Here is a 230686-nt window from a genome sequence, read left to right on the forward strand (position 1 = left end):
CGTGCTGCTCCGGGCTTACGTCGCCACGACTGTCGGGTTGGGTGTCGTGTACTATCTGACACCCGATTCGCCGCTCAAGACGGTCCTGTGGACGGTGATCGCGGCGTCGTCGGTCGGCGCCGTCCTGATCGGCGTCGCCCGCTTCCGGCCCGCCCGGCCACTGCCGTGGCTGCTCGCCGCGGCCGGGCTCGCGTCGTACACGGTGGGCGAGGCGCTCTTCTACTGGCCGCAGTTCGTGCACGGCGACCCGTCGACCGGCACGACGATCGCCGACGTCTTCTACCTCGCGCTGTACCCGGCGCTCGCCGTCGCGCTGGCGATCATCGTCCGGCGGCAGAACCCGGGCGGCAACCGGGCGGCACTGCTCGACGGCACGATCGTCGCCGTCGGCGTGGCGCTGCTGAGCTGGGTGTTCCTCATCGAGCCGTACCTTGCCGCGCCGACGATCCCGACGAGCGACCGGTTCTTCGCGATCTGCTACCCGCTCGGCGACATCCTCGTCCTGGCGGTGCTGGCTCGCCTCGGCGGCGGCCGGGCCGCTCGCGGCGCCCCGATCCGGCTGCTATTCGCCGCCATGGTCGCGCTGCTGGCGTCCGACGCCGTGTTCACGTGGCAGTCGCTGCACGGCCGGTTCCACGCCGGTAGCTGGGTCGACGTCGGCTGGATCGCTTTCTACATCGCCGTCGGCTGCGCGGCGCTGCACCCGGACATCCGGACCGTCGACCGGCGGATGCCGGCCGGGGCGGTACGTCTGAGCGGCCTGCGGTTCGCCGTGCTCCTCGCCGTCGCGTCCCTGCTCATCCCGGTCGTCATCACCATCAAGTCGTCGGCGGCGACCGAGCTCGCCGTGTTCCTCACCGCGTCGTGCGTCCTGTTCGTGCTCGTCATCGTGCGGATGGCCGATCTCGTCAGGGCGCTGCGCGAGGTGCAGCGGCAGCGCGCCGAGGACCGGTTCCAGCGCCTCACCGAGCAGGTGACCGACGTGCTGTCGATCTGCCGGCGGGACGGCGTGATCCAGTACGCGACGCCGTCGGCCGTCACGCTGCTGGGCCACCGGCCCGAGCAGCTTCTCGGCACGTCGCTGCTCGACCTGGTCCATCCGGACGACCGCGACCGGATCGTGGCGCTGATGGGCACCGGCGTGCCGGGCGCCCGGCTCGGCCCGATCGAGTGCCGGTTGCGCCGCGCCGACGGGGAGGACGTCGTCACCGAGACCGTCGGCCGGGTCGTCGACGACGCCGACACCAGCGGGTACCTCTTCACGACCCGCGACATCACCGAGCGCAAGGCGCTCGAGGAGCAGCTCACCCACAAGGCGTTCCACGACGAGCTGACGGGTCTCGCGAACCGCGCCCTGCTCGCCGACCGCATCCATCACTCGCTCGAGCGGCGCGGCACCCCGTACCGCAGCATCGCACTGCTCGTGGTGGACCTCGACGACTTCAAGACGATCAACGACTCGCTCGGCCGGGCCGCGGGCGACGCGCTGCTGCGCGCCACCGCCGACCGGCTCCGCACCTGCCTGCGCTCGGCGGACACCGCGGCACGGCTCGGCGGCGACGAGTTCGCGCTGCTGCTGGAGCACCTCGACGACGTCGCCGAGGCGGCGCGGGTCGCCGAACGGGTGCTCGCCACCCTGCGCCGGCCGCTGTCCGTCGGCGGGCGGAAGATCCAGCCCCGGGCCAGCGTCGGCATCGCGCTGCCCGACCCCGACCGCCGGCCCGACGCCGACGAGCTGCTGCGCGACGCCGACGTGGCGATGCACATGGCGAAGCGGCAGGGGCGCAACCGGTTCGCGTACTTCGCACCCGCCATGCACGCCGGCCTCGTGGAGAAGCTGGACCTCGCCGAGGACCTGCGCGGTGCCATCGAGCGGCACGAGCTCGAGGTGTACTACCAGCCGCTGGTCGACCTCGACGGCGGCGCGATCATCGGCGCCGAGGCCCTGGTCCGCTGGGCTCATCCGGAGAAGGGTGACATCACGCCGGACCGGTTCATCCCGCTCGCCGAGGAGACCGGCCTGATCCTGCCGCTCGGCTACGAGGTGCTCAACACCGCGTGCCGGGCCGCCGCCGGCTGGCGGCATGCCGGGCCGCTGCGGATCAGCGTCAACCTGTCGCCCCGTCAGGTGCAGGATCCGGCACTCGTACTGTACGTGCGCCAGACCCTTCTCCACAGTGGACTGCCGCCGGAGTCGCTGACCCTGGAGATCACCGAGTCGCTGCTGAGCGAGGACGCCGAGGTGGCCGCGAACCGCCTCGCCGAGCTCAAGGCGCTCGGCGTGCGGCTCGCCGTCGACGACTTCGGCACCGGCTACTCCTCGCTGTCCCGGCTGCACGCCTTCCCGATCGACATCCTGAAGATCCCCAAGCCGTTCGTCGACGGCGTGGCGCAAGGGCCCGAACAGGCGGCACTCGCGCGGGCGATCGTCGACCTGGCGGTCGCGCTCGGCCTCGACGTGGTGGCCGAGGGCATCGAGGACGCCGCCCAGTGCGCGGAGCTGCGGCGCCTCGGCTGCCCGGTCGGCCAGGGCTTCCTCTTCTCGCGGCCGGTGCCCCGGCCGCAGTTCGACGCGCTGCTGTCGCACGGCGCGCTCGTCCCGGCGGAGGCGTGACCCGGGGTTTCGTTGGCCGTCAGCAGCAGGCGTCAGCCCGTCATCGTCGTGTAGAGGAAACCGATGATGACGAAAATGCCGAGCAGGCCGATGATGATCAGTCCGGTGGCGCTCGAATTCGGCTGGGTGCTCGAGTCGTCTTCCTCTGGTTCCACAGGCCCTCCCGGCCGGTACGCTACCGGACAAATCTTTCCGAGTTCGAGCCGCCCCCGCCAGTGTCACCGGCGGGTCGCCCTTGAGTTCGCCCTCCGTGCGCGGAAGTGTGACCATACGGCTGACCAGCGGCGGGACCATCGATCGTTATGGAATCAGTCGTGCGGGGTACCACCGACTTGCGCACGGCGGATGCTCACGGAGGGATGGTGTCATGGCCGAACCAGGCCGGCGGGCGCACGCCGGCGTCTCCTCCAGGAACCAGACCGCGGCCGCGGCCGGCGTCGTGGCGTTGATCGTGCTGCTGTTGTCGCTGCTGGCCTACTGTGCGTGGCACGATTCGGGCGGCGGTGGCACCGCGGCGCCCGGCCCGTCGGCGTCCGGCTCGGTCCCGCCACGTCCGGCGCCGGACGGCGGCTCCAGCTCGGCGGCCCCTGAGGGTGACGCCTCGGGGGGTGCCCGGCACACCGGCAGCGCGTCCGGCGTGGCCACGACCAGCGCGAGCCCCGCACCCGGCGGCGGCGACAGTACGGGAGCCGGCAGCAGCAGCAGCGGAGCCGGCAGCGGCGGGACGGCCGAGCCGAGCGACGGCAGCGCGGCCCTCACGCCCAGCGGCGCGCCCGGGACCGGCGGCGGTGGTGGGCTCGGCATGCGCAGCCCGGTCCTGGCGGCGGCCGGCATCGTGCTCCTGCTGGCCGCGACCGCCCTCACCGTCTTCCGCATGCGACCCCGCACCGACCGGCTGTGACCGCATGGCAAGGACCACGGTCCTGAGGGACCGCCTGACCGCCGCCGCGAGGCACAGGCGTGCCCTCGACGCGCTCACGGTGTTCCTCGGGATCGGCGGGCTGACGCTCGTGGTCGTCGGCGCCGCGCCACCGCCGGCGCCGACCAGGGCCGAGCAAGTGGCGCGGGCACCGTCCCGGAGCACGGCACAGGATGAGGCCGCGGCACAGGAGCAGGCCACGGCGACGGCCGGCACCCCGCCGTCCGGAGCGCCCCGAGCGCCCCGAGCGCTCGGCGCCTCCGTGCCGGTCCGGCTGGAGATCCCCGCCATCCGCGTGGACACCGCGCTCATGGAGCTCGGGCTCAACGCCGACGGCACCGTCGCCGTCCCGCCGCTGCGGGCGAAGGCACCGGCCGGGTGGTACCGCAACCTCAGGACCCCCGGCGAAACCGGGCCGTCGGTGATCCTCGGCCACGTCGACACGGCCGCCGAGGGGCCCGCCGTCTTCTACCGGCTGCGCGAGCTGCGCCCCGGTGACACGGCCACCGTCCGCCGCGCCGACGGCAGCAGCGCGACGTTCACCGTCGAGAGCGTCGTGGCGGTACCGAAGCCGGACTTCCCCACCGACGACGTCTACGGGCCGGTGGCCTACCCGGCGCTGCGGCTCGTCACGTGCGGCGGGACGTTCGACCGGCTGCACCGCTCGTACCGCGGCAACATCGTGGTCTCCGCCCGGCTCACCGCGACCGGCTGAGCGCCGGCGGCCCTGCGCACTCTTGCTGCAATCCCCATCGGTAGCCGGTATCGGCGGCCCGGCCGCCGCACCATCGGTACAGGGGCACGACAAGGGGGGAAGCGAGAGATGCACGACGGCGAACATCGACTGCTGCGCGAACTGCTCGACCGGGCCCGGCCCGGATCGCTCACCGTCGCGGTCGTCGAGGGGCCGCCGGGCAGCGGCAAGACCCGGCTCCTGCGCCGGTTCGCCGACCGCGCCCGGCAGCGTCCCGCGACGGCCGTACTGGACGCGGACTGGCCCGGCGACCTGCCGTGCCCGGCGCCCGCCGCCACGCTGGTGCTGACCTGCGAGCATCCACAGTGGATCGACCCGCGGGTCTGGCCGGCGCTCGACACGCTGGCGCGGACCACCGCGGTGCTCGTGGTGCTGGCCCGCCGGACCGGCGCCGACTGGCCGCCGGGGGCCGCCGCCCGGCCCGGCGCGCACCGGGTCACGCTCGGCCCGCTGCCGGCCGACGCGGTGACCGAGCTGCTGACCGAACTGCTCGGCGGGCGGCCCGAGCCGGCGGTCGTCGCGCTCGCCGGGGTGGCCGCCGGGCTGCCCGGAGCGCTCGACGACCTCGCCACCGGCCTGCTGGAGGAGCGGCTCGTCACGGTCGAGGACGGCCGGGCCGTGCTGCTCGCGCCCCGGTTGCCGGCCCGGACCCGGGCCCGGCTCGCCCAGCGGCTGACCGCGCTGTCCGCGCCGACGCGGCGCGCCCTCCAGGTCGCCTCGACGATCGGACCGGCGTTCGGGCTGCTGGAGCTCGCGCGCGTGCTGGGCTGCGGCACCGCCGCGCTGCTGCCGGCGGTCGACGAGGCGATGGCGTCCGGCCTGGTCACCGGCGCCGGTGACGTCCTGATGTTCGGCCACGAACTGGTCCGCGAGGTCGTCGAGGCGTCGCTGCCGCGGCCCGTGGTGGTCGCGCTCCGCGGCGAGCGGGCGCACCCCGGTGTGCCGGGCTGGGGCGCGTTGACCGAGCAGGAGCGGGAGATCGCCCGCCTGGTCGGCCGGGCGCTGACCAACCAGCAGATCGCCCGGCGGATCGGCCGCTCGCCGCACACCGTCAACTATCACCTGCGGCAGATCTTCCGGAAGCTCGGCATCGCGTCCCGGGTCGAGCTGGCGTCGCTCTACAGGGCCTCGACGAGTTGAGCGGTGGTGAGCGTGACCGCGCACGCCCTGGCCGCGTAGCGCAGGGCGAGCCGGTGGTCCTCGGCGCTGAAGTCGGCGACGGCGTCGGCGACGAGGAACGGCTGGATGTCGTGCGCGTAGGCGTCGCACGCGGTGAGCAGGCAGCCGAGGTGGGCGAAGACCCCGCAGACGACGAGCTGGTCCCGGCCCATGGCCCGGAGATGCCCGGCGAGACCGGTGCGGTGGAAGGCGCTGTACCGGTACTTCGTCACCACCAGGTCGTCCGGCCCGGGCGCCAGCTCCGCGACGATACCGCGGCTGGCCGGGTCGTCGGTCATGCCCGGTCCCCAGAAGTCGTGGAGCAGCCCGCGGTCGGCCCGGTTCATCCGGCCCGGCTGGGCCGAGTAGATCGCCGGGAGGCCGGCGGCGCGCAGGGTCGCGACGTTGGCGAGCAGCTCGGTGGTCGGCGACTCGCCCGCCGGGAAGCGGCCGAGGAAGTAGTACTGCATGTCGTGGACGAGCAGGACGGCCCGGCGCGGGTCGGGCCGCCAGCGGGCCGGGCCCGGGGTGAGGTCACGCGCGGTCGGCATCGGGTAGGGCGCGATGGTCAGCATCCGTAGAGCCAATCGTGGTCGGAGAGCGTGTCGGGCACGGCGTGGTCGCCGGCCCGGACGCCGCTGTGGACGGCGGCGACGACCCGGTCGACCCGGGCCCGCCGGCTGTGCTCGAAGCGGTCGAAGCCGCCGCCGGTACGCAGGCTCACGGCGAGGGCGGCGGCGTCCTCGATCGCCTGCGCCGCGCCCTGGGCGAGGAACGGCAGCATCGGGTGCGCGGCGTCGCCGATCACGGCGAGGCGTCCCCGGTGCCACCTCGGCATCGGCGGCCGGTCGGACAGTCCATGGTGGACGGTGTCGCGGGCGGCGGCGAGCAGCTCACGCACCCGCGGATGCCAGCCCTCGCGGGCGGCGTCGAGTCCGGTGCCGGCCGGCACGACCACCACCACGTTGACGGCATCGCCGACGGGGTAGCAGACGCAGTGCCGGCCGGGGCCGAGCCAGACCAGCACGCGCGGCGGCCCGGCCGGCCAGGGGACGTCGGCGGCGGGGACGAGCGCGCGGTGGACGGTGTGGCCGGAGGGCCGCACGTCGTCGACGGTGATGCAGCCGCGGATCGCGGAGTGCAGCCCGTCGGCGCCGATCACGACGCCGGAGCGGTGCCGGGCGCCACCGGCGAAGCGCAGCTCGACCCCGCCCCGGTGTTCCTCGACGCCGATGCACCGGTGACCGAAGCGCACTGCGGCGGCGCACCGCTCGAAGAGCACGCGGAGCAGGTCCGCGCGGCGCAGCGTCCGGTACGGCGCACCGTACCGCCGCTCGGCCGCCGCGCCCAGCTCGACCCGGCCGACGAGCGTGTCGTCGTCCCAGCGGCGCAGTTCCCGGGCGAGGGGCCGCACCGCGACGGCGTCGAGGGCGGGCCCGAGCCCGAGGCGGTCCAGCACGCGCGAGGCGTTCGGCGGGAGCTGGATGCCGCCGCCCCCGCCGGGCAGCGCGGCGTCGCGCTCGAAGACGGCGCAGCCGAGCCCCGCGGCCTCCAGCGCCAGCGTGGCCGTGAGGCCCGCGATGCCCCCGCCCACGACCGCGATCCCGGTGTCCGGCACGACGATCCCTCCCTCAGTAGTAGCGCAGTGCCCGGTCCCAGTCCTCGCCCGCGCCGAAGAGGGCGCGAGGCTTCATGACCTCGGCGGTCGCGGTGAGGAGGTGGTACGGCACCAGCCCGCCCGGCGGCACGGCGGCGACGTCGGCGGTGATGCCGTACGCCCGGCCGGCCGCCTCGGTGAGCGCGCCGACCGCGGCGGTGCGGTACCGCTCGGCCACCTCGATCTCGATCCGCAGCCGGTCGGCGTCGGCGCGGGCCCGCCAGAACATGACGCCGAACTCGGCCGGCAGCCCGAAGACGAGTTCCTCGACGCCGAGCTGGGTGAGCCCGGCCCGGTCGGCCCAGGCGGTCCGCCCGCCGAACGCGGTGCGCCCGAGGATCCGCACCTCCGGCAGCCACCACCCGCACGGGCAGTCGGTGTAGGCCACCTCGACCTCGTCCTCGATGGCGTACCGCAGCAGCGGCATCGCCTCGCGGAACAGCGGAGTGACGACGAGCTGCCCGCGCCCGTCCGGCGTGAGCCGGCCGGTCGCCGGATCGCGGACCTCGAAGATCGCGCGGTCGGCCCACAGGTGCAGGCGCCCCTGCGGGCACTCCCCGGCGAGGCTGCCGGTCTCGGTCGCCCCGTACTCCTCGACGACCCTGGTGTTCCAGATCTCGCCGATGCGGGCCCGCCGCGCGGCGCTGAGCGGCTCGCCGCCGACGAAGATCGCCCGCAGGGCCGGGAAGTCCGCGCCGGGCCGGTAGCCGGCGACGGCCGCGGCGGCGGCCCACAGCAGCGTGTCGGTCGGCAGCGACCAGGTCAGCGTGACGCCGAGGTCGTGCAGGACGCGCACCACCCGCGAGTACGGCATGGCGAGGGACCGGTTGTCGGCCGGTACCACCGTCGCGCCGCGCAGCCGGGCCGCCGCGTGGGCGAGGTGGCCGGTGATCATCAGCGCGTACGGGGTGCGCACGAGGAACAGGTCGTCGGGCGTGATGCCGACCCACTTGCGGGCGTACCGCTCGGCGAGGTCGGTCCAGTCACCCTCGGTGTAGTAGGACGCGGTCGGCGCGCCGGTGCTGCCGCTCGACTCGTGGTAGGTCGCCAGTTCGGACCGGTCGACGGCGAGCAGCCCGAACGGGTAGGCGTCGCGCAGGTCCGCCTTCGTGGTGAGCGGGGCCTCGGCCAGGTCGGCGGGCACGCCCCGCTTGCGGTAGAACGGCGCTCGGGCGGCGGCCTCCAGCAGCAGCGGCAGCCGCTCCCGCTGGAGCCGGGCCAGGCCGGCGTAGCTCGACCAGTCGCCGGGCTCGGGGTTCGTCACAGCGTCTCCAATCGCAGCAGCCGCCGGGCGTTGCCGCCGGCCACCTGGTCCCGGTCCCCGTCGGACAGCCCGAGCGCGGCGAGCTTCGCCAGCTCGACCGACGGGTGTTGCAGCGGATGTTCGGTGCCGAACAGGACCCGGCCGGGGCCGAGGCGCTCCACCGCCAGCCGGGCGGTGACGGTGAGGCAGCCCGAGAGCTCGGCGTGGATGTTCGGGACCGGCGCGATCCGGGTGAGGCCGCTCGTGTCGAGGCCGGTGTGTCCGCAGTGGCCGGAGACGAACGCGACCTCCGGGTGCGCCCGGGCCAGGCGCACGAGGTCCTCGGCACGGGTGCCGGGCCGGCCGAGGCAGACCACGTACACCGGGTGCCCGGCGGCGGCCGCGACCCGCACCAGCGCCGTTACCCCGGGCTCGTCGAGCCGGAAGCCGTGGACCGCGGGCGAGAGCTCCAGTCCGCGGTAGCCGGCCGCCCCGGCGCGGTAGGCGGCGACGTCGCGGCGCGGGTCGGCGAGGAAGAACGGCAGCAGCCGGCCGGCCGAGCCGGCACAGGCCCGCCGGACCGCCTCGTTGTCGGCGGCGGCCTCGCTGCGGCCGCCGGCGATGATCTGCTCGGCGAGCCGGTCGAGGTCGAGGAGGCCGCCGGCGGCGACGGCGGCGCGGGTGATCCCGGCGCCGTCCATCGCCGCGAGCAGGGCCTCGGCGGCCCCGGGCCGGGGCGCCAGGCGGGCGTGGAAGTCGACGATCATCGCCGCGTCACTGTTCGAGGCACAGTTCGTCGATGGGGTAGCCGACGTGCCGCTCCCGCCGGGGCAGGTGGCCGAGGATCCGGTCGCCCGGCTTGAGGGCCGTCGAGTTCAGCACGGCGCCGCCCGGGCCGAGGATGCGGACGTGCCAGTCGTCCTGGACGATCACGTTGACCGGCTCGCCGGACTCGGCGACGGCGTCGATCGACAACAGCGGCCGAGTCTCGATCTTGACGCGGCCGACGGTGACCGTGCGGGTGCGCCCGTCCGCCCCGACCGCGAGCACGGTGGCGCCCGCGCGCAGCTCGCTGAGGTATCGCGTGTGTTCGGGATCGGCGAGCGTATACGACATGATCGCGCCGGCGTTAACGCGGAACGGCCGGGTCGGCATGTACGGCAGCGGGTGCGTCTCGCTGACGCACAGCACCATGCCCTTCGACCGCGACCCGACCAGGATGCCCTCGTCCTTGCCGAGGTGCGCGCAGGTGTCGACGCACGCCCGCTCCCCCGTGCCGGCGTGGCTGATGCCGGTGACGGTGAGCTCGACGAGCTCGAGGTCGGGCGAGCGGCGCCCGACGGCCTCCTTGAGCCGACCCGCCTCGCCGGGCGCCGCCGGCGCGAGCAGGACCGCGTCGGGGCCGTGCTCCAGGACGCTGAGGTTCACGGTCGCGTCCTCGACGCACGCGACGGTGTTGACGATCAGGCCGCGGGCGTCGGCCGCCGCGGCGAGCACGATCTCGAGGGGGATGTTCGTCGGGTCGCGGAACGACAGCACGGTGCACGGGTCGCGGCGGACGCTGTCGCACGCGACGGCGAGGCTGTCCGGGTCGGTGACCTCGACGAAGGCGCCGAACCGGCAGCCGGGGAACCTGCCCGCGAGCGTGGCCGGCTCGCCGTGGACGGCGGGGTCGACCACCACGAGGTCGGCCTCCCCGAACTCGCCGTCGAGCCCGCCGTCCGGCGGCACGAGGACCCGGGTCACGGTCGGCGGCAGCCCGGCCAGATCGGCCGGGTCGCCGGCGACGATCGCGTCGAGGCCGTGGTGGATGGCCTCCTGGCAGAGCGCGGCCTTGAGCTCGCCCGCGCCGCGGACGTCGATCCAGCACTGTTTGCTGTCGCTCATCGGGCCACCGCCGGGGTCCGGTCGTGCACGACCGCGGCGACCCGGCGGGTCATCGCGGCGGGGTCGGGTGCGGTGAACACCAGCCGCCCGGCGGCGACGCCGCCGGCACCGGCCCGCATCGCGTCGGCGAGGTGCGGCAGCACGTCGTCCCCGGTGCCGCCGCCGGCCGCGAGGACCGGGATCGGGCAGCCGGCGGTGACCGCGGCGATCGCCGCCGCCGAGCGGGGCAGCGCGGTCTTCACGAGGTCGGCGCCGAGGTCGGCGGCGAGCGCCGCGGCGTGCGCGACCACGTCCGGGGCGCGGCCGTCGCCGATGCCGGGCCCGCGCGGGTAGACCATCGCGAGCAGCGGCACACCCCAGCGGTCGCACTCGCCGGCCACGGCGGCCAGGTCGGCGATCTGCCGTCCCTCGGTCGCCGAGCCGGCGTTGACGTGGACGCTGACCCCGTGGGCGCCGAGCCGCAGCGCCTCCTCGACGGTGCACACGAGGTACCGGTGGTCGGGGTCGGGCGCCAGCGTCGTGCCGGCGCTGAGGTGCACGATGAGCGACATCGAGCGGAACCAGCGGGCGGCGACGCGCCGCACCGCACCCTTGTGCAGGACGACGGCATCGGCGCCGCCGTCGCTGATCTGGCCGATCAGCCGGTCGAGCTGTCCGTTGTGGACGATCGGGCCGCCGGCGACGGAGTGGTCGAGCGGCACGACGAGCAGGCCGGCCGCGTCCCGCCGGTGGAGGTGCTGGAGGCGGACGCGCCGGGCGAAGGTGTCATGCACTGGCATGCTCCGGACCGTAGGCCCGGCGCTGCCCCGTCCTCCACTACCTCTGTGGGCTGCCAGTTCGAGTAGTTGTCCGGCGTCGCGGCGCGGTGCCACGGTGCTGCGCATGAGACGCATGACCGCCTTCGCGTTGGTGTGCCGGGGCCGTGGCGACCGGCTGGAGATCCTCACCGGTGCGCCGGTGACGGCGGCCGGCATCGCCGACCTGCCGGTCGGCGACCGCCCGGTGTTCGCCGCGGTGCCGTACCGGCAGATCGCCGAACGCGGCCTGCCCTGCGTCGACGACGGCGCGCCGCTGCTCGCGTTCCGGGTCGACCGGCACCGCGAGCTGCCGCTCCGCCGGGCCCTCGCCCGGCTGCCCGACGCGCCGGTGCGGCTGGCGGGCGGCGGCTTCGACCTCGGCGACGACGAGTACGCCGGCGTGGTGCGCGCCGTCGTCGCCGGCGACATCGGCGGCGGCACCGGGTCGAACTTCGTGATCCGCCGCGAGTACCGGGCGGCGCTCGCGGACCGGCCCGGCCGCGCCGCGCTCGCGCTGTTCCGCCGGCTGCTCGTCGCGGAGCGCGGCGCGTACTGGACGTTCCTCGTGCACTGCGCCGGACGGACCCTGGTCGGGGCCAGCCCCGAGTGCCAGGCGCGGCTGGCCGGCGGTACCGCGACGATGAACCCGATCAGCGGCACGTACCGCTACCCGCCGGGCGGGCCGACCCGCGCGGGGCTGCTCGAGTTCCTGGCCGACCGGAAGGAGGCCGAGGAGCTGTTCATGGTCGTCGACGAGGAGCTCAAGACGATGGCCCGGGTCTGCACCGGCGGCGGCCGGCTGCGCGGCCCCTGGCTGCGGCCGATGTCGCGGCTGGCGCACACCGAGTACCTCATCGAGGGACCGTCCGCACTCGACCCGCGGGCCGTGCTGCTGGAGACGATGCCGGCGCCGACCGTGACCGGGAGCCCGATCGCGGCCGCGTGCCGGGTCGTCGCGGCGCACGAGCGCACCGGGCGCGGCTACTACGGCGGCGCGGTCGCGATCATCGGCCGGGACACGCTCGACTCGGCGCTGCTCATCCGCACCGCCGACATCGACGCCGCCGGCCGGGTGCGGATCGGCGTCGGCGCGACCCTGGTGCGCCACTCCGACCCGGCCGCGGAGGCCGCCGAGACCCGCGCGAAGGCGGCGGCCCTGCTCGGCGGGTGGCCACCGGCTCCCGCGCCCGTGCCGACCGCGGCCGCGTTCGGCGCGGATCCGGCGGGCCTGCTGCCGGAGCTGGCGGCCCGCAACACCGGCCTGTCGCACTTCTGGCGCGGCGGCCGCACCGACGGCGCCGGCACCTGGCTCGCCGGCCGGCGGATCCTCGTCGTCGACGCCGAGGACGACTTCACCGCGATGCTCGCCCGGCTGGTGCGGGCCCTCGGCCCGGCGGTGCGGATCGAGCGGTACGACACCGCGAGGCTCGACGGCCACGACGCCGTCGTCGTCGGGCCGGGCCCCGGCGACCCGACCGACCGCGACGACCCGCGGATCGCGCGGCTGCACGCGATCACCCGCGAACTGCTGACCGCCGGCACCCCGTTCCTCGCCGTCTGCCTGGGCCACCAGGTCCTCGCCGACGAGCTCGGCCTGCCGATCCGCCGCCTCGCCCGGCCGGAGCAGGGCGTCCAGCGGGTCGTCCCGCCGTACGGCAGGGTCGGCTTCTACAACACGTTCGTCGCGGTGAGCGGCGCCGACACGTTCCGCTCCCCGGTCACCGGCGCCCCGGTGACGGCCCTCCGCGATCCGGACACCGGCGCCGTGCACACCTTGGCCATGCCTCGGGTACGGTCGATGCAGTTCCATGTCGAATCGGTCCTCACCGAACACGGACCGGCTATCCTGCGTGACATGCTGGCGGACGTGTTGAACCCACCGTCACCGCGACGTCACCCGAACGGCTGTTCACCTCGATCATCGACATCCCAGACAATCTGCGGTTGAGGATCCCCCCACGACGTGCAGGATGACGGTGCTGAAGACCTTCGGGCGTGACCGCGAACTGGCGACGCTGCACACCGCGGTCGCCGGTGCCACGAACGGCGTGGGCGGCTGCACGGTGCTCACCGGCTCGCCCGGCATCGGCAAGTCGCACCTGCTGCGCGCGGCCGTCGACCACGCCGAAGGGCTCGGCGTGGTGGTCGCCGCGCGGGCCGCGTTCGAGCTCGACCGGGCGGCGCCGCTGGTCACCCTCGCGTCGGCGCTGCGGCAACTGCGCCCGGTCACCGACGCGTTCGCCTGGCTGCGGGAGGACCACGACAACCAGTACCGTGCCGTGGAGCGGCTCGGCGCGGCGCTCGACGACTTCACGGACGACCGGCCGCTCGTCATCGTGATCGACGACGCCCAGTGGATGGACGAGCTGTCGGCCCTCGCGATCCGCGAGCTGGTGCCCGCCCTGCGGACCGTCCCGGTGCGCTGGCTGTTCGCCCGCCGGCCCGCGCCCGGCGACACCCCGGGGCAGCAGGTCGTCGACTGGCTGATCCGCGAGGGCGCGGACGATCTACGGCTCGGCTCCCTCGACGACCTCGCCGTCGCCCGGCTCTGCGCCGAGGCCGTCGGCGCCGAGGTCGACAACACCGTGCTCGCGCTCGCCGGCGGCTGCCACGGGATCCCGTTGCAGGTCGAGCAGTTGCTGCGGGCGTTGCAGGCCACCGACCAGTTGGTCATCAGCGGCGGTGTCGCCACGGTCGTCGGCGACGAGCTGCCGTCGAGCTTCATCACGATCGTCGAACAGGTGCTGCGCGGGCTGTCCGGCGACGCGCGGCTGCTGCTGCGGGCCGGCTCGGTGTTCGGCCGGCCGTTCAGCATCGAGGCGGTGGCCCGGCTGATCGGCGCGCGCCCGGCCACGCTGCTGCCCCGGATCGAGGAGGCCGTGACCGCCAAGGTCCTCGTCGACGTGGACGACGGTTTGACGTTCGTGCACGACCTGGTCCGGCTCGCCATCTACGGCACGCTCGGCGACTCCGTCGGCGCACTGCTGCACCGCGAGGCCGCGGCCGTCACCCGCGACGAGGGCCGCTCGCCGGTCGAGGTCGCCGGGCACCTGCTCCGCAGCGGCCGGTCCGGCACCCGCGAGGCGGTCACCATGCTGCACGAGGCGGCGAAGGAGGTCGCCGGCCCCGCCCCGGCGACCGCGGCCGACCTCATCGTGCACGCCCTCGACGTGCTCGGGGAGCACGACCCGGCCCGGGTGGCGCTCGTCGCGGACGCGGTCGGCCTGCTGGCCTCGGCGAGCCGTCTGGAGCAGGCGCACGAGCTGGGCGAGACGGCGCTGCGGGCCGGGCTGCCCGCCGCCACCGAGGCGACCCTGCTGCTCGGCCTCGCCGAGGCGTTCAAGCACGCGGGGCAGAACCGCCGGGCGGTGGAGTACGCCGACCGCGGCCTGCGGCACGCGGAGATCCCGGAGCCGGTGCGCGCGAACCTGTTCGCCGTCCGGGCGCACGCGCTGTTCTACGTCGGCGATCTCGGCGGGGCCGACCGGGCGGGCGCCAGCGCGTACACCTCCGGGCAGACGGCCGCCGAGCACAGCGCGTCGGTGTTCGGCCTCACCGCCCGCAGCCTCGTCGCCCAGGCCCAGGGCCGCCCGGCCGACGCGCTCGCCCACGCCCAGGAGGCGACCGACCTCGCCGACCGGGTCGGCGGCCCGGCGGCGCACCGGCATCCGCGCATCTGGCTCGGCGACGCGCTGACCACCCTCGACCGCTTCGACGAGGCCGAGGAGGTCTTCCGCCGCGGCCGCCAGGAGAGCGAACAGCTCGGCACCGCCTGGTCGACCCCGCTGTGGCACTACTACCGCACCGCGCTGCTGACCGCCCGGGGCCGCCTCGACGAGGCCGTCGCCGAGGCCGAGAACGGTGTCGCGGTCGCCGACCAGGTCACCGCCGTGGCGGTCGCCCTGCCGCTGCTCGGCCAGCTCGTGCGGCTCGCGGTCATGCGCGGCGACGACCCGCAGGCGCGGGAGTACCTGGCGCGGATGCACCGGCGGACCGAGACCGGCGCGACCGCCGCACCCGAGGACGTCGTCTGGCCGGAGGGGTTCCTGCGCGGCTGCCTCGACGGCCCGGACGCGGCCATGCGCGTCCTCGCCGGAACGTACGACGCGCTGCCGGACCGGCCGGTGCTCATCGGCCAGCACCCGTGCGCCGCCGCGACCCTCGTCCGCTTCGCGCTCGACGCCGGCGACCGGTCCCGCGCGCAGCTCGTCGCCACGACCGCCCGCCGGCTCGCCGACCGCAATCCCTCGGCGCACTCCCTGGTCGCCGCGGCCTTCCATGCGGAGGGCCTGCTGCACCGCGACCAGCACCGGCTGGAGGAGGCGGTCGCCGCGTTCCGCAAGACCCGCCGGCCGCTCGCGCTCGCCGGTGCCCTGGAGGACGCCGGCGAGGTGCGGGAAGCCCTCGACATCGCGACCGGATGCGGTGCGCACCGGATGCGGCTGCGGCTCGCCGGGGAGCATCCGGCGGCCGATCCGTCGCCGTTCCGGGCCGGCTCCTGCCTGGCGCAGCTCACCCCGGCGGAGCTGAAGGTGGCGATGCTGGTCGCCGCGGGTCACAAGAACCGGCAGGTGGCCGAGGAGCTGTTCGTGTCCAGGCACACCGTCGACAGCCACCTGCGCAAGATCTTCACGAAGCTCGACATCAGCAGCCGGGTCGAACTGGCCAACCTGGTGGCTCGCGAGCGCTGAAAACCACGCATCGACGTGATGTGCGGGGTCCGCCCCGCCCTCCAGCATGGCCCTGTGTGAATCACCACCACACAGCGTCGCCGGACTGGGGGGAGCCGATGAGCTCGTCGACACCGCACACGCAGGTGCTCGTGGTCGGAGCCGGCGCCGTGGGCGCGGTGCTCGCGCTGGAGCTCGCGCACCACGGCGTGCGCAGCGTCGTGGTCGAACGCTCGCTCACCCCGCCCCGCCATCCCGATCTGGATCTGCTCACCGGCCGCAGCATGGAGCTGCTGCGGCGCCTGGGGCTGGCCGCGGTGATCCGCGAGCGCGGCGTCGACCCGGACTCCCCCAGCGACTTCGAGTGGCGGCAGGGGCTGGACCAGCCGCCGGTGCTGATCTCCCATTATCCGTCGGTCAACCAGCTACGCGGCCGGTACGCCCAGGTCAACGACGGCACCGCCCCCGTCGAGCTGCACCACCGCGTGCCCGGCGCGCTGCTGGCCACGCAGTTGCGCGACGCGTTACGCGGTCACCCGCTGGTCGACCTGCGCGAGGGCTGGACCTTCACCGGCCTGCGCGTCGAGGAGGACGGAGTCGGCGTGCAGCTCCTCGAGGTGCGCACCGGCCAGCGGCACACCGTCACGGCGCGGCACGTCGCCGGCTGCGACGGCGCGCAGAGCACGGTGCGACGCTGCCTCGACGTGCCGATGGAGCAGCTCGGGCCGGTGGCGCCGCACTGCTCCGTCTACTTCCGCACCGAGGACCCCCACCTGCACCCGCGCGGACGGGCGCTGTCGACGATCGTTGTCGGCGGCCTGACGCTCGTCTCGCGCAGCGAGCGCAACTGCTGGGTCGGGCACCTCCCGATCGCCTCCGACGATCCGATCACCACCGACCCGGTGGCGATGCTGCGCAGCCGGCTGGGCCGGGAGCTGGCCACGCCGGAGGTCCTCGGGGTGACGCAGTGGGACGACTCGCTCGCGGTCGCCGGCACGTATCGGCGCGGGCGCGTCTTCCTCGCCGGTGAGGCCGCGCACCGCTTCCACCCGGTCAGCGACAACCTGGACACGAGCATCGGCGACGCCGTCGACCTCGGCTGGAAGCTCGCCGCCGTGGTGAACGGCTGGGGCGGCCCCGGCCTGCTCGCCAGCTACGAGCTGGAGCGCCGGCCGCGGGCGCTGATGGACCGGGAACTGCTGGCGCGGTCGCTGGAGACGCGGCGCCGGTTCGGCCGGCTCACCGCGGCCGGCGCCTCGCGCGAGTTCCTCGCCGGGGTGCTGCACCAGGAGACGCACCAGGTGGACATCATGGGCATCCAGTTCGGCGGACGCTACGCCGCGTCGTCGGTGATCTGGTACGACCGCGGCACCCCGCCCGACCTCAACGGCCACCGGGTCAAGCCGACGACCTGGCCGGGCGGTCGCGCCCCGGCCGTGCGCCTGGCCGACGGTTCCCAGCTCTTCGACCACCTCGGCCGGGAGCTCACCCTGGTCGACCTGACCGACGGCGCGCTGGGCGGGCCGCTCGCGGCGGCGGCGAACCGGCGCGGGATCCCGGTGGCGCACCTGCCGGTCACCGATCCGGCGGTACGAGCGTGCTGGGAGCGCCCGCTGGTGCTGGTCCGGCCGGACCACCACGTCGCCTGGCGGTCCGGCGCCTCCGTCGGTGACTGGGACGCGGTCCTCGACCACGTCGTCGGCCGGGTGGTGCAGCCGGCAAAGACCACGTGAATACGTCATGCCGTGGCGGCAGCCGGCCGGACAGTCTCGACCGTACGTAAGCGCCATCGACAAGGGGCCCGACCGATGACTCTGACGATCATCAAACCTCCGCAACTCGACAACACCGTCGTCGGACAGTGGCACCGGCGGCTGTCCGGCAACTCGTCGGCGAAACGCAGCCACTGGCGGACGAAGACCATCTACTTCCAGGCCGTGGCCAAGCTCGTCGAGACCCACCCCGGCGCCAACCTGACCTGGAAGAGCATCGTCGACGCCGCCGCGCCGCGGGGCAGCCGCAGCACGTTCTACGAGGTCGCCGGCGCGCACGCCCGCCACCCCCTCATCGATGAGCTCATCCGCGACGGCCGGACCGACTCGATCCAGCTCGCGCTCGTGTACCAGCGCAACGACGCCGTGGCGCAGTTGGTCGACGAGACGAAGGTCTGGTCCTACTGGCCGTTCCGCGAGCGCCTGCTGGCCTCGCTGACCTCCGCGCCGCACTCGCCGCACACGATGGAGGAGGCGCTGGCCCACTCCCTCGCCGCCTGGGCGAAGCGCCACCCCCGCCTGGCCGCGGCCCAGGACCACACCCCGCCGATCTGCACGGTCGAGGACCTGATGGTCGTGATGAACGGCCGCGTTGCCGCCATACGCGCCGCGGTCCTGCTGGCCGAGCGCATCCGCCGGTCGGTCTGACGACCCACCGCTCGGCGCGATGCCCGTCACGGGGGCGGGCATCGCGCCGCCCATCCCACCTTCACGAACGCCTCCGCACACGCGCTCCGCCGGCCCGGCAGACGGCGGCGCACCGCGACGGTCACGTCGGTGGCAGCCCCTCGATCCGGCGGGCGTGCTCGATCATGCCGTGGATGGCCTCCAGGCTGGGGCCGGAGAGCCCGGCCGCCCGGAGCGCGACCGTCCGCACCGCGTTGTCCCGCAGCGCCGCGAGCAGTTCGAGCTGATCGTCGATCCGCCGCGCCGCGTCGTCGTCGAGGAAGTACGCCGGGTTGACCCCGAAGAACTCGGCGAGCGCCTCCAGGTGCCGCTTGGTCGGGTTGTCCCGGTTGCCCTTGCGGAGCTGCCAGATGTACGTGTGCGAGATCATGACGCCGCGCTCACGGATGGCGGACGCCACCTCCTCGTAGGTGTACTCGGCCCGGCCGGCCGGATGGACCGTGCGGAACAGCCGGTCCAGCTTCGCTGCCAGTGTCATCGTCGTCATGGCATCAACCCTTGACAATCCCACCCGCGCGGTGGAAATCTCCATCATAAGCTCAGATTTATGAGCGTGCAGATCTCGTCAGCAGACGTTGATCAGCGGGGGCGGTCGGACGGAACGTTGTGGCTTGGGACGTCATCGGGGGTGGCCACAACGCTTCGTGCGGCCGGCCGGCCGCCGGGCGCGGCCCGACGCAGCTTCAGCAGCTCGCGGACCTCACCGTCGAGGTCGTGGCGCCCCACCGGGGCCGCTTGCGCCGAGCCGCCCGCGAGGCGCCACTGCGCGTCGCGGATCTCGATGATCCGGCGATAGAGGCGCAGCTCGACGCTGCGCACCGCGACGAGCTCCGCCAGCCGGCCGGGCGGGTCGCCGAGCACGACACCGGGCACCGTCGCCGTCAGCTCCTGCCACATCGGCCGCAGCCGGTGCAGGGCCCGGTAGTGCGACGCCCACCGCAGCAGCCCGCCGAGCGCGGGCACGGCGGCACCGGCGACGAACAGCAGCAGCATCGTGGCCAGCAGGCTCCGTGAGACGTTCACCGCGACCGGACCGTCGAGCAGCGTGCTGCCGGCCGCGTTGGTCAACTGGAAGAGCACCCGGTTGGCCATGAACAGCAGGCCGGCCACCGCGCCCGCGGTGAGCAGCCGCAGGCCGACCCGCAGCGGCCCGGGCGCGGCGCGCCGGGCCGAGGGCCGGAAGATCACCAGTGCGCAGGCCAGCCCGACGGCGAGCCCGAGCTGGGCCAGCAGCCCGTAGGCGGTCACGAGTGGCGTGCCGGCCCGCTCGGCGACGAAGTCCCAGCGGGCGGGGCTGCGCGGGACGGCGAGGAACAGCGCGATCATCGCCACCGACGCCGCGGCCAGCAGGCCGTACGTCGCGCGGCGCACCCACCGGTACCTGTCCGGGTCGGGCGACAGCAGCCCGACGATGTGGACCATGCCGACGGACGCCGCCACGGTCGCGAGGTTCTTCAGCGGTACCGAGACGTCGGCGACGTGCAGGATCCGGTCGGTCGCGTACGAGATCTCGCGGCGGTTGACCGTGAAGGACACCGCGAGCAGCAGGACGACCAGCCGCACCGTCCGGCCCAGCGGGGACCGGGCCGTCGAGAACCGCCAGATCGTGAGGGCCCAGAGCAGGACCAGGACCGTGATCTCCAGGGCGTCAACGGCCGCCACGGCGCTCTGTCCTGGACGGTTCGGCGAACGCCTCGTGGAGACGGCCGAGCACGGGATCCTCGGGCCTGCGGGGATGTCCGTTGACGGCCCGCTCGTTGATCATCGTCGCGATCATCTCGGCGATCTGCTCCTGCGGCGCCGTGTACGAGGAGCGGTGCAGCACCCGCGCCACGGTCGCCGGATCGAGGTCGGGCAGCAGCGCGGCCGCGTCGTCCCGCTCCAGCCCGGGTGCGACGTGGTCGCAGAGGACGTGCCCGATCTCGTGGAGGATGATGTGCTGCTGGTGCACGCGGCCCGTGCCGGCGGCGTAGAAGACGTGGTCCGCCCGGTCGGTGGCGAGCCAGAGCCCGCAGGGTGCGCCCGCGGCGTACGACCCGGGAAGCTGATGCAGGTGGAGCGGGCGCCCCCGGCGCTCGGCGACGGACGCGCGGAAGACGTCGAGATCGAACGGGTGCGGCACGTCGACGCCGGCCAGCAGCCGGCGGCACTCCCGTTCCAGCTTCTTCAGCCCCATTTTCCCTCCTCTGCCCCGAGTGCACGAATAAGCGCGAAGTGGTCCCCAAGGCCCTAGTCTGCCGCCCTCGTCAACCGGTCGGCCCTTGCGGTCCGGTTGCGCGACGCGGAAGGCTGGACGACAGGGCGGGCGGCCTCGACCGGAGGAGGGGCCGGTCGAGGCCACGGGGCACGGCGATGTCGGCCGGCGCTGGGATGAAAGCGGATAAAACGGGGTATCCGCTCATACTCCGTCGACCTGGGAGGCTGCCGACATGGCCGGTTGTCCCGCCGCGCAGCCCACGCGCGCCACCGTCACCGTTCACCGGTCGATCCTCGGGCCCGCGCTCGTCGCGGCCCTGGGCGGCTTCCTGTTCGGCTACGACACCGGCGTCATCTCCGCCGCGCTGCTGTACCTCGCCCCCGCGTTCAACCTGTCCAGCGGCGAGCAGGAGGTGGTCGTCGCCGCGCTGCTGCTCGGCGCGATCGTCGGGGTCCTCAGCGGCGGACCACTCGTCGACCGGTTCGGCCGGCGACGGCTGCTCATCGTGTCCGCGGCGGTGTTCTGCGCCGGCGCGCTCGTCGCCGCGCTCGCCCCGAGCGCGGCGGTGCTGATCGCCGCCCGGTTCGTGCTCGGCCTCGCGATCGGCACGTCGTCGCTGGTCGTGCCGACGTACATCGCGGAGATGGCGCCGCGGGAGACACGCGGCCGGCTGGTGTCCCTGCAACAGCTCATGATCACGGTCGGCATCTTCGTGTCGTACCTCGTGGGCTTCGCCTTCTCGCCGAGCCACGGCTGGCGGTGGATGCTGGGCCTGGCCGCCGTCCCGGCCGCGGTGATGCTCCTCGGCCTGCTCGGCCTGGCGGAGAGCCCGCGCTGGCTGCTGTCCCGCGGCCGGGAGGACGAGGCCCGCACGGTCATGCTCCGCTCACGCAGCCCGGGCGAGGCCGACGAGGAACTGGCCGAGATGCGAGCCATCACCGCCACCGAGCGCGGCATGACGATCCGCGACGTCTTCGGCCGGCGGCTGCGCCCGGCGGTCCTGCTCGGCGTCGCAGTCGCCGCGACCAACCAGCTCGTCGGCGTCAACGCGGTCATCTACTACACCCCGACGCTGCTGACCCGCGCCGGGTTCGGCGACGCGGCGGCGCTCGTGTCGACGGTCGGCATCGGCCTGGTCAACATGGTCGTCACGATCGGCGCGCTGCTCGTGATCGACCGGATCGGCCGGCGGCCGCTGCTGCTGGGTGGCACCGCGATCGTCGTCGTCAGCCTGGTGGCGCTCGGCGCGCTGTACCTGCTGCCCAGCCAGACCGGCATCGCCGGGTTCCTGCTGGTGGCGGTCCTGTGCGTGTACATCGCCGCGTTCGCCGCCAGCCTCGGCCTCGGCATCTGGCTCATCAACAGCGAGATCTTCCCGACGGCGGTGCGCGGCAAGGCGGCGGGCGCCGGCACGGTCACCCACTGGACGCTCGACTTCCTCATCTCCCTGACCGTCCTCACGACGATCGCGCTGCTGAGCGCCACCGGCCTGTTCTGGCTCTACGCGGCATTCGGCGTGATCGGCCTGCTGTACCTCCACCGCCACCTGCCCGAGACGAAAGGCAGGACGCTGGAGGACATCGAGCACAGCCTGCGCGGCGACCGCTGACCGCTCAGCAGACCTCCCGGCGGACGATCTCCGCCGGGACCCGCTCCTCCTCAGGACCGACCAGCCACTGCGTGCCGCCACGTCCCCACTGTCCGCCCCGGGAAGCCGCCGCGGGTGGCCTGCGGCGGGTGGTCGTGCGCGCACCGCGTCGCGCGCCGGGTCGTAGGCTGATCGTTATGGCTGAGCGACCGCAGGGGACCCATGTCGGGCGGGTCGTGCGCACGGAGCGGCTCACACCGCACATGCAGCGCGTCGTCCTGAGCGGCGAGGGACTGGACCGGTTCGACGCCGGAATCTACACGGACCACTACGTCAAGCTGCTGTTCCCGGCGGAGGGGGTGACCTATCCGGAGCCGTTCGACCTGGCCACGGTCCGGGCCACGATGCCGCGGGGCCAGTGGCCGGTGGTCCGGACGTACTCGGTGCGGTCGTGGGACCCGCGGGCCCGGGAGCTGGTGCTCGACTTCGTCCTGCACGGCGACACCGGCCTGGCGGCCCGATGGTCGGTGCGCGCCCGGCCGGGCGACCTGCTGCGCTTCGGCGGCCCCGGTGGCGCCTACGCGCCCGACCCGAAGGCGGACTGGCACCTGCTGGCCGGTGACGAGAGCGCGCTGCCGGCGATCGCGGCGTCGGTCGAGCGGCTGCCCGCAGACGCCGTGCACGTGGCACTCGTCGAGGTGGCGGGCCCCGCCGACGAGCAGGACGTCCCGGGCGTCACCTGGGTGCACCGCGGCGACGGCCCGGTCGGGTCGGCGCTCGTGCCCGCCGTGCTCGGCCTGCCGCTGCCCGACGGCGACGTCCAGGCGTTCGTCCACGGCGAGGCCGGCTTCGTCAAGGAGCTGCGGCGCTATCTCCGCGTCGAGCGCGGCATCCCGCGTGAGCGGCTCTCTATCTCCGGCTACTGGCGGCTCGGCCACGACGAGGACGGCTGGCAGGCCAGCAAGCGGGAGTGGAACGCCCGGATCGAGGTGGAGCAGGAGCCGGCGTAGCCGCCTACGGCAGGTCCACGGGCACCTCGACCTGCGAGTCCAGGTCCGGCGGCCGGATGGCACTGACCACGGCGTAGCCCTGCGCGAGCCACGCCAGGTCGGTGCCGGGGACGTGGCGGGCGCCGTGTTCCCTGATGGCCGTACGGACGTATCCCTCACCCGCCTCCGCGAGCGCCATCTGCACCTGGCCGAACGGCGCCAGCGTGGCCCGGCGCAGCCCGGCGACCTCTTCCACCGGCCGGTCCGGCACGTTGAGGTTGAGGACGGTGCCGGCGGGCGCCTCCACCAGCCAGTGCAGCAGCCGGCCGGCGAGTTCGGCGGCCGTGTCCCAGTGGCGGGTCTCGTCGTCGACGGCGTCCAGCTCCGCGATCGCCGCGCCGCCGGTGACGCTGCTGCCGGCGGCCGGCGAGAGCACGTCGAGCGACGCCGCCAGGGCGCTGATGCCGTTGTTCGCGGCCGTCAGCGCGGCGCCGACGGTGCCGGAGTGCAGGATCGCACGGCCGGCGTTGGCGCCCCGGTTGATGCCAGAGAGCACCAGGTCGGGCGCCGGCCCGAAGGCGCCGATCCCGGCGAGGACCGCGATGTACCCCGGCGACGCCGCCACCCCGTAGGCCGGCACGTCGTCCAGCCCGCAGAGCGCGGCATCGGCGACGACGATCCCGCCCTCCTCGGTCACCGCCGACAACGCCGCGCTCATCCCGCTGGCCTCCCGCTGCGGCGCGGCGACGACCACGTCGAACCCGCTCTCGTGCGCCGCCTTCGCCAGCCACCGGATGCCCGGCGCGGAGATTCCGTCGTCGTTGGTGACGAGCACCCGCTTGGTGTCCATAACCCATCTTTTCCCCGGGCGAGGAGGTTTACAGCACGGTCGGGTCGCTGATCGTGAACCGCGCCTCGACCGCCGCGAAGACCCGCTGGCGCTCCGGGTCGAGCCGCAGGTCGGGCGCGCCGCCCGGGCCACCGTGCTTCGCCTGGGCGGCGAACGTCTCGAAGCCGGCGGCAACGGGCTGCGGGCCCCGACTGAGCCCGGGGTCGGCCAGCTCGACGAGGGTCTCGACCCGGGCGCCGAGCGCCTCCGCGTACTCCTTCGCGCGGGCGATCGCCTCGCCGATCGCGGCCCGGCGGGCCGCCCGGTGCACCGGGCTGTCGTCGCGCAGCCTCCACGCCGGCCCGTACACGTGGGTCTGGTCCTGGTCGGCGATGGAGAGCATGAGCTCACCGAGCACCGTGAGGTCATTGACGGTCACGGTCGTCGACACGCTGCCGGCGTAGGCGGTGACCTTCTCCCCGCGGCGGGCGTTTTCGGGGTGTACGTGCAGGCCGCCGGACTCGCGCCGCTCGATCGCCTCGGCGTAGCGGTCGAGGAACTGCCGCAGGGCGTCGGCGCGCTCCCGCAGCCGGGCCAGCGCGGCCTGCCGGTCCTTGTCCCGGGCGGCGACGATCACCGTGAACTCGGCGAGCTCCGGCTCGACGTCCCGCACAGCTTCCCCACGCACCACAACCGTCGTCATGCTGCCCAGCCTAGAAGGCTGATGCTGCGGGTGACCGGCGGTCGGCCGCGCGGCCCGTCCACCCGCCGGCGGGCTACGGTGCCGACGTGTCTGATCTCGTCGACTACAACTTCGGCCCGCACAGCCGCAACCGGCTCGCCGAGACGTCGCGGCGCAGCGCCGACGGGGCGATCGCGGCGCTGGAGACCTTCTACTACGCGCTGAACCACGCCGACCTCGACGTGCTCGCCGAGATATGGTCGGACGACGACCTGGCGCAGGTCGACAACCCGGTCGGCGGGATCGTGCGGTCCGGCCGGGCGGTCGTCGACATGTACCGCCACCTGTTCGACAGCGGCGTGCGGCTGGACATCACCTTCACCGACGCCGCGACGTACTGGTCGCCGGACGCCGCCATGTTCGCCGGCCGGGAGGTCGGCCACTACACGAACGCCGAGGGCGAGCACGTGCCGCTGGAGTTTCGCACCAGCCGATACTTCACGTGGCACCCGCGCCACGAACGCTGGCGCCAGCTCCACCACCACGGCAGCATGGACGACCCCTCGGCACTGCGCGACTATCAGCAGGCCGCCCTCCGCTGACGACGGCGCTTCCCTGCCCGCACGGTCCGCTCGTGCCGGTTTCCGCCCCATTCTTCCTTCCCGGCGGCGCTAAGGCTGCTTTTTCCGCCTGGATTTGCGCTGGACGGTGACGCCGCCCCAGACCGCGAACCCGGTGACGACGATCCGCGGCGCGCCGTGCCGGCCGCCGCCGGCGGCGCCGTGGTCGAAGCCGCCCATCAGGCCCATGCCGGTGACCTGCACGTCGGCGTCCTCCGGCACGATGACCGAGATGCCGCCCATGACCGCGAACGCCCTGATCGTCACCTCACCGTGCAGCATGCGCGCCTCGCGCAGATCGACTGTGCCGCCGCCCCAGAACGCGAGGCAGCTAAACTCCCGCGGCGGGATCCACGACCCCCGGCGCGAGAAGCCGCTCATGACGGCGGCCGCCCACCCGCGTCGCCGGACCTCACCCGGCCGCGGAGGCACCCCGTCGAGCGGCACCGGCGACGCGGCCGGGCTCGGCAGGTCACGCACCAGCGGCTCCAGCTCCGCATAGGTGCGGGAGGCATACACGGCGTGCAGCCGCTCGTCGACCTCGTCGAGGTCGAGCCGGCCCTCCGCGGCGGCCGATCGCAAGACCTCCGCCACTCGTTCACGATCGGCGTCGGACGCCCGCATCTGTTTGGGATCGACCCGCTCCGGTAGATCGGCCATGAGCCGAAATCCTAGTCAGTCTCGATCCCGTCGAGCCTCTCGGCCTGCTCGCCGCCGCGTTCGGCCCGGAGTCGGCCACGGCCTGGTACGAGCGACACCCACCCACTGACGGTTACTGTTTGCGACACGCAACGTAACGAGACTTGCGTCAGACTCCGGTAGCGATTTGGATGTGCAGTCGGGCGGCGCTGTCCGTGAGTCGCCGGCATCTCACCTTCCCGATCGTATGGAGGATGGCCCATGTCCCACGGCGGGGAGCTTGCAGCGCAACACGAGGACACCGGTTCGCGTCCGGCCTTCGCCCAGGTCATGCGCGGCTATGACAAGCGGCAGGTCGACCTGCACGTCGCCCAGATGGACCGGCAGCTCGCCGGCCTGACCGCCGAGCGCAAGCGCGTCGTCGGGCAGGCGCAGGAGCTGTCGTCGCAGGTGCAGGAACTCTCCGCGCAGCTCAAGCAGGCCCAGGCGGAGCTCACCGAGGCGCGGCAGCGGCCCGCGCGCGTCGACCGGGCTTCGTTCCGGCACCTCGGCCCGATGGTCGACCAGATCCTCGCGCTGGCCGAGAAGCAGGCCGGGCTGATCATCGAGCAGTCCGAGCAGAAGGCCGCCGAGCAACAGGCCGAGGCCGAAAAGGCGCTGAAGGAGGCGCAGGAGCGCGCCGACAAGCTCATCTCCGACGGTGAGGCCGCGCACGAGCGTTCCGTGCAAGAGGCGGAGCGGATCAACGAGCAGAGCCACGAGCACCTCGACAAGACTCGCAAAGAGGCGGACGCCCTCGCCGAGGCGGCCCGCCAGCAGGTCCTCCAGGAGGTCAAGGCCGGCCGCGCACAGGCCCAGCAGGAGCTGGCGCAGTGGAAGGCGACCGCGCAGCGCGAGATCGAGGAAATGCGGGCCAGCTCCGACCGCGAGATCACCGAGCTGCGGGCCAACGTCGACCGGGAGATCACCCAGCAGCGCAGCATCGCCGACCAGAAGAGCGCGGCGCTGCACGCCGAGGCCCAGAAATACGCCTCCGACATGCGCAAGCGCGCCGACGAGCAGGCGGCGACCGCTCAGCAGCAGCTCACGATCGTGCAGCAGGACATCCAGGCGCGACAGAAGGCGCTGACGCAGTTGCAGACCGAGTTCGACGCCGTCCAGCAGCAGTTGGGCGAGGCGCGCCGCGAGGGCACCGCGCTCAACCGCGAGGTCACCTCCCTGCAGCAGCGGCTCACGGACGTCAAGCAGAACCTCGCGAGCGAGCTCACCCGGCTGGAGCACGCCCGCCAGGCCGCCGACTCGGCCGAGCGGCACGCCAAGGAGGTCCGCGCCAGGGTGCAGCGCGAGGCGAAGCGGGTCGCTGACCTGGCGGCCGCCGCGGTCATGGCCGCCGCCGCGGGTGGTGCCGACACGGGTGAGTATCCGAAGGTGCCCGTCCGCACGGTCGGTGAGTCCCACGCCGACAACACGGTCCCGGCCCCGCGCGACCCGCAGCCGGCCGCCGTCGCCGCCGGTGGTGGTGCCGGTGGCGCCGACGCGGACGGCCCGTCCCGGCGCGAGGAGACCGAGAAGGCATAACCCGGTCCCGCGGACACCGCCGACCGGCCCGGCACTGCCGGCCGAGCACAGCAGTGGCGCAGGCGTAGCCGGGCACCGGGTGGGTAGGGCCACGCGTCATGACGGTCACACGCGGGATCGCGGTCGCACTGCTCGCAGCGGCGGTGGTGGTCGGTGTCGGGCCGGCCGCCTCGGCGGCGCCCACCGCGCCCGGGCCGTGCGCCGTCAAACCCACCGTCGTGCTCGTGCACGGGGCCTGGACCGGGACGTCCAGTTGGACCGGGGAGATCGAGCGGCTCCGGCGTGACGGGTACCAGGTGCGCGCCTTCGCGAACCCGCTGCGCGGGCTGACCGGGGACGCGACCGCGGCGGCGGCGTTCCTGGGGACCATCAGAGGGCCGGTGGTGCTGGTCGGGCACTCGTACGGCGGTTCGGTCATCACCAACGCCGCCGCCGGGAACGGCAACGTCCGGGCCCTCGTCTACGTCGACGCCGCCGCTCCCGCCGTCGGCGAGACCACCGGTGCGCTGAGCGGCAAGGGCTCCGCGCTGGCGGCGGACCCGGCCACGCTCTACGACCGGGTCGGTGGCGACCTCTACCTGCGGGAGACGGCGTTCCTGCAGTCGTTCGCACCGGACGTACCACCCGAAACCGCCACGACGCTGTGGGCCGGTCAGCGCCCGGCCGCGACGGCCGCCTTCACCACGAAGTCGGCGCAGGAGGCCTGGCGGTCCATCCCGTCCTGGTACGTCATCGGCGAGGCCGACCGCGTCATCACCCCCGCCTCCCAGCGGACGATGGCCGAACGCGCCCGCGCGAAGATCGCCGTGGTGCCGGACGGCTCGCACCTCACGCTCGTCTCCCACCCGCAGCCGGTCACCGAGCAGATCCTGAACGCCGCCCGCGCCACCTGCTGAGCCGGCCTGAATCTTGAGGGCCATGGACGCAGCGACGGGCCGCGCCGCCATCCGGTGGGCGCCGGAGGCCGGAGCGTCGAACGGCCCGAATAACGGCGGATGCCGCTGGGTACCACACCGGCGTGAAGGTCGCCGTCGTCGCACATCGGAAGAAGTCGCTCGGAGGCGGGCTCGACGAGCTGCGCCGCGTCCTGCGGTCGGCGGGCGTCGGGGCGCCGGACTGGTACGAGGTACCGAAGAGCAGGAAGGCGCCGAAGCGTGTCCGCCGGGCGGTGGAGCGCGGCGCCGACGTGGTGTTCGTGTGGGGCGGCGACGGCATGGTGCAACGCAGCGTCGACGCCCTCGCGGGCTCCGGCGTCACGATGGCGATCGTGCCCGCCGGCACCGCGAACCTCTTCGCGACGTCGCTGGAGATCCCCCGCGACATCGAGGCCGCCGTCGACATCGGGCTGCACGGCGGCCGGCGCCGGTTCGACCTGGGCAAGGTGGCCGGTGAGCACTTCGCGGTCATGGCCGGCGTGGGCTTCGACGCGGCGATGATCGACGAGGCCGACCGCGGCATGAAGCGCCGGGCGGGCAAGCTCGCGTACTTCCGCACCGCCGCCCGCCACGTCGGCGACGATCCCGTGCTGGCCACCGTCGAACTCGACGGCGAGCGGTGGTTCGAGGGGCCGGCGACGTGCGTGCTGTTCGGCAACATCGGCACCATCTCCGGTGGCGTCGAGGCGTTCGACGACGCGAGCCCGTTCGACGGCCGGCTCGACGTCGGGGTGTCCACGGCGAAGGGCGCGCTGCAGTGGGCGCGCACGCTGGGCCGGATGGCGCTGGGCCGCACCGAGACGTCACCGTTCGCCGAGGTGGCGAGCGCCCGCAAGGTCCGCGTGACGTTCGCCGAGCCGGTCCTGCTGGAGCTCGACGGCGGTTCCCGCAAGCCGGTGCGCAAGCTCAAGGCCAGGGCCGTCCCCGCCGCGGTGACCGTCGCCGTGCCGAAGGAGGACCCGTAGCGGCGGACGGCGGCCCGGCGGGACGTCAGCCGCCGGCCCGCCGGGCGGTGTGCTGGGCGGCGTCGAGGGCCAGGTTGAGCTTGAGGACGTTGACCGCCGGCTCGCCCATGAAGCCGAGGGCGCGGCCGGTGGTGTGCTCGTCGACGAGCCGTCGTACCTCGGCGGCGGGTATGCCCCGTGCGGCGGCGACCCGTGGGATCTGTAGCTTCGCGTAGGCGACGCTGATGTGCGGGTCGAGGCCGCTGCCGCTGGCGGTCACCGCGTCGGCCGGCACGGCCGGCGTGTCCGGGGCGTTGCCCCGGACGGGGGTGACGACGCCTTTGCTGTAGTCCTCGCCGGGCTTGGCGCATTCGACGGTGACGCCCTGCCAGGTGGTGACGAACGGGGTCGCGGGGCAGGCCTCGTTGAGGCTGACCGCGCGGGTGACCGGGCCGGTCGAGCCGTTGTGGTAGAAGACGGCGAGGACCGCGCCGACGCCGCCGGGCGTGCAGTACGGGCGGGCGCCGTCAACGCCGTCCAGCTCACCGACCGCCTTGCTGCGCGAGCACACGAGGGTGAGCAGGCTCGCCCTGCCGGGGACGTCCACGACGCTCTGCGGGCCGAGGTTGCTGGCACCCGTCGCCTTCGGGTCGTAGCCGCCGGCGGCGGACGGGCGGGACTGGAAGTACTGCCGCAGCGGGTTGCCCAGCCTGTCGGTGAAGGACTGGCCGATGCGGCTGCTGCCGACGGTCGAGCCGTTCCTGTCGATGAGCGAGCCGTCGGCGTTGCCGGCGAGGCCCGGGATGCGGGCGACGGCGACCATGAACAAGGGGTAGGCCAGGCCGAGCACGACGGTCATGGCGGCCACCGCGCGCAGGGCCGCGAGGTGCTGGGCGAGCCAGGCAGGCAGTCGCATGTCAGATTCCCGGGACGAATTGGATGAGAAGGTCGATGGCCTTGATGCCGATGAAGGGCACGATGATGCCGCCGAGGCCGTAGACGAGCAGGTTGCGGCGCAGCATGGCGGCGGCGGTGCCGGGCCGGTACCGCACGCCGCGCAGGGCGAGCGGGATCAGCACCACGATGATGATCGCGTTGAAGATGACCGCGGACAGGATCGCCGACTCGGGTGAGGCCAGGCGCATGATGTTGAGCTGGTCCAGGCCGGGGTAGATCGCGGCGAACATCGCCGGGATGATCGCGAAGTACTTGGCGATGTCGTTGGCGATGGAGAACGTGGTCAGCGCGCCGCGGGTGATGAGGAGCTGCTTGCCGATCTCGACGATCTCGATGAGTTTCGTCGGGTCGGAGTCGAGGTCGACCATGTTGCCGGCCTCTTTCGCCGCCGAGGTGCCGGTGTTCATCGCGACCCCGACGTCGGCCTGCGCGAGGGCCGGCGCGTCGTTGGTGCCGTCACCGGTCATCGCCACGAGCTTGCCGCCCTGCTGCTCCTTTCTGATCAGCGCCATCTTGTCCTCAGGCGTGGCCTCGGCCAGGAAGTCGTCAACCCCCGCCTCCTCCGCGATCGCCCGAGCCGTGAGCGGATTGTCCCCGGTGATCATCACCGTACGGATGCCCATGCGGCGCATCTCGTCGAACCGTTCCCGCATGCCCTCCTTCACCACGTCCTTGAGGTGGATGACGCCCAGGGTGCGGGCCGGCTGGCCGTCGACGTGCTCGGCCACGACCAGCGGCGTGCCACCGGAACCGGAGATGGCGTCCACGATGGAGCCGACCTCCTCGGTGGGGCGGCCGCCGTGTTCGCGGACCCACTTCATCACCGCGGTCGCGGCGCCCTTGCGGATCTGGCGACCGTCGACGTCGACGCCGGACATGCGGGTCTGCGCGGTGAACGGCACCCAGACGGCGCCGGTGACGTCACGTTCGCGCAGGCCGTGGTGCTCCTTCGCGTGCACGACGATGCTGCGCCCCTCCGGCGTCTCGTCGGCCAGGCTGGAGAGCTGGGCGGCCTCCGCGAGCTTCCGCACGTCGATCCCCTCCACCGGCAGCAGGTCACCGGCCTGCCGGTTGCCGAGGGTGATGGTGCCGGTCTTGTCCAGCAGCAGCGTGTTCACATCACCGGCCGCCTCAACCGCCCGACCCGACATCGCCAGCACATTGCGCTGCACCAACCGATCCATACCCGCGATACCGATCGCCGACAACAACGCCCCGATCGTCGTCGGAATCAAACACACCAACAACGACACCAACACGACCCCCGCCACCCCATCGGCACCCAACGCCGCGGAATCCGGAGCGAACGCCCGCACCCCCTTCGAGAAAATCGCAAGCGGCTGCACCGTCGCCACAGCCAACAGAAAAATGATCGTCAACGACGCCAGCAGAATATTCAACGCGATCTCATTCGGCGTCTTCTGCCGATTCGCACCCTCCACCAACGCGATCATCCGATCGATGAACGACTCCCCCGGCCGCTGCGTGATCCGCACAACGATCCGATCCGACAACACCTTCGTCCCACCCGTCACCGCCGACCGGTCCCCACCCGACTCCCGGATCACCGGCGCCGACTCCCCCGTGATCGCCGACTCATCAACCGACGCAATACCCTCGATCACATCACCATCACCCGGAATCACCTGCCCCGCCTCCACCACCACCACATCACCCAACCGCAACTGCGGCGCCGGCACCGCCTCCTCCACACCATCCACCAACCGCCGCGCCACCGTGTCCTGCTTCGCCCGGCGCAACGTATCCGCCTGCGCCTTACCCCGACCCTCAGCCACCGCCTCGGCCAGATTCGCGAACACCACCGTCAACCACAACCACACCGTGATCACCCACGCGAACACACTCGGATGCACCACCGCCAACACAGTCGTGAAAACCGAACCGACCTCCACGATGAACATCACCGGGTTACGCCACAACGTGCCCGGATTCAACTTCCGCAACGCATCCGGCAACGACCGCCACAACAGCGCCGGGTCGAGCAGACCGCCCGCGACCTTGCGCGGCGTCGGGGTGGTCATGGAGATTCCTTGGGGCCGGGGTTGCCGGGACAGAGTTGGGGTGGTCATTGGATGCCTTCCGCGAGCGGCGCCAGCGCGAGCGCGGGCAGGTAGGTCAGCGCGACCACGATAACGGTCACCGCCACGACCATGCCGACGAACAACGGCTGGTAGGTCCGCAGGGTTCCGGTGGACTGGGGCACCGGCTGCTGCCGGGCGAGGGATCCGGCCAGGCCGAGCACGAGGATGATCGGCAGGAACCTGCCGAACAGCATGCACAGGCCGAGAGCGGTGTTGTAGAACTCGGTGTTGACGCTGATACCGGCGAACGCGGAGCCGTTGTTGTTCGACGCCGAGGTGAACGCGTAGAGCACCTCGGACAGGCCGTGCGCACCCGTGTTCAGCATCGACGAACGCGCCGTCGCCGAACCCATCGCCACCGCCGTACCCACGAGCACGAGAGCCGGAGTCGTCAGCAGATACAACGACGCGAACTTGATCTCCCGCGCACCGACCTTCTTGCCCAGATACTCCGGCGTCCGACCCACCATCAACCCGGCCACGAACACCGTGACCACAGCAAGGATCAACATCCCGTACAACCCCGAACCCACACCACCCGGAGCCACCTCACCCAGCATCATGTTCACCATCGCGACCATGCCGCCCAACGCCGTGTACGAATCGTGGAACGAGTTCACCGCACCCGTCGACGTCAACGTCGTCACCGCGGCGAACGTCGCCGAATTCGACACCCCGAACCGCACCTCCGTGCCTTCCGTGCTGGCCCCGGCCGCCATCGGGGCGGTCCCGCCGTGGGCCAGTTGGAAGGCGTTGATCGCAACCACACTGCCGATCGCGATGATCGCCATGACCCCGGCGATCGCGAACCCCTGCCGCCGGTCACCGACCATCCGGCCGAACACCCGCGGCATCGTGAACGGAACGAACAGGATCAGAAACAGCTCGATCCAGTTCGTCCAGCTCGTCGGGTTCTCGAACGGATGCGCACTGTTGGCGTTGTAGAACCCCCCGCCGTTCGTGCCCAGCTCCTTGATGACCTCCTGACTGGCCACCGGACCACCGGTCACGGACTGCGACCCACCCGCCAGCGTCGCCACCTCGGTACCACCACTGAGGTTCTGCACCGCACCACCGATGACCAGCAACGTCGCGCCGACCACCGCCACCGGCAGCAGAATCCGCACACACACCCGCACCAGATCGACCCAGAAGTTGCCGAGCTGATCGGTCCTCGACCGGGCGAAGCCCCGCACCAGCGCGACCGCGACCGCGATACCAACAGCGGCGGACGTGAAGTTCTGCACCGCCAGACCCGCCATCTGCACCAGATGGCCCATCGTCGACTCACCGGAATACGACTGCCAGTTCGTGTTCGTCACGAAACTGACCGCCGTGTTCCACGCCTGGTCCGGCGCCACGGGCTGCATCCCCAGCGACAGCCAGAAGTGCTGCTGCACGCGCTGGAACAGGTACAGAAACAGGATCGAGATCGCCGAGAACGCCAGCACGCTGCGGGCATAGACGCCCCAGGACTGCTCCCCGTCCGGGTTGACCCCGACCGCGCGGTAGAGCACACGCTCCGCCCGCAGATGGCGCGGCGAGGTGACCGCCCGGAACATGTAGTCGCCGAACGGCCGGTGCACGACCACCAGGGCGAGGACCAGCGAGGCGATGAAGAGGACGCCCGCCGTGGTGGGGCTCATCAGAACCGCTCCGGGAAGAGCAGGGCCGTTACGAGATACGCCGTGACGGCGACCGCGAGGATCAGGCCGACGAGGTTCTCGGCGCTCACAACCGCTCCACCGCCCGCACCGCCAGGCCGAGCAGCGCGAACGCCGCGATCGTCAGCAGTACGAACACCACGTCAGCCACGCCAGCGTTTCTTGACGCCTTTGCGGCGCCCACGCTCACACCGACGGATGAAATCAGCGGCCGCGGACGTCCCCGCCGGTGCGGCGGCCCGGGCCGCCAGGGCGTCGATCGATGACGCGGACCCGGGTCGGCGCGGCCGGGGATCGGCGGCGAGCGCCGCGCGAACTTCTTCCCGGACGACCGATGAGTTCCGCCGCCGGGTGGCGTTTCACCTCCCGAAGACACACTCCAGGAGGAAACCCATCATGAAGAACGTCGTGATCTACGGGGCGGGCGGCAGCATCGGCGGGGCGGTGGCCCGCGTGTTCGCGCGGCAGGGGCACACCGTGCACCTGACCGGGCGGACCCGCGAGTCCCTCGACGCCGTTTGACGACACGGCGGGACCCGGGCTCCCTTGTGGGAGGCCCGGGTCCGGGATCGTGACGGGTCAGGCGTCGACGAGTTTCTTGCCGTTCTCCTTGCCGTTGGTCTGCTCGGGCACCGCGAAGCCCTTCGTGCCCGGGGTGGTGGCGGCGTGGACCAGGCCGGCGGCGCCGAGGAGGAACAGCAGGCCCGCGGCGATGTACGCCACCAGCGCGGCCTGGGCGGCCTTGGCACCGAACTCGCTGAAGCCGTACGAGGTCAGCAGCAGCCCCCGCAGGGTCTCGCCCTTGAACACCGTCTCCCGCTGCGCGGTCACGTCGGCGAGCTGCTTCTGCAGGTCCGCCAGCGCCGGGTCGTTCGCCTGCTGCGCGGCGGTGACCTTCGCCCGCAGTTGGGTCTGCACGTCACCGAGCTGGGCGTACGTCTTGCCACCGGCCATCGTCTTCAGGTGCAGCCCGATGAACTCGTTGGCGTAGCATTCGGCCTGCTTGCCGGTCGTCAACGGCTGGCCCGCGTATTCGACCAGGCACGCCGACTTGCGCTCCTCGGCCGTCAGGCTGTCGGCGCTCTTGAAGGTGATCTGCTGCTGGCTGAGCTGGCTGGTGACGTAGTCGTTGGCGAAGTTCGCGTTGGTCGTCAGCACGATCCCGGCGACCAGCAGGAGCCCGGCGAGCACGATCCCGCCGAGGCCGACCAGGATGTCGAGGGTCTTGCGCTTCATGGGAGTGTCCTTCTGACTCGGCGGTGCCCTGGGATGGTTTCTTCTTGCACCAAGAGCGTGCGCCACCTGGCAGGTCGCGGTGCAGAGGACAACCACCCGCGTCGACGGGACCAACGGCCCGGCGGGGACGGGACCTTGGCACCCACCCGGCGTCAGTTCCGGCCTGTGGAGTCCTGTGGTCGCCTGGGCCACCACAGGACTCCACAGCCGCGGCAGCCCCTGGCTACCGGACGTCCCAGAGCCACACGTCCGAGACGTGCCGCCCGGGTCCGAAGAGCTGGTCGACCGTCCGCCGCACGGCCTCGCTGTTGCCGTGCCGGTCGGCGAGGACGACGGTCGTGGCGCCCCAGTAGTCGACGTCGGTGCGCGCCTGGGCCTGCTGGTCCGGGGTCACCTGCGGCACGGCCCCGTCGTTGGCGACGCCGGACAGCAGGCTGAGCGTCGGCGGGTACGACGGGCCGAACATCGCGTGCCGTTCCGGGTGGTTGGGGTCCGGGGCGAGGAAGTAGCCGCCGACGATCTTGAAGTCGAGGTCCGCGGTGGTCGCCCAGCGCATCGCGTCGAGTTGCTCCCACCAACCGCCGGGCACCGCGACGACCGTCGCCGACTTCGGCAGGTGCTCCCGCCACTGGCCGCTGCTGAAGAACACCGGCACCGGAGCCCGGTCGCTCGCCGGCTGCGGCGTCGGTACGAGCGGGACGAGCGCCACGGTCAGCGCCACCGCCCACAGGATCGGGGCAGCCGGCCGCGCCGGCCCGGACTCCTCCCCGACAGGCTCCGGCCGGCGGTCGATGAACTGCTCGACGACCAGCGCGATGAGCACCCCGACGAGTGGCGTCATGACCAACGCCAGCCGGGTCGGCACCACGGAGTCGAACAGCGGCAGGTCGTCGAGCCACTGCCACGGGCCGTGCCACGTGGTCTCCTCGCCCTCGTAGCGGACGACGCCGCCGAGCGAGAGGATGCCGAACACGACGGTGGTGATCACCAGCGCGCGGGCCGCCCGGTGCCGCCACATCGCCACCGCCACGGCGACGAGGAGCCCCAGCAGCGGCCAGCCGAAGAAGGTGTTCTCCTCGGTGGCGCCGCCCATCTTCTCGATGCGGGCCGGGTCGCCGACGATCGAGCGGCGGCTGAACTCGGTGAAGGATCCCAGGTCGCTGCTGAACCCGCGGACGAACTCGGGCAGCCCGTGGTAGGCCTGCGGCCCGGCGAACTGGTGCCACAGCGGGTAGGCCAGGACCGCCCCGGCGGCGAGCGCGGTGACGCCGAGCGTCGGCAGGGCCGCCCTGGCCGCCGGCAGCATCTCGCGCGGCGGCAGGTAGGCGACCAGGAACACGGCCAGCGCGCACGCGGTGAGGAACAGGATCTCCTCGTTGATGAAGCACTGGTAGACCACCAGCGCGGCGAGCCCCAACCCGCGCCGGACCGCCGGGCCGGGCTCCCGCAGCCGGATCACCATCCGCACGATGAACGGGATCAGGAACTGCCCGGCGATGTTGGGGTGGCCGGTGACCTGCGAGACCATCGCCGGGCCGAACCCGCAGAACAGCGCCCCGACGTAGGCCGCCGCCTTCGAGGACACCACGTCGCGGGAGAGCACGAAGTACCACGCGACGGCCGTGCCGGCGAGGGCCAGGGTGCTGATGATCGCGAACGTGACACCCGCGCCGAAGAGCAGCGTGACGGGGCTGAGCGGGACGGCGAGGCCGAGGATGGACGTGTTCGCCATGAGGTTGACGCCGAGCGGGGCGTTGAGCTCGTCGGTGAAGATCGGCGACTCGCCGTGGCTGACGGCGTGCGCGGCGTGCGTGAGCACCCACTCGAAGAAGATCTGGTCCTGGTTGTTGTCCGAGAGCATCCGCGTCCGCGGGTCCTGCCACAGGTGCATCAGGAGCACCACCGCGAAGACGAGACAACTCGCCACGGCGATCAGATCGAACGTGTGCCCACGGAGCCTTTCGCCGATTTTCACGGCTCACACGATAGGGTGCGGGACCCTGTAACGGCACCCTGGCTCACAGTCATCGATGCCTATAAACTACCCCGGTTCCGGCTAACATGATCCAGAATTCACCGGGACCACGAGCGACCGAGGGGGGAGCCGTGCCGAACACGGACGACCGCAGTCCGCCCACCGGGATCCTCGGCGACCAGCACGTCCAGTCCGAGGTCCTCGAGGGTCTCGCCATGGCGAAGAACCACCGGCGGTGGTTCGTGGCGTTCGCGACGCCCTACCTGGGCGACGACCCGATCGAGGTCAGCGCCGGGCTGGGAGACTACGCGGCGGAGTGGCTGGAGCACGCTCCGCGCATGACGCTGACCGAGGCCGATCCGGGCCGGTTGCTCGCGCTCAAGGAGCGGTTCTCCGCCAACCCCGGGGTCACGGTCCGCGAGCTGATGCTGCCCAGCGACGAGGCGGGCGGCCACAGCGCCGCGGTCTCGTACAACGTGCTGGAGCACATCGAGGACGACATCGGCGCGCTGCGCACGATGCGATCGCTCGTGCGGCCGGGTGGCCATGTGGTCGTCGTCGTGCCGGCGTTCCCGTTCGCGATGGGTCCGGCCGACGTCGCCACCGGGCACGTCCGGCGGTACACGCGCAAGACGATGCGCGTCGCGCTGACCCGCGCCGGGCTGGAGATCGAGAAGTTGCACTACGCCAACTCGCTCGGCCTAATCGGCTACTACGTCTCCACCTGCCTGCTCAGGCAACTGCCGGGCCCCGGGCCGATGGTCAAGTTCTACGACTCGACCGTCGCCCCGGTGACCCGGCTGATGGAGCGGGTCGTGCGACCGCCGTTCGGCCAGTCCGTCATCGCGATCGCACGCCGCCCGGTCAACTGATCCTGATGTGCTCAGGTTGCGGCGATCGCCACGTTCACGGCGGCGCCGGCGGCGATCGACGGCGGATGTTTCGCCGTTCGCCACCAGTTCGCCCGAGCTGACCGGCATCCGGGCCGGCCGGAGCGGGGCGGGGCGGCGCCCGAGGGGCGGCCACAAACGCTTCGGCGGCGACTCGGGTCAGAGCGACAGCAGCTCCGACACCCGCGGTGAGTAGGTGGCGTGCAGCACGAGCGCGGCGCTGCCCACGACGGCCGCGTCCGGGCCCAGCGGGGACAGCGCGACCGGGACGGTGCGGATGCCGCGGGCCAGGGGCCGCGTGGCCAGGGCCCGCTCGACCACACGCTGAAACCGGGCCTCGACGTGCCGGATGCTGTGCCCGCCCAGGACGACCAGGTCCACGTCGACGATGTTCACCACGTTGACCACGACCGTGGCGAGCCGCTCGGCCGCGGTGTCGATCACCTCGGCGGCGAGCCGGTCGTCGGAGGCGGCGGCGAGCCGGATCACGCCGTGGTCGACCGCGGCCGGGTTGTCGCGGAACAGCCTGCCCAGCTCGGACCCCGCGCCGTCGCCGGCGGCGAGCCTGCGCCGGACCTCCGCCACGGTGGCGGCCGGGCTGATCAGGCTCTCCAGGCACCCCGGGTTGCCGCAGTAGCACGGCGGCCCCGCCGGCTGCACCGACGTGTGCCCGAACTCGGCGGCGTTCATCGACCCGCCGCGGTGGACCTGGTGCCCGAGGACGAGCCCACCGCCGACGCCGGTGCCGAGGAAGAAGTACGCGAAGTTCGCCACGCCCCGGCCGGCACCCGCCCACCGCTCCCCGATCGCGGCGGCCGTCGCGTCGTTGTCCAGCGTCACCGGCAGGCCGGTCGCCTCGGCGAGCATCTGCTTGAGCGGGACCCTGGCCCAATTGTGGAGCTGAGGCGGCGCCACGAGCATGCCCTGCGCCTGGTCGATCGGGCCGGGAGCGGCGAGCCCGAGCCCCAGCACCCGGTCGCGGGTCACACCCGCCGACGCAAGGACCTCGTCGACGAGCTCGGCCATGGCGGCGGTGATCCGCGCCGGGTCGGCGTCGGGCGGGGTCGGCCGCTGCGCGATGACCAGCGGCCGGCCGAACAGGTCGACCACGACGCAGGCGAGCTGGATCGGATCGAAGTGCAGGCCGACCGCCCGGCCCGCGTCGGCGTTGACCCGCAGCAGGGTGCGCGGCTTGCCGACGCTGGACACCGCCGCCCCGTCCTCCCGGACGATGCCCTCGTCGATCAGGCGGCGGACGATGCCCGACACGGTCTGCGGCGTGAGACCGGTGAGCTCGGCGATCTCCACGCGGCTGATCCCGTCGGCGAGCTGGATCTGATCCAGGACGACCGCCCGGTTGTACTGCCCGACTTTGGGGAGATTCGTTCCTGCCTGCCGCACTCGGTCCCGCCTCCGTGACGTTTTGTTATCCACATGATGACCCAGCACATTGACTTAGTAAAGAAATTGGATTTACAGTTCTGGCACATTGATGCTGATCGCAACGACGCGAGGAAGCGCTCTCACGTCGCTCGGTCATTGCCAGATCGTTCCCGAAGGCCCAACGCTCAGAGCTTGCAACCCAGCGAGACGCAACCACGTTGGCTGTCGCAACAAGTTCTGCTGGCAACCTTGGAGGCAACATGGGCAGCGCTCCACCATTGCTGGAGATGCGATCGATCACCAAGGAGTTCCCCGGCGTCAAGGCGATCTCGGATGTCAACCTGGTGGTCCGCGCCGGTGAGATCCACGCGATCTGCGGTGAGAACGGGGCCGGCAAGTCGACCCTCATGAAGGTGCTCAGCGGCGTGTACCCGTTCGGCTCCTACAGCGGGTCCATCGTCTACCAGGGTTCCGAGAGCAGGTTCTCGGACATCCGGTCCAGCGAGCACGCCGGCATCGTGATCATCCACCAGGAGCTCGCCCTGGTGCCGGGCATGTCCATCACCGAGAACATCTTCATGGGCAACGAGCCGCGCCGCTTCGGCCGGATCGACTGGAAGGCCGCCAACAGCAAGGCGCTGGAGCTCATGGCGCTGGTGGGCCTCAAGGAGGACCCGGACACGCTCATCAAGGACATCGGCGTCGGCAAGCAGCAGCTCGTCGAGATCGCGAAGGCGTTCGCCAAGGACGTCCAACTGCTGATCCTGGACGAGCCCACCGCCGCCCTCAACGAGGCCGACTCCCGGCACCTGCTCGACCTGTTGTGCGAGTTCAAGCAGCGCGGCATCACCTCGATCATGATCTCGCACAAGCTCAACGAGATCGAGGCGATCGCCGACTCCATCACGATCCTGCGCGACGGCCGGACGATCGAGACCATCGACGTCCAGGCCGAGGGCGCCGACGAGGACCGCATCGTGCGCGGCATGGTGGGCCGGGACCTCAACAGCCGGTTCCCGGACCACGCGCCCAGGATCGGCGAGGTCTTCTTCGAGGTGCGCGACTGGACGGTGCGGCACCCGATCTCCACCGAGCGCCTCGTGTGCAAGAACTCCAGCTTCACCGTCCGGCGGGGCGAGATCGTCGGCTTCGCCGGACTGATGGGCGCCGGCCGCACCGAGCTGGCGATGAGCCTGTTCGGCCGGTCCTACGGCGTCCACCTCGGCGGCCAGGTCTACAAGGACGGCAAGGGGGTCGAACTCAAGTCCGTGGCCGACGCCATCGACCACGGCCTGGCCTACGTCAGCGAGGACCGCAAGGCGATCGGCCTCAACCTGCTCGACGACATCAAGACCTCGGTCGTGTCGGCCAAGCTGTCGAAGATCACCAAGCGCGGCGTCCTGGACGAGGCCCTCCAATACCGCGAGGCCGAGCACTATCGCAAGAGCCTGCGGATCAAGACCCCGACCGTCGACGAGGGCGTCACCAAGCTCTCGGGCGGCAACCAGCAGAAGGTCGTCCTGGCGAAGTGGATGTTCACCGACCCGGACCTGCTCATCCTCGACGAGCCGACCCGCGGCATCGATGTGGGTGCCAAGTTCGAGATCTACGGCATCATCCAGCGGCTGGCCGACGAGGGCAAGGGCGTCATCGTCATCTCGTCCGAGCTGCCCGAGCTGATCGGTCTGTGCGACCGGATCTACACCGTGTTCGAAGGCACCATCACCGGCGAGATCGCCCGGCGTGACGCCGATCCCGAAACCCTCATGAAGCAGATGACCTCGACGAAGAAGATGCCGACGCCATGAGCCGAATCAAGGACCTCCAGAAGCACCTCTTCGGGGGCACGACCTCCAACGCCCGCCAGTTCGGGATGATCTTCACCCTGGTCGCGATCATCGTGCTGTTCCAGATCCTGACCGACGGGCTGACGCTGAACTCCGGCAACCTGATCGCGCTGACCCAGCAGTACGCCTACATCTCGATCCTGTCCATCGGCATGCTGATGGTCATCGTCGCGGGTCACATCGACCTGTCCGTCGGTTCGGTCGCCGCGTTCACCGGCATCGTGGTGGCCAAGGCGATCGCCGAGCACGACCTGCCGTGGCCGGTCGGTATCCTGCTCGGCCTCGTGGTCGGCGGGCTCATCGGCGCGTGGCAGGGCTTCTGGGTGGCCTACATCGGCGTGCCGGCGTTCATCGTCACCCTCGCCGGCATGCTGCTGTTCCGCGGCGGCAACCAGTACATCGGCAACGCCGAGACGGTGCAGGTGCCCGAGGGCTTCAAGACGATCGGCGCGGGCTACCTGCCCGAGGTCGGCCCGGACACCGGCTACAACAACCTGACGTTGCTGCTCGGCCTGCTCGCCTGCCTGGCCGTGATCTGGCGGGAGCTGCGCGCCCGGCAGGTCCGGCTGCAGATGGAGGGCGCCGAGCCCGCGCCGATGTGGATCACGCTGCTGCGGATCGCCGTGCTGCTGGGCGTGGTCGTCTTCGCCACGCTGCGCTTCGCCGGCGGCCGGGTGGGCACCAGCTTCCCGGTCTCCGGCATCATCCTGGCCGTCCTCGTCATCGGGTACTCGTTCTACACCCGCAACACCGCGGGCGGCCGGCACATCTACGCCGTCGGCGGCAACTCCCGCGCCGCCGAACTGTCCGGCGTCAAGCTGCAGCGGGTCAACTTCTTCGTCATGATGAACATGTCGATCCTCGCCGCACTGGCCGGCATGATCTTCGTGGCGCGATCCGGCGCCTCCGGGCCGCAGGACGGCCTGAGCTGGGAGCTCGACGCCATCGCGGCCGTCTTCGTCGGTGGCGCGGCCGTCTCCGGCGGCCTCGGCACCATCAGCGGCTCCATCGTCGGCGGTCTGGTCATGGCCGTGCTCAACAACGGCCTGCAACTGCTGGGCACCGGCTCCGACATGGTGCAGATCATCAAGGGTCTGTTCCTGCTCGGCGCCGTCGCGCTCGACGTCTACAACAAGAGTCAGGGACGTTTCTCGGTCATCGGATCGATCATGCGGCCGTTCCGGCGGGAGACCTCCGCGGACCCGGTCGCCCTCGCCGAGGCGAGCCGCGAGAAAGAGAAGACTCCGGCGGCCGGCTGACCGAGCCGCCGCCGGCAACCGGCACACCCCAGATTCCGCAACGTTCCGAGAAAGGGTGAACCCCACCATGCGCAAGTTCCTCACCAGCACCCTGGCGGTCGGCACCGCCGCGCTGCTGGCCCTGAGCGCCTGCGGCTCGTCCGAGCGCAAGGGCGACACCTCGAGCAATCCGTCCGGGGCCGCCAAGGGCTTCGCGAAGGACGCCCTCATCGGTGTCGCGCTGCCGTCGAAGACCTCCGAGAACTGGGTGCTCGCCGGTGACCTGTTCACCAACGGCCTCAAGGACGCGGGCTTCAAGTCCGACGTGCAGTACGCCGGCGCCTCGACCACGGTCGCCGACCAGCAGTCGCAGATCACCGCCATGATCACCAAGGGCGCGAAGGTCATCGTCATCGGCGCGACCGACGCCGCGCAACTGGGCACCCAGGTCAAGCAGGCCAAGGAGGCCGGCGCCGTCGTCATCGCCTACGACCGGCTCATCACGGGCACCGGGGACCTCGACTACTACGTCGCGTTCGACAACTTCAAGGTCGGCCAGCTCCAGGGCCAGGCCCTGCTGGACGGCATGAAGGCGAAGAAGGCGACCGGCCCGTGGACCATCGAGCTGTTCTCCGGTTCACCGGACGACAACAACTCGGGCGTGTTCTTCAACGGCGCGATGGCCGTCCTCAAGCCGCTCATCGACAAGGGTGAGGTCGTCGTCGGCTCCGGCCAGACCGACGTCAAGCAGACCGCGACCCAGGGCTGGAAGGCCGAGAACGCGCAGTCCCGCATGGACTCGCTGATGACCTCGACCTACAGCAGCGGCAAGACCCTCGACGGCGTGCTCTCGCCGAACGACACCCTGGCCCGCGCCATCATCACCTCGGTCAAGGGCGCCGGCAAGCCGGTCCCGGTCGTGACCGGTCAGGACTCCGAGGTCGAGTCGGTCAAGTCGATCATGGCGGGCGAGCAGTACTCCACCATCAACAAGGACACCCGCAAGCTGGTGACCGAGACCATCACCATGGTGAAGGCGCTACAGGCCGGCAACGACCCGACGATCAACGACACCAAGTCGTACAACAACGGTGTCAAGGTCGTCCCGGCGTACCTGCTGGCCCCGGTCATCGTGACGAAGGCGAACGCCGCCCAGGCCTACGCCGACGACCCGAAGCTGGGCCCGCTCACCAAGTAACGCCTCCGGAACGACGAACCCGTGGGTCCCCGGAACGCTCCGGGGACCCACGATCGTTCCGGCGACGAAGGGACCACGTCGTGCCGGTCAGCCCGCAGGAGGCGGTTCGCCGCCAGAACCCGGGGGCGTTGCCGCGCTCTGTGCACCTCCACGGCGCCACGTCCCGGGCCGAGCCGACCACGGCGCCTCGAAGCGGTGGAACGCCGCGGCCAGGACGGCCAGCACGAGCGCGAAAACGGGCAGCCACAGCAGCCGGGCGAGCGGCCAGGCCCCGTCGGGCTCGTCCAGCAGCCCCGCCGGGCGGCCGGCGAGCAGCCCGGCGAACGTGACGAGCAGCAGCGCCGTCTGGTGCCACAGGAACAGCGTCATCGCCGCCAGGTTGGCCACCGCGACCGGCGCCCACACGACGGGTCGGCGCAGCACCGCGACCGCCGTGCTGGTCCTCCAGATCGCCGGCGTCGCCACGTTGCAGATCGGAGCGGCGGATCCGCAGGTATGGGCGCTGCAGTACGTCCTCGCCATGGTCGCCGCCTGGTTCGTCGGCAACTCGGTCCGGCAGCGCCGTCGGTTCGCCGAGGCCCGGCAGGCCGAGACGGCGCACGCGGCGGTACAGGCGGAGCGGCTGCGGATCGCACGGGAGCTGCACGACATGATCGCGCACAGCATGGGCGTCATCGCGATGCAGGCGGGCATGGGGCGCCGGGTCATCGACAGCCGCCCGGAGGAGGCGCGCCAGGCGCTCGCCGTCATCGAGGACACCGGCCGGGAGACCCTCACCGCGCTGCGCAGGATGCTCGGCACGCTCCGCCGCGCCGAGCCGGCGGCTGGCCCGGCGCCGCTCGACCCGGCGCCGGGGCTCGCCGACCTCGACCGGCTGGCGGAGCGCTCCCGCGACGCGGGTCTGCGGGTGGAAGTACGCGACGGCGGCGGCGTGGGGGCGTTGCCGCCGGACGTCGACCTCTCGGCGTACCGCGTCATCCAGGAGGCCGTCACGAACGTGGCGCGGCACGCGGGCACCGACCGGTGCGAGGTCGTCGTCGAGCGGCACTCCGGCGCGCTGGTCATCGAGATCCTCGACAGCGGCCGGGGCGGCGCGCCGACCGGCCGCGGCTACGGCATCCCGGGCATGCGGGAGCGGGTGAGCCTGCTCGGCGGTGACTTCGCCGCCGGGCCGCGGCCCGACGGCGGGTTTCGGGTGGCGGCGCGGATCCCGCTCCCGGCGGGTGCGCCGTGACGGGCGCCGAGGTTGTCCGGGTCCTGCTCGTCGACGACCAGCCGCTGATCCGCAGCGCCCTGCGGGTGCTCATCGCCGAGGCCGACGACCTCGCCGTCGCCGGTGAGGCCGGCTCCGGCGAGGAGGCGGTGCGGCTGGCCGGCGAGGCCCGGCCCGACGTCGTCGTGATGGACATCCGGATGCCCGGCATGGACGGCATCGAGGCGACCCGCCGGATCACCGGCCGGCCGGACTCGCCGCGGGTCCTCGTGCTGACGACGTTCGACGACGACGAGTACGTCTACGGCGCGCTGCGCGCCGGGGCGAGCGGCTTCGTCGTCAAGGACATGGCGCTCGACGACATCCTCGCCGCGATCCGGATCGTCGCCGAGAGCGAGGCGCTCATCGCGCCGCGAGTCACCCGGCTCCTCATCGAGCATTTCCTGGCGGAGCCGGCCACGGCGCCGAAGCAGGCCCGGCGGCTGCCCGCCGTCACCGACCGGGAGCGTGAGGTGCTCACGCTGATCGGCCGGGGCAGGTCGAACAGCGAGATCGCCGCCGACCTGCACATCACGGTCGCCACGGTGAAGGCCCACGTCGCGCGGCTGCTGACCAAGCTCGGCGCCCGTGACCGGGTGCACCTGGTCATCATCGCCTACGAGGCCGCCCTCGTGTCCGCCTGACCGAACGCCCCGGCGATGTCGACCTGCCCAACGCTGAGCGAACCGGCACCGGCGCCCCACCCTTTCACGCGTTGATCTTGCAGTTGTGGTGCCGGGACGCTCCCTGGATGCCCGGTTTGTCAGGCACCACAACTGCAAGATCAACGCGCAACGAGGGCGGGAGGGTCGCATACCAATAAATCAGACGTCGCGAACAGCGTTCCGGACCAGCGCCAGATCGATCGCGGCATCGGGGCCGGCGGGCGTCGGGTTGCGTTGCGCGGCGGCCAGGTGCTCCGCGACGAGGCGGTGCACGGCCTCGGCCTCACCCGCCTCGATCAGCGCCAGGATCCGGCCGTGCACCGCACCGGCCTCCCGCCGCCGTCGCAACGGCACCCCCGTGGTCTCCCGGATCCGCGACGCCCAATCCTGCTCGTGGCTGGACCACAGCGCTTCCAGCGCACCGGCGAGCACGATGAGCGGCTCGTTGCCGCACAGGCCCACCAGCGCCTCGTGAAAGCGCCGGGACACCGCGACGACCCCGACCAGGTCGTCGATGCGGTCGAGATACTCCTGGTGCAGCTCCCGCAGGCGCGGCACCACCGTGCGCCGCCGGTCGCGGCGGGCGGCGCACAGCGCGGCGCAGGCGGGCTCGACCTGGCGCAGCGCGACGGCCACGTCGCCGATCCCGCTGCGCTGCGCGGCGAGGACCAGGCCGAGGTTGTAGGCGAGGTTCGCCGGGGACGGCCGGTGCACGACGGCACCGCCCAACCGTCCCCGGCGGACCGTGATCAGCCCCTCCGCCTCGAGGATCCGCATCGCCTCGCGGAACGTCGGCATGCTCACCGGATAGCTGCGGATCAGCTCCTCGGACTTCGGCAGCGGGTCGCCGTCCTGGAAGTCGCCGCGGATGATCCGGCCGCGGATGTGGTCGGCCACCTGCTCCGCGAGCCGATGGACTCGCACCCGGGGCTCCACGCTCCCGAGCCTAGTAGGCGTCCGGGTTCTCCCGAACGGCGGCCGGGACCGGATGCCGATACACCCGTGAGGCGTTCTCCCACGTCATCTTGCGCACGTCCGCCTCCGGCAGGCCGCCGATCTCCTTGTCGATGACCTTCTGGGTGTACGGCCAGGTCGAGTCGCAGTGCGGGTAGTCCTGCTCGAGGAAGATGTGGTCGACGCCGATGACGTCGCGCAGGGCGAACGACGACGGGTCCTCCACCGCGCAGAAGTAGAAGTTGCGCAGCAGCACCTCGGCCGGCGTCAGTTCGATGCCCTTCCAGGTGCCGTACATCTCGTGGTAGCTCAGCATGTGGTTGAGCCGGTCGACCAGGCCCGGCACCCAGCCGATGCCACCCTCGGACAGCACGATCTTGAGGTCCGGGAACCGCACCGGGATCCGCGAGTAGAGCCAGTCCACCGCGGAGAACATCGAATAGCCGAAGAACAGCACGCCGACCACGTCCGGCGGGGCGTCCTCGGCGGTCGACGGCGACGTGCCGGACGACCCGATGTGCAGGTTGACGACCGTGCCGGTCTCCGCGCAGGCGCGCATGATCGGGTCCCAGTGCCCGGTGTGCAGCGACGGCAGGCCGAGCAGGTGCGGCGCCTCGGTGAAGGTGACCGCCTTGAAGCCGCGCTCGGCGTTGCGGTAGATCTCCGCGGCGCCGACCTCCGGGTCCAGGAAGTACGGAAGCTGACAGGGGATCATCCGGTCGGGGTAGGCGCCGGACCACGCCTCGATGTTCCAGTCGTTCCAGGCGCGCGTGGCGGCCAGGGCCAGCTCGGGGTCCTGTGTGGACAGTTGCAGGCGCTGGCCGGCGAAGCCCGGCAGGAACGACGGGAAGCACAGCGAGGCGTAGACGCCGCTGAGGTCCATGTCCTTGATGCGCTCGTGGATGTCCCACGAGCCGCGGCGCATGTCGTCGAAGCGGCTCGGCTCCATGCTGTACTCATCGACCGGCCGCCCGACCACGGCGTTGAAGCCGACGTTCGGGAACTCCTTGCCGTCGTAGATCCAGACGTGGCTGCCGTCCTTCTCGACGACCCGCGGCGTCTGTTCGGCGTACTTCGCCGGCATCCGCCCCTCGAACGCGTCGGTCGGCTCGACGATGTGGTCGTCCACGGAGATGAAGGTGTACTTGCGTTCCTGGCGGGGCGGGTCCGGCAGGAACGTCACCTTCGTCCGGTCGGCGGTGGTGAACGCGGTATTCTTCAGTAGCTCGTCGATCGATGCCATGGGGGTGTCTCCCTCAGTCGAGCACATCGGGTTCGCGGCGCAGCAGAGCGCGCACCGCGCCGGACCAGAACACGTCGGAGCCCCGTTCCAGCAGCGACCGCTTCATGCCGTGCCGCAGCCCCGGCGCGATGGCCAGGGGATCGCGGCCGAGCAGCATGACGTCGTAGGCGAGGCGGCAGGCCCGGTCGATGCTCGCGGAGCGGTACGTCGCCTCCTGGATCGTCGGAGCGGTGACGATGATGCCGTGGCTGGCCAGGATGACCACGGACTTGTCGCCGATGCGGCGGGCGAGGTCGGCGCCGAGCTCCGCGTCGTCGACCTCACCGGTGTACTCGTGCACGAACGCCAGGTCACCGTCGAACATGGACCCGGTCTGGTGCACGATCTCGGGCAGCACGCCGACGGCTGCCAGCACGGTGACGTAGTAGGGATGGTTGTGCACGACGACCCGGGCGTCCGGCCGGACGCGGTGCAGCTCGGTGTGGATGTGGAACGCCGGGGTGACGTCCCAGCGGCCCTCGACAACGGCGCCGTCCCGGTCGACGACGCACAGGTCCGAGGCGCTGACCTCGTCCCACCACAGGCCCCACGGGTTGATCCACATGTCGCCGGTGTCGTCCTTGAGCATCGTGATGTGGCCGGCGATGTTCTCGCTGAACCCGCCGTGCGCCAGGATGCGGAACGCACAGGCGAGCGCCTGCCGGTCGTCGAGGTCGACGCCGATCGGCGGGGTGACGCGGGGCGACCAGACGGCGGCGCCCCCTTGCTTGACCCGCTGTTCGACGGTGGTGCCAGGTGCTGCGGTGGCGCTCACGGCTCACCTCCGTGGAGACTTAATGTTTTAGAAGATTACGAAGCCGCGGCAGCAAAATCAAGCAATCGCTTGGTTGCCTCCGCGCCGGTTCGCGGCCGGGCGGGCAGCGTTCTTGCGCTTGATCGCGACATTGAGCCCGACAACCCTCCGCCAACCCGGACGAGGCCGATAATTCCGGCGCGAGGCGCTGCCGGCGGCCGGACCCGGACATCGGTGCTGCATGGATGGTCCGCGAACGGGTACGACCATCGTATGGCTACTCGGAAGCAGACCTCGAACCAGCTCGACGCCGGTGAACGCGACGAGCTGTCCGACAGTGCCTACGCGTTTCCGCGCGTGCGCAAGGAACCCCTCAACGACGCCTCCCACGTCCGCAACGCCATCGCCCGGTTCGATCAGGTGCGGGACGTCAGCGACGAGGAGCGGCGGGAAGCGTTCCGGAGGATCAAGCGGGCCGCCGCCAAACACGGCATCGAGATGTCCGCCGACCGCTGGCAGGATCTCGGCAAGCCCTCGGCGACGACGAAGTCGTCCGACAAGCCGCGCACGCCGACCAAGGGCGAGCGGGGCGCGAACCGCCGCGGCGAGCGGTCCCGCGACGAACTCTACGCGGAGGCCAAGCGCCGCAACATCAAGGGCCGCTCCGGCATGACGAAGTCCGAACTGCAGCGCGCCCTGAGCTGAGGAGGTCCGGGCCCGCCGCGGTTCGGACCTCGTCACGTCGCGGTGAGCCGCAGGCCCTTGCCGTCGGGGTGGGTGAGCGTCAGGTGCCCGGCCTCGATCGTGAACGTGACCGTCCCGCGCAGCACCGCCGTCATCGCGCTCTCGACCGCGCTCGGCTCGCCCGGGCAGGCCTTCCGGGTCGTGACCAGGTCGGTGAAGGTGATCCCGCCGCCGCTCACCGAGTACCGTCCGCCGAGGTCGTTGCACCCGCCGAAGCCGGTCACCGTGCCGTCGGCGTCGAAGGAGAGATAGGCCAGCAGGCCCGCCGGGACGGAACCGGCGACCTCTCCGGTGATCAGCGTGTCGACGGCCCAGCGCGGGCCGGCCAGCGGCCGGTCGGGGTCGGCCACCTCGCGGTCCGTGAGCACGATCCGGGTGCCGCCGCCCTCGAGCACCAGCTCGGTCCCGTCCAGCCGCCAGGCCGGACGCCCGCCCAGGAAGGCGGTCACCCAGCGGTCCTGCTCGTGGCGCGGCGGGTCGCATCCCATCTCCGTCATCGACAGCTCCTCGACCACCAGCTTGTCGCCGTCGAGCCGCGCGCCGCCGGCGATGTGGTTGCACCCGGCCCGCACGACAAGCCGCCCCTTGGGGTCGAAGCGCAGCTCGATCCGGGTGCTGCCGACGAGCGGCCGGGGCTGCCCCTGCTCGGTCACCGATGTGGACAGGAACGTGCGCCCCCACGGCCTGCCCTCGGCGGGTGCGCTCGCGCCGTCGCGCGCGCAGCCCGCCGGTACGACCGCCAGCACCAGGAGCAACGGGAGGAAAACCAGCCGAGTCATGCCCGTTCGACGGTCCATCCGGCCGGCCGGTTCCCGCCGATCACCCACGAGCGGCGCCGATGCCGAGCAGCACGGCGATGCCGAGCGCGCTGCGCGCCGAGTACGGCTGGCGCCACAGCCCGCCGTGCGCCGCGGCGTACGCCTCGTCCTGCCACGGATGCTCGTGCTCGGGGCGCCCGGCGTGCAGGTCGTGGACGAGCAGCGCGGCCATCAGCGTGTTGCTCGTCGCCGGCTCGAAGACCTCGATACCGAAGCGGTGCGCGCCGGCGAACGCGGCGGCGAGGAGCCGGTTCCTGACCACGCTGCGCGTCCGGGTGGCCGGTGCCACGGTCAGCGACACCGGCACGCCGGCGGCCCGGGCCTCCGCCGCCCGCCAGCGCTGGAGCCGCTTGGCGAGGGCGTAGTTGGGGCCCTGCTGCGGCACGAGGCTGTCGTTGACGCCCGGGTAGATGCCGGGCGGGTAGTTGCGGTGCAGCAGCCGGCCGGCGCTGAGCACCCGCAGCGGCCTGCGGATCCGGCCGATCCCGGCGGCCTCGCGGTAGCGGCGGCCGGCCTCGTCGACGGCGTCGGCGGGGACCGCGAACACGTCCGTCGGGGTCGCCAGGAACGCGAGCGCGAGGTCCGGCCGGCGCTCGCGCAGCCACACGGTGAGGGCGTCGACGGCCGTCGCGACCCGCACGTTGAGGGCGCCGTCGGCGTAGACGTAGTTGCCCAGGACGAGGTCGCCGTCGAGACCGGCGAGCCACTCGGCGATCCGGCCGAGGTCGTGGAGCAGGTCGGCGCCGGCGCGCTGGTCGAGGTCGCCGCCGGCGTCCGCGGCGACCGGCACGTGGAGGCGCCCGCCGTACCGCTCGGCGGTCCCGATCAGGCGTTGCCAGATCGCCGGCCGGGGCAGGTCGACGGCGACGACGTCGGCGCCCCAGCTCAGCAGCGCCGTCACCGGCCCCATCTCCGCGCCCGCGCCGAGGACGGCCACGCGGCGGCCGGGCAGCGCCAGCCAGTCGGGGTTCGCGGCGACGGTCCGCACCGCGTCGGCGCAGGAGCGCTCGATGACGCCGCCGGCGACCCAGGTGTCGAGCTGGCGGTCCAGCTCCGGGCCGCGCAGGCGCCGCCCGCGGTACGGCACGACCAGTTCGCGCCGCACCTTCCCCGAGCCGGCGACGGTGGCGGTCGACAGCGGCGCGCCGCCCTTGAACGCGGCGTCGAGCGGCTCCTCCGCCGCGCCGGGCTCCGGCCGGAAGCGCATCCTGGTGTGCAGCGACGCGAGCCCGTCGCGGGCGATGGTCAGCGCCGCGTCGCGGGACGGCAGACCCGCCTCGACGAGCCGCCGGAAGTGCTGGAGATAGTCGTGGCGCCAGTCGGTCGAGGACTCGGCGCCGCGGGCACCGACCGGATCCACGGCCCGCAGCGCGTCGGCGACCACCCCGCGCCCCAGCGCCGAGGTGCTCGTCCTGCCGTCCACCTCGGGCACGACCACACCGGTGGGCTGTGCTGTCGACATGGTGTCCCAGTCTGCCATCGGAACGCCCCGGCCACCCGGAGGGTGAGGGCGCGGGTGATTCCGCCGGTTCACCCTCCGCATGCGAATCGGTACGCGCCGATGACAACTACGGTCGGCGACATGCTGCTGACGCTGCCGCGGGTGACCGGCGAATGACGACCACCGACCTGACCGATCCCCTGGCGATCGACCTCCCGGACACCGAGCCGTCGCTCGTCCGCCCCTACGTCCGGCTGCTGGCGGCCCACCGCTCGACCGGAGCCCACTGGGACAGCACGACCACGCACACGAGCCGGCCGGAGTACCACGGCCGGCACGCGCGAACCCCCGAGGACCTCCGCGTCGCCCCGTTCACCCGCACCCGTCCGGCCGTCGAGCCACCCCCGGTCCGGTACGCGCTGCCGCCCGGCCACAGCACGCGGCGGACCCTCGCCGTCGGCTCGACCGCGCTGGTCCTCGCTCTGAGCACCACCGCGCTCGTCCTCAGCGCCGCCGACCCGGCCGCCGCGCCGGTGCGCAAGGGCGCCGAATCGGAGCTGGCGGCCCCGCAGGTCGCCCAGCTACGGACGGCTGCGGCACCCGTCCCCGCGGCCCCGGGGACGGGTGCCGCCCCCGCCCAGGACGCCCTCCCGATCGAGGGCGGGCCGGTGACGGCGGTGCTGCGCCCGGCCACCCGTACCGGCCGGATCACCGGGTCCGCCGGCCTGTGCCTCGACGGCGGCCGGATGCGGCTGTCGGCCTGCGACACGAGCCCCGGCCAGGTCTGGACGATCACCGGGGACGGCGCGGTCCGTACACTCGGCCGCTGCCTGGAGTGGACGCGCACCGGCACGGCGCTGGCCGACTGCGACGGCCGGCCGCCGCAGCGCTGGCAGCCGGGCCCCGGCGGCGTCCTGCGCAGCGCGGCCTCGACCCAGTGCCTCAGCGCCCCGGACCGCCGCCGTCCGCCGCGGCTGACGACCTGCGACCTGTCCGAGGCGCAGCACTGGACGCTGCCGTAGCGGCACGGGGCCACCGCCGCGACGGGCGAGGTCCGCGGGTTTGCCCGCGTCCCCGGCGGGAACCGGGACCGCATGGTGCGGACGAGGCAGCGGCCCTCGTCGTCGCGGAACGGGACCGGACGCCGGCGCCGGGTGCGGGCGGCCCGGCGTGCCGGTTCGGGGTCAGCGCGGCGCGGGAGGTGACGGGTGATGGCACGACCGATCTGGACCGGGGTGATCTCCTTCGGGCTGGTATCGGTGCCGGTGGCGCTGGTGCCGGCGACGCGGGAGCACGAGGTGTCCTTCCACCAGTTCGAGCAGGGCACCAGCGACCGGATCCGCTACCGCCGCTGCAACGAGCGGACCGGCAAGGAGGTCGCCTTCGCCGACATCGTCAAGGGTGCCGACGTGGGCGGCGGGCAGTACGTCATGGTCGACCCCGAGGAGCTGGAGCAGATCGCCCCCGGGCGCTCCCGCAGCCTCGACATCCACCGGTTCGTCGACCTCGACGAGATCGACCCCATCTCCTACCAGAAGGCGTACTACCTGGAGCCCGGCAGCGACGACACGGTCAAGACCTACGCGCTGCTCCGCGACGCGATGGCCGACGCCAACCGGGCGGCGATCGCCACGCTGGTGATGCGGGGCAGGGAGTACCTCGCCGCGATCCGCCCGCACGACGAGGTGCTGGTGCTGGAGACGATGTACTTCGCCGACGAGGTCCGCGACCCGCGTGCCGTCCTCGACCGGTTCCCCGGGCACGTCCCGAGGCGGCGCGAGGAGCTGCGGATGGCCCGGCAGCTCGTCGACTCGATGACCGGCGAATGGGATCCGGCCGAGTACCACGACAGCTTCACCGACCGGATCCACCAGCTCATCGACGCGAAGGTCGCCGGCGAGGAGATCGTCCCCGCCGAGGAGCCACCGGCGGTCACCCACCTCACCGACCTGATGGAGGTCCTGCGCCAGAGCGTCGAGTCCGCCCGCAGGCGCCGCGGCGAGCGGACCCGGTCCCGGCAGCGCGGCTCCGATCGGTGACGGCCGGCGAGCGTGCCGGGCACCGTGGGCAGTCGCCCCCGCGTGGTGCCGTCAGATCAGGCCCTGGGCGAGCATCGCGTCCGCGACCCGGCGGAACCCGTCGATGTTGGCGCCGGCCACGTAGTTGCCCGGCATGCCGTACTCCTCGGCGGTGGCGTGGCAGCGGGCGTGGATCTCCCGCATGATGGCCTGGAGCCGCTGCTCGGAGTACTCGAACGTCCACGAGTCACGGCTGGCGTTCTGCTGCATCTCGAGCGCGCTGGCGGCCACCCCGCCCGCGTTGGCGGCCTTGCCCGGGGCGAAGCGCACGCCGGCCTCGGCGAACAGCCGCACCGCCTCCGGTGTGGTGGGCATGTTGGCGCCCTCGACCACGGTCGTACAGCCGCCGGCGATCAGTGCCGTCGCGTCCGCGGCGTCGATCTCGTTCTGGGTGGCGCTCGGGATGGCCACCGCACACGGCACGTCGCGCCACAGGTTGCCGCCGGGCGTGAAGCTGGCGTGCGGCCGGTGCTCGACGTACTGGCCGATGCGCTGCCGCCGGGACTCCTTGACGAGCTTGAGCACCTCCAGGTCGACGCCCTTCTCGTCGTGGACGTAGCCCGACGAGTCCGAGCAGGCCACGACGGTACCGCCGAGCTGGTGCACCTTCTCGATCGCGTAGATGGCCACGTTGCCCGATCCGGAGACGACGACGCGCTTGCCGTCGATGCTGTCGCCGGCGGTGCGCAGCATCTCCTCGGCGAAGAACACCGCACCGTAGCCGGTGGCCTCACGGCGCACCTGGGCACCGCCGTAGCTCAGGCCCTTGCCGGTCAGCACACCCGATTCGTACCGATTGGTGATGCGCTTGTACTGCCCGAACAGGTAGCCGATCTCCCGGCCCCCGACGCCGATGTCGCCGGCGGGGACGTCGGTGTATTCGCCGATGTGACGGTACAGCTCGGTCATGAACGACTGGCAGAACCGCATGACCTCGCGGTCGGAGCGGCCCTTCGGGTCGAAGTCCGACCCGCCCTTGCCCCCGCCGATCGGCATGCCGGTCAGGGCGTTCTTGAACAACTGCTCGAAGCCGAGGAACTTGACGATGCCGAGGTAGACCGACGGGTGGAACCGCAGCCCGCCCTTGTACGGCCCGAGCGCGGAGTTGAACTCGACCCGGAACCCGCGGTTGATGTGGACCACGCCGTGGTCGTCCTCCCACGGCACCCGGAAGATGATCTGCCGCTCCGGCTCGCAGATCCGTTCGATGATCTTCGCCTCGGCGAACTCGGGGTGCTTGTCCAACGCCGGCGCGACGCTGTCGAGCACTTCGCGAACCGCCTGGTGGAACTCCAGCTCACCGGGGTTTCGCCGCATCACCGCGTGGAAGATCTTTTCGAGTTTGTGCCGTGTTGACACGGACGCCTCCCGATATGCACGTTCGGGCAGAGCTGCGTGGCCGATCGAGCCCACGCCGTTGTGGGAGTCGCGCCGCACGACAGGTTATTGCCGCATGGAAAGATTGTATTGTTGCACTCCCCGGTGGCCGAGGTGATCCCCACCGCCCTCGGCCGGCTCGTGCGCACGACGACGGCCGACGGCCACGTGCCGCCTCCGCGTTGCCGAGGCGATGTTGAATGTGCGGATGACTGGTGACGGGACCGTCGTCCGGCTGCTGACGCTCAACGCGCTCTTCAGGGGCGACGTCCGGCCGCGCCTGCGTGCCCTGGCCGAGCTCCTCGAGCGGGGCGGCCACGACATCGTCTGCCTGCAGGAGGTCATGTACCGCCGGAACGCCCGCCTGCTCCAGCGGCTCGTCCCGGCGCTGCCGCACCGGATCTCCAGCGGCGCCGTCCTGCTGGAGGGCGGTCTGGTGATCCTGTCGCGGTGGCCGGTCACGAGGTCCCGGTTCGTGCGGTACCCGATGCTGCCACCCGTCCGGACGGAGCTGCTCATGCGCAAGGGGGCGCAGGTCGCGGTGGTCCGCACCCCGGGCGGCGAGCTGGCCGTGGTGAACACGCACCTGTCGGCCAACCGCGACGACGACTGGTCACCGGGCAACCGGTACACCCGGATCGAACGGGCCGAACTGCGGCATCTCGCCGGCGTGCTCGGCGGTGTCGATCCCGCGCTGCCGGCGGTCGCCACCGGCGACTTCAACGTGCCACGCGACTCCCCGGTGCTCGCCGAGTTCGTCACGGCGGCCGGGTTGCGCGACCTCATGGCCGGCGACACCGGCCCGACGTACCGGCCGACGCCGCGGTTCCCCGCGCCGCCCGCGCTCGACCACGTGCTCGTACGGCCGGCACCCGGCCGCGAACTGGACGGCCGGGCACGGCTGGTGTTCCAGGACGAGGTACCGCTGGCCGACGGCCGGCGATCGTACGTCTCCGACCACTTCGGCATCGCGGCCGACCTGGTCCTGCCCGCCGGCGGGCGGTAGCCGGGTCAGGCGGACAGCGGCAAGGCCCGCAGCGTCGCCCACACCGTCTTGCCGAAGCGGCAGGGCATCGCTCCCCAGGCGGTGGCCTCCGCCGCGACGATACGCAGGCCGAAGCCGCGCTCGTCGAGCGGCCGGCGGGCGTCGGGGGCATGGCCGGCGGGATCGATCATGAACGGCAGCGCCGGGTTGCGGTCCTGGACGGCGAGGTGCAGCAGCCGCCCGCGGAGCGAGAGGCGCACCGTGAACGGTCCGCCGGCGTGCTCGATGGCGTTGGTCACCAACTCGGAGATGATCAGCCGTGCCGGGTGCAGCAGGTGGGCGAGGCTCCACTCGACGCACACCTGACCGGTCACGTCTCGGGCGAGGGCCGCCGACATGTCGTCGCCGGGCAGCTCGATCCGGCGGACCGTCGGCATCGGCACACCGGCACGGACGGCCGCCCGGGCGGCGTCGGCGGTGTCGTGGACGCCGATGGACCGGTCCACACCGGTGGCGACGAGCCGCTCCCGCACGACCGCTCCGGGCGCGCACACCAGCAGTGGCACCGGAGGGTCGGCGGCGGCCGCGGCGTGGTATCCGGCCAGGAGGGTGGGCACGCACTGCGCGGCGGGGTCGTCCAGGTCGGCGAGGTCGACCAGCACCGCACGCGGCTGTTCGGCGAAACATTTCCGCAGGCCGGCGGCCAGATCCAGGCGGAGCGCGCGGTTCCATCGCCCGTGCAGCCCGACAGCGATGAGTGCGTCGTCCACCTCACCGTTGAACGCGAGGTGCGAAGTCTTCACCACAACCAGCCTGCCCCAACCGCCGAGGACGCGCATCCCCGGCCACGGCTCGGAACCCGCCGAACAGCCTATGCACTTCTCGCCCGGAACGCATCACCCGTTCGACGGACATCGACAGGTCCCGGGGCCTATCGCCGCGGCTCCGGCGCCGACCGGGCGCTCAGCCAGCCGATCACCGCGTCCAGGACGCACCGTGGCCGCCACCGAGCAGCCGGCCACGGTGCTGAACCTCCTCATGGACGTCACCCGGGCCGGCGGCGCGGTCGGCATCCCGGGCTCTACGTGACCGGCGACCCCGGCCAGTGCGCGGCACGCAAGATGCTGAGCGGTACGAGCTGATCCCGGCCCGTTTGCGGACGGCCGGAACGGGCAGCTACGCACACAGCGGCTTCCCCAGGTTGGAGGCGTCAGATGACCATCAGTGGCATCATCTCCGCGATCATCGTCGGCGTGATCATCGGCGCGCTCGGGCGGCTCGTCGTCCCCGGCAAACAGGCCATCCCGATCTGGCTGACGATCGCCATCGGCATCATCGCGGCACTGATCGGCACCGCCATCGCCCGCGCGGTGGGGGTGGCCAACACGCCCGGCGTGGACTGGCTCGAACTGCTCATCCAGGTCGTTCTCGCGGCTGTGGGCGTGTGGATCGTCGCCGGCCTGTACGGCCGCCGTCGACATCACATACCGTAGCGGAACGACCACATCCTCGACCGGGGGCGTGGCGCGGCACGGTCGGGCATCACGCTCCCCGCTCCCCTGCGCACCGGCAGCGCCGAATGCCGGACCCGTCAGTCGTTGATCGCCGTGACCACTCCGGCCGATCCGACGCGCCGCGCCGCGCTGTTATACTCTACAGCGTAGAGAATAACGTTGGCACTCGAAGGAGACCCGTGACCGAGCAGAGTCCATACACGGCCACCGGATTCACGCCCAGCGAGGACGAGGTACGACACCTCCTGGCGTGGTACGCCGAATACGACGCCCACGTCGAGCACGGTCGCGTGGCGGAGATGGCCGACATGGCGCTGTTCCCGCTCGTGGTGATGACGAACGACTCGGCCGGCGAGTGCGTCACCCAGGAATGGGACCGTGCGACGTTCGTCCAGGCGATGGGCATGGCGGTCGGCGACGGCGACCCGGCCGCGCCGAAGCTGGACAACCGCCGGCAGCCGGTGTTCCTCGGCCCCGACCTGGCCGTGGTCGTCACCGACACCACGACGACCCTCGGCGACCAGGTGCGGCACATGCGCTACGTCGACGTCATGGCCAGGACCGGCGGCAGGTGGCGCTTCAAGAGCATGGTCCAGGCCGGCTGGGGCGACATGCTGCGCGACCAGCTCGGCGCCTGACGAGGACCGAGGCGCGTGGCGCGTCACACGCGAGGTCGAACCGAGCGTGGCTCGGAGATGACGCCGCCGAAGCGTGCCGACCGGCACGCGTTCCGCCGCGATCCCCCCCGCCACGCCGCCCGGGCCCATGATCATGGGAAAGATATGGCCACCCCAACAGCCACATCGTTCCCATGATCATGGAGTCGCCCGCTCCGGACGAACCGGCTTGACACGGCCCGCCCGCACGGCTTCGATGGGCGCGGTGGAATTGGGCGTCGACCTCGGGACTTCCAGCACGGTCGCGTTTCTGCGCCGCGACGACGGCACGATCGAGCCGGTGCTCTTCGACGGCGCGCCGCTGCTGCCGTCCGCCGTCCACGCCGATCCCGGCGGCGAGCTGCTCGTCGGCCGGGACGCGCTGCACGCCGCGCGGGCCCGGCCGGAGCGCTTCGAGGGCAATCCGAAGCGGCGCATCGACGACGGCACCGTCTTCCTCGGCGCCGAGGTGGCGGTGGAGTCGCTGCTCGGCGCGCTGCTGCGCCGGGTCGCGGCCGAGGCGCGGCGCATCGGCGGCGCGGCGGTCACCAGCAGCACCGTCACCCATCCGGCCGCCTGGGGCGCCGCCCGGCGGGCCACCCTGCAACGGGCCGCGGCCGGTGCCGGGCTCGGCGCCGTGCGGCTGGTCCCCGAGCCGGTCGCCGCCGCCGCGTTCCACCTGCGCCGCCACGGCGCCGAGCCGGCCGACCTGCTCGTGTACGACCTGGGCGCCGGCACCTTCGACGTCGCCGTCGTCCGGCACTCCCCCGGCTCGGCGACGGCGCGGATGGAGGTGCTGTGCAGCGCCGGGCTGGACGACACCGGCGGCCAGGACGTCGACGCCGCGATCGTGGGCCTGCTGCGCAGCCGGTCCGGCGCGCCCGAGCTGTGGGCGCGGCTCGACAACCCCGCCACCGTCGCCGACCGGGCCGCCCGGCGGCAGTTGTGGGAGGACGTCCGCAACGCGAAGGAGATGCTCTCCCGGACGAGCTCGGCCACGCTGTACCTGCCGCTGCTCGACACCGACCAGCTTCTCACCCGTGACGAGCTGGAGCGGCTCGCCGCGCCGCTGATCCAGCGGACCGTCAACGCGATCGGCGCCACGCTGGCCGCCTGCCCGGTGCCGCTGCGCCCGCTCGGCGCCGTCATCCTGGTCGGCGGGGCGACCCGGATGCCGCTGGTCGCGACGATGCTGCACCGCGCGCTGGACATCCCGCCGACGATCATCGACCAGCCGGAGCTGGTCGTGGCCGCGGGCAGCCTCGACCCGATGGTGACCGGCCGGCCGGGCCCCGCGGAGCTGCCCGCCGGGTGGACGGGCCCGGTGCCGCTCTCGGGCGGCGAGCACTCGGGCGGGCTGTATCTCGCACCGGCGTCTCCCGCCTCCCCCGGTCCGATGCCGGCACCGGCCTCACCGCCGGGGATGTGGCACCCGGTGGCACCGCCCGCGGTCCCCCAGCCCGCGCCGCACGGCCCGTGGCCGCCGACGCCTGCCCAGCAAGGCCCGGCCCAGCAAGGCCCGGCCGGCGCCTGGCGGCCGATCCAGCCGCCGGCGCCCCACCGGCCGCCACCGCCGGTCGCCGCGCCGCCACCGGCCGGGGTCACCCTCACCATCGTCGAGCTGCTCGAGCTCACCACCCCGCGGCACGAGGGCGTGACCCTGCGCGGTCAGCTCCACGGCGGCTACGGTGTGGTCGAGCACGTCTTCCCGACCGACGAGGAAGGCCGCCTGCTCGTCTTCCCCGACACGGCGGCGCTGGCCCGATACGCGGCCCGCGACGCCTCCGACCCGCTCATCGCGACACCGCCGTGGCAGGTCCGCGCCGTCGGCTCCGACGACCAGCGGTACAACCTCGATCTGATCGTCGAGCACCTGAGCGGCCCGCCGGACCGGTGGCTGCCCAGCTTCGTCTGCCGCTGCCGGGACCTGTGCGCACAGCTCGCCGTGTTCCTCGGCCTGGCCGGCACGGACGACCTGATCGGCGAGCACTCCACGATCGACCGGGTCGACGCCGTCCTGCGCAGGCATCCCGCGGACGTCACCAGCCGCGGAGCCCGCCGCCGGCTGGCCCGGATCGACCAGGCCCAACTGGTGGAGGACTGGACCGATCTGCTGGCCCTGATCGACGCCGCGACGGTCAGGCCGCGCTAGCGGCTTCGCCCGCACGCCCACGCCCCGGCCGCTTTTCCGGATCCAGCACGCGCGTGCCGTGGTCGTGATGATATGGGCGTATCCGCCGCCGAGGGGACGAACCGATCATGGCCGGTGCACGCGAGACACGGCACGCCGCGTCGACACCACAGACAAGATCACGTTCGGTGAGCGGTATGCTGCGCCGTCGGAAACTGTTTTGTCCACTCGGATCAGTCGACCACATACCGGCTTGGCGCTGTAGGACCGGAGGTTCGTGCATGACCGACGCGCCGGACGAGTACAGATCTGAACTTCTCAATCTTGTTGACGTGCCCATACTTGAGCTGACCGAGGTGACGCAGGCATCGCCGATACTCGCCCGCGCGTTGGAGCGGGTGATGGCCGACGTGGTGAGTGGACGTGACCCGGTTGCTGGCTTCCAGAGCGCGATCTGACCCCACACTCGTGCCGGTGCCGTTCCGGCAGTTCGTCCTCAAGCTGCACAGTCGCTGCAACCTGGCCTGCGATTACTGCTACGTCTACGAGATGGCGGACAGTTCGTGGCGGGGCCGGCCGCGGGTCATGCCGCCGGAGACCGTCGACCGCACCGCGTACCGCATCGCCGAGCACGTCTCGGCCCACCGGCTCCCCGCGGTCGAGGTCGTCCTCCACGGCGGTGAACCGTTGCTCGCCGGCGCCGACGCGGTCCGGCACGTCGCCGCGGCGGTCCGGCAGGCGTTGCCGCCCGGCGTGGCGCTGGACATCACCGTGCAGACCAACGGCACGCTGCTCGACCACGCGATGCTCGACGTGCTCCGCGACCTCGGCGTCCGCGTCGGCGTGTCGCTCGACGGCACCCCCGGCGGCCAGGACCGGCATCGGCGGTTCCCGGACGGCCGTGGCAGCCACGCCGTCGTCGCCGACGCGCTGCGCCGGCTGCGCCGCCCCGAAAACCGGCGGCTCTACGCCGGGCTCCTTGCGGTCGTCGACCTCGACGAGGACCCGGTCGCGGCCTACGAGGCGCTGCTGGCCCACGAGCCGCCGCGCATGGACTTCCTGCTCCCGCACGGCAACTGGAGCGTCCCGCCGCCGGGCAGGACGGCGGACCAGGCGCAGACCCCCTACGGCGACTGGCTGGCGGCCGTGTTCGACCGCTGGTACGACGCGCCGCGGCCGGAGACCGGCGTGCGGCTGTTCGAGGAGATCCTGTCCGCGCTCCTGGGCGGCGCCAGCCGTACCGAGCAGATCGGCCTGAGCCCGGTGACCCTCCTCGTCGTGGAGAGTGACGGCACGCTCGAGCAGGTCGACACGTTGCGCTCGGCGTTCGAGGGGGCCGCGGTCACCGGCCTCAACGTCTTCGACCACCGGTTCGACGCGGCCCTGACCCACCCCGACATCCTGGCCAGGCAGGGAGGCGTGGCGGGGCTCGCGGAGGCCTGCCGGCGATGCGACCTCGTCCGGGTGTGCGGCGGCGGGTACTACCCGCACCGGTACCGCGCCGGTGCCGGGTTCCGGAACCCGTCCGTGTACTGCGCCGACCTGTACCGGATCGTCTCGCACGTCAGAGCCCGGGTCGGCGCCGACCTGGCCCGCCTGGCCGCGGGACGGTCGTGATCGGCACCGTCCACCGGCTGCCGGCGAGCACGTTCGACGCGGTCGCGGCCGGCCGGTTCGACGGCACGGCGAGCGGGATCCTTCGCGCCGGCCAGTTCAGCCGCCACCTGCTGCTGGTGCGCGGCCTGGTCGACGCCGCCCGCGACCGCTTCCCGGGGCGGCGCGGGAGCATCGACGACGCGCTGGGGGTACTCGCGGAGGCACAGGCCGCCGATCCGGCGTCGTTCGCCGCGGTGGTCGGTTATCCCTACGTCGGTAGCTGGGCGGCACACACGCTGCAGCGGATCGCCACCGGCGCCGAGGACGCGGAGCGCCACGTCGGCCAGTTACAGGCCATCGCGGCGGCCGCGGCCGTGCGGTCCGGCCTGCGCACGCCGGTGACGGTGCCGGCGCCGGGCGGGACCGTGCACCTGCCGACGCTCGGCTCGGCGTGGGGCGGGTCGCCGGGACCGGCGACGGTCCTGGCCGGGCAGCCCGCCTCGGTGCGCTTCGCGGACCGGACGGTCCGCATCCCGGTCGGGGCCGCCGACAGCGACGGGTGGCACGCGCTGCGGCCGATCGGATCGGACGGGGCGGTGCTCGACGACCTGCACGCCTACCGGGTGCCGGCCAGCCTGGTGCCGACCCCGCGCCTCGGCCCGCGGCAGCACGCGGACTGGAGCCGGCTGCACCGCTCGGCCGAGCGGCGGCTGGTCGCCCGCAGCCCGGCGGCGGCCGGCCTGCTGCCACTGCTCAAGGCGGTGACGCCGCTCGAAGGCAGCGGAGGACTCCGGGGCCTCAGCGCGACATCCCGGCACGCCTTCGGGTCGATCGTCCTCACCCCGCCGGACGGACCGGCCGGATTCGCCGCCACGCTCGCGCACGAGTTGCGCCACGCGGCCTTGAACGCGCTGCTCGATCTGGTACCGCTGATCGAGCCCGATTCCACGCGGCGGTACTACTCGCCGTGGCGTCGTGATCCCCGGCCGCTGCACGGAATCCTGCACGGCGCGTACGCGTTCCTCGGTGTTCTCGAGTACTGGCGCGGTGAAGGCGAGCGCGGCGGGCGCACCGGGTTCGAGCTCGCCCGTACCGCGGAACAGGTGGTCACCGCGATCGACACGCTGGAGCGGTCCGGACGGCTCCTGCCGGCCGGCGAACGCTTCCTGGCGGGCCTGCGCCGATCGCTGGCACGCGACGGGCAGGCCGACGTCGACGAGCCCGCCGCGACCGCGGCGCACCGGGCCGTCGAGGAGCACCGGCTGGCCTGGCGGCTGCGGCATCTGCGGCCCGATCCGGTCGCCGTCGCCGAGCTGGCCGCGGGCTGGGCCGCGGGCCACGACCGGCCGGGCGCGACACCGGCGGCGACGCTCGCCGAGTCCACCGACCCGTTCGTCGAGAGCGGCCGCACGGCGCTGCTCGCCCATGCCGCCAAGGACGCCGCGTGGGTCGGCAGCTTGCGGGACCGGCCGGAGGAGGCCTTCAGCCGGTGGCCCGACCTGCTGGACGGTGACCTGGCACTGGCGACCGGCGACCTGCTGTCCGCGGCACGGCGGTACGGCGAACGGATCGCCACGGCACCGGACGACCTCGACGCCTGGAGCGGCCTGGCCGTGACGAGCACCGAGCCGATCTGGAGCCGCCGCCCCGAGCTCGTCCAGGCCGTGCACCGGTGCCTCTTGCGGGACGGGCGACCGGCACCCGTCCACGACCTCGCCCGCTGGCTCACCCCGCTCGCCGACGCCTACATCGGCGGCGGCTCCAGGTCGAGCTCGAACCGGTAGCCCTCACGCGCCCCGAGCAGCTCCGGGTGCTCGGGGTAGGAGTGCTCGCGCAGGGCCCGGCCGACCTCGTCGCGCAGCGCCGTCCCGCCGGCGAGGTCGCCCGTCGCGATCAGGTCGAGCGCGTAATTGTGCTGGCAGCCGAGGGCGTACGGGTGCGCGCCGTACCGCTGGTAGAAGCGATCGGCCGCCAGCCGCGAGTGCTCCAGGGCCTCCAGCGGCCGGCCGAGCGCGGTGAGGTCGTTGGCGAGGTTGTTGGCGCAGCAGAGCAGCGGCGGGTGGTCCTCGGGCGCGCCGTGCCGCCGCAGCCGGTCCATCGTGTCCAGGTTGAGCCGCCGGGCCCCCTCGGCGTCGCCGTTGAGCCGCATCGCGATGGCGAGGTTGATCGCGCAGATGAGGGTGAACGGGTGGTCCGGCGCGAAGTGGTCCCGGTAGTGGCGCAGCGCGGCCTCGCCGAGGCGCACCGCCTCGGCGTACTCGCCGTTGACGCGCAGGGTGTTGCTCAGCGTCATCTGCGTGGAGAGGGTGTGCTCGTGGTTCGGCCCGAACCGGATCCGGTGCTTGCGGTAGTTCTCCTCGGCGATGCTGCGTGACTCGACGTAGTCGCCGAGCTTGCGCAGGAGGATCGCCTGGGTGCGCAGGGCGAGCAGATAGTTCGGGTTCTCGACGCCGACGGTCGCACGGTGGCCCGGCAGGTACTCCTCCAGGCGGGTCCGCGCGTCCTGGTACTCGCCGAGGCCGTACAGGTCGCGGACGATGTTGGCGTTGACCTCGTAGTCGAACGGATCGAGCTTGTCGTCGACGAAGTCCTGGCGAACCCGGAAGGCCTCCAGGTCGAGCTCCAGCGCCCGGTCGAACTCGAACAGCAACCGGTGGTCGATGGCGAGGTTGTTGAGCGCGCGGGCCAGGTTCAGCAGGTTCGCCCGGATGGGTTCCTGCCGCCGGATGCGCTCCAGATTCTGGGTGTCGTGGTCGCGCGCCGCGTGCAAGTCGCCGCTGTTCCGCAGGTCGGCACCGACGCTCAGACCCACGAGCAGGACGTAGGGGTGGTCGGGGCCGAACCGCTCCCCGGTGAGGAGCAGGTGGTAGGTCCGCTGGTTGAGCTCGCGGGCCGCGTCGGCGTCACCGACGGACCGCAGGGCGTTGGCGAGGTACCGGTCGGCCAGCAGCTTCGGCTCGTCCCACTGCTCCGGCGGGCCGAGCCGCCGCTCCCAGGCGCGGCAGACCCGTTCGGCCAGTTCCCGGCTCGACTCGTACTCCCCCCGCTGGTACTTGAAGCGGATCTGCTGCAGCAGCAGCTCGCGGACGTCCGGGTGGTCGTCCTCGAGTATGCCGTCGTCGAGCGCGTACAGCACGTGCGGTGCCAGCTCGCTGTGCCGGCGCCACGTGCTGGCCCGGTCCGGGAAGCCGGGGGTCGCCCGGGCGAGAATGCCCGCCCTGGCCTGCCGCAGTTCGCGCCGGCGGCCGGGCTCCGTCTCGTCCCGGATGACGGCCTGCACGAGCCGGTGCACCACGAGTGCCCGGTTCACCGGGTCGAGCCGGGCGAGACCGTACCGGATGACCTCTTGCACCGTCGTGTTCCGCAACACCGGGTCGCCCAGCGCGTCGCGCAGCGGCGCGGGCACGTCGTCGCCGCTGCCGCGGGCGAGCATGTCCACCGAGATCGGCTCCGGGCTGAAGTACGCCATCAGCTCCATGAGCTGCGCCGCGGCGGGCGAGGTGCGGTTGAGCCGTTCGATCGAGACCCGCCAGGTCACCGCGACCGGCATCGCGTAGTGCCCGGACGCGTGCTGTTGCAGCAGCCGCTCGCGATGTTCGCGGAACAACTGCAGGTATTCGCCGCCGGGCATCGCGCTGCCCTCGTGCCAGGCCGCCGCCTGTTCGAGCGCCAACGGAAGATCGCCGAGCTCCTCGGCGATCTCGTCGGCGTCCTCGCGGCCCAGGGTGGGTGCGCGGCGCAGCAGCATGCGGACGCTCTCCTCGCGGGTGAACACGTCCACCTCGATCACCGGACCGCGGTTCGCCCACCCGATGTCCCGCGACGTGATCAGCACATGGTGCGTCGGCATGGGAAGGTAGTCGTCGACCGTCGCGATGTCGTCGGCGTTGTCGTAGACCAGCAACCAGCGACTGTACGGCTCGCCCCTGCGCAGCGCCTCGAGCACGTTGTGGACCGCGGCGGCCCGGTCGACGGTCGAGAGGCCCAGCCGCTCGGCGAGGCGGACCAGGGCGTCGCGGATCGCCGACGCCTCGTGCGCCGGAACCCACCAGACCAGGTCGTATTCGGCGCGGTACCGGTAGGCGTACTCGGTGGCGAGCTGGGTCTTGCCGACGCCGCCGAGGCCGTGCAACGCGTTGGGCAGCACGGCGGTGACCGAGACGGCGAGCTGGTCGTGGAGCTGCTCGAGCAGCGTCTCACGACCGGTGAAGTTGGGGTTCTTCGGCGGCACCCCACCCCACACCGCCGGGATCTTCCGGAGGTGACCTTCCACTGGTTGTCCCTCGAGGCCGTGCCCGATCACGTCGCCCCCCACATGCTCGTCGCGGTCGATGCCTCTATCGTCCCTCGCCGGGGCCGTTCGTGGGGAGGCAACGTCGAGGCCGGACGCGACCGGTTCGGCCGCGGTCTCCCGGGCCACCGTCGCCCGGGCGATCCGCACCCGGTGCTCCCAGTCGGCGACGGCCTTCGCGTACTGGCCGCCGAGGCCGCGCAGAAAGTCGGCGTTCAGCCGCGCGAGCACCGGCGCGTCCGACGACGCCGCGAGTTCGGGGGCGCTCACGAAGGCGAGGAAGTCCAGCGGCGAGCCCTCGTTCGCCTGGAAGTAGTTGAAGATGATCTCGACGATCTCCCGCCGCGTGCTCCGGGCGAGGCCGAAGACCAGCTCGGCCCGGATCACCGGGTCCATGTGGTATTCGACGTCGAACGGGTGGCCGCGCTCGGCGACCCGCTGCGGCTCGAGCAGCCCGCTCGCCACGATCTCGGCCAGCGCCGTCGGCGGCGCGTCGGGCACCACGATCCGGTGCATGAGCCGGATGATCGGTTTCCGCAGCGGCACGGCGGCAAGGTGGGTGGCGAGCTTGAAGGTCTGCGACGGCAGCAGGCGGGCCTGCGCGAGCCGCTCCTCCCGCGACGGGGGCAGCGGCGGCACCGCCTCGATGGGGCTCAGCGTCGAGCCGTCGGCGTAGAAGGCCGCGGCGCGCACCCGCTGCCCGCTCCCGCCGACCAGCCGCGCCCACGCGCCCAGTCCCCGGGCGCTGAACTCGAACAGCGGGATCGCGGCGCGCCGAGGTGGACCGGCCGCCGGATCGACGGACTCGAGGTCCAGGTCGCGGAAGCCCACCCGGGCGGCCGGTGTCGCCGGCGCCGCCGAGTGGAACTCGAGTTGGGAGACGGGAATTCGGCCACGACCCCAGACGCGCTGGGGCAGCGAGTGGATGATGGCCACGGGCGCGGTCGTGGCCAACCGCGCCAGCACCGCGGACATCCGGCCGTCCGCCCAGGCCTCGCCCAGGCAGTCGCTGAACACGATCACCGCCGTCTCACCGGCGGGGTCGAGCAGCGACGCCGGGCTCCGCAAGGCCGGCGGCTCGGTCGCCGCGGTGGCGAACCTGACCGGGCCGGGCCGCCCCGGGTCCATGAACCGCAACTCGACGCGGCGGAACGCGGCGGAACGGCGGAACAGAGCCACCAGCTCGGCCACGGTGTCCGGCCACATCCACATCGTGGTGCCGACGTCGAACAGCACGGTGAGCTGGAGTCGCTGCTCGGCTCGGGGCCGGACCACCGGGAGGACGATCCGGGTCCGCGCGGTGCGGTCCACCGTCAGCCACTCGTCGAGCACCCGGTCGGATCGTGACGGCTGGCGCAGCCGCAGCGGCCGCAACGCCCGGGCCAGCCCCTGAGCGTCCGGCAGTGCCGCCACCGTCGGCAGCCGGATGGGCTCCCCCGGGCTCTCCCCCAGCCGCCCGAGCACCGGCGGCAGGCGCACCTCGACCGACGAAGGGGCCGCCAGGGTCTCCGGCGGCTCCCCGTCGGCCGCCGGCGGCGCCTGCCGGTCGTCCTGCTGCCGCAAGCCGTCCCCCGGCTCGGACGGCCCCTCGTCCACCGGCGGCAGGTCCGCCGGGCCGGCGGCGCGGTCCGCGGGGGTCGTGTCCTCCGGCGGCCCGGCACCGTCCCGCTCCTCCGTGCCGGGTGGCGCGGGCAGCCCGGCGCCGGCCTCCGGTGCGGCACTCAGGTGCTGGGCGAGCCAGAGCACGTCGGCGATGTCACGAGCGGTCAGCGCTGGGTCGATCGTGACCAGTTGCTTGATCAACCAGTCGAGCATCAGATCGGCGGGTTCCAGGTCAGCGGCGTGAGGACACCGTCGACCAGACGACTCATGGTCGCCGGATCGGCCGTGTCGACGGACGTCGTCAGGTAGATGGCGTTGAGGAGCTGGTCGGTCGCCAGTTCCGACTCCCGGCGCAGTGCCCGGAACCTGGCGATGACCTCGTGGGCCGCGGCCGTCGCCTCGGCACCGAGCTGCGCCTGCACGATCATCGTCAGTGTCTCGTTGTCCGGCGGCTGGACGTTGATGCGCAGGCACCGCCGCAGGAACGCCGACGGGAACTCCCGCTCGGAATTGTTGGTGATCACCACGATGGGGAACTCATGGCAGCGGACGATGCCGTTCTCCACGGTCGCGGTCTCACCCGGATCCGCGGTGCCGACCTCCACGCTGGTCGTGTCGACCAGCCTGGCCAGCTCGGGGATCTCGAACTGTCCTTCCTCGAACACGTTCAGCAGGTCGTTGGGCAGGTCCATGTCGCTCTTGTCGAGCTCGTCGACGAGCAGGACCCGCGGCCGGCGGCGGGGCAGCAGCGCGGTGCCCAGCGGACCGAGGCGCAGGTAGCGGCCGATCGGCAGGACCGAGCCGGCGGCGTCGGTCCGGTAGAGGTTGGTCTCCTGCAGCCGGCCGATCGCGTCGTAGCGGTACAGCGCGTCCTGTAGCTGGCTGCGGCTGGTGACCGGCCAGTGCAGGACCTGGCCCAGACCGAGCTCGTGGGCGATGCTCAGGGCCAGCGACGACTTGCCGGTGCCGGGTCGGCCCGTCACCAGCAGCGGTCGGCGCAGCACCATCGCGGCGTTGACGGCGTCGACCACCTCGGGGCTCGGCCGGTAGGTCTTCGCCCGGTCGACCAGTCCCGGCGGCAACGACGGTGCCGCCTGCTGCGGCGCCGGCTCGACCGCCGGCGGCGCACCGTCGAACCGGCGCCATGGCGGGGGCGCGGGCAGGCGGTCGAGGCCGTCGTGCTGGTCACCGGTGCCGCGATACACACGCCAGTCAGCGGGCTGGGTCACGGTACTGCTCCTCCGGTCTTCCTGGGGCTCGGAACATCGCTCATCGGGGCGCGCGGAACGGTGGTGCGCGGAACTCGACGGGGATGCGATCGGCGTCGTCCCAGACCAGTGCCAGATGACGACCGAGGTCCTCGTCGACGGCAGGGCCCGGCTCGACCGCCGCCGCGCGCACCCGGATGCGCCGGACCTCCGCCGGAAGCTGGGCGACACCGACCCGGCGGGCGAGCGCCAGCACCGTGTCGAGCAGTGCCGGGCTGAGCGCCGGGTGGCGGCTCCAGACCAGCGCCGGCACCCCGGCGCGGATCGCGGCGGTGAACACGTCGTTCTGGAGGCGTCCGGCGTCCGGCAGCGGCGCGTCGAGGGCCAGCACCACCGGACCGCCGGTGCCGTCCGGCGCGTGGTCCTCCTGCCACTGTCGCGGCCCGGCCGGTGCCGAGACCTCGACCGCCGAGCTCGGCAGCCGGTCCCCCGCCCCGGCGAGCAGCCGCCAGCGGTGGTGCCACGCGTCGATGCTCGTCTGCGGCAGCCGGAGCCGGTCGAGGCTGCGCACGACGACGGTGTGCCGGATGCCCAGCCCGCGCGGCACGGCCCCGGAGGGCCATTGGTCGACGGGCTCGTTCAGCAACGCCCGGGGCAGCACCATCTCGACCGTCAGCGGCGCGTCGCTCTCCTTGGCGGCGGTGTCCAGCGCGGTCCGCAGGGCGGTGGCGACCTCACCGACCGACCGCAGCCGGTCGTCCATCATCAGCGGGCGCTCGGCCCGGCTGCCGTGCTGGAGCCACACCGACAGCAGGTACTGATCGTCGGACATCGCGTCGGGCCGGACGATCACGATCAGGTGGAGTGCGGTGTCGCCGGACGGGTCACCGGCCTCCGGACGGCTGCCGAGCACGTCCGGGTCGAGCCGCAGCCGGCGCCCGACCGCGCCCGTCCAGTCGCGGAGCCGTCCCGCCACGGCGGGATCGAGCTGCCGCGCCACGCCCATGACGAACGCCAGCAGCGGTGGCGGCCGGCCCTCGATGCCCACGAGCGACTCCAGCCGCGTCACGAGGTCGGCGGTCTCACCGGCGCCGGGAAGGTGGGCGTCCAGCGGCACACTGTCCCGGTACGCCGACACCACCACGGCGCGGTTCGCGTCGCCGAGGACGGCGAGCAGCTCGCCGCGCTCGGCACGGGTCAGCAGCTCGTCCGGGAACAGGAAGTCGGTCATGCGGGTCAGCCGGTCGAGTGCCGGGTCACCCGGTGCGAACCGGCCGACGATCTCGATGAGGTCACGCAGTGCCCCGCGCTGCTCCAGGCAGGCGGCGACGACGGCCGTGAGGTCCGTGCGCGGGTCGTCCGAGCGCTTCACGCGCGGTTCGGCGGGCAGCCTCCGGAACAACAGGTGCACGACATGGTCACGGGTCGGCCGGAGCTGCAACGGTGCGATGCCGAGCAACTCGTCGCACAGTCGTGCCGCGGCGTTAGGCAACAGCGGTGACCCCCCAGGATCATGGCAGACCGTGCTTGCGTCATCAGCCTTGCGTGAGCGACATTCATGGTAAACGCTCGATGGTTTGCCCGGCTCACCCACTCGGGCCGCCTGAACGGCCGATCGGTGGTTCCGTCAGCCGGGATCGCCTGTGTGGTCCGCGGTCAGGGCGCCGAGCGGCCGGAACGGGTCGTCCCACAGCAGGCTCAGGTGACGGCCGAGGTGGTCGAGGTCCGGACTCGCCCGGCTCTGCCTGCGCAGCTCCAGCACGGCGTCGGGCAGCCGGGCCGGGCCGTACAGCTCCACCACCTGCGAGAGCAGCGCCGGCTCGACCGGCTCGCGCGACCACAGGGCAAACGGCGTGCGCAGCGCCCACACCCGCGGCTCCAGGACCGGCCCGGCCGGCATCGGCACCGCGACGTCACGCAGGTGCCCCTCGCGCACGAGTTGCCGCCACCGGTCCCGGTACACCCGCCGGACCTGGAGGGAGGCGCCGGTCGCGTGCGCCAGGCTGCGGACGACGACCGGATGGCGGACGGCCAGCCCGCTGACCCACCGGTCCACAGGACGCGGCAGGAGCTCGTCCGGCAGGACGAACTCGATCGACAGGCCGGCGTCGTCGGCCGGTGTCTCCAGCGTGGCCTCGACGGCCGCCTCGATCATGCCGGCGAGCCCCGACGGATCGCGATCCTGCGCGGTGGCGAAGACCCGCGGCCGGTCGACGCCGCGCTGCACGGAGATCGACGCCCGGTAGCGGCCGCTCTGCCGTGCCGGCGCGACCACGACGATGACGTACGAGCGCCGGCCGCGCTCCGCCGCGGCGGACTCCTCGCACAGGTCGAACTGCTTCTCGAGGGATCCGCCGCTGCGGGCCAGCGCGCGGTGGACCGCGCGGTCGGACGGCGCCGACGACAGGTGCGCCAGCCGGTCGACGGCCCGCCGGAGCTGCTCGTCGGTGACGTGGCCGGCCGGTGCCGCCTCGGCGTCCGCGACGTCCACCAGGATCACCTCGGCGTCCGCGGTCAGCGTTCCGGACCGGTCCGTGGGCGTGAGGGCGGCGCTCAACCGGCGCCGATCGGCCACCGGCAGCCGCAGCGACGCGATGTCGAGCAGGGCGGCGGCCGCGCCGAGCGTCGTGTCCGGCGCGTCGGGGTCCGGCCGGCCGGACGCGGCGTCCGGCCGCAGCCGGCGCAGGGTGCGCCGGGCGGCTTCCCCGGCCGCTCCGTCCGACACCGTCTCCAGCACCGCGACGACCCGGTCCGGGTGAGCACCCGGCAACCGCGCCAACTCGCCGAGCAGGTTGGTCGCGGCCACGCCGCCGGCGCCGGACCCGGCGTCGCCGGCCAACGCGGACCGGGCCCAGTCGATCGCGACCTGGAAGCCCCCCGCGTGGTCGACCCGGCGGTCGATGCGTGTGCGCATCGCCAGGTACCACTCGTTCGGCAGCCGGTTCGGCTCCGTGGTGTCGGCGGCGGCCGAGAAGGCGGCCTGAGCGGCCTCCGGATCCGTGATCAGCCAGGCGGTGAGCTCCTGGGCGTGCTTGAACGGCGGGTTGGCCTGCCACTGCCGGTGCCGGGCGGTGTAGCCGAGCAGCAGCCGGGCGACCCGGACCACCCGTTGCGCGCCGAACCGCTCGGCGAGGCCGAGCAGCAGCACGTTGCGCAGGTGGGGCTCGATCTCGTAGAGGTCGTCGCCGTAGGCACGGCACACCGGCGACAGCAGGAACTCGGCCTCGTCGTCGTAGTCCAGCCGGTCGCCCGGCGCGGACCCGTCGCCACCGGCCGGGTCGAAGAAGTTGAGCCGGAGCAGGTGGACGAAGCCGGGGTCGACGGCGACCGGCACCGCCGCGTGGTACGCCAGCTCGATCAACCGGTCGGGCAGCCGATCACGCAGGGCGGCCAGCCCGTCGGCCACGGTCTGTAGCTGGTCCGCGCCGTTCACAGTGGACGCTCCACGGTGGCCGGGTGTCCCCGCAGGACGTCGACGGCGTCGTTCATGCCGTCCAGGGTGAGCGGGAACATCGGCACGTACCGGCTGATCCGGCCCGCGTCGCTCAGCGCCCAGCGGCGCTCGGGTGCCGGGTTGAGCCACACCACGGGCACGGCCGGTCCGGCCAGCAGCTTGCCCAGGGCCACCGTGTCGTGCTGGCGCAAGAGGTTGAACCCGCCCCTGGCCGCGCCGGCGTCGCTGATGATCACCACCGCCGTGCCCGGCGGCTCGTCGTGCAGCACCGTCCGCAGGCTCAACGGCCTGACCAGCCGCGGGTCGGCGTAGACCCGGGCGTCGGTGAGCGGCGGGATGTCCTCGACGATCGGGTCGAGGTCGGGCCGGAACGCCGACGGGAGCCCGCCGAGGGCGGACCGGTCGACCCGGGCCGCGGGCAGGTCGTGGAAGTAGGCGGTGGTCAGCCGGGCCAGCCCACCGGCGCGCGCGATCGACTCGACGACGTGGTCGACATAGTCGTGGTAGGGCACCATCGAGCCGTTGCGGTCGACCAGCACCACGAGCGTCGCGGTGTTCCGGCGGACGGAGACCAGTTCCGGTGACGACTCCCAGCCGTACCGGAGGTACCGCGCGACCGTGCCGGCGATGTCCAGCTCCACCCGCGGGCCCTCCCGCCGCCGCCGGGCCAGGCGGCGCCAGGCCTGCGCGATCTGCCGCTCGGTCGTGGGATGTTCGGCGACCAGCAGCAGCGAATCGTCGCCGTCCGCGATCGGCACCGGGGTCAGCGGCAGCGCCCGGGTCAGCCGGACCTCCATCGACTCGGACGCCGGTCGTTCGGGTGGCACGACGACCATCGGCGCGGGGGTCGGCGCCGCGCCGTCGGCCTGCGCGGTCGCCGTCGCCGGGACGCCGGAGGCCGCCGCTCGATCGGCCGGTGTCGCGTCGTGCACCGGCGCCGTGTCGCCGGTCGCCGGCGGCGTGTCGGCGGGAAGCGTCCACCGCGGCACCGTCGCGACCCGCGCGAACACCGTGCGGACGATGCTCGCCTCGGCGGCGGACTTCGCCCACAGCGCCACGCACAGATCGCGCAGCGCCCCCTCCGACCTGAGACCGTGGCCGTTGCGCAGACAGGCCCGCAGGTCGCGCAGGTCGTCGACGCCGATCCGCACACGGTGGTGACGTAGCTGGACGACCACCTCCTCGAGGAAGGACGGGAGGCGGGCGGGCCGGATCATCCCGAGACGGGCCGGTGCTCGCCGGCGCGCCCGCGCGCCACCCGTTGCTGGTCCGCGCGGAGCTTGATGAGGGCGCCGGCATGCGGTACCACCGATGCGGCGGTGTCGGTGGGCTGCCCGCGCTCCTGCGTGTACCGCACCCAGTCCATCAGCTCGCTCAGTCCGGGGTTCTTCGCGAGCTGGCGGCGCCTGAGGTCCTCGACCAGCGCGATGCCGGCCTGCCGGACCTCCGGGGTGGCCAGGTCGTGCAGCGCCAGGATGTCGTCGAGCTGCCGGGCGGACGGAAACGCGATGTAGTGGTAGATGCAGCGCCGCAGGAACGCGTCCGGCAGCGTCTTCTCCTCGTTGTGCGTGATGATCACGATCGGCCGGAGCTCGGGGCGGTCCAGCGCCGTGTGCCGCCCGCCGCCCATCTCCGCCGGGACGGTGAACGTCAGCTCGTCCAGCTCGCGCAGCAGGTCGTTGGGGAAGTCGAGGTCGGCCTTGTCGATCTCGTCGATCAGCACGACCGAGCGCCGGCCGAACTCGGCCCGGACGATGGCGGTGCCGAGCGGGCCGAGCGTCAGGTAGGAGGAGGGGTCGCGCTCCCGGCCCAGTCGCACGTCGTTGAGCCGGCCCATCATGTCGTACGTGTAGAGCAGGTCCTGGCCGCGACTGGTCGACTTGACGTGCGCCTCCTCCAGCGGCATGCCGAACGCGTAGGCCACCGCGTGCGCCAGCCGGGTCTTGCCCGAGCCGGGCTCGCCCTGCAGCAGCAGCGGCCGGCCGAGCCCGATCGCGATGTTCACCGCGTCTTCGAGCTCCGCCGACGCCAGGTACGGCTCGCGCTTCTTGAGCACCGGCGTGAAGTCCTTCTCGGCCGGCCGCCCGCCGGCCGGCTCGACCTGCCGCTCGTCCGGCCGCGCCGCCGAACTGTCGTATCGGATCGATCGGTCGAACTCACGATTGACCATTGCCGTTCCTGTTCGCGAGCCAGCCGACGAACTCGGCCGGTTTCGACTGGGCGTGTTTCAGGCTGGCGCGGATCCGGTCCATGGTGACCCGGACGTCGAGCCGTTCACCCTGGCCGCGCATGATCCACGCCGCCCATTCCTCGGCGGTCTGCCGGGTGAGCGAGAGCTCGTCGGCGGCCCGGCGGACCAGGTCGCGGACGTGGCCGGACCGCATCGACGGACCGCTGATCTCGATCACCCCGGGCGGCAGGCCGGCGTGCACACCCCGGATGAACAGCAGGACCAGCGGGCAGCGCACGTGGGACAGCGCGTCGCCGAGCCCGTCCCAGAACTGCCGGACCACGTCCGCCGGCGTCTCCATGATCAGGACGGGCAGGGTGATGCCGGTGGCGTGCAGCTCGTACTCGTAGTTGCGGACCTGCTCGATCCGGTGCACCACGTCGCCGGACATCGGGTGGAGGTTGATGGGGTCGCGATCCTCCATGGGCGGCTGGGTGTCGCACAGGAACTCGCACATCGTGGTCGCCACGATCACCTCGTCGGTGGGGATCGCGAAGCCCAGGACCTTCCTGGTCGTGGGGAAGGCGTCCTGCAGGTCGGCCCGCACGTCGGAGAGGTCGAAGTCGGAGACCTTGAACAGCCTCGCCTCGACCGGCTGGCGTTGCTCCGGGACGTGTACGGGCGGCGGCCGCCGGACCGCCGGACCGAGCCTGGCGACGAGGCGTTGCAGATCCTCACGGTTCGGCAGCCGCTCGATCAGCTTCGTCGCGACTGTGCGCTGCCAGGCGGTGTCGCCCTGCTTGAACAGGTGGTTGACGATTTCGAGCATCGAGGCGTCGCGGCCGATCCCGGTGAGGTCGGCGGTCTCCCCCGCGTCGAGCAGGGCGAGCTCGAGCTCCGTCAGGTTCCGGTATGCCGTCGCCAGCCCCCGGATCAGCTCGGCTCTCGATCGGCCAGTCATGACCTCGTCATAGCCGGAGTCGTAGCCGGAGATGCCTGGCTCCTTCCCGGATTGCCAACCGAACGTGGTAGCGCTGAGGATACGCGACATGAGCAGCCTGTTGTATTCAGCGGAACGGATGACGATCCGCGACGAGCAGTTGCTGGACTGGTCCGTCCGCGAGTTGGACGGCGACCTCCGGCTGACGGGGCTGTGCCCCGCCTGTCGTCACGAGTCGGCCACCACGGTGCCCCTTTCCGTGGTGGCGTACGAGTCGCACGTCCGGCCCAGGTCCCGCACCGCCACGGTCGGCTGCCGGTGCCGGCAGGCCCACGAGGGCCGGCCGGGCGACACCCCGGACGCGGGCTGCGGCCGCACCTGGGCCGTCCGGGCCGTCCTCGGCGCCGACGGCTACACCCTGACCACCGCCGACGACGTCGACCTCGTCGAGGCCGCGGACGCCCTCCGGCTGGCCACCGGCGACGAACTGGCCACCCTGCGCGGCGGTGCGGAGAAGTGGATCGCCGGCATCACCGCGGTCTACGGCATCTTCGGCATCACGGGCGCCGTCGTCGGTCGTGACGCGCTGACCGCGTTGCCCGGTTGGGGCCGTGTCCTGGTCGGGGTCGCCGTGCTGGCGGCCCTCGGCGCCGCCGGCTTCGCGGTGATCCGGGCCTATCGGGTCGCGTACGGCTGGCCGGTCGCCCAGCCGGTCGGCGACGACGTCGAGCTGCGCAACTGGTACGCGCGACGGCGCCGGGAACCCGCCGCGGCGGCCACGGCGCTGCGGTGGGCGGTCCATGCCGCGATCGGCTCACTGGGCGCGCTGGCGGTCGCCCTCGGCCTGCTGTGGTTCCTGCCGGTCCGGGAGCCGGCGAGCGCTCCGGTGCAGGTGACCCGGACCGACGGAGCGCGGCTGTGCGGCACCCTGCTGGTCGCCAAGGGACCGGACGGCATCCGGCTCAGACGCGCCGGCGACGGGGAGGTGGCCGTGGTGCCGCTGGTCCAGATCGCGTCCCTGTCCGCGGTGGCGAAGTGCTGACCGGCCGCCGCGGCCGTCACCGCAGGATCTCGGCGTCCACCTGCTGACCGGCCAGCGCGACCCGGACCGCCTCGATCGGCACGGCGACGTTGAACCGCGCCGGCCGGCCGGACGCGCGGTCCGGGTCGCCGGCGAGATGGATCGCGACCAACCGGCGGAGGCTGTCGATGATCGGCGCGCCGGAGGAGCCGGGCGCCGTGTTGATCCCGTGACGCAGCCGGGTGCGGTTGCCGTTGAACCCCAGCGCCTGGCCGAACGCGGTCTTGAGCGCCTCGTCGCCCGCGTGCTGCAGGATCTGCAGCGACGCCTGGTCGGGCAGCGGGTCCCGGCGGCGGTCGGTGAACCAGCCCCGCGGGGCGGTGACCCCGTCGCGGCCGGTCAGCAGCGTCTCGCCGGGCCTGTCCCGGACCCGGAGGACGGCGACGTCGGCCTGCGTCGGGTCGGGAACGCGGTGCGGGTCGACCAGGTTGTCGACCGGGCTGCTCGGCGCCGACGCCACGAGCCAGTCGTCGGCGAGCTCGAACAGGACCCCGGGCCGGGACAGGTTCCCGACGACGTAGTGGTCGAACAGCAACCGCACCTCGTCCGGGCGGCGGTCGCCGTCGATCACCCGCGCCACGACGTGCTGGTTGGTGAGGCACAGATCCGGCCCGATCAGGAAGCCGGTGCCCAGCGGCTCGACCTGCGCACCGACGAGCTGGATCCGGCACACCCGTGGGGGCAGCGCGTGCAGCCCGGTGATGTAGGTGTCCACGTCGACCCGCGGCTCGCCCTCGCGCACGGTGCGCTCCCGGGCGGCCGGCGACCCGACCGGATCCGGCGGCGCCGACAGCCCGTGCTCGGCGGCCCAGGACCGCAACGCCTCGTGCCGGGGCCGGTTGGCGACCAGCGCCGCGGCGATGCGCCGCTGCCATGCGCCGTCACCGCGCTTGAACAGCTCGGTGAGGACGGTGGCCGGCGGGTCGAACCGCGTGGAGAACTCGTCGATGCTGACGTCCTCGGCGAGCAGGGCCAGTTCGAGCTCGGTGCGGCCGGTGTACGCCTGCGCCAGCCGCGTGATCAGCTCCGCCCGCAGCGACCCCGGCAGCGCGTCCACAGCGGCGATGGTACGGGATCCGGTCCACCGGCTTGTGGCAGCACGGTCAGAAGAGGGTCAGAGGTTCGACCGGGTCCGGCTGGGGCAGCGGGTCGAGGTCGGGCACCCTGGCGCGCACCTCGTCGTGGAACCGGCGGGCCAGCAGGGGCGCGTCGGCGTTGTCCGGGGTGTGGACGAACACCGTGGGCGAGCGGCCCTCGCGCAGCCAGCCGGCGACCACGTCGACCCAGCCCTGCCAGCCCTCGACCGTCAGCTCGGTGGCGTCGCGGCCGAGGTACCGAACGATCGGCCGGTCCGTCAGCGCGACCGATCGCAGCGGTGTGCGCGGCTTCTTCGTCCAGGCGTCCCGCTCCGCGTCGCTGGTCGGCGGGCTCCGGAAGAACGCGGTCGTGTCGAACGGGACCCATTCCGCGCCCACGGTCGCGAGCACGCCTTCGAGCAGCCGGGTCGAGTGCGGGTCGGCGAAGAATGCCGGGTGGCGCACCTCCACGGCGTAGCGGTACGACGCGGGCAGCCGGCCCAGGAAGCGGGCGAGCACCGGGACGTCGGCGGGGGCGAACGACCCGGGCAGTTGGATCCACAGCGCGTGGGCGCGCGGGCCGAGCGGCTCGATCGCGTCCAGAAAGGCCCGCAGCTCCGCGTCGGCGCCGGCGCCGGCGAGACGGTGCTCGTGGGTGACGACCTTCGGCAGCTTGACCACGAACCGGAAGCTTGGGTCGGTCTGCTGCGCCCACGAGGCCACGGTGTCGCGGGCCGGCGTCGCGTAGAACGTCGTGTTGCCTTCGACCGCGGTGCACCAGCCGGCGTAGGACCGCAGCCGCTCGTGGGCCGGCAGCGGGTGCGCCATGAAGCGCCCCTGCCACGCCTTGAGCGTCCACATCGCGCATCCCACGTGAAGCCGTCTCACCGGACGTACCGTATACGGCCGCCGCGGGACGTGCGTGGGCGCGCCCCGCGGCGGCGGCCCGCGGTCAGCGCCGCACGCGGGCGCCGGCCCCCCGCATCAGCGCCTCCACCTCGGTGCGGCTGGCCATCGACGTGTCGCCCGGCGTGGTCATCGCCAGCGCGCCGTGCGCCGCGCCGTACTCCACGGCCAGCGCCAGGTCGCCGGCGTGCTCCAGCAGGCCGTAGATCAGTCCCGACGCGAAGCTGTCGCCGCCGCCGACCCGGTCGAGGATCTCCAGGCCGGGCCGGTGGGTCGCCTCGGCGAACGCGCCGCCACCCCACGCCACGGCGCCCCAGTCGTTCACGGTCGCGCTGCGCACGCCGCGGAGCGTGGTCGCGACGACCTTGAAGTTGGGGTACTCCTGGGCGACCGACGCGATCATCGCCTTGAAGTTGCCCGCGTCCAACGCCCCGCTGTGGATGTCGGTGTCCGGCACCTCGAAGCCGAGGCAGGCGGTGAAGTCCTCCTCGTTGCCGATCATCACGTCGACGAGGCGGGCGAGCCGGCGGTTGACCTCACGCGCACGCTCCTGGCCGCCGACGGCCTGCCACAGGCTGGGCCGGTAGTTCAGGTCGTACGACACGAGCGTGCCGTGCCTGCGGGCGGCGGTCATCGCGGCCTCGGCCGTCTGCGCGGCCGTCTCCGACAGCGCCGCGTAGATGCCGCCGGTGTGCAGCCACCGCACCCCCAGCGTGCCGAAGAGGTGGTCCCAGTCGACGTCGTCGGGCTTGAGCCGGCCGGCCGCGGTGTGGCCGCGGTCCGAGGTGCCGACGGCGCCGCGCACGCCGAACCCGCGCTCGGTGAAGTTCAGGCCGTTGCGGACGGTCCGGCCGATCCCGTCGTAGGGCATCCAGGTGATGAACCTCGTGTCGACACCGCCCTGCAGGACGAGGTCCTCGAGGAGGCGGCCGACCTCGTTGTCCGCCAACGCGGTGACGACCGCGGTCCGCAGCCCGAAGCAGCGCCGCAGGCCGCGCGCGACGTTGTACTCCCCGCCGCCCTCCCAGACCCGGAACTCGCGTGCGGTGCGCACACGGCCCTCGCCGGGATCGAGCCGCAGCATGATCTCGCCGAGCGAGACCAGGTCGAAGCGGCAGTCGTCCGTCGGGCGGGGCGTGACGACGCTCATGCCGCACCTCCGGCGGCCGCCACGGCCGCCACGGCCGCCTCGGTACGGGAGGTGATCTCGTCCCAGCGCTCGCCGGCGATGAGGTCGGCCGCGACGATCCAGCTCGCGCCGACCGCCAGCACGGCCGGGACGGCGAGGTACTCGGGCATCACGGCGGGCGTGATGCCGCCCGTCGGGATGAAGCGCACCCCGCGGAACGGCGCCGCCAGCGCCTTGATCATCTCGGCCCCGCCGAGCTGCCGCGCCGGGAAGAACTTGACGATCTCCAAGCCCGCGTCGAGAGCCATCTGGATCTCGGTGGCGGTGGCGACACCCGGGAACACCGGGACACCGGCCTCCTGACACACACGGACCACGGCCGGCGCGAAGCCCGGCGTCACCACGAACCGGGCACCGGCCGCGAGGGCCTGCTCGGCCTGGCCGGCGCTCAGCACCGTGCCGGCGCCGACGACGAGGTCGCTCCGCGCGGCGAGCGTCTTGATGGCGTCGAGCCCGGCAGCGGTGCGCAGGGTCACCTCCGCCGCGGTGAGCCCGCCCTTGACCAGGGCGTCGCCGAGCGCACCGGCGTGCCGGGCATCCTCCAGGACCACGACGGGCAGCACCCGACCGATCCACGGCCGTTCACCATCATGAACATCAGTCACGTACGTGACCATACTGGAGGCCACAGGTGTTCGCTAGAGTTGCGGCCGTGCCCACCCCGCCAGAGGACTTCCAGCCCGTCAAGTCGGCCGGGCGCACGCTCGACCTGCTCGAACTGCTCGCCGACCAGCCCCACCCGTGGACCCTGGTCGACCTCGCCCGCGCGCTCGAGATCCCGAAGAGCAGCCTGCACGGGCTGTTGCGCACGCTGACGAGCCGCGGCTGGGTGCGGACCGACGAGACCGGCACCCGCTTCCGCCTCGGCATGCGGGCCCTGCGGGTCGGCGCCGCCTACCTCGACGGCGACGACACCGTCGGCCTGCTCTCCGGCGTCCTCGACGAGCTGTCCCGCCGGTTCGGCGAGACCGTCCACCTCGGCCGGCTCGACGGCGACCAGGTCGTGTACCTCGCCAAGCGCGAGTCGGTGCACCGCCTGCGCCTCTACAGCGCCGTCGGCCGCCGCCTGCCGGCGCACGCCACGGCGCTGGGCAAGGCGCTGCTCGCCGAGCACCCGGACGCGGCGGCCGACCGGATGCTGAGCTGGCCGCTGCCGCGCCTCACCCCGCGCACGGTCACCGACCGCCGCGCCTTCCACGCCGGCCTCGCCGAGGTGCGCGCGGCCGGATACGCCGTCGACCGCGAGGAGAACGCCGAGGGCATCATGTGCTTCGCGATGGCCGTGCCGCTGGTGCGCCCCGCGGTCGACGCGGTGAGCATCTCGGTGCCGGTGACCCGCGTCCGGCCGGAGCTGGAGACGTCGATCGTCGCGGCGCTGCGTGAGACGGTCGGCGGCCTCGGCCCGGCCCGCAGCATGCTGAGCGCCTGAGGTCCTCGGGCGGTGGCCGCGGAGTACTGTGGCGGCCCAGGCGACCACAGCACTCCACACCAGCCGGCGGACGAGGCCGCCGCCGACAGGCCGCAGCGGCGGGCGACGTCGGCCGCGTCGCGCACGTCGCCGCGGCGGGCCAGCGCCATCGCGACCCGGCACGCCGTCGCATACGCGCTCTGGGCGTCCGGTGTCGCGTCGAGCAGGCCGAGGTCGCCGGTCTGCTCGACGAAGGGTGCCACGACGGCGACCACGCGACGGTACTCCGCGGTGGCCGCGGCGGCCGCGGTCGCGGGTGGACAGCGGGGCGAGGACGGGGTTGGCGGTCAGCGCGTTCTCGATGTAGCTGAGCGCGAACAGCTCCTCCTCGCCGGACAGGACGTCGCCGAGGTTCCACACGTCGGCGCGGTTCGCCAGCATGTCCGGGATCCGGAACCGCCGGCCCGACTCGGTGTACGGGTTGCCGGCCATGCACACGGCGAACCGCTTGCCACGCAGGTCGTACGTGCGGGTCCGGCCGTTCCAGACGCCCTCCATGCGGCGCTGGGCGTCACAGAGGGAGATGAACTTCTGCGGCAGCTCGGGCGACACGTGCTGGATGTCGTCGAGGTACAGCAGGACGTTGTTGCCCAGCTCCAGCGCGAAATTGATCTTCTCGACCTCCTGGATGGTGCCGCACAGTCGTGCGGGTGGTGTCTGTCGCTCGTGATCGCTGCTGGACCCGGGCGGCGCGTTCCGTGCCGGGCGACTCCAGATCATGGGAAAGATCTGGCTATCGGGGCAGCCACATCTTTCCCATGATCATGAGGTTGAGCGGCATGGCGGCGGAACGCGGGAACGCCTCGGTGGCGACACCTTCCGGGCCTATCGCCCGAATTGTCGACCTTATTCGGGTTGGCATGGGGCCGGGTCTCCCCGATCACGGACGTCCGAAAATCGCCATACGGCCATATCGACCGGCGACCGGTGCTGGATCAGACGGCGACCGGGGTGCGGGAGGGCTGGGTGCCGCCGACCGGGCCGGGCCGGTCGGCGGGGCGGGCGGACAGCAGGACGACCAGGCCGAAGGCTATGACGGCCAGACCCCACCACAGGAACGGCCACGGGGCGGCGGCGCGGGTGTGCCAGGCCGGCAGGTATCCGGTGAGACTCCAGTGGGTGAGCCCTTCCAGCACCCGCAGCGGCACCAGATAGCCGTAGTCGGCGGAGAAGCCGTTGCTGGGACTGAACCTGCACAGCGTGTCCAGACCCAGGGTCACCAGCACGCACACCACGGCCCACGCGGCGACCAGTCCGTTGCGCGCCCGCTGTAGCGCGTAACCGATGGAGAAGGCGAACACCGGCAGGACGGCGGCCCAGAGCCGGGCCGGCGGCGCCCAGCCGCCCCACCAGCCCGGCGAGGTGAGCAGGATGGCGCAGTACGGACCGACGACCGCGAGCAGGCGCAGGTGGAGCGTGCGGTGGCCGCCGGCGATCGCCAGGATCACACCGGGCAGCACGAACAGGAAGACCGGGTAGGAGAACAGCACGCCGTGCTCCTGGTCCAGCAGCACGCCGACGAGGCTCTTGACCGGATTGGCGCCGAACAGCAGCGCCTTGTCCCCGGCCTGGTTGACCGACGGGTTGAAACTCTGCCACACCGTCCGCAGATACGTCACCAGCGCGACGGTCAGCACACCCAGCGGACCGAGGAACGCGAGCCAGCGCCGCCGGTCGCGCGGCCCGCCCTCGCGGTGGATCCGCCACGCCAGCAACAGCACCAGCGGCAGCACCAGCGGCAGGAACCGGCTGTGCACCCAGGGCAGCGCTCCCAGCCCGGCGGACACGAGCAGCAGGTCGCGGAGGCGCAGCCGCGCCTTGGTGAGCAACCGGAACCCGTACAGCACGACCAGCGCCGCGAGCGGTTCGACGAACGCCTTCGCGGTGTAGGTCAGCACGGTCGAGCCGAGGCCGATACCCACGCCGGTGAGCAGCGCGGGTCGCCGGTCCAGGCCGAGCCCGCGAACCAGCCAGAAGACGTTCGCGACGGTCAGCAGCGACACTGCGACCATGAACAGCAGCACACCGGTGCGCCCGCCCAGCAGATACGGCACGTGCCACAGCAGCGGACCGCCGATGCCGTGCCAGGGCAGCGTCTCGTGCGGCGGAGCCGCCAGGTGCGGGGAGAGCGGCCCCGGATGGAACGCGGTGAAGGCCCAGGAGTCGTACACCTGCCGCACGTGGATGGACCCGTGCCGCTTGAGCGCCTCGTTGATGACCAGGTAATGCGGCTCGTCGCCGTCCGGCATCCGCGTATACCGGTGGACCAGGGCCGAGACCACCATCGGCACGCCGCAGATCGCAAGGAGCGCCGCCAGCGCGCCGCGGTCGCCGGGAGCCGGCGCGGTGTCGGCGGTCGCCGATGCCAAGGATGCGCTGACCAACCCGACCTCCCCCGCCGTCGTGACGGCAGCATGCTACGCCTCGCGCGGCCCGGCCGCGGCCCCGCGCACCCGGCGGGCGTCCGCGGCGATCAGCCCGGCGGCCGTCGGCGCCGGGCTGATCGGCCGAGGAGTTCCAGCCGGTCAGAGCACCGCCTGCTCGGCGTGCGCCACCAGCTCGAGCGAGTCCTCGCGGCCGAGCTGGCGCTCGCAGAGGTAGCCCAGCATCGACCACGTGGTGTCGGTCACCTGCTCCGGTGGGAACCCTTCCAGGAGGTTCTCCTCGCCGAGCTGGGTGCGGATCAGGGCCCCCGCGGCGGCCGGGTCGATCTCCACGTCCTGGGCCATCGCCGAGACGAAGGCGGCGATGGACTCCGGTGGGGTGTCCTCGTCGAAGAGACTGCGCACCGCGAGGCGGATCGCCGCCTCGAGCACCGGCGAATCGTGCTGCTCCGGCGGCAGCTCCGCCGCCCGTTCCGCCGCCTCCTCGTCGTTGTTCAGCAGCGCGACGACCACCGCGCCGACCCGGGATCGCGGCACCCAGGCCTCCTCGTTCTCAGTCCCCATGGGATCGAGCGTAGCCAGGGCCGCCGGTGCCGGCACGCCACCGACCAGCCGGCATCGACCGGGACGCATGCGGTGGTCACCGCCGGGCCCCGCTTTCGCGCCGGAACCGGGCGAGCGCGGCCAGGCGCACCCGCGCCATCTGTCGGCGATCCCGCAGTTAGGGTAGCCTGCGCTTACCACGAGCGGCGCAGGGAGTGCGATTGGGTCCGAACGAGCCACCGGTGACCGCCGGCCGGTTGTTGCGGCGCGTGCTGCGCCGTCACCGCGGCCGGATCACCGCCGGGGTGCTGCTGCTCTGCACCCACCAGGCGGCCGAGGCGGCAGTGCCGGTCGCCATCGGCGTCATCATCGACCGGGCCGTGACAACCGGGGACGAGACGGCGATCGTGCTGTCGGTGCTCGCACTCGCTGCGCTGTTCACGGTGCTGTCCCTCGCCTGGCGCTTCGGCGCCCGGCTGTCCACGACCGCGGTCGAGCGGGAGACGCACCTGCTGCGGGTCGAGCTCGCCGGCCGGGTGCTCGACCCGCGCGGGCACACCGCCGGGCTGCGCGACGGCGAGCTCATCACCGTCGCGTCCTCCGATGCCGAGAACACGAGCTCCGTGATCCGCGTGGCCGGCTTCGGCCTCGCCGCGTCGACCGCCCTCACCGTCGCCGCGGTGGCGTTGCTCATGGTGGACGTCCCGCTGGGGATCGGCGTTCTCGTCGGGGTGCCCGTCATCGTCCTGGCCCTGCACCGCCTCGCGCCGCTGCTGACCCGGCGCAGCGCCGACCAGCAGGCGGCGCTCGCCACCACGACCGCGCTCGCCACCGATCTGGTCAGCGGGCTGCGGGTGCTGCGCGGCATCGGCGCCGGGCACACCGCCGCCGGCCGGTACGCCGCGTCGAGCCAGCGGGCACTCGCGGTGACGTTACGTGCCGCCACCACCAAGGGCGTCTACCGGGGCATCACCACCGCGGTCAACGGCCTGTTCCTGGCGGTCGTCGCCGGGTTCGCCGGATGGCTGGCGGTCCGGGGCCGGTTGAGCGTGGGCGAGTTGGTCGCCGTCGTCGGGCTCGCCCAGTTCGTCGCCGAGCCGGTGCAGACGCTCGGTTACTGCGTCCAGTTGTACGCGACGGCCAAGGCCTCGGCGATGCGGGTGGCCGGTGTGCTCGCCGCTCCGGTGCGGCTGCGGCGGGGAGGACGGCCGGCTCCGGCGCCCACACCGGTCCGCGTCCACCTGGACAGGGTCGGCTACCGCACCCTCGACGGGCTCACGCTGGAGGCCAGAGCCGGGGAGCTGCTCGGCGTCGTCGCGTACGACCCCCGCGACGCCGACGCGCTGCGCGCGCTGCTCGCGGGGCGGGTGCCGCGCGCGGAGTACGAGGGGGCGATCGTCGTCGACGGGGTTCCCGCCGAGGACCTCGACCCGGCCGCCGCCCGGGCGGTCGTCCTGGTCGAGCCGCACGTGACCCAGTTGTTCGAGGGCAGCCTGCGGGACAACCTCGTGGCATCCTCCGCCGCCGGGACGGTCCGGCTCGCCGCCGCGATCCGGGCCGCCGCGGCCGACGACGTCGTGAACGCCCACCCCGACGGGCTCGACCACCGCATCCATGAGGGCGGTGCCAACCTCTCCGGCGGCCAGCGCCAACGCATCGCGCTGGCGCGCGCCCTCGTCGCCGGCCCACCGGTGCTCGTCCTGCACGACCCCACCACCGCCGTCGACCCGGTCACCGAAGGCCTCATCGCCGAGGGCATCGCGCGCCTGCGCCGCACCGGCCGCACCGACAGCACCGTCCTGATCACCAGCAGCCCGACGCTCCTGGACCGCACCGACCGGGTCGTGGTGCTCGACGCCGGCCGGGCCGCCGCCGAGGGCACCCACACCGAACTGGTCGACACCGACAGCCGCTACCGGGAAGCGGTGCTGCGGTGATCCTTCCCGTCGCCACCGGCCGGCAGACCTGGGCCGCGCTCGGCGCCGAGTTCCGGCGGCTGCCGGGCCGGACCGCCGCCGCGGTGCTCACCGTCGTCGCCGCCGGTGCCGGTGGCCTCGTCGCGCCGTGGGTCCTCGGCCACATGGTCGACGACATCGTCGCCGGCACGGACCCCGGCCGCATCCTCGGCGCCGCGGCCGTCGTGGCCTGCGCCGCCGTGCTCGGTGGCGCGCTCACCGCGCTCGGCAGCGTCCTCGTCGCGCGCCTCGGCGAGACGATCCTCGCCCGGCTGCGGGAGCGCGTCATCGACCGGGCGCTGCACATCCCGTCGGCAACCGTCGAGAAGGCCGGCACCGGCGACCTCGTGGCCCGCGCCGGCGACGACGTGGCCGTCGTGACCAACGCGATCACCGCCACCGGCCCGGACTTCGTCAGCGCGATCACGACCGTCACCCTCACCGCCGGCGGGCTGTTCGCCCTGGACTGGCGGCTCGGGCTCGCCGGGCTCGCCGCGGGCCCGGTGTACGTGTTCGCGCTGCGCTGGTACCTGCCCCGCTCCGCGCCGTTCTACGCCCGGGAACGGGAGGTCACCGCCGAACGCACCCAGGCCATGGTGGACGCGTTGCGCGGCGTCGAGACCGTCCACGCGTACCGTCTCGAGGACGCGCACCTGCGGCACATCACCGGCCGTTCCCAGGCCGCCGTGGACGTGGTGCTGCGGGTCCTCAGGCAGTTCCTCAGGTTCGGGGGCTGGATCAACCGGGCCGAGTTCGTGGGCCTCGGCGCGGTCCTCGTCGTCGGGTTCCTCCTGGTGCGTGACGGCCAGGCCACGGTCGGCGCCACCACCGCCGCCGCGCTGTACTTCCACCGGCTGTTCAATCCGATCGGCATGCTGGTCCTCGAGTTCGACACGATCCAGCAGGCCGGGGCGAGCCTCGCCCGGCTGGTCGGAGTGGCACGACTCACACCGTCACCGTCACCGGCTCCCGGCGGCCCGGTGCCCGCCGACACCGGCATCGAGGTCACCGGGCTGCACTACCGGTACGACGACGGCCCGCCCGTGCTGCGGGACGTGACACTGCGGATCGCGCCCGGCGAGCGGGTCGCGCTCGTCGGGGCGAGCGGCGCCGGCAAGACCACCCTGGCCGGCGTCGCCGGCGGCGTCCTGGCCCCGGTGGAGGGCACCGTCCGGCTCGGCGGGGTCGACCTGGCCGCGCTCGGCGAGGCGGCGGTCCGGCGCCGGATCTGCCTGATCAGCCAGGAGGTCCACGTCTTCGCTGGAACGCTGCTCGACGACGTCCGGCTCGCCCGCGCCGACGCCACCGAGGAGGCGGTCGTCGCCGCGCTCGAACTGGTGGGCGCGCTCGACTGGGTCCGGGCGCTGCCCGACGGCCTGCACACCCACGTCGGTGAAGGGGGCCACCAGCTCACCGCCGCGCAGGCGCAGCACCTCGCCCTCGCCCGCCTGGTGCTCATGGACCCGGAGGTGGCGATCCTGGACGAGGCGACCGCCGAGGCCGGCAGTGCCGGCGCCCGCGAACTGGAACGTGCGGCGGCCGCCGCGACCGCCGGCCGGACCACCCTCGTCGTCGCGCACCGGCTCACCCAGGCCGCCCGGGCCGACCGGATCGTCCTGCTGGAGCACGGCACGGTCGCCGAGGTCGGCCGGCACGAGGATCTGGTGCGGGCCGGTGGGCGGTACAGCCGGCTGTGGCACGGCTGGACCGGCGGTCACCACGACGTCCCGGCCGCCGCGGGCGGCACCGGCTGACGGCCCCGGTACGCGCGCCGCGGTGGCGCACACGGAAGGGTGCTCAGGCCGAGTAGCCCCGCGCCGCCACCCAGTTGGCCATGGCTCCGGTCGACATCCAGTACGTGCGCGGGCCGAACATGCCCGACGGATCGGCGATCTGGACGGTGCCGCCGTGGTCGCGGTATCCGACGATCGTGACGTAGTGACCGCCGGGGAACTCGTGCCAGACTCCCCCGGCGTCCCGCGCGCCGCCGACGATGTTGGCGACGATCGCACGTCCACCGCTGAGTGCGCGGACGACGTCCTGCCGGAGCTGCCCGGCTTCCGCGTCGGTCGCCTTCTGGCCCGGGATCGTTCGGGTCTGGTACACGTCCTTGCCGAGCACGCTGTTGAGCGCCCGCGTGGTGTCGTTCGCCGAGTCGGTGCCGCTGACCGTGGTCCCGAGCTTCCTCGCGATCTCGTCCTGGGACAGGTTTACACCGTTGGAGGTCAGTGCGATCCGCGTGGACGCCGGGCCGCAGTAGTAGTAGTTCGGCTGGAACTGGAAGTCGTAGTCGACCACCTTCTGCGCCGGCGCGTTCGAGGCCGCGGCCGTCGGCGCCTGGCTCGGCGGTGCCTCTTTCGCAGGACCGTTGCCGGCGACGACGGCAGCCCGCGCGAGGGCCGCGGCGGCGCTGTCATGGGCGTCGGCCGGGCCCTGGGTCTGGTTCAGCAGCGCCGCGGTGGCCGCGGCCACGACGACCAGTGCGGCGGAGCCCAAGAGGGCGGGGTACGAGCGACGCGGAGGGGCGTGCCGGAACTTCTTGTGGTCTGGGCGAGGTTGCACGGTGGAACTCCTGAACAGTTGCCGTCTGACCGGCATGGTCGAGCGAATGGGTGAGGTGGGAACGCGCCGGACGGCGGTGACCCGGCCGGGGTGTGGACGCGGAAGTCTCGCCGCTCGGCAGCGCCGAGCGGCGAGACGTCGTGCGTCAACTGGATGCGGCGCGGTGCGGCCGCCGGTTGCTCCGGGGCGTCCTTACGGGATGGTCACGCTCCGGCAGGGCGCCGTGCGCACAGGGGGCAGGCAGGCGCGCCACGATTCCGGTCGAACATGCTGAGACTCTCCTTCCAAGACCGCCTACCGGGTTAGCTGACGGATTCGGGCGGGAAGCTCGCCCTACCACGGACGGTGAGGCCCATGGATTCACCCCGGGACTGCTTGGGTCCCCGGCTCGTGTGCACGACTCGGCGGGTCTGTGCCGGCGCCGTCCTGTGACGGCAAACGACCAGCTCAGACGATGTGACACTACTGTCGCGATCCGGTCCTGCCAAGCCTGCGAACGGATCCTGCGGCCTTCCGCACGCACGACGGCCGTGACCGGACAGACGTTGCTACGCAACGCATCGAGTGAACTACTATCCAGCGTCATACGACGGCGGCCACGATCTGCTCGGCGAGGGGCTGCCACTTGGCGTAGGCGTCCGGAAACGCGGACACCTGCACGGTCTGCGCCGCGACGGTGACGGCCATCCGCTCCCAGCCGGAGACCTTCACCAGCGCCGCGTAGAAGCGGCGCGCGGATTCGCGCGGATCCATGAGCTGAGCGACCGTTCCCCAGCTCGGCCGCTGCTGGAACAGGCCGACCGAGTCGTGGTCGGAGCCGACACCCTCGTTGGGGCGGCGCAACGACTCCGGAACGTTCGCGTTCGCGAGGTTTCGCAGATGGCTTTCCTGCAGGGCGGTGGCGATCGCCACCACCAACGCGCGCTGCGGCAACCGCAACTGCTGGCCGGCCTCGATGATGGCGACGGCGTTGTCCATCTCGGCCCGGGTGAGCCCGCCGACGGGCTGGTGGACGGTCGGTGACGCCTTCGGCGCGGACGTCTTCGGCGGCGGCGCCGACGGTTGCCGGTTGGGCTGTTCCCGCCCGCGCTCGTCACCGCGGGACACGGCGCTCCGGGCCGCCTCCGCGCGTTGCGCATCGCTCTCCAGCGCCATCTCGGCCCGCGACACCGGCCCGGAATCCGGTCTGATGGACGAAGAGGACGGTACCAACGACGAGCCGAGCGCCGCGACCGCGACGACGGCCGCGGCGGAGTACAGCCCGATTCTCGGACGGGCCGCATGGCAGCCGCGGCGGGACCGGCGCCGGTGGCTGGGGCCGTCGGTCTCAGCGGCGGACATGCGGTGCCCCCGGGACCGGGATGGTTGTGACATGACGTGTGGGCAAGTGCTTCACGGGAAACCTCGACAGACCTGCGGAGAACGCGACCGCCGGCAGAACGTGCCGGCGGGATGAGGAGACCCGGCCCCGTCTGTCCAGAGAGGACAGACGAACGTGGGCCGTGATCGTCGCGGGGCGAGCGGCATCGGTGCCGGAACGGCTACCGGATCGGACTCCGTCCGGGCGCCGCCGGTGCGGTGTGGACACTCGGGCCGCAGGTCGAGGTGCGGCGGCTGACGCGCCGCCATACGGGGGTCTGCACGCGATACTCCTTCCGAGACCGCCTACCGGGTTAGCTGACGGATTCGGGCGGGAAGATCGCCCTACCGCGGGGCCCGAAGCCCCGTGGATTCACCCCAGTTGTGCTTGGTTCCCCGGCTCGTGCGAACACGACTCGACGGGTCCGCCGTGACGTCACCTCGAACGGCGACGGCAAGCCACGACGAACGGCCTGACCATAACGGATTGGTATACCTGCGTAAACCCCTGCTTGCATCTGCCACCGGGCACGCCGCGGCACGGCGATACGCCCACTGCGTCACCGGGTGCTGGCGCGTCGGAACGTGGGCAAGCGACTGCCATCGCCCGGGGTGCGACGGCGCGACGGCGGCCGTGTGCGTCCATCCCACCGCGACGACCAGCAGGACGGCGACGACCGCGAACCAGCGAGCGCCGTGTCCGCCGGCGCGCCGGGTGGCGAGCCGCGCCGTCGCGACCATCATCTCCTATCCCGCATCGGAGATGAATAGTGTCCGGCACCACTCAGGCGATATATACCCCAGGGGGGTATAGTTCCCGGCGGAAGGGAGCCGAGCATGTCCGAACACACCACCCACCACTCCCGCGGTCACGGTGCGCGCGCGCCGCACGGCGCACACCACCCGCCCGCTACCCCGGCGGGCCCGGGTGAACCACACGGCGGGCACGACAAGCACGCCGGGCACGACAAGCACGCCGGGCACGACCCGGAGGCGTTCCGGCGCACGTTCTGGCTGTCGCTGGCGCTGACCGTGCCGGTCGTCGCGACGAGCCACATGGTCATGGACTGGTTCGGGTACCGGCTGGACTTTCCCGGCATGGCCTGGGTCGGCCCGGTGCTCGGTACCGTCGTCTTCCTCTACGGCGGATGGCCGTTCCTGGCCGGGGCGGTCAGCGAGATCCACGACCGCGCGCCCGGCATGATGCTGCTCATCGCCATGGCGATCACCGTGGCCTACACGGCGTCGCTGGCCACCAGCCTCGGGCTGTTCGGCCTCGAGTTCTGGTGGGAGCTCGCCGCCCTGGTCACCATCATGCTGCTGGGCCACTGGCAGGAGATGAAGGCGATCGGCCAGGCCAGCGGCGCGCTCGCGGCGCTCGCGGCGCTGCTGCCCGACGACGCCGAGCGGCTCGACGCCGGCGGGACACCCCAGCGGGTGACCCTCGCAGAGCTCCGCGTCGGCGACACGGTCCTGGTCCGCGCCGGCGGCCGCGTGCCGGCCGACGGACGGATCGTCGGCGGCGCCGCGGAGCTCGACGAGTCGATGGTGACCGGCGAGTCACGGCCGGTCGCCCGTACCATCGGCGACCGGGTGGTGGCCGGGACGGTCGCCACCGACTCGGCGCTGCGGGTGCGGGTCGCGGCCGTCGGCGACGACACCGCCCTGGCCGGCATCCAGCGCCTCGTCAGCGACGCGCAGCGGTCGCGGGGCCGGGCCCAGGTCCTCGCCGACCGGTTCGCCGCCTGGCTGTTCTACGTCGCCGTCGGCGCCGGCCTGGTCACCTTCGCCGCGTGGTGGGTCCTCGGCGACCCGCAGGAGTCGGTCGTGCGGACCGTCACCGTGCTCGTCATCGCGTGCCCGCACGCGCTCGGCCTCGCCATCCCGCTCGTCGTCGCACTGTCCACGGCGGTGTCCGCGCGGGCCGGAATCCTGGTCAAGGACCGGCTCGCGCTGGAGCGGATGCGCACCGTCGACGCCGTGCTGTTCGACAAGACCGGCACGCTGACCATGGGCGCGCACACCGTCACCGCCACGGCCGCCACCGCCGGCACCGACCCCGATGAGGCGTTGCGGATCGCCGGCGCGGTCGAGTCCGACAGCGAACACCCGCTCGCCCGGGCACTGGTCGCGGCGGCGGACCGCAGCGGCGGCCCGGCCCTGCGGGCGGCCGGGTTCCGGTCGCTGCCCGGCCGCGGGGTCCGCGCCACCGTCGACGGCGCCGACCATGCCGTCGGCGGACCCGCACTGCTGCGGGAGCTGCGGGTGACGGTCCCGGACGATCTCGCCGCGGCCACCGCGGCCTGGGCCGGCCGCGGCGCCGCCGTACTGCACCTCGTGCGCCTGACGGGCGGCCCCGACGACCCCGGCGTCGTCGCGGCCTTCGCACTCGAGGACGAGGTCCGCCCCGAGGCCCGGCAGGCGATCGTCGACCTGCGCGCCGAGGGCGTCGGCAAGATCGTCATGATCACGGGCGACGCCCGCCAGGTCGCCGACGCGGTGGCGGCCGACCTCGGCCTGCGCCCCGGCGTCGACGAGGTCTTCGCCGAGGTGCTGCCGGCGGACAAGGACCGCACCGTCGCCGCCCTGCAGGAGCGGGGCCTCCGGGTCGCGATGGTCGGCGACGGTGTCAACGACGCGCCCGCCCTCGCCCGCGCCGACGTGGGCATCGCCATCGGCGCCGGCACCGACGTCGCCATCGAGTCGGCGGGGGTGGTACTCGCCTCGTCCGACCCGCGCGGCGTCGCCGGCGTGCTCCGGCTGTCCCGGGCCGGCTACCGCAAGATGGTCCAGAACCTGGCGTGGGCCGCCGGCTACAACGTCGTGGCCCTGCCGCTCGCCGCCGGCGTCCTCGCCTGGGCCGGGGTGACGCTCAGCCCCGCCGTCGGCGCCGTGCTCATGTCCGCCTCGACCATCGTCGTCGCGCTCAACGCACAGTTGCTGCGCCGAGTGCGGCTGGCCCCGCGGTGATCCGGCCGCCGGACGCTCTCGTCGAGGGCGTCCGGCGGCCGTTCCACCCGGGCGGCGACCCGCAACCGGACGACCGCGCAAGACCCACGTGTGCCGTCCCGCGCCCTTAGCGGGATCGAGAGCGGCGGCGCCCGGTTGACGTCCGAGACGGAACGTCCCGGCCCGCACGGGTCCAACGACCCTGGCAACCGCACCGCCGGGGCAGGACGCTCGAGGTGGCCCGGCGCACGGAAAGGGACGCGCCGGGCACCGGTCGCGCTCCTGAGGAGGTATCCGCCATGAGCACCGGAACCACGGTGATCGTCGGGGTCGACGGCTCACCCGACAGTCTCCGCGCGGTCGACTGGGCCGCGGCCGACGCGCTGCGCCGGCACCGCCCGCTCCGTATCGTGCACGCGTTCCTGTGGCCCGCCGTGTACCCGCCGCCGGCCCTCCCCGTGCCGCCGCAACTGTACGAGCAGACCATGCGCGAGGCCGCCCAGCAGATCCTCGACGAAGCCGTCACCCGGGCCCGCACCGTCGCCCCGGCGCTCGACGTCGGCACCGACATGCCGATCCAGCAGGCGGCCGCCGCACTCGTGGCCGCCTCCAGGCACGCCGCCACCGTCGTCGTGGGCAACCGCGGCCTCGGCGGCTTCACCGGCCTGCTCCTCGGCTCCGTCGGCGTCGAACTCGCCGCCCACGCCGCGTGCCCGGTCGTCGTCGTACGGCACACCGACCGGCCGCCCGGCCCGGAGGCCGGACGGGTCCTCGTCGGCGTCGACGGCTCCCACGACGCCGAACGCGCGCTGCGGTTCGCCTTCGAGCAGGCCTCGTTCCGCGGCACCGGGCTCACCGCCGTCCAGGTGGGTCCGCGGCCCGGCACCACGGGCCCCGACGACCTGCTGCCGCTGGTCCACGACGAGGAGACCCTCCAGGACTTCGAGCTGCGTGCCCTCGCCGAATCGGTCACCGGCTGGGTCGAGAAGTACCCGGACGTCGACGTCCGCCGTGTCGCCGTGCGCGGCCGCGCGGCCGAGGTGCTGACCGAACTGTCCGCCGGGGCGGAGCTGCTCGTCGTCGGCTCCCGCGGCCGTGGCGGCTTCACCGGACTGCTGCTGGGTTCCGTGAGCCAGGCCGTCATCCAGCACGCCGCCTGCCCGGTGGCGGTCGTCCGCTGAGGGTGGACCACGACGGACCTGCACAGCAGGCGCTTGCCGGGGCATGGTGAAGAGTGGAGAGGCCGCCGTCGGCGGCGGTCCCACCGGCAAGGGAGGGCGTCATGACCGCCAACCGTCGTCCGGTGATCGTGGGTGTCGACGGCTCGCCGGCCGGCCTCGGCGCGGTCCGCTGGGCCGCCGACGAGGCGGTGCGCCACGGCAAGCCGCTCCGGATCACCCACGCGCTGGGCGTTCCAGGCCCGTTCGAGCAGCCCTTCGAGCAGGTCGTGGACGAGCACGACATCGCGCTCGACGCGGCGACAGAGGCCCGCGGCTGGTATCCCGGCCTGCACATCACCACGTCCACCTGGCACGGTAGTCCGGCCCACGTGCTCGTCGAGGAGTCGCGCCATGCGAGCCTCGTGGTGGTGGGCAGCCGCCGGACGGGAGGCTTCCGTTCGCTGCTGGTCGGCTCCGTCGGGCTCCAGTTGGCCGCGCGTGCGTACTGCCCTGTGCTGATCGTCCACAACGCGGAGCGCTGGGCCGCGCCGGAGAGTCCGCTGCCGCGGCAGCCGATCGTCGTCGGTTTCGACGGCTCGGCACACTCCGATTTCGCGGTGGGTCTGGCGTTCTCGGAGGCAGCGACGCGCGGTGTGGAACTGGTCGCGGTGCGCGCGTGGCGCGAGCAGGCACGCCGCTGGGGCCGCGGCGCGGACCTCACCCGGCTCGCCGCCGCCGTGCGCGACGCGCTGGCCGCCGACCTGGAACCGTGGCAGGCGAAGTATCCCACCGTGCCGGTCGGCCTGCGCGCCGTCCGCGGCACGGCGGCCCCGGTCCTGCTCGCCGAGGGCAGTGACGCCCTCATGGTCGTGCTCGGTCCCCGCGGACGGGGCGGGCTCGACGACGTCCGGCTCGGCTCGGTGACCCAGCAGGTGCTCGACCACGCCTCGATTCCCGTCCTCATCGCCCAGCACGCCTGACGGCACGCAAGCGGCAGTGCCGGGCCGTCGGGCCCGGCGCCCCGGTGCGGTGCCGTCCGCGGGCCGGCGGCTACAACCCGACCTCGTCGAGCAGTTCGGCGGCCCGCCGCTGCTCGTCCGTCACACCCTCGCCGCACAGCAGCCGGGCCGCGGCCGCCAGTGCCTCGATGCGCCGCTCCGCGCGGCACAGTCGCAACATCGCGTCGCCGGTGTCGGTGGTCGGCAACCACACGTGTGCGGTCCCCGGGCGCGGTGCCGTCCGTGGTGTCATCGTCGCGGTCATCGTCGACACCTCCCCCTGCCTGCGCTGCTCGGTCCTTCCGTCACCTCGAGCGTTTCCCAGCGCCGCGCGCAGGTTCAGGCCGTTGGTCCCGAGCAGGGCCGCCTTCCGGCCGGAAGCCGCCGGCTCAGGTGGGGGCGGAGGCGCCGTAGCGGGCCCGGATGCGGCAGATCCGCGTCCGGGCCCGGCCTTCGGTCCAGACCCTCGGCGCCGACCGGCACACGGCCCGGTGCTTCGGCGCCAACCACGGCGCCGCGGCCGACAGCCGCACCGGGTGCTGCTCCGTGCCCGGCGCGCCGATGCGGTGGTGCCGGACCAGCGGCCGGACCTCCGGCTCGGCTCGCGGGCGGAGGCCGCGGTACACCTCGGAACGAGGCGTGGTGCCGCCGACGACCATCTGCGCCAGGGCACGTTCCGTCCCGACGCACCTGTCCTCGACGTACTCGAGACCGGCGTCGTGGGCGGCCTGGCGCGCCTGCGGGCTGGTGATGCCCGATTGCAGCCACACCCCGCCGGCCCCGATCGCCAACGCCTCACGCACCAGCCGCGGCGCCTCCCGCGCGGGCCGGAACACGTCCACCAGGTCGACGTGCACCGGGATGTCCGCGAGCCGGGCATACGCCTGCTCGCCGAACACCCGGTCCGCGTGCGGGTTGACCGGGATGACGCGCCATCCCTGCTCCTGCAACGACTTCGGCACCCAGTGCGCGGGCTTCTGCGGATCACGGGACGCACCCACGACGGCAATCGTGTGCGCCCCGGCAAGGATCTCCCTCGCGGTGCGCATCGGACTCATCTCCTGAGGTCTCGCGGCGGTCGTCGTCATGCCGGCGCCGTGTACAGGTCGAGCAGCCGGATCCTGGTGGCCTGCATCCGGTCGACGACGACCGCCATGAAGCGCTTGGTCAGCTCGTAGCCGAACTCGGGGTCGGCGTCGCACATCGCGCGGGTGGCGGGGCCGTCGACGGCGATGCTGAGCAGCGGACCGGCGGCGACGGCACCGAAGTGCCAGCGGTACGGCGGGAAGAGCCAGGACCAGCCGAGCACCGTACCGGGGCCGATGGTCTCGAGGACGACGACGTCCTCGCGGCCGGGCACCCGGATGTCGAGGTTGACGTAGCCGTCGCGGATGAGCCAGTACCGGTCCGCGCGGCCGTTCTCCTCGAAGAGCCGCGCCCCGGCGCGCAACGGTGCGCGGTGCGCCCAGCGGGCCAGGCGCGCGAGGTGGTGCGGTGGCAGACCGGTGAGGAACGGATGCGCGACGAGCAGGTCGAACGTGGTGATCATGGCGTTTCCTCGGTGGTCGTGGGTGGGTGCGCGTCCGGGGCGCGCGGTTCGGCGGTGCCGCCGATGCGCCGACCGCGCACCACGCGGCGCGGCTCGCACACCCGGGACTCGCCGAACCGGTCGTGCCGCCCGCCGCGGCGGTGGAGGTGCGCTTCCTGGGTACAGATGTCCGTTCCATCACATCGGGGGCGTCACTACCCCCGGTAGGGCCGTTCGACCCCTTCCGAGGGCCGGAAGACCGGGCTTCGTGAGGTGTCCGCACTGTACGGCCACCCCGCCACCGTCTACGTTGTCAGAAGGGGCGGGAGGTGAGTCGCATGGCCGCCACGTTGCTCGTCGTAGCGATCTTCAGCGCTGTCTACCTGACGCTGATCGCCTTGCACGCGACCGCCATCAGGCACCACGCCGACGGTGGCCGGTTCGACCGGCGGCCCCGGCTGGCGGTCTGGCTGGCAGCCCATCTGAGACCGGACCCGCGGGACAGGGTTCCGGCGGACCCGGGCCTTGCCCGGGACGAACGCCTCGCCGTCAGGCGGCTGCTGAGCGGAGACCTGGACAAGGACGGGTACCGCGAGACGCTGGCCGGGATCGCCGCGCAGGACGCGGCGGCGCACCCGCTGCAGCTACCGCGGTCACGGCAGTAGACGGACGTCATCCACCGGCTCGGCCCGCCTCCCGGGACGCCGGCCGGTCCGGCCGCGGGTCGCCGGCGTGACGCCCGTGCGCGGCGGCCGGAAGGGTGATGACGACGGTACGGCCACCGCCCGGCGTACGTTCGTGCCGCAGGGTGCCGCCCATGGTCTCGGTGAGCCCGCGGGCCAGACGCTGCGTCACGTCGGCCCCCGGGCAGGACGGCTCCGCGCCGCTGCCGTGGTCGATCAGGCGGATCCGGACGTGTTCCCGCTCGACGGCGGCGGCGATGGCCGGCGGGCTGTCGGGCGGGCTGCGGCGCAGCGCGTCGGTGGCCAGACCGGCGACGGCCCGGGTCAGCAACCGGCTGTCGGCGATGACGTAGGGCAGCACCTCGGGCAGCCGCAGCAGGATGGGCCGGCCGTCGGCGCCGAGGTCGTCGAACGCGGCGACGATCACCTCCGCGACATCCACCGGGCGCAGGCGGCAGTCCAGCGCGCCCGCCTCGAGCCGGCAGAGCGCGTCGAGGTCGGCGAGCAGGTTGACCGCGCCGTCGATCTGCGCCTGCGCCGCGGCGAACCTGGCCCGGCCGCTCGCTGGGAGGCGTCCGACGTGGTCGGCCGCGTCGGCGAGCGCGGCCTTGGCGGCGGCGAGCGAGCCGCACAGGTCGGGGATGGCGGCCGCCGGCGGCCCCTGGAGCGCCGAGGTCGTGGCCCTCGCCTCGACCGGGCAGGTGAGCCCGGTCGCGATGCGCGTGAGGTAGGCGGTGAGGATGCGTTCGTCGCTGGCGCTGAGCCGGCGGCCGACCCCGGCGACGCGGAGACGTTCCCGGACCGGAACGGCGATGTCGGCGTCCTCGGGCCGTTCCGGCGGTTGGCTGCCGGCGCTGGCGACGACGCACCAGCGGGTGGTCGTGGTGTCGCTGTCGAGCCGCCGTTCGAGCAGGCTGACCCCACGCAGGCCGAAGGCCTGGCGAAGCTGTTCGAGCAGCGCGGGCGGGCCGTCGTACCCGCGCAGCGCATCCGCGGCCAGCGTGCTCAGGATGCTCGCCTGCGCCGACTCGTACGTCGTCAGGCGCACCCGCTGCGCGGTCGTCTCGACGGCCAGGCCCACCAACGCTCCGGTGATGACGAACGCGCTGAGCACGGCCACGTCGGTGAGGCCGTTCGCACCCGCGGCGAACTGCGGCAGGAACCGGCCGGCCAGCAGGCCGGCCGCCAGTGCGGCGGCGACCGCCGGGTACAGGCCCCCGATCAGGGCGACCACCAGCACGACGACGAGGTAGAGCGCCGGGCCGGCGGCCGTACCGGCCACCCGGTGCAGCTCCGCCATGCACACCGTCGACGCCGACAGGAGCAGCGCCGCGAGCACGACCGCGTACCAGCGCCGGTGCGGGCCGAGCCCGCTGGCGAGCCGGGGCCACGCCAGGCGCGGCGGCCTGGCAGCGCCTTCGTGGGTGACGATGTGGACGTTGATCGGCCCGCACAACCGGATGACCTTCGCCGCGATGTCCTCACCCGTGAGCAGGCGGGCGCATCGGCCCCGCCGGCTCACGCCGAGCACGATCTGGGTCGCGTTCTGCGCCTGAGCGGTCGACAGCAGCGCGTCGGCGACGTCGTCGCCGATCACGCGCTGATAGCATCCGCCCAGCGATTCCACCAGCGCCTGCTGGCGTGCCAGCACCGCCGGGTCAGCGCCGATCAGCCCGCTGCTCACGGTGACGTGCACCGCCACCAGATCGCACCCGGGGATCCTGGCCGCGATGCGGGCCGCCCGCCGGATGAGCGTCTCACCGCCGACGTCGCCGGTGAGCCCGACCAGGATCCGTTCGCGCGCCTCCCAGGAGGCCGCGATGCCGTGCTCGGCCCGGTAGCGCTGGAGTCCCTCGTCGACCCGGCCGGCGACCCACAGCAGCGCCAGCTCACGCAGCGCGGTGAGGTTGCCCGGACGGAAGTAGTGGGTCAGCGCGGTCTCGATGCGGTCCGCCGGGTAGACGTCGCCGTGCACCATCCTCCGGCGCAGCGCCTCGGCCGACAGGTCCACCAGCTCGATCTGGTCGGCGCGGCGGGCCACCTCGTCGGGCAGCCGCTCGTGCTGCACGGTCCCGGTGATCTGCCGCACCGTGTCGTTGAGCGACTCCAGGTGTTGCACGTTCAGCGTGGTGATGACGTCGATCCCGGCCGCCAGCAGTTCCTCGACGTCCTGCCACCGTTTGCTGTTGCGGGAGCCGGGCACGTTGGTGTGCGCCAGCTCGTCGACCAGCGCGACCTGCGGATGCCGGTCCAGCACCGCGTCCAGGTCCAGCTCGGTGAAGCTCATGTCGCGATAGGTCAGGGTGCGGCGCGGGACCGTCTCCAGGCCTTCCGCCATGGCGGCGATCGGCATGCGCCCGTGCGGCTCGACGAATCCGACGACCACGTCGGTGCCCCGTGCCAGACGGTGGCGACCCTCGTCCAGCATGGCGTAGGTCTTCCCCACCCCGGGTGCGGCACCGAGGTAGATCCTGAGATGACCGCGGGCCGTCGCCCGCGCCGTGTCTGCGTCCATGTCCGTCACCCGCGCCCGGTACGCGTCCCCGCCGGTGATCGCCATGAGATCCGCGTATTCGCGAAGGACCCGCTCGACGACCTCGTTCGGCCGGACCATGCCTCCAAGGCTATGACGGTGCTGCACGCCGTGCTCATGCCCGGGTGGCGAAGACCGTCACCGTCAGCCGTGCGGCTGGTGGACGACCGCGACCGGACCGGGCGCGTGGCGGCCAGGGGCGAGGTGGTCACGGCGCTTCGTCCGATCCGTGGACGTCAGGTGCGTGCCGCGGGTGGGGTCGCGCCCGGCGAACCGTGCGCGATCAGCACCGGGCAATGCGCCCGGTGCAGCAGGCGCATGCCGACCGAGCCGAGCAGCAGCCCGGCGAACCCGCCTCGCCCGCGACTGCCGACGACCACCAACTGCGCCTGTCGTGAACGGTCGACGAGCACATCGGCGGCCTCACCCGCGACACCGTGGAACTCCCACGGGACGTCCGGGCAGCGTTCGGCCGCCGCGGTCACCTGCCGGGCCGCCTCGTCGGCCAGCGCCCGCTGGACCTCGGCCGAGTCGTGCAGCAGCGGAGGCGCGCCGACCGGGAGCGGCACGATCGGTGTCTCGATGGCCCGCACGGCCTTCAGGCCACAGCCGCGCTGCCGCGCCTCGTCGAACGCCAGCGCCAGCGCGAGGCCGGATGACTCGGAGCCGTCGATGCCGACGAGGACGTCGCCGGCCGCGTCCGGCCGGCCGCGGACGACCGCGACGGGACACGTCGAGTGGATCGCGACCTGCTGACTGACCGATCCGAGCAGCGCACCGGTGGCGGCCTGCCGGCCCCGGGTGCCGACCACCACCAGGGCCGCCCCGGATCCGGCCTTCACCAGCACGTCAGCCGGGTGACCCGGCACCGCCGCCGCCCGCACGACGACGTCGGGAGCCACGGCGGACACCTCCCGCGTGACGTCCTCGACCAGCATGTCGGCGAGCTGCTGTGCCGCCTCGGCGAGTTCTCCGCCCGGCGCGAACGCGGTCAGCGGCACCCTCCAGCGGTAGGCCAGCAGGACCCGCAGCGGCACGCCCCGCCGTGCCGCGACCGCCACCGCCCAGCGCGCGGCCAGCACCGACGGCTCGCCGCCGTCGACACCGACCACAACCGTCCCGTCGTCCACGCCTACCCCCCGTTCGACGGCACGTCCCGGAGCCGGACACCCGGGGCCGTCCGTCCCTCCGTCTCCCCTGCCGCGGGAACCACACGCGGGATCCGGCCGATTCACCCGCCGTGGGTGACCGTCGACGGGCACCGCGGGACCGCGGCCGCGCGGCGGCTCGGGAGGGCCGCATCGACCGGCCGGCGCGCCGGTCGATAATGGCCGTCGTGGCCGCGGCGGATGCCGTCGCGCATCCGCCGGCCGTACCGAGGCCGCATCAGTGCGCACAAAGGGGGCAGGACGTGAGGGTGGACTTCACCGGCATCGTCGTCGGCAGTGACGGGTCCGCGTCGTCGGACGAGGCGGTCAGGTGGGCCGCGGCCGAGGCCGTCCGGGCCGGCGTCCCGCTGCGGGTCGTGGTGGCCTACCACTGGCGCTGGCCCGGGCGTCCGGCGCGCGCCGAGGAACTCGACCGGTTCGCCCGCGAGCACGCCGAGACCATGGTCGCGCGGTCGGTGACGGTGGCGCGGCAGGCGGAGCCGGCGGTCGCGGTGGACGGCGTCGCGGTCATGGGTGTGCCGGCCGACGTGCTGCTGACCTCGGCCGCGAAGGCGGCGATGCTCGTCGTCGGCGCCAAGAGCGACCACGGGTTCGCCGCGGCGCTGCTCGGCTCGGTCGCGTTCGAGGTGGCGACGTATGCGACCTGTCCGGTGACGGTCGTCCGCGGTCGCGCAGACGGCGCGACCGGCCCGGTGATCGCCGCCGTCGACGGTTCGGCGGCCGCCGAAGGGGTGCTCGCGACAGGCTTCGAGCAGGCCGCCCGGCGCGGATGCGACCTGCTCGCCCTGCGCGTCCACCCGCCGGAGGCACCGGTGGCCGCCGAGCTCGCCGCGAGCCTGGCGCCGTGGCGCGCGCGACATCCGGCGGTCCGGGCGCAGTCCCGGCTCGTCGACGGCCACCCCGCGCAGGTCCTGGTGGAGGCGTCGCGGGACGCGCGACTGGTCGTGGTGGGTCACCGCGGTCACGGCGGCTTCGCGGGACTGCTGCTCGGTTCGGTCGGCCAAGCGCTGCTGCACCACGCCGGCTGCCCGGTCCTCGTGCTCCGCGGAGCGCCGCCGCGCTGACCGCGCTCGCCGGTCGTCCCGGCACGACCGGGACCTTCGCCTCTCGCGCGACCGATGGCGCCTGGCAACGCTGGGGGCAACGGCATCAGGCATTGGAGGCCACCATGACCTACCGGGTCGCCATCAACGGGTTCGGCCGGATCGGCCGGGACTTCGTCCGCTGCCTCGTCGAGCGTGGCCTGCTCGGCGGGGCGTTCAGCGTCGTCGCCGTCAACGACCTGTTCGACACCGCGGCGCTGGCCCATCTGCTGGAGTACGACTCCACGTTCGGCCGCCTGCGCGCCACGGTCGAGCTCGACCCGTCCGGCGGCGGCATGACGGTGGGCGGGCAGTACATCGAGGTGCTCCGCCAGCGCGACCCGGCGTTCCTGCCGTGGGCGGACCTGGGCGTCGACCTCGTCGTCGAGTCGACCGGCCGGTTCCGCACCCGCGAGGACGCGGCCCAGCACCTCAAGGCCGGCGCGAAGAAGGTGCTCGTCTCCGCGCCCGGCAAGGAGGTGGACGCCACGATCGTCCTGGGCGTGAACACCGCCGCCTACGACGCCGTCCGGCACGACGTGGTGTCCGCCGCGTCCTGCACCACCAACTGCGCCGCGCCGATGGTCCAGGTGCTGCACCAGGCGTTCGGCCTGGAGCAGGGCTTCCTGACCACGGTGCACGCGTACACCAACGACCAGAACGTGCTCGACGGCCCGCACAAGGACCTGCGCCGGGCCCGCACCGCCGCCACCAACATCATCCCGACCAGTACCGGAGCCGCCAAGGCGATCGGGCTGGTACTGCCCGAGCTGGCCGGCCGGCTCGACGGCGTCGCGCTGCGGGTGCCCGTCGAGGACGGCTCGTTGACGGACCTCACCTGCCGGCTCGCGCAGCCGGTCACGGCGGACCAGGTCAACGCCGCGTTCGCCGCCGCGGCGGAGGGCCACCTCAAGGGCATCCTGCGGTACAGCGAGCTGCCACTCGTCTCGCGCGACATCGTCGGCGACCCGTCCTCGTGCGTGTTCGACGCCCCGCTGACCCAGGCCGACGGGCACCTCGTCAAGGTGTTCGGCTGGTACGACAACGAGTGGGGGTACACGAACCGGCTGGTCGACCTGGCCACCACGGTGATCGCGGGCGGTGCTGATGACCTGGGACCTCAGGGCGGGTGACCTTCGGCCCGTGCGCCGGGCGCCGCCGCGGCCGAGGGTTGACGTGAAGGAGGTGGGTCCGATGAGCGACCTGTTCGTCCGTGACGTCATGACCGCGGCGGTTCTCGTGGCGACACCGGAATGCCGGTACCAGCAGATCGTCGACGTCCTCACGGGGTACGACGTGAGCGGGCTGCCGGTGGTCGACGACGACGACCACGTGATCGGCATGGTGTCCGAGGCGGACGTCCTGCGGCCGAACGGCCACGCCACCGCCCGTGAGCTGATGACCGGCCCGGCGGTGACCGTGGACGCCGGCGCTCCGGTCGGCGATGCCGTCGACCTCATGGAACGCCACCACCTCAAGCGACTGGCGGTGACCGACGGGCCGGACGGCCGGCTCGTCGGCATCGTCACCCGCCGGGACATCCTGCGCCATACCGTGCGCGGCGAGGCGCCCCGGTGTGACATGCCCGACGACGTGCTCGTGCAGCACTACGTGACCGGGGCGGGGTCACGGTGAACGGCGTGGACTGTCTGACGATGGACGGCCGGGTCGTTCGGGTCCGGACGATCCTGCTCGAGGACGCGCCGGCGCTGCTCGCCCTGCACCGGCGGCTCTCCCCGGACAGCCGGTACCTGCGGTTCTTCAGTGCCGGCGCGGCGCTGGAGGCGGAGGTCCGCCGCCTCGCCCGGCCGTCCGGGCCGGACCACGTCAGCCTCCTCGTCGAGGAGGGCGACGACGTCCTCGCCGCCGGCTCGTACGAGCGGGTCGACGCGACGCACGCCGACTTCGCGCTCGTGGTCGACGACGACCACCACGGCGAGGGCCTGGGCACGCTGCTGCTCGAGCACCTCGCGGCCGCGGCCCGGCGGGCGGGCATCACCGAACTGATCGGCGACGTGCTGGCGAACAACGCCGCCATGCTGCGGGTGAGCGGAGACCTCGCCCCGGGCGTCGCCCGCCGGCTCGGCAGCGACTCCGGGACGGTCCAGGTGCGGGTGCCGACGCTGCCGGACGAGGCCGCCCTGGCCGCGGTCGGCGTCCGGGACCGCACCGCGGCGCACCACTCGTTGCGGCCCCTGCTGACACCCGCCTCGGTGGCGGTCATCGGTGCGGGGCGGCGTCCCGGCGGGATCGGCCACGAGGTACTGGCGGCGTTGCGCGCCGGTGGGTACACCGGTGCGCTCTACGCGGTGAACCCGCACGCCCAGGAGGTGTGCGGGCTCGTCGCCCACCCGACCGTGGCCGCGACCGGCGCCGCCGTGGATCTCGCCGTCGTCGCGGTTCCGGCCGCGGCGGTCCCCGACGTGGTGCGGCAGTGCTGCGCGGCGGGCGTGCGCGCGGCGGTGATCCTCAGCGCCGGTGTCGATCCGCTGACCCAGTCGGAGATCGTGCGCCATGCGCGCCGGCACGGCATGCGGATCGTCGGCCCGAACTGCCTGGGCGTGGTCAACACCGACCCCGCCGTGCGGCTGACCGCCACCTTCGCGGCGGCACCGCCCGTCGCGGGCGGTCTGGCCGTGGCGTCGCAGTCCGGTGCGGTGGGCGTGGCGATCCTGGACGCGGCGGCGCGCTGCGGCATCGGGATCTCCGGCTTCGTGTCGCTGGGCAACAAGGCGGATGTCAGCGGCAACGACCTGCTCGCCTACTGGTACGACGACCCGGCGACCCGCGCCGTCGCCCTGTACCTGGAATCGTTCGGCAACCCGCGCCGGTTCGCCTGGGTGGCCCGGGCCATCGCCAGACGCAAGCCGGTGCTGGCCGTCAAGAGCGGCCGTTCCGAGGGCGGGCAGCGGGCGGGCGCGTCGCACACCGCGGCCGCGGCGGCCACGGACAGCACCGTGGCGGCACTGTTCGAGCAGGCCGGCGTGATCCGCACCGACACGCTCGGCGAACTGCTGGACACCGTCCGCGTCCTGGTCGACCAGCCGCTCGCCGCCGGTCACCGGCTGGCCGTCGTGGGCAACGCCGGCGGGCTCAACGCGCTGGCGGCCGACGCCGCCGAGACCGCGGCACTCACCGTCCCCGCGCTCTCGCCCGCCTGCGTCGAGCGGCTGGGCGTGAGCGGGACGGCCGCCGCGAATCCGGTCGACCTCGGCGCCGAGGCCACGCCCGAGGCGCTGGCCGGCGCCATCCGGGCCGTCGCCCGGTCCGGCGAGGCGGACCTGCTGCTCGTCACGTTCGTCTCGACCAGGACCAACGACTGCGGTGCGACGCTGGCGGCCGTCGGGGCGGCCGTCGACGACTGCCCGCAACTGCCGGTCGCCGTCGTCGTGGTCGGCGCGGCGGACGCGCCGGGCAGCCTCGGCGCCCGGCGCGTGCCGGTCTTCGACCTGCCGGAACCGGCCGTGCTCGCCATGGGCCGGGCCGCGCGGTACGCGGCCTGGCGGCGGGAACCGGTCGGGGACCGTCCCGCACTGCGCGACGTGGACCATGGCACCGCCCGCGGCATCGTGCAGCGGGCGCTCGCGGCCGGCGGCGGCTGGCAGCCCGCCGACGTGGCCAGGTCCCTGCTGGCCTGTTACGGCGTGCCGGTCGTGGACACCCGGACCGCCGCGGACGCCGACGAGGCGGTCCGGCTCGCCGACGCGATCTCCTATCCGGTCGCGGTGAAGGCCGCGGCGCCGGAGGTCGTACACAAGAGCGACATCGGGGCCGTCTGGCTCGGGCTCGCCGACGGGGCGGCGGTGCGCCGGGCGTACCGTGCGATCGGCATGGCGGTCGGCGCCGCACGGCCCGCCGTCACCGTGCAGCCGATGGCCGATCCGGGTGTCGAGCTGGTGGCCGGCGTGGCCCACGATCCGCTGTTCGGCTCCCTGGTCATGGTCGGCCTGGGCGGCGTGCACACGGACCTGCTCGGCGACCGGACGCTCCGGCTGCTGCCGCTGACCGACCACGACGCCTCGGCGATGTGGCGCGGGCTGCGCGGTGCGCCGCTGCTGACCGGCTACCGCGGCGCACCACCCGCGGACACGGCCGCGCTGGAGGACCTGTTGCTGCGGCTCGGTCGTCTCGCGGAGGACTTTCCCGAGGTCGCGGAGCTCGACCTGAACCCGGTCCTCGCCGGCCCGGACGGCTGCGCCGCGGTCGACGTGAAACTGCGCCTGGCCCCGGTCGGCAGCGAGCCCGACCCGTACCTGCGGCACCTGCTGCGACAGACGGCGGGCACCCCGTGAGGCAGGGACGAAAGTCCTGACGGTTGCGATCCAACGCCCCTATCTCATCGACGCCACTCGTTCGACGCTGGACTCGGGACACCTGGAGGAGGACGAGATGAACGAACAGAGGATCGTCGTCGGATACGACGGGTCGCTCGAGGCGCGCGACGCCGTCGACTGGGCCGCCGCCGAAGCGGCGCGTACCGCCACACCGTTGCGGATCGTCAACGCGTACCAGTTCGCGTGGCCCGCCGCGTACTACGCGGGCGAGACGGAGGCGATCGTCGCCGAGGCCGAGGAACACGCCGAGCGCACCATCGCCGAGATCGTCGAGCACGTCCACGAGCAGTACCCCGCCGCCGACGTCACGGGCGCGGCGATCCACGCGGCGCCCGCGTTCGCCCTGCTCGACCTGGCGGAGCACGCCAGGCTGCTCGTCGTCGGCAACCGCGGTGCCGGCGGCATGGCCAACCTGCTGCTGGGCTCGGTGAGCCAGCAGGTCGCGACCCACGCCCGGGTGCCGGTCGCGGTCGTGCGCGGCCGGTCGAAGGCCGCCGAAGGTCCGGTGGTGGTCGGCGTCGACGGCTCCGCCTCGACCGAGGCCGCGCTCACGCTCGCCTTCGAGGCGGCCGTGGCGCGGGGCACCGAGGTCATCGCGATCCGCGCGTACACACCGCCCAGCCCCGTGGCCGTGCCGCCGGGCGCGGCCGAGGCGTACGAGCGCGAGGCGCTCGACGCGTCGCTGGCCGGATGGCGCGAGAAGTACCCGGGCGTCAAGGTCGAGGCGCTGCTGGCGGTCGGCCGCCCGGCGCAGGTGCTGATCGGGGTGTCGCACACCGCGCAGCTCGTCGTCGTCGGCAGCCGCGGCCACGGCGGATTCACCGGCCTGCTGCTCGGCTCGGTCGGCCAGCAGCTCATGCACCACGCCGAGTGCCCGGTCCTGATCGCGCACCAGCCGAAGCGCGCCTGAGCGTCACGACGGCGGAGGAGGCACGTGCACTCCCGCACGTGCCTCCTCCGCTGCCGGGGCGGACCCGGAAATCCCGGCGCCCGCATGACCTTCGGCCCTCGCCGCGTCGACCGACCTCGGAGACCGTGGAATCATGACGACCACCACGACGACCGTCCCAGCCGGGCTGGACGCGGCCGAAGTCGCCGCCCTGCGGCAGCGGCACGGCCGCAACGAGCTGCCCGCCGTCAGGCCGCCGTCCGTGGCGACCCGCGTCGCCGCGCAACTGCGTGATCCGCTCATCGTCGTCCTGCTCGCGGCCATGGCCGTGACCGCGGTGCTGCGTGACGTCAGCGACCTCGTCGTCATCATGCTCGTCGTCGTCCTCAACACCACCGTCGGTGTCGTCCAGGAGGTCCGCGCCGACCGCGCCGTGGCGGCGCTGCGGCGCATGGCCGCGCCGTTCGCCCGGGTCCGCCGCGACGGCGCCGAGACCACGATTCCGGCCGCCGACCTCGTCCCCGGCGACGTGGTGCGCATCGAGGCCGGCGACATCGTCCCGGCGGACCTGCACGTCGTCGAAGCGGTCCGGCTCGCCGTCGACGAGGCCGCGCTCACCGGCGAGTCGATGCCGGTGACCAGGGCCGCCGGCGACGACCTGTCGGCGGGCACCGTCACCGCCACCGGCCGGGCCGTCGGGGTCGTGAGCCGCATCGGCGCCGACAGCGCCCTCGGCCGCATCGCCGCCCTGGTGTCCGGCCAGCCCAGGCGGGCGACCCCCCTGCAGCACCGCCTGGCCGGGCTGGGCAAGGTCCTGGCCGCCGTGGCGGTCGCGCTGTCGGGCGTGGTCCTCGTCGTGGGGGTGACGCGCGGCGAACCGTTCGGCGAGATGCTGCTGGCCGCGGTCAGCCTCACCGTTGCCGCGGTGCCGGAGTCGCTGCCGGCCGTCGTGACGCTCGCGCTGGCGCTCGGCGCGCACCGGATGGCCCGCCAGGCAGCGATCGTGCGCCGCCTTCCGGCGGTGGAGACCCTCGGCTCGGTCACCGTCCTGGCGACCGACAAGACCGGCACGCTGACCGAGGGCGTCATGAGCGTCGACCGGCTGCTGCTGCCCGACCGTACCGCCGTCACCCTCACCGGGCGGGGATACGACCCGGACGGTACCGCCGAACCGGCACCCGGCCCGGACGCACGGCGGCTCGCCGAGGCGCTCGTGCTGTGCACCGACGCCGGTCTCGCGCCACCCGACGGCGACCACCCCGCCTGGTACCCGGTCGGCGACCCGATGGAGGCCGCGCTGCTCGCCGCGGCCGGGCGCTGCGGCGTCGGGCTCGACCTGCGAGGGTCGTTGCCCCGTGTCGACGAGGTGCCGTTCGACGCCGACCGGCGGCGGATGACCACCGTCCACCGCCACCCCGGCGGCGACTACCTCATCGTGTGCAAGGGTGCTCCCGACGTGCTGCTGGCCGCGGACGGGCCGCTGCGCGTCGGCGAGGCGGACCGGCAGTGGGCGGTCGCCGTGGCGGCCGAGCTGTCCGCCGCCGGACACCGGCTCCTCGCCGTGGCGGGGCGCCGCAGTGCCGAGCGGCCCACCGCCGCGGACGCCGAGCACGATCTGGACCTGCTCGGGCTGGCGGTGCTCGCCGATCCCGTGCGGCAGGAGGCGGCGGCCGCCGTCACGGCGTTCCACGACGCCGGAATCGAGCTGGTCCTCATCACCGGCGACCACCCGGCGACGGCCGCGGCGATCGCCGAGCGGGTCGGACTCGCCGACGGACGGCTCCGCGTCGCCACCGGCGACGAGGCCGCGACGGCGGACCGCCACACCGTCGTCTACGCCAGGACCAGCCCGGAGCAGAAGCTCACCATCATCCGCCGCCTGCAGCACGACGGCGCCGTGGTCGCGATGACCGGCGACGGCGTCAACGACGCCCCGGCGCTGCGCCGCGCCGACATCGGTGTCGCGATGGGCCGCGGCGGTACCGAGGCCGCCCGCCAGGCCGCGGACCTTGTCCTCGCCGACGACAACCTCGCCACCGTCGGCCGGGCCGTGCGCGAAGGCCGGCGCATCTACGCGAACATCCGCCGCTTCCTGGTCTACGGGCTGTCGGGCGGTGCCGCCGAGGTGCTCATCATGCTCGCCGGTCCATGGCTGGGCCTGGCGGTGCCGCTGCTGCCCGCCCAGATCCTCTGGATCAACATGATCACGCACGGGCTGCCCGGGGTCGCGCTCGGCGGCGAACCGGCCACCCCCGGCCTGATGCGCCGCCCGCCGCGCCGCCCCGACGAGGCGATCCTCGGCGGCCTCATCGGACGCATCGCGCTGACCAGCACGCTCATCACCGTCATGGCGCTCGGCGCCGCGTTGTGGACCCATGAGCGCGGCGGCCCGTGGCAGAGCGTGCTGTTCGCGGTGCTCGGGCTCGCGCAGCTCGGCGTGGCGCTCGCCCTGCGCGCACGCGGCGGCGGGCACCGCAACTGGGGTCTGGACCTCGCGGTCGCGCTGTCGCTGGCGCTGCAGCTCGGCGCCCTCTGGCTCCCTCCGTTGCGGGATCTGCTCGGCACCGAGCCGCTGACCCTGCCGCAGCTCGCCGGCTGCCTGGCCGTCGCCGCCGTGCCCGGACTGGTCACCTTCGTCACCACACGGTTCCGCCGCGGATCCTGATCCGCGGTCGAGGGGCCGGCATGGCATCCACCGGACGCACCGCATCGGGCCGCCGTCGCGTGCGACCATTCCCCGCGCGGCGCTCGCCGCCCCGCGCGCACCGTCGACGGCGCCGAGTTGCCGGCGCCGGCCGGCAACTCGGCGAGGCCGCGTCGTGGTCGATGTGCGCCGGTGCCACGTACCGCGGTCGGCGTCAGGTTCGGCGTGCCGTCACCGACCCGTCGTGCGGCCTCACGACTCGACGACGTCGGCCACCGATCGCCGGTTGGTGTAGCCGAGCGTCGGCGCGTACCCGAACCGCAGCACCAGGTGCGGGTCGTCGGGGCGGCCCAGGGCGAGCCGCAGCCGCCGCCGGGTCTCCGGCACCTCGACGGGCTGGGAGAACATGGCTGCCGCGAGCCCCAGGTCGGTGGCGGTGAGCAGCACCCGTTGCAGGGCCATCCCGGCCCGGACGTCGTCGGTGTGCAGGCTGCCGTGCGCGCCGAGGACCGCGAGCACCGGTTCACGGGCCGGATCCCGGCTCTCCCGCTGCCCCGCTCCACCGTAGTCCCGGCGGGCCATCAGCTCGGCCGGATGGGGCGCCGGCCCACCCGCCTGCCGGCCGACGCCCTCGACCGCGCCGTCGGCGACCCGGGTCCAGGCTCGCAGCTCGGCGACGTAGCGGGGGTCGGCGTTGAGACGGTTGTCCGCCTCGCGGATCAGCGCCGCGAGCGCGTCGATCGCCTGATCGCCGACGACGAAGTCCAGCCAGCCGTTCTCCAGCCGCGCCGCCTCGGTCAGCCGCGCCGTGACACCGGGCTCGACCGGCTGGTCGGCGAACGGGTGCCGGTTGGTGTGACGGCGCCGGATCGCCCGGAACAACCGCTGTTCCTGCGGCGTGGCCGGCCGGTGCGCGGCCGGCGTCAGGCGCACCAGGGCGTCGTCCCGCCCGAGGACGTACGTGCCGGGAGCGCCCGCCACGGCGAGTGCCAGCAGCAGGTTGCCGGCGGCGGCCCCGCACGACAGCCGAGCGGCCCGGCCGTCCGGATCGCCGACCGGCAGCACGCGGTCACGATCGACGAGCACGTCGATGCCGTGCGCGGTACGGCGGAACCGCCACGGTTGGCTGTTGTGGATCGACGGTGCCCACACCGCGTGTCCTACGGCGGTGAGGAACGTCTCCGGTGCCCACGTGGTGGATGACGTCGTCGTCATGACAGCTCCCCGGGGGACGACGGCCGGCAGGTGCCCGACTCCTCGGCAGAATCGCTATCGGGATGGTGACGCACAGTCTTCAGAACATCACCGGCGCCCGGTAGCCCTGTTGACGGTCCTGGACGTCGTCGGACCGGGCGGAGAGATGGCTGACCACGTCCACGACCCCGTCGACCCGTTCGACCTGGCGCACCACCGACGGGATCAGGGAGCCGCGCTCGACCTCGCCGAGCAGCGTCACGACACCGTCGTCGACCTCGACCCGGATCTGGGCCGCCTCGACGCCGACCAGCCCGTTGACCGCCTCGGCGAGGATCTCCCGGCGGATGTCGGCGTCCGTGCGCAGGAACACCTTGAGCAGGTCGCGGCGGGTGACCATGCCCACCAGGCGGCCGAGGTCGTCGACCACCGGGAGGCGCTTGAGCTCACCGTTCTCCATGATCCGGGCGGCGGCGACCAGGGACGTGATGCCCATGACGGTGACGGCCGGCGTCGTCATCAGCTCACCGGCGGCCGTGGCGTGCGCCTTGTCGCGAGCCTGGCGGGTGTGTTTGTTCTCGAACAGCCGCAGGTGATCGTCGTCACCCGCGAACTCGATCTTGGGGACCAGGTCGGCGGAGGACACCACGCCGACGACACGGTCGAACTTGTCGACCACCGGCACGGCGTTGATCCCATGCGCCTCCAGCAGGTCGACGATCTCCTTGAAGGGCGTGTCCTCCTGCACCGACACCGCGCCGATCGTCATCACGTCGGCAACGTTCCAGCGGCTCATCTGCGTGCCTCCTTGTCGTCTCGAACCGACGCTATGGCGGCCCGCGACGGCCCAGCAGGGTCCAACGGCACGTCTGCGGGGTGCCGTTGGACAGGACTGGTCCGGCAGGCCCGCGAAGGCGGGTCCAACGGCCCTGCCCGCCGCGGACCACGCCTGCCTACCGTCGGACCGAGCGTTTCCGGAGGTACCCGTGGCAGTGACCGTGGCGAGCCGGATGACCGCCGGTGCGGTCACCGTCGACGAGCAGGCAGACCTGCAGGAGTTCGTGGACGCCGTCGAACGGCACCGCGTGCGCACGGTGGCCGTGGTGGACGAGTCCGGGCGGCTCCTCGGCGCCGTCGACCGCGACGACCACCCGGACCTGTTCGACGGCTCGGCGGCGCACCGCGGTCCACGCGTCGCGGGCACCCCGCGGCAGCGGCGCCGGCGCGAGCGGCGGACGCACGCACCGGTGCGCGAGCTCATGCGGGACGCGGTAGCCGTCCCCGGCACCAGTCCGGTGGCCGAGGCACTGCGCGTCCTCGCAACGTCCGGGACGGAGCTGGCGTTCGTCGTCGACGACCGCGGAGTAGTGCGCGGCACCGTTTCCACCCGCCAGTGCCGGTCGGCCCCGGCGGTCCGCATCGTGTCGGAGGAGGCCGGCCATGGCCAAGTACGTGTATGACTTCGCCGAGGGCAGCAAGGAGCTCAGCGACCTGCTCGGCGGCAAGGGCGGGAACCTGGCCGAGATGGTCCGCCTCGGCCTGCCGGTGCCGCCCGGGTTCACGATCACCACCGACGCCTGCCGCGCCTACCTGCGTACCGGCGCCGAGCCCTACGGTCTCGCCGACGAGGTCGGCCTGCACCTGGAGCGGCTCGAACGTCAGGTCGGCCGCCGCCTCGGCGACAGCGCCGACCCGCTGCTGGTGTCCGTGCGGTCCGGCGCGAAGTACTCCATGCCGGGCATGATGGAGACGATCCTCGACATCGGCCTCACCGACGACACCGTGGCCGGGCTGGCCGCGCAGACCGGCGGCAACGAGCGGTTCGCCTGGGACTCCTACCGGCGGCTCATCCAGATGTTCGGCAAGACGGTCTGCGGCGTGCCCGGCGAGGCCTTCGAACGAGTCCTCGACGAGGCGAAGGCACGCGCGGGCACATCCGACGACCTGGGACTGGACGCCGGCGCGCTCAAGGCCATCGTCGCGCGGTACCGGACCGTCTTCGCCGAGCACACCGGCCACGACTTCCCGCAGGACCCGCGCGAGCAGCTCGGCCTCGCGATCCGGGCCGTGTTCAGCTCGTGGAACGCCGAGCGCGCCGTGCTGTACCGCCGGCAGGAACACATCCCCGCCGACCTCGGCACCGCCGTCAACGTCGTGGCGATGGTCTTCGGCAACCTGGGTGCCGACTCCGGCACCGGCGTCGCGTTCACCCGCGACCCCGCCACGGGCGCACCCGGCGTCTACGGCGACTACCTCGCCGACGCCCAGGGTGAGGACGTCGTCGCCGGCATCCGCAACACGGTGCCGTTGCAGGAGCTCGAACGTCTCGACCGACGCAGCTACGACGAGCTGCTGACGATCATGGCGAAGCTGGAGGCGCACTACCGCGACCTGTGCGACATCGAGTTCACCATCGAGCGCGGCAAGCTGTGGATGTTGCAGACCCGTGTCGGCAAGCGCACCGCCGCGGCCGCGTTCGTCATCGCCGCGCAACTGGTCGACGAGGGCGTCATCGACCTCGACGAGGCGCTGACCCGGGTGACCGGCGCACAGCTCGCCCAGCTCATGTTTCCCGCCTTCGACCTGTCCGGCCGGCCCGAGCGGGTCGCCTCCGGCGTGGCCGCCGCCCCGGGCGCGGCGGTCGGCGTGGCCGTGTTCGACGCCCGTCGGGCGGCGGCGACGGCGAAGAGCGGCACGGCCGTCATCCTGGTGCGCCGGGAGACCAACCCGGACGACCTGCCGGGGATGATCGCCGCGCAGGGCATCCTCACCAGCCGGGGCGGCAAGACCTCACACGCCGCCGTGGTCGCCCGCGGCATGGGCAAGACCTGCGTGTGCGGCGCCGACAGTCTCGACGTCGACCTCGACGCCCGGCAGTTCACCGTCGACGGTCGCGTGGTCCGCGAGGGCGACGTCATCTCCCTCGACGGTACGACCGGACGCGTCTACGCGGGCGCGGTCCCGGTCCAGCCGTCCCCGGTGGTGCGGTACTTCGAGGGTGCGCTCTCCCCCGGCGCCGACCCGCTCGTGCGCGCCGTCGACCGGCTGCTCACCCACGCCGACAAACAGCGCCGGCTCGCGGTGCGGGCCAACGCCGACACCGGCGAGGACGCGGCCCGGGCTCGCCGGTTCGGTGCGCAGGGCATCGGCCTGTGCCGGACCGAGCACATGTTCCTCGGTGAGCGTCGTGCCCTCGTGGAGCGGCTCATCCTGGCCCGCACCGCCGCCGAGCGGGACGCGGCGCTCGACGAGCTGCTGCCGCTGCAACGGTCGGACTTCGTCGAGTTGTTCCGCGCGATGGCGGGGCTGCCGGTGACCGTACGACTCATCGATCCGCCCCTGCACGAGTTCCTGCCGCCGCTGGAGGACCTCGCGGTGAAGGTCGCCGTCGCCGAGGAGCGCGGTCAGGACCCGGGTCACGACAAGGACCTGCTCGACGCGGTGCGCCGCATGCACGAGGAGAACCCGATGCTGGGCCTGCGCGGCGTGCGCCTCGGCCTGGTGATCCCGGGCCTGTTCGCCATGCAGGTGCGGGCGATCGCCGAGGCGGCGGCGCAGGTGCCGGACGCGCGTCCGGAGATCATGGTGCCGCTCGTCGGCGCCGTGCAGGAACTGGAGGCCGTGCGCGGGGAGGCGCTGGGGCTGCTGCGCGAACTCGGCGTCGACGCCCGCGTCGGCACGATGATCGAGGTGCCGCGAGCCGCGCTGACCGCGGGCGAGATCGCCGGCGCCGCCGACTTCTTCTCCTTCGGCACCAACGACCTCACGCAGATGGGCTGGGGGTTCTCGCGGGACGACGTCGAGGGAGCGTTCTTCACACGGTACCTCGAACTGGGCATCTTCGGCGTCTCACCGTTCGAGTCGATCGACCGCGACGGGGTCGGCCGGCTGGTCCGCATCGCCGTCGAGGAGGGCCGCGCCGCCCGGCCGGACCTGCACATCGGCGTCTGCGGCGAGCACGGCGGCGACCCCGAGTCGGTGCACTTCTTCCACGAGGTGGGCCTCGACTACGTGTCCTGCTCGCCGTTCCGGGTGCCGATCGCACGCCTGGAGGCCGGCCGCGCGGCGGTCACGTCGGCGGGTTCGGACACCCGGTGAACAGGCGCCGGCCGGCCCGGCGACGGACCGGCCGGCGACACCGTGCTTGTCAAGGTCCGCCGGGTCCCGTTCCGGAAGGGACCAACGTCTCTGTTCAAGGTGCCCGACAATGGGGATTGTCGAGTTGAGGGCCGTCGCCCCCGGTTGCCGGTGCCAGTGCGCCGGCCTGACGGCCGGCGTCCGATGAACGACATGGAGGCGACGATGAGCACACCGCGCAGGGGATCCGCCGCAGCCGGGCCACGACAGACCGAGGCGAGCGAACCAGCGGCGACCGGCGGACGACCATGGTTGATGCTCGCCGTGGCGACCCTCGGCTTCGCCGTGAACTTCTGGGCCTGGGCCCTGCTCAGCCCGCTCGCCCCGCGGTTGCGCGACGCGCTGGACCTCAGCTCGTTTCAGCAGGCGCTGCTGGTCGCGGTGCCCGTGCTGGTCGGGTCGCTGGGTCGCATCCCGGTGGGCGCGTTGACCGACCGGTTCGGCGGACGGGTGATGTTCCCGCTGGTCTCGCTGACCACGATCGTCCCGGTGCTGTACCTCGGTTTCGCCGGTCACACGTCGCTGGCCGGGCTCCTGGTCGGCGGGTTCTTCCTCGGCGTCGGCGGCACCGCCTTCGCCGTGGGCGTGCCGTTCGTCAACGCCTGGTTCCCGCCCGAGCGGCGCGGCCTGGCCGTGGGCGTGTTCGGTGCGGGCATGGGCGGCACCGCCGTCAGCGCGCTGACCACCGTCAAGCTCGTCACCGCGAGCGGCACCCCCACCCCGTTCGTGGTCACCGCGATCGTCCTCGCGCTCTACGCCGGGCTGGCGTGGCTGCTGCTGCGGGACGCCCCGGGCCGGGCGATCCCGGCCGAGCCGCTGTCCCGGCGGCTCGCCGCCACGGCGCGGCTGCGGATCACCTGGCAGGCGTCCGTCCTGTACGCCGTCGTGTTCGGCGGGTACGTCGCGTTCTCCGTGTACCTGCCCGCGTACCTGAAGACGTCCTACGGGCTGGCCCAGGCCGACGCGGCGAACCGGATGGCCGGCTTCGTCCTGCTCGCGGTGCTGATGCGCCCGATCGGCGGTTGGCTGTCGGACCGCCTCGGACCCGTGCGGGTGCTCGCGGTGTCGCTGCTGGTCGTCGCGGTGGGCGCGACCGTGCAGGCGTTCACGCCCGGCCTGGCCCCGCTGGGGACGATCGCGTTCCTGTCCATGGCCGCCGCGCTGGGCGCCGGCAGCGGTGCCACGTTCGCCCTGGTGGCGCAGCACGCCCCGGCGAACAAGGTGGGTTCCGTGACCGGCGTCGTCGGCGCCGCGGGCGGTCTCGGCGGGTTCGTGCCACCGCTGGTCATGGGCGCCGTCTACGGCCAGTACGGCTCGTACGCCATCGGCCTGACGGCCCTGGCCGCGGTCGCTCTCGGCACGCTGCTGCTCACCGTCACCGTGGTAGCCCGCAACTCGACCCCGCCGGCCGCCGCGAAGACCCGGGGCGCCGCCCGCAACGTCCGTAAGGGGACAACCGCACATGTGTGAGTACTGTGGCTGCAACGCCCTCGACGCGATCGCCGACCTGACCCGTGAGCACGACCTGGTGGTCAACCTGACCGGCGACGTGCGCGCGGCGCACGCGGCCGGCGACGTGGCGCGGATGTCCGAGCTAGCCCGGCGGATCGCCGCGATCCTCGGGCCGCACACCCAGGTCGAGGAGCACGGACTGTTTCCCGCCCTCGCCGGCGACTTCCCCGACCACGTGACCGCACTGGCGGCGGAGCACCGCGTCGTCGAGGCGGTGCTCGGCGAGGCGTCCGGCGGCACGCCGCCGGACCGGGACTGGCCCGGCCGCCTGCTGGACGCGCTGGAAGTGCTGCGCGAGCACATCCTGAAGGAACAGGACGGCGTGTTCCCCGCGGCCCTGGCCACGCTGCGGCCCGACGACTGGGACGCCGTCGACGCGGTGCGCGCCCGGGTGGGTACGCTGCTGCCCGTTCCCGGTGCCTGATTCGGTGGCCGGCAGGCGCGCCCGAACCTAACGTTTTGCGAACTTGTGCTGTATCCGTACCGTTCCACGCTTAATGTGAATCTTTCAGGGAACAGGGACGAGGGCCCGGCCCGGAGGGGAGAGCCGATCGTGGCCAGCCGACAAGAGCGGCACCTCAGCGCACCGCCGGCGCAGGCCGGGCTGGACGACGCCCTGGCGGACGCGCTGGTGCGGACCAGGCGGTTCTTCTCCCGCGCCGAGGTGTCCCCGGACCTGCGCACCCTGCACAAGGTGGGGGGCAGGCAGGCGGACGCCTTCTACCGGGACCGCTGGTCGCACGACAAGGTCGTGCGGTCCACCCACGGCGTCAACTGCACCGGCTCGTGCTCGTGGAAGGTGTACGTCAAGGACGGCATCATCACCTGGGAGGCCCAGCAGACCGACTATCCCAGCGTGGGACCGGACCGGCCGGAGTACGAGCCGCGCGGCTGTCCCCGCGGTGCGGCGTTCTCCTGGTACACGTACTCACCGACCCGGGTCCGCTACCCGTACGTGCGCGGGGTGCTGCTGGACATGTACCGGGAGGCGAAGGCCCGGCTGGGCGATCCGGTCGCGGCGTGGGCCGACGTCGTCGGCGACCCCGCGAAGAGCCGCCGGTACAAGGCGGCACGCGGCAAGGGCGGCCTCGTGCGCGCCGGCTGGGACGAGGTGACCGAGCTCATCGCCGCCGCGCACGTGCACACCATCAAGACCTGGGGGCCGGATCGCCTGGCCGGTTTCTCGCCGATCCCGGCGATGTCGATGGTGTCGCACGCGGCCGGCGCACGCTTCTACAACCTCGTCGGCGGGGCGATGCTGTCGTTCTACGACTGGTACGCGGACCTGCCGGTCGCCTCGCCGCAGGTGTTCGGCGACCAGACCGACGTGCCGGAGTCGGGCGACTGGTGGGACGCCGGTTACCTCATCATGTGGGGTTCCAACGTGCCGGTCACCCGGACCCCTGACGCGCACTGGATGGCCGAGGCCCGCTACCGCGGCCAGAAGGTCATCGCCGTGGCACCGGACTACGCCGACAACGTCAAGTTCGCCGACGAGTGGCTGCCGGCCCAGCCGGGCACGGACGGCGCACTCGCGATGGCGATGGGTCACGTGATCCTGCGGGAGTTCTTCGTCGACCGCGAGGTCGGCTACTTCACCGACTACGTGACCCGCTACACCGACCTGCCGTTCCTCGTCACGCTCGACGAGGCCGGCGACGGCAGCTACCGGCCCGGCAAGATGCTCACCGCCGCCGACCTCGACGGCGAACCTTCCGCCGTGGAGAACGCCGAGTTCAAGACGGTGCTGCTCGACGCCGCCGGGATCCCGGTCGTGCCGAACGGGTCGCTGGGGTTCCGCTACGGCGCCGCCGGTGCCGGGCGGTGGAACCTCGACCTCGGCGACGTGCGGCCCCTGCTGTCCGCCGCCGGCGGCGACGAGCCCGCGGTCGAGGTGGTGCTGCCGCGCTTCGACACCCCGTCCGGCGCCGCCGACGACATGCGCCGCGGCGTGCCGGTGCGCCGGATCGCCGGCCGGCTCGTCACCACCGTCTACGACCTGATGCTGGCGCAGTACGGGGTGCGCCGCGACGGGCTTCCCGGCCGGTGGCCGACCGGCTACGACGACCCGGCCCAGCCGTACACGCCCGCCTGGCAGGCGGCGATCACGGGCGTGCCGGGTCCGGCGGCGGCCCGCATCGCCCGCGAGTTCGCGGCCAACGCCGAGCAGTCCAAGGGCCGCTCGATGATCCTCATGGGCGCCGGCACCAACCACTGGTTCCACTCCGACACCATCTACCGCTCCTTCCTCGCCCTGACGACGCTGACCGGCTGCCAGGGTGTCAACGGCGGCGGCTGGGCCCACTACGTCGGCCAGGAGAAGGTCCGCCCGATCACCGGCTACTCCGTCCTCGGCACCGCCGCCGACTGGTCGCGGCCCGGCCGGCAGATGATCCAGACCGCGTACTGGTACCTGCACACCGATCAATACCGGTACGACCCCTTCTCCGCCGCCACTCTCGCCACCGGGCAGACGGCCGGCCGGTTCGCCGGCCGCGCCACCGCCGACCTGATCGCGGCGTCGGCACGGATGGGCTGGATGCCGTCCTACCCGACGTTCGACCGCAACCCGCTCGACCTGGCGGACGAGGCCGCCGCGGCACAGAAGCTGGTCGCCGACCACGTCGTCGACCAGCTCAAGGCCGGCACGCTGCGCTTCGCCTGCGAGGACCCGGACGCGCCGGAGAACTTTCCCCGCGTGCTGACGGTGTGGCGGGCCAACCTGCTCGGCTCGTCGGCGAAGGGCAACGAGTACTTCCTGCGCCACCTGCTCGGGACCGACCACGCGGTACGGGCCACCGAGGCACCGCCCGAGGCCCGCCCGCGCGACGTGGTGTGGCGCGACGAGGCGCCGACGGGCAAGCTCGACCTGCTGCTCAGCCTCGACTTCCGGATGACGTCGACCACGATCTACTCCGACGTGGTCCTGCCCGCGGCGACCTGGTACGAGAAGCACGACCTCAACACCACGGACATGCACCCGTTCGTGCACTCGTTCAACCCCGCCATCAACCCGCCGTGGCAGACGCGGACCGACTGGGACGCGTTCATGGCCATCGCCAAGGCGTTCAGCGCGCTCGCGGCGACGCACCTGGGCACGCGCACCGACGTGGTGGCCGCGCCGCTGCTGCACGACACCCCCGACGAGCTCGCCTGCCCGCGCGGTGTGGTGCGCGACTGGAAGGCCGGCGACTGCGCGCCGGAACCGGGCCGCACCATGCCCAAGCTCGTCGCCGTCGAGCGCGACTACGCGGTGATCGCCGACAAGATGGCCGCCCTCGGCCCGTTGCTGGACACGCTGGGCGCCACCACCAAGGGCGTCACGTTCCAGGTCGAGCGGGAGGTCGAGTACCTGCGGCACAAGAACGGCGTGGTGCGCGGCGGGGTCGCCGACGGCCGCCCCGCCATCGCCCGGGACACGCAGGCGTGCGAGGCGATCCTCGCGCTGTCCGGCACCACCAACGGTCATCTGGCGACCCAGGGCTTCCGCACGCTCGAGCGGCAGACCGGCGTGCGGCTCGCCGACCTCGCCGCCGAGCACGAGGGCAAGCAGATCACCTTCGCCGACACCCAGTCCCGGCCGACCCCGGTCATCACGTCGCCGGAATGGTCCGGGTCCGAGGCGGGCGGCCGGCGGTACTCGCCGTTCGTCATCAACGTGGAGCGCCTCAAACCGTGGCACACGCTGACCGGCCGGCAGTCGTTCTACCTGGACCACGACTGGATCGCCGAGCTCGGCGAATGGCTGCCGGTGTACCGGCCGCCGCTGAACATGCACGCCCTGTTCGGCGAGCCCACCGTCGGCGAACGCGGCGAGCTCGGCATCACGGTGCGGTACCTGACGCCGCACAACAAGTGGTCGATCCACTCCGAGTACCAGGACAACCTCTTCATGCTGTCGCTGTCCCGCGGCGGGCAGACCATCTGGATGTCCAAAGAGGACGCGGCGAAGATCGGCGTGGCGGACAACGACTGGATCGAGGCGGTCAACCGCAACGGCGTCGTCGTCGCCCGCGCGATCGTGTCGCACCGCATGCCCGAAGGCACCGTCTACATGCACCACGCCCAGGACCGCCTGATCGACGTGCCCCGCACCGAGACCACCGGGCGCCGCGGCGGCATCCACAACTCGCTGACCCGGCTGCTGATCAAGCCCAGCCACCTCATCGGCGGATACGCCCAGTTGTCGTTCGCGTTCAACTACCTCGGCCCCACGGGCAACCAGCGCGATGAGGTCACGGTGATCCGCCGCCGCGGCCAGGAGGTGACCTACTGATGCGCGTCATGGCCCAGATGGCGATGGTGATGAATCTCGACAAGTGCATCGGGTGCCACACCTGTTCCGTCACCTGCAAGCAGGCCTGGACCAACCGCTCGGGGGTCGAGTACGTCTGGTTCAACAACGTCGAGACACGACCCGGACAGGGCTATCCGCGCCGGTACGAGGACCAGGAGACCTGGCGCGGCGGCTGGACCCTGAACCGGCGCGGCCGGCTCACGCTCAAGGGCGGAGGCCGGCTGCGCAAGCTGCTGACCATCTTCTCCAACCCGAAGTTGCCGTCCATCCAGGACTACTACGAGCCCTGGACCTACGACTACGAGACGCTCACCAACGCGCCGCTGCAGGAGCACACCCCGGTCGCCCGCCCGAAGTCGCTGCTGTCGGGCCAGGACATGAAGATCTCCTGGTCGGCGAACTGGGACGACGACCTCGGCGGCGCACCCGATCACGGCGACAAGGACGTGCTGCTCAAGACGATCGCCGACAAGGTCCGGTTCGAGTTCGAGCAGACGTTCATGTTCTACCTGCCGCGCATCTGCGAGCACTGCCTCAACCCGTCGTGCGCCGCCTCGTGCCCGTCCGGCGCGATCTACAAGCGGGAGGAGGACGGCATCGTCCTGGTCGACCAGGACCGCTGCCGGGGCTGGCGGATGTGCGTGTCCGGTTGCCCGTACAAGAAGGTGTACTTCAACCACCGCACGGGAAAGGCCGAGAAGTGCACGTTCTGCTTCCCGCGGGTCGAGGTGGGCATCCCGACCGTGTGCTCCGAGACGTGCGTGGGCCGGCTGCGTTACATCGGCCTCATGCTCTACGATGCCGACGCCGTGCTCGCCGCGGCCTCCACCGCGGACGAGCACGGTCTGTACGAGGCGCAGCGGCGCGTGTTCCTCGATCCGCACGACCCGGCCGTCGTCAGGGCGGCGCAGCGGGCCGGCATTCCCGATGACTGGATCGAGGCCGCCCGGCGCTCACCGGTGTATGCCCTGATCAACACGTATCAGGTGGCGTTGCCGCTGCACCCGGAGTACCGCACCATGCCGATGGTCTGGTACATCCCGCCGCTGTCCCCCGTCGTCGACGTCGTCCGGGACACCGGCTACGACGCCGAGGACCGCGGCAACCTGTTCGCCGCGATCGACGCGCTGCGCATCCCCGTCGACTACCTCGCGCAGTTGTTCACGGCCGGCGACCCGGCTCCGGTCGACGCGGTGCTGCGGAGGCTGGCCGCGATGCGCTCGTACATGCGCGACCTGAACCTGGGCCGCGACGCCGACGAGTCGATCCCGGCCGCGGTGGGCATGACCGGCGAGCAGGTCTACGAGATGTACCGGCTGCTGGCCCTGGCGAAGTACGACGAACGGTACGTCATCCCGACCGCCCACGCCGAGCAGGCCCACAGCCTCGAGGAACTGGCCACCGGATGCTCCCTGGACTACGAGGGCGGCCCCGGCATGGGTGGTTCCGGACCGTTCGGTGAGGCCTCAGGCGGCCCGACACCCGTCGCCGTGGAGAACTTCCGCATGCTGCGTGAGCGGCAGACCACCGACACCGTCGTCGACCCCGCGGACAAGGCCCGCCGCGTCAATCTGCTCAACTGGGACGGCAAGGGACGCCCCGACGGGCTCTTTCCGGCCCGCCCCGGCGGTTCCGCCGGGGAACCGTCCGATGGGAGCCAGTCGAGGCCATGAACGACGACCAGCACCGCGCCGCCGCATGGCAGGCCCAGTCGCTCCTGCTCGGCTACCCCGACGACCGACTGGCCGGACACCTGGACCTGCTGCACCGGGTGACCGGTGCGCTCGACGCGCCGGTCGCGGCACCGCTGCGCCGCTTCCTGGCGCACATCGAGGCCACTCCGCCGTCCGATCTGGCCGCCGACTACGTGGCCACGTTCGACCACCGCAGGCGGTGCTGCCTGTACCTGACCTACTACGCCCACGGTGACACCCGCAAGCGCGGCATGGCCCTGCTGTCACTGAAGCAGGCCTATGCCGCGGCCGGGTTCCGCCTCAGCGACGACGAGCTGCCCGACCACCTCGCCGTCGTCCTGGAGTTCGCCGCGGCCGTGCCGGACACCGGCCGGGCGCTGCTCGGCGAGCACCGGGCCGGCCTGGAGCTGCTGCGCCTGGCCCTTCGCGACGGTCGTTCCCCGTGGTCCGACGTGCTGGACTCCGTGTCCGCCACCCTGCCGCCGCTCGGCGGCGACGAGCGCACGGCCGTCGCACGGCTCGCCGCGGAAGGCCCGCCGGGGGAACAGGTCGGGCTGGCACCCTTCGCCCCGCCGGAATACATGCCCCAGCCACGCGGGGTGCAGCCGCAAGGAGCCCATCGATGAACGTGGTCCTCTGGGTGGTGGTGCCGTACGTCTCCATCACGATCTTCGTCGTCGGTCACTACTGGCGCTACCGCTACGACAAGTTCGGCTGGACCACCCGGTCCTCCCAGCTCTACGAGCGCCGCCTGTTGCGCCTGGGCAGCCCGCTGTTCCACTTCGGCATCCTGCTGGTGGCGCTCGGACACGTCGGCGGGCTGCTCGTCCCGGAGTCCTGGACCGAGGCCGCGGGGATCGGCGAGACCGCCTACCACGCCGTCGCCGTCGGTCTCGGCACCGTCGCCGGGTTCTGCACCCTCGCCGGAGCCGCGATCCTCGTCTACCGCCGCCGCACCGTCGGGCCGGTCTTCTCCGCCACCACCCGCAACGACAAGGTCATGTACGTGCTGCTCGTCGGCACGATCCTGCTCGGGCTCGGCACCACCGTGCTCGGCAACCTGACCGGCGACCCGCACGACTACCGGCAGACGGTCGCACCGTGGTTCCGGTCCATCTTCTACCTGCGCCCGGACACCGACCGCATCCTGGCCGCGCCGATCGGGTTCCGGCTGCACGCGCTGGCGGCGTGGGTGCTGTTCGCGTTCTGGCCGTTCTCCCGCCTGGTCCACGTGTTCTCCGCACCGCTGGGCTACCTCACCCGCCCGTACATCGTCTATCGCAGCCGCGACCCCCGGTTCAGCACCCGCCCGGCCCGCCGCGGCTGGGAACGCGTCCAGTAGCGGGACAGGCCATAGCTCACCTGGACCGCCGGCGCTCCGGCCGAACTGGTCGACCCGCGTCCGGCGGTCCCGCGACGCTGTGCGGCACCGGCTACGGTGCTGTCACTCGTCGGCGATCTCGATCACCTGCTCGGCGGGCAGCCGCGGCGTGTGCGGCGGACCGGCGTGGTCCGCGTCGGCGATGCCCAGCCGCAGGACGAGGTACGGGTAGCCGGTGTCGCTGAGCATCCGGCGCAGGGCCTGCCGGGTGAAGATCAGCTCGACGGGGCTGCTCAACGGCAGGACGGTCGCACCGTGCTCGGTCGCGGCGAGCCACACCGCGCTGAGCGCCTCGCCGGCGCGCAGCCAGTCGAGGGGCTCGTCGCCGTCGCCGTAGAGGACGGCGTAGGAGGCGGCGGTGTCGTGACCGGCGCCGGCGGTGAGGGTGCCGGTGACCCCGAAGTCGCGCTCGGCGACCGTGGTCAGCGGCAACTCGGCCGGGATGACCGCGTCCGGCAGGCCGGTGCCGGCCGGACGGTCGCCGCCCACCCACTGCGCGGTCTCGGCGCTCATCCGCTCGTCGCCCTGCTGGGCCGCCCCCGCGTGCTCGATCATGACGGCGAGCTGCAGGACCTGGTCGCGGTGCAGGACGTGCAGCCGGGCCCCGCCCTGCCGGGCCGCGTCGACCAGTGCCTGCCGCACGCCTTGCGGCACCGGTTCGTCGCTGACGGTGCGGCGGTCGGTGTGCCGCACGTGCAGGAGCTGGAACCGCTGCATGGCGCGGGGGTCGGCCGGCTCGTGCCGTTCGGCCCGGATGACGGCCAGGGGCTCGCCAGCGGGCCGGTCGACGTCGTGCGACCAGCCCTCGGCGTCCAGCGCGACGCGGGCGTGGTGCAGCGCCGCACCGCAGCTCAGCCGCATCAGCCGGCCGTCCGGGTCCTGCTCGCGCAACTGCCGGTCGGGCACGGCGAACAGTTCGAGCCGGTCGGGGTGCACGACCCACCGCCACGGCTGGGTGTTGTGGATCGACGGCGCCAGCCGGGCGGCGTTCGCCGCCCGGGCCAGCGCCTCCCGCACCGTGGCCGTCACCCGCGCTCCGCCCAGTCGCCGAGGGACCAGTCACGGACGTCGGGCATGTCCTCGAGGTGCTCGATGACGTAAGTCTCGTGCTCGGCCAGCTTCCGCTCGCACCACGCCTTGAGGTCGGCGGCGCCGCGCGGCAGCCGCTTGGCGTTGTTGATGGCGTCCATCACCAGGTGGTACCGCGACACCCGGTTGCGCACGGTCATATCGAACGGGGTTGTGGTGGTGCCCTCCTCGACGAAGCCGCGGACGCGGAAACGGTCGGCGTCCGGTCGGCCGTGCACAAGCTGGTGCACCGCGCCCGGGTAACCGTGGAAGGCGAAGACCACGTCCACCGTGTCAGTGAACAGCTCGGTGAACCGGGTGGCGCTCATCCCGTGCGGGTGATCCTTGGGCCGGATCAGGCCCATCAGGTCGACGACGTTGACCACCCGCACCCGGAACTTCGGCAGCCGCTCCCGCAGGATCCGTGCGGCGGCGACGGTCTCCATGGTGACCACGTCGCCGGCGCAGGCCAGGACGATGTCCGGATCGGTGGTGCCGTCGTCGGTGCCGGCCCACTCCCAGACCCCGGCGCCCGCGGCGCAGTGCTCGACCGCCTCGTCCATGGACAGCCACTGCAGTTGCGGCTGCTTGTCGATCACGATGAGGTTGATGTACGAGCGGGACCGCAGGCAGTGGTCGGCGACCGAGAGCAGGCAGTTGGCGTCCGGCGGCAGGTACACCCGGGCGACGTCGCCGCGCTGGGTGAGCACGACCTGGATGAGGCCCGGGCCCTGGTGGGAGAAGCCGTTGTGGTCGTTGCGCCAGGCCGTCGAGGTGAGCAGCACGTTGAGGCTGGGGACCTTCGCCCGCCACGGCAGCCGCTTGGCCTCCTGCAGCCACTTGCCGTGCTGCACGGTCTGCGACGCCGACACCATCGCGAACGCCTCGTAGGTGGCGAACATGCCGTGCCGGCCGGTGAGGGTGTAGCCCTCCAGCCAGCCGTGGCAGTTGTGCTCGGACAGCACCTCCATGACCCGCCCGTCCCGGCCGATGGCCACGTCGGCGTCGGTGACCCGCTCGGCGAAGGCGCGGCCGGAGACCTCGAACACCGCACCGAGGCGGTTGCTGTTGGTCTCGTCGGGGCAGAACAGCCGGAACCGGTCCGGGTTGGCGCTGTAGACGTCGCGCAGCAGCTCGCCGAGCTTGCGGGTCGACTCGGCCCGGGAGGCACCGGCGGCGGTGACGTCGACGGCGTACTTGCGGAAGTCGGGGATGTCCAGGTCCCGGGTCAGCACCCCGCCGTTGGCGTGCGGGCTGGCGCTCATCCGCAGGTCGCCGTCGGGGGCCAGGGCACGGACCTGTTCCACCGGTGCGCCGGCACCGTCGAACAGCTCCTCCGGCCGGTACGACCGCAGCCACTGCTCCAGGAGCGCCAGGTGCTCCGGGTTGTCCTTCACGCCGGCCAGCGGGACCTGGTGCGAGCGCCACGTGCCGGTCATCTGCACGCCGTCGACCTGTTCGGGACCGGTCCAGCCCTTCGGGGACCGCAGGACGATCATCGGCCAGCGGGGGCGCGCACCGTCCCAGTCGCCGCCGCGGGCCGACCGCTGGATCGCCCGGATCTTTCCCCACGCATCGGCGAGTGCCGCGGCGAAGCGGTGGTGCATGCCGGGCAGGTCCGCGCCCTCGACCTCGATCACCTCGTAGCCGTGGCCTTCCAGCAGCGAGCGGACCTCGGCCGGGTCCTTGCGCGCCAGGACGGTCGGACCGGCGATCTTCGCGCCGTTGAGGTGCAGGATCGGCAGCACGGCCCCGTCGCGGGCCGGGTTGAGGAACGAGACGCCCTTCCAGGAGCCTTCCAGCGGACCGGTCTCGGCCTCGCCGTCACCGACGACGGCGATGCTGAGCAGGTCCGGGTTGTCCATGACCGAGCCGAACGCGTGCACCAGCACGTAGCCGAGCTCGCCGCCCTCGTGGATCGAGCCGGGCGTGGTCACCGAGACGTGACTGGGGATGCCGCCGGGGCTGGAGAACTGCCGGAACAATCGCAACATGCCGGCCTCGTCGAGGGACACGTCGGGATAGATCTCGCTGTAGGCGCCCTCCAGGTAGCCGGCCGCGACCAGCGCCGGTCCGCCGTGTCCCGGCCCCGTGAGGTAGATCGCCTGCTGCCCGGTCAGCTTGATGAGCCGCGACACGTGGGCGTAGACGAACGACAGTCCGGGACTCGTGCCCCAGTGGCCGAGGAGGCGGGGCTTGATGTCGTCGGGCTCGAGCGGACGGCGCAACAGCGGGTTGCCCTGGAGGTAGATCTGCCCGATCGTCAAGTAGTTGTTGGCCCGCCACCAGGCGTCCAGCCGTGCGACGTCCTCGTCGCTCAACTGCCGCACCTGGGCCTCCGTGGCTTCCGTGGCATCCGTGGCTGCGGTCACCGGGACCTTCCTTCCTCTGGACGTGGAATCGCGTGAGCCGGGCGCACCAACCTGAGGCTACGCCGCCGACCAGAACGAACGGGTGACTATGCGACCTTCACTCACATTTCCGGTGCCCGCAAGCCGACACCCCGTCAGCCCTGGCCGGGCAGGCCGACCGTGTCGGTGCCGGAGCGCCGGATGGTCGCCGGCACCGGCGCGGCATCCTCGACCGGGACGCCGACACGCATCGCGATCGCCGGGTTGCCGACACCGCCGAGCAGCCGGCGCAGCGCCTGCCGCACCGGCAGGACCTCGACGACCTCGCTGATCGGCGACGCCGCGAGGCCATGGGCGGTCAGCGTAAGCCATACGTCCGACAGCGCCTCACCGGCGGTGACCCAGTCGGCCGGTTCGTCGGCGTCGGTGGCCAGGACGACGTAGACGGTGCCGCGGTCCGTTCCCGGGCCGGGGTCGAGCGCGGCCGGCGCCGCGATGTTGAAGTCCCGCGGGGCGATGGTACGGCGTGCGCCGCCGACGGTGCTGCGCGCCGAGACACCGTCGCGGTCGTCCCGGTCACGGGTCGTCCACGCCAGGACGTCGTCGCGGAACCGGGCGTCGCCGTGCTCGACCTCGCCGGCGCGGGCGACGGCCGACGCGAACGCCGTCACCTGGTCCTCCCGCACCACGTGCAGGTGCACCCGGTGCCGCTCCGCGGCGGCCCGCAGATCGTCCAGCACGCCGTCGCCGGGCCGGGTGTCGCTGAACGGGCGCCGGTCGGTACGCCGCTGGTAGATCGCCCGGTACAGCAGGTTGTCGGCGGGGCACCGCGGTCCCTGCCGGATCCGGGCCACGAACTCCGGCCGCTCCTCGTCGGGCAGCCGCTCGATGTCGCCGGCGAACCCGGCCGCCCGCAGCGCGACGGTGGCGTGGTGCAGCGCGGTACCGCAGCTCAGCAGCAGCAACCGGCCGTCCGGGTCGAGCCCCGTCAACTGCCGGGACCGGTCGGCCCACAGCTCGGCGTGGTTGCCCCCGAGCCGCCACCGCCACGGCTGGGTGTTGAGGATCGACGGTGCGCGCAGTGCCGCGATCGACGCCTCTGCGAGCTGGTCGATTTCCGCGCGCGGATGCTGGGTTGTCATGGCGGGCTCCCTCGTCGGTGACGCTGTCTCCACGGTCGCCGAAGGTGCCGGCCGGCCGGCAGGGCCGGTGGTCACGCCTTCGCGGGACCTTCGGTGCCGTAGTAGGCGGTGCGCATGATCTCGCGCAGGCCGGCGAGCATCGGCATGCGCGGGTTCGCCGGGGCGCACTGGTCGGCCGCCGCAGAGGCCGAAGGTCCCGCCGCGGCGGGCCTGCCGCCTCTCGCCGCTCCGGGGGCCGGAGTGGTCGGATCAGGACAGGCCGCAGCGCGGGAAAGGGGACTGGGATGAACGACCGGTTGCCGGAACGGACCATCGCGGCATGCCTGAACGCCGCCGTCGCCGCGCCCTCCATCCACAACACCCAGCCGTGGTTGTTCCGGCCCGGCGGCGGCGCCGTCGAGGTGCTCCCGGACCCCGCCCGCGGCCTGACGGTCATCGACCCGGATCACCGTGCGATGCACATCAGCGTCGGTGCCGCCGTGTGCAACCTGCGCCTCGCGCTGGCCGCCGAGGGCTGGACCTCCCGGCTGCTCGCCCCCGTCGGCGCGGCCGCGGCGAGCTGGGTCGTGCCCGGGCCGCGCCGGGAGCCCGGCGCCGGCGTGCAGGCCCTGGCCGGCGCGATCGCCCGCCGGCGGACCAACCGCGAGCCGTTCGACGACGCGGTCGTGGCGGCGGACCTGCTCGACGCCCTGCGCGCCGCCGCGCACGCGCCCGCCGTCCGGCTGGTCGTGCTCGACCCGGTGCGCCGGGGCGCCGTCCTCGCGCTCGCCCAGGCCGCCGACAGCCGGCAGCGCACCGACCCGGCGTACCGCCGCGAGCTCGCGGCCTGGACCGGTGCCGACGGCACCCGCCGGGACGGGATCACGGCCGCCACGTTCGGTCCCAGGGCCACGACGGCGACGCTGCCCCAGCGCGACTTCGGGCTGCAGCTACCCACGGTCGACCGCGCCGCCGCCCGCTTCGAGTTCCATCCCCAGCTCGTCGTGCTGTACAGCCGCGGCGACACGCCCGCCGACTGGTTGCGGTCCGGCCACGCCCTCCAGCGGGTGCTCCTCACCGCGACCGTGCTCGGCATCGCGGTGCAGCCGATGACGCAGGCGCTGGAGGTGCCGGCGTTCCGCGCCTTCCTCACCGACCCTTCAGGACGCTGGCACGCCCAGATGATCCTGCGCATCGGCTACGGCCACCCGGTCCACACCGGCCCCCGCCGGCCGCTGCGCGACGTCCTGATCCGGGAACCGGACATGCCGGTGCTGCCGCGGACGTCCGCGTTCAGCCGCGCACCGGCTGTCGTCCCGTGATCCGATCATGTGCCACCCGTGCCGGCCGCGGGGGGACGACCGCCACGGGGCAGGTGGCGTTGCGGACCAGCACGTCCGGGGCCGGGCCCAGCCCGGCCGGCCGGGTGCCGGGCCCGTGCGCTCCCACCACGACCAGTGACGCCCCGGTGGCCGCGTCGAGCAGGCGCGCGGCCGGGTCGACACCCTCGAGCACGTCGAGGGCGACCGGCACGTCGGCGAACACGGTCCGCCAGTCGCTGAGCGCCTCGCCGAGCAGGCTTCGCAGCTTGGCGTCGTCCGGCCGGTCGGTCCCGTCGTCGTGACGGGAGGTGCCGGTGGGCACCCGGACGGAACAGACCCGCAGGACCGAGCCGTGGCGGCGCGCCGCGTCGAACGCGCAGGCGATCAACGGCGCGCTCGGCGCCGCGGCGTCGAGGCCGAGCACCACCGGACGGTCGCGCACACGCTCCGCGCCGGGGCCGACGACCACCACCGGGCAGGAGGCGTACGCCATGAGGTGCGCGGTGACAGCGCCGAGGTGCGCGCGCTGGAACGGCGCGGAGGGCAGCGCCGTGCCGAGGCCGTGCCGCCCGACGACGACCATGTCGGCGGAACGGGACGCCCTGACCAGGGCCGGGCCGGGCGCCCGCTCGGCGATCGTCGCGCGGACGTCGAGGCCCGGTTGCCGGAGTCGCAGGTCGTCCCGCGCGGCCTCGAGCAGCCGCAGCCCCGGCCCGCGCGTCGTCGACCAGGTCGGGCAGCAGCATCTCCGTGTACGTGGTGTGGTCCATCAGCGCGTGGACGAGATGGACGGTGCCGCCGTCGGCGGCCGCCTCGTCCGCCGCGTACCGCACCGCGGCCCAAGCGCCGGACGAGCCGTCGAACCCGGCGACGATCCTGCTGCGCGGTGCCATCTGATCTCCCTCGTGCGCTGGCCGCGATGCTGGTGGTGCGCCCGTCAGGCGTCGAAGGTGTACCGGTGCGGCAGTGTCGTGTCGTCGAAGCCCCATTCGAGGTCCTCGGTGACGGTGACCACGCCGTCGAGCGTGCGGACGAGCCGCACGGCGATCTGTGCGGTGCTGCGCCGGTCGACCTTGCCGCTGAGCGCGACACGGCCCTCCGTGACCTCGACGGTGACCTCCACCGGGTCGAGCCAGAGCACGCCACCCAGCACGTTGTCGAGGATGTCCTGCCGGATCGCGTCGTCGTCGCGCAGGTAGCGGCGCAACAGGTCGCGGCGCGACACGATGCCGACGAGGTCGCCGGCCTGATCCAGGACCGGCAGGCGCTTGACGTTGTGGCGCTCCATGAGCCGGGCGGCCTGGGTGAGGGTGGCCGTGGCGGGCACGGTGACCGCCGGGCTGCTCATCAGCGACCCGGCGGTGTCGCCGGACGCCTTGCGCTTCGCCACGCGGTGCCGGCGCCGCTCGAACAGCCGGGCGTGCACGTCGACGCCGCTGAACTCGACCTTGTGCAGCAGGTCGGCCTCGGACACCACGCCCAGCACCTCGCGGGCGTCGCCGACCACCGGCACCGCGCTCACTCCGCGCTCGATCAGCAGGTCGACGATCTCCTTGTACCCGGACCCGGGTGCGACCGTGACCACGTCACGGGTCATCACATCACGTACCAGCGAACCGTTCATCGACCCGCTCCTTCCCGATCGTCCTGCCTCAACCCTGGACCCGGCGCCGGTGGGGCACACGGGCCGAAGGTCCCGCCCGCGCGGGTCTCGCGCCCTTCACCACCGGCGGCGGCGGAGGAGAATGGAGTGGCGGCACCGGCCGGCGGGACGCGCACAGCCCGCCGAGGGAGGAGCCATGAAGCAGAACCTGCGTCTGGGCACCGTCGCCGGCATCCGGATCGGCGTGCACTGGTCGGTCCTGGTCATCATGGCCCTGCTGGTGCAGGTCCTCGCGCTGACGGTCGTCCCGATGGCCGCGCCCCGGCTGCCCGGCGTCGTGCCATGGCTCCTCGGCGTGGCCGGAGCGGTCGTCTTCCTGCTGTCGCTGCTGGCGCACGAGCTGGCGCACGCCCTCGTCGCCCGCTCCTTCGGCATGCGGGTCGAACAGGTCACGCTGTGGCTGCTCGGCGGGGTGGCCGAGCTCGGCCAGGAGCCGCCGAGCGCCCGGGCCGACCTCCTGACGGCAGGTGTCGGCCCGGCCGTCAGCGCCCTCCTCGGCGCCGGCTTCGGCGGCCTGGCGGCGGGCCTCGGCGCCCTCCACGCGCCGGCCGGCGTCGTCGCCGTCTGCGCCTGGCTGGCCGGGATCAACCTCCTGGTCGCCGCGTTCAACCTGCTGCCCGGCGCGCCCCTGGACGGGGGCAGGGTGCTCCGCGCGGCCTTGTGGCATTGGCGCGGCGACCGGTACCGGGCCGCCGCCACCGCCGCCACCGTGGGCCGTGCCATCGGGCTGGGCCTGATCTTCCTCGGCCTGAGCCAGGTCCTGATCACCCGCTCGCTCGCCGGTCTCTGGCTCACGGTGGTCGGCTGGTTCCTCATCTCCGCCGCGGCCGCCGAGGCCGCCACGGACCGCTACCGCGCCCTGCTGGGCCAGGCGCCGGTGTCGGCGGCCATGCACACCCGCTTCGCCTGCGCCGGCCCGCACGCCAGCGTGGCCGAGGCCGTTGCCGGCATCGACATGTCGCCCGGCAACCGGTTCATCGCCCTGCGCACCCCGGAGGGACGGCCGGCCGGTCTGGCCCGCCTCGCCGATCTCGCCCGTGTCCCCGAGTCGGCGCGCGCCGGCACACCGGTGTCCCGGGTCGCGGCACCGCTCGCCACGGTGCCGGTGGTCGAGGCGTCCCGGCCGCTCGCCGACGTCGCCCACCTGGTCGCCCGGGCCGGCACCGCGCTCGTCGTCGACCACGAGCAGCTCGTCGGCGTGCTGGACGCGAACGACATCGCCTGCGCCGCGGCCCGCCGGGACCCGCGCGCGGGACTCCCGGACGGCCCCCACTGAGGCCGGCCGGGTGTCGTCGCGGCGGTCACGGGCTGCCGTATCCGCCGCCGCCCGGCGTCTCGATCACCAGGACGTCGCCGGGCCGCACCTCGACGGTGTCGCATCCGGCGAGGTGGACGACGTCACCGCCGGCGCGCCGCACCCGGTTGACCCCGAGCGCACCCGGCGAGCCGCCCGCCAGGCCGTACGGCGGCACCCGCCGGTGACCGCACAACGTGCTGACCGTCATCGGTTCGCGGAACCGGATGCGGCGCACCGCGCCGTCCCCGCCCCGCCACCGCCCCGCGCCGCCGCTGCCCCGCCGGACGGCGAACGCGTCGACCAGGACCGGGAACCGCTGTTCGAGGACCTCGGGGTCGGTCAGCCGGGAGTTCGTCATGTGGGTCTGTACCACGGAAGCCCCGTCGAAACCGTCACCCGCGCCCGCGCCGGAGGCGACGGTCTCGTAGTACTGGTGCCGGGCGTTGCCGAAGCTGACGTTGTTCATCGTCCCGGACCCCTCGGCCTGCAGACCCAGCGCGCCGTACAGGGCCCCGACGATCGCCTGTGCCGTCTCGACGTTGCCGGCGACCACGGCCGCCGGGTGCGCCGGGGCGAGCATCGTGCCGTCCGGCACCACGATGCGCAGGGGGCGCAGGCAGCCCTCGTTGAGCGGGATGTCGTCGGCGACCAGGGTCCGGAAGACGTACAGCACCGCCGCGACGACGACCGACGTGGGCGCGTTGAAGTTCGTCTCCAGCCGTGGTGACGTCCCCGTGAAGTCGACGGTCGCGCCGCGGTTGACGCGGTCCACGCTGACCCGCACCGCGATCGTCGCGCCGGAGTCCGTCTCGTAGCGGTACTCGCCGTCCGCAAGGGTGTCGATGACACGGCGTACCGCCTCGTCGGCGTTGTCCTGGACGTGACGCATGTAGGCCTGCACCACGTCGAGGCCGAAGTGGTCGATCATCCTGCCCACCTCGTCGACGCCCATGGCGTTCGCGGCGATCTGCGCGCGCAGGTCGGCCAGGTTCGTCGCCGGGCTGCGGGACGGGTAGGGCGCCTCGGTGAGCAGCCGCGCCGTCTCCTCCTGCCGGAACCGGCCGTCCTCCACCAGCAGCCAGTTGTCGAACAGCACACCCTCCTCGTGCACGGTGCGGCTGTTCGCGGGCATGGAACCGGGTGTGCGCCCGCCGATCTCCGCGTGGTGGCCGCGCGACGCCACGTAGAACGGGATCCGCGGCCGGCCGGCCGCCTGGAAGACCGGGGTGATGACCGTGATGTCGGGCAGGTGGGTGCCGCCGTGGTACGGGTCGTTGACCGCGTAGACGTCTCCGGGCCGCATGTCGCTGCCCCGCCGGCGGATGACCTCCTTGATGCTGGCGCTCATCGAGCCCAGGTGGACCGGAATGTGCGGCGCGTTGGCGACGAGATTGCCGTCCGGGTCGAACAGGGCGCACGAGAAGTCCAGCCGCTCCCGGATGTTCACCGACTGCGCGATGGACTCCAGCCGCGCGCCCATCTGCTCGGCGATCGACATGAAGAGGTTGTTGAAGATCTCCAGCAGCACGGGGTCGGCCTGCCTGCCCGTGCCGGGTGCCCGCGGGACGGACCGCACCCGGTGCATCAGCAGGTGGCCGTGCGGCGTCACACCGGCCAGCCAGCCGTCGTCGACCACCGTGGTCGCGTCGGCCTCGGCCACGACGGCGGGGCCGCTGACCGTGTCGCCGGCGCGCAGGTCCGGCCGTTCGTGGAGCGGCACGTCGTGCCAGGCCCCGCGGCTGAACAGGCGCACCGTCTCCGGCGGCGCGGCGACCGCGGCCGGATCGGCGTCACCGGGACGCGTCAGGTCCGGCTGCTCGCTCAGGCCGACCGCCTCGACGGTGACCGCCTCGGCGATCAGCGGACGATCCATCAGGAAGGAGTACGTCCGCCGATAGGCCGTCTCGAACGCCGCCACCATGGCGTCCACGCCGGCCAGGTCGACCGGCACGGCGGTGTCGGTGCCGTCGTAGCGCAGTCGCACCCGGCGGCTGATCCGGATCCGCTCGGCCGGCACGGCCTCCTGCGACAGCTCCGAGCGTGCCGCCGCCTCGAGGGTGTCCGCGACGTCGGTCAGCACCGCCGTCGCCGCCGGCTCCAGGCGGACCTCCACCGACTGCTCACGCATCGCCGTGGTGTCGGCGAGCCCGGTGCCGAGCGCGGACAACACGCCCGCCATCGGCGGGACGAGCACGGTGCGGATGCCCAGCGCGTCGGCCACCGCGCACGCGTGCTGGCCGCCGGCACCACCGAACGTGGTGAGCGCGTACTCGGTGACGTCACGGCCCTTCCGCACGGAGATGCGCTTCACCGCGTTGGCCATGTCGGCGACCGCGATCCTCAGGTAGCCCGCCGCGATCTCTTCCGGGCTCCGCGCGTCGCCGGTCGGGCCGGCGACGCGGGCCGCCAGCTCGGCGAACCGCCGCCGCGCCACGTCGGGATCCAGCGGTTGATCGCCGTGCGGGCCGAACACACGCGGAAACGTCCGGGGCTGGATCCGGCCGAGCACCACGTTGGCGTCGGTGACGGTGAGGGGTCCGCCGTTGCGATAGCAGGCGGGGCCCGGGTCGGCCCCCGCGGAGTCCGGCCCGACCCGGTACCGCGCGCCGTCGAAGTGCAGGATCGATCCGCCCCCGGCCGCGACGGTGTGGATGTCGATCATCGGTGCGCGGATCCGCACACCGGCCACCTCGGTGTGCAGCACCCGCTCGTACTCACCCGCGAAGTGCGACACGTCGGTGGAGGTTCCGCCCATGTCGAAGCCGATCACCTTGTCGAGACCGGCCAGTCGCGACATGCGTGCCATGCCGACGATGCCGCCGGCCGGGCCGGAGAGCACGGCGTCCTTGCCGCGGAACCGCCCGGCTTCGGCCAGGCCGCCGTTCGACTGCATGAACATCAGGCGTACGCCGTCCAGTTGCTCCGCCACGGCCCCGACGTAGCGGCGCAGCACCGGCGAGAGGTAGGCGTCGACCACGGTGGTGTCGCCGCGGGCCACCAGCTTCGTCAGCGGGCTCACCTCGCTGGAGCAGGACACCTGGTCGAAGCCGATCCGCTCGGCCAGCGCCCCGATCCGCCGCTCGTGCGCGGGATGGAGGTGGCCGTGCAGGCAGACCACCGCGACCGCGCGGATGCCCGCGTCGTGAGCACGGCGCAGGTCGGCGGCCAGCCGGTCCAGGTCCGGCGGGCGGAGCACCGTGCCGTCGGCTGTGATCCGCTCGTCCACCTCGATCACGCGCTCGTACAGCGGCTCCGGGAGCACGATGTGCCGGTCGAAGATCCGCGGCCGGTTCTGGTAGCCGATCCGCAGCGCGTCACCGAAGCCCTTGGTGATGACGAGCGCGGTCCGCTCACCGGTGCGCTCCAGCAACGCGTTGGTGGCGACCGTCGTGCCCATCCGCACCGTCTCGACGAGGCCGGCCGGGATCGGCGCCGTGTCGGCGATGCCGAGCAGTGCCCGGATGCCGGCGACCGCGGCGTCCCGGTAGCGGGCCGGGTTCTCCGACAACAGCTTGTACGTCAGTAGCCGGCCGCTGTCCGGCCCGCGGGCGACGATGTCGGTGAAGGTGCCGCCGCGGTCGACCCAGAACTGCCACTGTCCGCCGGTCATCCCGATCCCGCCCTCAGCCGGGGCCGCCGCCGGCTCCCTGCTGACGCATGCCGGCAACCGCGTACCCTACCGCGATCAACGGCACGGGACTCGCCGACCGGCGCGCCACCGACCGGCCTCGGTGCCGTTTCACCCGCACCGTCACCCGGCGCCCGGACCGGCCCCGGAAGGGCGTCCGCACCGGTCCGGGCGCCCGATGCCCGCATGATCGGCGACCGGCTGGGAAGTCGTGGATCCGCGCCGGACGCCGACGGTGTCGTCGGTGACAACGTTTGAAGGCATCCCATGGCCAGCACTCCTGCGGGCGACGCCCTCGTGAACGCGACGATCGACGGAATCCACGAGAAGTCGCGGCTGCGGAAGAGCCTGCGCCGCTTCGACCTCGCGTTCTTCCTGATCTGCACGGTCGTCGGCCTCGACACGATCGGTGCGGTCGCGAAGAACGGGGCCCAGGGGTTCACCTGGCTGATCTTCCTCGCCGTCGCCTTCTTCGTGCCCTACGGGCTGCTGATGGCCGAGCTGGGCTCGGCCTTCCCGTTCGAGGGCGGCCCGTACGTCTGGTGCCGGCTGGCGTTCGGCCGTTTCGTCGCCGCGCTGGTCACGGTGTTGTACTGGGGTTCCAACCCGATCTGGCTGGGCGGGACGCTGACCATCCTGGCGGTCTCGGTGTTCAGCGACTTCGTCACCCCGCTGCACGGACCGGCGGAGCTGGGGTTCGCCCTGGCGTTCATCTGGTTCGCGGTGGCGTCGGCGATCGTGTCGTTCCGGTTCGGGAAGTGGGTGCCGAGCGTGGGCGCGTTCGTCCGGCTGGCCGTCGTGGGCTTCTTCACCGTCTCGGTGCTGCTGTACGCGGTGCGCAACGGTGTGCACGGCTTCGACGCCCCGGCGTTCGCACCGGGGTACGCCGTGTTCATCGCCGTCGTTCCCGTGCTGATCTTCAACTACGTCGGTTTCGAGCTGCCCAGCTCCGCCAGTGAGGAGATGGTGGACCCGCGCCGGGACGTGCCGCGCGCCATCGCCTGGTCCGGTGCCGGCGCGGTCCTGCTCTACGGCCTCCCCGTCCTGGCGATCCTGCTGGTCCTGCCGGCGGCACGCGTCACCGGCGTCGGCGGCTTCCTCGACGCGGCGAAGGAGGTGCTCACCGTCTACGGAGGCACCGTGCGCCCCGACGGCACGGTGACCCTGACCGGCACCGGCAAGATCCTCGGCGCGGTCACCGCGGCCGCGTTCATCTGGGCGTTGCTGTCCAGCGGCACCACCTGGATCATGGGCGCCGACCGCGCGCAGGCGGCGGCCGGTTTCGACGGCGCCGCCCCGCGGGCGCTCGGGCGCATCGCACCCCGGTTCGGCACGCCGGTCACGGTGAACCTGCTCAGCGGTGTCGTCTCGACCGTGGTGATGCTGGTGGCGTTCCGGCTGTCCGGCGGCAGCGCGGACAAGTACTTCACCATCGCGCTCGGCGTCGCCATCTCCACCACGACGATGTCGTACCTGGGCATCTTCCCGACGCTGGTCCGGCTCCGCCGCACCCGTCCCGACGAGCACCGCCCGTACCGCGTCCCGGGTGGCATGACCGGGGCCTGGATCGCCGGCGGCCTGACCACGTTCTGGGCCGCGGTCGCCACGGTATGGCTGCTCTGGCCGGGGCTCGGCGTCGACTGGTTCGGCGCCTCGGGCAACCCCGACCAGGCGCTGCCCGCCGGCATCGGGCGGGCCGCGTTCGAGCTGATCCAGGTCGTCCCGGTGGTCCTGCTGCTCGCGGTCGGGGTGCTGTTCTACGTCCTGGGCGCGCCCACCCGGGCCCGGCGGGCCACGCCGGACGAGGTGTCCGCGACGGACGAGCGCGGCATGGCACCCGACGACCGCTGACGGATCTCGCCGGACACCCCGCGGGCCGGTGCTCGTCCGGTCAGCGGCCGGCTCCCAGCTCGTATCCGGTGACCAGGTCGCAGTCGATGCCGATGATGCAGTTCATCGGCTCGTCCACCCAGGGACGCAGCAGTTGCTCGTACCGCGTCTGCCTTGCCGGGTCGAGGATCAGCCGCGCGGTTCCGGTGACGACGACGGTCCAGCCGGTACGCGCCTCGACGTCGATCATGTCGGCCTCGTAGGCGACGACGGCGCCGCCCCGCTCGGTGGCGGTGGACGGAAGGCTCGCGCCCAGGCTGCTGCGGATGATGATCGTCTCCCCGTCGAGCAGGTGGTTCACCGGCCGGATCGCCGGAAGCGCGCGCAGCGTGAACACGACCCGGCCCACGGGCACCGAGGCCAGCAGTTCGAGACAGCGCTCGCGGCCCAACGGTTGCATCGGCGCCATCCGCCCACCTCCCAGACGTTCGACCCTTCCCCGCCGATCGCCGCGGTGCCAGGGCACAACGGCCCGCCACGGACGGGACTTTGGGCCCTTTCCGGCAGGCGCGGCCGCCACGGCCGGCTCCCGCCCGGCTCAGTGCAGCGCCCGGCCGCAGTCCATGCAGAACATGGCTCCGATCTTGTTGTTGCCGCTCCCGCAGCCGGAACAGTGGACCTTCGGCGCCAGCGAAGCCCCGCACATGGAGCAGAACCTGCCCCCGTCCACCCTGACGCCGCACGACGGGCAGACGACGACCGCGCGCGTGTCCATGTCCTCGCCGGCCGTCCAGTCGGACTGCTGGGCCCGCTGCCAGATCTGGTCGCGCTGTGCCGCGGCCTGCGCGCGGGCGATCTCCTCGGCCACCGCCGGCGCACACCTGAGGCATTGGCCGATGTCGCTGTTCCAACACATTGCGGCGCACATCCAGTCGCCACAGCCGCGGCACTGGCGGAACTCGTCGCGCACCCGCTCGACCGCCTCGGCGAGCGCCCTGTCCTTCGCCGGGGAGTTGGTGGCCCGATCGTACTGCCACTGGTCGACGGAGCGGCTCACACTCTGGGCGAACCCGCCGAACAACGTGCCCGCGGCGCGCAGCAGCTTGCGGCCGGTCTCCACGTTGTCGCGCTTGAACGGCGAACGGTGACCGTTGCCGCATCGCTCACAGCGGAACTCGAACTGGTAACCCTGCGTATTGGAAAGATCTCGAATATTGTCGGTGAAAGGCACAAGAGCAGCCACGACGCGAGACTAGCCAGTCGAATCCACCGAGCATTCCGGGAAAAGCGAACGAGCCACACATTCCGGCCGGCAGGTCCGCGTGCCAATCTCGACCCGCGCACTGTGATCTTGCGCGGCGAATTCCGATACCGTAGACCGAACCGGGTGTTTCCGGGCCGAGGCCGCGACGTCGACCGGGCCCGCCGGCACCGCCGCCCCACCGACGGCCCGTCCTCACCTTGCCAACTCGAACAAGACAGCCGGATCTCTCCCATGATCTGTGAAGTGTTTTGTCAAGTGGTGGTGGCGGTGGCGTTCATGATCCGGTAGAGGTGCCGGGCGAGGTAGCGTTTGAGGCATCGAAGGATTTCGTTGGTGTTGCGGCCTTCGTTGCTGCGTCGGGTGAGGTAGTCCCTGGTCGGGGCGTGGCCGATGCGGCGGCGGGCGGTGATGATGGTGTGTAGGGCGGCGTTGAGGGTGCGGTCACCACCGCGGTTGAGGCGGTGGCGTTGGTGGCGGCCGGAGCTGGCGGGGACGGGCGCGGCGCCGGCGAGCGCTGCGAACGCCGCTTCGGTGGGTACCCGGCCGTGGTGTGACCAGGCGGTGAGCAGGGTCGCGGCGCTGACCGGTCCGACGCCGGGCAGGTCCAGCAGGGCCGGGCAGATGTCGGTGACCAGGTCCCGCAGTTGGCGCAGGTTCGCGGCGACGAGCCTGTTGAGGTTGGTGACCATGACCGCGAGATGGCTGAGGTGTTCACGGCGGACCGCGGCCTCGATGCCCGCACCCGAGCCGACACCCGAGCCGACACCGGTGCTCGTGGCGGTGCTCGTGGCGGTGGTGCGCAGGATACGGATCTGGACGGCGGTGGCACATCCACGCAACTGCTCGCGGAGCTCGTCGTCGGCGGTCAGGATCATCGACTTGATCACGTTGATGGTGGCGGTGCGGGTGTCGGTGTAGTGCCGGCGGGTGACCAGTAGCAGGCGCAACGCCTCCCGGACACCGTCCGCGCGGGGCACTGCCAGGCGTGTCCCCCCACTCCCCACACTCCCCACACTCCCCCCATCCGCCCGGCCCCGCGACCCGCCCGACCCGCCCGACCCGCCCAGTTGGGCCAGGTGGGCGCGGGCGGCGTGGACCGCGTCGAGGGGATCGGACTTGCCGCCTCGCCGACGCCGGCTGCTCACCGGTTTCGGCGCCTCGTACACCCGCTGCCCCGCCGAACGCAGTTGCCGGACCAGGCCCAGCCCGTGGGTGCGGGTGCCCTCCACCGACCAGTGCAGCACCTGCCCGGCCGGGACCAGCCCAGCCACCCAGCCCAGCAACCGGTCCCGGCCGGCAGGGTCGGTACCCACCTGGATCTCGGCGTGGACCCCGCCGAGATGGTCCAGCAGCGCCACCGCATGCGTGTCGGTGTGGGTATCCACACCGACCACCCACTGCGGGACACCCGGACCAGCCGATGCAGTCGATGCATCTGTCACGATGGACATGACAGTGCTTCCCTTCTTCTGGCGGTTGCCGTCGACACGGCGTCGGCCCGGGAACACACCCTGCGGCATATCTGTGATGAGTCACGTGGGCAAACACGGACAGGCTTCTGATCAGGCCAGCAGCGTGCACGGGTCGACGCCGGCCGTGTCGGTGGACAGGTCAAGAACAAGGCACACCAACCGGCAGCCAGATCATGGGTGGGTCACACCTACACGACCGGCATCGAACCTAACGGATCACGAACCCCGGGCCCGATCACCACCTCTATAGAAGCGTCAAGGAGTCGCCCCGGCCGGAACACGCCGCCCCGGCTTGATCATGGGGTCGAGCGGTGTGGCGGCGACGCCTCCGAGCCCCGCGCCCGAATGAAGGGGCTGTTGGGCCCGGCCCCGCGGGCCCGGCGCGGACGGGGGCCTTTCGTCCGTGCCGCAGGTGACGTTCTCCCATGCCGGCCGGACCCGCCGGGAGGGATGGTAGAGATGTGCGGCCGCGCTCCTTCCGCGGTGACGAGAGCACGAGGCCGTTCGACGGAGACGGATGGAGTGATCACGATGATGCACTGGGGCTACGGCATGGGAGGCGCCGGCCTGGCCCTCATGACGTTGAACACGGTGCTGTTCTGGGGCCTGGTGGTCGCCGGCGTCGTCCTGCTGGCCCGCTATTTCGGTCGTGGTGCACAGGCTCCCTGGACAGCCGGCTCACGACCGACGCCGCAGCAGTTGCTCGCCGAACGGTTCGCCCGGGGTGAGATCGACGAAGACGAGTACAACCGGCGGCGACAGGTGCTGGGCGGCACCGCGCCGACCCACCGGCCCGGCGGCTGACCGACGCCGAGCGGTGCGCGTACGACTACTTCGCCACCTGGTATCCGGCCTCGCCGACCGCGGCGCGGAGCGCGGCGTCGGCGAGGGGCCGGTCACTGTCGACGGTGACCGTGCCGCCGGACGGGTCCCAGCACCACGGCCAATCCGCCGAGGGTGTCGACGTGGCCGCGCGCGGCCAGGCCGGTCGTACCGGTGACGAGGGTGCCGACCGGGAAGACGAAGCTCCACCAGGCCAGCAGCGTGAACGGCAGGCCGCCGTCGGCGGTGCGGAACGAGCCACAGCATCGCGAACACGTGGCGGGGCCGGCCCGGCTGCTCCGGTATCCTGGTGTGTTGCCGACCACGGGAGTCCACGTGCACATACGGTTCGACGTTCCCGCCGACCCGGCCTACGCCGTGCGGGTCGCCGACGTGATGAGCGGCCTGTATCTGCGCAAGTTCCGTTACATCGGGCTGGGACTGGTGGTGGTCGGCCTGGTCGGCCTCGTCGTGCCGCTGCCGAACCGCGACACGGGGATCGGCGCCACCCCGGTCTTCACCATGATGATCGTCGTCGGGGTGCTGTCCATCCTGTTTCCGTTGTGGATGCGGTATTCCAGCCGCCGCCGCGCCACCGGGCTCGCCGTCGACGGCGGCTACGACATCACCGACGACACCATCATGATGCGTAGCGGTACGGAGAGCCGGGGCATCGCGTGGGAAGGCGTGAGCCGGGTGGTCGAGACCCCGGACTTCTGGATCCTGTACGTCGGCAGGATCGCCTCGACGGTCGTCCCGCGGCAGCTCATGGCACCGCACGACGAGCAGACCCTCCGCGCGTTCCTGGTCGGGCGCGGCAGCCTCCCCGCCGACGGTCGCACCGGCCGGCGGGTGTGACCACACCCGCCGAGTGCCGGCCGGCCGGGCCGGGGCCCCACGACGGCACCCCGGACCGGCCTTCGGCTCACGGTGTCGGATCGTCGCTCAGACGTGCACCGGTCAGGTCGGCGCACAGCGCCAGCAGCTCGTCCAGCAGCACTGGATCTCGGCTGCTGGCGGCGGGCCGCCAGTCGCGTTTCGTGAAGTAGCGACCGGACACCAGTGCGTCCGGCGCGTCGCTGGTCGCGAGCCAGGCCAGCGTCCGGGCGGCTTCGGCCGGATCCGTCGGCGCGTCGGGCCCGCCCATCCTGGTGCGCACCCAGCCCGGATCTACCGCGTTGCTCAGCGTGTCCGGCCAGCGCCGCGCAACCGCGAACGCGAGCAGCAGGCAGTGCAGCTTCGACGTGCTGTACGCCTCGAAGCCGTTCCACGGGCGCGTTGCGTAGTTCACGTCGCCCAGGTCGGCGACACCGTCGGCGGCGAGCGCCGAGGAGATGAACACCAGCCGCCCCGGACGTGGCATCAGCGCCGTCAACAGGTACGGCGCGAGGACGTTGACCTGGAACGTCAACTCCAGGCCGTCCTCGGTCAGCGCCCGTTCCGAACTGTCCAGCCGGGCGATCCCGGCATTGTGCACCACGGCGTCGAAACGCCCGGAAGAGGCCAGGGTCGCCGCGAGCGACCTGGTCTCGCCGAGCGAGGCGAGGTCGCCGACCACCACGCCGGCCGCGGCCGGAACCGCGGCCTTGGCCGCCGCCGCGCGCTCCTCGTCACGGGCGTGCAGGACGACCCGGTGCCCGTCGGCGGCGAGCCGCAGGGCTGTTTGCAGGCCGATACCGTCGGCCGATCCGGTCACGAGAACATCGGTCACAACATCCACCATCGTTTGTGCATCGGTTTCCCATCTGACGTCGAGGCGTCGATGGTGACAGCCGGGAGTTGTGATCCATTTGCGGCACAATTGCAGGCGACCGGTCCGTCCTCAGAAGTCGTCCTTACTGACCAGCATGTGGGCCCGTCGGCTCCGTTCGGTGTCGTCGGGCTCGCGTAGCAACTGGGCGACCATGCGGAAGTCGCCGGCCGGACAGCGGCCGCCGCGGTGCTCGACCGTCCAACGTGGACCAGCGGCAGCCACGCGGAAGCCTTCGCCGTTGTGGAGAACCGTGAACGACCTGCGCGCCGAGGACGGCCAATTCGCGGACACCGGCACGCCCGGCACGCCGGGCTGACCGGCCGTGGTCAGTCGGCGTGCCGGTCCGGGTCGGCCTGCGCGGGCTGGACGCTCCAGGTGGGAGGCGTGTCGGCGCCGGAGTGCTCGTCCCGCTCGGCGTCCTCGGCGGTGGGCTGGACCTTGCCCGGCGCGTGGTGTACGGGGGCGTAGACGGCGTAGAGCCGCATCGGCTCTTGACCGGTATTGGTGACGTTGTGCCAGGTGCCGGCGGGAATCAGGACGCACCAGCCGTCGGTGACCTCCTGCTCGAAGGTGAGCCGGTCCGCGGCCGGCCCCATCTCGGCCCTGCCTTGTCCCGCGTCGAGGCGCAGGAACTGGTCGGTCTCGGGGTGCATCTCCAGCCCGATGGACTCCCCGACCGGAATGGACATCAGGGTGACCTGCAGAAATCGACCGGTCCAGGCGACGGCGCGGTAGTTGGTGTTGCCGGTGGTGGCGGCCTCGAGGTCAAACGAGCTGGGCCGGGGTCCGACGTCGGTGATGGCCATGGCGCTGGCGGTCCTCCGCTCACTGGTGGATTTCGCGGCTGGTCACCACCGTATCGCCAGCGGCGCGGCGCGGCCACCACGTACGGTCATCCCGCCGGCTTGGTGTCCTGCCAGGTCGAGACGCGGCGGACGAGGACGGCGGCGAGCACCGCGGCCAGGACACCGGCGCCGCCGCTGACCGCCGCGACGAACACCGGGGTGTGCACCTCCGTCGCGCCGCCGGCGCGGGTGGTGGTCTCGGTGTACGTGAAGAGGCTGACCAGCAGCGCGATCCACCAGGCGTTGACGAGGCGGGGTGAGGTCCAGGTGCGGTCGGGTGAACTGCGGGCGTAGATCTCGCCGACGACCAGGTTCGGGATGACGAGGTTGGCCAGCGGGATGAACCAGCCACCGATCGTCCAGCCCTTGCGCCAGTTGACGTTGTCGTCGGCCCGCCGGTCGAAGTTGTCGCGGGCCAGGTAGAGCCACGTGATGAAGACCACCAGCACCAGCAGCCTGGCCGTGTTGAGGATCGTCGACACGGTGTCCACGGTGGAGAAGACGCTGAGGCCGATGTTGGTCTCGGTGGCCACGATCCTGCGGGTCTCACCGGTCTCACCGGTCTCGGCGTCGCGCACTGCATCCAGCATGGCGAACAGATGGGCCAGGCCGACGGCGGCCAGGGCGGCGACGACGATCCAGCCGATGGTCTGCAGCCGGTGCGGTGTGGCAGTGCGCACGTCACTCATGCCTCGGAGAGGTTAGGCGCTGCGCACCGGAGCCGGCCGGTGTGTGTCGGATAGCGGCGCCGGCCCTTGACGTCACCACCCGGACCGCCGGTGGCGGGGAGGCCGTCGACGACCTCCCCGCCACCGGCCGGGATCAGCAGGTCTGCGCGCAGTTGCGCAGGCCGTAGCGGATCTTGAGCTGGGTGCCGCCGTTGCCGTCCCAGTCGTCGACGTAGACGACGGTCAGGTGACCGCCCTGGTCCGCGCCGATCGCCGGGGCGTCCTGACGGTTGGCGGTGAACACGCTCAGCCGATACTCGGGGAACAGGTTGCCCGTCCCACCGTCCGGGCCGATGCCGCGGGCCCACACCTCGGTGCCGCTGCTGGCGCTGGTGAGCCCGGTCACCTGCCCGGACTCGTGCCAGGTCACCACGGCGTTGCCGGAGCCGTCGACGGCGACGTCCGGATGCGCCTGGCGACCGACCCGGTCGGACTGGTACGCCGTCTGTGTCGTGACCGAGTAGGCGCCGGCGGAGTCGGTCGTCCATCGGTAGATCGGGCCGCTGACGGTGCGGGCGGCGAACGCGGCGGTCGTCCCGGTGAAGCCCCGCACGTAGATCAGCGACTGCGGGTTGCCGTCGTAGCCGGTCCGGCCCGAGTAGCTGTCCGTCCAGGCGGCGTACCAGGTTCCGGACGCCCCGATCGCGACCGACGGCTCGAGTTGCTGGCCGTCGGAGAGCGTGCCGGTGTGGACGGCGACGATCGAGCCGAACGAACCGGTCAGGATGCCGGTCTTGGCCCAGACGCTGTAGCCGCCGTTGCCGTCCTCGTCGTCCTCCCAGGCGACCGCGACGGTGCCGGAGGCGTTGATCGCGAGATCCGGCTTGCGGTAGGTACCGTTGGCCACCGCCTGTACCGGCACGTCGTAGCCGCCGCTCACCGGTGAGAGCCGGGTGTCGGTGGCGCTGAACGAGGCGTAGCGGATCGAGCTCGCCCCGGCCGGGGTCGTGTCCTGCCAGGCGACGCCGAACCGGCCGTCGGGCAGCACCGCGATCGACGGTTCGCTCTGGTTGCCGTCGGCCTGTGCGTTGACGTTGACGATCGGGGTCATCGTCCCGTCCGGGTGGACGCGGCGGGAGCGGATCTCGTAGCCGCCGTTGCCGTTGCTGTCGTCGGCCCACACGACCACCGCGTCGCCGTTGCCGGCGAGGCCCACGTCGGGCGTGCGGTAGTTCCAGTTCGTACTGCCGCCGGTGCGGACGACGACGTCGGACTGGCGCACCCCGTCGACGAAGCGGCCGAGCCGGATCTCGTTGCCGGTGCCGGTCAGCGAGCCGGAGCTGAACGCGACCACGCCGACGTGCTGCCCGTTCGCGTCGCGGTAGGCGGCGACCGCCGGCTCGAACTGGTCGCCGGTGGCCACCTGGTTCGCCGTGGCGAAGGTGGCGTCCGGGTACCGCGACGGCGCGATCTTCACGGCCGCTTCCGTGATGGCGGCGAAGTCGGCGACGAAGCCGTTGTAGACGGTGGTGTCGTCGATCCGCATGAGCGTCTCGTCGTTCTTCTTCAGCGCGCCGTTGGTGAGGTTGTGCGAGCCGGTGTACACGTACCGGTGCATCTGGTTGTCCTTACGGGACACGCCCTGCACGAGCACGTACTTGGAGTGGATGCTGCCGTCGGAGCACTCGGCGTTGACGGCGGAGCCGACCCCGAAGAACGACTGCCGGCAACCGCCCGGGTCCATCGCGTAGACGCCGATGCCGCGCGCGGCCAGGTCGTCCATCGCGTCCTCGTGCTCGCCGGTGGCGACCTCGACGGTGCAGCCGGCGTCGAGCTTGTCGCCGAGCGCGTCGATCACCTCGGGCCGGGCCTCGCGGAACGCCCACATCGCCATCCGGATCACGTCGTCCGTGCCAGTCGTGGAGCACTGCACGTCGTCGATGGCGGCGGCGAAGATGTCGTGGCGCACGCTCTGCGGGTTGAACGAGCTGGTGATCTCGTTGTCCTCCGCGGTGCTCGGGGAGTCGCGCGGCGAGAACCAGAGCCGGAACGGCCCGGCGTCGACGTGGCCGGTCTCGTAGAACTTGCTGCTGCCGGCGCCGGTGGCGGCCGGCTTGCGGTTCACGTAGTCGCGGTAGGCCGTGGCGAGCGCGGCGTTGCCCGAGACCTCGACGAGATTCTGGAACATCTGCTGCTGCGGGTTGGTGGGATTGTACGACCCGACGAGGGTGACGTCGGTGCGTCCGTCGGACAGCTCGCTGAACACCCAGAACTTGTTGTGGTCGATGCCGACGCCGCCGCCGGCGCAGGAGGCGAGGCAGCGCTTGACCCACGAGCCGCTCGCGCCCGACGTCCACGCCGGCAACCCGGCGACCAGCGCGTTGACCTGGGGGGACTGGTTGCACACGGCCGGGTCACCGCCGGTGCAGGCCTCGACGAGCAGGCGCACCTTGACCCCGCGCCCGTGCGCGGCCAGCAAGTGGTCGGTGATGGCCTGGTCGGTGAAGGTGTACAGCGACGCGTAGAGCGTCGACCCGGCCTTGCTGGCCTGGACCAGGGTGTCGATCTCGTCGCGCAGACCGGTGGTCTGGTACTGGGTGAACTGCGGTCCGGTCTTGGTCGGGTCGGGGGCGGCGTAGTCGGCGTCGGGGACCGGGTCGAGGTTCGGGCGGAGGAACAGGACCTTGACCGAGCCGCTGGTGACGGTGACGGTGGTGGCGGCGGCCTGTGCCGCTGTGCCGAGGACCATGCTGATTGCCAGTGTGAGCGCCAGTAACGGACGGCGCATGACGGTGCTCCCTTCAGCGGGGAGGTGCGGGGAGCCGGAGCCGCACGTTGCGGTCCGGCGCGCCGCCGGTCGCGCCGGTACGCCCGGCCCGGACGGCGTCGTTGTAGGCCAGCTCGCGGTGCAGCGCGGCGAGCCGGTCGGTGGTGTCCTGCCCGGCGGCCGGTGCCACGGGCGCGTCGTGGTCGATGAGTGTGCTGGTGACGCAGATGCCGCCGGACCGCTCGCGGGCGATCCGCAGCACCCGAGCCTGCACCGGCCAGTCGGCGATCGCCGCCGTGGTCACCTCGAACAGCCCGCCGCCGTCGCCGCGATGGTGTGCGACGACCCGGTTGGCATGGTGGTGGCCGTTGAGCCAGAGCACCACGTTGCGGCAGCCGAGGGCCAGGCGGAGGATCTCGTCCGCGTACGCGCGCTCGCCCGGCCGGTCCGGGCAGACGCCGTAGCCGTTGCGCAGCGAACTGGTCGCGTGGTGGGAGGCGAGCACGATCAGCGGGTCGTCGGGGCCGTCGGCGGTGAGCTGCCCGGCGAGCCAGTCGAGCTGGGCCCGGTCCATGCTGCCGTCCCAGTGCCCGTGCGGGTTGTCGGTGTTGAGCACGACGACGCGCAGGCCGGGCACCGGTTCGTAGGTGTAGTGGGCGGTACCGTCGCGGAGGTTGGCCGCCGTGAACCCGTGCCCTGCCGGGCGCGCGCCCGGGTGCCGGTGCGCGCCCACGAAGTCGGCCGGGGTGATGAAGGCCCGGCCGGCCAGCGCGGGCACCGGGCGGGACGGCCCGGCGAAGAGCGCGGCCGGGTCGGTGAGGAACGTGCCCAGGGCGTCGGACAGGTCCGGTCCGGCCGGCAGGCCGATCGGCTTGCGCGGCCCGGCGGCGATCGCCGCGAGGTCCGGGCGGGCCGCGGCGGTGCCACCGACCAGCAGGTCGTGGTTGCCGAGGCAGGCGAGCCACGGGTGGCCGAGGCCGCCGCTGGTGAACGGCGCCGCGGCGGCCTCCAGGAGGCCCGGATGGGTCGGGAAGCCCCATAGGCGCTTGTAGCGGTCGTCGCCCGGGTCGGGCCGCCAGTACCACGGGTCGTCCCAGTCCAGGGCCTGCGGGCCGTGATAGCCGAACGGGCTCACCTCGACCTTGCCGCCGTCGAGCAGCGCGAGGTAGGCGGCGAGCTCGTTCGCCTGCGCGTTGTCGATGTTGTCGCCGGTGACCACGCACGCGTCGAGGTCGAGCGCGGCGAGGGTGCGGATCATCGCCGCGGCCGCGTGCAGGGCCAGCGCCTCCTGCGGCCGGAAGACCCAGTCGACGAGACCCGCCCAGCCGGCGGTGCCGGCGCCGGTCCGCATGGCGAAGTCCAGCCTGGCCGGCGAGCCGGGATCGACGACGTGCAGGTCGGTCAGGTGGGCGAGCGTGGCGATCACGGTGTCGCCGGCGTCCGGCGCCGGTCCGGGGACGAAGTCGGTGCGCACGGTGTGGGCCTCACCGGGCACGTGACGCAGCCGGTGGTACAGGCCGTGGCTTCCGGTGCCGGCGACCTCGCCCGGCACGAGGGTCGGTGCCGGCCGCTCCGGTGTGGTGGTCATCGGACCGCTCCCGCCGTCAGGCCGCGCACGATGTGCCGCTGGAACATGTAGATCATCACCAGCATCGGGATGATGGCGAGCACGACGCCGGCGAAGATGACGTCGGGTGCCCGCTCCTCGACGGCGTTGAGCTGGGCCAGGCCGATCTGCAGGGTCTGCATCTTCGGCGTGCTCGTGACCAGCAGCGGCCAGAAGTAATGGTTGTAGCTGCTGATGAAGGAGTGGATGGCCAGGGTACCGATGGCGGGCCGGGACAGCGGGACGAGGATCTTCCAGAGGAAGCGCAGGTGTCCGCAGCCCTCGACCTTCGCCGCCTCGTACACCTCCTTCGGGAAGCTCAGGAAGAACTGCCGCATGAGGAAGGTGCCGAAGCCGGCCGCGAGGAACGGCAGGAACAGCGCCGGGAACGTGTTGACCAGGCCCCAGTCCGCCATGGTGAGGTAGTTCGGGATGATCATCGATTCGGCCGGCACCATCATCGTGGCGAGGAACATGCCGAACGCGAGCCGCTTGAACGGGAAGTGCAGGAACGCGAACACGTAGCCGGACAGCACCGAGGTGACCAGCACGCCGAGGACGACGACGAGGGACACCAGGATGCTGTTGCCGTACTGGCGGGCCAGCGGCACCGCGTTCAGCACGTTGCCGAAGCTGCTCACGTGGAGGCCGGTCGGGAACAGCGCGGGCGGGAAGCGGGTCAGGTCCTCGCGGCTCATCAGCGATCCGGCGACCGCGTAGTACAGCGGGAAGATCACGATCGCGACGAGGACGACCAGTCCGGCGATCGTGCCCGCACTCCGCAACCGGCTCGTGCGCCCTCCGCTGCGCTCCGGATCGCTCATGAATAAAACACCTTCCGCTGCAGGACCCGGAACTGGATCGCAGTGATCGCGGTGACGAGGAGCAGCAGGACGACACCCTGCACCGAGGCGAGGCCGTAGTCGGAGGCGCCGAACGCGAACGCCGACTTGTACAGGCCGTAGACCAGGGTGGTGGTGGCGCCGTCAGGACCGCCACCGGTGAGGATGTTGATCTCGCCGAAGGTCTGCAGCGAGCCGATCGTCGACACCACGAGCATGAAGAAGATCGTCGGGGTGAGCAGCGGCAGGACGATCCCGCGCAGCACACGCCAGCGACCGGCGCCGTCGAGGCGGGCGGCCTCCAGGTACTCCTCGGGAATCGCCTGTAGGCCGGCCGAGAAGACCAGGACCGCGTAGCCGAGGTCGCGCCACACGCTGACCACCGCCAGGCTGGGCAGCGCGGTGGCCGGGTCGGTGAGCCATTCGACGCCGGACACGCCGAGCTTGCTGAGGATGCCGTTGAAGACACCGATGCTGGGGCTGTAGAAGACGTCGAACACGACCGCGGCCGACGCGGCGGAGAACGCGAACGGCGTGGCCATCAGGGTCCGGAAGAAGCCGATGCCCCTGACCTTGGACTGCAACGCCAGGGCCAGTCCGAGTCCCAGCACGAGGGTGGGCAGCACCGTGCACAGCGCGAACAGGACCGTGACGACCAGGACCTCACGAAGCTGGGCGTCGCCGAAGAAGTCGGCGTAGCGGTCCAGCCCGACGAAGTCCGTGGCGTTGCCGAAGATGTCGCTGCCGTGCACGCTCAACCAGACGGTGCGCACCAGCGGGTAGAACACGAACAGGACGAAGACGACGGTGGACGGGACGAGGAACGCCAGGGCCACCGCGATCTCGGCCGGCCGGTAGCGGGGCCGGCGCCGGGCCTCGAAGGCGGGCGCCGGGGGCACCGCCGCGGGCGCCGGGACGGTTGTGGTGCCGACGGTCGTCATGCGGCCGCCCGCCACAGCCGCCAGACCTCGTCGGCGATGCCCGGCGCGGCGGCGAGGACGCCGTCCTCGGGCACCCCGCCGCTCACCCCGTCCCGCCCGTAGACGAGCGCGCCGCCTTCCCTGGCGATCAGCGCTCCGGCGGCGACGTCCCAGAGGTCGTACCGGCCGGGAATGAGCGCGCCGGCGGCGCGCCCGGCCCCGACACCGGCCAGGGCCAGGGCACAGGAGCCCATGATGCGGGTGGCGGCGAACCGGTCGGACACCTCGGTCAGCACGGTGTACATGCCGGGCCAGGGCCGGTTCTTCGACCACTCGGTCAGCAGCACCTCGCCGGCGAGGGAGTCCGCCGGCCGGCACGTAACGGGCCGGCCGTCGGCGAAGGCGCCGCCGCCGCGGACGGCGCTGAGAATCTCGCCGCGCGCCGGGTCGGCGACCACGCCGACCGCCAGGCCGTCCTCGTCGAACCCGGCCAGGCTGTACGACGACCAGGGCAGCCCGTGCACGAAGTTGGTGGTGCCGTCGATCGGGTCGACGTACCAGGTGAACCCGTCGCCGGCGCCGGCGCCGTACTCCTCCCCCACGACCCGGTGGCCCGGGAAACTGCGGGCGATCTCGTCGCGGGTGAGCCGCTCGACCTCGCGGTCGAACGGCGTCACCCAGTCGGCGGCGTCGGCCTTGGTCCCGGCGGTCGCCGGTTCGGGCCGGCTCGCGGCGATCGTCCGCACCGCGGCGCCGGCGAGCTCGACCGCGAAATCGTGCAGTGCTCGCAACTCGTCCGCCTCCGCGGCCATCAGGCGCCCGCCCCCGCGAGGACCGGCGTCACGGCGGGCAGGTCGTTGGAGATGACCGCGTCGATCCCCCAGGCGAGGGCCCGGACCGCCTCCTCGGCGTCGTCGACGCAGTAGGTCCACATGCGCAGCCCGAGGTCGGCGGCCCGCTTGACGGACTCCTCGGTCAGGCTGTCCCAGCGCAGGTTGAGCGCCTGCGGCCGGACGGTGTCGAGCAGGGCGCTCGGCGGCAGGTCCGGGCCGACCCAGGAGAGCACGATCTCGGCCTCCGGCTGGTGCTCACGCACGACCGTGAGCACCTCGGGCTCGCCGATGAAGCACGACCGCTCCAGCGCGCCCGCGGCGCGCAGTTCGGCGGCCACCACCGGTACCAACTCCGGGTTCTTGTTGTCCACGACGAGCCGCACCGGCACCGTGGCGGCGGCCTCGGCGAGCGTGGGGATCCGCTCGCCGGCCACCTCGGTCCGCAGCGCCCGGATCTCGGCGAGATCCGCCTCCCCGGGCGTCCGCGGGTCGTTCCAGAACCGCTGGAGCGTGCGGTCGTGCAGCAGGATCGGGTGGCCGTCGGCGCTGCCGCGGACGTCGAACTCGACCGCGTCGGCGCCCTGCTCCGCTGCGAGCAGCAGCGACGGGACCGTGTTCTCCGTGCGGCGCAGGGGCGCGCCGCGGTGTCCGACGAGGATCGGCACTTCTGCGCCCCTTACTGTCCGACAGACTTGTTGTAGGTGGCGATGGCCTCCGCCATGGCCGTCTGCGCGGCGGTGATGGCCTGGTCGGCGCCGGTCTTGCCGAGGATGACCGACTCGACGATGTCGTTCATCTTGTCGCGGGCCTGGGGCATGACACCCATGAGGCAGCCGCTGCTGGCCGGCGTGGTGGCGGCGGTGCGCAGCTCGGCGCCGGGCTTGGCGAAGTCCGGGTAGGTGGCGAGGGTATCCTTGAACGCCTTGCTCTCCGCCGCGGCCTTGACGACCGGGATGTAGCCGGTCTGCGCGGCCCAGTAGCCCTGCGCGTCGGCCGAGGCGAGGTACTTGAGGAACTCCGCCGCGGCGGCCTGCTGCGCCTTCGGGTGCCCGGCCATCGTCCAGACCGCCGCGCCGCCGTTGAAGACGCCGCTCGCGGTGGTGTTGTCCGGCCGGATGTAGTTGGCGACCCCGACCTCGAACTTCGAGCCCTTCATGATGTCGCGCAGGTTGGCCGACGTGAACGGCAGCATCGCCGCACGCCCGGCCTGGAACGCGGCGGACGCGTCGCTGTTGTTGCGCCCGACGTTGAGCAGGCTGCCGTCCTTCACCAGCCCGGCCCAGGTGTTGACGATCCCGCGCAGTTCCGGGGTGTCCCAGTTGACGGCGGTGGCCCGGCCGGAGCGCCCGTTGTCCTGGTTGCAGTACTGCACGCCGCCCGCCGCGAGCATCTGCTCGACGAGCCAGCCGTCGATCGACGCGACCGCGCCGTAGCGGGTGGTCTTGCCGCCGTCGCTGACCTTCAGCTTGCGGGCCGCCTCGGCCAGCTCGCCGATCGTGGTCGGCGGTTTCTCCGGGTCGAGGCCGGCTTCCTTGAACGCCGTCTTGTTGTAGAACAGTATCGGCGCCGAGGCGTTGAAGGGCAGGGCCTGCAGCTTGCCGCCGATCGTGTAGTACTTCGCGATGCCCGGCTCGACGCCGGCGGTGTCGATCCCGGCCGGTCCGGCGAGGTCGGCGAAGGCGACCGTGGCCTTGGTGTCGGCCATGAGCTGCGTGCCGATCTCGAATACCTGCACCAGGTTGGGCGTCTGCCTCGACTGCACCGACGCCTTGAGCTTGGTGAGCGAGTCGTTGTACTTACCCTGGAACGTCGCCTCGACCTTGATCTTTCCGGCGTGCGCCTTGTTGAACTCCTCGACCAGGTGGTTGACCGCCTCGCCGTTGGCGCCGGCCATCGAGTGCCAGAACGTCACCGTCTGTTCGCCACCGCTGTCGTCGCCGGCTTCGCCGCCGTCGTCGCCACAGGCCGTGAGCCCCGCGAACAGGGTCGCGACCGCGGCGGCCGCAAGGAACCGTCTCCGTAACATGTCTCCTCCTGATGCGCCGCAGTGCTGCGGTGAGCGTCGCAGACCGGGGTGTGCAGCGGCGTAGGAGCGATTTAACATCAGCCGTGTTGTTTTCACAAGGCCAACATCACTTCCGCACCCGAGCCGGCCGCTTTTCAGGAGCTGACCGGCTACGCGGGAACCGGACGACGCACGCAGGTATCGGGCCGAACCGGAAACGTTATTCACATGAGAACTTCACTCGGGCGACTACTGGAATCGTTTCATCACGCCGTCGGCGAGGGCGTCCGCGGCGGCGGCGAGCCGCTCCCCCGCGACGTCCAGCCGGCCGAGCAGGAGCACCGGCGCGAGGGCCCGCGCACCGGTGCCCGCCATGAGCGCCGCGACCGCGTGCTGGTAGGCCGGGCGGACGCCGGGCTTCTTCGCCTCCGCCGCCGCCTCGGCCGCCCGCCGGGGCTCACTGGGCAACAGCAGCACCGCGGCGTCGAGCCGGGCGAGCCCGCCGGCGAGACGGTCGAGCACCGGACCGTACAGGGGGTCGGGCACCGCGCCGAACAGGTCGAACTCCCGCACGAAGTCGCGCGTCGCGTCGAGCACGTCGTCGACGCCGCGGGAGAGCCGGAACAGGTCCTCCCGGTCGATCGGGGAGGTCACGCTGCGCCGCAACCGGCCGATCAGGGCCGCCCGGCGGGCGTCCCCGTCGTGCTCCACCACCCCGACGAGATGCCGCGCCCGGGCCGGGTCCACGGCGCCCGCCGTGACCTGGTGGGCCACCTCGATGCCGCGCTCGGCGCAGCGTACCTGCGCGACGACCAGGTCGACCAGCGACCGGTCGTTGGCGCCGGCCAGGTCCCGGACCAGCCGGGGCAGCCCGCTCAGGACACCAGCGACACCACCGCCGCCGCGCAGGCGCCACCGGCGACGAACGCCGCCGGCAGGGTCACCAGCCAGGCCTGGCTCAGTCGCAGGACCTTCCGCCACCGCACTCTCCTCGCTCCTCGAGAGAGTCCGGCGCCGATGAGCGCGCCGGACATCGACTGGGTCATGCTCACCGGCGCACCGACGGCGGCGGTGCCGAGCACCACACCGGCGCTCGACAGCTCGGTCACCACCACCCCGTCCTGCCGGGCCGCGACCAGCCCGCCGCCGGCGCCGCCCAGGCGGCGCACACCGAGCAGGCCGCCCGCCATGAAACAGGCCGCGATCAGCGCCAGGGCGGCCGGCGACCGGGCGTAGCGGTCCGGCCCGCCACCGAGCAGCACGGCGTAGACCGCGAGCATCTTCTGGCCGTCGTTGGCGCCGTACGCGACGCAGGCCGCGGCGAAGCCGCCCAGATGCAGCCGGCGCAGGCGCCTCGCGGCCCCGCCGGAGCGCTCGGCCGGCGACGGCGGCAGCGTGGCGACGACCCGCGCCGCGACCAGGGCCACCAGCGCACCGACCAGCGGCGCCGCGGCCGCCGCGGCGAGCACCCCGCCCACCACCGCCCAGTCGACGGCATCCCCACCGCCGCCGACCAGCCCGCCGCCGGTGCCGGCACCCGCGATGCCGCCGATGAGAGCGAGGGTCAGGCTGGTGGGCAGGCGACGGGCCGCCAGCAGCACGGTGACCGCGACGGCCGCGCCGATGCCGGCCAGGATCTGCGCCCGGGACGCCGGGCCGGGCGCCCCGGGCGGCACCAGCCGCCCGTCGAGGGTCGTGGCCACCGCGGTGCCGATCAGCAGGGGCGCGGCGAGCACGGCGGTGGTGAGCAGCGCGAGCGCACCGGGCGGGCGCAGCCCCGGCCCCCCGACACCGATCCCGACCAGGACCCCGGCGTCGTTGAAGCCCGTGAACACCGCGAACAGCGCGGCGACACCGAGGGCGGCAGCCGTAGCGGTCGACACCCGCACCATCCGTTCCGGCGCCTCGGATCGCGCCCGTCGTGAACCGCCGTTGTGAAAATCTCGCATCATCGCGAGGGCAAGCAGCCGGGTCCGGCCCGGCTCACAGCGGCCAGGAACTCAGCTTGAGCTGGTAAGACGCCGGCTCACCCGCACTGGATGTAGCCGATACGATAAGTGGATGTTATCTTAACATCCATTGAACGTTCACTTCGCACGACGGGAAGCTGCGGCAGCGCATGGGAACAGAGCACTCTTCCACCTCGGGCCTGTGGGCCGGCGTCGACGTCGGCACGCAGAGCCTGCGAGTCCTGCTGGTGGACGACCACGGAGTCGTGGTGGGGCGCGGCGCCGGACGGTTGGACAGCCATCGGTCCGGCCCCGTCCACGAGCAGGATCCCGAGCAGTGGTGGCAGGTCCTCGGCCGTGCCGGCAGAGCGGCGCTCACCAGCGCCGAGCGGGTCCATCCCCGGCCCGCGGGGCTCGTGCGAGGGCTGGCGATCTGCGGCACCTCCGGGACCTTCCTCCTGGCCGGTGCCGGTGCGGCACCGGCCAGGCCACTGACGCCGGCACTCATGTACGACGACGCGCGCGCCGCCGACGGCTGGACCGGCCCCGGGCAGCCCTCCTGGCCGCCGGCGAAGCTCGCCTGGCTGGCCGGGCACGGCAGCGCACCGGTGCGCGCGGGCCTCGCCACCGGCCGGGTCCGGCTGGAGCACTGCCCCGACTTCCTCGCCTCGCGGCTGGTCGGGCACCCGGTCGCGGCGGACTGGAGCCACGCGCTGAAGACCGGCTACGACCCGGCCGCGCTGGCCTGGCCGGCGGCGTCAGCGGTGCCCGCGGGGGTGCTTCCGGAGGTGGTACGGCCCGGGACGCTGCTCGGCCGGATCGACGCCGACGGTGCCGCGCACACCGGGTTCGCCGCCGGCACGCCGGTGCGAGCCGGGATGACCGACGGCTGCGCCGCCCAGATCGCGGCCGGCGCGCTGATCCCCGGCTCGTGGAACGCTGTGCTCGGCACCACCCTCGTGCTCAAGGGGGTCACGGAGCACCGGCTCGAGGACCCGGCCGGCGCCGTGTACTCGCACCGCCATCCCGATCGGGGCTGGCTGCCGGGCGGCGCGTCGAGCGTCGGCGCCGGCCTGCTCGACCTGCGCTTCCCCGCCGCTGACCGCTCCCGCCGCGACACGGCCGCGGCGGGGTTCGAGCCGGCCGGCGGCATCGTCTACCCGCTCGCCGGCCGGGGAGAGCGGTTCCCGTTCGTCCGGCCCGACGCCGAAGCGTTCGAGATCGGCGACTTCGTCGACGACAACGACCGGTACGCGGCCGTGCTCCAGGCCGTCGCCTACGTCGAGAAGCTCGCGTACGCACACATGCGCCGCCTCGGCGCACGGGTCGGCGGGCCGTACTACATCACCGGCGGCGCCACCCGCAGCCGCTACTGGTGCCAGCTCCGCGCCGACATCCTCGGCCACGAACTGATCCTGCCGGCCAGCGCCGAGCCGGCCTTCGGCATGGCCGTCCTCGCCGCCGCCGGCGACGGCCCGCTCGTCACGGCGGCTGACCGGATGATCCGTCCCGGCACCGTCGTCACGCCCCGGCCCGGCGCGACCGCACGGTTCGCGGACGCCTACGCCGGCTTCCTCGACGCCCTGGTCGAACGCGACTGGATCGACGCCGCGCTCGCCGGCTACGCCAAGGACGTCCCGCTCGTCGGCGCCTCCGGCGGTGCGGCATGAGGACCGTGGCACTGGCGCGACACGGCCGCACGGCCTGGCACGCGCCGAACCGCTACACCGGGCGCAGCGACATCGAGCTCGACGGCGCCGGGGTGCGGCAGGCGGAGGCGCTCGCCCGCTGGGCCGCCGGCCGCGGGTTCGCCGCCCTCGCCAGTTCGGACCTGCGGCGGGCCGTGGACACCGCGGCCGCCGCGGCGGCGGCGACGGGTCTCGTGCCGACCGCCGACCCGCGGCTGCGGGAGCTCGACTTCGGCAGCGCGGAGGGGCACACACTCGCCGACCTCGACCCGGCCGTCGCGGAGCGGTTCGTCCGCGACCCCGTCACGCACCACTTCCCCGGTGGGGAGCATCCGGCCCGCGCCGTCGAGCGGTTTCACGCCGGCCTGGCCGCGCTGATCGAGCGGGTGCCGGACGGCAGTGCCCTGGTGGTGGCGCACAGCACGATCATCCGGCTGGTCGTGTGCGCGGCGCTGGGTCTGCCGTTGGCGGAGTACCGCCGCCGGCTGCCGGTGCTCGAGCCGACCGCGGTGACCACGCTGCGGCTGTCCGACGAGGGCGTCCCGGCGGCCCTGCTGGCGTACAACGTGCCGGTGTCTGAAGGATGGCAGCCATGACCGAGGCAACGGAGCGCAGCCGACCGGCCCAGCGGCAGGCGGAGATCGTCGAGCACGTCATGCAGCACGGTTCCGTGTCGGCGAACGAGCTGGCCGAGCTGTTCCACGTCAGCCTGATGACCATCCACCGCGACCTCGACGAACTGGAGCGGCAGGGCGTCGTCCGCAAGTTCCGCGGCGGGGTGAGCGCCCAGCCGTCGAGCGTGTTCGAGAGCAACGTGTCGTTCCGGCTGCGCACCGCGAAGGCCGAGAAGGTCGCGATGGCGCAGCGGGCCCGCGAGCTGATCGAGCCCGGCATGGCGATCATGCTCGACGACTCGACCACGACCCTCGAAGTCGCCCGGCTCCTGGAGGACGCGGCGCCACTGACCGTGATGACCAACTTCCTGGAGACCATCAAGCTGCTCAGCACCATGCGGGGCATCCGGCTGCTGGCCCTCGGCGGGGAGTACTACCCGACGCACGACTCCTTCCTCGGCGTGCCGTGCATCGACGCGATCGAGGCGCTGCGGGTCGACCTGCTCTTCGCCTCCACCTCGGCGGTGTCCGGCTCGTACGCCTACCACCAGGAACAGGAGATCGTCCTGGTCAAGCGGGCGATGATCCGGGCCGCTCAGCGATCCGTGCTCATGGTCGACCACACCAAGCTCGGCCGGGCCTCCCTCCACCGGCTCGCCCCCCTGTCCGACATCGACCTGGTCCTCACCGACAAGCAGGCGCCGCCCGAGGCGCTGCTGGAGATGCGGGAGAGCGGCGTCAAGTATGAAGTCGTCTGACCTTCCCCATGCGGTCGGCGTCGACGTCGGCACCACCGTCACCAAGGCGGTCGTGTTCGCGTCGGACGGCACGGCACTGCGCCGCGCCGCCCGGCCCACCGTGCTGCACCGGGCGGGCCCGGGCCGGTACGAGCAGGACGCGGCCGCCGTCGCCGCCTCGGTCGTGGCCGTCCTGGAAGAACTCGAACCCGGCCCGGTCGCCGCGGTCGGCGTCACCGGGCAGGGCGACGGGCTCTGGGCGGTGGACGAGGACGGCCACCCGGTCCGGCCCGCCATCTCCTGGCTCGACGCGCGCGCCGCCGGCATCGTCGCCGAATGGACGGCGGACGGCGTGCTGCGGCAGGTGTTCGACAGCACCGGCAACCTGCCGTTCGCCGGCAGTGCCGGCCCGCTGCTGGCCTGGCTCGACCGCCACGAGCCGGCCACGCTGGACCGGGCGGCCACCGCGGCGTACTGCAAGGACGTCGTGGTGCAGCGGCTGACGGGACTGCGGGCGACCGACGTGTCCTCGGTGCCGTTCCTCGACCCGCGGACCCGCGACTACGACCCCGCGCTGCTCGCCGCGCTGGGCCTGGCCCACCGCCGGGACCTGCTCGCGCCGGTGCTGGCCGCCCCGGTGGACGGGTTGCGCACCACGATCGGCGGGCTGCCGAGCGGCACACCGGTGGTCGCCGCGCCGTACGACCTGCCGGCCGCCGCGCTGGGAGCCGGCGTCGCGCGGGTCGGCGACGGCCTGTTGATCGCCGGCACGACTTTGGCCTGCCAGGTGCTCGCCGACCGGGTCGGCGCCGGCGAGCCCGCCGGGCTGACGCTCACGACCTGGGAACCGGGGCGGTGGCTGCGGGCGCTGCCGGCGGTGGTCGGGACGGCGGGACTGGACTGGGTGCTGGGCCTGGCCGGGGCGACCACCGACGACCTGCCGGCGCTGCTGGCGAGCGGCGACTCGACGGGCCTGTCGGTGCTGCCGTTCTTCGCCGAGGCGGGAGAACGGGCGCCGTTCGTGGCGCCCGCGGCCCGGGCCCGCATCGACGGGCTGCACACCGGGGTCACGGTCGCCGACCTCGTGCTCGCCACCTGCGAAGCGATCGCCTACAGCGCACGGCACTGCCTCACCGCCGCGGGTCTCGACGGCGACCTGTTCGCCTGCGGCGGCGGCATGCGCACCGCCGCGTGGGCACAGATCTTCGCCGACGTGCTCGGCCGGCCCGTCCGGGTGCTGACCGGCGAGGAGGTCGGCGCCCGCGGCGCGGCCCAGGCGGCCCTGCGCACCGTCGGTAGCCCGGAGCAGCTACCGCCGCCGCCGACCGCGGTGTTCACCCCGCGCCGCTCCTACGACGACCGCTACGCCGGCTACCTGTCGGCCGTTGCCAACGCCCGCTCGACCTGGAGGACCACCCCGTGACCCGCGTACTCGTCGCCGGCGACCACTTCGTCACCCCCGCACTCGTGCTCGACGCCCTCGGCAGACTCCCCGGCCTCGACGTCGTCACGCACACCGGGCCGTGGCCCTACACGCCGTTCGGCCGGGTCGACGAGGTCGACGAGGCGTCGGACATCGAGGACGAGCTCATCGCGCTGCTGCCCGGGGTCGACGTGGTGATCACCCAGATGGCACCGCTCACCGAACGGGTGCTGGCCGCCGCGCCGGCGCTGAAACTCATCGTGGTCACGCGCGGCGGCCCGGTGAACGTGAACCTCGCCGCCGCCGAGGCCCGCGGGATCGAGGTCCGCAGCACACCGGGGCGCAACGCCGTGGCCGCCGCCGAACACACCATCGCGCTGCTGCTCGCGGCGCTGCGGATGATCCCGGCCACCCACGCGTCGGTGCTCGCCGGCGAGTGGCGCTCCGACCTCTACGCGCTCGACGCCGTCGGCTCGGAACTCGGCGGCACCACCGCCGGCCTGGTCGGTTACGGCGCCATCGGCCGGCGGGTGGCCCGCATCCTGCGCGCCTTCGACGCGACCGTGCTCGTCCACGACCCGTACGCCGACCCCGCCACCCTCGACGGGGCCGAGGCGGTCACGCTGGACGAGTTGCTGTCGCGCAGCCAGGTGTTGAGCCTGCACGCCCGGCTCACCGCCGAGACCCGCGGCATGATCGGCGCGAAGGAACTGGCCCAGCTACCGCACGGCGCGGTGCTGGTGAACTCCGCACGCGGCGGGCTGCTCGACTACCGGGCCGTTGCCGAGGCCCTCGAATCAGGACGGCTCCGGGCCGCCGCCTTCGACGTGTTCGACGTCGAGCCGCTGCCGGCCGACTCGCCGCTGCGGACGGCACCCCGCGCGGTGCTCACGCCGCACCTCGCGGGTGCGACCGTGCAGACCGCCCGCCGGGCCGCCGAGCAGGCCGCCGAGGCGCTCGCGACGTGGCTCGCCGGCGCCGCCGTGGCGCCGGACCGGCCGGTGACCTCGCCCGCGACGTGACCACCGGCACTTCTGCCGAGCCGTGCGGGTGGCGCTCGCTATCCTGCACTGATGTCCGAGCTGGTCAGGCTGATGATCGCGGACGACCAGGCGATGATCCGGGCCGGTCTGCGGCTGGTGGTCGAAACCGCGGCCGCCGGGACGGTCACGGTGGTCGGCGAGGCCTCCGACGGCCATGAGGCGGTGGCGTCGGCCCGCCTCCTCCGGCCGGACGTGCTGGTCATGGACATCGCCATGCCACGACTCGACGGCCTGTCGGCGGCGCGTCTGCTGCTGTCCGACCCGGATCCGCCGAAGATCATCCTGCTGACCATGTTCGACACCGACGAGCACCTGCACGCGGCGCTGCGGCTCGGGGTCAGCGGGTTTCTGCTCAAGGTCTCGCCACCGGAGCAGCTCGTCGACGCGGTCCGGGTCGTGGCGGCCGGTGACGCCCTCATCGACCCGGCGGTGACGACGCGCGTCATCGCGTCCTTCGCCGGCCGTCCGGCGCCGGCCCCGACACCCGAGCTGGACACGCTGACCGCGCGGGAGCGTGACGTGCTCGAACTGCTGGTCCGCGGGCTGTCCAACCCGGAGATCGGCGGTCGCCTGCACCTCGGCGAGGCGACCGTGCGCACCCACGTCGGCCGGATCTTCCAGAAGCTGGGGCTGCGCGACCGGGTCCAGGCTGTGGTGTACGGCTACGAGGCGGGCATCGTCCGCCCGGGCGAATGATGGACCGCTGGCGGCCGTCGCGGCTCGACGCGCTCCTGGCCCTGGCCGTCGCCGGGGCGGGCATCGTCGAGGCGTACGGGCGCGCCGGCACCGGCCCGGGCCAGGTGCACCGGCCGGCCCTGGTGGCCGCGGGCGCGCTCGCCGCCGGGCTGGTCCTGCTGCCGCGCCGCCGGTTCCCGGTCGGAACCCTGCTCGCACTGACCGCGTTGTCGGCGCTGCTGCGCGTCACGGTCATGGACGACGACTACCCGCTCGCCGCCTGGCAGTTCTACTCGAACCTGATCCTGGTGCACACGGTCGGCAGCCAGCGGGCCGGGCCGCGGGCACGTGCCGGCGGCGTCCTCGTCGTCCTCGCCGCGTACGCCCTGCTGCAGACCCTGCCCGGGCAGGACGTCGCCGAGAGCCTGATCGGCGCCATCTTCATGGGCGTCGCGTACGGCAGCGGCATCCTGCTGCGCCGCCAGACGGCCCAGACCGTCCGGATGGCCGAGCAGGCGGCCCTCGCGGCCGCCGCGGAACGCACCCGCCTCGCCCGTGAGCTCCACGACGTCATCTCGCACAACGTCACCCTGATGACCCTGCAGACCGGCGGCGTGCGGATGCTGCTCGGCGCCGACGTCGACCGCCGACGCGAACGCGACCTGCTCCAGGGTGTCGAGCGGACCGGCCGGGACACCGTCGAGGAGCTGCGGTTGCTGCTCGGCGTCCTGCGCGACGGACCCGCGCCGTCGCTGTTCGACCGCCTGGACGCGCTCACCGAACCGGTGCGGACGGCCGGGCTCCACGTCCGAGTGGTCACGACCGGCCCGCCGCGGCCGCTCCCGCCGTCACTCGCCCTGTCCGCGTACCGCGTGGTCCAGGAGGCCCTGACCAACACGCTCAAACACGCGGGGGCCACCGGCGCCGAGGTGAGGATCGAGTTCATGCCGGCCGCGCTGGCTGTCGAGGTGAGCGACGACGGCCGGACGACCGGGCCGGCCGATGACGGGTCCGGCGGGAACGGCACGGGCCATGGGCTCGTCGGCATGCGGGAGCGCACGGCCCTGCACGGCGGCACGTTCCACGCCGGCCACCGGCCGGGCGGCGGTTACACGGTCACCGCGACCTTCCCGTTCGCCACCGGCTCCTGAACCCATTCGGCGTCGCTCATCCGCAACATCCGCAGGCCGATCGCCACCGCGCCGGCGATGTACAGCAGGCTGCCCAGCGCCATGCCGATCGGGTAGACGGGCCCGGTGAGCATGCCGACCACCATCGCGGCCGACGCCCACCACGGCGCGTGACGGTTGGCCGCGAGCGCCAGCCCCAGCAGCAGCACGCCGAGCAGCCCCAGGAACCCCGGAACCTGGAAGCCCCACTGTGCGCCGCCGGAGGCGAACGCCTCGTCACCCAGGCGGCCGCCGGTCTCCGGCCCGAGTTCGGCTTCGAGCCGGGCGTAGAAGAAGTCGCCGAGCATCAGGGCGGAGAAGTTGACGACGCCGAGCAGCGCGACCACTCCGGCGATCTGCCCGAAGAGCACGGCGCGCCGCCGTACCAGATGGATCATCCCGATGATACCGGGCACGAGCAGCACCCAGCTCCAGTGCAGCAGCGCGGCACTCACCGACACCTGGCCGGGGTGGCGCCCGTAGGCGCCGTCAGCGGCGTCACCGGCCCGCAGCGCGGGGTCGACGAGCAGCCCGGCCACGTACACGAACGGCGCGGCCATGAGACAGACCGCGGCGAACAACCTTCGAAATCTATGTGGCATGACGACCTTCCGGTTTGCGCAGAACCTGCATCGGCCAGCACCGTAGGCCAGGCGAACCCCGCCCGTCGTCAGCCGCGACGCTGACCGGGGTCAGCGCCGGCGCCGATACCGGGGCCTTCGGCCCGGGCCGTGGCCTTGACCCCGGTGCGGCCCGCCGATCATGCTGACCGGCAACGACCGGTGCGACACCGGATGGTCTCGGCTCGGAGGTTCGGGTGATCTACAGCAGCAGGTACCCTGACGTGGCGGTCATCGACGAGCTCATCCACGAGCGTGTGCTGGGAGCCGCCGCGCGACGCGGTTCGCTGCCCGCACTGGTCGACGCAGTCAGTGGCCGGACGGTTACGTATGGTGAACTCGCCACCCTGGTCGAGCGGCTGGCCGCGGGGCTGGCCGCCGAGGGCATCGGCGCCGGCGACGTGGTCGCGCTGCACTCGCCGAACACCGTCGTGTTCCCGGTCGTCTTCTATGCCACGACCCGGGCGGGCGGGACCGTGACGACCCTGTCGCCGCTGGCCACCCCGCAGGAGATGGCGAAACAGCTCGTCGATGCCGGAGCCAGGATCCTGGTGACGGTCGCGGCGCTGCTCGGACCGGCGCGGGCCGCGGCCGATCAGGTGCGGCAGGAGACCGGTGCGGTCATCGAGGTGCTGGTCTGCGACGAGGCCGAGGGTCATCGTTCCGTGCTGGGCCTGCTCCGGGACGGGCAGGTGCCGCCGCGCGACGTCGACCCGGCCACCGGCGTCGCGGTGCTGCCCTACTCCAGCGGCACGACGGGCGTGCCGAAGGGCGTGATGCTGACGCACCGCAACATCTGCACCAACCTCGAACAGATCTCCGGACTGCACCGGATCGAGGAGGGTGACCGGATCATCGCGATCCTGCCGTTCTTCCACATCTACGGCATGGCGGTGCTGCTCAACAACGCGCTGCTGCGCGGCGCGACCGTGTACGTGCACCCGCGGTTCGACCTCGACACCTTCCTGACCAGCCTGGAGCGCGACCGCATCACGCACGCCTACCTCGCCCCGCCGGTCATGCTGGTGCTCGCCAAGCATCCCGCCGTCGGCGAGCTCGACCTGTCGCACCTCAAGCGCATCATCTGCGCCGCGGCGCCCCTGGACGCCGGCCTGCAGGCCGCGGTCGCGGACCGGCTGGGGGTGGAGATCGGGCAGGCGTACGGCATGACCGAGCTGTCGCCGGGCACGCACATCCACGTCGACGGCAACACCGACGAACCGCCCGCGTGCGTGGGGCACCTGTTCCCGTCGACGGAGGCCCGCCTGGTCGACCCGCTCACCGGCGCCGACGCCGCGCCCGGAGAGCCCGGCGAGCTGTGGATCCGCGGGCCTCAGGTGATGAAGGGGTACTTCGGCCGCCCGGAGGACACCGACGCCATGGTCGACGCCGACGGCTGGCTGCACACCGGCGACGTCGCCCGGGTCGACGCCGACGGAAACTGGTTCATCGTCGACCGGGTCAAGGAACTGATCAAGTACAAGGGCTATCAGGTCGCTCCGGCCGAGCTCGAAGCGGTCCTGCTGAGCCACCCCGACATCGCGGACGCGGCCGTGATCGGCGTCTACGACGAGGAGAACAACGAGGTCCCCAAGGCGTTCGTGGTACCGATGCCGGGCGCGACGCTCACCGGCGAGGACGTGCTGCGGTACGTCAGCGGGCTCGTCGCCCCGTACAAGAAGGTCCGCCGCGTCGAGCTCATCGAGGCGATCCCCAAAGCGGCGTCGGGAAAGATCCTGCGCCGCCAGCTCCGGCAGCGGGAACGGACGCTGCCGTGAAACGGGTGGCCCGCCGGCTCGCGCTCCGGCAGGCGGATCTCGACGGCGCCGTCTGCGCCGTACCGGACGAGATCGCCGAGGTCCTGCGGCACAGCGATCCCGTCACCGTCGTGCTCGAGCACCGCGTCCAGGGGATCACGCCCACGCGGCAGGTCTTCGAGACCGCGCTGCGGCAGGACCCCGGCTGGCAGGTCAGCGGCGTCGTCTGGCCGCACGACCTGCGACCCGGGGTGCTGGTCACCGTCTCCTGGCAGGCCGCCAAGGACGAGATCGCCGTACGCACCGTCGTGTTGGACGAGCCGATGCGGATCGACGGTGCCGCCTACTTCCACGAGTACGACCCGGCGGTCGTCACCCGCGAGTTCGATCCGGGCCGGTCGAACCGGGGGCAGGTGCTGCACGCGATCCGCCGGCTGGGCCGCGTGTTCGAGGACGGCAGCGCCGTGTTCGCCGAGTCGGAGCTGGCCGCGCGCTGCGGGCTCGGCCGGGGAACTCGCGGGACGTTCCTGCTCCGCAACGCCGTCGAGCAACTGATCCGCGAGGGCTACGTCACCCGTGTGCCCGGCAGCGTCGACCCGGCGGGACACCCGTCCTATCCCGCCGTCGACGGCGAGGAACCCGCCGAGATGCTGTTCTACGCGCCGTTGGTCGAGCCGGCCCCCCACCCCGGCGACGACGGCACCGAGCGCCGCGACCACTGGGTCAACGGCTTCGTCCGCAAGCTGCCGGCCGGTTCGCAACCGTCGGAGCGGCAGCTCGCACTGCACCGGCAGGCCGTCGAGAACGAGCAGATCGACGCCGTCCCGCTGACCCCCGGCTACACCTTCGTGAAGAAGCACCACCGCAACGGCTGAACCGCCGATCGATCAGGGCTTGCGGGCCACGGCACCGTAGGCGTCGATCCGCTCGGCGTCGGGGTCGTCCGGACGCCACAGGGTGATCGGCGCCATGCCGGGCGCCACCATCGCCAGTCCCTCGAAGCAGGCTGCCAACTGCTCGGGGCTGCGCAGGACGTACGGGACCCCGCCGCTGTCCGCCAGCTTTGCGGCGCCCTGGACCACGGACGTGCTGGTGTCGGTGCCGTCCCACAGCACCAGGTAGCTGCCGGACGCCGCGCGGTCCATCATCCGGCCCACGATCGAGCGCACCACGTCGAGGTCGGGCTCGTAGCCCATCACGCCCATGAACATCACGGCGATCGGCTGCTGAAAGTCCAGCGTCTGCGCCGCCTCGGCGAGAATCCTGTCCGGATCGTGGTAGTCGGACTCCACATAGGCGATCGGCCCGTTGGAGGCGGAACCGACCAGCAGAGCGCGTGCGTGCACCAGCACCATCGGGTCATTGTCGACATACAGGACCCGGGTCTCGGGCGCGATCTCCTGGGCGACCTCATGGGTGTTCTGCATGGTGGGCAGGCCGGTCCCGACGTCGATGAACTGCCGGATGCCCGCTTCGGCGACGAGGTGACGCACGACGCGAATGAGGAACCGCCGCGACTGCCGTGCCATGACGGCGATCTCCGGATACACCCCGGCCACCGCGTCCCCAGCGACCCGATCGGCCTGGAAGTTGTCCTTGCCGCCCATCCAGTAGTTCCACATCCGCGCCGCGTGTGGCACGTCAACCTGAAGCTTCGAGGCAAGCTCGGCATCAAGCTCGGTCACGGTCAGGCTCCAATGCACGGGATCGTCGGCGGTGCGGACCATTGCGGCAATCGTGAGCGATCCGATCGTACGGGCATACGCGCCCGAAGGCGTAACCCGGGCCACGTCGGCCGTCCTCATCGGCGCCGGCCCACCGGCGTGATGACCGGGAGCGGACGGCAGCGGCTCCGGCCGCCGCCGGGTGATGTGCGGGGTCACCGGTTTGCCGGTCCCGACCGGCGGGCAGGTACCGACCGGACGGGAAGTGGGGGTCGCCCGGTGGCCGTCGAGGGAACCTGGACGTTGTCGATCGACACGCCGATCGGCGAGCAGAAGGCCGTGCTCGTGCTGCACCGTGCCGGTGACCGGCTGACCGGGCCGCTCGACTACCGAGGGACCAGGCTGGAGGTCACCGACGGGATGGTTTCGGGTGACGAGGCCAGGTGGACGGTCGTGAAGACGCTGAACATGCCGCTGAGGGCGAACGTGAGGGTCGCGTTCACGGTCACCGTCGAGGGCGACAGGATGCGCGGCGAGGCGAATGCCGGGAGGTTCGGCACGTTCGACGTGACGGGCACACGCGGTTGACGGACCACCCCGGAGGCCACCGGCACGGCGGCCCGGATCACGTATCCGGTCAACGTTGATGACCTCGATCTCCTCCTCTGGTGTACCGCAACCGCAGTGTGCGACGCGCCGCTGAACATCGGCGTGCGGTTCGCGTGCACCGCCGGCCCTTACGCGGTCAAGCGCTTCGCCCTGCGGAATTCGTCACGCAGTGGATGCGCTCAGTGACCGTGACCCGCTCGCCAGGATCGTCGCGATCAGCGCCTTGACGGCGGGGCGCTCCTCGGCCCGCGGATTGGCCAGGAGCACGAGGTCGAGATGTCCGAGCTCGGGGAGGCGATGCGCCGGGCCCAGGGTGGTGAGCTGGGCGGGCACCAGGCTAGCGGGCAGGGCGGAGACGCCGATGCCGGCCGCGACCCCCGCGATCAGCCCGTTGACCCCACGGCAGACACACGCGCTGCGATACGGGATCCGCGCCCGGTTGAGCGCCTTGCGCATCTCGTCGCGGGACATGCTGGGCGCGGCGTAGACCACCAGCGGCAAGGGCCTCGTCAGGTCGATCTTCGTGGCGGGCGTGCCGACCCAGACGAGCCTGTCGCGTTTCACGAGCTGGCCACGCTCGTCACCGGGCGGCCGCTTGCCGACGAGCACGTCGAGCTTGTCGTTGACCATCCACTCGTGCAGCACCCGGCTCTGCTCGACGGTGAGGTAGAAGTCGACCATCGGATTGTCCCGGCGGAACTCCCGGAGAATCTGCGGCAGCCGGGTGAGTGCGAGGTCGTCGGACATCCCGATCCGGAGCCGGCCGCGCGGCCGCGAGCCGCTGAAATACGCTGCGGCCTGCTCGTGCGCGGCGAGGATCGTGCGCGCGAAGCCGATCATGGCCTCACCGTCCGCCGTGAGGAACAGCGTGTGCGTCGTGCGGTACACGAGCGTGCGGCCGACCTGCTGCTCCAGCCGGCGGATGTGCTGGCTGACCGTCGGCTGGCGGATCCGCAGCCGAGCCGCGGCCTGCGTGAAACTGCCGGTCTGCTCCACCGCCAGCAGGGTGGCGAGCAGTTGGGGGTCGTACGCGGCGGTCATAGCGAAACACTATAACTGTGAGTCGGGTTATCGGTCTTCAATATGTCCTGCCGCTCCAGGAAGGATGGACCAGCAAGCAGAGGCGAGAGGATGTGTCGTGACCACGGCTTCAGCCGTCCGAAATTCGACCTCGACCACCGCCGAAAGCCCGTTCGCCGCACTGAGATATCGCGGCTACCGCACGTACCTGACCGGACAGAGCCTCGCCAGCACCGGCACCTGGATGGGCAGCATCGCGCTGGACTGGCTGGCGCTGCAGCTCACGAACAGCCCGACGGCCGTCGGCATCACGATGGCCCTGCGGTTCCTGCCCATCCTCTTCCTGGGCATCCACGGCGGTCAGCTCGCGGACCGCTACCCGAAACGCCGCCTCCTGCTCATCACACAGACGCTCAACGCCTGCCTGACCGGCGTACTCGCCGTCCTCACCATCGTCGGCCTGATCCGCATCCAGTACGTGTTCCTGTTCGCGCTGCTGACCGGACTCGTCTTCGTCGTCGACGCCCCGACCCGCCAGGTGTTCGCGACCGAGGTGGTGCCGATGAGCCACCTGCGTCAGGCCGTCTCACTCAACGCGACGGTCTTCCAGGCGGCCCGGCTCGTCGGCCCGGCGGCCGCCAGTGTGCTCATCGGCACCGTCGGCACCGGATGGGCCTTCGCGTGCAACGCCCTCTGCTACCTCGGGCCGACGATCGCGTTGCTCCGGTTGCGGCCGGGTGACCTGACGCCCGCGCCGCCGTCGCGTCGCGAGCCCCGGGCGTTCCGCACGGCCGGCCGATACGTGCGGCAGCGGCCGCGGGTGTTCTGGACGATCGTTCTGGTCGGCGTCATCGGCACGTTCGGCTTGAATTTCCCGATCGTACTGACGGCGATCGCGTCCCAGTCGTTTCACGGGGCTGCCGGCATGTACGGACTGTTCAACATCGTGCTGGCGGTCGGCTCCGCGTTGGGCGCGCTGCTTGCCGGGTCGGGCACGTCCGACCGGCTGCGACCCATCGTCCTGTTCGCGGGGCTGTTCGGGGCGGTCCAGGCATTGGCCGCCGTCGCGCCGAACCTGCCGACGTTTCTCCCGCTGCTCGCCGTGCTGGGGTTCGTGAACCTGGCGTTCCAGTCGCTGGCGAACGCATCGGTCCAGCTCTGGGTCGACCCGGAGATGCGCGGCCGCGTGATGGGCCTCTACCTGCTGGTGTTCACCGGTGGAACCCCGCTCGGCGCCCCGATCGTCGGGGCGCTCACCAACCACTTCGGCGCGCGGCTGGGGATGGCCGTCTGCGGCCTCGTCCCGGCCGCCGCGGCGGGAGCGATCGTGCTGATCCAGGTCTGGTGCCGCCGCCGACCGGTCCGGGTGCCCGTGCCCGGCAGCACGTAGCGCACCGCGATGTCCGGCTGTCGAGCCATACCCGCGGTACGACCGCGGCCGGACCCGGCGCTCGTGATACAACACATTCACGACAGTCGTCAGATGACGGATGCCGGTGACCGATCGGGTCAGCAGCCATTCCTCGGAGGCCTTCTTGCACGACGAGATGCGTCATCCGTCCGCCCCCGGGACACCCGGGGCTTCCTACCCACCGCGGCCGTCGGCCCGCCCACCCGCCGCGCTCTACGTCGCGCTCAGCCTCCTCCTGCTGGGCGGCCTGTTGACGTTCGTCGACTGGTACGTCGACCGCCGGTTCCTGGCGGACATGTTCCGGGGCAGCGACGACATGGCCGAGATACTGCCCAAGTTCTCGATCGCGCGCCTCGTCGCGAGCGCGGTCGGCGTCGTCGCGGCACTCGGGCTGCTCGTCGCGACGTTCCGCGGTGTCAACTGGGCGCGCACCCTCCTCGCCGTCGCCTGCTTCGGCTACGCACTGGCGAACATCGGCGCCGCCCTCAGCGCCGCTTTCCTGCTCGTCGCCGGCCGCGGCGCGTTCAACGAGGGAGGAGACACCACGTCGACCCACGTCTCGGTCCTCAACGGTCTGTCGCTGGCCGTCGACGTGATCCTGTTCCTCATGGTCATGGTCTGCGCCTTGATCCTGCTCACCGGAAGGACCAAGGCGTTCACGAAGGCCCCGTCGCGCTGACGGCAACGGCACCGCCCGGTCGCACCACGGCGGTGACCGGTCGCCCACCGATTTCCCCGCGCGGCGCGGGCTCGGACGGCACCGCGACCACCACCGAATACAGTGAGCACGCCGCCGCGGACGGCCGACGCCGGACTCCGCGACGAGCACCGACCCGTCGGCCATCTCACCAGGACAGCGAGCGATCCAGATGCTTTTCGAAGCCGGGCAACGTGTCGTCTTCATCGGCGACAGCATCACCGACTGCGGGCGCCGGGACGCGCACGCGCCCTACGGCAACGGCTACATGAGCCTGGTCCGGGCCTTCATCACCGCTCGCCGGCCGGACGTGCCGCTCACCTGGGTCAACCGGGGCATCAGCGGCAACACCGTCCGCGACCTGGCGGCACGATGGGAACGGGACGTCATCGAGCAGCGACCCGACTGGCTGAGTGTCATGATCGGCATCAACGACGTGTGGCGGGCGTTCAGCGACCGCGCCGCCGAGGCGGTGCCGCTCGACGAATACGAGGAGACGCTGCGCACGCTGCTGCGTCGCGCCGTCGACGCGACCGGTTGCCGGCTGGTGCTCGCCGACCCGTACATCATCGAACCCGACCGCGGCGAGCCGCAGCGCGCCGAGAGCGACCGTTACACCACGGTCGTGGCCAAGCTGGCCGGCGAGTTCGGCGCGCTCCACGTGGCGACGCAGCAAGCCTTCGACGACGTCCTGGCCTGTTCGCCACCGAGCCGGTGGGCCGCCGACCGGATCCACCCGGAGCTGCCCGGACACGCCGTCATCGCCGACGCGTTCATCCGCGCCGTCCTCGAGCCGCCGGTCGTCGGCTGACCCGCGGGTGACCTGCGTGGTCAGGTTGCCGGGCACCTCCTCGAAGCCGCGGGTGCCGGCGCGTCGAGCCCGGCACCCGCCGCCTCGATCGTCGCGGTGACCGGCCCGGCCCGTTCGCGTTCGCCCCGGACCGGTCCCCGCCGGCGCCGCGGGACGGCCTCCCGATTCGCCCTTCCCGGGTGGTGCCCGCCGCGACCGGCGTCGCGGACCCTGGAGCGGGCTACGCACGACGCGACCTGTTGAACGGCGGCAACTGAGCAAGGGAGTCGCTGAGCATGGCTGGACAGAGCGCACCACCGGGACCGGCGACGCGTCGGGCGGAGCCCCCTGGCGGATGGGCCGGCGGCTGTTTCGTGATCCAGGCGCTGGCCGTACCCGGCCGGAACGTCCCGGTGTGATGGCCGGCACTGCCGACGGCCGATCGCGGCGGGGTTCGCCGGGGCCTGAGAGGTTGCCCCGCCCCGGCCGGGCACCGTCACGGTTGTGGCACCGGTTGCGAACGGTGGGCGCCGCGGCCTGGTCACTTGTCGGTGTGGCGGTGTTGGTGGTCGCGGCGTTCCTCCTGCTCGTCGTCCTGCGACCCATCGTGATCTCGCTGCTGGTCGCCCTGTTCCTGGCCATCGCCTTCCTGCCGGTCGTCGACGGCCTCGCGCGGCGCCACGTGCCCCGCGGCGTCGGCGCCGCCACCACGCTCCTCCTCGTGATCGCACTGGGCGCCGGCGCGATCGCGCTCGTCGTGTGGGGCGTGGCGAGCCAGCGGGCACAGATCAGCCAGAACCTGAACGCGGCGGTCAGCGAACTGCACCGCATCCTCGCCTCGGCAGGAGTCGACGGCAGCCTCGCCGAGGCCGGCCGGCAATCCGTGCGCCAGTCGGGGAACACGGTCCTGGCCGGCCTGCTGCCGGCGCTGGGCAACCTCCTCGGCGCCAGCGTCAACATCCTGCTCGGCCTGTTCGTGGCCCTGTTCGTCTGCTTCTTCCTGCTCAAGAACGGTCACGCCATCGCCGCCCGGGCCGCCGCACGGCTCCCGCTGCCCGAACACCTGGGTCAGCGCCTGCTCGGCCGGGCCGCCACCGTCGTGCGGCGCTACTACGTCGGGCTGGCCCTGATCGGGGCGTTCAATGCCGTCGCGGTCGCGATCGGCGCGCTGATCCTGCGTGTACCGCTGGTCGGTGCGATCGCCGTGATCACGTTCCTCGGAGCGTATGTGCCCTACCTCGGCGCGGCGGTCGCGGCGGCCTTCGCCGTGCTGATCGCGCTCGGCAGCGGCGGGCAGTCGGCCGCCCTGTGGATGATCCTGGTCGTCGTGCTCGCCAACGGCCTGCTCCAGAACCTCGTCAGCCCGGTCGCCTTCGGCGCCACGTTGCGGATGAGCCCACCGGCGGTCCTGCTCGCCACGCTGGTGGGCGGCGCGCTGGCCGGCGTCGCCGGACTCGCGCTCACCACGCCGGTGACCGCGATCGTGACACGCTGCGTCGAACTCCTGAGACAACCGCCTCCGGCGGCGGGCCCCGACAACCCGCCGCCACCCACGGGCCCGGTGTCCGACGATCATCCGGCGCAACCGGATCCGGGGCAGTGAACCGGGCTGACCGGGCCGCGGGCCGGGAAGCGGTCACGCCACCCGGCCGGGAGAAGGCCGGTGGAACGGCCGCACGACGATCGTCATCCCGTCCGGGCGAGGCGGTTCGGCGACGCGATGATGACCGTTGCAGCTAGGCGGAGACGCCCGCACGGACAGCAGTCGGGAGGGAGCACCGATGTCTTCGTATCCGCTGTTGGATGTATTCCTGACCATGCTCTGGTACTTCGTCTGGTTCCTCTGGATCTTCCTGGTCATCACGGTGCTCATCGACGTCTTCCGCAGTCGTGACCTCAGCGGGTGGGCGAAGGCGGGCTGGATGGTCCTCACCATCGTGCTGCCGTTCGTGGGCGTGCTCGTCTACCTGATCGCACGGGGTGACCGGATGTTCGTGCGCAAGGCCGGCGAGTTGCAGACGCGCGAGGAACAGTTCCGGGCGTACGTCAGGGACGCGGCGGGCGGCGGAGGAACCGCCGAGGAGCTGACGAAGCTCGCCGAACTGCGGCAGCACGGCGTCATCAGCGAGGCCGAGTTCGAGCGGGGCAAGGCCAAAATCCTTGGCTGATCGGCATCCACGAACGGGTGCCGTCGGCTCGCGATCTGGGAGGAAGCATCATGAGTGATCTGATTGCGATCGGATACCGCGACGTGTCCACCGCCAACGCCGCCCGGGAGAAGATCATCGACCTGCAGCGGCAGGGACTCATCACCGTGCGCGACGCCGCCGTGGTGGACGTCGCTCCTGACGGCAAGGTCCGGGTGCATCAGGCGGCGTCCGCGACCGGTGTCGGAGCGACCAGTGGAGCCTTGTGGGGTGGCCTGATCGGGCTGCTGTTCTTCGCGCCGTTCCTCGGCATGGCGGTCGGTGCGGGCGCCGGCGCGCTCGCCGGCAAGGCCACCGACGTCGGGGTAGACGACAAGTTCATGAAGGACCTCGGCGCGACACTGCAGCCCGGCACGGCGGCACTGTTCCTGCTCATCGACCAGGTCACCGTCGACAAGGTCATGGCGGAGATGGCGCCGCACCAGTTCGGCGGCCAGCTCCTGCGCAGTTCGCTGAGCGTGGAGGCGGAGCAGCGTCTGCGCGACGCCGTCGACGCCTTGCATCTGGCACCCGCCTGACGAACGGCATGCGCCGATGAACCGGCCGGGCCGTGGACGGTCGCGGGGTCAGCGGAACAGGCGCATGTCCCCGCGCCGCCGGCCCGGGCCGGCGGGCCGGCCATGAGGCGTTCAGGAAGACCGCGATGACGCGGCGGTTTCGGTCGGTGCGCCGCGTGTCCCGGCCCGGTGTCCGGCCCGGCCGTCACGCTCGCAGCGTCCACGCGTCGACCGGGCCCGGGCCGCGCACGACCTGCCCCAGCCGTTCCAGCCGTGCGAGGTGGGCGAGGGTCTCGCCCACGGCCGAGCGCCGGATGAAGCCCTGGATCTCCGGCCAGGTCCGCGACCAGGTCAATTGCTCGGCGACGTGCCAGGTGGTGGCGCCCGGCCACGCGGCGAGCACTCCGCGGATCTCGGCCAGCCGGGCCTCGTGGTGGCGGAGCAGGTCGTCCGTGCGCTCGCGGAGGCCGGCGAAGCGCCACTCGTGGGCCGGCAGCACCTCGCCGACCTCCAGCCCGCCCGCCTTCTCCAGCGACGCCATGAAGTCGCCGAGCGGGTCGGCCGGCTGATCGGAGGACAGGGAGACGTTCGGGCTGATCCGCGGCAGGATGTGGTCGCCGGAGAACAACAGGCCGCGGGTGTCGTCGTGGTAGCACAGATGACCGGGCGTGTGGCCGGGGGTCCAGACGGCCCGGAGCTCCGGCAGCGGCCGGTCGCCGTCTTCGATCAGCCGGTCCGGGTCGGCGAGCATCAGCCACGGACGCAGTTCGTCGACGGTGCCGCTGAGTGCGGTGGCGTCGGCGTCGGTCCCGCCGCGTGCCAGCACCCAGCCGTACATGCGCCGGACGATGGCCTCGATGTCGTGACGCTGCTTGAGGACCTCGGCCTCCAGCGCGTGCATGCCGATCCACGCGCCCGACGCCTCGCGGACCCGACCGCTGAGCCCGTGGTGATCGGAGTGGACGTGCGTGACCAGCGTCGCCCGCACGTCGGTGACGGAGGCGCCGATGGCGGCCAGGCCGGCAACGAGCGCGTCCCACGCCTCCTGTGTCGGCCAGCCGGTGTCGATGATGGCGATGCCGTCGGGCCGCTCGAAGGCGTAGACCAGCACGTATCGCAAGGGGTTGTCCGGCATCGGCACCGGCACCGACCACAGTCCGGGCCGGACCTGCTCCACCGGCGGCACCGTCTTGGCCAACCACGCCTCGCGTTGCGCGATGCCCGTCGCATCCATCACGCTGTCGATCAGACCGCTCCGGGCGGCGCACCACAACAGCAAACGCCCCCGCGTGACAAATCTCCTAGGCGGCGGGACCCGGCGAACTGCGCGCGAGCGCGCGGGTCCGACCGCCGCCGCCCGAGGGCTCGGCACGGCGCAACGCCCGCCGGGTGCCGAGCCCGAGGGCCGTCTGGATGCCGGCCAGCAGGAGCAGGACCAGCCAGGGGACGGCATACCCGTCGCTGGCGTCGCGCAGGGCCCCGAACAGCAACGGCCCCGACGCGCCGGCCGCCTGGGAGACGAGCATGATCGCCGCACCGGCGCCCACGGCCGCCCGCGCATCGGCCGAGACATCGGCGATGGCGAAGTTCACCAGGGCGAAGCTGGCCCCGTGGCCGAAAGCGAGCACGATCACGGTCGCCCAGGTCACGAGGGTGCCCGGGCCGCCGGACCCGGACATGGGCAGGGTCAGCATCGCCAGGGCGCCGAGTCCGAGTGTGCAGCCGGCTGCCGCGCACAGCGTGCCCAGCCGCCCGAATCGCTGGGCGAGGAGCGGGGCGCCGAGCCCGGTCACCAACTGGAAGGCCGAGAAGGCGCCGAGCAGCACTCCGGCCTGCGCGGCCGGCACGCCCCGGCTGACCAGTGTCGGCACCAACCAGGCGATCTGCGCGAAGACACTCATCGACTGCACCGCCAGGAAGGCGGTCAGCAGGCGCAGCCAGGGCAGTCCGAGCGCGGCCCGCAGTGTGGACCACGCGCTGCCCGCTTCGCGGTCCTCGGTGCCGGCTCGTTCGGTGGTGTCCGGGCCAGGGGCGCCACGCCTCGCCGCCAGCGTCCATACGACGGCGGCCACGACGGCGACCGCTCCCAGCACCAGGGCCGCCTGCCGCCATGAGCCGGTGCGGGCAACCGCCTGGGGCACGGCAAGGGAGGCCAGATAGAACCCGGCCGAGCTGCCGAGCATGATCATCGCTACGCCCGGACCGGCGTGGCGTGGCATCAGCGCCCGGACCACGGCCGGCAGTACGGTGCCCAGCAGCCCGGCGCCGAGCCCGCCCAGCGCGGCCGCCGACCAGATGCTCCAAGCACCGGGAACGAGCAGGACCGCTTGGGCCAGCGCGGTCAGGACGAGCGACGCTCCGACGACGGCGGCTACGTCGAAGCGCCGCTCCAGCCTGAGCGCGAGCGGGGATCCCAGCGCGATGAGCACGATCGAGACCGCGGACACCGTGCCGGTGACCGCACCGCCCGCGCCCATCTCCTGCTCCACCTGCGCGGCGGCGGCTCCGATCGCGGCCAGAACGGTCCGTAGGTTGAATGCGCAGAGCAGGACGAGCGCGACGGCACGAACTACAGCCGCCATGCTGATTCTTCGTCGTGGAACGCGGCGAGGTTCGCGATGGCCCGGTCGCCCAGCCGCACGGCGACCGCGAGGTAGAGGGCATCGAGGACGGCCAGGTGGGCGAGCCGTCCGGACAGCGCGCCGAAGCGAAAGTCCAGTTCACGGCCGCCGGCGACGAGGACGACGTCGGCCGCGCGGACGAGCCGGCTGCGGCCGAAACTGGTGATGGCGAGCACCAGTGCCCGGCGGCTCTGCGCGAGTTCGGCGTAGCGGATGAGCTCCTTGGTGGCGCCGGTGTGACTGACGCAGACGACGACGTCGTCGGGCGTGACCCGGCGGCATTGCAGGAGCTTCATGTTCGGCGACTCGGGCGCCATGGCGTCGAGGCCGATCGAGGCCAGCCGGTCCTGTGCCTCGACGCACACGTTGTAGGAGGAGCCGAAGCCGAGCAGCAACACCCGGCGCGCGGCCGACAGCCGGGCGGTGGCGAGGTCAAATGCCTCCGGAGTGATGCTCGACGTGATTTCCCTGAGCAGCTCCGCGTTGAAGTCCATGACGGTACGCAGCACGTCGTACGGTTCGGACTGCGCGTCGATCGTCCAGCTCACCTGCGGACGACGGGTGGCCAGCTCGCGGGCCAGGTGAATCTTGAGATCCTGGTAGCCCCGGTAGCCGAGTTTGTGACAGCACCGCACCGCCGTCGACTCCGCCGTGCCGGCCCGGGACGCCAGCTCGGCGACCGTCATGTTCACCACGCCCTCGGGATCGTCCAGGATCGCCTGAGCGACTTTACGGTCCCCGGGCGGCAGCGACTCGAGCATCGATCGCACAGAGGCGAGCACTGTCTTGTCCCCGACCTGCGCGCCGCTCTTGCGGATGCGGCGAGACCCGGTCCCCCGCACCGCGGCGATGGCCGGGTGCGGCTGCTCCGGGGTCTGGTCGGTGCCACCGGCCGTCGGTACCGAACTCATCGTCAGATCCCCTTGTCGGTGGTGGGCGGGTCGGAGTGCGGGCGGGGGACCCAGTGACGAACGCCGTGGGCCGCTCGTTCGCGGTCGAAGCATGCCAGAGTGCGCAGCCCCTCGACGAGCACTCGTGCCGCGGCGTCCATCCCGGCACCGGCGTCCAGCACCTTGCCGACCGTGTAGTTGTCGGTGACCCCCTGGACGACGCCGCTGCGTCGCCCGAAGAGGTTCGACAGCGTCACCACGGCTGACGCCTCGCGGTCGTTGCTCAGCACACCGGCGCGCACATAGTAGTCGATGATCTCGGTGTGCCGCGGCTGCAGGTAGCCGCCCACCGACGGCCGGCCGGTGCCGACGGTGTCGGAGTCCGACGATCTGGTGACGCCCACGTGCAGGTTGGCACCGGTGTCATGCGCGGCCTGCACCAGCGCCGCCACGACGTCGTAGGACGGTGCGGCCGGAAAGGCCGGCGTGATGTACGCCCGGGTCATGCCGTCGTCACGAACCACACCGGAGGACACGACGACGTCGCCGGGGCCGACCACCGGCCGCACACCGGCGCCGGAGAGGGCCGGCGCCATCGCCACGAAGTCCTCGTAGGTCTGCGGCGGGGTGAGCTTGAGCTTGTCGAAGAGCGTCTTGTTGTAGAAGAAGGTGGTGACCGCGACACCGGACAGGGGGACGGCCCACACCTTGCCGTTGACGGTGAACGGGGTCAGCGCGCCCTCGGCGAGCCGGTCCTTGACCTGGGGGACCATGTCGTCGAGCGGTTCCAGCATGCCCTTGGGCTGATACGAGGTGTTCACCGGGTTGCCGGCGCAGACGATGACATCCATCTGCTCACCGGCGAGCTGCGCGTTCGAGGTACGGGTGACCTCATCGGCCATCTGGCCCCGGGCGTCGAAGACGATCTTCGACACCTGGGGGTTTTCGGCGATGAAGCCCTCGGCGAGGGCGTTCTGGACCTTGGTGTAGACGTCCTTGGTCGCGTTCGCCGGGATGGTGTTGAACTGGTTCGGCCCGAAGACCACAAGCTTGATTCCGTCAGTCTCCGATGGCGAGTCGGACGAGCAAGCGGCGACGGAGAGCAGGACGGCGACGGCGACGGTTGCGGCGAGCTTGCGCCTCATTGGGATACACCTCATTTCAGGGCGGTGCGGAGGAAGCGGAGGGCGGAGGATGGGGTAGTCATACCGGTAACTCCATGTCGTACATCCGGTCACCGAAGGTGCGGCGGCTGCCCCACCCCGGCTCCAGGTCACGGACCTGGCCGACGGCACCGACGACAGCGATGGCCGTCAGCACGGACGCCACCTGCAGGGCCGGGCCGCTGCGCGGTAGCACGATCTCCGCGTGCGGGACGACGTCGGGGAGATACGCCAGCGTCGCCTCGACAAAGTCCGCGTCACGCCTGCCGTAGACCGAGAGAATCCCGGTCTTCTCCGGCGACTTGAGCACTGTCTGATACCGCCCGTGCACGAAGTTGCGCACCTCGGCGACCTGCAGAAAACCGAGCGCGCCTTCGGCGTACTTGGAGTCGATGTCGACGGCCACGGCCGTCGCCTCGGGCGTGAAGTTGAGCACCGTGTGCTCCCGGGAGAGCACCGGCGCCAGCCGCTCGGCGAGCCAGTTCACCTGCTCGGGCACGGTCGCACCGGCCGGTGCCGTACGGACCTGCCGGCCCGGCCCGCCGAGCGTTGGGAACAGCTCCGCGATCGACGCCGGCAGGGCGTCATCGTCCCGGCCGAAGCGCTCCGGATAGGCTTCGGTCATTGCGCGAGCCGCGACGACGACCTGGCCGAGCAGGGCGCTGACGGAGACCCAGCCGTGAATCTCGGGCAGCAGGTCGTAGCCGAAGACCGGGGCGGGCGTGTCGGCGAGCAGCCGGGCGACGGGCGAGCCGGTTCGGCCGCAGAATACCCCCCAGCGGTCGGCGTCCCGCGAGAGGAGCTTGGCACCGCGGACCGAGTCGCCATGACCACCGCCGGCGGTCACCAACAGGCCTCGCCCAGCACGCAGCCGCAGGGTCGCGTACTCGAGGTCCATCGGCGTGCCGAACCGTGCGAGGTTACCCGTCGCGTCCTCGTGCAGACACGCAAGCGCCGCCGCGACGGCGAGCGACCCGCCGGCGCCGATGGTCAGCAGTGACCCGTCCCGTCCCGCGCGAAGCCACGCGGCGAAGTCCGAGACGTCGAACGCCATCGCGTCCTTGTACGTCTGAGCGAGCTGTCCGAGCTCCTCCCGGTACGGGATCCGTACAAACGTGTCGAAGTCGAACACCACACATCCTCTCTCCCGGCCGCACATTGGGAGCATCATTCCAGTGATGAGGAGTATGGCTGGAAATTCCATCCGGTAGCTATCTAGGTGGATCACAATTCCGCAACGTTGCCGGCCCGGGCCGGCCAAAGGCGACCCGCCTTTTCCCTGCACAGACGCGGGGGCCGGCGAGTTGACGGCTGATCTTGACGGTCGACCGGCCCGGCGCCGGCAGTCAGGGACAGGACCGGCCTTCGGCCGGCCGGGCCTCAGTGCGGGCGGTGGTCACGCGCGACGCCACCGCGGCTGTCGCGGCCGGCGACGGTGCGCAGGGTGCGGTGCCAGGGGTTCGCCGGCAGCCCCGGGTGAAGCATCGCCACCGCGACGCAGTACTTGCTCATCACGGCCGGGCGGACCCCCAGGCCGCGCAGGATCCGATCGACCGGCGTGCTCTGGTTCGCCGACTTCACCTCCACGAGCACGTGGTCACGCAGGCCCGGCGCCAGCCGGTCAGGCGGCCTCCGCTCCGCTGCGGCCGCACGACCTTCGAGCCGAGCCCACGATGACCGGCCCCTCCACTGCGCTCCGGACCAGTCATCGGCCGAGCACACCAGCCCGACGTCGCAGGTGAGCCGCGTCGACCGGTCGTCGGTGACGAGGGTGGCCCGCCGGTAGCGGGTGCGCAGCACCGGCCCCAGGGCCGGTGGCGTGATCTGGTAGGCGTCGCCCAGGGCCTCGCGCACGAACCCGAGCCCGGCACCGGTGAGCCGTTCCCGGTCCGCGAACGGATAGCGGAGGCGCTGTTTGACGGTCACCCCGCGGGCCCCCTTGAGCTTCACCTCCAGCAGGCATTCCCCGCTGTCGAGGTAGCTACGGGTACGCACCTTGTACCGCCGCCGCCGGCGTTGCAGGTGGGCGCGGTAGGTGTCCAGGTCGGCGGTGTCGAAGTAGACCGAGTCGTACTCGAACAGGCGCCGACCGTCGATCTCCAACGCGGTCACGCCGGCGCCGAGGGCGGCCACGAACGCGCCGGCCGACCGCGCGGGGAGAAGGTACTTCCGGTCGACGCGGGTGAGCAGGGCGGCGGCGGAGGTCACGTCCGCGAGGGACACCGGCGGCAGGCCGGTCAGCGCCTGCCGCAGGGCCTGTTCGGCGGTGGTCATCGCAGCACCGGCGCGGGGGCCGCGGTGGTGGGCCGGTGGGTCGCCGGGGTGGTCCTCGATCGCCCGGAACGCCGGTGCGCCCGGTACCGGACGTCGACGACGGTGACGTCGCGGACGTAGTCGACCTCGGCGACGTACAGCTTCGTGATCTCGCCGCCGAGACGGTACGCCAGGTCGGCGCGCAGGGCGTCCTCGTCGTCGTGTACCACGTCGAGGGTCACCATCCGCCGCTCGGCCCGAGCCAGCAGCCTCGGGTGGTCCGCCACGTACATGACGGCGAGCAGTCCCAGGTTGAGGCCGATCATGACCCGCAGGTCGACCGGGCGCAGGCCGTTGATCAGGCCGAGAACCAGTGCGATGAAGTAGTAGCCCACCTCACCTTGCGCCATCGTGTCGGACCGCAGGCGGATGATCGAGAGCACGGCGAAGAGCCCGAAGCCCACGGCGAGATCGACCCGGTGCACCGCGAGCAGCACCGCGACGGCGAAGATGCCGGCGTTGAGCGCGACATAGCCCAGGAGCAGGTCCCGGCGACCGTGGCGCCGGAAGTACAGCAGGTACCCGAGTATGACGATCGCGGTCAGGTCGACGGCGGCGTTCTGCAGCAGGACTGGCATCCGATCCTCCACGTGGTGCGGGTGATACGCGCACAGCCTGCGGCCCGGGCGTGAGATCGGGATGAGCGGCGGATGAGAGCCTCCTCATGCACCCGGTGGTCTGCGGTCGACGAGCCGGTACCCCACCCCGCGCACCGTCTCGATCCGATCGGCGCCGAGCTTGCGCCGGAGGTAGCGAATGTAGACGTCGACGACGTTGGAGCCGGGATCGAAGTCCAGGCCCCACACGTAGCTGAGCAACTGCCCCCGGCTCAGTATCTGACCGGCGTGCCGGACCAGCGCCTCGGCGAGCGCGAACTCGCGTGCCGACAGCTCCACGACCCGATCGCCGGCCCGCACGGACCGGGTACGCAGGTCGAGCGTGAGATCACCGGCGGACAGCCGGGTCGGCTCCGTCGCCTGGCGTGGCACCAGCCGCAGCCGGACCCGGGCGAGGAGTTCCTCGAACGCGAACGGCTTCGCCATGTAGTCGTCGGCACCGCCCTCCAGGCCGGCCACGGTGTCCGGGACGGTGTCCCGAGCGGTGAGGATGACGACCGGCATCGCCACCTTCTCGGTCCGTAGTTGCCGGAGCACACTGAGCCCGTCCCGCCCCGGCAGTCCCAGGTCCAGGATCATCAGGTCGTACGTGCCACTGCGCCCCTCGGCGTACGCGGCGTGCCCGTCTTCGACCACGGTCACCACGAACCCGTGCGCCCGCAGGCCCTTCGCCACGAACGAGGCGACCCGCGACTCGTCCTCGACCAGCAGGATGCGGCTCATGGCAGGTACTCCTCCGCTCGTTCCGGCTCGCGTGCCGTCTCGTCCGGCCCGACGGGGAGCAGCAGGCTGAACGTCGCGCCGCGCCCGGGGGCGCTTGACAATCGCACCGTGCCGCCGTGCGCCGCGGCGATCACCTTCACGATGGACAGGCCCAGACCCACGCCGATCGACCGGTTCCGGGCGTCACCGCCGCGGACGAACCGGTCGAAGATCCGGGTGGCGATGACCGGATCCACGCCCGGCCCGGTGTCGCGTACCCACAGCCGCAGGGTCGTGCCGTCGTGGGCGGAACCCACCTCGATCACGTCGCCGGGGCCGGTGTGCGCGGCGGCGTTCGCGGCGAGTTGCAGCAGCGCCTGCGTCAGGCGTTGCTGGTCCGCCACGACCACCACGTCGGCGACGCCGCCGAGCATCCACCGTCGCTCGCCGAGGACCTGCGCCTTGACCAGCGTGTCCATCGTCAGGTCGCCGGCGTGCACGGGACCGGTGACCAGGAAGTCGGGCTGGCCGGCCTTCGCGAGTACGAGCAGATCGTTGACAATGCGCGCCATGCGGTCGAGTTCGTCGGTGACCAGGGCGACGGTCTCCGCCCGCTCGACCGGGTCGTCACCCATCAGTTCGAGGTGACCCCGCACCACGGTGATCGGGGTGCGCAACTCGTGTCCCGCGTCGTCGAGGAACTGGCGCTGGGTGGCGAAGGCGTCCTCGAGCCGGTCGAGCATGGTGTTGAAGGTCCGGGACAACGCGGCGATGTCGTCGGTGCCGCGCACCGGGATGCGCCCGCTCAGGTCGGTGGAGCTGATCCGCTCGGCGGTCTGGCGTACCAGCCGGACGGGGGCGAGGATCTGTCCGGCCAGCAGCCACCCGGTCATCGCCGCGAGCAACAGCGCGGCCAGCCCGACGACGGCCTGGATGCCGATGCTGTGGTCGACCTCGGCGCGCTCCAGGCCGCGGAACTCGATCACCACGAGCGCGCCGGGGCGCGGGTCCGCGGGCAACCGCACCGGCAGCACCGCGTACCGGACCCGGCCCGCGCTCGTGTCCGCCCAGCCGGCGGTCGCGTCCCGATGGCTGGTGATCTTGGCAACGAAGGCGGCGTCCTCGTCCAGCCGGGCCGGTGGGACGCCGGCACTGCGCCGGTCAGGAACGCCGGACACCAGGGAGAAGTACATCTCGTGCCGGTCCGGCACGTTGTGTTGCAGGTGCCGGGCCAGGAAGTCGTCCACCCGCTGGTAGGGGCCGCCCGTCGCCGGATCGACGGCGGTGGCCGCGAAGGCCCGTAGCTTGCGGGCCTCCTGCTCCAGTTCCCGGTCCAGCCGGTCGTCCAGCCGATCCAGCAGCACCATCCGGGTGACGGCCACCGACACCAGCAGTGCCAGCGCCACGAGCAACAGCATCCAGCCCAGGATCCGCGTTCGGGCACTCGGCCACGACAGGCCGGGACCCGTGTCGCGGAGAGCCTCAGTCGTCATCGTCGTCGTCATCGTGACCGGCGGACGGTGGTGGTGCCGGCTGCACCTGGGTGGCACCCGGCAGGCCAGGGCCGCTAGGGGACGGCTGGGGGGCCGCAGTGGGAGTCGTGGTGGCGTCCACGACGATCATCGGACCCAGGTCCGGTGGCGGGTTGCGGAACGCGAAGACCTGCGCGGCCAGCAGCAGCCCGACGAGCAGCACCACGGCCAGCGCGACCGTACGGGGACGGAGCATGGTGACGATCATCGTCTGTGCACCTCGGCAACCGCATGAACCTGTGATGAGAACTCTCTCACCGAACGACCGCTCGGCGCCCGGCGCACGGCCCCGGGCCGGTGGGCCCGCCTTCGACGCACATCGTTACGCTGGCCGAATGTGCACCATCCCGATCGCTGTGCCAAGGTGTCGTTCGTGACAGGACGAGTGTTGGCCGGGCGGTACGAGCTGCGCTCCTTGATCGGCCGCGGCGGCATGGCACAGGTGTGGGCCGGCCACGATCAGCGCCTTGACCGCGACGTCGCGGTCAAGTTGCTCGAGCACACCGACCTCCGCGACAGCACCGTGCTGGACCGATTCGACCGTGAGGCCCGCACCGTCGCGAAGCTGTCCCACCCGAACATCATCGCGATCCACGACGTCGGCACCGACCACGGAACTCCGTTCCTGATCATGGAACTCGTCGAGGGGTCCAGTCTGGCCGATCTGCTCATCGCCGGCCCCGTCGACCCGACCCGGGCCGTGGACATCGCGATGCAGGTCTGCGACGCGCTCACCGTCGCCCACGCTGCCGGCGTCGTGCACCGCGACGTCAAGCCGGCCAACATCCTCATCACCGGCACCGGACAGGTGAAGGTCTGCGACTTCGGTATCGCCAAGATGACCGGCGCCGACCAGGCAAACCTGACCGCCTCCGCCCAAGCGATCGGCACCAGCGCCTACATGGCTCCGGAGCAGGTCGCCGGCGGCCCCGTCGACGCTCGCACCGACCTGTATGCGCTCGGCTGCGTGCTGTACGCCATGCTCACCGGTCAGCCGCCGTTCACCGGCGACAACGCTGTGCAGGTTGCCTGGCAGCACCTCAACCAGGCCCCGCCACCGCCGTCGGCGCGGTGCCCCGGCCTGCCGCCGCCGCTGGACGCGCTGATCGCCGCGCTCCTGGCCAAGCAGGCCGCCGACCGGCCGGCAACGGCGGCGAGGACACGAGCCGATCTCGCTCAGCTCGGCAGCGGACCAGCGGCGACGACGGCGATGCCCAGTATGGGCACCGAGCGAACGTTCCGAGCCAGCGCGGCGGTGCACCAACCGACTCGCACGATCCCGACCATGACCGCGGGGGACGACCCATCCGCCGTGCCCCAGCGATCCGGTCGCATCCGGCCGGGCAGCGCGGTCCTGCTCGCCTTGGCGGTCGCGGTCAGCGCGGTGGTCGTGTTCGCCCTCGTCCTCGTCGTCCGCTCCGGTATGCATGACGGTCGGACGGCAGCACCGGACGGCAGCACCACGGCATCCGCCGGCACCCCGCCGGCGGCCGACACTCTGTCGGCCTTGAAAGCCGCCATCGAGGCGCAACGCCGAGCCGGCCAGCTCGACGACGCCGACGCCCGGGAACTCACCGCACAGGTCGACGACATCGCTCGGTACATCAGCCAGAACGACACCGGCAAAGCCGCGGACAAAGCCGCCGAGCTCAGTAAGAGCCTCAACGAACTCCGCGACGAGGGCAAGATCGGTGAAGCCGGTTACACCGCCATCCTGGCGGCCGCCGGACGGCTCACAGCCGCGCTGCCGTCCAGCGAAGAACGCGACTGATCGGGGCCGACCGAGCACCGGCGACCATCCGTCTGAACGTCGACGGGTCGGACGTCCGGTCCGGAGCACCTCGTGCGGGTGATGCGCCACGCCTCGGATTCATCGTCCGATGTCAATTCCCTTGGTGTAGGCGGGCACCACCTTGGCGCTCTTCACGCCGTGATGCTTCTCGACATAGATCGCTCCGTAGCCCTGCACCGGCCCGTGTATCCAACCGGCCGGCCAGCACAGGTAGTCACCCGGCCGGTAGACGTTGTCCCGATCGGTGGCGACCCACCCTTGCAGGACCAGCACCTCTTCGTCGGATTCGTGCACAGCGAGGTCTGTCCGGCGGAATCCTTCGGTCACCACACCGACATCGGTGCATGAGCCGCCCTCCGGAAACCGGCGGAGTCGCAACTGTTTGATCTTGATTTGCTCCTCCGCGGGAACGAGGTCGTAGTCGCCGGCCTCGAGCATGTCGTCGACGCGCTTGACGACGAGATCACCGGCCGGCGCGGGAAGCGCCGAAGCCACCCGGGCGGCACCCCGATACCACAACAGCAACCGTGAGACCGACGGGCAGTCGACGTCCCGCGCACCAACACCGGGGTCGACGCGGAAGTACGTCACAGCGGCCAGTTCCCGCCCGTTGGCCGTCAGTGCACCGGACACCACGAACGCTTCGAGTTCGCAGTCGAAGGCCAGCGGCAACTCCCGGACGTCCCGCGGGTGTGTCGTGCGAGCGCTGTCGGCGGTCTGCTGGTACCACGGGTAGAACAGGTACATGTCCCGTCGCTCGTGCCACGCTTCCAGCAAATGGGTGCCGTGCATGTCCGCGACCATCGGGCGGATGTAGTCGGTCCAAAACTCTTCGATCTGCTCCGCCGAGTACATCCCGATGCCGTCGAGGACGAGCCGCTGCACGTGGTCGGGATACCGCACCGCGAGGTCGAGGGCTATTTTGGCGCCGGTGTGCGTGCCCCACACGTCCACGCCGACAAGATCGAGCTGGGACAGCAGCGAGCTCAGCAGGTCGGTGTAGCAGGCGATCTCGGGACGGTCCGGATGATCCGAGTATCCCTGGCCCGGGTTGTCGACGGTGATCAGCGTCCGGCGGTCGGCCCACGCCCGCATCATCGGTCCCAGATGTGACGCCGAACGGGGCGACGGGTGGAGCAACACGACCGGCGGCCCGTGCCCGATGCTGCGCACCAACAGGTGCACGGGCCTGCCGTCCTCGAGGGAGCCGGCCGCTACGACGCGTCGTGCGATCCGATCGTTGCTGAGCGGGGCCACCGGGCCGGGCCGCAACGTGCCCGCGGCCCAATGGTGGCGGCTCAGCACCTCGGCGAGCGGAACGTCAGCCGCCAGCGAGCCCCAGTTGAGGCCGCCGGCCTCGGCCGCGTCCACGCCGCCGGCCGGCCCAGCGCCCGACCGGTGCGATACATGAGCGGCGCGGGATTGTCGAGGGCGCCGACTCGAACTGCTTACACTTGCCAGGCGACCATAACCTTGTTCCACCCTGCGATCAAGTGTTCCACTTTCGGCTTGCAGCAGACCCCGCCGCCGGCTCGCCACCGGCGCCTGGAGGACAGCCCCGCGCCGTGGCCGAGCCACCCGCCCGACGAGGTCGCGCGCGGACGGCCGCGGGTTTGCCACCTGTCGCGGCGGGAAGGACGCGGGAGTAGCAAGCTGCTGCTTCGAGCACGAGGACTAGGTAGGCGGGCGGGCGATGAGCACGGCGGCGGCGGTGTGGCGTTTCCTCATCGGGCCCCCACTGCGGATACGGCAGGTGGCCAAGCAGCAGATCACGCCGATCGAGGGACTCCCCGCCCTGTCGCTCGACGCCCTGACGTCGGTCGCGTACGGACCGGAGGCGATCATCGTCGTGCTCGCGGCGGCGGGGCTCGCGGCACTGCATCTCGTGCTGCCGATCTCGATCGCGATCGTCGTGCTCCTGGCGATCCTGGTGTTCTCGTACCGCCAGGTCATCGAGGCATATCCGGGCGGCGGCGGCACGTACGCGGTGTGCCGGGCGAACTTCCCGCCGGGCGTCGGCCTGCTCGGCGCCGCCGCCCTCGTCGTGGACTACACGTTGACCGTCGCGGTCTCGATCGCCGCCGGCGTCGGGTCGCTGACGTCGGCCTTCCCCGCGCTGAGCCCGGCCACGGTCCCGATCTGCCTGGGCATTCTCGCTCTGGTCACGGTGCTCAACCTGCGCGGCCTCGGCGACACGGCCCGGGCCTTCCTGCTGCCCACGATGGTGTTCATCGTCGGATTGCTGGCGGTGATCGCGATCGGCCTGGTCCACCCGCTCGCGCCGCACGCACCGCGCCAGGGCCAGCCGCTGACGCCCGCGCAGGGGTTGGCGGCCGTCGGCGTGCTGCTGGTGCTGAAGGCGTTCTCGGCCGGGTGCAGCGCGCTGACCGGGGTGGAGGCGATCGCCAACGGCGTGCCCCTGTTCAAGCAGCCGCGGGTGGCCCGGGCCAAGCGGACCGAGCTGCTGCTCGGCGGCATCCTCGGCGTGATGCTGCTGGGCCTGGCCGTGCTCGCGAACCGCTGGCACATCGGCCCTCGCTCCGGTGAGACCGTCCTGAGCCAGGTCATCGCCATCGCCGTCGGCAGGAACTGGGCGTACTACGTGATGTCCGTGACCATCACCGTGGTGCTCATGCTGGCCGCCAACACCTCGTTCGGCGGGCTCCCGGTGCTGACCAGCCGGCTCGCCGGTGACAACTACCTGCCCCACCTGTTCTCGCTGCGCGACGAACGGCAGGTGTTCGCGGTCGGCATCTGGACCCTGGCGGGCCTGGCCGGGGTGCTGCTGGTCGCGGTGCGCGGGCAGACTCTCAGCCTGATCCCGCTGTACGCCATCGGCGTGTTCACCGCCTTCACGCTCGCCCAGTCCGGCCTGGTCAAACACTGGTGGACGACCCGGCCAGCGCGCTGGTGGTACCGGGCGGCCGTCAACGGCGTCGGCGCGGTCACGACCGCGGTGGCCACCGTGATCTTCCTGATCACCAAGTTCACCGCCGGCGCGTGGGTGGTCGTGCTGGCCGTGCCGGTCCTCATCACGCTGTTCGTGCGGACCCACGTCTACTACGCACGGTGCGGGCGCGCCCTCGGCCTGGACCTGGTTCCGGCCGAGCCGCGCGCCAAACCCACCATGGTGGTGGTGCCGGTGACCGGCGTGGACCGGCTGACCCAGCACGCGGTCGCGGAAGCCCTCTCGATCGGCTCGCGGGTGGTGGCCGTGCACGTGGTGGTCGAGGACACCGGCCAGGACACCGAGCGCGACCGCGAGCTCGATCGGCGGTGGGCCCGGTGGAACCCGGGGGTTCCGCTCCGGATCCTGCACACCGAATACGCCTCGGTGGCCCGGCCCATCGTGGCGTTCGTCGACGAACTCCGCCAGCGGCACGACGAGCAGATCGTCGTGCTGATTCCGGTGGCGCTGCCGCGTCGGCTGCGGTACCGCTTCCTGCACAACCATCTCGAGATGGCACTCACCGCCGCGTTGCGGACCCGCCCGGACGTCATCGTCGCCCGCGTCCCCATGCCGCTGCACATCCCATGAATTCACCCCGGCGCCGGCCTGGTCCTTGACGCGTTCGCCCGACGCACAAAATGATCTTGACTAGGCTGGATGGCAACTGCCGGACTCGTCGTCCGCCGTGGGTGCGGCGAGGAGAGGTCCCGATTCGTGCCGCCGGCATCGCGAGCGTCGCAACGCATGCCGGGCCTCTGGCCCGCATGTGTACGCGGGCGGATTGGAACGCGTGTCATGAAACTCACTCCCAGAGAACTCGACAAGCTGACCGTGCTCTGCCTGGCCCAGATCGCCCAGGCGCGCAAGGCGAAGGGCCTGAAGCTCAACCATCCCGAGGCCGTGGCGGTGATCTGCGCGGCGGCGCTCGAAGGCGCCAGGGAGGGCAAGACGGTCGAGGACGTGATGGCGGACGCGCGGTCCGTGCTGAGCAAGGACGACGTCATGGACGGTGTCGCGGACCTGGTGCCGTACATCCAGGTGGAAGCGGTGTTCACCGACGGAAGCCGGCTGGTAACGGTACACACACCAATCCGGTGAGGATGAGGAGGAACGGAGATGTCGAATCCCAGCCACGCGGAAAGCCGGCACAAGGCGATCCGGCCGATCGGCGGATATGTGTTCGTGGACCAGCCGGTGGAGATCAACGCGGGTCGGCCGACCTCGACGATCGAGGTGTACAACACCGGGGATCGTCCCGTGCAGGTCGGCTCGCACTACCACTTCTACGAGGTCAACCGCTATCTCGAGTTCGACCGTGACGCCGCGTTCGGCATGCGCCTGGACATCCCGGCGACCACGGCCGTGCGTTTCGAGCCCGGCGACAAGAAGACGGTCAACCTCGTGCCGTTCGGCGGCAAGCAGCGGGTCCAGGGGTTCAACGGGCTGGTCAACGGCTGGACCGGCACGGGTGGCGCCCCCGGCTACCGACCCGAGCGCAGCGAGGCGGCCGCCCGAGCCGCCCGGCGTGGTTTCAAGTCGCGGCCGGCGAAGGGTGCGGGCGAGCACGGCGCTCCGGCCGCGCCGAAGAAGGCGAACGCGAAGGAGCGCCGAGGATGAGCCGAATGCCGCGGAGCCAGTACGTCGACCTCTACGGTCCGACGCTCGGCGACAAGGTCCGTCTCGGCAACACCGACCTCTACGTCGAGATCGAGCAGGATCTGCGCGTGCTCGGCGACGAGGCGATCTACGGCGGCGGCAAGACGCTGCGCGACGGCATGGGCATGGACGGCGCGCTGTCCAGCGCGGGCGGCGCGCTCGATCTCGTCATCACCAACGTGGTGATCGTCGACGCCGTCGTGGGCGTCGTCAAGGCGGACGTCGGGATCAAGGACGGCCTGATCGTCGGCATCGGCAAGGCCGGCAATCCGAGCACGATGGACGGCGTCACGCCGGACCTGGCGGTGGGCCCGGCGACGGACGCGATCTCCGGGGAGCACCTCATCCTGACCGCGGCCGGCTTCGACCCGCACGTGCACTACGTGTCGCCGCAGCAGGCCTACGACGCGCTCAGCAACGGCATCACCACGCTGTGGGGCGGCGGCGTCGGGCCGACGGACGGCACCAACGGCACCACGATCTCGTCCGGCGTGTGGAACCTCGCCACGATGATGCGGGCCGCTGACGGCGTGCCGATCAACCTCGGATTCCTGGGCAAGGGAAGCTGCTCGACGCGCGAACCGCTGGACGAGCAGATCGCCGCCGGCGCGGCGGGATTGAAGATCCACGAGGACTGGGGGGCGACACCCGCGGTGATCAGAGCCGCGCTGAGCGCCGCCGACGACTTCGACATCCAGATCAGCCTGCACACGGACACGCTCAACGAGAGCGGCTTCGTGGAGGACACCATCGCCGCGTTCGAGGGCCGGACGATCCACACCTTTCACACCGAAGGGGCGGGTGGCGGGCACGCGCCGGACATCATCAAGGTCGCCGGCCAGATGAACGTCCTGCCGAGCTCGACGAACCCGACACTGCCCTTCGGGGTCAACTCGCAGGCCGAGCTGTTCGACATGATCATGTTCTGCCACAACCTCAACCCGAAGGTCCCGTCGGACGTGGCGTTCGCCGAGAGCCGGGTCCGGCCCGAGACGATCGCCGCCGAAAACGTGCTGCACGATCTCGGCGTCATCTCGATGATCTCCAGCGACAGTCAGGCGATGGGCCGGGTCGGTGAGAGCTTCCTGCGCATGATCCAGCTCGCCCAGGCGATGAAGGCCGCGCGCGGCAAGCTGCCCGAGGACGCCGAGGGCAACGACAACTTCCGGGTGCTGCGGTACCTCGCGAAGGTGACGATCAACCCGGCCATCACCCAGGGCGTGTCCCACGTGCTCGGCTCGGTCGAGCGTGGCAAGCTGGCCGACCTCGTGCTGTGGGAACCGGGGTTCTTCGGCGCCAAGCCGAAGCTGGTGATCAAGGGCGGCATCATTAGCTGGGCGGCCGCCGGCAGCTCGGACGCATCGCTGCCGTCGACCGAGCCCGTGAAGTACAAGCCGATGTACGGGGCGTTCGGGGCGGCGCTGCACCAGAGCTGCGTGACGTTCGTGTCGCAGGCCGGCTACGAGGCCGGCGTCGGCGAGCGGCTCGGCCTGCGCCGCCGGGTGCTGCCGATCAAGGGAACGCGCGGACTGACCAAGAAGGACATGGTCCGCAACGACAAGACCCCGCAGATCGACGTCGACCCGGAGACGTTCGCCGTCAAGGTCGACGGCGAACACGCCACCGTGCCGCCGGCCTCGGTGCTCTCCATGAACCAGTTGTACTACTTCAGTTGAGTGACGGTCAGGGGACGACACACGATGCTCGTCGAATCAGTGCTCGGCAACGCCACGGAGCCCGGTTGGCGGGACCGGCTGGCCGGAGCCCACGTGGACCGGCTCGTCCTCGACCAGTGGGAGGCCCAGAAGCGTCGGCTCCGCAAACGTACGAGCGGCGGCGTCGAGGTGGCGCTGTCGCTGGCACGCGACACGCGCCTGCGGGACGGCGACATCCTGACGTGGGACGATCCGCGGCGGACGGCGACCGTCGTGCATCTCATGCTCGGCGAGGTGATGGCGGTCGAGCTCGGCGGCGTCGCGGCGCTGCCGCCCGAGACGCTGATCCGCACGGTGGTCGAGCTGGGGCACGCGATCGGGAACCAGCACTGGCCGGCCGTCGTGCGAGGTACGACGGTGTACGTGCCGGTCACCGTCGATCGCAAGGTCATGGACTCGGTCATGCGGACCCATGCCTTCGCCGGGGTGTCGCACACGTTCGTGGACAGCACCGAGGTCATGGCGTTCCTGGCGCCGCACGAGGCACGGCGGCTGTTCGGGGGTGCCGGCGCGGCCGGGCACGTCCACGTTCCCGCGGAGGCCGGTTGAACGTCGATCCGCCGGTACCGGCGATCGCGGAGCTGATGCGGCTGCTGCAGTTCACCGACTCGATGTTCCCGGTCGGGGCCTTCGCGTTCTCCAACGCGCTGGAGTCGGCGGTACAGCACCGCGTGGTCCACGACCTGCCGACGCTGCACGAGTTCGTGCGCACCGCGACCCACGTCGCGGCCGGCGGTGACGGCATCGCGCTCCTGGAGAGCCACCGCGCCACCCTCGCCGGCGAGGCCGGCCGGGTCCGGCGTGCGGACGCGGCCGTCTATGCGCGCAAGCTCAACGAGGAGATGCGCACGATGACCACCCGCATGGGCCGGAAACTGGTCGAGGGCGCCGCCGTGGTCGTCGCGGACCCGATCCTGACCCGGCACGCCGAGGAGATCGCCGCGGGTACCGTTCCCGGCACCTATCCGGTCGGCGCCGGCGTCGTCTTCGCCACCCTCGGGCTGCCCGAACAGGCCGCGTTCGCCGCGCACCAGTACGGCACCGCGGCGATGATCCTGGGGGCCGCCGTCCGGCTCATGCCCATCCACCATCTCGACACCCAGACGGTGCTCTTCGCCGTCGACGACACCGCACACCAGCACTACGAACGCGTGGCCGTGGCGACGATCGAGGACATGTCGTCGTTCGCGCCGGTGACCGACATCCTGGCCGCGGCACACGTGCGGGCCCGGGTCCGGATGTTCATCAACTGACCGAGTCGCACCTGGGGGAAGCATGAAGACAGCTAGTCGCATCGGTGTCGGGGGGCCGGTCGGCAGCGGCAAGACGGCGATCATCGAGGCGCTGGTGCCGCGCCTGGTGTCCGGCGGGCTGCGGGTGCTCGTCGTCACCAACGACGTGGTCACGACCGAGGACGCCGCGCACGTCCGGCGGGTGCTCACCGGCGTGTTGCAGGCGGACCGGATCATCGGGGTGGAGACCGGCGCCTGCCCGCACACCGCCGTCCGTGAGGACCCGAGCATGAACCTCGCCGCGGTCGAGGACATGGAGTCCCGCTTCCCCGACACCGACGTCGTGCTGATCGAGAGTGGCGGTGACAACCTGACCCTCACGTTCAGCCCGGCCCTGGTGGACTTCTTCATCTACGTGATCGACGTGGCGGCCGGAGACAAGATCCCGCGCAAGAACGGCCCGGGCATCACGCGGTCGGACCTGCTCGTGGTCAACAAGGTGGACCTGGCGCCGTACGTCGACGCGGACCTCGCCGTGATGCGGCGCGACGCCGACACGATGCGCGGCGGCAAGCCGGTCGTCTTCACCAACTGCAAGAGCGGCGAGGGCGTCGACGAGGTTCTCGCGGTCATCCGCCGTGAGGTCCTGTTCGGAATGGCGCTGAGCGAGTGACCGAACTGGACGACGCGGTCGAGCTGGCGCCGTACCACGACGAGCCCGCGCAGCTCCCCAGCGGCGCACCCGGCAAGCGGGGTGTGCTGCGCCTCGGGTTCGAGCGGCGCGACGGCCGGACGGTCCTCGCCGACCTGTACCGGCGGGCCCCGCTGCTGGTACAGCAGGCGTTGTACTGGGACGAGGCCATGCCCGACCTCGCCTGCGTCTTCCTCGTCACGACGTCGGGCGGGCTGCTGCAGGGCGACCGGCACACGATCCGCGTGCGGCTGGCCGAGCACACGCAGGCCCACCTGACGACCCAGTCCGCGACGAAGATCCAGCGGATGGACGCGAACTACGCGGCGCAGACCCAGGACATCGTGCTGGAGGACGGCGCATACCTCGAGTACCTGCCGGATCCGGTGATTCCGTACCGGAACAGCCGGTTCATCAGCCGGACACGGGTGTCGCTGCCGGAGAGCGCGACGGCCCTGTACGCCGAGACCATCCTGCCCGGCCGCAAGTACCACCACGACACGGAGCTGTTCGGGTACGACCTGTTCTCCTCGACGCTGCGCGCGACCCGCCCCGACGGCCGCGAGCTCTTCGTGGAGAAGTTCGTCATCGAGCCGGGCCGGTTTCCGGTCGATCGCTGTGCGGTGATGGGCGGGTTCCACGTCCTCGCCAACGTCGTCCTGCTCACGTCGCCCGACCGCGCCGACCGCGTGATCGAGCGGGTTCCGGTCACCTTCGCCGTCGAGGACCCGGTCGTGGCCGGGGTGAGCCGGCTGCCGAACGGCGCGGGCCTGATCTACAAGGTGCTCGGCGCGGACTCCGAGCCGGTGGGCGCCGCGGTCCGGGACTTCTGGGCGCTGGTCCGGCGGGAGATCGTCGGCGTGCCGCTCACGCCGCCGTTCGCATGGCGCTGATGACGGTGAACCGGATCGGCCGGACCTGGGACACGATCGTCGACCGGCACCCGATCGGGCAATTCACCGACGCGTGCCTGCGCGGCGCGAGCCAGGTGATGCTGCAGAACAACCCGCTCACCGGCCTGCTCATCCTGGCCGCCGTCGCCTGGGGCTCGATCCGGACGGGGACCCCGGCGGTCGTCGTCGGCGCGGTGGTGGCACTGATCGTCGGTACGTTCACCGCGGTGCTCCTGCGGGCCGACACCGCGTCGTGGCGGCAGGGCCTCTTCGGGTTCAGCCCGCTGCTGACCGGCGCGGCGTTGCCCAGCTTCCTCGCCACCCGGCCGCTGCTGTGGGTCTACCTGGTGGTCGGCGCGGCCGTGACCACCGTGGTCACCCTCGCGCTGAGCAACGTCCTCAAGACCTGGGGCGTGCCCGCGCTGACCTTCCCGTTCGTCCTGACGTCCTGGTTCCTGCTCATGGGCGCCTACCAGTTCGCCCGGATCGGGATCAGCACGCTGGGGCACCCGGCGTTGCCGGCCCAGGCGTCGTCGCGGCTCGCCGAGGTGCCGTACACGTTCGGTTTCCTGGCCGTGGGCATGTTGAAGGGGGTCGCCCAGGTCTTTCTCGTCAACGACTGGATCAGCGGCATCGTCATGCTCGTCGCGCTGGCGGTCAGCTCGCGCGTGGTCGCCCTGGCCGCGGTCCTGGGCACGGTGGTGGGCACCCTCGTCGCGATCGGCCTGGGGGTGTACGGCGACCAGGTCGGCAACGGCCTCTGGGGCTTCAACGCGGTGCTCACGGCGGTGGCGCTGGGTGCGGTGCTGTACCGTCCGTCGCCGGCCGTGACCGGCTACGCGTTGCTCGGCACGATCACTGCCGTGTGCGTGCAGGCCGCGCTCACGACCGCGCTGACGCCGCTGGGCATCCCCACACTGACAGCGCCGTTCGTGGTCGCCACCTGGTTGTTCCTGTTGCCGAAGCGGGACTTCGCCCCGATTCCGCACCACGAGCGGGTCGAGGAGGCGACGGCGGTCACCACCGCCAGACCGAAACGCTGAGCCGATGGGCGCGACGGGCGGCTCATCCACCGCGGGCGAGCCGCCGGACTCGCGGGCGGAGTACCGGTTCCCCCTGTTGGCCCTGGCCACGACCACGGGTGTCGCGGGCCTGCTGGACGCGTTGGCCCTGACCCGGTACGGCGTCTTCGTCGCCAACCAGTCCGGCAATCTCATGCACCTGGGCATGGGACTGGCCGGCCACGACCCGTTGTGGCCGGCATCGGCGGCCTCGATCGGTGCGTTCGGGTTCGGCGCGGGGATCGCGTTCCGGGTGCGCCGCGTGTGCGGACCGGAGCACCGTCCGGATCCGGCCGTCGTCCAATGCTGCCTGGCGCTCACCGCCCTGATCCTCTGGGCGGTCGTGGACGTCACGCTCGACCGCGGTGTGCCGGACCCGGGCCGGCGGGCCGTTCTCGCCGCCGCGGGGGCCTTCTTCATGGGCTGTCTCGGCGGGCTGTTCGTCCGGACCGCAGGGTTCGCCACCACGATCACGTACCAGTCGGGAACCGTCATCAAGACCGGGCAACGCATCGTCTCCTGGATCACCGGCAGCGGCGAGTCCCGCAGGAAGGCGGCGCAGGGCGCGATGCTGGGACTGCTCGGACTCGTCGGCTACGTCAGCGGAGGCTTCGTCGGTGCGCTGGCCTCCAGCCGGCCGATCGTGACCTTCGCCCTCGCCGTGGCGGCGCTCGTCGTCCTGATGCTGACGCTGCGGTCCGCGCGTCGCCCGCCCCGCGAATAGGCCGCGCGGGCGGGCCCGTTCGCGGGACGGTCAGCGCTGGATGCTGGCGTTGGGCCTGACGACCTGTACGAATCCCTCCGGATGCTCGGCCGAGAACCGGTCGAACACGTCGAGGACCGCGCCGACGCCGCGTTCCGCAACGAGCACCTCGACCCGGAGGCGGGACGCGAGCTCGAGATTCCGCCGGTACCCGCGGACGGTCTGCGCCTGCGGCGTCTCCACGGCGGCGTGCGCCTCGGTGACGACGACCGACGAGGCACCCGCGCGTGACAGCGCGTCCTCGAGCTCGTCGGTGTGCACCCGTTCGGGATCGAGCAGCCCGGTGACGAGGCTGGTGGCGGAGCCCGGCGCTTCGGGCACCGGCCGCGGGACCTCCCTCGTGGGCGCCGCCGCGGGTCGGGCCTCCGGGCCGCCCGAGCCGGGCAGGCCCGAGATCGCGTCGAGGTGGTACGCCTCGACCGCCTGCTGCACCCGGTCGAGGCGGCCCTCGTCGGCCGGCGGGACACGCAGGCCGACGGTCCTCTCGACGGCGACGGCGATGAGCCAGGTCAGGCCGAACGAGAACGCCGCCACCGCCAGCACCGCGACGACCTGGCGGCCGAGCAGGCCACCACCTCCGCCGAAGAACAGGCCGTTGGCACCCAGGCTGTTCGCGGAGCGCTGACCGAAGAAACCCAGCAGCAGCGAGCCCAGGACGCCGCCGACGAAGTGCACCGCGACGACGTCGAGCGCGTCGTCGAATCCCAGGCGGAACTTCACCCGCAGGGCCAGGCAGCAGACGAGGCCCGCGATGGCCCCGATGGCCAGTGACGACAGCGTGCTGACGTATCCCGCGCACGGGGTGATCGTCGCGAGCCCGGCGACCGCGCCCGAGGCACCGCCCAGCACGGTGGCGTGGCCGCTGCGGAGCCGCTCCGCGATCAGCCAGACCACCAGGCCGGCCGCCGCGGCGACGTGGGTGTTGATCATCGCCTGCGCCGCGACCATGTCCGCGCGCAGCCCGTCGCCGGCGTTGAAGCCGAACCACCCGAACCACAGCACACCGGCGCCGACGATCGTCAGCGGGAGCGAGTTGGGCAGCGTTCCCAGCTTCGGCCAGTTCCGGCGGCGACCGATCACGATGAGCATCGCCAGCACCGCGGCGCCCGCGGAGGTGTGCACGACCATGCCACCGGCCCAGTCCTGCGCGCCGAGCCCGGCCAGCCAGCCGCCGGGGTGCCAGAGCCAGTGCGCGATCGGCGCGTACACGATCACCGACCAGATGGCGATGAACACCGCCCACCCGATCAGCCGCAGGCGCCCCGCGGTCGCCCCGGTGATCAGCGCGGGGGTGATGATCGCGAACATCATCTGGAACGTCACGAACGCCAGCGTGGGGATCGTGACACCCGGGGCGACCACGTGGAACGCGGGCGCGGGCGCGGGCGTCGTCCCGGCCTGTACCAGCCCGAACAGCTTCAGGTTGCCGACGAGGCCGGTGCCGGCGTCGTCACCGAACGCGATGGTGTAGCCCAGCAGGATCCAGGCGATGCTGACCACGCCGAGCGGAATGAAGTTCTGTTGCAGCATGGCCAGGGTGTTGCGGCTGGACACCTGACCGGCGTAGAAGAACGCCAGGCCCGGGGTCATGAACAACACCAACGCCGCGCACAGCAGCACCCAGGCTGTGTCGGCGCCGTTCAGCACGTTGGGCATGCGACTCTCCTCGACGGCCGCCGGTGCGGTGCGGGCACTCGCCCAGTTCCCCGATCCGGCTGCCGGAACCCCGATCCTCGGGGGAAGTCCGGCTCGGCACCGAACCAGGCTCAGGCCCCGCCACCACCGGGGGTTCGCGACTCCGTCGAGCGGTTCAGGAAAGTCTGCCGGCGCGCCGCGCGTCACCACGCGCCGGCCTGCCGTGCGACGTCAGGACTTCACCCGCTGCAGACCTTGCGCCGCCGTCGACGGCAGGTAGCCCATACGTGCGGAGACGCGGGTGGCCGCGGAGAGCAGCGCCGGGACCACGTCGCGCGCCTCGGCCTCGAATCGATCGGCGGGCCCGCACACGCTCAGCACCGCCGCCACCTTGCCCTCGTGGTCGAAGATCGGAGCGGCCACCGACGCGGCGTCGGACTGACGCTCGCCGATCGAGGTCGCATATCCGCATTCTCGGATCCTGACCATGTCCCGGCGCAGCGCGGCCGCACTGGTGACCGTCTGCTTGGTGACCTTGTCGAGCCGGCCCGCCAGATACCGCTCGGCCTCCTCGACGGGCAGGAAGGCGAGAAAGATCTTCGAGGAGCTACCCGCATGCAGCGGGTAGGGCACACCGATCTGCACCGACATGACGATCTCTCGATGCGGCCGCACCTGGTCGATGTAGTACCGATGGCGACCGTTGCGGATCGAGAGCGTGGCCGTCTCACTCGTGACCGCGGAGAGCTGGGCGAGCTCGTCCTGCGCCAGATAGCGGACGTCCACCCGCGACAGATAGGACAGGCCGATGCTCAACGCCATCGGCCCGAGACGGTACCTGCGGGTCCGGTTGTCGAACTCGATCAGGTCCCGGCTTCGCAGCGAGGCGAGGATCCGATGGACGGCGGCCTTGGACAGCGACAGCGCGTTGGCGATCTGGGTCACCCCGAGCGTCGGCTCCTGGGACTGCGCGAAGACGACGAGCACGTCGGCCGCGCGCTCCACGGTGGCGATCGTCTGCCCGAGCCCGGCCCGCTCAAGGTCTTCGTCGTCGTTCGCGGTTGTGTCCTTGAATGCCGTTGGGTTCAAGCCTGGTTTGACCATCGTGTCCCCTACATCGACGACAATTGATCACGGCGCACGAGTGTACCGGTCTCCGCGCGGATCATCGCACGGTATCGATCAACGGAAAGGCTACGACGGCTGTCGGAATTCCGATCGTCCCGCCATGGTCCAACCGGCCTCCGCACACCTGAGCCTCCGATGCATGCGATGCGGCACGATCCGTGTAGGGCACCGCCCCCACCGCATCGGCGCCGTGCGTGGCCCGCACAGTGAAACATTGTTCCACTAACTGTAGAGGCACCCGACGGCCCGCTGCAACGACGAACGGTCAGTGTTCGAGCTGGGCGGATATCCGCTCGATGGCGGCGAGTAGCGCGGGCGTCACCTTGTCGACCTCGAGCCGCCCGGCGGGGCCGGACACGCTGACCACCGCGACCACGTGACCCATGCCGTCGAGGATCGGCGCGGCGACCGACGCCGCCCCGGACTGCCGCTCCCCGGCCGAGATCGCATACCCGCGCGTCCGCACCCTGGCCAGGTCGCGCCGCAACGCGGTGACGCTGGTGATGGTCTTGTCGGTGAGCGCGGGCAGCCCTCCGGCGAGCACCCGGTCGATCTCCTCCCGCGGCAGGAAGGCGAGCAGCGCTTTCGAGGAGCCGCCCGCATGGAGCGGGTACGGCACGCCGACCTCCACCGACATCGCGATCTCCCGCGACGGCACCACCTGGTCGATGTAGACGCGTCCGTCGCCGATGCGGATCGACAACGTCGCGGTCTCGTTCGTCGCGGCCGACAACGCGGCCAGCTCCGGGCGAGCCACTGCCCGGACGCCGATGTGCGACAGGTAGGTCAGGCCGAGGTTCAAGGCCAGCGGCCCCAGCCGGTACCGCCGGGTCTGGGCGTCGAAGTCGACCAGATTGCGGGTCCGCAACGAGGTCAGGATGCGGTGCACCGCCGCCTTGGACAGCGAGAGCGCGGTCGCGATCTCAGTGACGCCGAGGTCCGGCGTCGACACTCGGCTGAAGTGGATGAGCACGTCCATAGCCCGCTCCACGGTCGCGACCGTCTGGCCGGGGCGGTCGGCCTCGTCCGCGTCAGGCCGGGACACCGGCACCGCTGCCGGCGCCTGCCGCGCGGGCGCTCCGCCCGGCGCGGTCTTCATGGCACGCCTCACCACCGCGACTCCTCCGCACACGACGCAGACAAATCACCGGGGATCGTACGGCACACAATGCCCTGTCGGCACACCCGAGGCGGCCCGGTCCGAGCGGCCTCAACCCAGCACTTTGCTCCTATTCCCCTCAACGGTACACCGTTTCATTCTGCGGGGGAGACGATCGCGAGCCGACGTGCGCCGCGGCACCGTCGGCACTCCCCCGGCCCCGGCGGGCCGGCGAAGGGCACCGCGGGAGGAGCCACGCGACACGGACAACCGGGAAGCGCGGCAGTGGAACGACTCTCATACCCGGTCGTCTTGACCGATGCACACCCCGCACGTACGTTCTCCCTACAGGAACAGCGTTCCTTCCAATGGAACACTAGAACTCGGGTGTCTAGATCGGAGCCGGATGAGACCTGGAGGGTTCACCGAGGATGACGCCGCACCGTCACGCTCGGTGACACGCCGTCTCGGCACGACACCGGCCATGCTGGAGAAGGCGAAGAACCGCATGGCGGCTGCGGGCGTTGCCTCGTCACGCCCGCTGCGGTCCGTCGCCCTGAACACCTGCGCCCCGCCCGAACTGCGCTGGTTGGACACCCTGCCCAGAACCGACATCTTCCGCTGAATGCCAAGCGGTGCGTGGTCGGCAGGGGCCACGCAGCACTTGCCCAACCCGGTCGACTGAAGGGAACATCGTGCGACCACATGTGGAACTCATCCACGAGGACGACTACATCTGGCACGTCGCCGAACTGGTCGGCGGCGAGGGCCGCGCCAGCGAACGCCGGCTCTCCGTGGACGAGGAGGACGGCTCGTCATCGCTGCGCGTCGACTTCCACACCGACTGGGGACGCTCTCCCGGCATTCACCACGCCAACACCGAGTACCCGTGCTCAAGGGCTCGATGACCTACGGCGGCAAGAAGTTCGGTCCCGGTGCGTACGTCTACGCGCCGAAGGGCGTTCCGACCGACGCCATCACCTTCGCCGAGGGCACCCAGATCCTGCACTACCGTGAGTACGGCGACGCCGGCTTCGACCAGGTGGCGTCGACCCAGGCACCGCGCTGGAGCGACGCCCGCGAGGACGTCATCGTCCTGGACACCGCGGCGATGCAGTGGGACGCGGTGCCCAACGCCGGGCCCATGCCCGGCCTGTTCATCAAGTACCTGCACGTGGACCCGGTGACCGGCTTCTACACCAGGCTGGTCCACGCGCAGGAGGGCTGGAACGACCACCGCGTCGCCCACCACCCCTGCTACGAGGAGGCCTACACCACCCAGGGCCGGATGAGCTACAACTTCGGTGACCTGGACCTCGGCACCTACTTCTTCCGCCCGGCCCGCATCAAGCACGGCCACTTCGTCGCGGACAAGGGCGGCACCACGTGGCTGCTGCGCTCGGACGGCGAACTGCACAACTGGTACTCCGAGAACGAACGGGTCCGCTGGGGCGCCGACGCGGTCAACTACGGCCCGGGTGGCAGCCGCATGCGCTGGTCGCAGTCCACGCACGACCTCGCCAGCGGCCCGTCCTGGCGCACCGAGGCCGACCTGGAGGCCCTGCAGGCGTCGGTCCGGCACGCGCACAGCCTCGGCGACACCGCGGCGGCCTACGTGCCGCACGCGAAGCGAGTCGACCCGAGCATCATCGCCATCGCCAAGGCCCTGGACGCGGCCAACCTCCAGGGCGGTCACGGCCAGGAGCACGAGCACTCCCACGACCACGACCACGACCACGACCACGGTCACAACCACGACCACCTTCACCTCGACTGGGGCGCCGACGCGGCATCCGTCGAGCACCCGCACGAGCGGACCGACGAAGCCGGCTACAACTGGGGTGCCGGCCGTGCCTACCGTCCGGGCGACCCGATCCCGGCACCCATCGTGTCGTCGCTGCCCGTCCGCTCCCGCTCCCGCGGGCGCTGGGACGGCGACGGTATGTGACCCGGTTCGAGCTCGTCCGCTGAGAGGGAGGACCGGACGGCGAGGCCGATGAGCGGTGCGTCATGCGACATGGCCCGCCGGACGCATCACAGAGCGCCGCACTCGCGGCCGTCGACCGCCGCGTCGACGGCCGCGAGGTGTCTTCCCGCCGGCGGATCATCTCCGGCCGTGATCCGACGCCGCCGGCGACACGCTGCTCGGCCGGGCCACCCGCAACGGACCGTCCGTTGCGGACGAGAGAATTTGAGGAAACCACGTGACGACCGAGTCTGCCCTTTCCCGGAATGGAATGTGGGAACGGCTGGCCCGAGGGCGGGTCATCGACCTCGCCCAGCCGATGCGCCAGGGCATGCCGCAGTCGGCGAACCATCCGCCGTTCCGGATGATCATCGAGCGCCGCCACGGCGACACGGTCCGGTCGGACGGCGGCTCGGCGGCGAACGAGTTGATCGTCACGGGTGGGCACGTCGGGACACACGTGGACGCGCTGGGCCACGTGTCCCAGGACGGCAGGGTTCACGGCGGCATCGCGGCCGAGACGATCCAGTCGAACCGGGGCCTGGCCCAGCTCGGCATCGACGCCTTCGAGCCGTTCGTTGGGCGTGGCGTGCTGCTCGACGTCACCCGCGTGCACGGGCTCCCCGTGCTCCCCCCGGGCTACGAGATCACCCCGGAGGATCTCGAGGCGGCCGCCGCACTGGCCGAGGTGGAGCTGCGCCCCACGAACGCGGTGCTCATCGGCACCGGATGGTCGAGGCTGTGGTCCGAACACGACAGGTTCATCGGCCGGGACAGCGGGGTGCCCGGACCCGGTGTCGCCGCCGCGCGCTGGCTGGTCGGCCAGGGCGTGCGGGTGGTGGGTGGTGAGACCATCGCGTTCGAGCGGCTGGCGCCGGGTGCCGGGCACTCCGTGCTGCCGGTGCATCGCGTGCTCCTGGTGGAGAGCGGCGTGAACATCATCGAGACGATGCGCCTGCACGAACTTCTGGACACTCACGTCGCGGAGTTCCTCTTCGTGCTCGCGCCGCTGTCCATCGTCGGCGCCACCGGGTCACCGGTCCGGCCGCTGGCGGTCGTCGATGAGTGACGTGACGCAGGTCCAGCAGCTCGCCGCCTTCGCCGCGGGCTGCCGCGACGACCTTCCGGCGCACGTCGCCGAGGACGTCACCAATCGCATCCTCGACACGGTGGGGAACATGCTGGCCGGGCGGGCCGAGGCCACCGACCGCACCGACTCCGGCCTGGCCGTGTCGCGCGCCGTGCAGGAGTGGGGCGGCCGGCCGCAGGCGTCCGTGATCGGCGCCGCGCAGCGGCTGCCCGCGGTGTCCGCCGCGCTGGTCAACGGGGCCTTCGCGCACGCGTTGGACTTCGACGTCACGCATCTGCCCTCGGTGCTGCATCCCAGCGCCTCGGTCGTGCCGGCGGCGCTGGCCGCCGCGGAGTCGGTGCGTGCCCGGGGAACCGACGTGGTCGCCGCCGTGGCGGCGGGCATCGAGATCTGCAACCGGCTGGGGATGGCCTCGTACCTCCCGAGCCTGCGCAATTCGCTCTTCTTCGAGAAGGGCTTCCACGCCACGTCGATCTGCGGCACGATCGGCGCCGCGGTCGCGGCCGGCATGCTCTACGGCCTGGACGCCGACGGTCTCGCCTCGGCGATCGGCGTGGCGGCGAGCATGGGCGCGGGCATCCTGGAGGCCAACCGGACCGGCGACACGGTCAAGAAGATCCACTGCGGCTGGGCCGCCCACGGTGGCATCGCCGCCGCGGCGATGGCCCGGGAGGGCGTCACCGGCCCACCGACCGTGCTGGAGGGACGGTTCGGCTTCTTCGCCGCCTACCTGGACGGGCAGTACGACAGCCGCGCGATGCTCGACGATCTCGGCACCCGGTGGGAGCTGCTGCGCACCGTCTACAAGCCGTACCCGTCCAACCACTTCACGCACCCGGGCATCGACTGCGCCCTGGCGCTGCGGGCCGGCGGCCTGGACCCGGCGGACATCGCCGACATCGAGCTCGGAGTCGCCGGACCGACGCTTCGCACCATCGGCGAGCCCAGAGCGGCGAAAGTCCGCCCGGCATCGGCGTACCACGCGAAGTTCTCCGGCCCGTTCACCGTCGCCACCGCGCTGCTGGGCGGCGGCGGCCTCGGGGTCTACCTCGACGACTTCGTTCCCGGCGCGGAGGCGGACCCTGCCCGGCTCGCCCTGGCGGACCGGGTGACCTGCGTCGACGACCCGCGGGCCAGTGAGATCTTCCCGAACGCGTTCGCCGCGGTGCTGACGGTACGGACCCGCGGCGGCGCCGTCCTCAGCCACCGGGTCGACTCCTCCAGGGGCGGTCCCGAGCACCCGTTGACGCTCGCCGACCACCGCCTGAAGTTCCGGCTCAACGCCGGCCGGGCACTTCCCGAGGAGCGGGTCGCGCAACTCGAGGAGGCGGCGACGGCGTTGGCCGGCGGCGAACCGGTCGACCGCCTGCTCGCGCTGACCCTTCCCTGACGGACGCGAGCCGCGGCTCGCGCCATCATGACCAGCGCCGCCGGGCTGAGGCCGCGCCGGTCGTGATGGACAAGACCGCACCACAGCGGGCTCGTCGTCGCGACGAGCCCCACTGCGGTCACGCTGATCATCGCGCCGCTCCCCGTAGGTCGGTTCGCCGCGCGGCGTCGCCTATCGCGTGAGCAGGGTGCGGCCCACCGTCGCGCCGGCACGCGCGAAGGCGGTGGGCGCGTCCGAAAGGTCGTACACCGCACCGATGGTGGGCTCGAACCGCCCGTCCGCGAGATCGGCCAGCACGTCGGCGAGCACGGCGCGCTGCCGCTCCCCCGCGACGGTCATGAGGTTGAAGCCCATGAGGCGGTGCTCCTTGGCCATCAGCGCGCCGATGACGATCTCCGTGACCATCCCGGCCGTATAGCCGAGCACCACGTGCCGGCAACGGAACGCACCCGCACGCATCGCCGCCGAGAGCACCGGGCCACCCACGCAGTCGATGATCACGTCCGCGCCGGCCCCGCCGGTGAGCTCGAGAACGTCGCCGGCGAGGTTCGCCAGTCCGATCGGCGTGACGGCCGGGCCCGCCTGAGGTATGGCGGAGGGCGTCCGGGCCGCGGCGATCACGCGTGCGCCGTGCGCCGCGGCGACGGTCACCGCCGCCCGACCGACCGCACCCGTACCGCCGAGCACGAGCACCGTCTCGTCCGGCGTGAGCGCCGCGGTGTCGAACAGCGCCAGCCGCGCGGCGAGCCCGCCGGCCGACCCCGCGGCAGCCCGCCGCGGGTCGAGTCCACCGGGAAGTGCCACCACCTGGTCACGCCGGACGGTGAAGCGCTCGGCGAACGTGCCGGGCCGGGTGATACCCATGCCGGTCAGTTCGCCGAGCACGTAGACAAGGGCGCCGTCGAGGGCGCCGCCCGCCGCGGACGGGACGACCCGGGCGACGGCCGTCGTGCCCAGTCGCAGCGGGGGCGCGGCGGCGACCGGCATCCGACCGGCCGCGATCTGCCGGTCCAGCGGTGACACGTCCGCGGCGACGAGCTGTACCTCGACCTCGTCCGGGCCGGGTCTTTCGACCGCCTCTTCGACGATCTCGATCTGTGGTTCGTTCCCGGCTCGCGCCAGTACCACCGCCGGGTTCACCGGCCGGTCCGCCGGCATCAGCCGCTGATCCAGGTGCTGCCTGGCTTGAAGACGCCGAGCAATGCGGCGCCGAACACGCACGCCCAGATCACCACGACGAACGGGATGCTGCGCCGCATCGACCGGGCGAGGATCGCCTCGGCCTCCGGGTCACTGTTGCCGGAGGCGATGCGGCCGAAAGCCGGCCCGAAGGGGAGCAGCATCATCCGGATGCCCACGCCGCAGGCGACCGCGATCGCGTAGAGCCCGACCTTCACACCGAGCCAACGCGGGTCGCTGTCAGCCCCGAACGGCGCCGGGTTGACGAACGTGTAGACGGCGGCGCCCAGCATCACCACGATGACGATGCCTCGCGCGACGAGGTCGAGCCGGCGCACCAGCGCGCCCAGGGCCTTGCCGTGCAGCCAATGATCGGCGAGCAGCAGGCCGAGCCAGATCAGTGACGCCACCCACACCGCCGCCACAGGCCAACCGACGAAGTCCTTGCCCAGGGGATGGGCGGCGATCAGCGATACGCCACTCGGCAGGAACAGCACCAGACAGATCTTGGGTGACATGTCCAGCCAGCTCATGATTCGCAGCGCGATCGTCCGGGTCTGGGCCGAGAGATCCGGCCTCAGGACGAACCGGCTGGAATAGAAGACGCCGAGATCGGCGCCGAGCCAGTACGTGAGCAACATGAGGTGCAGCAACACCAGCGCACTGTGCAGAGTCATCAGCCGTCCTTCATTCGTTCCTATGGATGGAACGCCGTTTCGGTGACCCTAGTGGGCGCGACAGCCACTGGCAACGCCCATCCCCGCCGTGCCGAGAGGAAGGACACCGACGACGACCGCGCCGGGACCACCCGACCACGGCAGCGCCGGCCGTTCCGGCGTTCCGCACCGCGCTCGGCGTTCGCACCGCCCGCACCGGCCCGCTCCCGGCCGCACCCGACGCGCGGTCGCCCGGGCCGACGGGCTCGCCGCGCCGGAACCGTTCGTCCCACGTTGCCCCTTGGCCACCCTTGCGGCCTCGGTTAGGATCAGCGAAACGCTGTTTCAATCGCCGGAACACTAGGGTCAGCACAAGGACGTGATGCACACATGATGCCGCTTGAGGGCCTGCGAGTGCTCGACGCCTCCACCATCCTCGCCGGACCGTTGTGCTGCCGGATACTCGGTGACTTCGGCGCCGAGGTCATCAAGATCGAGCATCCGCGATACGGCGACAGCATGCGCGGGCACGGCCACCAGAAGGACGGCGTGCCGGTGTGGTGGAAGGAGATCAGTCGCAACAAGCGGACGATCGGTCTCGATCTGGGCAAGCCCGAGGGGGCCGAGCTGTTCCTGCGCCTGGCGGCCACCGCCGACGTCGTGGTGGAGAACTTCCGCCCGGGCACGCTGGAGCGCTGGGGCGTCGGGCCGGAGCAACTGCACGAGGCGAATCCCGGACTGGTCATCGTCCGCATCACCGGGTTCGGCCAGACCGGACCCTACGCGCACCGGGCCGGCTTCGGCACCCTGGCCGAGGCGATGAGCGGGTTCGCCGCGATGACGGGCGACCCGGACGGCCCGCCGACGCTGCCCTCGTTCGGGCTGGCGGACAGCATCTGCGGCATCGCGGCGTCGTCGGCCACGCTGATGGCGCTGCGCCATCGCGACCAGCACGGCTCGGGGCAGGTGGTGGATCTCAGCATCCTCGAACCGATCATGGCGGCGGTGGGTCCGGCCGCGACGGTCTACGACGTGCTCGGGATCGTCGCCGAGCGCCACGGCAACCGATCGACGAACAACGCCCCGCGCAACACCTACCGCACGAGCGACGGCTCATGGGTCGCCATCTCGACCAGCGCCCAGCGCATCGCCGAACGCGTGCTGCGGCTCGTCGGACACCCGGAGGTGATCGACGAGCCGTGGTTCAAGTCCGGCCGGGAGCGGGCCGAGCACGTGGACCTGCTCGACGCCTACGTCGGCGACTGGGTCGGCCAGCGGACCCGCGCCGAGGTGCTCGAGGCGTTCGAGGAGGCCGGAGCCGCGATCGCGCCGGTCTACGACGCCAAGGACATCGTCACCGACCCGCACATCCGGCAGGCGGAGATGCTGACCAAGGTGGACGACGAGGACTTCGGTCCGATGCTGATGCACAACGTGATGTGGCGGATGTCGGCCTCACCGGGTCGCATCCGCTTCACCGGGCGCCCGCTCGGCGCCGACACCGATGCCGTCTTCGGCGAGCTGGGCTGCTCGCCGCAGGAGCTAGCCACCCTCCGCGAAGCGGGAATCGTGGCGTGACCAAGGAGCCTAACCCCATGCCGACCCCAGACTCAGCGCCGACCCTCGACCTGATCGTGAAGAACGTCCGCGTCGTGCGTCCCGATGACGCCACGACACCCACGCTCGATCTCGGCATCGCCGGCGGTCGTTTCGTCCGGCTGGAGCCGGAGATCGACGCCGCCGAGGCGGCCCAGGTCGTCGACGGCCGCGGTCGGCTCGCCTTTCCCGGCGTCGTTGACGTGCATCAGCACTGGGGCATCTACAACCCTCTCGGCGAGGACGCCCGCTCGGAGAGCCGGGCCGCCGCACAGGGCGGCGTGACCAGCGGCATCACCTACCTGCGAACCGGTCAGTACTACCTCAACCGGACCGGCCCCTACGCCGAGGTCTTCCCCGAGGCGCTGCGGGCCACCGAGGGCAACGCCTTCATCGACTACGGCTTCCACCTCGCGCCCATTCTCAAGCAGCACATCGACGAGATCCCGGATCTCATCGGCGAGTTCGGTGTGCCGTCCTTCAAGATCTTCATGTTCTACGGCACGCACGGCCTGCACGGCCGGTCCGCCTCGCAGAACTCGTTCCTCATGATTCCCGAGGACGAGTCCTACGACTACGCGCACTTCGAGTTCGTCATGCGCGCGATCCAGCGGGCCCGTGAGGACGACCGGTTCCGGGACCTGGCCGACTCGATCTCGCTGTCGCTGCACTGCGAGACGGCCGAGATCATGCGGGCCTACACCAAGATCGTGGAGGAGGAGGGGGTGCTCACGGGGCTCGAGGCGTACAGCGCATCGCGCCCGCCGCACTCCGAGGGCCTGGCCATCACGATCGCCTCGTACCTGGCGCACGAGACCGCGCTGCCGACGATCAACCTGCTGCACCTCTCCTCGGCCAAGGCGATCGAGGCGGCGATGCTGATGGCCCAGACCTTCCCGCACGTCGACTTCCGCCGTGAGGTCACCATCGGCCATCTCCTCGCGGACATTCACACCGCGAGCGGCATCGGCGGCAAGGTGAACCCGCCGCTTCGCCCCAGGGAGGACGTGGAGGCGCTCTGGCGTCACATGCTCGCCGGCGACTTCTCGTGGGTGACCAGTGACCACGCGTGCTGCCGGGACGAGGCGAAGTTCGGCGAGCCGCGCGACAACGTCTTCCTCGCGAAGTCGGGCTTCGGCGGTGCCGAGTACCTGCTGCCGGGGCTGATCAGCGAGGGACGCAAGCGCGGCCTGCCGGACCAGGAGGTCGCCCGGCTCACCGCGTGGAATCCGGCGCAGCGCTTCGGTCTGCGCACCAAGGGCACGATCGCGACCGGCTACGACGCGGACTTCTGCCTCGTCGACGACACCGTGTCCTACGTGGTGCGCGCGGCGGACTCCGAGTCGGCCCAGGAATACACGCCGTTCGAGGGCTTCGAGCTCACCGCCCGGGTCACCGACACGTTCCTGCGCGGCGAGGCCGTCCTGGCCGACGGCCAGATCGTGGGCCGGCCCAGGGGTCAGTACCTGCACCGGCCCACCGCCCGTCCGTGACTCAGCCGCCGTGGCCCGCCGCACGCGCCAACAGGCGGCGGGCCTGGCGGACGACCGCCTCGTCCACCATCCGGCCACGCGCGTCCACCACCACGCCACCCGCGGCCGCCTCGAAGCGGGCGATCAGGTCGCGGGCCCGATCCACCTCTTCGGCACCGGGCGTGAAGACCTCGTTCACCACGGCGACCTGGGCGGGATGGATGCAGGCCCGGCCGACGTAGCCCAGCCGCGCCAAGGCCATCGTGGACGCACGCAGCGCCTCGAGGTCGGTGAAGTCGGTCGAGACCGGAGCCGCCGGAGGGCCGATCCCGGCAGCCGCGGAGGCGAGCACGACCTGCGAGCGCACCAACAGCAGTTCACGCTCGTCCTCCCCCGGGCTCACCCCGAGGTCGGCGCGCAGGTCGGCCTCGCCGAGCTGGAGCCTGACCACCCGTGGCGCGGCCGCGATCGCCGGCGCGCGCATGACCGCCGCGGCGGACTCCAGCAGCGGCACGACCGCCGTCGACGAACCGATCGAACCCAGCAACGCGTCGAGCGCCTCGACCTCTGCCGGTGACTCGCACTTCGCGACCACCAGACCACGCACCGCCGGCGCGCCGGCCACGGCACGCACGTCGTCGTCGCGCAGCGGTCCCGGGTTGACGCGCACCCAGATCTCGACGTCGCCCGGCTGTACCGTGGTGACCCACTCGGCGACGGCGGCGCGGGCCGCGGCCTTGCCGCCCGGTGGTACCGCGTCCTCCAGGTCCACGATGAGCGCGTCGGCCCCGCGGGAGAGCGCGCGGTCCAGCTTCGCCGGGGCGTCACCCGGCACGTACAGGTACGATCGCGCGGTCATCCCGACGTCACCCCGGCCCTGCCGTTCCTTCCCCGGTCCGAGCGGCGGCCGCGGTGCCCGGCTCGCCGGGCCGTCACCCGCCCGTCCGGGGGCCTCGGCCCCTCCCTCTCGGCGTCGTGGGGCATCGCGACGATATCGGCACCGAGGCCGGCCGGGCGGAGACGGACCGCGATCCGCGCGTCCTCGCGCGGCTTCACGGCACGGCCCGATCAGGTTCCAACAGCATGACTCTGATCCACTCCTGTCGATCTCATACCGCACTGTGACCGGCCGGCCACCCGTGGTATGGCACCAGCCGCATCCGAGACTCGGCACACTAGAAACGATGTTTCGCTAGTCGGAACACACCTGTCAAGCCCGGGCCGGGGACCGCGCGACCGGGCGGCGTATCGGGCCGACGTCGACACGACGGCCGACCTTCTGGCCGCGCGGCGAGCCCGGCGGGCGGCGCGGCCGGCCCCGCCGCCTACCAGCCAGTGCCCGGCAGGCTCCGTCGCGCACCCCGGGTCTGCCACTGCGGGCCGAAGCGGACCGCGGACTCAGCCGCGCTGGACGCGGACGACGCGGACGACCCGCCCTCCGTCGCCCGGTCCCGCCGGGGCACCGGCCGCCAGCCGGTGCCACCAGGTCAGCCCGACATCCACCGAGTCCCCCTCGGCCTCGGTGACCGGCTCGCCGGGGGCGTGCACGACCCAGTCCGCCCCGGGCGTCGACAGCAGCGGCCCCGCCGCGGCGCCCTTGACGGACACCGTGACGATCCCGTCCATGACCGCGCCGTCGAGCTGCTCGGCGGGACGGAACACGGCGGGGCCACCGAACCAGGCCAGCACGGTACATCCCTCCGGTGCCCGCATGTCGGTCCGCAGGAAACGCGGCGGAACGTACGTCAGGTCGCCAGGGTGACGGCGAACCCCTTCGAGGTCGAGGAATCCCGTCAGAACGATGAACTCCTCCCCCGCCAGGTATCCGCCCGGCCGGACCCGCTCGAACCCGGCCGGGAACCGGCCGAGGATCGCGAACGTGTCGCCGGTCGAGTCGAGGCGCACCAGTTCGATGCCCCGGTTGGCGCCCGGCATCGGCGCTTCGCGCCAGCGGTGGTCGCCGCGGGTCAGGTCGGCATGGGTGATCCGGGTCATCGGCGCGCCGCCATCGCCGCCATCGCCAGCGTCTTGCGGGCGCTGCGGAGCACCGCGACGTCGACGAGCCGGCCGTCGTCGTCGAGCACGACGCCCTGGCCGGCGGCCTCGGCCGCCGCGAAGACCCCGATGACCGACCGTGCCTCGGCCACCTGCGCCTCGGTCGGGGTGAAGACCTCGTGGACGACCGCGAGCTGTGCCGGGTGGACGCAGGCGCGCCCGACGAAGCCCTGCCGCCGGACGAGCCGCGTCGAGCGCGCCAGCGCCGCCGGGTCGGCCGTGATCCGCGAGACCGGCCCCACCGGGGGGTTGATCCGCGCGGCCGTGCTGGCCAGGACGATCATCGTGCGGATGCCCGCCAGCTCCGCCTCGTCCTCGCCGGGGGTGATGCCGGTCTCGCCGGTGAGGTCGACCTCGCCGATCTGGAGCTGGTGGACGCGGGGCCGGGCCGCGATCGCGGCGGCCTCCAGCACCGATCCGGCTGTTTCGATCATCGGCATCAGCAGCGTGTCGTGGTCACCGAGGCCGCTCAGCAGTTCGCCGACCTCGACCACCTCGTGCGCGCTCTCGACCTTGGCCAGCACGAGTCCCTTGACGGCCGGGATGCCGGCGAGGGCCGCGGCGTCGGTCAGCCGCAGCGGAGCCTGGTTGATGCGGACCCACAGCTCGGTGTCGAGGTCGGCCGGCTGTGCCCGCGACCACGCCACGACGGCCGCACGGGCGCTGTCCTTGTCCCGCAACGGCACCGCGTCCTCGAGGTCGAGGATGAGCGCGTCGGCTCCCCGCCCCAGCGCCTTGGCCAGCATGGCCGGCGCGTTACCCGGCACGTAGAGATAGGAGCGGGGCAGTCCCGCGGTGCTCATCCGACCACCGTCTCGCCGCGCATGAGGGACTTCGCCACCACGGTCCGCAGGACGTCGTTGGTTCCCTCGCCGATGCTCATCAGGATGGCGTCGCGGTACAGCCGCTCGACCTCGAACTCGGTGGAGTAGCCGTAGCCGCCGTGGACCTTCATCGCGTCGATCGCGGCCTCCAGCGCCACCTCCGAGCAGAAGATCTTCGCCATGCCGGTCTCGCCGTCGGCGCGGCCCCGGCGTACCGCGTCCGCCGCCCAGTAGGCCATCAGCCGCGCCGCCTGGACCTGGGTGGCGAGGCTCGCCAGCTTGAGCTGGATCGCCTGGAAGTCCCCGATGACCCGGCCGAAGGCCTTGCGCTGCTGGGCGTACGCCAGCGCCTCGTCGTGGGCCCGCTGGGCGATGCCGACCGACCGCGCCGCGATGTTGACCCGGCCCCACTCCAGTGCCGAGAGCACCTGCTGCATCCCCTTGCCCTCGACGCCGCCGAGCAACTGGCCGGCGGGCACGCGGACGTTGTCGAGCAGGATCTCGCAGGACTCCGTGCCCTTGTACCCCAGCTTCGGGATGTCCTTGGTGACCGTGAATCCCTCGGCGTCGGACTCGATCAGCAGGACACTCATGCCCCGGTGCGCGGGTGATGCCGCCGGGTCGGTCTTGACCAGTACCGGCAGCGGGTTGGCGTACCGGGCGTTGGTGATCCACATCTTGGCGCCGTTGACGACGTAGTGGTCGCCGTCGCGCTTCGCGGTCGTGCGGATGCCCTGCAGATCGGTGCCGGCGTCGGGTTCGGTGAGGCCGATCCCGGTCCGCCGCCGGCCGGTGGCGAGCTCGGGAAGGTACCGCTCCTTCTGCTCCGCCGTGCCGTGCGTCGCGATCAACCGGCAGGCCAGGGAATGGCTGCCCAGGATCCCGGCGATGCCCATCCAGCCCCGGGAGATCTCCTCGAACACGATCGCGAAGGAGACCGGGTCCAGATCGAGTCCGCCGAACTCCTCGGGGACCGTGATGCCGAACAGCCCGATGTCGGCCATGCCCTTGACGATCTCGGTGGGGTACCGGCCGGTCTGCTCCCACTCGCGCGCGACGGGAATGATCTCCCGGTTCACGAAGTCACGCAGGAGCGATCGGAACTCGCGCTGGACGTCGTCAAGCTGGAAGTCCACGGTGCTGCCTCTCTGCCGCGGGCACCTCGGCCCGGTCGGGTTCGCCCTCAACGGGATGGAAGACCGGCAGCGCACGGCCGTCCGGCAGGTCGGCCCAGGCCACCCGGACCCGGTCGTCGACGACCCATTCGTCGCCGGCGTCCCTCCCCTCCAGCCGGGTCAACAGGATCGGCCCCTCGTCCAGCCGGACCCGGGCGACGACGTAGGGGACCTCGAGCCCCGCCCGCGGCGCGCGGTGGACCACGGTGAACGAGTCGACGGTCCCGGTGCCGGACGCCGCGCGCCAGCCGAGCCGCTCGGTCGATCCACAGTGGATGCACAGCGCCCGCGGCGGGTGCTGGACACCGTCACACGAGCCGCACGACTGCACGACCAGCCGGTGCTCGGTCGTGGCCGCCCACCAGTCCTGGGTGACCTCGTCGGCCGGGGGCACCTCGGGTGCGGTCATCGGTCCACCCCCAGGACGACCGTCGCGTGGGTGGACAGGATCCCGCCGGTGCCGTGCGCCAGGGCCGTACGGGCACCGGGCACCTGCCGCGCCCCGGCCTCACCACGCAGTTGCCGGACCGCCTCGACGAGCAGCAGGATGCCGTACTGTCCGGGATGGCAGTAGGAGAGCCCGCCGCCGGAGGTGTTGAGGGGGAAGTCCCCTCCGGGACGGATGCGCCCGCCCTGGATCCAGTCCAGCGCCTCGCCGGCACCGCAGAAGCCGAGCGCCTCGATCGTCAGGGCGACGGTGATCGTGAACGAGTCGTACACCTCGACCACGTCGATGTCCGCGGGGGTCAGCCCGGCCCGGCCCAGGGCGTCGGCACCGGACCCGACCGCGCCGGTCACCGTGAGATCGTCGACCGCGGTCATCGAGGTGTTCGTCGTGCGCTCGCCGTATCCGAGCACCTCGACCGGCTTCCTGGCCAGATCGGCGGCGCGTTCCAGCGAGGTGAGCACGACCGCGCCGCCGCCGTCGGTGACCAGGCAACAGTCGCCGACGGTGAGCGGGCTGGACACCATTGTGGAGTTCAGGACGTCGTCGGCCGTGATCGGTCCGGCGCCGTAGCGGAACGCCGCGGGGTTGAGCAGTGCCCACTCGCGTGCGGCGACGGCGACCTCGGCGAGCTGTTCCCGCGTGGCGCCGAACCGGTGCAGGTACTTCTGCGCCGCCATCGCGTAGTACGACAGCGGGTACAAGGGGTCGTACGGCGTCTCGAACTGGGCCTCGGGCGTGTGGCTCTCGACCACGCCGGCCAGCGAGCGTGATCGGGCCGAGCGCTGGTTGGACGCGAAGCTGACGACAACCGTGTCGGCCTGCCCGGCGTTGATGGCCTGGACCGCGCGGGCGACCATCATCTCGTACGCCGAACCGCCGGCGTACGTCGAGTCGGTCCAGCGCGGTTCGACACCGAGATACTCGGCGAGCTGGGTGGCCGAGAAGCGGGAGATGCCCGTGGTGGCGAGGCCGTCCACGTCGCGCAGCCGCAGCCCGGCGTCGGCGAGGGCCCGGGTGACCGCCTGGGTCTGCAACCCCAGGATCGAGCGGCCGGTCACCCCGAGATCGCTCTCGGCCACGCCGACGATCGCGACGCCGGTGCTCACCGTGCCGCTCCCGGCCCGTCGGCGGTGCCGAGCAGCACGGTGGCCGACGCCGGCTCCGCCGCCGAGCGCAGCTCCTTGCCGTCGGCGTCCACCACGACGACCCGCTGCCGGACCACCACGTGATCGTCGTGGGCCTCGACGACCGTGCCCTCGCAGCGCACCGTCTCGCCGGCGAAGACCAGGGCCTTGAAGGTGAACGCCAGCTTCTGGACGAAGCATTCGGGCCCCAGCCAGTCCTGTAGCTGCTCGACGAGCAGTGCCCCGAAGACCTGGCCGTCCACGACGGGCGCCGGCAGGCGCCGCGCCTTCACGAAGTCCGGGTCGTAGTGCATCTTGTGCCAGTCCCACGTCGCACCGGCGTAGGCGACCATGTCGGTGAGGGAGATCGTCCGTTCCAGCGGCGGGACCGCGGCACCGGGTCGAAGGTTCATGCCCGCTCCCCCAGGGACACGAAGATGATCGTCTCCTCGTTGGTGGCCAGCAGCTCGCCGTCCTGGTCGCGGTACGTCGCCCGGGACGTGACGATCAGCATGTCGGCACCACCGCCCGTCTTCTTCTCGGTCATGTCGGCGATCTCCCAGGTGGCGGTCACCACGTCCGCGGGCCGGATCCGGCGGTGGAACTCGTAGGAGTTGCCGCCCCGCACCTTGCGGGTGTTCGGCAGCTCCAGCCCCCAGGTGTGCCCGGCGTAGCCCTCGGCGTCCATCGCCACGTCGGCGTACTGGTTCGTCTCGCAGATGAGGGTCGGCGGGGCGGTGACCCCGGCGAGCCCGTGTGCGCGGGCGTACCCGGCGTCGACGTAGAGCGGGTTGTCGTCGCCGATCGCGAGCGCGAAGTAGCGGCCCGCGGCCGCGCCGAGCGGCTCGGGCGCCGTGTAGGTCTTCGTGGTCCCGATGAGCGCGCGGAGTTCGTCGGTCAGCAGGCTCATCACGCCTCTTCCGGGTACAGCGCGGTCGGGAAGACCTCGATCATGAGCTCCGGGCGGAGCAGGCCCTTGCAGATCGCTCCGGTCGACGCCGGCCACGGCGGCGTCAGCAGCCGCTCGCGCACCGGCGCGACCACCCGGTACTCCGGCAGCGCCGACTCGACGCAGTACTCGGTGGTCGCGAGAAGGTCCTGCGGGCCGAGACCGGCGTGGCCGAGCAGGTGCAGGATCGCCCCGTACGTCGCCTCCGCCTGCGCCTCGAGGTTGCCGGGGTGCAGCACCTGCTGGGTCTCCATGTCCAGCGCGCCGAAGCCGGACATGTAGAGGGTCCGGCCCGCCTTGATGCCCGGCGCGTAGGTCAGCGTGTCGTACCGCGACCAGCCGGGGTTGACCAGTTCGAGGGGGTGGCGGGACGCGGTGACGTCGATGACCACCAGCGACTCCGGATGGTGCAGCCGGCTCATCAGGATGCCACCCGCGCCCGGGTAGACGCCCGCCCCGCCGAGGCGCTCCTTGCGGACCCGGTGTGCCTTGCGGTAGACGGTGCGGGTCTCCGGCGTCGAGTAGTCGTAGGTGGTGACGGCCGCGTCGATCGACAGGCCGGCCGCCCGCAACAGCTCGTCGGCCTTGTCCAGGCAGTAGGCGTACTGGCCGACGAAGTCGCCCGGGTGGACGACGTCCCCGTTCGCGTCGATCGGGACGACGGTGGGCAGGTAGACGGCCCCGTCGTGCCCCTCCCGGACCGGCGACGCCGCCCACACGCCGGCCTCGCGCGGCTCGCTCGCCACGCGCAACCGCCGGCCGCCGCCGTCGACCGCGTGCAGCTCGACCTCCAGGAAGGCCGTGGAGCGGACCAGCCGCTCGACGACGATCGTGGAGACGGTGGGCTCGTGGCCGCCGAAGACCTCCCGGCGCACTCCGGCGGCGGCGGCGTAGTCGCCCAGGCTGGCCACGGTGACGTTCTCGGTCACCCGGGTGACGTCCTGCGGACCGAGGCCGGCGCCCTCGAGAATGGTGAGGACCTTCTGGTAGGCCGTCCGCGCCTGCTCCTCCATCGAGCCGCTGACGGTCATCTTGCCGACGGACTTGTCGAAGGCCGCCGAGGTGTGTCCCGACGTCCAGGCCGCCTTGCCGGCCGCGAGACCGAGACAGAACGTGAAACCGTCGTAGGGAAACCACGGAAACTCGGCGGGGCGGATGGCGTGCAGCGTCATGCTTCTCCCTCGGTGCGAGCCGCGGCGGCGGTGCGCGCCACCACCGCGAGAACGGCGTCGATGTCTGGCTGGTCGTCGAGCGATTCGAGCCGGGCGACCAGCTCGGCGGTGTCCGTGCCGGCGTTCCCGGTGAGCTTGGCCAGCAACGCGTCACGGCTGAGCGGTCGTTGCGGTCCACCCGCGCTCCGCGTGACGGCGCCGACCACCGCACGGCCGTTGTGCAGCGTGATTCGCACCCTGCCGGGCGCGTCGGCGGCCACGACGGCCGCCGGGACGATGTTCCACCGGACCCGCGCGGCGAGGGCCGCGACGCCGGGGCGGGCGATCGACTCGCCGTCGAACGTGTCGAGCCCGATGCGGCCGTCGGTGACCAGCGCGGCCACGCTCCACGGCAGGGAGAACTTCGCGGCGTACGGGCTGGCGGGCCGGGTCAGGTCACGCGAGGCGGCGCAGACGACCGCGGCGGAGTCCGGGTGCACGTCGGCGACGATGGTGTCGACGTCGCCGGGAACGAACTCGACCTGCTCCCGCGCGTCGAGCACCGCGTCGAGCGTCGCGTGCGAGAGCTGGCAGGCCGGGTAGGGCTTGATGCCGATCCGCGTGGTCTCCCACACGGAGCCGAGCCCGGCCGAGATCGCGCTCGGATCCACCGGGCCCTCGGTCAGCGCGTCGTAGACGCTGTGGGGGCCGTCGAACACCGTCTCCGGGCCGGTGGCACCGGCCGCCGCCAGCCGCGCCGCCATGAGTCCCGCCTGGGCGGCGAAGCCCGGGTGGAGCTGCTTGGTCGCGGCTCCGGTGCCGAGGAAGGCCAGCAACCCGCCGGCCTGGCTGCCGGCGATGCCGAGCGCGTTGACCGCCTGCGCGCGGTCCAGGCCGGTGAGCCGGGCGGCGACCAGCGCCGCGGCGAAGACACCGGTGGCCATGGTCGCGTGCAGGCCCCGGGCATGGAAACCGTTGGGCGCGGCGGCCGCCACCCGGCACACGGTCTCGTAGCCGACGACGGCCGCGTCGAGGACCTGGGCGCCGGTCGCGCCGACCTGCTGCCCCACGGCGAACGCCGCCGGCAGCACGACGGCGGTCGCGTGGACGAGCCCTCCCGCGTGCGTGTCGTCGAAGTCGAGCGCGTGCACGAGGGTGCCGTTGGCCAGCGCGGCGGCGGGTGCGGAGATCTTGCCGTCCACGCCCAGGATGGCGGCCTCGGGCGCGCCGCCCAGTCCGGCGGCGACCTCGATCGCCGGATCGGCGGCCCGCAGGCGCAGCGCGGCGAGCGCCGCGCCGAAGCCGTCGAGCAGGTGACGGACGGCGGCCGCACGTACCGGTGCGGGGAACCCGGTGGCCCCGAGCCCCCACTCCGCCAGCTCCACGGACCTCATCGCGAGGCCGCGTCCGTATCGACGCCGCTCTGCGGGACGGCGGGCGCGGGCCGCTTGCCGAAGGCGCCCTGGGCCTTGAGCGACTCGACGCGCTCCTCGTCGAGCCCGAGGATGGTCCGCGTCACCAGGTCGAAATCCTCGTTGCGCCGGGGCGCGCGGCGGTAGGTCGGCGGCTGGGAGCCGACGCGCACGGGCGACGCGACCTGCTCGACGGTGCCGAACCTGGGGTGCTCGGTCGCCACGATCAGTCCGCGGGCCCGGGTGTGCTCCTCGCGGAGGGCGGCCGGCACGTCGTTGATCGGGCCGCAGGGAATGCCGGCGGCGTAGAGCACCGCCAGCCACTCGTCCACGGACTTCTCCAGGAAGATCGCCTCCAGGAGCGCGAGCAGCTCCTGGCTGTGCTGCTGGCGGCCGGCGAAGGTCCCGTAGGGCGAGCCGGCCGCCGCCCATTCGGGATGGCCGACGACCTCGGCCAGGCGGGCCCAGAACTTCTCCTTCGCGCAGCCCACGACCATCCAGCCGTCCTTGGCCTCGAACACCTGGAAGGGCACCAGCGAGGGGTGCGCGGAGTGCCGGGTGCGGGTGGGGGTGAACCCGGCGTTGAGGTGCCAGGTGGCCGGATAGGTAAGCATGCCGATCGCGGTGTCGTAGAGGCTGACGTCGCAGTCCATGCCGACGCCGTCGCGCCGGGCGGCGTGGACCCCGGCGAGCAGCGAGATCGCGGCCACCAGACCGCCGGAGTAGTCCACGAGCGACAGGCCCGACTTCGTCGGCGGTCCGTCCGGCTCACCGGTGAGGTCCATCCAGCCGCCGAGTCCCTGGAGCACGTAGTCGTAGCCGGGCTCCTTGCGGCGCGGGCCGGTCATCCCGAAGCCGGTCAGCGAGACGCAGACGATCCGCGGGTTCAGGTGCTTGAGGTCGTCGTACGTGATGCCGATCTTCGCCGGCACGTCGCCGCGCAGGTTGGAGTAGACGACGTCGGAGACCTTGACCAGTTCCTCGAAGACCTTGCGACCCGGCTCGCTCGACAGGTCCAGCGAGAGGCTGCGCTTGTTCCGGTTGAAGGTCTCGAAGAACAGCGAGTCCTCGTCCTCGCCGTACGGCGGGACGTAGCGGCCGACGTCACCGCCGACCGCGGGGTCCTCGATCTTGATGACCTCGGCGCCCAGATCGGCGAGGTGGACGCTGCCGAACGGGCCGGCACCGTACTGCTCGACGGCGATGATGCGCAGATCGGCGAGGGGTTTCATCGGGTGCCTCCGGTGAGATCCGCGATCATCGAGATGATCTCGTCCTGTGCCTTGCGGGTGTCTTCCGCGGCGACGCCGTGCGTCGGGGGGCTGAGCTTGACCGAGTCGGCCTTACCCTCGTAGGCGGCGATGCGGGCGGCCACGTCGTCGCGGTCGCCGGACATGGTCAAGGCGTCGACCATCCCGTCGGTCACGCTGTCGGCGAGGTAGTCCGCGCCCTTGCCGGAGCGGAACGCCTCGATGACCGCCCGCTGTTCCTCCCCCAGGTCGTGGAACTCGAAGAAGTCGGCGTAGGTGCGCACGCTGGCGTAGAAGCCGACGAGCCCCGCGGTGCGGCGCCTGGCCACCTTCGGGTCGCTGTCCACCGAGCAGCACGCCGACACCACGACGTCGAGGTTCGCGCGGGTCCTGCCCTCGGCCCGGGCGAGACCGACCTCGAGGTCGGGAAGGACCCGCTGGGTCAGGTACGCCGGCGAGCAGAGCTCGTGGCTGATCCATCCGTCACCGATCGCGCCGGCGAGGCGGGTCATGTGCGGGCCCATCGCCGCGAGATAGATCGGGATGTCCGGGCGGGTGGGCGCGAACGGGCGTTCGTAGCCGCGGATGCGCATGGGCTCGTACTCGCCCGGGAGGTCGATGGTCGCCCCGGTCGTGGTGGTCGCCCAGAAGTGCCGGACGTTGCGCACGGTCTCCTTCAGGTGCGCGACCGGTTTGCCGAACCGGGCGTTGTGCCAGTCCTCGTTGAGGCGCTGGACACCGCTGCCCAGCCCGAGCACGAACCGCCCTCCGCTGAGTTCGTCGAGGTCGAGCGCCTCCAGGGCGGTGACCATCGGGCTGCGGGTGAACGCCAGCATGATCGAGGTGCCGACCTGGGCGGTCTCGGTCGCCTGCGCCAGCGCGGCGGCGGTGCCGGTGGCGCTGCGGTGCAACTCCGACACCCACAGCGCTTCGGCGCCGGCCGCTTCCGCCCGGCGTCCGGCGTCGGCCAGTTCCGCGAGCGTCTCTCCCCAGGGCTGGTACGTGATGCGCAGGCTCATGCGACGCTCTTGTCCAGCGAAAGCGGCTTCTTGCCCTCCGGGAAGATGCCCGCCAACTGCTCGGCGCCGCGCTTGTAGACGTAGAACATGCGCTTGAAGCTGCACACCTCGTCGCCGTGCTGGTTGAGCGTCCGGGTCCGGACGGTCACGATGCCGGCGTGCGGGCGGCTGGCCGACTCGCGCTTTTCGAGCACGATGGACTCGCTGTAGAGCGTGTCGCCGGCGAAGACCGGGTGGGTCATCCTGATCTCGTCCCATCCGAGATTGGCGAATGCGTTCTGGGTGAGATCGGTGACGCTCTGACCGACGGCGATGGCCACGGTCAGGGTCGAGACCACGAGCGGCTTGCCGAACTCGGACCTGGCGGCGTACTCGGCGTTGAAATGCATCTGGTTGGTGTTCATGGTCAGCAACGTGAACCAGGTGTTGTCCGCCTCGCTCACCGTTCGGCCCAACGGGTGTCGATACACCGCGCCCACCTCGAAATCCTCGAAGAAGCGTCCCGTCCAGCCTTCTGCTATCGCCATGTCAAGCCTCTCCAGGTAGCCCTGATCCGGTACCTCGACCCTAAATGTCTGACATTTTGCTGTCAAGGGTGGGCGGTGCGGTCGTCGATCCACCCAGCGACGCCTATTTCAAATATCAGACGTATTTGATCACGGGCTGCCGAAAGCCCGGTTTCACGACATGCGGACGCGCCGGTCGCCGCGCGCCGCCGACAGCCCTGCCGGGACGGCCACCCGGGCCGCCGGGCGCAGGGAGACGCGGCCGTGGGCCGTGACGCCCGCCGCCGGCCTCCCGGGCCCGTCGCACCGGCCCCCGCCGCTACCGGCGGCAACGGCGCGGACCGCGCGTCGCGGCCGAGTGCGGCAGGGTTCGGACTCCGGTCCTCCGCCGACGCCGACGCGCCGTTGGCCGTGCCGGTCGCCGAGCGGGGTGGTAGCGGTCAGCCCCGCTCGTCGCCGACCGGCCGGTTGTCACGGTAGGCCTGGCGCAGCCGGACGAGATGTTCGCTCATCGCCTTCGCCGCCGCGTCACCGTCGCCGTCGTCGATCGCACGCAGGATCGCCTCGTGATCGTGATCGACCTGGCCCCAGTACTCGTGCGGAATGTCCGGATCGAGGAACCGCGCCTGAAGGACCCGGAACACCGGCTCGGTCATGACCGCGAGCAGCCCGTTGCCCGTGGCCTTGACGACGAGCCCGTGGAAGTTGCGGTGTTCGCGGAACTTGCCCCCACGCCCCCGGCTCATGATCTCCCGGTCGATGGCTTCCCGCAGCGCCGCGAGATGCTGCTGACTCCGGCGATGCGCGGCAAGCCGCGCGGCCGGCACCTCGAGGAGCTCACGGGCCTCCAGCATGTCCGCGACCGAGAGGTCGGTCCCGGACAGCAGCCCGATGCTCGTCTCGAGGTAGTCACTGACCTGGTCGAGCTGGACCCGGGACACGAACGTCCCGCCGGTCGTCCCCCGGGTCGTCCGGATCACGTCTCGGGACGCCAGGGCGCGCAGCGCTTCCCGCACGGTGCTCCGGCTCACCCCGAAGGCGCTGGCCAGCTCCGCCTCCGAGGGCAGCCGGTCACCCGCGGTGAGCGACCCGCTCAGGATGCGCTGCAGGAGCTGGTCGGTCACCTGCTGGTAGGCCGGCCGGATCCGGCTCAGCGACAGTGCGTCGGCGACCGCCGATCGCGAGACGACGGCCTTGTCGTCGGCGACCTTGCCCGACGTCTTCGATCCCCGTGTCATGAGTGCAGACACCTCCGCGGCGAACAGGAACGCATCAGTGTTTCACTTCTCGCGGCCGTTGATGTAATCCGTACGAAGTTCACGCTTGAGAATCTTCCCACCGGGATTCCGTGGCAATTTCTCCACGACATGCCATTCGCGCGGAACCTTGTACTTGGCGATGCGTTGCCGCACATACGTCTCCAGGTCCCCCATGTCGAGCCGCTCGGTGCCCCTGCGCGCCACCACGAACGCCGCGACGCGCTCGCCGTACACGTCGTCGGGCACGCCGATGACCGCCACCTCGTCGACACCCGCGTGCCTGGCGACCGCCTCCTCGATCTCGCGGGGGAAGATGTTGACACCACCGGCGATGATCATGTCCTTCTTGCGGTCGACGATGGAGATGAAGCCCTCGTCGTCGCGCACCGCGATGTCCCCGACCGTGACGAAGCCGTCCTCGGTCGTGGCCTCGCGCGTCGCCTCCTCGTTGTGGAGGTAACCCTTCATGAGCAGGGGCGAGCGCGCGAACAGCTCACCCGGCACCCCGGCCGAAACCTCTTGCCCGGCGTCGTCGAGCAGCTTGACCTCGTTCATGAACCACGGGTGCCCGACGCTGCCCGCCTTGCGCATCGAGTCCTCGGGCCGCAGGTCGGTGACGATGGAACACTCCGTCGACCCGTACAGTTCGTGAATCCCGACGTTCGGAAACGCCTCGTGCACCCATTCCTTCAGCGCGACCGGCAGCGCGGCGGCGTTGAAGTACAGGGTCCGCAGCGCCGACAGATCGTAGCTGGCCGTCGGCTCCTCGACGATCCGGCGGATCTGCTGGGCATGGGTGGGCACCAGGAAGACCGTGTTCGTCCGGGAGACCTCGAGCATCTTCAGGAACTGCTCCGGATCCCAGCTCCGCAGGACCGACACGGTGCCACCGAGCTGGGGCCCGGCGAAGCCGAAGGCGAACCCGGCGCCGTGGTAGAGCGGCGCGACCGCCATCGTGCTACTGGCGGGGCCAAGGCCGTATTCGATGCCCGCCGCGTAGCTGGTGAGCACGCGCCCCCGGTGGGTCAGGACGACGCCCTTGGGTTGTCCGGTCGTGCCCGAGGTGTAGGCGATGCAGAAGGGGTCGTTCTCGTCGACGTCGACGCCCGGATCCCGGGGCTCCGCCCCGGCGAGCAGGTCCTCGTAGCCCTCACCGGCGCCGCCGTCGAAGCTGAACACCTGGTCCATGCCGTCGACGAAGGTCACGGTGTTCGGCGCGAGCTGGTCCTCCATGATCAGCACGCGGGCACCGGAGTGGTGGACGATGAACTCGTTGTCCCCCGAGCTGTTCCTGGGGTTCAACGGGACCATGGGCAGCCCCGCCTTGGACAGCCCGGCCGCGATCTCGAAGTACTCCATCCGGTTGCCGCTCAGCAGCGCCACCGGCTCGCCGGGCCGGAGGCCGCGACGCAGCAGCGCGTTGCCCAGCCGGTTCGAGCGCTCGTCCAGGCCGGCGAACGTGAGCTGCCGGTCGCCGTCGACGACCGCGACCCGGCGGGGGGCCGCCCGCCCGAACTCGCGTACGCCGTTGGCCATGTTGAGCTGTGCGATACCCACGATCCCTACTCCTGGCTTCCCTGGTTCATCAGCATGACCGCTGTTGCCTCCATGACCGGGTCGCCGCCGTGCTCGCGGACGAGCCAGCGGTACTCCCGGATCACCTTGCCGCTCTTCGTGGCCTGTTCCGTCCCGGGTGTCAGCTCCAGGCTGAGCACCTGCCCCGCCCGGACCATCCGCAGGAAGGTCACCGACCTCAGCTCGACGAGCGCGATCGCGTCGTCGAGCGCGCCCGACTGCTCCGCCAGGCCGCCGGCCAGCAACAGGACGCCCTGTCCGGGCAGCGGCGCCGTCGCCCCGGACGACCGCTGCTCGGGTGTCGGATTGAACAGCGGATGCGTGTAGCCGCCGCTGGCGACGAGACGCTCGATGAGTTCGGCGGTCACCACCACCGTGGGCGACACCGTCGGCGCGGCCATCAGACGTCCCCCCACCGCGGTTCGCGCTTCTCGACGAATGCCCGGTAACCCTCCGCCATGTCAGGAACCTCCTCCAGGAATCGGCTGAACATCTCCCGCTCCAGCCGCAGTCCCTCGGCGAGCGGCAGGTCCCCGGCCGCGTTCAGCAGCGCCTTGACCGTCGCGATCGCCGGCCGGGACCGCCCGCGGAGCGAGTCGGTGATCTTGGCGACCTCGGCGTCGAGGTCGGCCAGCGGCGCGTGGGCGATCGCGAGTCCCCACTGGACCATCCGCGGTCCGGTGAGCCAGGTGGGCGTGAGCAGCAGCGCCCGGGCCCGCTGGTCACCCAGCTTGCGGTGGGCGCGCATGCTCGCGCCGGCGCCCGGGACCATACCGAAGCCGAGGTGGATGTCACCGACCCTTGCCTCGTCCGCGGCCACCACGAAGTCACAGGCGAGCAGCAGCTCGAAACCGCCGGCGCGGGCCAGGCCGTTCACCGCCGCGATCGACGGGACGGGGAAGTCCTGGAGGCGGTCGAGCAGCTTGTGGTATCCGCGGATGAACGGTACGAAGACGCCACCGGGATCGGCGAAGCACGCACCGAGGAAGTCGATGTCCATGCCGACGCTGAAGGCCCGCCCGACGCCGGTGACGACGATCGCGCGCAGGGACCTGTCCCGCTCGGCGGCGTCCAGCGCGGCGTTGAGCCCGGCGACCACGTCGGGGGTGATGCTGTTCATCGCGCCGGGTCCGTCCAGGACGATCCGGAGCACCTGGTCCTCGGCCGTGAACCGGACGGCCGTCATGCCTCGGCTCCGTCCGTGTCCCGCGCCGCACCAGCGACAGCGACGACCGAGATCGCCGCCACGCCGAGGCTGCGCGCCGCCCCTGAACGCATCACCACTCCAACCTGTCCCCGCCAACCACCGGTCGGCAATACGTCTGACATTAGGGTGACAGCGCTCACAGACGCAATACCCGCGGGTCACGTTAGCGTCTCGCCGGCCCGTCCAGGGCCGTGAAAGCCGAGGCAAGGTGACAGAAGCACGCCGGTAGCGTACCGCTCCGGCGGCCTGCGGCTGATCTATCAGACTTTTCGGATCAAGGGAGCTGAGGATGCTGACGGCGGCGCCGCTGGACGAGCCCGAGGAGCTGACCGAACCGCGCGGCACGGTCCAGCGACGGCACCGCCCGGAACGCGGCGGCCGCGACCGATGAACTCACCCACCCGTCCAGGTCGAGCACCCCACTTTGCGCGTCGATCTTGCAGTTGTGGTGCCGAGACACTCCGCGAATGCCCGGTTTGTCAGGCACCACAACTGCAAGATCGACGCGCAAAGTGGGGGGTGGTGTGCTACCAGCGGTTGTGGGCCTCCTCCGCCCATCCCGCCAGGGCGTCCACGCTCACCCGCTCGCCGTCGTCCGCCTGGATCCAGCCGGAGAAGTGCCCGAAGCACTGGTGCGTCTCGTTGGCCACGACGCCCAGGTTGGTGCGGGCGACCTTCTCGTGGAACGGGTGGAACTCCACCTCGACCCGGTCGCCGCTGATCCGCCACGGCCGCAGCCAGTCGCGGCGGTCGTAGCTCCAGCGCAGCTCGGCGCCGATCTTGTGCAGCCGCCCGCCGACGAAGAGCGCGTTCTCGGTCGAGCCGGTGCCGTCGGTCCATGTGCCGCCGAGCTGGATCGACCGGCCCGGATCGTGCTGCCCTCGGGGCTCTGGTCGATGTCGATCGACAGGCCGCCGCCGCGCACGCTCACGGTGCCCGCGCCGCTGACGGGCGGCAGCACGACGCCACGGGCGAAGGGCACCACCGCGTCCTTGCCGAGCTCGACCTTCGTGGCGCGGTCGAGCACGTAGACGGCGTGCACGCCCGCGTAGTCCAGCGACGACGCGACCAGGCCGACGATGTGTGCGGGCGTGACGATCCCCCAGTACTCCCAGCGCTTGGTCCGCCCCCAGCCGCGCAGGTTCGCCCGGTGCAGCGGCCGGCGGGACCAGCCGACCGCCGCGGGGTTGAGCCGCCCGTTCGGCAGGCACAGGTCGACCGGCTCGACGATCTCGTGCTCGTGCGTCACCCGGAAAGGGTAGGCCCTGCCGGGTGCTCATCCCGTCCGGGCGAGGCCGACGGGCATCGCCTGACGTGCCGCGCGGTGTCGTTCGGCACGGTCGGTCAGCGCTCCGAACAGCAGGCCGAGCGTGCTCCACAACACGAGCTGCGTGCCGGCCGAGGCCAGCCGGAAACGCCACAGCAGGGTGGCGGGAAAGTCGGCCGGTACCTCGTCGACGGCCGGGAGCAGCAGTCCCGCGATCGCCACGACGACGACGTACGCGCCGGCGGCGGCGACGACCGCGTTCCAGCCGCCGAGCCGGGGCACGAGGCCGCGGGCGACCAGCACCGAGCCGAACGCGGCCAGCACGCTGACGCCGACCAGGACGAAGTACAGGGCGGTGCGCCGCCCGATGGTGTCCGGTTCGCCGACCGCGGGCGGGTTGGCCGGGTACTTCACGAACGGGACCAGGAACATCGCGACGAACCCGAGACCTCCGACCAGCAGTGCCGTGGCGCGCGGCCCGAGGGCGCCGACGCGTCCGTAGCCGCCGGCGAACGCCATGGCGAAAATGCCGCCCAGGGCGGTGCCGTAGAGCAGCACAGCGACACCCAGGCCGGCGGTGGACTGCACGGTGCGGCTGACCGGTTCCGGCTCCGCCGCACCGGCGTGCACGTGGTCGGCGTGGGTGTGGGCGTTCTCGAACGCGATCGCACCGTCGATCTGCGGTTCACCGAACACGCTTGCGAAGGCGAAGGCCAGGCCGGCCGCTACGATGCCGACCAGCATGCCGCGGATCAGCAGTGTACGGACGCTCATCTCGTCGGTCCGTCAGTGGCAGGGGAAGGCCAGCAGGTGTCTGCCGTCGTGTGTGAACTCGTGCACGAACGTGCCGGAGAAGATCGAGATCGCGCCCTGTTCGGCGCCGACGAAGTAGATCACCAGGGCGGCCAGGAGCAGGCCGAAGGCGGCCCAGGGCAGCAGTTGGCGCAGCGGGATCGCCACCGGCAGCGGCGGATGGACGGGGGTCGGCAGGGCTGCGGTCTGGGACATCAGGAACCTCCGTGAGATCTGCGGACGGCGAGTCGGCTGTTGGCACGTGCCGGGTCGCTTCTCCCCCGCGAGCCGGATCGCAAACACCGCACCAAGGCAACCCGGGTGGGTGCTCGCGATGACCCGGTCTTGACGACGAGCCGGCGGCGAGCTGTCCCGCGCTGCCGCCGTGGACGGGCTAGCGTGCCGATCCACGACGGCAGCGGACCTGCCGCACAGCCTTCGTCCGGTCGCGGGCCGGTCACTCCTCGAGTCTGGAGCGGATCTGCCGCATCTTCGATCGCAGCTCCTGTTCGTCCAGGATGCCCTGCTCCAGGAGCAGATGCGCGACCACGAGCGCCGATCTGGCGTGGACGGGATAGCCGGCGTACACGCTCTCGCCCAGCCGATCCTCGGCATGCCGGCGTTCCAGGTTGTCGAGCGCGCCACGCCACGACAGGCACTCGCAGGTCGCCTGCATGCTCGACTCCCACGGGTCCGGCGTGCGGTCCAGCTCGGGCAGGCTGCGGTCCTCGCGCCGGACTTCGGTGCCCATGATGTCGATCAGGACGTCGTCGGTCTTCATACCGGTCATCAGCGTCCGCCGGCCTTCGCGTTCGGGGCCCGCTCGGCGGTCCACTCCGGGTTCGGCAGGGCGACACCGATCATGGTGTCCCGCGTCACGATCGACGCGAGCTGCTCCTCGGTCCACCCATCGGTGCCTTCCGGACGCATGGGCATCACCATGAACCGCGACTTCTGGTTCGAGTCGTGCACCCGCACCTCGACGTCCGACGGCAGGTGGAGCCCGAACTCGGCCAGCACCTCACGGGGCCGTCGAACCATGCGGCGGCGGTAGTTCGGCGTCCGGTACCAGTCCGGTGACATCCCGAGGACGGGACGCGGGTAGCAGGAGCACAGCGTGCAGACGATGACGTTGTGGACCTTGGGCGTGTTCTCCAGCACGTAGAAGTACGTGTAGTCGCTGGGCGTGCCCGTTCCCGTCGGGTCGAGCCAGTCGACACCCACCGCCTTGCTCGCCTCCGTGCCGTCGCTGAGCAGTTGCTGCTTGAAGGCGGGGTCGAGCCACGCCTTGGCGACGAGCTGGGCGCCCTTGGCCGGGGTGCGCGCCTCGGTCCATTCGGCGAAACGCCGGTGGTCCTCGGCCGAGAACAGGCCGTGCTCGATGGCGAGCTCACGCACCGCGAGCTCCAGTACCTCGAACTCGCTGACCTCGGTCGGGCCGGTGATGTGCGTGTGTTCGGTCCTGGTCACTTCGCGCCTGCCTTCGCGGGTTCGAGCCATCGTTCGGAGCATTCGGTCTCGAGGGTGTCGACGTCGAAACCCTCGTAGTCCGGCCAGAGGTCCGTCTGCCGGAAGCGCACGACGTAGAACGGCTCGTGGCGGCCGTTCTCGTCACGGCCCCATGCCTCGTCCTCCGGAATGACCCACTCGGGCCGGTACTCGGTGACGACACCGGTTCGCCCCCTGGTGTACCGCTGGGTCCTGGTGTGGAACATGCTGGTGGTGTCACGCACCGTCACGTGATCACCGATCGAGAAGCGTCGGTGTGTCATGACTTGTCTCCCAAACGGGCTCGCACCTCGTCGATCTTCGCCGCCAGTTCGTCGGGCGTGATCAGGCCTTTGTCGATGAGCGTCTTGGCGGCGACCGTGATCCACCGCGCGTAGTACGGCAGACCGAAGTAGAGCGTCGCCCCGAGGTCGTTCTCCGCCCTGCGCCGCATCTCGGCGTTCCAGG

At 72.3% G+C, this 230686-nt stretch carries 205 protein-coding genes, 4 pseudogenes and 2 riboswitches (1 of these 211 running past the window's edge); of the genes and pseudogenes, 91 read left to right on the forward strand and 118 right to left on the reverse strand.

From position 1 onward, the window contains the following. Nucleotide 1: 1 nt before the first annotated feature. Nucleotides 2-2614, forward strand: a complete 2613-nt coding sequence (locus Drose_RS23045; RefSeq protein ID WP_260723379.1) for an EAL domain-containing protein — start codon at nucleotides 2-4, stop codon at nucleotides 2612-2614. Nucleotides 2615-2646: 32 nt separating this feature from the next. On the opposite strand, the gene Drose_RS23050 is transcribed toward Drose_RS23045, so the two are convergent. Further along, a complete protein-coding gene (locus Drose_RS23050) occupies nucleotides 2647-2769 on the reverse strand; it encodes a hypothetical protein (protein WP_260723380.1) in 123 nt (40 codons plus the stop codon). 212 nt (nucleotides 2770-2981) lie between these two features. Between Drose_RS23050 and Drose_RS23055 the strand changes: the two genes are divergently transcribed. The 3 genes from Drose_RS23055 (at nucleotide 2982) to Drose_RS23065 (ending at nucleotide 5427) form a co-directional block, all read left to right on the forward strand. Beyond that, nucleotides 2982-3515: a hypothetical protein gene (locus Drose_RS23055; RefSeq protein WP_260723381.1), complete on the forward strand. Its 534-nt coding sequence runs from the start codon at nucleotides 2982-2984 to the stop codon at nucleotides 3513-3515. 4 nt (nucleotides 3516-3519) lie between these two features. Beyond that, on the forward strand, nucleotides 3520-4248 hold the full coding sequence (locus Drose_RS23060; RefSeq protein WP_260723382.1) for a class F sortase: 729 nt from the start codon (nucleotides 3520-3522) through the stop codon (nucleotides 4246-4248). Nucleotides 4249-4356: 108 nt separating this feature from the next. Then, entirely contained in the window at nucleotides 4357-5427 is a 1071-nt protein-coding gene (locus tag Drose_RS23065; protein WP_260723383.1) for a helix-turn-helix transcriptional regulator, read from the forward strand. Here the strand turns inward: Drose_RS23065 and Drose_RS23070 are convergent. Genes Drose_RS23070 through Drose_RS23095 form a run of 6 tightly spaced genes read right to left on the reverse strand, consistent with a single transcriptional unit; the run spans nucleotide 5406 to nucleotide 11011 of the window. After that, nucleotides 5406-6020 carry an isochorismatase family protein gene (locus Drose_RS23070; RefSeq protein WP_260723384.1) on the reverse strand — a complete coding sequence of 205 codons (615 nt, stop codon included), beginning with the start codon at nucleotides 6018-6020 and terminating at the stop codon, nucleotides 5406-5408. The genes Drose_RS23065 and Drose_RS23070 overlap by 22 nt on opposite strands. Beyond that, nucleotides 6014-7063: an FAD-dependent monooxygenase gene (locus tag Drose_RS23075; protein ID WP_260723385.1), complete on the reverse strand. Its 1050-nt coding sequence runs from the start codon at nucleotides 7061-7063 to the stop codon at nucleotides 6014-6016. Before Drose_RS23075 ends, Drose_RS23070 begins: the two co-directional genes overlap by 7 nt. Before the next feature lie 13 nt (nucleotides 7064-7076). Then, nucleotides 7077-8366 (reverse strand): AMP-binding protein, encoded by a 1290-nt coding sequence (locus Drose_RS23080; RefSeq protein WP_260723386.1) that lies wholly within the window; start codon nucleotides 8364-8366, stop codon nucleotides 7077-7079. Beyond that, complete coding sequence (locus tag Drose_RS23085; RefSeq protein WP_260723387.1) at nucleotides 8363-9112, reverse strand: amidohydrolase family protein; 750 nt, start codon at nucleotides 9110-9112, stop codon at nucleotides 8363-8365. Before Drose_RS23085 ends, Drose_RS23080 begins: the two co-directional genes overlap by 4 nt. A 7-nt stretch (nucleotides 9113-9119) precedes the next feature. Next, on the reverse strand, nucleotides 9120-10232 hold the full coding sequence (locus tag Drose_RS23090; protein WP_260723388.1) for a 3-dehydroquinate synthase II: 1113 nt from the start codon (nucleotides 10230-10232) through the stop codon (nucleotides 9120-9122). Beyond that, nucleotides 10229-11011, reverse strand: a complete 783-nt coding sequence (locus Drose_RS23095; RefSeq protein ID WP_260723389.1) for a 2-amino-3,7-dideoxy-D-threo-hept-6-ulosonate synthase — start codon at nucleotides 11009-11011, stop codon at nucleotides 10229-10231. The genes Drose_RS23090 and Drose_RS23095 overlap by 4 nt, the downstream gene beginning before the upstream one ends. Nucleotides 11012-11114: 103 nt before the next feature. On the opposite strand from Drose_RS23095, the gene Drose_RS23100 reads away from it, so the two are divergent. The 4 genes from Drose_RS23100 (at nucleotide 11115) to Drose_RS23115 (ending at nucleotide 18119) form a co-directional block, all read left to right on the forward strand. Continuing rightward, entirely contained in the window at nucleotides 11115-12977 is a 1863-nt protein-coding gene (locus Drose_RS23100; protein ID WP_260723390.1) for an anthranilate synthase family protein, read from the forward strand. A gap of 22 nt (nucleotides 12978-12999) precedes the next feature. Further along, a complete protein-coding gene (locus tag Drose_RS23105) occupies nucleotides 13000-15720 on the forward strand; it encodes an ATP-binding protein (RefSeq protein ID WP_260723391.1) in 2721 nt (906 codons plus the stop codon). Nucleotides 15721-15818: 98 nt separating this feature from the next. After that, nucleotides 15819-17432, forward strand: a complete 1614-nt coding sequence (locus tag Drose_RS23110; RefSeq protein ID WP_260723392.1) for an FAD-dependent monooxygenase — start codon at nucleotides 15819-15821, stop codon at nucleotides 17430-17432. A 75-nt stretch (nucleotides 17433-17507) separates the two neighbouring features. Then, on the forward strand, nucleotides 17508-18119 hold the full coding sequence (locus Drose_RS23115) for a hypothetical protein (protein ID WP_260723393.1): 612 nt from the start codon (nucleotides 17508-17510) through the stop codon (nucleotides 18117-18119). A 121-nt stretch (nucleotides 18120-18240) separates the two neighbouring features. Here Drose_RS23115 and Drose_RS23120 read toward each other — a convergent pair whose 3' ends face one another. From Drose_RS23120 to Drose_RS23130, 3 genes are all read right to left on the reverse strand, one after another. Continuing rightward, the gene (locus Drose_RS23120) at nucleotides 18241-18645 is read right to left on the reverse strand and encodes a helix-turn-helix domain-containing protein (RefSeq protein ID WP_260723394.1); all 405 of its coding nucleotides are present in this window, start codon (nucleotides 18643-18645) and stop codon (nucleotides 18241-18243) included. A gap of 92 nt (nucleotides 18646-18737) precedes the next feature. Then, nucleotides 18738-19820, reverse strand: a complete 1083-nt coding sequence (locus Drose_RS23125; protein WP_260723395.1) for an MAB_1171c family putative transporter — start codon at nucleotides 19818-19820, stop codon at nucleotides 18738-18740. Next, nucleotides 19807-20334 carry a hypothetical protein gene (locus Drose_RS23130; protein ID WP_260723396.1) on the reverse strand — a complete coding sequence of 176 codons (528 nt, stop codon included), beginning with the start codon at nucleotides 20332-20334 and terminating at the stop codon, nucleotides 19807-19809. The genes Drose_RS23125 and Drose_RS23130 overlap by 14 nt, the downstream gene beginning before the upstream one ends. Nucleotides 20335-20587: 253 nt before the next feature. Between Drose_RS23130 and Drose_RS23135 the strand changes: the two genes are divergently transcribed. Then, on the forward strand, nucleotides 20588-21964 hold the full coding sequence (locus tag Drose_RS23135; protein WP_260723397.1) for a sugar porter family MFS transporter: 1377 nt from the start codon (nucleotides 20588-20590) through the stop codon (nucleotides 21962-21964). A 176-nt stretch (nucleotides 21965-22140) separates the two neighbouring features. Continuing rightward, a complete protein-coding gene (locus Drose_RS23140) occupies nucleotides 22141-22953 on the forward strand; it encodes a siderophore-interacting protein (RefSeq protein WP_260723398.1) in 813 nt (270 codons plus the stop codon). A 4-nt stretch (nucleotides 22954-22957) separates the two neighbouring features. Here the strand turns inward: Drose_RS23140 and surE are convergent, their stop codons facing one another. Beyond that, entirely contained in the window at nucleotides 22958-23782 is an 825-nt protein-coding gene (surE, locus tag Drose_RS23145) for a 5'/3'-nucleotidase SurE (RefSeq protein ID WP_260723399.1), read from the reverse strand. Between the two features lie 28 nt (nucleotides 23783-23810). After that, entirely contained in the window at nucleotides 23811-24464 is a 654-nt protein-coding gene (locus tag Drose_RS23150; protein ID WP_260723400.1) for an SIMPL domain-containing protein, read from the reverse strand. 86 nt (nucleotides 24465-24550) lie between these two features. Between Drose_RS23150 and Drose_RS23155 the strand changes: the two genes are divergently transcribed. Continuing rightward, on the forward strand, nucleotides 24551-25045 hold the full coding sequence (locus tag Drose_RS23155) for a YybH family protein (protein ID WP_260723401.1): 495 nt from the start codon (nucleotides 24551-24553) through the stop codon (nucleotides 25043-25045). A 69-nt stretch (nucleotides 25046-25114) separates the two neighbouring features. Here Drose_RS23155 and Drose_RS23160 read toward each other — a convergent pair whose 3' ends face one another. Next, a complete protein-coding gene (locus Drose_RS23160; protein WP_260723402.1) occupies nucleotides 25115-25723 on the reverse strand; it encodes a DUF1707 SHOCT-like domain-containing protein in 609 nt (202 codons plus the stop codon). Nucleotides 25724-25963: 240 nt separating this feature from the next. On the opposite strand from Drose_RS23160, the gene Drose_RS23165 reads away from it, so the two are divergent. The 3 genes from Drose_RS23165 (at nucleotide 25964) to Drose_RS23175 (ending at nucleotide 29180) form a co-directional block, all read left to right on the forward strand. Beyond that, nucleotides 25964-27280, forward strand: a complete 1317-nt coding sequence (locus Drose_RS23165; RefSeq protein ID WP_260723403.1) for a coiled-coil domain-containing protein — start codon at nucleotides 25964-25966, stop codon at nucleotides 27278-27280. 98 nt (nucleotides 27281-27378) lie between these two features. Beyond that, a complete protein-coding gene (locus tag Drose_RS23170) occupies nucleotides 27379-28176 on the forward strand; it encodes an alpha/beta hydrolase (protein ID WP_260723404.1) in 798 nt (265 codons plus the stop codon). 122 nt (nucleotides 28177-28298) lie between these two features. Then, nucleotides 28299-29180: a diacylglycerol/lipid kinase family protein gene (locus Drose_RS23175; protein ID WP_260723405.1), complete on the forward strand. Its 882-nt coding sequence runs from the start codon at nucleotides 28299-28301 to the stop codon at nucleotides 29178-29180. A gap of 25 nt (nucleotides 29181-29205) precedes the next feature. Here Drose_RS23175 and Drose_RS23180 read toward each other — a convergent pair whose 3' ends face one another. From Drose_RS23180 to kdpF, 4 genes are read right to left on the reverse strand one after another with little or no spacing between them, the layout of a single operon-like run. Next, on the reverse strand, nucleotides 29206-30075 hold the full coding sequence (locus tag Drose_RS23180; protein WP_260723406.1) for a potassium-transporting ATPase subunit C: 870 nt from the start codon (nucleotides 30073-30075) through the stop codon (nucleotides 29206-29208). 1 nt (nucleotide 30076) lies between these two features. Continuing rightward, on the reverse strand, nucleotides 30077-32158 hold the full coding sequence (kdpB, locus tag Drose_RS23185; protein ID WP_260723407.1) for a potassium-transporting ATPase subunit KdpB: 2082 nt from the start codon (nucleotides 32156-32158) through the stop codon (nucleotides 30077-30079). Between the two features lie 44 nt (nucleotides 32159-32202). Then, nucleotides 32203-33864 carry a potassium-transporting ATPase subunit KdpA gene (gene kdpA, locus Drose_RS23190; RefSeq protein ID WP_260723408.1) on the reverse strand — a complete coding sequence of 554 codons (1662 nt, stop codon included), beginning with the start codon at nucleotides 33862-33864 and terminating at the stop codon, nucleotides 32203-32205. Further along, nucleotides 33864-33953 carry a K(+)-transporting ATPase subunit F gene (gene kdpF / locus Drose_RS23195; RefSeq protein ID WP_260723409.1) on the reverse strand — a complete coding sequence of 30 codons (90 nt, stop codon included), beginning with the start codon at nucleotides 33951-33953 and terminating at the stop codon, nucleotides 33864-33866. Before kdpF ends, kdpA begins: the two co-directional genes overlap by 1 nt. A gap of 325 nt (nucleotides 33954-34278) precedes the next feature. Here kdpF and Drose_RS23200 point away from each other — a divergent pair, with 325 nt between their 5' ends. Beyond that, nucleotides 34279-34404, forward strand: a complete 126-nt coding sequence (locus Drose_RS23200) for a hypothetical protein (RefSeq protein ID WP_260723410.1) — start codon at nucleotides 34279-34281, stop codon at nucleotides 34402-34404. 57 nt (nucleotides 34405-34461) lie between these two features. Here Drose_RS23200 and Drose_RS23205 read toward each other — a convergent pair whose 3' ends face one another. Both Drose_RS23205 and Drose_RS23210 read right to left on the reverse strand, forming a co-directional pair. Beyond that, nucleotides 34462-35118: a hypothetical protein gene (locus Drose_RS23205; RefSeq protein ID WP_260723411.1), complete on the reverse strand. Its 657-nt coding sequence runs from the start codon at nucleotides 35116-35118 to the stop codon at nucleotides 34462-34464. 223 nt (nucleotides 35119-35341) lie between these two features. Beyond that, complete coding sequence (locus Drose_RS23210) at nucleotides 35342-37093, reverse strand: hypothetical protein (RefSeq protein WP_260723412.1); 1752 nt, start codon at nucleotides 37091-37093, stop codon at nucleotides 35342-35344. Between the two features lie 215 nt (nucleotides 37094-37308). Between Drose_RS23210 and Drose_RS23215 the strand changes: the two genes are divergently transcribed. Beyond that, a complete protein-coding gene (locus Drose_RS23215; RefSeq protein WP_260729788.1) occupies nucleotides 37309-37965 on the forward strand; it encodes a class I SAM-dependent methyltransferase in 657 nt (218 codons plus the stop codon). A gap of 177 nt (nucleotides 37966-38142) precedes the next feature. On the opposite strand, the gene Drose_RS23220 is transcribed toward Drose_RS23215, so the two are convergent. Next, nucleotides 38143-39384 (reverse strand): ROK family transcriptional regulator, encoded by a 1242-nt coding sequence (locus Drose_RS23220; protein ID WP_260723413.1) that lies wholly within the window; start codon nucleotides 39382-39384, stop codon nucleotides 38143-38145. 242 nt (nucleotides 39385-39626) lie between these two features. Here Drose_RS23220 and mmsA point away from each other — a divergent pair, with 242 nt between their 5' ends. From mmsA to Drose_RS23235, 3 genes are all read left to right on the forward strand, one after another. Next, nucleotides 39627-41174 (forward strand): multiple monosaccharide ABC transporter ATP-binding protein, encoded by a 1548-nt coding sequence (gene mmsA / locus Drose_RS23225; RefSeq protein WP_260723414.1) that lies wholly within the window; start codon nucleotides 39627-39629, stop codon nucleotides 41172-41174. Continuing rightward, nucleotides 41171-42472 (forward strand): multiple monosaccharide ABC transporter permease, encoded by a 1302-nt coding sequence (gene mmsB / locus Drose_RS23230; protein WP_260723415.1) that lies wholly within the window; start codon nucleotides 41171-41173, stop codon nucleotides 42470-42472. Before mmsA ends, mmsB begins: the two co-directional genes overlap by 4 nt. A gap of 67 nt (nucleotides 42473-42539) precedes the next feature. Continuing rightward, the gene (locus Drose_RS23235) at nucleotides 42540-43649 is read left to right on the forward strand and encodes a substrate-binding domain-containing protein (protein WP_260723416.1); all 1110 of its coding nucleotides are present in this window, start codon (nucleotides 42540-42542) and stop codon (nucleotides 43647-43649) included. A gap of 87 nt (nucleotides 43650-43736) precedes the next feature. Here the strand turns inward: Drose_RS23235 and Drose_RS23240 are convergent, their stop codons facing one another. Further along, nucleotides 43737-44114, reverse strand: coding sequence for a hypothetical protein (locus tag Drose_RS23240; protein ID WP_260723417.1), 378 nt, complete (start codon nucleotides 44112-44114; stop codon nucleotides 43737-43739). Between Drose_RS23240 and Drose_RS23245 the strand changes: the two genes are divergently transcribed. Then, nucleotides 44083-44883 (forward strand): sensor histidine kinase, encoded by an 801-nt coding sequence (locus Drose_RS23245; RefSeq protein ID WP_260723418.1) that lies wholly within the window; start codon nucleotides 44083-44085, stop codon nucleotides 44881-44883. The genes Drose_RS23240 and Drose_RS23245 overlap by 32 nt on opposite strands. Beyond that, complete coding sequence (locus tag Drose_RS23250) at nucleotides 44880-45545, forward strand: response regulator (RefSeq protein WP_260723419.1); 666 nt, start codon at nucleotides 44880-44882, stop codon at nucleotides 45543-45545. Before Drose_RS23245 ends, Drose_RS23250 begins: the two co-directional genes overlap by 4 nt. 180 nt (nucleotides 45546-45725) lie before the next feature. On the opposite strand, the gene Drose_RS23255 is transcribed toward Drose_RS23250, so the two are convergent. The 3 genes from Drose_RS23255 to Drose_RS23265 are packed head-to-tail and all read right to left on the reverse strand — an operon-like array spanning nucleotide 45726 to nucleotide 48577. Beyond that, entirely contained in the window at nucleotides 45726-46502 is a 777-nt protein-coding gene (locus Drose_RS23255; RefSeq protein ID WP_260723420.1) for a FadR/GntR family transcriptional regulator, read from the reverse strand. Between the two features lie 10 nt (nucleotides 46503-46512). Further along, nucleotides 46513-47763 carry an amidohydrolase family protein gene (locus tag Drose_RS23260; RefSeq protein ID WP_260723421.1) on the reverse strand — a complete coding sequence of 417 codons (1251 nt, stop codon included), beginning with the start codon at nucleotides 47761-47763 and terminating at the stop codon, nucleotides 46513-46515. Nucleotides 47764-47776: 13 nt separating this feature from the next. After that, nucleotides 47777-48577 (reverse strand): class II aldolase/adducin family protein, encoded by an 801-nt coding sequence (locus Drose_RS23265; RefSeq protein ID WP_260723422.1) that lies wholly within the window; start codon nucleotides 48575-48577, stop codon nucleotides 47777-47779. Between the two features lie 252 nt (nucleotides 48578-48829). On the opposite strand from Drose_RS23265, the gene Drose_RS23270 reads away from it, so the two are divergent. After that, complete coding sequence (locus tag Drose_RS23270) at nucleotides 48830-49261, forward strand: DUF6582 domain-containing protein (RefSeq protein ID WP_260723423.1); 432 nt, start codon at nucleotides 48830-48832, stop codon at nucleotides 49259-49261. 32 nt (nucleotides 49262-49293) lie between these two features. Here the strand turns inward: Drose_RS23270 and Drose_RS23275 are convergent, their stop codons facing one another. After that, nucleotides 49294-50079 (reverse strand): META domain-containing protein, encoded by a 786-nt coding sequence (locus tag Drose_RS23275; protein WP_260723424.1) that lies wholly within the window; start codon nucleotides 50077-50079, stop codon nucleotides 49294-49296. A 40-nt stretch (nucleotides 50080-50119) separates the two neighbouring features. Further along, nucleotides 50120-51580: a hypothetical protein gene (locus Drose_RS23280; RefSeq protein ID WP_260723425.1), complete on the reverse strand. Its 1461-nt coding sequence runs from the start codon at nucleotides 51578-51580 to the stop codon at nucleotides 50120-50122. 152 nt (nucleotides 51581-51732) lie between these two features. On the opposite strand from Drose_RS23280, the gene Drose_RS23285 reads away from it, so the two are divergent. After that, nucleotides 51733-52581 carry an RICIN domain-containing protein gene (locus tag Drose_RS23285; RefSeq protein ID WP_260723426.1) on the forward strand — a complete coding sequence of 283 codons (849 nt, stop codon included), beginning with the start codon at nucleotides 51733-51735 and terminating at the stop codon, nucleotides 52579-52581. A 189-nt stretch (nucleotides 52582-52770) separates the two neighbouring features. Then, nucleotides 52771-53598, forward strand: coding sequence for a non-homologous end joining protein Ku (gene ku, locus Drose_RS23290; protein WP_260723427.1), 828 nt, complete (start codon nucleotides 52771-52773; stop codon nucleotides 53596-53598). A 51-nt stretch (nucleotides 53599-53649) separates the two neighbouring features. Here ku and gdhA read toward each other — a convergent pair whose 3' ends face one another. After that, nucleotides 53650-54996, reverse strand: a complete 1347-nt coding sequence (gene gdhA, locus Drose_RS23295; RefSeq protein ID WP_449245876.1) for an NADP-specific glutamate dehydrogenase — start codon at nucleotides 54994-54996, stop codon at nucleotides 53650-53652. A 226-nt stretch (nucleotides 54997-55222) separates the two neighbouring features. Here gdhA and Drose_RS23300 point away from each other — a divergent pair, with 226 nt between their 5' ends. Further along, nucleotides 55223-56020, forward strand: coding sequence for an endonuclease/exonuclease/phosphatase family protein (locus Drose_RS23300; RefSeq protein ID WP_260723428.1), 798 nt, complete (start codon nucleotides 55223-55225; stop codon nucleotides 56018-56020). A gap of 5 nt (nucleotides 56021-56025) precedes the next feature. Here the strand turns inward: Drose_RS23300 and Drose_RS23305 are convergent, their stop codons facing one another. Continuing rightward, nucleotides 56026-56802, reverse strand: coding sequence for an ATP-binding protein (locus Drose_RS23305; RefSeq protein ID WP_260723429.1), 777 nt, complete (start codon nucleotides 56800-56802; stop codon nucleotides 56026-56028). Nucleotides 56803-57213: 411 nt separating this feature from the next. On the opposite strand from Drose_RS23305, the gene Drose_RS23310 reads away from it, so the two are divergent. The 6 genes from Drose_RS23310 (at nucleotide 57214) to Drose_RS38810 (ending at nucleotide 63680) form a co-directional block, all read left to right on the forward strand. Continuing rightward, nucleotides 57214-57492: a GlsB/YeaQ/YmgE family stress response membrane protein gene (locus Drose_RS23310; protein ID WP_260723430.1), complete on the forward strand. Its 279-nt coding sequence runs from the start codon at nucleotides 57214-57216 to the stop codon at nucleotides 57490-57492. 200 nt (nucleotides 57493-57692) lie between these two features. After that, complete coding sequence (locus tag Drose_RS23315; RefSeq protein WP_260723431.1) at nucleotides 57693-58151, forward strand: DUF4440 domain-containing protein; 459 nt, start codon at nucleotides 57693-57695, stop codon at nucleotides 58149-58151. A gap of 244 nt (nucleotides 58152-58395) precedes the next feature. Beyond that, nucleotides 58396-60321: an Hsp70 family protein gene (locus Drose_RS23320; RefSeq protein ID WP_260723432.1), complete on the forward strand. Its 1926-nt coding sequence runs from the start codon at nucleotides 58396-58398 to the stop codon at nucleotides 60319-60321. 260 nt (nucleotides 60322-60581) lie between these two features. After that, nucleotides 60582-60758, forward strand: coding sequence for an FxSxx-COOH cyclophane-containing RiPP peptide (fxsA, locus tag Drose_RS23325; protein WP_260723433.1), 177 nt, complete (start codon nucleotides 60582-60584; stop codon nucleotides 60756-60758). A 16-nt stretch (nucleotides 60759-60774) separates the two neighbouring features. Next, the gene (locus Drose_RS23330) at nucleotides 60775-61917 is read left to right on the forward strand and encodes an FxsB family cyclophane-forming radical SAM/SPASM peptide maturase (protein ID WP_260723434.1); all 1143 of its coding nucleotides are present in this window, start codon (nucleotides 60775-60777) and stop codon (nucleotides 61915-61917) included. Continuing rightward, nucleotides 61914-63680 (forward strand): HEXXH motif domain-containing protein, encoded by a 1767-nt coding sequence (locus Drose_RS38810; protein WP_313899927.1) that lies wholly within the window; start codon nucleotides 61914-61916, stop codon nucleotides 63678-63680. Before Drose_RS23330 ends, Drose_RS38810 begins: the two co-directional genes overlap by 4 nt. Here the strand turns inward: Drose_RS38810 and fxsT are convergent. The 7 genes from fxsT to Drose_RS23370 form a co-directional block, all read right to left on the reverse strand. After that, nucleotides 63641-67990 carry an FxSxx-COOH system tetratricopeptide repeat protein gene (fxsT, locus tag Drose_RS23340; RefSeq protein WP_260723435.1) on the reverse strand — a complete coding sequence of 1450 codons (4350 nt, stop codon included), beginning with the start codon at nucleotides 67988-67990 and terminating at the stop codon, nucleotides 63641-63643. The genes Drose_RS38810 and fxsT overlap by 40 nt on opposite strands. 11 nt (nucleotides 67991-68001) lie before the next feature. Beyond that, on the reverse strand, nucleotides 68002-69018 hold the full coding sequence (locus tag Drose_RS23345; protein ID WP_260723436.1) for an AAA family ATPase: 1017 nt from the start codon (nucleotides 69016-69018) through the stop codon (nucleotides 68002-68004). Nucleotides 69019-69058: 40 nt separating this feature from the next. Beyond that, a complete protein-coding gene (locus tag Drose_RS23350; protein ID WP_260723437.1) occupies nucleotides 69059-70489 on the reverse strand; it encodes a VMAP-C domain-containing protein in 1431 nt (476 codons plus the stop codon). Nucleotides 70490-70624: 135 nt separating this feature from the next. Beyond that, on the reverse strand, nucleotides 70625-72430 hold the full coding sequence (locus tag Drose_RS23355; protein WP_260723438.1) for a VMAP-C domain-containing protein: 1806 nt from the start codon (nucleotides 72428-72430) through the stop codon (nucleotides 70625-70627). After that, nucleotides 72427-73668 (reverse strand): VWA domain-containing protein, encoded by a 1242-nt coding sequence (locus Drose_RS23360; RefSeq protein ID WP_260723439.1) that lies wholly within the window; start codon nucleotides 73666-73668, stop codon nucleotides 72427-72429. Before Drose_RS23360 ends, Drose_RS23355 begins: the two co-directional genes overlap by 4 nt. Continuing rightward, entirely contained in the window at nucleotides 73665-74621 is a 957-nt protein-coding gene (locus Drose_RS23365; RefSeq protein WP_260723440.1) for an AAA family ATPase, read from the reverse strand. Before Drose_RS23365 ends, Drose_RS23360 begins: the two co-directional genes overlap by 4 nt. Then, nucleotides 74608-75582: an effector-associated domain EAD1-containing protein gene (locus Drose_RS23370; protein ID WP_260723441.1), complete on the reverse strand. Its 975-nt coding sequence runs from the start codon at nucleotides 75580-75582 to the stop codon at nucleotides 74608-74610. Before Drose_RS23370 ends, Drose_RS23365 begins: the two co-directional genes overlap by 14 nt. An 88-nt stretch (nucleotides 75583-75670) precedes the next feature. Here Drose_RS23370 and Drose_RS23375 point away from each other — a divergent pair, with 88 nt between their 5' ends. Continuing rightward, nucleotides 75671-76603 carry a hypothetical protein gene (locus Drose_RS23375; protein WP_260723442.1) on the forward strand — a complete coding sequence of 311 codons (933 nt, stop codon included), beginning with the start codon at nucleotides 75671-75673 and terminating at the stop codon, nucleotides 76601-76603. Between the two features lie 16 nt (nucleotides 76604-76619). Here Drose_RS23375 and Drose_RS23380 read toward each other — a convergent pair whose 3' ends face one another. From Drose_RS23380 to eda, 4 genes are all read right to left on the reverse strand, one after another. Next, nucleotides 76620-77699 carry a serine protease gene (locus tag Drose_RS23380; RefSeq protein ID WP_260723443.1) on the reverse strand — a complete coding sequence of 360 codons (1080 nt, stop codon included), beginning with the start codon at nucleotides 77697-77699 and terminating at the stop codon, nucleotides 76620-76622. Between the two features lie 46 nt (nucleotides 77700-77745). After that, complete coding sequence (locus Drose_RS23385) at nucleotides 77746-78579, reverse strand: DUF72 domain-containing protein (protein ID WP_260729791.1); 834 nt, start codon at nucleotides 78577-78579, stop codon at nucleotides 77746-77748. A 91-nt stretch (nucleotides 78580-78670) separates the two neighbouring features. Next, nucleotides 78671-79774, reverse strand: a complete 1104-nt coding sequence (locus Drose_RS23390; protein WP_260723444.1) for a sugar kinase — start codon at nucleotides 79772-79774, stop codon at nucleotides 78671-78673. After that, entirely contained in the window at nucleotides 79771-80418 is a 648-nt protein-coding gene (gene eda / locus Drose_RS23395) for a bifunctional 4-hydroxy-2-oxoglutarate aldolase/2-dehydro-3-deoxy-phosphogluconate aldolase (RefSeq protein WP_260723445.1), read from the reverse strand. The genes Drose_RS23390 and eda overlap by 4 nt, the downstream gene beginning before the upstream one ends. Before the next feature lie 47 nt (nucleotides 80419-80465). Here eda and Drose_RS23400 point away from each other — a divergent pair, with 47 nt between their 5' ends. Continuing rightward, entirely contained in the window at nucleotides 80466-81242 is a 777-nt protein-coding gene (locus tag Drose_RS23400; protein ID WP_260723446.1) for an IclR family transcriptional regulator, read from the forward strand. A 974-nt stretch (nucleotides 81243-82216) separates the two neighbouring features. Here the strand turns inward: Drose_RS23400 and Drose_RS23405 are convergent. Continuing rightward, nucleotides 82217-83665 carry a hypothetical protein gene (locus Drose_RS23405; RefSeq protein ID WP_260723447.1) on the reverse strand — a complete coding sequence of 483 codons (1449 nt, stop codon included), beginning with the start codon at nucleotides 83663-83665 and terminating at the stop codon, nucleotides 82217-82219. A 141-nt stretch (nucleotides 83666-83806) separates the two neighbouring features. Next, complete coding sequence (locus tag Drose_RS23410) at nucleotides 83807-84229, reverse strand: hypothetical protein (RefSeq protein WP_260723448.1); 423 nt, start codon at nucleotides 84227-84229, stop codon at nucleotides 83807-83809. A 200-nt stretch (nucleotides 84230-84429) separates the two neighbouring features. Between Drose_RS23410 and Drose_RS23415 the strand changes: the two genes are divergently transcribed. Continuing rightward, nucleotides 84430-86145, forward strand: coding sequence for an ABC transporter ATP-binding protein (locus Drose_RS23415; protein ID WP_260723449.1), 1716 nt, complete (start codon nucleotides 84430-84432; stop codon nucleotides 86143-86145). Next, entirely contained in the window at nucleotides 86142-87917 is a 1776-nt protein-coding gene (locus tag Drose_RS23420) for an ABC transporter ATP-binding protein (RefSeq protein ID WP_260723450.1), read from the forward strand. Before Drose_RS23415 ends, Drose_RS23420 begins: the two co-directional genes overlap by 4 nt. A 43-nt stretch (nucleotides 87918-87960) precedes the next feature. Here Drose_RS23420 and Drose_RS23425 read toward each other — a convergent pair whose 3' ends face one another. Both Drose_RS23425 and Drose_RS23430 read right to left on the reverse strand, forming a co-directional pair. After that, a complete protein-coding gene (locus tag Drose_RS23425; protein WP_260723451.1) occupies nucleotides 87961-88725 on the reverse strand; it encodes a C39 family peptidase in 765 nt (254 codons plus the stop codon). 276 nt (nucleotides 88726-89001) lie between these two features. Further along, nucleotides 89002-89142, reverse strand: a riboswitch (cyclic di-AMP (ydaO/yuaA leader). 165 nt (nucleotides 89143-89307) lie between these two features. After that, on the reverse strand, nucleotides 89308-90066 hold the full coding sequence (locus tag Drose_RS23430; RefSeq protein ID WP_260723452.1) for a hypothetical protein: 759 nt from the start codon (nucleotides 90064-90066) through the stop codon (nucleotides 89308-89310). Between the two features lie 306 nt (nucleotides 90067-90372). Beyond that, a riboswitch (cyclic di-AMP (ydaO/yuaA leader) is annotated at nucleotides 90373-90516 on the reverse strand. Nucleotides 90517-90921: 405 nt separating this feature from the next. Between Drose_RS23430 and Drose_RS23435 the strand changes: the two genes are divergently transcribed. From Drose_RS23435 to Drose_RS23445, 3 genes are all read left to right on the forward strand, one after another. Then, nucleotides 90922-93054, forward strand: a complete 2133-nt coding sequence (locus tag Drose_RS23435; RefSeq protein ID WP_260723453.1) for a heavy metal translocating P-type ATPase — start codon at nucleotides 90922-90924, stop codon at nucleotides 93052-93054. A gap of 278 nt (nucleotides 93055-93332) precedes the next feature. Continuing rightward, nucleotides 93333-94214 (forward strand): universal stress protein, encoded by an 882-nt coding sequence (locus Drose_RS23440; protein ID WP_260723454.1) that lies wholly within the window; start codon nucleotides 93333-93335, stop codon nucleotides 94212-94214. 101 nt (nucleotides 94215-94315) lie between these two features. Next, nucleotides 94316-95173 (forward strand): universal stress protein, encoded by an 858-nt coding sequence (locus Drose_RS23445; RefSeq protein WP_260723455.1) that lies wholly within the window; start codon nucleotides 94316-94318, stop codon nucleotides 95171-95173. Between the two features lie 70 nt (nucleotides 95174-95243). Here the strand turns inward: Drose_RS23445 and Drose_RS23450 are convergent, their stop codons facing one another. From Drose_RS23450 to Drose_RS23460, 3 genes and pseudogenes are all read right to left on the reverse strand, one after another. After that, on the reverse strand, nucleotides 95244-95456 hold the full coding sequence (locus Drose_RS23450; protein WP_260723456.1) for a hypothetical protein: 213 nt from the start codon (nucleotides 95454-95456) through the stop codon (nucleotides 95244-95246). 397 nt (nucleotides 95457-95853) lie between these two features. Then, nucleotides 95854-96240: pseudogene (locus Drose_RS23455) on the reverse strand (CoA-binding protein); the annotation flags it as partial. Between the two features lie 35 nt (nucleotides 96241-96275). Further along, complete coding sequence (locus Drose_RS23460) at nucleotides 96276-96740, reverse strand: Crp/Fnr family transcriptional regulator (protein ID WP_260723457.1); 465 nt, start codon at nucleotides 96738-96740, stop codon at nucleotides 96276-96278. 317 nt (nucleotides 96741-97057) lie between these two features. On the opposite strand from Drose_RS23460, the gene Drose_RS23465 reads away from it, so the two are divergent. Next, the gene (locus Drose_RS23465; RefSeq protein ID WP_260723458.1) at nucleotides 97058-97384 is read left to right on the forward strand and encodes a hypothetical protein; all 327 of its coding nucleotides are present in this window, start codon (nucleotides 97058-97060) and stop codon (nucleotides 97382-97384) included. Nucleotides 97385-97391: 7 nt separating this feature from the next. On the opposite strand, the gene Drose_RS23470 is transcribed toward Drose_RS23465, so the two are convergent. Beyond that, nucleotides 97392-100016 carry a universal stress protein gene (locus Drose_RS23470; protein ID WP_260723459.1) on the reverse strand — a complete coding sequence of 875 codons (2625 nt, stop codon included), beginning with the start codon at nucleotides 100014-100016 and terminating at the stop codon, nucleotides 97392-97394. 155 nt (nucleotides 100017-100171) lie between these two features. After that, complete coding sequence (locus Drose_RS23475) at nucleotides 100172-101065, reverse strand: universal stress protein (protein WP_260723460.1); 894 nt, start codon at nucleotides 101063-101065, stop codon at nucleotides 100172-100174. A gap of 281 nt (nucleotides 101066-101346) precedes the next feature. Between Drose_RS23475 and Drose_RS23480 the strand changes: the two genes are divergently transcribed. The 6 genes from Drose_RS23480 (at nucleotide 101347) to Drose_RS23505 (ending at nucleotide 110074) form a co-directional block, all read left to right on the forward strand. Further along, nucleotides 101347-102168, forward strand: a complete 822-nt coding sequence (locus Drose_RS23480; protein WP_260723461.1) for a universal stress protein — start codon at nucleotides 101347-101349, stop codon at nucleotides 102166-102168. Between the two features lie 104 nt (nucleotides 102169-102272). Next, nucleotides 102273-103319 carry a type I glyceraldehyde-3-phosphate dehydrogenase gene (gene gap / locus Drose_RS23485; RefSeq protein ID WP_260723462.1) on the forward strand — a complete coding sequence of 349 codons (1047 nt, stop codon included), beginning with the start codon at nucleotides 102273-102275 and terminating at the stop codon, nucleotides 103317-103319. 61 nt (nucleotides 103320-103380) lie between these two features. Then, nucleotides 103381-103821, forward strand: a complete 441-nt coding sequence (locus Drose_RS23490) for a CBS domain-containing protein (protein ID WP_260723463.1) — start codon at nucleotides 103381-103383, stop codon at nucleotides 103819-103821. 5 nt (nucleotides 103822-103826) lie between these two features. Then, the gene (locus Drose_RS23495) at nucleotides 103827-106478 is read left to right on the forward strand and encodes a bifunctional acetate--CoA ligase family protein/GNAT family N-acetyltransferase (RefSeq protein ID WP_260723464.1); all 2652 of its coding nucleotides are present in this window, start codon (nucleotides 103827-103829) and stop codon (nucleotides 106476-106478) included. Nucleotides 106479-106575: 97 nt separating this feature from the next. After that, complete coding sequence (locus Drose_RS39370) at nucleotides 106576-107430, forward strand: universal stress protein (RefSeq protein ID WP_260723465.1); 855 nt, start codon at nucleotides 106576-106578, stop codon at nucleotides 107428-107430. 133 nt (nucleotides 107431-107563) lie between these two features. After that, nucleotides 107564-110074 (forward strand): cation-translocating P-type ATPase, encoded by a 2511-nt coding sequence (locus tag Drose_RS23505; RefSeq protein WP_260723466.1) that lies wholly within the window; start codon nucleotides 107564-107566, stop codon nucleotides 110072-110074. Nucleotides 110075-110305: 231 nt separating this feature from the next. Here Drose_RS23505 and Drose_RS23510 read toward each other — a convergent pair whose 3' ends face one another. Both Drose_RS23510 and Drose_RS23515 read right to left on the reverse strand, forming a co-directional pair. Beyond that, a complete protein-coding gene (locus tag Drose_RS23510; protein WP_260723467.1) occupies nucleotides 110306-111268 on the reverse strand; it encodes an Acg family FMN-binding oxidoreductase in 963 nt (320 codons plus the stop codon). Nucleotides 111269-111347: 79 nt separating this feature from the next. Next, on the reverse strand, nucleotides 111348-112043 hold the full coding sequence (locus Drose_RS23515) for a CBS domain-containing protein (RefSeq protein ID WP_260723468.1): 696 nt from the start codon (nucleotides 112041-112043) through the stop codon (nucleotides 111348-111350). Nucleotides 112044-112233: 190 nt separating this feature from the next. Here Drose_RS23515 and Drose_RS23520 point away from each other — a divergent pair, with 190 nt between their 5' ends. The 8 genes from Drose_RS23520 to narI all read left to right on the forward strand — a co-directional run bounded on the left by Drose_RS23520 (nucleotide 112234) and on the right by narI (nucleotide 124229). Further along, on the forward strand, nucleotides 112234-112707 hold the full coding sequence (locus tag Drose_RS23520; protein WP_260723469.1) for a CBS domain-containing protein: 474 nt from the start codon (nucleotides 112234-112236) through the stop codon (nucleotides 112705-112707). After that, nucleotides 112688-115345, forward strand: coding sequence for a pyruvate, phosphate dikinase (gene ppdK / locus Drose_RS23525; protein ID WP_260723470.1), 2658 nt, complete (start codon nucleotides 112688-112690; stop codon nucleotides 115343-115345). Before Drose_RS23520 ends, ppdK begins: the two co-directional genes overlap by 20 nt. A gap of 204 nt (nucleotides 115346-115549) precedes the next feature. Further along, on the forward strand, nucleotides 115550-116854 hold the full coding sequence (locus tag Drose_RS23530) for a nitrate/nitrite transporter (protein ID WP_260723471.1): 1305 nt from the start codon (nucleotides 115550-115552) through the stop codon (nucleotides 116852-116854). After that, nucleotides 116847-117320: a hemerythrin domain-containing protein gene (locus Drose_RS23535; RefSeq protein WP_260723472.1), complete on the forward strand. Its 474-nt coding sequence runs from the start codon at nucleotides 116847-116849 to the stop codon at nucleotides 117318-117320. The genes Drose_RS23530 and Drose_RS23535 overlap by 8 nt, the downstream gene beginning before the upstream one ends. A gap of 204 nt (nucleotides 117321-117524) precedes the next feature. Next, entirely contained in the window at nucleotides 117525-121172 is a 3648-nt protein-coding gene (locus tag Drose_RS23540) for a nitrate reductase subunit alpha (RefSeq protein WP_260729792.1), read from the forward strand. Then, the gene (gene narH, locus Drose_RS23545; RefSeq protein WP_260723473.1) at nucleotides 121172-122866 is read left to right on the forward strand and encodes a nitrate reductase subunit beta; all 1695 of its coding nucleotides are present in this window, start codon (nucleotides 121172-121174) and stop codon (nucleotides 122864-122866) included. The genes Drose_RS23540 and narH overlap by 1 nt, the downstream gene beginning before the upstream one ends. Then, nucleotides 122863-123513 (forward strand): nitrate reductase molybdenum cofactor assembly chaperone, encoded by a 651-nt coding sequence (gene narJ / locus Drose_RS23550; RefSeq protein ID WP_260723474.1) that lies wholly within the window; start codon nucleotides 122863-122865, stop codon nucleotides 123511-123513. Before narH ends, narJ begins: the two co-directional genes overlap by 4 nt. Then, complete coding sequence (gene narI, locus Drose_RS23555; RefSeq protein ID WP_260723475.1) at nucleotides 123510-124229, forward strand: respiratory nitrate reductase subunit gamma; 720 nt, start codon at nucleotides 123510-123512, stop codon at nucleotides 124227-124229. Before narJ ends, narI begins: the two co-directional genes overlap by 4 nt. Nucleotides 124230-124331: 102 nt before the next feature. On the opposite strand, the gene Drose_RS23560 is transcribed toward narI, so the two are convergent. The 3 genes from Drose_RS23560 to Drose_RS23570 all read right to left on the reverse strand — a co-directional run bounded on the left by Drose_RS23560 (nucleotide 124332) and on the right by Drose_RS23570 (nucleotide 128829). Then, nucleotides 124332-125297 (reverse strand): Acg family FMN-binding oxidoreductase, encoded by a 966-nt coding sequence (locus Drose_RS23560; RefSeq protein WP_260723476.1) that lies wholly within the window; start codon nucleotides 125295-125297, stop codon nucleotides 124332-124334. After that, nucleotides 125294-127708: a phosphoketolase family protein gene (locus tag Drose_RS23565; protein ID WP_260723477.1), complete on the reverse strand. Its 2415-nt coding sequence runs from the start codon at nucleotides 127706-127708 to the stop codon at nucleotides 125294-125296. The genes Drose_RS23560 and Drose_RS23565 overlap by 4 nt, the downstream gene beginning before the upstream one ends. A gap of 134 nt (nucleotides 127709-127842) precedes the next feature. Then, complete coding sequence (locus Drose_RS23570) at nucleotides 127843-128829, reverse strand: Acg family FMN-binding oxidoreductase (protein WP_260723478.1); 987 nt, start codon at nucleotides 128827-128829, stop codon at nucleotides 127843-127845. 284 nt (nucleotides 128830-129113) lie between these two features. On the opposite strand from Drose_RS23570, the gene Drose_RS23575 reads away from it, so the two are divergent. After that, nucleotides 129114-130130 (forward strand): Acg family FMN-binding oxidoreductase, encoded by a 1017-nt coding sequence (locus Drose_RS23575; RefSeq protein WP_260723479.1) that lies wholly within the window; start codon nucleotides 129114-129116, stop codon nucleotides 130128-130130. Here Drose_RS23575 and Drose_RS23580 read toward each other — a convergent pair. The 3 genes and pseudogenes from Drose_RS23580 to Drose_RS23590 form a co-directional block, all read right to left on the reverse strand. Further along, nucleotides 130102-130836, reverse strand: coding sequence for a universal stress protein (locus Drose_RS23580; RefSeq protein WP_390891450.1), 735 nt, complete (start codon nucleotides 130834-130836; stop codon nucleotides 130102-130104). The two genes, Drose_RS23575 and Drose_RS23580, sit on opposite strands and share 29 nt — an antisense overlap. Before the next feature lie 37 nt (nucleotides 130837-130873). Next, nucleotides 130874-131119, reverse strand: a pseudogene (locus Drose_RS39155) (universal stress protein); the annotation flags it as partial. Next, the gene (locus Drose_RS23590) at nucleotides 131068-131754 is read right to left on the reverse strand and encodes a CBS domain-containing protein (protein ID WP_260723480.1); all 687 of its coding nucleotides are present in this window, start codon (nucleotides 131752-131754) and stop codon (nucleotides 131068-131070) included. The gene Drose_RS23590 and the pseudogene Drose_RS39155, both read right to left, overlap by 52 nt. A 175-nt stretch (nucleotides 131755-131929) precedes the next feature. Here Drose_RS23590 and Drose_RS23595 point away from each other — a divergent pair, with 175 nt between their 5' ends. Then, nucleotides 131930-133069: a site-2 protease family protein gene (locus tag Drose_RS23595; protein WP_260723481.1), complete on the forward strand. Its 1140-nt coding sequence runs from the start codon at nucleotides 131930-131932 to the stop codon at nucleotides 133067-133069. A 25-nt stretch (nucleotides 133070-133094) separates the two neighbouring features. Here Drose_RS23595 and Drose_RS23600 read toward each other — a convergent pair whose 3' ends face one another. Next, nucleotides 133095-136700: a hydantoinase B/oxoprolinase family protein gene (locus Drose_RS23600; RefSeq protein WP_260723482.1), complete on the reverse strand. Its 3606-nt coding sequence runs from the start codon at nucleotides 136698-136700 to the stop codon at nucleotides 133095-133097. 285 nt (nucleotides 136701-136985) lie between these two features. Between Drose_RS23600 and Drose_RS23605 the strand changes: the two genes are divergently transcribed. Next, nucleotides 136986-138569 carry an APC family permease gene (locus Drose_RS23605; protein WP_260723483.1) on the forward strand — a complete coding sequence of 528 codons (1584 nt, stop codon included), beginning with the start codon at nucleotides 136986-136988 and terminating at the stop codon, nucleotides 138567-138569. Between the two features lie 40 nt (nucleotides 138570-138609). Here the strand turns inward: Drose_RS23605 and Drose_RS23610 are convergent, their stop codons facing one another. From Drose_RS23610 to Drose_RS23620, 3 genes are all read right to left on the reverse strand, one after another. Then, a complete protein-coding gene (locus Drose_RS23610) occupies nucleotides 138610-139017 on the reverse strand; it encodes a pyridoxamine 5'-phosphate oxidase family protein (protein WP_260723484.1) in 408 nt (135 codons plus the stop codon). A gap of 129 nt (nucleotides 139018-139146) precedes the next feature. After that, the gene (locus tag Drose_RS23615; RefSeq protein ID WP_260723485.1) at nucleotides 139147-139791 is read right to left on the reverse strand and encodes a zinc ribbon domain-containing protein; all 645 of its coding nucleotides are present in this window, start codon (nucleotides 139789-139791) and stop codon (nucleotides 139147-139149) included. 272 nt (nucleotides 139792-140063) lie between these two features. After that, on the reverse strand, nucleotides 140064-141197 hold the full coding sequence (locus Drose_RS23620; protein ID WP_260723486.1) for a transposase: 1134 nt from the start codon (nucleotides 141195-141197) through the stop codon (nucleotides 140064-140066). Between the two features lie 618 nt (nucleotides 141198-141815). Between Drose_RS23620 and Drose_RS23625 the strand changes: the two genes are divergently transcribed. Further along, nucleotides 141816-142088 carry an SHOCT domain-containing protein gene (locus tag Drose_RS23625; RefSeq protein ID WP_260723487.1) on the forward strand — a complete coding sequence of 91 codons (273 nt, stop codon included), beginning with the start codon at nucleotides 141816-141818 and terminating at the stop codon, nucleotides 142086-142088. Nucleotides 142089-142180: 92 nt separating this feature from the next. Here Drose_RS23625 and Drose_RS23630 read toward each other — a convergent pair whose 3' ends face one another. Further along, nucleotides 142181-142432 (reverse strand): hypothetical protein, encoded by a 252-nt coding sequence (locus tag Drose_RS23630; protein ID WP_260723488.1) that lies wholly within the window; start codon nucleotides 142430-142432, stop codon nucleotides 142181-142183. 10 nt (nucleotides 142433-142442) lie between these two features. On the opposite strand from Drose_RS23630, the gene Drose_RS23635 reads away from it, so the two are divergent. Continuing rightward, complete coding sequence (locus tag Drose_RS23635) at nucleotides 142443-142964, forward strand: YcxB family protein (RefSeq protein ID WP_260729794.1); 522 nt, start codon at nucleotides 142443-142445, stop codon at nucleotides 142962-142964. Nucleotides 142965-143031: 67 nt separating this feature from the next. On the opposite strand, the gene Drose_RS23640 is transcribed toward Drose_RS23635, so the two are convergent. The 13 genes from Drose_RS23640 to Drose_RS23700 all read right to left on the reverse strand — a co-directional run bounded on the left by Drose_RS23640 (nucleotide 143032) and on the right by Drose_RS23700 (nucleotide 156228). Then, entirely contained in the window at nucleotides 143032-143817 is a 786-nt protein-coding gene (locus Drose_RS23640) for an SDR family NAD(P)-dependent oxidoreductase (RefSeq protein ID WP_260723489.1), read from the reverse strand. Between the two features lie 111 nt (nucleotides 143818-143928). Continuing rightward, entirely contained in the window at nucleotides 143929-144081 is a 153-nt protein-coding gene (locus Drose_RS23645; protein WP_260723490.1) for a hypothetical protein, read from the reverse strand. 104 nt (nucleotides 144082-144185) lie between these two features. Then, nucleotides 144186-144665 (reverse strand): cupin domain-containing protein, encoded by a 480-nt coding sequence (locus Drose_RS23650; RefSeq protein WP_260723491.1) that lies wholly within the window; start codon nucleotides 144663-144665, stop codon nucleotides 144186-144188. Between the two features lie 86 nt (nucleotides 144666-144751). After that, complete coding sequence (locus Drose_RS23655) at nucleotides 144752-145393, reverse strand: DUF4328 domain-containing protein (protein WP_260723492.1); 642 nt, start codon at nucleotides 145391-145393, stop codon at nucleotides 144752-144754. A gap of 133 nt (nucleotides 145394-145526) precedes the next feature. Continuing rightward, complete coding sequence (locus Drose_RS23660; protein ID WP_260723493.1) at nucleotides 145527-148160, reverse strand: phospholipase D-like domain-containing protein; 2634 nt, start codon at nucleotides 148158-148160, stop codon at nucleotides 145527-145529. A gap of 13 nt (nucleotides 148161-148173) precedes the next feature. After that, nucleotides 148174-149727, reverse strand: coding sequence for a metallophosphoesterase family protein (locus tag Drose_RS23665; protein ID WP_260723494.1), 1554 nt, complete (start codon nucleotides 149725-149727; stop codon nucleotides 148174-148176). Further along, nucleotides 149724-150569, reverse strand: coding sequence for a carbohydrate ABC transporter permease (locus Drose_RS23670; RefSeq protein WP_260723495.1), 846 nt, complete (start codon nucleotides 150567-150569; stop codon nucleotides 149724-149726). Before Drose_RS23670 ends, Drose_RS23665 begins: the two co-directional genes overlap by 4 nt. After that, nucleotides 150566-151528 carry a carbohydrate ABC transporter permease gene (locus Drose_RS23675; protein ID WP_260723496.1) on the reverse strand — a complete coding sequence of 321 codons (963 nt, stop codon included), beginning with the start codon at nucleotides 151526-151528 and terminating at the stop codon, nucleotides 150566-150568. Before Drose_RS23675 ends, Drose_RS23670 begins: the two co-directional genes overlap by 4 nt. Beyond that, nucleotides 151525-152319, reverse strand: a complete 795-nt coding sequence (locus Drose_RS23680) for an inositol monophosphatase family protein (RefSeq protein ID WP_260723497.1) — start codon at nucleotides 152317-152319, stop codon at nucleotides 151525-151527. Before Drose_RS23680 ends, Drose_RS23675 begins: the two co-directional genes overlap by 4 nt. Next, nucleotides 152319-153005 carry a glycerophosphodiester phosphodiesterase gene (locus tag Drose_RS23685; protein ID WP_260723498.1) on the reverse strand — a complete coding sequence of 229 codons (687 nt, stop codon included), beginning with the start codon at nucleotides 153003-153005 and terminating at the stop codon, nucleotides 152319-152321. Before Drose_RS23685 ends, Drose_RS23680 begins: the two co-directional genes overlap by 1 nt. 11 nt (nucleotides 153006-153016) lie before the next feature. Then, on the reverse strand, nucleotides 153017-154366 hold the full coding sequence (locus Drose_RS23690) for an ABC transporter substrate-binding protein (RefSeq protein ID WP_260723499.1): 1350 nt from the start codon (nucleotides 154364-154366) through the stop codon (nucleotides 153017-153019). Between the two features lie 228 nt (nucleotides 154367-154594). After that, nucleotides 154595-155326, reverse strand: coding sequence for a DUF47 domain-containing protein (locus Drose_RS23695; RefSeq protein ID WP_260723500.1), 732 nt, complete (start codon nucleotides 155324-155326; stop codon nucleotides 154595-154597). Beyond that, the gene (locus Drose_RS23700) at nucleotides 155221-156228 is read right to left on the reverse strand and encodes an inorganic phosphate transporter (RefSeq protein ID WP_260723501.1); all 1008 of its coding nucleotides are present in this window, start codon (nucleotides 156226-156228) and stop codon (nucleotides 155221-155223) included. The genes Drose_RS23695 and Drose_RS23700 overlap by 106 nt, the downstream gene beginning before the upstream one ends. A 236-nt stretch (nucleotides 156229-156464) precedes the next feature. Between Drose_RS23700 and Drose_RS23705 the strand changes: the two genes are divergently transcribed. Genes Drose_RS23705 through Drose_RS23735 form a run of 7 tightly spaced genes read left to right on the forward strand, consistent with a single transcriptional unit; the run spans nucleotide 156465 to nucleotide 163625 of the window. Beyond that, entirely contained in the window at nucleotides 156465-157964 is a 1500-nt protein-coding gene (locus Drose_RS23705; RefSeq protein ID WP_260723502.1) for an FGGY-family carbohydrate kinase, read from the forward strand. Further along, on the forward strand, nucleotides 157961-158578 hold the full coding sequence (locus Drose_RS23710) for a histidine phosphatase family protein (RefSeq protein WP_260723503.1): 618 nt from the start codon (nucleotides 157961-157963) through the stop codon (nucleotides 158576-158578). Before Drose_RS23705 ends, Drose_RS23710 begins: the two co-directional genes overlap by 4 nt. Next, a complete protein-coding gene (locus tag Drose_RS23715; protein ID WP_260723504.1) occupies nucleotides 158575-159354 on the forward strand; it encodes a DeoR/GlpR family DNA-binding transcription regulator in 780 nt (259 codons plus the stop codon). The genes Drose_RS23710 and Drose_RS23715 overlap by 4 nt, the downstream gene beginning before the upstream one ends. Continuing rightward, on the forward strand, nucleotides 159341-160756 hold the full coding sequence (locus Drose_RS23720; protein WP_260723505.1) for an FGGY family carbohydrate kinase: 1416 nt from the start codon (nucleotides 159341-159343) through the stop codon (nucleotides 160754-160756). Before Drose_RS23715 ends, Drose_RS23720 begins: the two co-directional genes overlap by 14 nt. Then, nucleotides 160753-161778 carry a 2-hydroxyacid dehydrogenase gene (locus Drose_RS23725; RefSeq protein ID WP_260723506.1) on the forward strand — a complete coding sequence of 342 codons (1026 nt, stop codon included), beginning with the start codon at nucleotides 160753-160755 and terminating at the stop codon, nucleotides 161776-161778. The genes Drose_RS23720 and Drose_RS23725 overlap by 4 nt, the downstream gene beginning before the upstream one ends. Nucleotides 161779-161829: 51 nt before the next feature. Continuing rightward, entirely contained in the window at nucleotides 161830-162495 is a 666-nt protein-coding gene (locus tag Drose_RS23730) for a response regulator (RefSeq protein WP_260723507.1), read from the forward strand. Further along, nucleotides 162492-163625 carry a sensor histidine kinase gene (locus Drose_RS23735; protein ID WP_260723508.1) on the forward strand — a complete coding sequence of 378 codons (1134 nt, stop codon included), beginning with the start codon at nucleotides 162492-162494 and terminating at the stop codon, nucleotides 163623-163625. The genes Drose_RS23730 and Drose_RS23735 overlap by 4 nt, the downstream gene beginning before the upstream one ends. Here the strand turns inward: Drose_RS23735 and Drose_RS23740 are convergent. After that, a complete protein-coding gene (locus Drose_RS23740; RefSeq protein WP_260723509.1) occupies nucleotides 163583-164224 on the reverse strand; it encodes a hypothetical protein in 642 nt (213 codons plus the stop codon). The genes Drose_RS23735 and Drose_RS23740 overlap by 43 nt on opposite strands. A 236-nt stretch (nucleotides 164225-164460) precedes the next feature. Here Drose_RS23740 and Drose_RS23745 point away from each other — a divergent pair, with 236 nt between their 5' ends. Then, nucleotides 164461-166041: an AMP-binding protein gene (locus Drose_RS23745; RefSeq protein ID WP_260723510.1), complete on the forward strand. Its 1581-nt coding sequence runs from the start codon at nucleotides 164461-164463 to the stop codon at nucleotides 166039-166041. Continuing rightward, nucleotides 166038-166895 (forward strand): helix-turn-helix domain-containing protein, encoded by an 858-nt coding sequence (locus Drose_RS23750; RefSeq protein WP_260723511.1) that lies wholly within the window; start codon nucleotides 166038-166040, stop codon nucleotides 166893-166895. Before Drose_RS23745 ends, Drose_RS23750 begins: the two co-directional genes overlap by 4 nt. Nucleotides 166896-166907: 12 nt before the next feature. Here Drose_RS23750 and Drose_RS23755 read toward each other — a convergent pair whose 3' ends face one another. Continuing rightward, on the reverse strand, nucleotides 166908-167642 hold the full coding sequence (locus Drose_RS23755) for an SAM-dependent methyltransferase (RefSeq protein ID WP_390891451.1): 735 nt from the start codon (nucleotides 167640-167642) through the stop codon (nucleotides 166908-166910). Between the two features lie 321 nt (nucleotides 167643-167963). Here Drose_RS23755 and Drose_RS23760 point away from each other — a divergent pair, with 321 nt between their 5' ends. Further along, nucleotides 167964-168272, forward strand: a complete 309-nt coding sequence (locus Drose_RS23760) for a hypothetical protein (RefSeq protein WP_260723513.1) — start codon at nucleotides 167964-167966, stop codon at nucleotides 168270-168272. 183 nt (nucleotides 168273-168455) lie between these two features. Here the strand turns inward: Drose_RS23760 and Drose_RS23765 are convergent, their stop codons facing one another. Further along, nucleotides 168456-169334, reverse strand: coding sequence for a LysR family transcriptional regulator (locus Drose_RS23765; RefSeq protein WP_260723514.1), 879 nt, complete (start codon nucleotides 169332-169334; stop codon nucleotides 168456-168458). A 97-nt stretch (nucleotides 169335-169431) separates the two neighbouring features. Between Drose_RS23765 and Drose_RS23770 the strand changes: the two genes are divergently transcribed. From Drose_RS23770 to Drose_RS23795, 6 genes are all read left to right on the forward strand, one after another. Next, nucleotides 169432-170703, forward strand: a complete 1272-nt coding sequence (locus Drose_RS23770) for an MFS transporter (RefSeq protein WP_260723515.1) — start codon at nucleotides 169432-169434, stop codon at nucleotides 170701-170703. Nucleotides 170704-170809: 106 nt separating this feature from the next. Further along, a complete protein-coding gene (locus Drose_RS23775) occupies nucleotides 170810-171403 on the forward strand; it encodes a hypothetical protein (protein WP_260723516.1) in 594 nt (197 codons plus the stop codon). Nucleotides 171404-171593: 190 nt separating this feature from the next. Continuing rightward, complete coding sequence (locus Drose_RS23780; RefSeq protein WP_260723517.1) at nucleotides 171594-172232, forward strand: SGNH/GDSL hydrolase family protein; 639 nt, start codon at nucleotides 171594-171596, stop codon at nucleotides 172230-172232. A gap of 532 nt (nucleotides 172233-172764) precedes the next feature. After that, nucleotides 172765-173814, forward strand: a complete 1050-nt coding sequence (locus tag Drose_RS23785; protein ID WP_260723518.1) for an AI-2E family transporter — start codon at nucleotides 172765-172767, stop codon at nucleotides 173812-173814. Nucleotides 173815-173992: 178 nt separating this feature from the next. After that, nucleotides 173993-174379 (forward strand): SHOCT domain-containing protein, encoded by a 387-nt coding sequence (locus tag Drose_RS23790; RefSeq protein ID WP_260723519.1) that lies wholly within the window; start codon nucleotides 173993-173995, stop codon nucleotides 174377-174379. 50 nt (nucleotides 174380-174429) lie between these two features. Continuing rightward, the gene (locus Drose_RS23795; RefSeq protein ID WP_260723520.1) at nucleotides 174430-174936 is read left to right on the forward strand and encodes a DUF1269 domain-containing protein; all 507 of its coding nucleotides are present in this window, start codon (nucleotides 174430-174432) and stop codon (nucleotides 174934-174936) included. Nucleotides 174937-175120: 184 nt separating this feature from the next. On the opposite strand, the gene Drose_RS23800 is transcribed toward Drose_RS23795, so the two are convergent. The 10 genes from Drose_RS23800 to Drose_RS23845 form a co-directional block, all read right to left on the reverse strand. Further along, entirely contained in the window at nucleotides 175121-176149 is a 1029-nt protein-coding gene (locus Drose_RS23800) for an MBL fold metallo-hydrolase (RefSeq protein ID WP_260729795.1), read from the reverse strand. Nucleotides 176150-176216: 67 nt separating this feature from the next. Then, complete coding sequence (locus Drose_RS23805) at nucleotides 176217-177497, reverse strand: MFS transporter (RefSeq protein ID WP_260723521.1); 1281 nt, start codon at nucleotides 177495-177497, stop codon at nucleotides 176217-176219. Continuing rightward, nucleotides 177485-178447 (reverse strand): MurR/RpiR family transcriptional regulator, encoded by a 963-nt coding sequence (locus tag Drose_RS23810; RefSeq protein ID WP_260723522.1) that lies wholly within the window; start codon nucleotides 178445-178447, stop codon nucleotides 177485-177487. The genes Drose_RS23805 and Drose_RS23810 overlap by 13 nt, the downstream gene beginning before the upstream one ends. Nucleotides 178448-178449: 2 nt before the next feature. Next, nucleotides 178450-179571 (reverse strand): extracellular solute-binding protein, encoded by a 1122-nt coding sequence (locus Drose_RS23815; protein WP_260723523.1) that lies wholly within the window; start codon nucleotides 179569-179571, stop codon nucleotides 178450-178452. Between the two features lie 58 nt (nucleotides 179572-179629). Continuing rightward, nucleotides 179630-180721 carry a hypothetical protein gene (locus tag Drose_RS23820; RefSeq protein WP_260723524.1) on the reverse strand — a complete coding sequence of 364 codons (1092 nt, stop codon included), beginning with the start codon at nucleotides 180719-180721 and terminating at the stop codon, nucleotides 179630-179632. A gap of 248 nt (nucleotides 180722-180969) precedes the next feature. Then, entirely contained in the window at nucleotides 180970-181863 is an 894-nt protein-coding gene (locus tag Drose_RS23825) for a polyphosphate polymerase domain-containing protein (RefSeq protein WP_260723525.1), read from the reverse strand. Beyond that, on the reverse strand, nucleotides 181860-182480 hold the full coding sequence (locus tag Drose_RS23830) for a DUF4956 domain-containing protein (protein ID WP_260723526.1): 621 nt from the start codon (nucleotides 182478-182480) through the stop codon (nucleotides 181860-181862). The genes Drose_RS23825 and Drose_RS23830 overlap by 4 nt, the downstream gene beginning before the upstream one ends. An 84-nt stretch (nucleotides 182481-182564) precedes the next feature. After that, on the reverse strand, nucleotides 182565-183242 hold the full coding sequence (locus Drose_RS23835) for a response regulator transcription factor (RefSeq protein WP_260723527.1): 678 nt from the start codon (nucleotides 183240-183242) through the stop codon (nucleotides 182565-182567). After that, nucleotides 183239-184714 (reverse strand): sensor histidine kinase, encoded by a 1476-nt coding sequence (locus tag Drose_RS23840; protein ID WP_260723528.1) that lies wholly within the window; start codon nucleotides 184712-184714, stop codon nucleotides 183239-183241. The genes Drose_RS23835 and Drose_RS23840 overlap by 4 nt, the downstream gene beginning before the upstream one ends. Continuing rightward, a complete protein-coding gene (locus tag Drose_RS23845) occupies nucleotides 184704-184961 on the reverse strand; it encodes a hypothetical protein (RefSeq protein WP_260723529.1) in 258 nt (85 codons plus the stop codon). Before Drose_RS23845 ends, Drose_RS23840 begins: the two co-directional genes overlap by 11 nt. 165 nt (nucleotides 184962-185126) lie before the next feature. On the opposite strand from Drose_RS23845, the gene Drose_RS23850 reads away from it, so the two are divergent. Continuing rightward, nucleotides 185127-186524 (forward strand): protein kinase domain-containing protein, encoded by a 1398-nt coding sequence (locus Drose_RS23850; protein WP_260723530.1) that lies wholly within the window; start codon nucleotides 185127-185129, stop codon nucleotides 186522-186524. A 99-nt stretch (nucleotides 186525-186623) separates the two neighbouring features. On the opposite strand, the gene Drose_RS23855 is transcribed toward Drose_RS23850, so the two are convergent. Continuing rightward, nucleotides 186624-187916 (reverse strand): alpha/beta fold hydrolase, encoded by a 1293-nt coding sequence (locus Drose_RS23855; protein WP_260723531.1) that lies wholly within the window; start codon nucleotides 187914-187916, stop codon nucleotides 186624-186626. 322 nt (nucleotides 187917-188238) lie between these two features. On the opposite strand from Drose_RS23855, the gene Drose_RS23860 reads away from it, so the two are divergent. The 10 genes from Drose_RS23860 (at nucleotide 188239) to Drose_RS23905 (ending at nucleotide 197467) form a co-directional block, all read left to right on the forward strand. Then, a complete protein-coding gene (locus Drose_RS23860; protein WP_260723532.1) occupies nucleotides 188239-190083 on the forward strand; it encodes an APC family permease in 1845 nt (614 codons plus the stop codon). A 207-nt stretch (nucleotides 190084-190290) separates the two neighbouring features. Next, nucleotides 190291-190593: an urease subunit gamma gene (locus Drose_RS23865; protein WP_260723533.1), complete on the forward strand. Its 303-nt coding sequence runs from the start codon at nucleotides 190291-190293 to the stop codon at nucleotides 190591-190593. Nucleotides 190594-190611: 18 nt separating this feature from the next. After that, a complete protein-coding gene (locus Drose_RS23870) occupies nucleotides 190612-191112 on the forward strand; it encodes an urease subunit beta (RefSeq protein ID WP_260723534.1) in 501 nt (166 codons plus the stop codon). Next, nucleotides 191109-192827 (forward strand): urease subunit alpha, encoded by a 1719-nt coding sequence (locus tag Drose_RS23875; protein ID WP_260723535.1) that lies wholly within the window; start codon nucleotides 191109-191111, stop codon nucleotides 192825-192827. Before Drose_RS23870 ends, Drose_RS23875 begins: the two co-directional genes overlap by 4 nt. Nucleotides 192828-192851: 24 nt before the next feature. After that, complete coding sequence (gene ureE / locus Drose_RS23880; protein WP_260723536.1) at nucleotides 192852-193415, forward strand: urease accessory protein UreE; 564 nt, start codon at nucleotides 192852-192854, stop codon at nucleotides 193413-193415. After that, a complete protein-coding gene (locus tag Drose_RS23885) occupies nucleotides 193412-194119 on the forward strand; it encodes an urease accessory protein UreF (protein ID WP_260723537.1) in 708 nt (235 codons plus the stop codon). The genes ureE and Drose_RS23885 overlap by 4 nt, the downstream gene beginning before the upstream one ends. Nucleotides 194120-194141: 22 nt before the next feature. Continuing rightward, on the forward strand, nucleotides 194142-194771 hold the full coding sequence (gene ureG / locus Drose_RS23890; protein ID WP_260723538.1) for an urease accessory protein UreG: 630 nt from the start codon (nucleotides 194142-194144) through the stop codon (nucleotides 194769-194771). Beyond that, entirely contained in the window at nucleotides 194768-195682 is a 915-nt protein-coding gene (locus tag Drose_RS23895; protein WP_260723539.1) for an urease accessory protein UreD, read from the forward strand. The genes ureG and Drose_RS23895 overlap by 4 nt, the downstream gene beginning before the upstream one ends. Continuing rightward, entirely contained in the window at nucleotides 195682-196725 is a 1044-nt protein-coding gene (gene yut / locus Drose_RS23900) for an urea transporter (protein ID WP_260723540.1), read from the forward strand. Before Drose_RS23895 ends, yut begins: the two co-directional genes overlap by 1 nt. Before the next feature lie 4 nt (nucleotides 196726-196729). After that, nucleotides 196730-197467 (forward strand): YoaK family protein, encoded by a 738-nt coding sequence (locus tag Drose_RS23905; RefSeq protein ID WP_260723541.1) that lies wholly within the window; start codon nucleotides 196730-196732, stop codon nucleotides 197465-197467. Between the two features lie 30 nt (nucleotides 197468-197497). Here Drose_RS23905 and Drose_RS23910 read toward each other — a convergent pair whose 3' ends face one another. The 3 genes from Drose_RS23910 to Drose_RS23920 form a co-directional block, all read right to left on the reverse strand. Then, nucleotides 197498-199162, reverse strand: a complete 1665-nt coding sequence (locus tag Drose_RS23910; RefSeq protein WP_260723542.1) for an ammonium transporter — start codon at nucleotides 199160-199162, stop codon at nucleotides 197498-197500. A 210-nt stretch (nucleotides 199163-199372) separates the two neighbouring features. Next, entirely contained in the window at nucleotides 199373-200230 is an 858-nt protein-coding gene (locus Drose_RS23915) for an IclR family transcriptional regulator (protein ID WP_260723543.1), read from the reverse strand. A 304-nt stretch (nucleotides 200231-200534) separates the two neighbouring features. Next, the gene (locus tag Drose_RS23920; protein ID WP_260723544.1) at nucleotides 200535-201380 is read right to left on the reverse strand and encodes an IclR family transcriptional regulator; all 846 of its coding nucleotides are present in this window, start codon (nucleotides 201378-201380) and stop codon (nucleotides 200535-200537) included. A 442-nt stretch (nucleotides 201381-201822) separates the two neighbouring features. On the opposite strand from Drose_RS23920, the gene Drose_RS23925 reads away from it, so the two are divergent. From Drose_RS23925 to Drose_RS23940, 4 genes and pseudogenes are all read left to right on the forward strand, one after another. After that, nucleotides 201823-201993, forward strand: coding sequence for a hypothetical protein (locus Drose_RS23925; protein WP_260723545.1), 171 nt, complete (start codon nucleotides 201823-201825; stop codon nucleotides 201991-201993). An 82-nt stretch (nucleotides 201994-202075) separates the two neighbouring features. Further along, nucleotides 202076-203316 (forward strand): annotated as a pseudogene (locus Drose_RS23930) (DUF4437 domain-containing protein). Between the two features lie 256 nt (nucleotides 203317-203572). Beyond that, nucleotides 203573-204403, forward strand: coding sequence for a cyclase family protein (locus Drose_RS23935; RefSeq protein ID WP_260723546.1), 831 nt, complete (start codon nucleotides 203573-203575; stop codon nucleotides 204401-204403). Beyond that, on the forward strand, nucleotides 204396-205814 hold the full coding sequence (locus Drose_RS23940; RefSeq protein WP_260723547.1) for an MmgE/PrpD family protein: 1419 nt from the start codon (nucleotides 204396-204398) through the stop codon (nucleotides 205812-205814). The genes Drose_RS23935 and Drose_RS23940 overlap by 8 nt, the downstream gene beginning before the upstream one ends. Nucleotides 205815-205985: 171 nt before the next feature. Here Drose_RS23940 and Drose_RS23945 read toward each other — a convergent pair whose 3' ends face one another. Then, the gene (locus tag Drose_RS23945) at nucleotides 205986-206972 is read right to left on the reverse strand and encodes a quinone oxidoreductase family protein (protein WP_260723548.1); all 987 of its coding nucleotides are present in this window, start codon (nucleotides 206970-206972) and stop codon (nucleotides 205986-205988) included. Next, a complete protein-coding gene (locus tag Drose_RS23950) occupies nucleotides 206972-207670 on the reverse strand; it encodes a hypothetical protein (RefSeq protein WP_260723549.1) in 699 nt (232 codons plus the stop codon). Before Drose_RS23950 ends, Drose_RS23945 begins: the two co-directional genes overlap by 1 nt. A 369-nt stretch (nucleotides 207671-208039) precedes the next feature. Here Drose_RS23950 and Drose_RS23955 point away from each other — a divergent pair, with 369 nt between their 5' ends. Together Drose_RS23955 and Drose_RS23960 are read left to right on the forward strand one after the other, a co-directional pair. Continuing rightward, the gene (locus tag Drose_RS23955) at nucleotides 208040-209227 is read left to right on the forward strand and encodes a CaiB/BaiF CoA transferase family protein (protein WP_260723550.1); all 1188 of its coding nucleotides are present in this window, start codon (nucleotides 208040-208042) and stop codon (nucleotides 209225-209227) included. A gap of 17 nt (nucleotides 209228-209244) precedes the next feature. Continuing rightward, entirely contained in the window at nucleotides 209245-210738 is a 1494-nt protein-coding gene (locus Drose_RS23960; protein WP_260723551.1) for a dihydroorotase, read from the forward strand. 1 nt (nucleotide 210739) lies between these two features. On the opposite strand, the gene Drose_RS23965 is transcribed toward Drose_RS23960, so the two are convergent. From Drose_RS23965 to Drose_RS39165, 25 genes and pseudogenes are all read right to left on the reverse strand, one after another. Continuing rightward, nucleotides 210740-211576, reverse strand: a complete 837-nt coding sequence (locus Drose_RS23965) for an HpcH/HpaI aldolase/citrate lyase family protein (protein ID WP_260723552.1) — start codon at nucleotides 211574-211576, stop codon at nucleotides 210740-210742. Between the two features lie 539 nt (nucleotides 211577-212115). Further along, nucleotides 212116-212712, reverse strand: coding sequence for a hypothetical protein (locus Drose_RS23970; RefSeq protein ID WP_260723553.1), 597 nt, complete (start codon nucleotides 212710-212712; stop codon nucleotides 212116-212118). Then, nucleotides 212709-213575 (reverse strand): HpcH/HpaI aldolase/citrate lyase family protein, encoded by an 867-nt coding sequence (locus tag Drose_RS23975; protein ID WP_260723554.1) that lies wholly within the window; start codon nucleotides 213573-213575, stop codon nucleotides 212709-212711. Before Drose_RS23975 ends, Drose_RS23970 begins: the two co-directional genes overlap by 4 nt. Beyond that, complete coding sequence (locus Drose_RS23980) at nucleotides 213572-214732, reverse strand: acyl-CoA dehydrogenase family protein (protein ID WP_260723555.1); 1161 nt, start codon at nucleotides 214730-214732, stop codon at nucleotides 213572-213574. The genes Drose_RS23975 and Drose_RS23980 overlap by 4 nt, the downstream gene beginning before the upstream one ends. After that, nucleotides 214716-215180, reverse strand: coding sequence for a Zn-ribbon domain-containing OB-fold protein (locus Drose_RS23985; protein WP_260723556.1), 465 nt, complete (start codon nucleotides 215178-215180; stop codon nucleotides 214716-214718). The genes Drose_RS23980 and Drose_RS23985 overlap by 17 nt, the downstream gene beginning before the upstream one ends. Next, the gene (locus Drose_RS23990) at nucleotides 215177-216325 is read right to left on the reverse strand and encodes an acetyl-CoA acetyltransferase (protein ID WP_260723557.1); all 1149 of its coding nucleotides are present in this window, start codon (nucleotides 216323-216325) and stop codon (nucleotides 215177-215179) included. The genes Drose_RS23985 and Drose_RS23990 overlap by 4 nt, the downstream gene beginning before the upstream one ends. Beyond that, complete coding sequence (locus tag Drose_RS23995; RefSeq protein WP_260723558.1) at nucleotides 216322-216756, reverse strand: MaoC/PaaZ C-terminal domain-containing protein; 435 nt, start codon at nucleotides 216754-216756, stop codon at nucleotides 216322-216324. Before Drose_RS23995 ends, Drose_RS23990 begins: the two co-directional genes overlap by 4 nt. Beyond that, on the reverse strand, nucleotides 216753-217253 hold the full coding sequence (locus Drose_RS24000; RefSeq protein ID WP_260723559.1) for a MaoC family dehydratase N-terminal domain-containing protein: 501 nt from the start codon (nucleotides 217251-217253) through the stop codon (nucleotides 216753-216755). The genes Drose_RS23995 and Drose_RS24000 overlap by 4 nt, the downstream gene beginning before the upstream one ends. Further along, nucleotides 217253-218464, reverse strand: coding sequence for a Rid family hydrolase (locus Drose_RS24005; RefSeq protein ID WP_260723560.1), 1212 nt, complete (start codon nucleotides 218462-218464; stop codon nucleotides 217253-217255). The genes Drose_RS24000 and Drose_RS24005 overlap by 1 nt, the downstream gene beginning before the upstream one ends. After that, a complete protein-coding gene (locus tag Drose_RS24010) occupies nucleotides 218461-219837 on the reverse strand; it encodes an MmgE/PrpD family protein (protein ID WP_260723561.1) in 1377 nt (458 codons plus the stop codon). The genes Drose_RS24005 and Drose_RS24010 overlap by 4 nt, the downstream gene beginning before the upstream one ends. Beyond that, nucleotides 219834-221087, reverse strand: coding sequence for a CaiB/BaiF CoA transferase family protein (locus tag Drose_RS24015; RefSeq protein WP_260723562.1), 1254 nt, complete (start codon nucleotides 221085-221087; stop codon nucleotides 219834-219836). The genes Drose_RS24010 and Drose_RS24015 overlap by 4 nt, the downstream gene beginning before the upstream one ends. Next, on the reverse strand, nucleotides 221084-222124 hold the full coding sequence (locus tag Drose_RS24020) for an LLM class flavin-dependent oxidoreductase (protein WP_260723563.1): 1041 nt from the start codon (nucleotides 222122-222124) through the stop codon (nucleotides 221084-221086). Before Drose_RS24020 ends, Drose_RS24015 begins: the two co-directional genes overlap by 4 nt. After that, entirely contained in the window at nucleotides 222121-222651 is a 531-nt protein-coding gene (locus Drose_RS24025) for a MaoC family dehydratase (protein WP_260723564.1), read from the reverse strand. The genes Drose_RS24020 and Drose_RS24025 overlap by 4 nt, the downstream gene beginning before the upstream one ends. A gap of 419 nt (nucleotides 222652-223070) precedes the next feature. After that, nucleotides 223071-223868 carry a FadR/GntR family transcriptional regulator gene (locus Drose_RS24030; RefSeq protein WP_260723565.1) on the reverse strand — a complete coding sequence of 266 codons (798 nt, stop codon included), beginning with the start codon at nucleotides 223866-223868 and terminating at the stop codon, nucleotides 223071-223073. A gap of 42 nt (nucleotides 223869-223910) precedes the next feature. Beyond that, the gene (locus Drose_RS24035; protein WP_260723566.1) at nucleotides 223911-225446 is read right to left on the reverse strand and encodes a class I adenylate-forming enzyme family protein; all 1536 of its coding nucleotides are present in this window, start codon (nucleotides 225444-225446) and stop codon (nucleotides 223911-223913) included. A 5-nt stretch (nucleotides 225447-225451) separates the two neighbouring features. Beyond that, the gene (locus Drose_RS24040; RefSeq protein WP_260723567.1) at nucleotides 225452-225865 is read right to left on the reverse strand and encodes a MaoC family dehydratase; all 414 of its coding nucleotides are present in this window, start codon (nucleotides 225863-225865) and stop codon (nucleotides 225452-225454) included. Further along, nucleotides 225865-226650: an enoyl-CoA hydratase/isomerase family protein gene (locus Drose_RS24045; RefSeq protein WP_260723568.1), complete on the reverse strand. Its 786-nt coding sequence runs from the start codon at nucleotides 226648-226650 to the stop codon at nucleotides 225865-225867. The genes Drose_RS24040 and Drose_RS24045 overlap by 1 nt, the downstream gene beginning before the upstream one ends. 548 nt (nucleotides 226651-227198) lie before the next feature. After that, nucleotides 227199-227528: a DUF2804 domain-containing protein gene (locus tag Drose_RS24050; protein WP_260729796.1), complete on the reverse strand. Its 330-nt coding sequence runs from the start codon at nucleotides 227526-227528 to the stop codon at nucleotides 227199-227201. Nucleotides 227529-227596: 68 nt separating this feature from the next. Continuing rightward, a pseudogene (locus Drose_RS24055) lies at nucleotides 227597-227920 on the reverse strand (DUF2804 family protein); the annotation flags it as partial. Between the two features lie 27 nt (nucleotides 227921-227947). Further along, nucleotides 227948-228712, reverse strand: a complete 765-nt coding sequence (locus Drose_RS24060) for a CbtA family protein (RefSeq protein ID WP_260723569.1) — start codon at nucleotides 228710-228712, stop codon at nucleotides 227948-227950. A 12-nt stretch (nucleotides 228713-228724) separates the two neighbouring features. Next, complete coding sequence (locus tag Drose_RS24065) at nucleotides 228725-228946, reverse strand: CbtB-domain containing protein (protein ID WP_260723570.1); 222 nt, start codon at nucleotides 228944-228946, stop codon at nucleotides 228725-228727. 241 nt (nucleotides 228947-229187) lie between these two features. Beyond that, nucleotides 229188-229511: an SH3-like domain-containing protein gene (locus Drose_RS24070; RefSeq protein WP_260723571.1), complete on the reverse strand. Its 324-nt coding sequence runs from the start codon at nucleotides 229509-229511 to the stop codon at nucleotides 229188-229190. Nucleotides 229512-229519: 8 nt separating this feature from the next. Continuing rightward, complete coding sequence (gene scnC, locus Drose_RS24075) at nucleotides 229520-230200, reverse strand: thiocyanate hydrolase subunit gamma (RefSeq protein WP_260723572.1); 681 nt, start codon at nucleotides 230198-230200, stop codon at nucleotides 229520-229522. Continuing rightward, entirely contained in the window at nucleotides 230197-230502 is a 306-nt protein-coding gene (locus tag Drose_RS39160) for an SH3-like domain-containing protein (RefSeq protein WP_343869797.1), read from the reverse strand. The genes scnC and Drose_RS39160 overlap by 4 nt, the downstream gene beginning before the upstream one ends. After that, on the reverse strand, nucleotides 230499-230686 hold the end of the coding sequence (locus Drose_RS39165; protein ID WP_343869794.1) for a hypothetical protein. 247 nt of this gene lie beyond the right edge of the window; 188 of the gene's 435 nt are visible here — the last part of the coding sequence; its start codon lies beyond the right edge, outside the window; it ends in the stop codon at nucleotides 230499-230501. Before Drose_RS39165 ends, Drose_RS39160 begins: the two co-directional genes overlap by 4 nt.

Origin of the sequence: Dactylosporangium roseum (assembly GCF_025264685.1) — a bacterium.
Lineage (GTDB): Bacteria > Actinomycetota > Actinomycetes > Mycobacteriales > Micromonosporaceae > Dactylosporangium > Dactylosporangium roseum.

Excerpts from the sequence above, each read along its gene's own strand:
- Drose_RS23410 (WP_260723448.1), bottom strand. The coding sequence starts at position 84,229 with ATGGGGACTGAGAACGAGGAGGCCTGGGTGCCGCGATCCCGGGTCGGC.
- Drose_RS23110 (WP_260723392.1), top strand. The coding sequence starts at position 15,819 with ATGAGCTCGTCGACACCGCACACGCAGGTGCTCGTGGTCGGAGCCGGC.
- Drose_RS23605 (WP_260723483.1), top strand. The coding sequence starts at position 136,986 with ATGGCCAGCACTCCTGCGGGCGACGCCCTCGTGAACGCGACGATCGAC.
- Drose_RS24045 (WP_260723568.1), bottom strand. The coding sequence starts at position 226,650 with ATGACGGCCGTCCGGTTCACGGCCGAGGACCAGGTGCTCCGGATCGTC.
- Drose_RS23280 (WP_260723425.1), bottom strand. The coding sequence starts at position 51,580 with ATGTCGACAGCACAGCCCACCGGTGTGGTCGTGCCCGAGGTGGACGGC.
- Drose_RS23180 (WP_260723406.1), bottom strand. The coding sequence starts at position 30,075 with ATGCGACTGCCTGCCTGGCTCGCCCAGCACCTCGCGGCCCTGCGCGCG.
- Drose_RS23570 (WP_260723478.1), bottom strand. The coding sequence starts at position 128,829 with ATGACAACCCAGCATCCGCGCGCGGAAATCGACCAGCTCGCAGAGGCG.
- Drose_RS23375 (WP_260723442.1), top strand. The coding sequence starts at position 75,671 with ATGAGCAGCCTGTTGTATTCAGCGGAACGGATGACGATCCGCGACGAG.
- Drose_RS23535 (WP_260723472.1), top strand. The coding sequence starts at position 116,847 with ATGTGTGAGTACTGTGGCTGCAACGCCCTCGACGCGATCGCCGACCTG.
- Drose_RS23140 (WP_260723398.1), top strand. The coding sequence starts at position 22,141 with ATGGCTGAGCGACCGCAGGGGACCCATGTCGGGCGGGTCGTGCGCACG.
- Drose_RS23465 (WP_260723458.1), top strand. The coding sequence starts at position 97,058 with ATGGCCGCCACGTTGCTCGTCGTAGCGATCTTCAGCGCTGTCTACCTG.
- Drose_RS23445 (WP_260723455.1), top strand. The coding sequence starts at position 94,316 with ATGACCGCCAACCGTCGTCCGGTGATCGTGGGTGTCGACGGCTCGCCG.
- Drose_RS23680 (WP_260723497.1), bottom strand. The coding sequence starts at position 152,319 with ATGGCCGCGGAGGCGGACGAGTTGCGAGCACTGCACGATTTCGCGGTC.
- Drose_RS24040 (WP_260723567.1), bottom strand. The coding sequence starts at position 225,865 with ATGGCCGCGCCGACGGTGTCGCCCACGGTGGTGGTGACCGCCGAACTC.
- Drose_RS23150 (WP_260723400.1), bottom strand. The coding sequence starts at position 24,464 with ATGACGACGGTTGTGGTGCGTGGGGAAGCTGTGCGGGACGTCGAGCCG.
- surE (WP_260723399.1), bottom strand. The coding sequence starts at position 23,782 with ATGGACACCAAGCGGGTGCTCGTCACCAACGACGACGGAATCTCCGCG.
- Drose_RS23835 (WP_260723527.1), bottom strand. The coding sequence starts at position 183,242 with ATGAGCCGCATCCTGCTGGTCGAGGACGAGTCGCGGGTCGCCTCGTTC.
- Drose_RS23675 (WP_260723496.1), bottom strand. The coding sequence starts at position 151,528 with ATGACGACCGTCGGCACCACAACCGTCCCGGCGCCCGCGGCGGTGCCC.
- Drose_RS23590 (WP_260723480.1), bottom strand. The coding sequence starts at position 131,754 with ATGAACGGTTCGCTGGTACGTGATGTGATGACCCGTGACGTGGTCACG.
- Drose_RS23165 (WP_260723403.1), top strand. The coding sequence starts at position 25,964 with ATGTCCCACGGCGGGGAGCTTGCAGCGCAACACGAGGACACCGGTTCG.
- Drose_RS24015 (WP_260723562.1), bottom strand. The coding sequence starts at position 221,087 with ATGAAACCCCTCGCCGATCTGCGCATCATCGCCGTCGAGCAGTACGGT.
- Drose_RS23215 (WP_260729788.1), top strand. The coding sequence starts at position 37,309 with ATGGCGAAGAACCACCGGCGGTGGTTCGTGGCGTTCGCGACGCCCTAC.
- Drose_RS23285 (WP_260723426.1), top strand. The coding sequence starts at position 51,733 with ATGACGACCACCGACCTGACCGATCCCCTGGCGATCGACCTCCCGGAC.
- Drose_RS23160 (WP_260723402.1), bottom strand. The coding sequence starts at position 25,723 with ATGGCCGATCTACCGGAGCGGGTCGATCCCAAACAGATGCGGGCGTCC.
- Drose_RS23830 (WP_260723526.1), bottom strand. The coding sequence starts at position 182,480 with ATGCCAGTCCTGCTGCAGAACGCCGCCGTCGACCTGACCGCGATCGTC.
- Drose_RS23875 (WP_260723535.1), top strand. The coding sequence starts at position 191,109 with ATGAGCCGAATGCCGCGGAGCCAGTACGTCGACCTCTACGGTCCGACG.
- Drose_RS23100 (WP_260723390.1), top strand. The coding sequence starts at position 11,115 with ATGAGACGCATGACCGCCTTCGCGTTGGTGTGCCGGGGCCGTGGCGAC.
- Drose_RS23810 (WP_260723522.1), bottom strand. The coding sequence starts at position 178,447 with ATGAGTTCGGTACCGACGGCCGGTGGCACCGACCAGACCCCGGAGCAG.
- Drose_RS23755 (WP_390891451.1), bottom strand. The coding sequence starts at position 167,642 with ATGTGGAACTACTGGATGGGCGGCAAGGACAACTTCCAGGCCGATCGG.
- Drose_RS23705 (WP_260723502.1), top strand. The coding sequence starts at position 156,465 with ATGGGAACAGAGCACTCTTCCACCTCGGGCCTGTGGGCCGGCGTCGAC.
- Drose_RS23365 (WP_260723440.1), bottom strand. The coding sequence starts at position 74,621 with ATGGTCAATCGTGAGTTCGACCGATCGATCCGATACGACAGTTCGGCG.
- Drose_RS23130 (WP_260723396.1), bottom strand. The coding sequence starts at position 20,334 with ATGGGGCTGAAGAAGCTGGAACGGGAGTGCCGCCGGCTGCTGGCCGGC.
- Drose_RS23510 (WP_260723467.1), bottom strand. The coding sequence starts at position 111,268 with ATGACGACGACGTCATCCACCACGTGGGCACCGGAGACGTTCCTCACC.
- Drose_RS23095 (WP_260723389.1), bottom strand. The coding sequence starts at position 11,011 with ATGCCAGTGCATGACACCTTCGCCCGGCGCGTCCGCCTCCAGCACCTC.
- narI (WP_260723475.1), top strand. The coding sequence starts at position 123,510 with ATGAACGTGGTCCTCTGGGTGGTGGTGCCGTACGTCTCCATCACGATC.
- Drose_RS23665 (WP_260723494.1), bottom strand. The coding sequence starts at position 149,727 with ATGACCACCACACCGGAGCGGCCGGCACCGACCCTCGTGCCGGGCGAG.
- Drose_RS23965 (WP_260723552.1), bottom strand. The coding sequence starts at position 211,576 with ATGACCGCGCGATCGTACCTGTACGTGCCGGGTGACGCCCCGGCGAAG.
- Drose_RS23135 (WP_260723397.1), top strand. The coding sequence starts at position 20,588 with ATGGCCGGTTGTCCCGCCGCGCAGCCCACGCGCGCCACCGTCACCGTT.
- Drose_RS23270 (WP_260723423.1), top strand. The coding sequence starts at position 48,830 with ATGGCTACTCGGAAGCAGACCTCGAACCAGCTCGACGCCGGTGAACGC.
- Drose_RS23115 (WP_260723393.1), top strand. The coding sequence starts at position 17,508 with ATGACTCTGACGATCATCAAACCTCCGCAACTCGACAACACCGTCGTC.
- narH (WP_260723473.1), top strand. The coding sequence starts at position 121,172 with ATGCGCGTCATGGCCCAGATGGCGATGGTGATGAATCTCGACAAGTGC.
- mmsA (WP_260723414.1), top strand. The coding sequence starts at position 39,627 with ATGGGCAGCGCTCCACCATTGCTGGAGATGCGATCGATCACCAAGGAG.
- Drose_RS23300 (WP_260723428.1), top strand. The coding sequence starts at position 55,223 with ATGACTGGTGACGGGACCGTCGTCCGGCTGCTGACGCTCAACGCGCTC.
- Drose_RS23655 (WP_260723492.1), bottom strand. The coding sequence starts at position 145,393 with ATGAGTGACGTGCGCACTGCCACACCGCACCGGCTGCAGACCATCGGC.
- Drose_RS24005 (WP_260723560.1), bottom strand. The coding sequence starts at position 218,464 with ATGACGCTGCACGCCATCCGCCCCGCCGAGTTTCCGTGGTTTCCCTAC.
- Drose_RS23945 (WP_260723548.1), bottom strand. The coding sequence starts at position 206,972 with ATGCCGGCGGACCGGCCGGTGAACCCGGCGGTGGTACTGGCGCGAGCC.
- Drose_RS39370 (WP_260723465.1), top strand. The coding sequence starts at position 106,576 with ATGAACGAACAGAGGATCGTCGTCGGATACGACGGGTCGCTCGAGGCG.
- Drose_RS23690 (WP_260723499.1), bottom strand. The coding sequence starts at position 154,366 with ATGTTACGGAGACGGTTCCTTGCGGCCGCCGCGGTCGCGACCCTGTTC.
- Drose_RS23805 (WP_260723521.1), bottom strand. The coding sequence starts at position 177,497 with ATGGCGGCTGTAGTTCGTGCCGTCGCGCTCGTCCTGCTCTGCGCATTC.
- Drose_RS23800 (WP_260729795.1), bottom strand. The coding sequence starts at position 176,149 with ATGGATGCGACGGGCATCGCGCAACGCGAGGCGTGGTTGGCCAAGACG.
- Drose_RS24020 (WP_260723563.1), bottom strand. The coding sequence starts at position 222,124 with ATGAGCCTGCGCATCACGTACCAGCCCTGGGGAGAGACGCTCGCGGAA.
- ureE (WP_260723536.1), top strand. The coding sequence starts at position 192,852 with ATGCTCGTCGAATCAGTGCTCGGCAACGCCACGGAGCCCGGTTGGCGG.
- Drose_RS23670 (WP_260723495.1), bottom strand. The coding sequence starts at position 150,569 with ATGAGCGATCCGGAGCGCAGCGGAGGGCGCACGAGCCGGTTGCGGAGT.
- Drose_RS23790 (WP_260723519.1), top strand. The coding sequence starts at position 173,993 with ATGTCTTCGTATCCGCTGTTGGATGTATTCCTGACCATGCTCTGGTAC.
- Drose_RS23730 (WP_260723507.1), top strand. The coding sequence starts at position 161,830 with ATGTCCGAGCTGGTCAGGCTGATGATCGCGGACGACCAGGCGATGATC.
- Drose_RS23825 (WP_260723525.1), bottom strand. The coding sequence starts at position 181,863 with ATGACCACCGCCGAACAGGCCCTGCGGCAGGCGCTGACCGGCCTGCCG.
- Drose_RS23370 (WP_260723441.1), bottom strand. The coding sequence starts at position 75,582 with ATGACTGGCCGATCGAGAGCCGAGCTGATCCGGGGGCTGGCGACGGCA.
- Drose_RS23795 (WP_260723520.1), top strand. The coding sequence starts at position 174,430 with ATGAGTGATCTGATTGCGATCGGATACCGCGACGTGTCCACCGCCAAC.
- gap (WP_260723462.1), top strand. The coding sequence starts at position 102,273 with ATGACCTACCGGGTCGCCATCAACGGGTTCGGCCGGATCGGCCGGGAC.
- Drose_RS23715 (WP_260723504.1), top strand. The coding sequence starts at position 158,575 with ATGACCGAGGCAACGGAGCGCAGCCGACCGGCCCAGCGGCAGGCGGAG.
- Drose_RS23205 (WP_260723411.1), bottom strand. The coding sequence starts at position 35,118 with ATGAAGCGCAAGACCCTCGACATCCTGGTCGGCCTCGGCGGGATCGTG.
- narJ (WP_260723474.1), top strand. The coding sequence starts at position 122,863 with ATGAACGACGACCAGCACCGCGCCGCCGCATGGCAGGCCCAGTCGCTC.
- Drose_RS23865 (WP_260723533.1), top strand. The coding sequence starts at position 190,291 with ATGAAACTCACTCCCAGAGAACTCGACAAGCTGACCGTGCTCTGCCTG.
- Drose_RS24060 (WP_260723569.1), bottom strand. The coding sequence starts at position 228,712 with ATGAGCGTCCGTACACTGCTGATCCGCGGCATGCTGGTCGGCATCGTA.
- Drose_RS23085 (WP_260723387.1), bottom strand. The coding sequence starts at position 9,112 with ATGATCGTCGACTTCCACGCCCGCCTGGCGCCCCGGCCCGGGGCCGCC.
- Drose_RS23090 (WP_260723388.1), bottom strand. The coding sequence starts at position 10,232 with ATGAGCGACAGCAAACAGTGCTGGATCGACGTCCGCGGCGCGGGCGAG.
- Drose_RS23450 (WP_260723456.1), bottom strand. The coding sequence starts at position 95,456 with ATGACCGCGACGATGACACCACGGACGGCACCGCGCCCGGGGACCGCA.
- Drose_RS23960 (WP_260723551.1), top strand. The coding sequence starts at position 209,245 with ATGCCGACCCCAGACTCAGCGCCGACCCTCGACCTGATCGTGAAGAAC.
- fxsA (WP_260723433.1), top strand. The coding sequence starts at position 60,582 with ATGACCGACGCGCCGGACGAGTACAGATCTGAACTTCTCAATCTTGTT.
- Drose_RS24065 (WP_260723570.1), bottom strand. The coding sequence starts at position 228,946 with ATGTCCCAGACCGCAGCCCTGCCGACCCCCGTCCATCCGCCGCTGCCG.
- Drose_RS23530 (WP_260723471.1), top strand. The coding sequence starts at position 115,550 with ATGAGCACACCGCGCAGGGGATCCGCCGCAGCCGGGCCACGACAGACC.
- Drose_RS23060 (WP_260723382.1), top strand. The coding sequence starts at position 3,520 with ATGGCAAGGACCACGGTCCTGAGGGACCGCCTGACCGCCGCCGCGAGG.
- Drose_RS23905 (WP_260723541.1), top strand. The coding sequence starts at position 196,730 with ATGGGCGCGACGGGCGGCTCATCCACCGCGGGCGAGCCGCCGGACTCG.
- Drose_RS23430 (WP_260723452.1), bottom strand. The coding sequence starts at position 90,066 with ATGTCCGCCGCTGAGACCGACGGCCCCAGCCACCGGCGCCGGTCCCGC.
- Drose_RS23975 (WP_260723554.1), bottom strand. The coding sequence starts at position 213,575 with ATGAGCACCGCGGGACTGCCCCGCTCCTATCTCTACGTGCCGGGTAAC.
- Drose_RS23505 (WP_260723466.1), top strand. The coding sequence starts at position 107,564 with ATGACGACCACCACGACGACCGTCCCAGCCGGGCTGGACGCGGCCGAA.
- Drose_RS23735 (WP_260723508.1), top strand. The coding sequence starts at position 162,492 with ATGATGGACCGCTGGCGGCCGTCGCGGCTCGACGCGCTCCTGGCCCTG.
- Drose_RS23275 (WP_260723424.1), bottom strand. The coding sequence starts at position 50,079 with ATGACTCGGCTGGTTTTCCTCCCGTTGCTCCTGGTGCTGGCGGTCGTA.
- Drose_RS23170 (WP_260723404.1), top strand. The coding sequence starts at position 27,379 with ATGACGGTCACACGCGGGATCGCGGTCGCACTGCTCGCAGCGGCGGTG.
- Drose_RS23600 (WP_260723482.1), bottom strand. The coding sequence starts at position 136,700 with ATGACCGGCGGACAGTGGCAGTTCTGGGTCGACCGCGGCGGCACCTTC.
- Drose_RS23360 (WP_260723439.1), bottom strand. The coding sequence starts at position 73,668 with ATGATCCGGCCCGCCCGCCTCCCGTCCTTCCTCGAGGAGGTGGTCGTC.
- Drose_RS23710 (WP_260723503.1), top strand. The coding sequence starts at position 157,961 with ATGAGGACCGTGGCACTGGCGCGACACGGCCGCACGGCCTGGCACGCG.
- Drose_RS23995 (WP_260723558.1), bottom strand. The coding sequence starts at position 216,756 with ATGAACCTTCGACCCGGTGCCGCGGTCCCGCCGCTGGAACGGACGATC.
- Drose_RS23940 (WP_260723547.1), top strand. The coding sequence starts at position 204,396 with ATGAGTGACGTGACGCAGGTCCAGCAGCTCGCCGCCTTCGCCGCGGGC.
- Drose_RS23985 (WP_260723556.1), bottom strand. The coding sequence starts at position 215,180 with ATGACCGCACCCGAGGTGCCCCCGGCCGACGAGGTCACCCAGGACTGG.
- yut (WP_260723540.1), top strand. The coding sequence starts at position 195,682 with ATGACGGTGAACCGGATCGGCCGGACCTGGGACACGATCGTCGACCGG.
- Drose_RS23780 (WP_260723517.1), top strand. The coding sequence starts at position 171,594 with ATGCTTTTCGAAGCCGGGCAACGTGTCGTCTTCATCGGCGACAGCATC.
- Drose_RS23435 (WP_260723453.1), top strand. The coding sequence starts at position 90,922 with ATGTCCGAACACACCACCCACCACTCCCGCGGTCACGGTGCGCGCGCG.
- ureG (WP_260723538.1), top strand. The coding sequence starts at position 194,142 with ATGAAGACAGCTAGTCGCATCGGTGTCGGGGGGCCGGTCGGCAGCGGC.
- Drose_RS23490 (WP_260723463.1), top strand. The coding sequence starts at position 103,381 with ATGAGCGACCTGTTCGTCCGTGACGTCATGACCGCGGCGGTTCTCGTG.
- Drose_RS23470 (WP_260723459.1), bottom strand. The coding sequence starts at position 100,016 with ATGGTCCGGCCGAACGAGGTCGTCGAGCGGGTCCTTCGCGAATACGCG.
- Drose_RS23765 (WP_260723514.1), bottom strand. The coding sequence starts at position 169,334 with ATGACCGCCGCGTACGACCCCCAACTGCTCGCCACCCTGCTGGCGGTG.
- Drose_RS23650 (WP_260723491.1), bottom strand. The coding sequence starts at position 144,665 with ATGGCCATCACCGACGTCGGACCCCGGCCCAGCTCGTTTGACCTCGAG.
- Drose_RS23660 (WP_260723493.1), bottom strand. The coding sequence starts at position 148,160 with ATGCGCCGTCCGTTACTGGCGCTCACACTGGCAATCAGCATGGTCCTC.
- Drose_RS24000 (WP_260723559.1), bottom strand. The coding sequence starts at position 217,253 with ATGAGCCTGCTGACCGACGAACTCCGCGCGCTCATCGGGACCACGAAG.
- Drose_RS23385 (WP_260729791.1), bottom strand. The coding sequence starts at position 78,579 with ATGTGGACGCTCAAGGCGTGGCAGGGGCGCTTCATGGCGCACCCGCTG.
- ku (WP_260723427.1), top strand. The coding sequence starts at position 52,771 with ATGGCACGACCGATCTGGACCGGGGTGATCTCCTTCGGGCTGGTATCG.
- Drose_RS23260 (WP_260723421.1), bottom strand. The coding sequence starts at position 47,763 with ATGGCATCGATCGACGAGCTACTGAAGAATACCGCGTTCACCACCGCC.
- Drose_RS23955 (WP_260723550.1), top strand. The coding sequence starts at position 208,040 with ATGATGCCGCTTGAGGGCCTGCGAGTGCTCGACGCCTCCACCATCCTC.
- Drose_RS23515 (WP_260723468.1), bottom strand. The coding sequence starts at position 112,043 with ATGAGCCGCTGGAACGTTGCCGACGTGATGACGATCGGCGCGGTGTCG.
- Drose_RS23200 (WP_260723410.1), top strand. The coding sequence starts at position 34,279 with ATGAAGAACGTCGTGATCTACGGGGCGGGCGGCAGCATCGGCGGGGCG.
- Drose_RS23440 (WP_260723454.1), top strand. The coding sequence starts at position 93,333 with ATGAGCACCGGAACCACGGTGATCGTCGGGGTCGACGGCTCACCCGAC.
- Drose_RS39160 (WP_343869797.1), bottom strand. The coding sequence starts at position 230,502 with ATGACACACCGACGCTTCTCGATCGGTGATCACGTGACGGTGCGTGAC.
- Drose_RS23595 (WP_260723481.1), top strand. The coding sequence starts at position 131,930 with ATGAAGCAGAACCTGCGTCTGGGCACCGTCGCCGGCATCCGGATCGGC.
- Drose_RS23120 (WP_260723394.1), bottom strand. The coding sequence starts at position 18,645 with ATGACGACGATGACACTGGCAGCGAAGCTGGACCGGCTGTTCCGCACG.
- Drose_RS23840 (WP_260723528.1), bottom strand. The coding sequence starts at position 184,714 with ATGACGACTGAGGCTCTCCGCGACACGGGTCCCGGCCTGTCGTGGCCG.
- Drose_RS23625 (WP_260723487.1), top strand. The coding sequence starts at position 141,816 with ATGATGCACTGGGGCTACGGCATGGGAGGCGCCGGCCTGGCCCTCATG.
- Drose_RS23720 (WP_260723505.1), top strand. The coding sequence starts at position 159,341 with ATGAAGTCGTCTGACCTTCCCCATGCGGTCGGCGTCGACGTCGGCACC.
- Drose_RS23070 (WP_260723384.1), bottom strand. The coding sequence starts at position 6,020 with ATGCTGACCATCGCGCCCTACCCGATGCCGACCGCGCGTGACCTCACC.
- Drose_RS23610 (WP_260723484.1), bottom strand. The coding sequence starts at position 139,017 with ATGGCGCCGATGCAACCGTTGGGCCGCGAGCGCTGTCTCGAACTGCTG.
- Drose_RS23815 (WP_260723523.1), bottom strand. The coding sequence starts at position 179,571 with ATGAGGCGCAAGCTCGCCGCAACCGTCGCCGTCGCCGTCCTGCTCTCC.
- kdpA (WP_260723408.1), bottom strand. The coding sequence starts at position 33,864 with ATGAGCCCCACCACGGCGGGCGTCCTCTTCATCGCCTCGCTGGTCCTC.
- Drose_RS23235 (WP_260723416.1), top strand. The coding sequence starts at position 42,540 with ATGCGCAAGTTCCTCACCAGCACCCTGGCGGTCGGCACCGCCGCGCTG.
- Drose_RS23105 (WP_260723391.1), top strand. The coding sequence starts at position 13,000 with ATGACGGTGCTGAAGACCTTCGGGCGTGACCGCGAACTGGCGACGCTG.
- kdpB (WP_260723407.1), bottom strand. The coding sequence starts at position 32,158 with ATGACCACCCCGACGCCGCGCAAGGTCGCGGGCGGTCTGCTCGACCCG.
- Drose_RS23970 (WP_260723553.1), bottom strand. The coding sequence starts at position 212,712 with ATGACCCGGATCACCCATGCCGACCTGACCCGCGGCGACCACCGCTGG.
- Drose_RS23055 (WP_260723381.1), top strand. The coding sequence starts at position 2,982 with ATGGCCGAACCAGGCCGGCGGGCGCACGCCGGCGTCTCCTCCAGGAAC.
- Drose_RS23870 (WP_260723534.1), top strand. The coding sequence starts at position 190,612 with ATGTCGAATCCCAGCCACGCGGAAAGCCGGCACAAGGCGATCCGGCCG.
- Drose_RS23390 (WP_260723444.1), bottom strand. The coding sequence starts at position 79,774 with ATGAGCGTCGTCACGCCCCGCCCGACGGACGACTGCCGCTTCGACCTG.
- Drose_RS24070 (WP_260723571.1), bottom strand. The coding sequence starts at position 229,511 with ATGAAGACCGACGACGTCCTGATCGACATCATGGGCACCGAAGTCCGG.
- Drose_RS23845 (WP_260723529.1), bottom strand. The coding sequence starts at position 184,961 with ATGATCGTCACCATGCTCCGTCCCCGTACGGTCGCGCTGGCCGTGGTG.
- Drose_RS23575 (WP_260723479.1), top strand. The coding sequence starts at position 129,114 with ATGAACGACCGGTTGCCGGAACGGACCATCGCGGCATGCCTGAACGCC.
- Drose_RS23950 (WP_260723549.1), bottom strand. The coding sequence starts at position 207,670 with ATGACTCTGCACAGTGCGCTGGTGTTGCTGCACCTCATGTTGCTCACG.
- Drose_RS24010 (WP_260723561.1), bottom strand. The coding sequence starts at position 219,837 with ATGAGGTCCGTGGAGCTGGCGGAGTGGGGGCTCGGGGCCACCGGGTTC.
- ppdK (WP_260723470.1), top strand. The coding sequence starts at position 112,688 with ATGGCCAAGTACGTGTATGACTTCGCCGAGGGCAGCAAGGAGCTCAGC.
- Drose_RS23910 (WP_260723542.1), bottom strand. The coding sequence starts at position 199,162 with ATGCCCAACGTGCTGAACGGCGCCGACACAGCCTGGGTGCTGCTGTGC.
- mmsB (WP_260723415.1), top strand. The coding sequence starts at position 41,171 with ATGAGCCGAATCAAGGACCTCCAGAAGCACCTCTTCGGGGGCACGACC.
- Drose_RS24025 (WP_260723564.1), bottom strand. The coding sequence starts at position 222,651 with ATGGCGATAGCAGAAGGCTGGACGGGACGCTTCTTCGAGGATTTCGAG.
- Drose_RS23065 (WP_260723383.1), top strand. The coding sequence starts at position 4,357 with ATGCACGACGGCGAACATCGACTGCTGCGCGAACTGCTCGACCGGGCC.
- Drose_RS23310 (WP_260723430.1), top strand. The coding sequence starts at position 57,214 with ATGACCATCAGTGGCATCATCTCCGCGATCATCGTCGGCGTGATCATC.
- Drose_RS23460 (WP_260723457.1), bottom strand. The coding sequence starts at position 96,740 with ATGATCACCACGTTCGACCTGCTCGTCGCGCATCCGTTCCTCACCGGT.
- Drose_RS24030 (WP_260723565.1), bottom strand. The coding sequence starts at position 223,868 with ATGACACGGGGATCGAAGACGTCGGGCAAGGTCGCCGACGACAAGGCC.
- Drose_RS23860 (WP_260723532.1), top strand. The coding sequence starts at position 188,239 with ATGAGCACGGCGGCGGCGGTGTGGCGTTTCCTCATCGGGCCCCCACTG.